The following is a 230,686-nucleotide window of genomic DNA, read 5'->3' on the forward strand; positions in this document are numbered from 1 at the left end:
CCGCTGTCTGAACCGGCGAATAAAAAATTTTTCCGACCCAGGCTTACACAACGCAGCGCGTTCTCGGCGATGTTGTTATCAATCTCTAGCGTACCGTCTTCGCAGTACAACGTCAGTGCGCTCCACTGGTTCAGCGTATAGTTGATCGCCTTGGCCGTATCGGACTTCGACGACAGCGTTTCGAGCTTTGCCTTGAGCCACGCTTCATAGATGTGAAGCAGCGGTCTGGCTTTCTCCTGCCGTATTCGCAGCCGTTCGGCTGCGGGCCTGCCGCGAATGGAGGCCTCGATGTCGTAGAGCCCGCCAATATATTCGAGTGCCTTTTGTGTTGTGTCCGACGGCGTGCGCACGTGGATGTCGTAGAACTTTCTCCTCGCGTGGGCATGGCATGCCGCCTCGCGTATCGAGCCATCGCGGAACAATTCGTCGAAGCCCGCGTAAGCGTCCGCTTGCAGAATCCCTTTGAAGCTGGCGAGATGGGTTTGAGGATGGATGCCTTGCCGGTTCGGCGAGTACGCGAACCAGACCGAAGCCGGTTGCGCCGAACCCGAGCGACGATCGTCGCGCACATAGACCCACAGCCGGCCGGTACGGGTCTTCCTGTTGCCCGGTGAGAGCACCGGGATCGGCGTGTCATCCGCGTGCAGCTTGGTAGCGGCCACGGTATAGCGGCGCAGCGCCTCTGTTAGCGGAGCGCACAGCGCCTCACACTGGCCAACCCAGCGCCCCATACTGGCCCGGTCAAGCGTCACGCCATCGCGCGCCGCGATCGTCGATTGCCGGTACAACGGCTGGTGGTCTGCATACTTCGAGACGAGGATGTCTGCCAGCAAGCTCGGATGGGCGATGCTCCGCTCGATCGGCAGCCCAGGCATCGGCAGCTGCGTGATCGTGCTGCAGCACGGGCAAACCAGTTTGCGCCGGATCGTGCGAATGACCTTGAACGCCGCTGCAACCCGGGCGAGTTGTTCGGATGAGTCCTCGCCGAGCGCCTGCATTGGTTGACCGCAATCAGGACAGCTTGATTCAGGCTCGAGCACATGATCCTCGCGCGGCAGATGCGCGGGAAGCGCTTGCCTGGAAGCCGCTTCGTCCGCCGTTGTGTTCGAGGTGGACGCATTTGCACCGAGGGCCTGCGCACGCTGCACATCCACAACGCCGCGCCCGGCGGCCAGATCCTCAAGTTGAGTCTCGAGCGTCTCGATTTGCCGCTGCAGCTGCTCGGACTTGCGACCAAACTGCATGCGCCTGAGCTTGTCGATCTGCGCCTTGAGCTGCTCAATCTCGACATCGCGTTCGGCAAGCAGACTACGGGCCTCGACCAGCAAGGCCTTCAGCAGTTCGATATCGTCAGGGAGATCGGCGCCGTTCGACATGCGCCGTAGTTTACGAGTCTGCCTCGCCGTTTACAACATCGATAATGCGGCGGTGCGGCGGGGCTGTCGCCAGTCGATGCCCTCAAGCAGCATCGACAGTTGTGCAGAGCTCAGATGGACCTTGCCACCGTCGGCCTTGGGCCATAAAAACGGCCTCGTTCAAGCCGCTTCGCGAGCAGCCAGATTCCGTCCTCCGTAGCCCAGAGAATCTTTACCAGATCGCCGCGACGGCCCCGGAAGATGTAGACGTTGCCGCCCAGCGGGTTCTCCTCAAGCGCTGTTTGTACCTTTGCGGCCAGCCCCTGAAACCCGCAGCGCATATCAGTGACGCCAGCAGCGATCCAGATGCGCGTGCCTGCCGGTAGGGAGATCATGAGCGCAGACTACCCAGCACGATTCGCAGCATATCGGCATCAACCTGGCCGTCCACTTTAACCACCGCACGACCGATCCGGATCTCGATTGTACCGACAGGTGATGCAGACTTCGCGCCTTGCGCTTGCGGCTCTACCGGAGCTGACGCAATGACCTCCGTCGGCGTGTCGCTGAGCAATACGACCGGAATGAGCCCGGCAGATCGAGCTTGCTGATCGGCCAGATATCGCCGCCGCCAGGTGAACAGCATGTTCGCGTTGATGCCATTCTCCCGGGCCAGCTTCGCGACTGATACGCCAGGCTCGCAAGCTGCTGCTGCCAGTCGCTCACGCAGCTCCCGTGGGTAGTTCGGGCGCCCCGTCCGGGAACCAGGCTTCTTCTCCGCAGACTGTGTCAAAGTGGTGCCCATCAGATTGGAAATGATGGGCATCACTTTGATGTCGCCCTCAGCCACCGTCTATAACGGCCGGCACGAGCCGCTTACATAGATTCCGCCACTAGCGAGCCCGATTTTGGCGGGAATGCCGGTCGCCAAGGCAGCGCGCGGCGCGGCGCGAAAGGGGCAGAAATGCGTGGGACGGTAAGACCATGACCAGGAACGGCACGCCGCCGACTTCCGGCCGCCACATTCCAGCAAGACCCGTGATACGGTGGCCCTGCGGCTGTGGAATACATAGAGAATTCCACATCCGTTGCCTCCAGACCGCGGCCCGTACTCACAGCCAGGTAAGAACGCCGGTTCATCACGAAAACGATCAGTACGGCAAGACGTATCCGCCAAACGAAGCCGTTAGATAATACGCTCGCGCTTGCCGCTCGTCAGAACCGTCGATGCAACCAACGCACCCGTGGCTCCCGGCTTTGCGATAGGACGCGTGCGCTTGAACATCAAGCCGCTCGCCGGGTCGGGCTGGGACGCGCACGCAAGCGTATCGACTACTTTCAGCTTTTGCTTCGGTGTCGCGAAGAGCGCCGCCAGCCGGTCAATGACCTGCGCGATGCAATCGCGCAGCAAGTCGGCGTTGAACCAGTCCATATCCTGCTACGTGGCCAGCCCACGCATAAAACGGCGGCGCTGATTTCCGTCGAGCGCATGCGATGAACAGGTAGCCCTCCGGAGTATTGAACGGGGCGGCGTCATGCGGCAAATGAAGGAAGCGGATGCCGTCAAAGCACGTCGCGAAATCGGCGATATCCGAGACCGGAACAGCATCCTTCGGCTCGCTGCGCACCTCCAGTTGCCAGCGCGGCGGACCATCAAGCTTTTCCTTCAGCTTTGCCACCTCGATATTCCACTCATCTGATGCAAGCGCGGCCAGTATCCGGTTGGCGTGCGGCCCCAGTTCCCGATGCAGGACTTCAGCCGCCTTATCGTAGACGCTAAGCCGACGGTCCGAGCGCGCCGCGATTCATCTTGCCTACAGCATCCCCTTCTAGAGCCTTCCGAGAATCAGCAGTACATAACGTACCGAGACCCTGATCACGGCTGGACTGTCGATCTCTTTCACAGCAAGAGCTTTAAGGTGTATGCGGTCGCGACTGCCAGCCAGCAGGCCAGGAGCTTCAACTGACACCCGAATATGCCCCGGCCGGGAGTGGCCGGGCTTGCATGAATCGAGGCATGTCTGTCGACGCTGCTGTTACGGAATCGCAAGTGCCGCCACAACTTCTTCCGACAGGAACCGCGATGGCTCGGTGAACATCGTCCCAGATGGTGCGTGATGGAACGGCGCATGAAGCAGATGCACCTGCTCCCGCGCGCGCGTGACCGCAACATAGAAGAGCCGCTGCTCTTCGGCGACGTCGCCGCGATTCATTTCCCGGTAAAAGGGAATCGAACCTTCCGTTACACCGAGAACAACGACATGCCGCCACTCGCCACCTTTCGCGCCGTGGATCGTTGACGTAACGATCTTTGCCTGCTGCGATAGCGCGCGAACATGGGCGCGCAAATCGCGCTCGTTTTCGAATCCGCGACACACCGCTTGCCAGCGTCCGAGTTCGGCGGCGAGATTCACCGGGGCGTTACCGGTTGCTCGTGCAAGACGCAAATAAATGCGTACGGCCATTACATAGCGCCCTTCGAACGACGGGATGCGAACAGCTTTCGCCAGCCAGCGCAAACACTCTTCAATCACCGGCCGCCTCACGTTCGCGCCCATGATCCGAAAAAGACGGCCAGCACGCCAGTCCCGCTTCGGTTTCCTCCCGGCCCGTGCGGTCCCGATACATGCTTGCACCAGCTTGAGCACGTCGAGCGCCTTTAGCACATGAGCGTACTGGCGTTCACTGAAGCCGGAATCCGTCTCGAAATTTTGCGCCAGTAGTGCCTGCTCGGCCAGCCGGACCTGCGCTTTCGTGCGGCCCAGTATGGCGATATGATTGGCCTCGGTGCCCTCACCGATCAGCTCGCGAACCAGCTCGACAACCATATCTTCCTGTTCGGTTGCTGAAGCGCAGCGCACAAGTGACGGCGTGACACCGTGACGGCTACCCGATACGCAGTCCCTGTCCCGGCTCAGGATCGCGTTCGCCAGCGCCGCGTTTTCGTGGGTAAGCCGGAACGAGCGAGTCAGTTCCAGTGTCACGGCGTCACGGATCACATTGCGAAAATCGTTCAACCTGCCGCCGATAAAACCGTACACTGCCTGCTTCGGGTCGCCAAACAGCATGATATTCCGAACGCGTTCGGCAAGCGCAGAAAGAAACGTGGCCTGCTCCGCACTCATATCCTGCGCTTCGTCGACCAGCACGTGCTGAAACGGCAGTGCACATGTAGCGAGAGCAGTACCTGCGCGACGAAGCATGGCCGGATAATCAATGCCACCAGCGCGCTCGACCGTCCGATCGTAGACCATCCGAATCGCGCGAAGCTCGGCCAGCACTTCGACGTAGTCCGGAAAGCCCGATTCTTTGTCGCGAACGAGGCGCGCAGCCAGTTCATCGCTACCGTTGCACCGCTTGATAAAGTCGACGAGCCGCGCCGCTTCGTACAGCAGCGACAAATCAAGCCCCGTCTTTTCCTTCACGCTACTGCGCGCCATCGGGCATCGCTTTATCGCTTGCTTCAACAGATCGAAGCTGCGCTTTGGCGTGAGCAGTAGCGGCATGTTCGATCCTGCGCGTGCCGTGCTACGCACAATGCCGAAACCGAAAGCATGAAACGTCTTTACCGTCACGCCAGGCGGCAGGCGTTCTTTCAGCACGGATACGGCTTTATCGGAAAAGCTCAGCACGAGGATACGCTCAGATCGCACGCCGCGATCAAGCAGACGACGAACCCGCGCGCAGAGTGTTTCCGTCTTGCCGCTGCCGGGGCATGCCCAAACAGCGACGCGCGACGCCGTCGTGTTGATGATCGCCAGTTGCTCCTGTGTGAATTTCATATTTTTTACGATCATTGCCTGATGCCGTGGTCTACGAAAACGGATATTTTTCACAGCCATTGCCTGCGACGCGTGACAGCGTGACGGGCATTCCGGTTGCTGCGGAACGGATATGGAGGTTGCGAAAATTCTCGTCCGAAATCAGGCTCGAAAGCAGCAGGGAAATGCAGAAAAACGCTAAAAACGTCGGTATAAATGGGGAGCGGGATAGACTGGAAATGAAGGAGGGAAAGGGATTGTTGGGGAAATATTTGGGGAAATTTGGGGTATATATCATTGCTTCCTGCAATCCCTTCCCGTCACGTTGTCACATCGTCACGCCGCTGATAAATGGAGTATTGTCGATACTCGATACGAGGTCACCGACGATCGAATTCTCGCGCCAGCAGTCCTGCAATACGATTGCGTCGCCGCGACGATACCGATCAAGTAGCCGGTTGGCGCGCTTTCGGAGTGCGGTGTCCGACACGTCGGCATTGTTCGCTGCAAGATGAAATCCGAGCTCGGCTTTCGACGGCAGCTTGAACAGTCGAAGGTGCTCGCGCCAGAACGCCTGATGGTCGAAACCGATGCAGTCGGACAGACTGAGCAGGCCGTATTGCGCCAGCGTTTCGACACCCTGAAACCGGTATTCAAGATGGCAGCACGGTTGTGCAAGGCGGTGCACGGGCCACAGCTTGCTCGGGCGATCCGCGTACATGACGACGTTGGTTCCGGTCTTCGTGCCGTCGTGGGACTTACGGCGGGCGAAATATGCTGTACCCTCCCTGAACTTTACGGGTTGGCGCATGTATGGGACGCGCAAACGCTCCAGCATGAAGTTGTAGACGGCAGTGGCACCTTCGTAGTTGTTCGCCAGCCAGTCGGCCGCCGGTTCGGTATAGCGGACGCAGGTACGGCGGCGCGCGCCGAGCGCGGATTGCAACTCGATCAGCGCCTGACGGCTGGGCTGAAAGACTCTTATTTCTGTTTGCCAGACCGGATTGAATTTCAGCGAATGGCCGCTTCGCACTTCCAGTTTGCGGCAGTGTCGCTCGACGAGGCGCGTCGGAATCTCGGGCGCGGGATGATCGGTCCAGAGGGTAACGCGGTCGAAGCCCAATACGGTACTTTCAATGATATCGAGCACGCGGAGCGTTTCGACCGACCCCTTGATGGGCGGTTTCAGTTTGTTCGATTTCATGGCGATGGGTAGCGGCGGCGACGCGCTGTTCGCGCGCGCCGTCGCGGCGGGTTACGGTTACGCTTTTGCGGCTTGCGCAGGCTTAGGGTTGCTCATGCCGCTCGCGTGAAGGGAGCGCAGAGCGGCAACGTCGATGGCGTAGAAGCGCGAGCGGCCACCGTCGACGCGGACCTGATATTGCGAGCCATCTCCATTCGTCACGAGCAGTCTTCGCTTGCGGAGCGCGTCGAGTACGCGGGCTTTATCGAGGCGACCAACGACGGATGCATCGAAAGTGCCGGAGTCGATCAACATCAGTTCATGGCCGTTTATGGACTTGAGACGGACTTCACAGTCATTGAACTTCGTGCGCTGATTGTGGTTGCCCGTGCTGAGCAACTTATTTACAGCATCGATGACACGACGTTCAAATGCAGTTTCCCGATCGCGATGATGTGCTGCCCACCGCTTCACGCACGTATCCATGACCTCGTCGGCCACGCCCCTGGTCCACGGAGCGACACCATACTGGCGTCCGCACGTAAGCGCGTAACGCAGCAAGGCGAACGAGCGCACAGCGGAAAGAGCGTAGCTTTCGTTTTGCACACCTGCCGCGGCGCTCAAGTAGCGGTCAATGAGTTTCGGCAGATTTGTGTCGGCGTTGCGAACGACCTTATCTTGATTGAGAAGCACGGCCTGGATGTACGTCACGGCCGCAATCGCCTCATGATGCACCGCCACGTTCGAAGATACCTGCGTGATTGCGGTCGGTGCGGCCTGATTCGGAGCGTCGAGATACATTTCGATGCAGCCGGACGGCGGTGTCGGCGATGCCAGATTGCCGGGGACATTGGCGTCCGTCGTGACGATCAGCGTCACCGGCGCGTGCGCCCGGCCGATCCTCTTCTCGCGAGTTTTAGTGGTTGCGCTGGCATCGAGGCGAATCTTGGCATGAGCGAATGCCTGCTTGCGCGACTTGGAACACATGAACTGAATGAGCGCATCGTCCGTGTCGCTGCGGCGCACAAGCAGCGGGGCGACAACCCTGGTACCGAACATGAAATCGGCGAGCACGGTGAGGCGTTGCAATTCCGCCTCGGGCAAGCCGGATGCGACAATCACAAGCGGGGTTTGGTCGAGCAGATGTATCAGCAGACTCGCGAGATGGGCCGCCACCAGAATGACCGTGGCGGCCGTGTGGTCCAACGCCAACGTTTCCAGCAGCTGCGTGATGTCGCCGTTCTGCTGCGGTTCGGGCGCGAGGCCGTCAGCGTAGACATTGATCGGCCCCAACGACGAAAACGCGGTATTGCCGTAGCGGTAGATCGTGCCGAAATCGCATCCGCTCACCCAGCCATGCGGTACGTCGTGCAGGCCGGTGGCGGAAGGCGGGTTGGAAGCGATAGCCGTGAGCGTCGCCGTTGCGGATGCAACCGGCGACGGGACGCCAGCCTTGATCAGGATGTCGCGCGTGCGCTTGTCCGATGTCAGTGCGTGCACCGGCAGCAGACGGCGAACGCGCCTGCCCGAGGCATGGTCGAACTCGGAGACATGGTGCGGGTTCTGGCCGTGCGGGTCGTACGCGGTCGCGATCATCTCGAAAGCAGGCCGCTGTGCAGCTTGAGCCGCGTGCGCGTTTTCCGGCTGTTCGGAGCGGTCGGCGGCACGCGGTTCCGTTGCCGGTTCGACATTGCACGGGACTTCCGCCGTGGACATTCCGGCGTTAATCTGATCGTTCATTGCGCCTCCGTACCGAGAGACGCTAAAAAACGAGCGACATCCGACAGTTTCCAGCCGCGTGCACGCGGGCCAAGAGCAACGGAGCGCGGCAAGCGCCCTGCCTTCTGCCATGCGTACGCAGTTGTTCGGCTAATCTGGAGAATGGCGAGCAACTCGGGCAGCCGAATGATTCTATCGGCCGTAGCCAGTGAAAAAGCTTGGTTGGTAGGCGCCTTCTCATTCACGCCAAGAGCAGGCGCGCAATTGTGTCCGGCGAGTTGACGACGTGCTACGTGCGACAAATCGTCGTATATCGCTGGGCGATTGGTCGCTTCGCCGCGAGACGTATGTGCGTCGTCAACGCAGCCCGGGGAGTCAAGATTGAGAGGAGCCGCGCAGGTTAGCGGCTGCTCAAGAGCGTGTTTGGAACCCATGGCAAACAGTTTGAGTTGGTGGTTCGGTTCGCAAAATAATCCAGACGCTGGGAAATCCTTTATCGACCATCACGCACCGAGCCGCTCGAATAGAAGGCTGGTATGTGAGCGCGTCTGGGCGCTTATAGGCTGCACACCTGTGAGCATGACTTCGCAAAAACAGGTGGTGATAAAGGGCTTCCGAGGCCTGGAATACTTTGCCCGACCCGATTCCCAAACTTCAGGGTTCTTAACATCGGTCGTATCCACAGACGACCGCGTTAGGCAGGGTTAGGACTGTACCATCTTTTACGATGCGCGCAATCCTGCCGAAACCCGACTGTTCCCAGACCGACTTGGGATGCTATATCGAAGTCGTGGTTGGTTCAGTTAGGACCTGAAGTCGCTGCCCCAAGGATTGCCACGCATGCGCCATCTCGTCGGCGTAATCGTGCTGCAAGTAGACTCGATCAAGCTTGTCCACTCGCGCGTGATTTAGGCAGCGATGAACGATGCTTTCTGCGATGCCGAGACTTTGCATTAGCGTTCCGCAGGTTCGCCGAAGATCGTGGCACTTCCACTGGCCGCCCTCAAGTAGCAAGGCGGTTGTGTGCTCGGTCCTGCCGGGCAACGGCTTGCGATTCACGCGCTGTCGATCTGCCAACGCTTTACCTACAGTCTGGTTGTTCATCGCAGTGCGATGATCGCGGCTTGACGGAAAAACAAATTCGCTTCGCAAGTCTTCCGTGAGCTTTTCGCGCCAATTCCACAGCGCAGCAAAATGCGAGTGCGTGAAGTCAGACATCTGCACATTGTGTGCAACGCCGGACTTCGCGTTCTCGGCGGGAATGAACCACGATTTATTGTCGAGGTCAACATGCTTCCAGCACGCAGCAACGGTTTCACCTACGCGTGTTCCTGTGGACAACATAATCCAGATCGCCGCACAGATTGAGAGCGATAGCTCCGCCTTCGGCATGAGGTAGGCAAGTGTGCGGATTTCGGTTTCGGTTAATACGCGATCACGCTCGTTGTCTCGCACCGGGTCGTAGCCGCCACTCACGATGTCTTCTGCCCTGATGGCCAAGATATCGCTGCTCGCAAGCAGGCGCTTCCACGGCTGATTTTGGTCACCCCAACGAAACATTTGTTTCAGATCAACAAGCAAGGCCGTCGCCTGTCTGTTCGCTCCGCGATCAGATATGGCGGTAAGGATTGGGCGCACGTCAGTCGCGTACAACTGTGTAAGTGTTTTGCGACCGATTTTTCCCAGCACGAATTTTTCGAATGTTCGCGTAATCTCGGCTCCGCCATCCTTCCGGCCGCGCTTGCCTCGTTTCGTTGCGATTGTCGGAAACCATGCGTCATACAAATCCTGGACCGTTTTGGCATCCGATTGCTGCTGCTCACGTTGGCGGCGTTGCGCCTCAAGATCATCCTTGACTTTTTGTTGATGGTCGACGCCACTTCGCGCCAGTGCGCGAATGGCGGCGGCCTCATGTCTTGCATCGGCAAGAGACAAGTGAGCGGCATCGGTAGTGGCCCCGTAGCGACGCGGAAGCGTTACCGTTGTCTCCTTGCCATCGACTGTGTATTTGACTTGCCAACTCTTGGTCTCGTCCGTAGCGATGCGGACTCGCAGGCCATCACCGTCCGACAGGCAATAAGCCTTATCCTTTCTTTTTGCTAACTCTATAACCCTAACCGTAAGCTTTCCCATGATGATGAGTTCGCAGAGCGTTTCGTTACCGCCATGTTACCGGATTTGATCCGGATTTAGCCGATCGATACAGGATTGAAACGCACCATCCCCATATTTTTATCGCGTAAAATCATGATGTTATATTTTACCGGCGTATCTTATCGTATCGTAACGATCTATCTGGAAAAGAATTTGGGATCAGAGGGTCGTAGGTTCGAATCCTATCGCTCCGACCACAGCTTCAAGCAAAAAGCCCAGCCTTAACCGGCTGGGCTTTTTGTTTTTCAGTCCTTCGACGCTTCCCGGCTGGGCAGCAATCCGGGCAATCCACACCCTGCCGCACCCTTCGCCGGCACACCCCATGCTCCCTACAATGGCAAAACACCGGCGAAAAACGAAACCGCGAAAAATAACGCCCCCCCGCCTCGCGACATCCCGCCCATCTCCCAGGAGAGCCGCTCATGAATCTCATCCTCTGGCGCCACGCCGAAGCCGAAGACTTTGCGTCCAGCGACCTCGCGCGCCAGCTCACCACACGGGGACGCAAGCAGGCGCAGAACGTCGCGCGCTGGTTGCGCTCACGTCTGCCCGAAGACGCCGTGATCCTCGCGAGCCCCGCCGCGCGCACGATCCAGACCGCCGAGGCGCTCACCGACCAGTACCGCGTGGTGCGCGAAATCGCGCCCGATGCCAGCGTCGACGCCGTGCTCACCGCCGCCGGCTGGCCCGATGGCATCGCCTCCACCGTTGTCGTGGTCGGCCATCAGCCGACGCTCGGCGAAGTCGCCGCGCACCTCCTGTCGCACGACAGCGACCGCCGCGGCTGGCCCGTGAAGAAGTCGGGCGTCCTCTGGATCAAAAGTCGCGAGCGCAACGGCGACGGCGCAGCCGTCCTGCTCGCCGCCATCACGCCCGAACTCGTCTGATCGGCGCCACACTGCGCGACTGCGCACCACGTCGCGCGCAAGATCGCGCGCCTTCGTCGCCCTCTCCTCACGCGCCGCCGCTCGCGGCGCGACTCCCCGCCTGAATGCCACCTAAGCCCGCCTGAACCCGCCGAAATTCCGCAAACGGCGTCACTAAACCGCACAACGGCCTCGCACCGCTCTGTCAGCCTTACAGAGCGTCATCGAATCGTCATTGCGTTTTCATGGAAACGTAACCGCGTATTACTAAATTGCCGGGAAAGTTCTCTTACTTCCCGACCAGGACGCCCCATGCGAGATCTGCCGATGCCCACCCTGCCGTTCGCCTCGAGCCTCTTCGAGTCGAATCGGCGTCTGCCGCGCGCCGAAGAAACGGTCACCGCGCAGCACCGCCTTCAGGTGGCCTGGGCTCGCAGCGACGAAGAACTGCGCGAAGCGCAGCGCCTGCGCTACCGCGTGTTCGCCGAGGAAATGGGCGCGCGTCTGACCGGCCCGGCCGGTCTCGACGTCGACGCCTTCGACCACTATTGCGATCACCTGATCGTGCGCGATCTCGACACGCTCAAGGTCGTCGGCACCTATCGCGTGCTGCCGCCGCACGAAGCCACGCGCATCGGCCGCCTGTACGCCGAGAGCGAATTCGACGTGTCGCGCCTCGCGCATCTGCGTCCGAAGATGGTCGAAGTGGGCCGCTCGTGCGTGCATCCCGACTACCGCAGCGGCTCGGTCATCATGTCGCTGTGGGGCGGTCTGGGCGCCTACATGACGCATAACGGCTACGAGACGATGCTCGGCTGCGCGAGCGTGGCGATGGCCGACGGCGGCCACTACGCGGCCAATCTCTACGCCTCGCTCGGCGCGAACGCGCTGACCGATCCGGAATACCGCGCCTTCCCGCACACGCCGCTGCCCGTCGAGGAACTGCGCACGGGCGGCAGCGCCGTGCCGCCGCCGCTGATCAAGGGCTATCTGCGTCTCGGCGCGAAGATCTGCGGCGCGCCGGCCTGGGATCCGGACTTCAACACCGCCGACTTCCTGACGCTGTTCCGTCTCTCGGACATCAACGAACGTTACGCGCGCCACTTCCTCGGCGAGGCCGCCACGCGCTGATCCACCGCGGCTTCACCGCATTCACGACGTCGCAAAACAAAACGCCCGGCCATTGAGCCGGGCGTTTTCATGTCCACATCGTCACGCAGGTCGTGCAGAACGCGCTGAGCGCGCGATCACTCTTCCGTATAAACCACGCGATACGGAATGCCGATCTTGCCCCACTCCGCCGCTTCCTGAACGAGGTTGTAATCGGTGAGCGGATTGTTCTGTACCCAGGCGTTCGGCAGCAGCACCTCGAAGCCCTCGCCTTCGCGCATGACCTTGATGTGCGGCAGGCCGACATCGGCGCGACGGCGGCTCAGCAGCGCGGCCAGACGCAGGCAGAACAGCAGCGGCCATTCGACGTCGCGCGCCTGCGAGAGCTTGCCGAGCTTGCCCACGTGGCCGAGCACGAGCGCCGCGAGACGCGCCTGGTCGGTGCGCGAGAAGCCCGGCATGTCGGCGTTGCTGGCGATATAGGCCGAATGCTTGTGATACGCGCTGTGCGAAATCGACAGGCCGATCTCGTGCAGCGACGCCGCCCAGTTCAGGAAGTTGCGGCTTTCCTCGCGGCGCTCCGCGTCGGGTTCTTCGAGCTGGTCGTAGAAGCTCACCGCGAGTTCGGCGATACGGCTCGCCTGCGCGCGATCCACGCCATAGCGGCGCATGAAGCCTTCCACCGTGACCGTGCGCATGTCTTCGTGCTGCGACCGGCCGAGCAGGTCGTAGAGCACGCCCAGACGCAGCGCGCCGTCGGTGGTGTCGACGTAATCGATGCCCAGTTCGTCGAACACGGCGATCATGATCGACAAGCCGCCCGCCAGCACCGGAATGCGGTCGGGCTTGAGCGCGACGAGCTTCAGCCGGTTGACGTTCTCCGCCTTGATCAGCGCGCGCTTCAGGCGTTCCAGGCCGCCGCGCGAAATGCCGTGCGTGATGCCCGCATCGTTGAAGCCGTTCGCCTCGACGAGTTCGGCCAGCGCGCGCGCGGTGCCCGAGGAGCCGATCGCCTGATCCCAGCCGGTCGCGCGGTAGTCGGAGGAAATGATCTGGATTTCGCGCGTGGCGGCGAGTTCCGCCTGGCGCATGGTGTATTCGTCGACGTTGCCGGCCGGGAAGAACTGGCGGCTATGGCTCACGCAGCCGATATACAGGCTTTCCATGCGGATCGGCGTGTAGTGCGAACCGATGATGAACTCGGTCGAGCCGCCGCCGATATCCACCACGAAGCGCTTGCCCGCGCTCGCCGGCACCGAATGCGCCGCGCCCGCGTAGATGAGGCGCGCTTCTTCGCGGCCCGCGATCACTTCGATCGGGAAGCCGAGCGCGGCTTCGGCCTCGCCGAGAAATTCGCGCGAGTTCTTGGCGACGCGCAGCGTGTTGGTCGCCACGGCGCGCACGTGATCCGGATGAAAGTCGCGCAGACGTTCGCCGAAACGCTTGAGCGCGTCCCAGCCGCGCACCTGCGAGGCGCGGTCGAGCTGTTTGTCCTTCGACAGGCCCGCGGCAAGGCGCACGGGTTCACGCAGGGCGTCGACCGGGTAGATCTGGCTGCCGGCGTCGGTTTCTTCGACCCGACCGACGATCAGACGAAAGCTGTTCGAACCGAGGTCGACGGCGGCAAGCAATTGCGGATTGGTGACCATCGAGGGGGCGGGCTCCATGCGTGCGAACGCGGTCATGCGGGCTCGTTGAGCAGCGGCCGCGTTGTCCAAATATGCCATTTTAAGCGTACCCGACTTCGTCATGTCGCACCTCGCGCGAGTGACGGTCAGAAACGCCCGCAACGGGACTTTCGGGGACACCCTGACCCACTGTGCATGATTGCCGCCCAAGGTGTCGAACACGTGAAAATGCGGCGTAGAATTTATGACACACCAATTGTCACAATAAAGTCATATTACTGTGAGAATTTCCGAGCGTCCGTTCGAATCATCCCCCGAAATTCCGCGTTCACTGCCAATGTCCATCCGCTACCCCCTTCTCAATCGCGAACTGGGCATTCTGGGATTCAACGAGCGTGTGCTCGCACAGGCCGCCGACCCCACCGTTCCCTTGCTGGAGCGCTTGCGCTTCATCTGCATCACCAGCAGCAATCTCGACGAATTCTTCGAAGTCCGCATGGCCGGGCTGCAGGAGCAGATGCGCGACAACCCGGGCGTGCTCTCGCCCGACGGCATGTCGCTGCAACACGTCTACGAACTCGTGGTCGAGCGCGCGCAGCGCCTCGTGCACCGCCAGTACCGCATGCTGCACGACACCGTGCTGCCCGCGCTCGAAGAAGAAGGCATCTACTTTCACGGCACCGACGCCTGGAACGAAGCGCAGACCGCCTGGGCGCGCAGGTATTTCCTCGACGAACTGCTGCCCGTGCTCACGCCGATCGGCCTCGACCCCGCACACCCGTTCCCGCGCGTGCTCAACAAGAGCCTGAACTTCGTGGTCGAACTCGAAGGCAAGGACGCCTTCGGCCGTCAGGCGCTGATGGGCATCGTGCAAGCGCCGCGCGCGCTGCCGCGACTCGTGCGGATGCCACAGGAACTGTCGGGCTTCCAGCACGGCTTCGTCCTGCTTGGCTCGCTGCTGCAACGTTTCGTGGGCGAGTTGTTTCCGAACCTCGTGGTGCGCAGCTGCAACCAGTTCCGCATCACGCGCAACAGCGAGCTGTTCGTCGACGAAGACGAAATCACCAATCTGCGCGTCGCGCTGCAAGGCGAGCTGCCCGCGCGCCATCTGGGCAACGCGGTGCGCCTCGAAGTGTCGGCGGATACGCCCGTGCACCTCGTGCGGCGTCTGCTCGACGAGAGCGGCCTGAACGAGAAGGACTGCTACTACGTCGACGGCCCGGTGAATCTCGTGCGCCTCATGCAGTTGCCCGAGATGGTCGATCGCCCCGATCTCAAGTTCGTGCCGCACGTGCCCGCGATTCCGCAGCGCATCGCGGCCAACAGCAACATGTTCGACGTAATCGATCAGGGCGACGTGCTGCTGCATCATCCGTACGAAAGCTTCCAGCCCGTGCTGGAGCTGCTGCTGCAAGCCGCCAACGATCCGAACGTGGTCGCGATCAAGCAGACCATCTACCGCACCGGCACCGACTCGCCGCTGATGGACGCGCTCATGCAGGCCGCGCGCAACGGCAAGGAAGTGACGGTGGTCGTGGAACTGCTCGCGCGCTTCGACGAAGAGACCAACATCAACTGGGCTTCGCAGCTCGAAGCCGTGGGCGCGCATGTGGTGTACGGCGTGGTCGGCCACAAGTGCCACGCCAAGATGATGCTGATCGTGCGCCGCGTACCCGTGAACGGCCGCATGCAGCTGCGCCGCTACGTGCACCTCGGCACCGGCAACTATCATCCGCGCACGGCGCGTCTCTACACCGACTTCGGCCTCATGACCTCGGAGCCGAAGACCTGCGAGGACGTGCATCACGTGTTCCAGCAGCTCACCGGCATCGGCGGCGAGCTGCAACTGCACGAACTGTGGCAGTCGCCGTTCACGTTGCATCCGAAGCTCGTCGAGTCGATCCGCGCCGAAGCCGAAGCCGCGCGCCAGGGCAAGAAAGCACGCATCGTCGCGAAGATGAACGCGCTACTCGAACCCACCGTGATCGACGAGCTATACGAAGCCTCGCAGGCGGGCGTGAAGATCGATCTGATCGTGCGCGGCGTGTGCTCGCTGCAGCCGGGCGTGCCGGGGCTGTCGGAGAACATCACGGTGCGCTCGATCGTCGGGCGCTTCCTGGAACACCATCGCATCTACTACTTCTACGCAGGCGGCGCGGAGAACGTCTATCTGTCGAGCGCCGACTGGATGGACCGCAATCTGTTCCGCCGCGTCGAAGTCGCGTTCCCGATTCACGATCGCCGCCTGAAGCGCCGCGTGATCGCCGAAGGGCTTTCGTGTTTCCTCGGCGACAACCAGTCGGCGTGGCTCATGCAAAGCGACGGCCACTACAAGCGCCGCCGCGCCGGCAAGGCCGTGCGCAACGCGCAGATGAGCCTGCTCGCGAAGTTCTGTTCGTGAAAGTTTGAAGCGTCTGAAGCCCGCGCCTTTGCCGATGGCGTAAAAAAAGCCGCTTCGAACGAAGCGGCTTTTTTATTGGGCGCCGGTGAAACCATGTACTACGCGATGCGCCACCCATCCCACCGCGCTCACACCGGCGCAGGTTGACGCCGCGTCGTACGCGCCGACGGAAAGCGCACGGTGAACGTACTGCCGCGCCCTTCTTCGCTCTTCACCTCGAGCGCCGCATCGTGACGCTGCAGCACATGCTTGACGATGGCGAGCCCGAGACCCGTGCCGCCCGTATCGCGCGAACGGCTGCGGTCCACGCGATAGAAACGCTCGGTCAGGCGCGGAATGTCGCTGGCCGGAATGCCGAAGCCGGTGTCGGTGACCGAGAACACCGCCTGGCCGCCTTCCACGCGCCACGCCAGATGCACCTTGCCGCCTTCGGGCGTGTAGCGCACGGCATTGGTCGCGAGATTGCCCAGCGCGCTGAGAATTTCGGTTTCCGAGCCCGTAAGCGAGAGCCCGTCGTCGAAATCGGCGCTGATCCGATGATGGCCGCCCGAGAGGCTTTCCGCGTCTTCGCGCACGTGGACGAGCACGGCGCGCATGTCGATCATCTGATCACCCGGCGAACGCCCTTCGCCTTCGAGCTTCGCCAGCACGAGCAGATCGGTCACGATGTGACGCATGCGCGACGCCTGCTGCTCCATGAGGTCGAAATAGCGGTTGCGCTCGTCTTCGGACAGCGGCAACTCGCGCATCGTCTCCAGAAAGCCCGAGAGCACCGTGAGCGGCGTCTTGAGTTCGTGCGAGACGTTGGCCACGAAGTCGCGGCGCATGGCGTCCGTGCGTTCGAGTTCGGTGATGTCCTGCGAGAGCACGAGCTTGCGGTTGTCGCCGTAGGGAAACACCTGCACCGAGAGCACGTTCTGCCGCTTCGTGCCCATGCCGCGCATGATCAGCATCTCCTTGTAGTCGTGCGAATTCAGATAGCGCACGAAGTCGGGCTGACGCACGAGATGGGTGATGTGCTGGCGCAGGTCGCGTTTGGCGTCGAGGCCGAAATGGACTTCGGAAATCGCGTTGCACCACTCGATCTGATCGTGATCGTCGAGCATGGCCACGCCGTTGGGCGACGCCTGAATGGCCTGGATGAAGCGCGAGTGCTGCTGCTCGACCTGGCGCACCTGGGCGTGCCAGCGCTTCGCGAGTTTGTGCAGGCGGTAATAGATTTCGCCCCACACGCCCGGCGCGCTCGGCACTTCGCCGTAGACCGGCGCGTCGAGCAGACGCCACAGGCGCTGTTTGTGGAACGTGCTGAAAACCATTTGCGCGGCCAGCAGCGCGACGGCCAGCGCCAGTGCGAGCTTCACGCCGAAAAACGCGCCGACGCCCGTGCAGACGAGCGCAAGCAGCACGATCGATACGAGGGCGCGCGCCCAGATGATGTTCATGTTCCTGCGATCGATGAGAAGAGGAGTCCGGACCGGGGCGCTGCGGAATCGGAAAGCGCCGGCGCGCGCATCAAGCAGGCTTGCGCTGCGTCACCGGCGTACTGCCGCCCGAGCGCGGGCGCTCAGGCTTCGGAGCGGCTCAGCAACTGAGCGCCCCGCTCACCCGCTTGCCGGTTCAGGCGCTCTTGGCGAGCCGGTAGCCGCTGCCGCGCACCGTTTCGATCATAGCATCGCAGCCCGCGGGCTTGAGCGCGGCGCGCAGACGCTTGATATGCACGTCGACGGTCCGTTCCTCGACGAACACGTGGTCGCCCCACACCTGATCGAGCAGTTGCGTGCGGCTGTGCACGCGCTCCGGATGCGTCATGAAGAAGTGCAGCAGACGGAACTCGGTCGGGCCAAGATCGAGCTTGATCTCCGAGCCTTCGGCGTGCGCCGCGACGCGGTGCGTGGCCGGGTCGAGCTTGAGACCGTTGATGGCGACCACGTCTTCCGTGAGCTGCGGCGCGCGGCGGCGCAGGACCGCCTTGATGCGCGCCATCAGTTCCTTCGGCGAAAACGGCTTCGTGACGTAGTCGTCGGCGCCGATTTCGAGGCCAAGCACCTTGTCCTGCTCGTCGCCGCGCGCGGTCAGCATGATGATCGGAATATGCTTCGTGCGCTCGTTGTTGCGCAGATCGCGCGCGAAATTGACGCCCGACTTGCCCGGCAACATCCAGTCGAGCAGGATGAGGTCGGGCAGCACGTCGCTGATCAGGTTCTGCGCCTGTTCCGCGTTGTACGCGCGAATCGGGCAATGACCCGCGTGTTGCAGGTTCACGGAAATCAGCTCGGAAATCGCGGGCTCATCTTCGATGACGAGAATGCTGCTGGGCATCGGCACCTCTGGCACTAAGACCTGTTAAACCGTTGTAACGTGATGTGAAGGATCAGCTGAGCGCTTCGCGCTCGAGTGCGTCGCGCGACTTGTGGCGCACGTCGGTGCCCTTCACGATGTAGATGATGAATTCGGCGATGTTCTTCGCGTGGTCGCCGATCCGCTCGATCGCCTTGGCGATGAACAGATAGTCGAGGCCCACGGAAATCGTGCGCGGATCTTCCATCATGTAGCTCACGAGCTTGCGCACGAAAGCACGGAATTCCTCGTCGATCGCCTTGTCGTCGCGCACGATCTGCGCGGCCGCCACGGTGTCGAGACGCGCGAACGCGTCGAGCGCGCGGCGCAGGATCGACACGGCCATCTCGCCCGAGACCTTGATCTCGGCGATGTTCACCGCGCGCGAGGCGCCGTCTTCCATCAGGCGCTTGGTGCGCTTGGCGATCTTTTCGGCTTCGTCGCCGGCGCGCTCGAGGTTCGTGATGGTCTTCGAGATCGCGAGCACGAGACGCAGGTCGCGCGCGGCCGGCTGACGGCGCGCGATGATGTTGCTGCACTCTTCGTCGATCTCGACTTCCATCGTGTTGAGGCGGTCTTCGGCGGCGATCACGCGCTCGGCGGCTTCGCCGTCGAACTCGTTGAGGGCCTGCATCGCCGTGATGATCTGCGATTCCACGAGGCCGCCCATTTCGAGCACCTTCGACGAAATCAGGTTCAGGTCGGCGTCGAACTGGCTGGACAGATGCTTGTCGGACATGTCGTTTCTCCCTTCTTCCGCTTGGGGTTCCCCAACGGGATCAGCCGAAGCGGCCGGTGATGTAGTCTTCCGTTTCCTTGCGGACCGGCTTGATGAAGATCTTCTCGGTGTCGCCGAACTCGATCAGTTCGCCGAGATACATGTACGCAGTGTAGTCCGAGCACCGCGCGGCCTGCTGCATGTTGTGGGTCACGATCACCACCGTGTAGTCGCTCTTGAGTTCCGCGATCAGTTCTTCGATGCGGCCCGTGGAAATCGGGTCGAGCGCCGAGCACGGCTCGTCGAGCAGCAGCACTTCCGGACGGATCGCAATGCCGCGCGCGATGCACAGACGCTGCTGCTGGCCGCCCGAGAGGCCGTAGCCGCTCTGGTTGAGCTTGTCCTTCACTTCGTTCCAGAGCGCCGCCTTGGTGAGCGCCCACTCGACGCGGTCGTCCATTTCCGGGCGCGACAGCTTCTCGAACATCTTCACGCCGAACGCGATGTTGTCGTAGATCGACATCGGGAACGGCGTCGGCTTCTGGAACACCATGCCGACGCGCGCGCGCAGCAGCGAAATGTCCTTGTTGTAGGTGAGCAGGTTCTCACCGTCCATCAGGATCTCGCCTTCGGCGCGCTGCTCGGGATAGAGCGCGTACATCTTGTTGAAGGTACGCAGCAGCGTGGACTTGCCGCAGCCCGACGGGCCGATGAACGCCGTCACCTTGCCTTCGGGAATCTGCAGGTTGATGTTCTTCAGCGCGTGGTACTTGCCGTAGAAGAAGTTCAGGTCCTTCACTTCGATCTTCGGTTTGCCGAGCATGAGGCCGCTTTTGCCCTGGGCGGGGTCGAGGCCCGACGGCGCAGTACCGTTTGCAACGGGATTAAGGTGACTCTCTGCCATATTCATCGGATGACTCCGCCCTTACTTTTTCGAAAAGATGGTGCGCGCGAGGATATTCAGCCCCAGCACGCCCAACGTGATCAGGAACACGCCGGCCCAGGCAAGCGACTGCCATTGCGAGAACGGGCTCATCGCAAACTTGTAGATGGTGACCGGAAGGTTCGCCATCGGCTGATTCATGTCCATGCTGAAGAACTGGTTCGACAGCGCCGTGAAGAGCAGCGGCGCGGTTTCGCCGGCGATACGCGCCACCGCGAGCAGCACGCCCGTCACGATGCCCGCGATCGACGCCTTGAGGGTGATCGACAGCACCATCTTCCACTTCGGCGTGCCGAGCGCGAAGGCCGCTTCACGCAGCGCGTTAGGCACCAGCTTGAGCATGTTCTCGGTCGTGCGGATCACGATCGGGATTTCCAGCAGCGCCAGCGAGATCGCACCCGCCCAGCCGCTGAAGTGGCCCATCTTGGCGACCACGAGCGCGTAGACGAACAGACCGACGACGATCGACGGCGCCGACAGCAGAATGTCGTTGATGAAGCGCGTGATGCTCGCGAGCCAGCCCTTCTGGCCGTATTCGGCGAGATAGACGCCCGCCAGGATGCCGATCGGCGTGCCGACGAAGGTGGCCAGCGCCACCAGTTGCAGACTGCCGACGATCGCGTTGGCGAGACCGCCGCCATCGGTGTTCGGCGGCGGCGTCGACTGCGTGAACAGTTGCACCGACAGACCGCCCACGCCGAGCGAGAGCGTCGTGTAGAGAATCCACACGAGCCACAGCAGGCCGAAGGCCATCGCGCCGAGCGACGCCGTCAGTGCGATCGCGTTGGTCACGCGGCGGCGGCTTTGCAGCTTGCCGCGCATGCGTTCGAGTTCGGGGCCGTAGATGGCGCCCGGGATTTTCAGCAGCGGCTCGCTCATCGCGCACCCTCCGACTTTTCAAGGCGCAGCAGCATGATCTTCGAGATCGCCAGCACGATGAAGGTAATCACGAACAGAATCAGGCCGAGCTCCATGAGCGCCGCCGTATGCAGGCCCGGGCTCGCTTCGGCGAACTCGTTGGCGAGCGCCGAGGTGATGCTGTTGCCCGGCGAGAACAGCGAGACGTTGTCGAGCAGGTTCGTATTGCCGATCACGAAGGTCACGGCCATCGTTTCGCCGAGCGCGCGGCCGAGGCCGAGCATCACGCCGCCGATCACGCCGGTCTTGGTGAAGGGCAGCACGATCTTCCACATCACTTCCCACGTCGTGCAGCCGATGCCGTACGCCGACTCCTTGAGCAGCACGGGCGTGACTTCGAACACGTCGCGCATCACCGAGGCGATGTACGGAATGATCATGATCGCGAGAATGACGCCCGCGCACAGAATGCCGATACCGATCGGCGGGCCCTGAAACAGCGGGCCGATCAGCCACACGTCGCCGAGCAGATGGCCGAGCGGGCGCTGGAAGTATTGCGCGAAAATCGGCGCGAACACGAGCAGACCCCACATGCCGTACACGATCGACGGGATCGCGGCGAGCAGTTCGATGGCAATGCCGAGCGGGCGGCGCAGCCACGCCGGCGACAGCTCGGTAAGGAACAGCGCGATGCCGAAGCTCACAGGCACGGCGATGATCAACGCGATCAGCGAGGTGGCGATCGTGCCGTAAATGGGCACGAGCGCGCCGAACTGGTCGCTGGGAGGATCCCAGTCGGCCGTCCAGAGGAATGAGAGACCGAACTTCTGGATCGTCGGCATCGAAGCGACGATCAGCGACACGATGATGCCGCCGAGCAGCAACAGCGTGACAATGGCGGCGCCGCGAGTGAGGCCGCCAAAAATGATGTCCCCTGCCGGGCTGGGCGCTTTCTGCTGCGCGGCGTTGCCGGGCGGGTTCGAGACGAGCGGGACGTCGGACATGATGACCTGTATCCAGTTGCCGCAAGCGAGGCTCGCGACGTTGATGCGGTTCCAGAACCGCCGACCGCCCTGCGCCGGTCCATTGACCGGTCGATCAGCAATCAGGGCGGCAGATCGTAGCGGGTGTATTTACGGAAATATTGCAGATTTATTACAACTGCATAACCAGTGTTCCGGAAGCAGCACGGGCCGCACGCGTGAGGCGGGCGGCCCGGTTCAGCTACACGGTCGGTCCGCTTATTCGGCGATTGCCTTGCCGCTTGCGTCCTTGACCTTTTCCTTCCACTGCGACTTGATCTCGCTCACGACCGATTGCGGCAGCGAGATGTAGTCGAGGCTGTCGGCGGCCGGCGTGCCGTTCTTGAATGCCCAGTCGAAGAACTTGAGCGTTTCCTTGCCTTGATCCGGCTTGTCCTGTGCCGTGTGCAGCAGCACGAACGTGGCGCCCACGACCGGCCATGCGTCCTTGCCCGGTTCGTTCGTCAGGATCTGGTAGAACGACTTCTTCCAGTCTGCGCCGGCGGCAGCGGCCTTGAACGTGTCCGTGCTCGGCTCGACGACCGCACCCGACTCGTTCTTCATGGCAGTGTAGACCATGTGATTTTGCTTGGCGTACGCCCACTCGACGTAGCCGATCGCGCCCGGCAGACGCTGCACGAAGGCGGCGACGCCGTCGTTGCCCTTACCGCCCGTACCCGTCGGCCAGTTCACGGTCGAGCCTTCGCCGACCTTGCTCTTCCACTCGGGATTGACCTTCGACAGGTAGTTCGTCCAGATGAAGCTGGTGCCCGAACCGTCGGCGCGGCGAACCACGGCGATGTCCAGATCCGGCAGCTTGACCTTCGGGTTCAGCGCGGCGATTTCGGGGTCATTCCACTTCTTGACCTTGCCGAGGTAGATGTCGCCGAGGACCTGGCCCGACAGCGTGATTTCGCCTGCCTTGATGCCCGGCACGTTGATCGCCGGCACGACGCCGCCCACCACCGTCGGGAACTGGAACAGGCCTTCCTTCGTCAGTTCGTCGTCCTTCAGGGGCGCGTCCGAACCTGCGAAATCGACCGTCTTGGCGACGATCTGCTTGATACCGCCCGACGAGCCGATGCCTTGGTAGTTCACCTTGCCGCCACCCGACTTTTGATAGGCATCCGCCCATTTCGTGTAGATCGGTGCTGCAAAGGTGCTGCCCGCGCCGGTGATGTCAGCAGCGTGGGCTGCCATCGCGAAGAGGGCGCCAGCAACGCCAGCGAGCGCGGTTTGCATCAATTTCATGAGACCTCCAGGTGTGTGAGCGGATGAACGACAGGGCGAAGAATAGGGCCTCTGTGTGACAGTACTGTGACGATTCATGAAGCGTTCGTGACAGTACGATTACCGCCTGAAAGTCGGGGAATCGAGAAATTAGGCGATCGCTTCAAAAGCGCGAATGCCCGGCTGGCAAGCCGTTGCGGCCGCCCTGCCCCGCCCGGCGGGCGTTTGCCCGTGCAGCGGGGTCCGACTGGAAATGCCGCGCGCAGGCGTCTGAAAGCTTTTCGAAAACGCGCGTGGGCGGTTCGCAAACGTTTTGGAACGTTCGCTCGAACAGCGAAATTTCCGCTGAAGAATGTGGTGCGGCGCACATGGAAAACGCGATGCGCGACGCATTGTCGCGCCCCGCATCGCGTTTTTTGCAGCCCTCAGGACCGCATTGCGCAGCCCAGGATCAAGCGGATGAAGCGGATCAGGCGATCGCGCGCTTCACCGTATCGGCGATCGATTCGGCGTAATGGAGCGTGTCGCGCTCGTCGCGCGCTTCCACCATCACGCGCAGCACCGGCTCCGTGCCCGACGCGCGGATCAGCACGCGGCCCTTGCCCTTGAGCTCGGCTTCGGCGTCCGCAATCGACTTCTGGATGGCGGCGTTGCCCTTCCAGTCGGCGCCCTGCGCGATGCGCACGTTGATGAGCTTCTGCGGGAACAGCGTGACGCCGTCGGTGAGCTCGGCGAGCGTCTGGCCATTGCGTTTCATGGCCGCGAGCACCAGCAGCGCCGACACGATGCCGTCGCCGGTCGTATGACGGTCCAGCGAGAGAATATGGCCCGACCCTTCCGCGCCGATCTGCCAGCCATGTTCGCGCAGCTGCTCCAGCACGTAGCGGTCGCCCACGTTCGCGCGCACGAACTGCACGCCGAGGCGCTCGAGCGCCTGCTCGACCGCGAGGTTGGTCATCAGCGTGCCGACCGCGCCTTGCACCTTGCCGTCGGTCGCGATGCGGTCCTTCACGAGCACGTAGAGCAGCTCGTCGCCGTTGTAGAGGCGGCCCTGTGCGTCGACCACCTGGAGGCGGTCGGCGTCGCCATCGAGCGCGATACCGAGGTCCGCGTGATTGGCGCGCACCGCACGCACGAGCGCATCGGGCGCCGTCGCGCCCACGCCGTCGTTGATGTTGAAGCCGTTCGGCGACACGCCGATCGGAATCACGTCGGCGCCCAGTTCATGGAACACGTGCGGGGCGATGTCGTAAGCCGCGCCGTTCGCGCAGTCGATCACGAGCTTCAGGCCGCGCAGATTGAACGCCTGCGGGAACGTGCTCTTGCAGAACTCGATGTAGCGCCCGCCCGCATCATGCAGACGACGCGCGCGGCCGAGCTGCTCGGAAGGCGCGCAGTCGAGCGGCAACTCGAGCTGCTCCTCGATCTGGGTTTCGACATCGTCGGGCAGCTTGTTGCCGTCGGCCGAGAAGAACTTGATGCCGTTGTCGTAGTACGGATTATGCGACGCGCTGATCACCACGCCGGCGGCCAGACGCAGCGCGCGCGTGAGATAGGCGATGCCGGGCGTGGTCATCGGTCCGGCCAGCATCACGTCGATACCCGCAGCCGACAGCCCCGCTTCGAGCGACGCTTCCAGCATGTAGCCCGAAATGCGCGTGTCCTTGCCGATCAACACGGACGGACGCGGCCCCGACGCCGGCGCGGCACCGGCCAGCACCTTGCCCGCGGCGTAACCCAGCCGCAGCACGAAATCGGGCGTGATCGGCGCGACGCCAACCTTGCCGCGAACCCCATCGGTTCCGAAATAACGACGTCCCATACCTCAAACCTCTCTTTGGTTCTATTTTGCGGCGCCTTCGCGCCGCGCTTTTCATGCTGTGCGGTTGTCTTTTGCTGCTGCTTTTCGCGCCTCGCGACCGCTAGCGTGCTTACACGCGTTCGGCGGCGCGCATCGCGCCCCACACCTTGAGCGCGTCGACTGTCGGCACCACGTCGTGCACGCGGATGATCGCCGCCCCCTTCTGCGCCGCGCACACTGCCGCGGCCACGCTGGCCGCCACACGCTCCGGCGCGGGCCGGTTGACGAGCGCGCCGAGCATCGACTTGCGCGACATGCCCGCGAGAACCGGATACGGCGCGACGCCCTGCGCCACCTCGGGCGCGGTCTGCGGCAGATGCGCGAGCAACGCGTAGTTGTGCTCGATCACCGACTTGCCGAAGCCAAAACCCGGATCGACGCTGATGCGCGCCTTCGCGATACCCGCCGCCTCGAGTGCGGCGCAGCGTTCGGCCAGAAACTCGCGCACCTCGCGCACCACGTCGACATAATCGGGCTCGCCGACCTGCATCGTCTGCGGCTCGCCGAGCATGTGCATCACGCACAGACCGCAATCGCTCTCGCGCACGGCATCGACGGCGCCCGGCATGCGAAAGCCCCAAATGTCGTTGATCAGGTCCGCGCCCGCGGCAATCGCGTGGCGCATGACTTCCGGCTTGTAGGTATCGATCGACAGCGGCACATTCGCGTCCTTGAGCCGCTCGATGAGCGGAATCACGCGTTCTAGCTCTTCGTCGAGCGGCACGGGCGGCGCGCCGGGACGCGTCGATTCTCCGCCGATATCGATGATGTCCACGCCGTCGAGCACCATCTGCTCGGCGCGGCGCAGCGCGTCGTCGAATGCCACGTAGCGGCCGCCGTCGGAAAACGAGTCGGGCGTGGCGTTGAGTATCCCCATGACGAGCGGACGCTCGAAGGTCAACGTGAAACGGCCGCAGACGAGCGGCTCCGGGGCAAGCTCAGGGTGAGGATTATGACCCTGTGAAGTCAGATTGGGCACGTCAAGAAACGTCAGAGGTGTAACGAAATACGGCCGCGCGCAAACGCGGACTCGACAGCCTGCGCGTCACGGCGACCAGAAATGCAAAACGGGCCGGCGTGATCTTCACACCGGCCCGCAACTTTACTCGATCTGACGCACCGCAGGCGGTCAGGCCGGCGCAGTGGCGCTGCTGCCGGGCTTGACTTCGGTGCCCGTGCTGCTGCCACCCGACGAAGCATCGCCCGCAGACGGGCTGCTCTTCGGCGAGCGCGGCGGACGGCCGGCCATGATGTCGTTGATCTGATCGGCGTCGATCGTTTCCCACTCCATCAGCGCGGCGGTCATGGCTTCGACCTTGTCGCGGTTTTCGTCGAGCAGACGCTTCGCGAGGCCGTACTGCTCGTCGAGCACGCGGCGGATTTCCGCGTCGACCTTCTGCTGCGTGGCTTCCGAAATCACACGCGTGAAGCCCTTGCCGAATGCGCCGCCGTCGTTGTCGTCGTCGGCGTAGACCATCGGTCCGAGCGCGTCGGTCATGCCGAAGCGCGTGACCATGGCGCGGGCCGTCTGCGTTGCCTTGTTGAAGTCGTCCGAGGCGCCCGTGCTGATCAGGTTCATGAACAGCTCTTCCGCCACGCGGCCGCCGAACAGAATGGCCAGACGATCCAGCAGATAGTCCTTCGAGTACGTTTCGTTGTCGTGCTCAGGCAACTGCCACGTCACGCCCAGTGCACGGCCACGCGGAATGATCGTGACCTTGTGAACCGGATCGGCCTTCGGCAGCAGCTTCGCGATCACGGCGTGACCCGACTCGTGATACGCCGTCGCGCGCTTCGCTTCTTCGCGGATAACAGCCGACTTGCGCTCCGGACCCATGAAGATCTTGTCCTTTGCGTCTTCGAAGTCCTGCATTTCGACGATGCGCTTGCCGCGACGCGCCGCGAACAGCGCGGCTTCGTTCACGAGGTTCGCGAGGTCGGCGCCCGAGAAGCCCGGCGTGCCGCGTGCGATGACCGCTGCGTCCACGTCGTTGGCGATCGGCACCTTGCGCAGGTGAACCTTCATGATCTGCTCGCGGCCACGGATGTCCGGCAGACCGACGTAGACCTGACGGTCGAAACGGCCCGGACGCAGCAGCGCCTTGTCGAGCACGTCCGAACGGTTGGTTGCCGCGATCACGATGACGCCCGAGTTCGCCTCGAAACCGTCCATCTCCACCAGCATCTGGTTCAGCGTCTGTTCGCGCTCGTCATTACCGCCGCCCATGCCGGCGCCGCGATGACGGCCGACCGCGTCGATTTCGTCGATGAACACGATACAGGGCGCGTGCTTCTTGGCCTGTTCGAACATGTCGCGCACGCGGGCCGCGCCCACGCCGACGAACATTTCAACGAAGTCCGAACCCGAGATGCTGAAGAACGGCACCTTCGCTTCGCCGGCGATGGCGCGCGCAAGCAGCGTCTTACCGGTACCCGGTGGGCCGACCAGCAGCACGCCGCGCGGGATGCGACCGCCCAGCTTCTGGAATTTTTGCGGATCACGCAGGAAGTCGACGAGCTCGGACACTTCTTCCTTGGCTTCGTCGCAGCCTGCGACGTCGGAGAAGTTGACCGCGTTGTTGTTTTCGTCGATCAGACGCGCGCGCGACTTGCCGAACGAGAACGCCCCGCCCTTGCCGCCGCCCTGCATCTGTCTCATCATGTAGAACCAGAACACGATGATCAGGATCGTTGGCCCGAGGTAGTACAACGCCGAGACGAGCGCATTCGGCTCTTCGTCGGCCTTGCCGCTCACCTGCACGCCGTATTTCATCAGGTCGCCGACCATCCAGATGTCACCCGGGGAGACGATCTGGTATTTCTGGCCGTCGGCCGGAGTGACTGTGAGGTTCCGCCCCTGCACCACGACGTTCTTGACCTTGCCGTTCTTCGCGTCGTCCATGAACTGCGAATAGGAAACGCCTTCCTGGACACGGGGCTTGTCGAACTGCTTGAACACCGTAAACAGCACCAGTGCGATTACCAGCCACACCGCTGCCTTCGAAAACATGTTGTTGTTCAAAGCACCACTCCTTCACTCATAGACGGGCGCCTACATTTGCCTTGCGACACCACCAAAGCATTCTAATCCAGTACGCAGGGCCTCGCCATAACGTTTCGCTACCGCCGAGATAGCCCGCGCGCCTTGCCGGAACTGCCTCCGGAGGCCGGCGCGAAGCTTTTTCGCACCGCTTCATGACAGTTATTGCAAAGCGCTTGCTGCACCGGAACCGATTCTTTCGCGTTGCCCGGTTTAACGGGGTCGCTTCAGATGTTTGCCCAATATAAACGTTTCGGACGATTTATCGCGCGAAGCTTTCGGCTTGCGCGCGGCCACGACCTTGAACTGATGCTTGAAGTTCTCGACGATCTGGCTGTAACCACTGCCGTGAAAGCATTTTACTAAAAGGGCACCATCAGGTTTCAGATGATTCTGCGAAAACTCGAGCGCGAGATCGCAAATATGCTCGATGCGCGCGGCGTCCGCAGACGCGACTCCGGACAGATTGGGTGCCATGTCCGAAATTACAAGGTCCACCGGACGACCGCCCAGCGATTCTTCCAGTTGCGCGAGCACGGAGTCTTCGCGGAAGTCGCCCTGCAGGAATTGCACGTCGGCGATCGGCTCCATGGGCAGCAGGTCGAGCGCAATGATTGTGCCGTCGATGCCGCCCTGACGCTGCTCGTCGCGCTTCGAGCTCTGCACGAGTTTGTTGCGCGCGTACTGGCTCCAGCTGCCCGGTGCGGCGCCGAGGTCGACGATCACCATGCCCGGGCGGATCAGTTTGTCCTGCTCGTCGATTTCCTTCAGCTTGTAGGCGGCGCGGGCGCGATAACCCTCCCGCTGCGCCATCTTCACATACGGATCGTTAATATGGTCGTGCAGCCACGACGTGTTGAAGCGGTTTTTTGCCATTAAAGATGAACTCTTGCTGCGTGATGTCGCGCTTTTAGCGGATAATACGCGTTTAATTCGTGCGGCCGTCGCGGCCCGTCCGGTTTCTGTGGCGTGTTTGCACCGCCGCGCCTGCCGGTCTCTGCCCGCGCCGCGCCGTCCTCCACGGTTTTTTCCGTTGTTTCCGACGCGCCTTTCGCCCGGCGGCCCCTTGTTGTGTGGCCGCGATTCATGGCGAGCGCCGTCATTTTAGTCGAGTCTGCCACATCCCATGCCCGCCCTCACTCTTACTGCCGAACAGCGCTCCGAACTTCGTTCCGCGGCTCACGCGCTCAAACCGGTCGTGCTCATCGGCGCCGAGGGACTGACCGACGCCGTCCTGAAGGAAATCCAGGTTCACCTCGACGCGCACCAGCTCATCAAGGTGCGCGTGTTCGGCGACGAGCGCGAAGAACGCGTGGCGATCTACGAAGAGATCTGCGACCGCCTGAACGCCGCGCCCATCCAGCACATCGGCAAGCTGCTGGTGATCTACAAGCCGGAACAGGCCAAGCCGAAGACCACCCTGGCCCGCGCCGGCGCACGCGGCACCGTGTCGCGCCCGGCAGGTGACGTACCGAGCGCACGCGAAGCCGGCAAGCGTGGCGCGTCGCCACGCGTGGTCAAGGTCGTCAAGCCGTCGGACAACCCGATGCGCAAGCCGAAGAAGCAAAGCGTCACGGTCAAGGGCAACGAACGCGTCACGCAAGGCGGCAACGTCAAGCGCGCCAAGAAGCGTCAGACCAGCGCGAAGCGTTCGCATCAGAACGCCAAGTAAGCAAGCCGTTCCGGGCGACAGCTTCTTCGCCCGAAGGCCGAAATAAAAAAGCGCGGCACGCATGCCGCGCTTTTTTGTTGCGCGATCGAGTCGCGCGTACTTCACTCAGCCACTCAGCGGCGCACGCCACGCGCCGAAGGCAGCAGCCACACGAGCCACGCGCCCAGCAGGCTTTCGATCAGATAGAACAGACTCGAAATGCCGTGCAGCATACCGAAGCGGCTCGCATACGCCGAATGAGCGATGTCGATACCCGCCTGCGCCGCATTCATGCGCATGGCGTTCATGAACGGCTGCAGCGCGTAATAACCGACCACCACGCACAGCAGCATGCCGACCAGCAACCAGCGCAGCCGCCGATAACCGATCTCGCCGCGCTTCACGAACACGTTCGCGAGCATGAGCAGCACCACGCCGCTCACGAGCCCGATCATGCCTTCGATGCGAAACACCTGCGCCGCGATCGCGCCCGCCGACATGTGGTCGAGCGACGCGAACAACACGGGCGCCACCGCGTAACCGATCGTCAGCTGGCTGCCGACCCACAGCATCGCGATCAGCGCGAACAGGCGGTGCGGCACGAGCGAGCCGCCCTGGCGGCTGGCCGCGATGTCGGCGCTCACGTCATTTTTCACGTCGTGACCCATGATCGGCGCCTTCTCAGATGTAACGAACCTCGATGACTTCGTACTCGCGCACGCCGCTCGGCGCCTGCACCGCGGCCACGTCGCCTTCCGACTTGCCGATCAGTGCGCGCGCGATGGGCGAGCTCACCGAAATGAGGCCGTGCTCGAGGTCGGCTTCGTCGTCGCCGACGATCTGGTACGTGACCGTATTGCCCGATTCGAGGTCCTCGAGATCGACGGTCGAGCCGAACACGACGCGGCCTTCGGCCTCCAGCGTGGACGGGTCGATGACCTGCGCGGCCGCCAGCTTCGATTCGATTTCGGCGATGCGGCCTTCGATGAAGCCCTGCTTTTCCTTCGCGGCATCGTATTCCGCGTTTTCCGACAGATCGCCCTGGGCGCGCGCTTCGGCGATCGAATTGATGACCGCCGGACGCTCGACGGATTTCAGGCGCTGCAATTCTCCGCGAAGTTGATCTGCGCCGCGCTTGGTCAAGGGAATCGTGCTCATAAACAACTCGTTCAGCCGCTTGGGGCCGTATTGATGCCGCCCGCGACTGCGCGGACGGCCATAAAAAAAATTCCGCGGTTAAGTGCATTCCGCGAGGGTGGCGGCGCATGCGTGCGCAGCCTGAAGACCCTGTTGGAACGCCGCTTAACCGCGGCACATTCAGCTGTTTGCCTGCCTCGTTACGTATTGGACAGGCAAAGGAAGCCTTAGTTTAGGCGAGCGTGGAGGCCTTGTAAATCATAGACTTCCAGGTTCTTCAGGTAGCGCAGACCCTCGACGGCGGCGCGCGCGCCGGACATCGTGGTGTAGTACGTGACCTTGTTCGCCTGCGCGCTCATGCGGATCGAACGCGAGTCGGCGATCGCCGCGCGGGTTTCGTCGACGGTCGTGAACACCAGCGAAATCTCGCCGTTCTTGATCATGTCGACGATGTGCGGACGGCCGTCCTTCACCTTGTTGACGACCTTGACCGGCACGCCGGCCGCTTCGATCGCCGCTGCCGTGCCGCGCGTGGCGACCAGACCGTAGCCGAGTTCGTGCAGCATGCGCGCGACTTCGACGGCCTTCGGCTTGTCCGAATCCATCACCGTGATGAAAACGGTGCCCGACTCCGGCAGACGCGAACCGGCCGCGAGCTGCGACTTGAACAGCGCTTCACCGAAGGTCTTGCCCACGCCCATCACTTCGCCGGTCGAACGCATTTCGGGTCCGAGCACCGGATCGACTGCCGGGAACTTGATGAAGGGGAACACCGCTTCCTTCACGCTGAAGTACGGCGGCACGACTTCCTTCGTCACGCCCTGGTCGACCAGCTTCTGGCCGACCATCGCCCGCGCCGCGATCTTCGCGAGCGGCAGGCTGGTCGCCTTCGACACGTACGGCACCGTACGCGACGCACGCGGATTCACTTCCAGCACGTAGATGATGTCCTTCTTCGAACCGTCGTCCTGCGGCACCTGCTGGATCGCGAACTGCACGTTCATCAGGCCGACCACGTTCAGCGCCTTCGCCATGGCGGCGGTTTGACGCTTGAGCTCGGTCACCGTTTCCTGCGACAGCGAGTACGGCGGCAGCGAGCAAGCCGAGTCGCCCGAGTGCACGCCCGCCTGTTCGATGTGCTCCATCACGCCGCCGATGAACACGTCCGTGCCATCCGAAATGCAGTCCACGTCGCATTCGATCGCGTCGTTCAGGAAGCGGTCGAGCAGCACCGGCGAGTCGTTCGACACCTTCACGGCCTCGCGCATGTAGCGCTCGAGATCGCGCGGCTCGTGGACGATTTCCATCGCGCGGCCGCCCAGCACGTACGACGGACGCACGACGAGCGGGTAGCCGATTTCGTCGGCGAGCTTGAGCGCTTCGTCTTCGGCGCGTGCGGTACGGTTCGGCGGCTGACGCAGGTTCAAGTCCTGCAGCAGCTTCTGGAAGCGCTCGCGGTCTTCGGCCGCGTCGATCATGTCCGGCGAGGTGCCGACGATGGGCACGCCGTTCGCCTCGAGGTCGAGCGCGAGCTTCAGCGGCGTCTGGCCGCCGTACTGCACGATCACGCCAACCGGCTTTTCGAGATCGACGATTTCGAGCACGTCTTCGAGCGTGAGCGACTCGAAGTACAGACGGTCGGACGTGTCGTAGTCGGTCGACACCGTTTCCGGGTTGCAGTTGACCATGATCGTTTCGTAGCCGTCTTCGCGCATCGCGAGTGCGGCGTGCACGCAGCAGTAGTCGAACTCGATACCCTGGCCGATCCGGTTCGGGCCGCCGCCCAGCACCATGATCTTCTTGTTGTTCGTCGGGCTCGCCTCGCACTCTTCCTCATAGGTCGAGTACATGTAGGCGGTCTTCGTGGCGAACTCGGCCGCGCAGGTGTCCACGCGCTTGTAGACCGGGCGCACGTTCAGCTCGATACGACGCTTGCGCACGTCCGCGGCGTTGCTGCCCAGCAGCTTCGCCAGACGGCGATCCGAGAAACCGCTTTGCTTGAGGTACTTCAGCTCGTCCTTCGACAGGCTTTCGAGCGTGCGGCCCTTCGCGGCCTCTTCCTTCTGGATGATCTGTTCGATCTGCGCGAGGAACCACGGATCGATTGCGGTTTCTTCGAAGATCTCTTCGCGCGTCATGCCCACGCGGAATGCGTCGCCCACATACCAGATGCGGTCCGGACCGGCTTCGCCGATCTCGCGGATGATCTCGTCGCGGCTCGTGGTCTTTTCGTCCAGACCGTCGACGCCGACTTCGAGACCGCGCAGCGCCTTCTGGAACGATTCCTGGAACGTGCGGCCAATCGCCATCACTTCGCCGACCGACTTCATCTGCGTGGTGAGGCGCGAATCGGCTTCGCGGAATTTTTCGAACGCGAAACGGGGGATCTTCGTGACGACGTAGTCGATGGTCGGCTCGAACGACGCCGGGGTCGCGCCGCCGGTGATTTCGTTCTTGAGCTCGTCCAGCGTGTAGCCGACGGCCAGCTTCGCCGCGACCTTGGCGATCGGGAAGCCCGTGGCCTTCGACGCCAGCGCCGACGAACGCGACACGCGCGGGTTCATTTCGATCACGATCATGCGGCCGGTCTTCGGATCGATCGAGAACTGCACGTTCGAACCGCCCGTGTCCACGCCGATCTCGCGCAGCACCGCCAGCGAGGCGTCGCGCAGGATCTGATATTCCTTGTCGGTGAGCGTTTGCGCCGGCGCGACCGTGATCGAGTCGCCGGTGTGGATGCCCATCGGATCCAGATTTTCGATCGAGCACACGATGATGCAGTTATCCGCCTTGTCGCGGACCACTTCCATCTCGTATTCCTTCCAGCCGAGCAGCGACTCTTCGATCAGCAGTTCGCGCGTGGGCGAGAGGTCGAGACCGCGCTTGCAGATCTCTTCGAACTCTTCGCGGTTGTACGCGATACCGCCGCCCGAACCGCCGAGCGTGAACGACGGACGGATCACGACCGGATAGCCGCCCGTGCCGGTGAATTCGGCGATCTCGCCTTGCACCTTGAGCGCCTCTTCCATCGAGTGCGCGACGCCCGACTTCGCCGAACCGAGACCGATCGTGGTCATCGCGTCCTTGAACTTCTGGCGGTCTTCGGCCTTGTCGATGGCTTCCGGCGATGCGCCGATCAGCTCGACGTTGTACTTCGTCAGCACGCCGTGGTGATGCAGATCGAGCGCGCAGTTCAGCGCGGTCTGGCCGCCCATCGTCGGCAGGATCGCGTCCGGGCGCTCCTTCTCGATGATGCGCTCCACCACTTCCCACGTGATCGGCTCGATGTAGGTGACGTCGGCCGTGTTCGGGTCGGTCATGATCGTCGCCGGATTGCTGTTGACGAGGATGACCTTGTAGCCTTCTTCACGCAGCGCCTTGCATGCCTGCGCGCCCGAATAGTCGAACTCGCACGCCTGGCCGATGATGATCGGACCCGCGCCGATGATGAGAATGCTCTTGATGTCTGTCCGCTTGGGCATAACGCTCTCGCTAAATATTCCTGTGTCTTTTACGTCTGGCGGCTTGCCTGCTCTGCTCGCCGCCGGGTGCGCGCGTGGGCCGGATCGAAACCCGGCTCGCTGCGCACTCTGCTCTGCTCGTTCCTGCGGGCCGCGCTTACGCCCGGGCCTTGTCCATCAGCGCCGTGAAGCGGTCGAACAGGTAGCCGATGTCGTGCGGGCCGGGCGACGCTTCCGGGTGACCCTGGAAGCAGAACGCGGGCTTGTCGGTCAGCTCGAAACCTTGCAGCGTGCCGTCGAACAGCGAAACGTGCGTCACGCGCGCATTCGCCGGCAGCGATGCGGCGTCGACCGCGAAGCCGTGGTTCTGCGACGTGATGACCACGCGGCCATCGCCGAGATCCTTGACCGGATGATTCGCGCCGTGGTGGCCCGTCTTCATCTTGAGCGTCTTCGCGCCGACGGCGAGGCCCATGATCTGGTGACCGAGACAGATGCCGAACGTGGGGATGCCGCGCTCGATGAGCGTCTGCGCCGCCTTGATCGCGTAGTCGCACGGTTCCGGATCGCCGGGGCCGTTCGAGAGGAACACGCCGTCCGGGTTCAGCGCGAGCGCGTCTTCAGCCGTCGCTTGCGCCGGCAGCACCGTGACGTCGCAGCCGCGCTCGGCGAGCATGCGCAGGATGTTCTGCTTCACGCCGTAGTCGAACGCGACGACCTTGTACTTCGGCGCCGATTGCGTGCGATAGCCTTCGCCCAGACGCCACTCCGTGGTGTTCCACGTGTAGGTCTTGTCGGTCGAGACGACCTTTGCGAGGTCCATGCCCGCGAGGCCCGGGAACGAGCGCGCGAGTTCGATCGCCTTGGCTTCGTCGTCGGAACCGGCGAGGATCGCGCCGTTCTGCGCGCCCTTGTCGCGCAGGATACGCGTGAGCTTGCGCGTATCGATACCGGCGATGGCGACCACGCCTTCGTCCTTCAGATACTGGCCGAGCGTGCGCTCCATGCGGAAGTTGGAGGCGAGCACGGGCAGGTCGCGAATGATCAGACCGGCGGCATGGACTTTCGTGGCTTCGACGTCTTCGGCATTGACGCCGACATTGCCGATATGCGGATACGTGAGGGTAACGATCTGGCGAGCGTAGCTCGGGTCGGTCAGGATTTCCTGATAACCGGTGATAGCCGTGTTGAACACGACTTCGCCGATCGTATGGCCGGGCGCGCCGATCGAATAACCACGAAAGACCGTGCCGTCGGCGAGCGCGAGCAGAGCGGGAGAGAATGACGGCAACACGGGAGACTCCTTGGGGGAGCACCCTGTGCCGACCTGTTGTCCGACGTTGCGATCTTGCGACCTGGAGCGGCTGCGGCGTCGGCATCCTGTACGGCGGGATCAGGACGCGCGCGCGGCGCACTCGTTGCGCGGCTTATCCGTGCGTCTGGCAGTCTGGGCGCCGGGCCTGAACGTGCGTTTGTGACGCTCGATCGGGCGGCAGCCGGCCATTTCGACGGTAAAGCGCGGGCGGCGGATGAACGGATGGGGGGAGGTAGGCGCTAGGGTGCGGGTTGATAAGCTCAAACCTTGAAATTATAGCGCGAAATTACCCTTTCCTTCAAATTTCGAGATGACGTCGGGCCATCGGCGCGGTGCCGGGAGGCGCCACGACGCCCTTTCCACTATAGGCGGCGCGGCGCGCAGGACAAATGGGGAGCGGGATCGGGCAAATTCGTCGTGCGCCTGTCATCGCGACGCTCGCGCCCTTTTATCTCCCGGCCGCCCCGCGCTTGTGGCAACAACTTGTGACAACAATCACGCGCACATCGAACGCACGCCCAACGCAATCCGGACACACCAACGAAAACGCCGTCACCTGGCGGGGTGACGGCGTCAAAAAGCTAGTAGTGATCGGAGCGAAACACCATGCGCTGCCCCCGCAACGCATAGCTGAGCACCCTACGCTGCCGCTATTTGGACTTGTGCTTCTGCGTGTGGGTGTCGGCCTTCGAGCGGCTCGCCGTACCCTTCGACGCCTTGCTGGGCGCTGCGCTGGAAGCCTTGGCCTTGACCGGTTCGGAAACCTTCACGACTTCGTTGCGCGCGCGACCGTGTTTCTTATCGTAGCGCGACTTCGAGCCGGTGTCTGCAATCCGGGTGCCGATGCGCTGCACGCCGCCACCGGAAACGTTCGTTGCCAGACGCTCGGGGCCCGGCTCGCTCGGCATCGACTTGCCGACCGGCACGTGCAGCACCAGCACCTGACCCGGCGACGCGAGATCGCGATGCGTGCGGTTCCACGCCTTGAGCTGGCCGACCGAGACGCCGTAGCGGCTGGCGATCGTTTCCATCGACTGCTTGCGGCGCACGCGGATCAGCATCTTGCGCGTGTCGGGCACGTCCGGCTCCATCGCGAGCACGGCGCTTTCGGCGACGTCGGCGCTGATGTCTTCGTCGTCGCCGTCGTCGGTGCGCGGCACCACGAGCGTCGACCCGGGCTTCAGGCGCATGCCCGCCGGAATCTTGTTGACCGACATGAGCGTGTCCGCGTCCACGCCGATCTTCTGCGCGATGGCCGCCGGCGTGGCGCGCGAATCGGTGGTGTACACCGTCCACGACGAGAGCTGGCCCGAATACGACTTCAGGTTGCGCTCGAATGCGCTGGCGTTATCGAACGGCAGCAGGATCTGCGGGTCGGTCGCGCCGAGAATGACCGGCTTCTTGAACGACGGATTGAGCGAGCGGAACTCGTCGGGCGCCATGTTCGCGAGCTTGGCCGCGACATCCACGTCGATGTCGTGCGAGGTGGTGACGGTGACGAAATACGGGTGGTTCGGAATCGAAGGCAGCGTGAGGCCGTACTGCTGCGGATTCATCACGATGTTCTTGACGGCCTGGAGCTTCGGCACGTAATTGCGCGTCTCGTTGGGCATGCGCAGGCTCTGGTAGTCGGTCGGCAGACCGGCGGCCTGGTTGCGCGCGATGGCGCGCTGCACGTTGCCCTCGCCCCAGTTGTACGCGGCGAGCGCGAGATACCAGTCGCCGAACATGTCGTGCAGACGCGAGAGGTAATCGAGCGCGGCGCTGGTCGAGGCCAGCACGTCGCGGCGCTCGTCCTGCCACATGTTCTGCTTGAGGTTGTAAGTGCGGCCCGTGCCCGGCACGAACTGCCACATGCCCGCGGCCTTCGCGACCGACAGCGCCTGCGGGTTATAGGCGGATTCGATGAACGGCAGCAGCGCAAGCTCGGTCGGCATATGGCGCGCTTCGAGCTCTTCGACGATGTGGTACAGATATTTTTGCGAGCGCTCGGTCATGCGCGCCACGTAGTCCGGACGCTCCGCATACCACTGCGCATTCATGTCGACCAGATCGCTCTGCAGATCGGGCATCTGGAAGCCGCGGCGAATACGACCCCAAAGGTCGGCGTCCGGGCTCGTGAGCTGATCGACCGAGCCGTTATCGACGTTAATCGTTTCTTTCGCTGCGGAAGTCTTACGGATCTGGTCGGCGCGCGCCTGGGGGTCGGCGGGAGAAAGAGAGCTGGCTGAATTCGCCGCAGGCCCGCCGCTCGCGCACGCGGCGAGCATGAGGACCAGCAGCGCACTTAGGATAAATCGCATGAACGTCTACATCCGCAAGGCTGGAATTTGCAGCCGATAGTACGGAACGCACACGTTTCCGTCAATCGGAATAATTGGAAAAAGCCATGCAAATCCGCAGCTTGGGTGTGGTTCCATACGTTTGGGTTGAGCATACCCACGCATCGCAGTGGGTCAGCGGAACCTTCAGCGGAACCTGTTCTTCCATTCGCGCATCAGCGTGAATGCGGCCAGCCGGTCGGGCACCGTTTCATGCAGCGCCTCGGCAAGCGTGGCCTGCACGGCGGGATCGTCGGCGCGCAGGAAAGGATTCACCGCGCGCTCGTGGGCGATCGTGGTCGGCAAGGTCGGCACACCGCGTTCGCGCAGCGACGAAGCCTTCGCGCTCCAGTCGTGCAGCGCGGCGTTGTCCGGATCGCAGGCGAGCGCGAAACGAATGTTAGAAAGCGTGTATTCGTGGGCGCAATGAACCTGTGTGTCGCCGGGCAACGCGGCAAACGAATCGAGCGACGCGAGCATCTGCGCGGGCGTGCCTTCGAACAGGCGGCCGCAACCGCAGGCGAACAGCGTGTCGCCGCAAAAAAGATGAGGCACGGCGTTCAGTGAACCCGCCGCCTGAAAATAGGCGATGTGTCCGCGCGTGTGGCCCGGTACATCCATCACCTTCAGATCGAGCGCGGGCGCTTCGATGCGCACCGTGTCGCCGCCACGCATGCGCGTGACGAACGGATCGAGCGGACCGAGCGCCTCGCCGGCCGGGCCGTAGACGGGCACGCGCTCATCCGAAAGGAGATCGGCCACTCCGCCGACGTGGTCGTTGTGGTGATGGGTGAGTAAAATAGCGCAGAGCCGCCAGCCTCGTTTCGCCACATAATCGCGAACCGGCGCGGCGTCGCCCGGATCGACGGCGACGGCATTGCGGCCGTCCGACACGACCCAGATGTAGTTATCTTCAAAAGCCGGAACCGGCACGTATTCGAGCGCAGCGGAAGACGCGCGCGCGTGCTCAAGCGGACTCTTCATGGGGCGACGTACTCTTCGACATGTCTGACCGAACGATTATAGACTGGCCCGCCTGGACCGCTTCGCCCGCCGGAAGGTACGTGCTCGACTGGGAGCAGGAGCAACTGGACCGCATGGTGTCGAACATTTTCGGCTACCATGCGCTGCAAATCGGCCTGCCGCAACTCGACGCGCTGCGCGAGAACCGCATGTCGTGCCGCGCGCTCGTGCTCGACGGCGCGAGCGCGGCCAGCGCGCCTTACGTTGCGCCGCTCGCGCCGGGCGGCTCGCATCACGCTTCGGTTCATGCAGGGCAGAACGCCGGCCTCATCGATACGAGCGCCGCGCCGTCGCTGCATGCTCCGACCGGGCGCAGCACGATCTGGTGCGATCATCTCGATCTGCCGTTCGAGGCGCAGAGCGTCGACCTGATCGTGATGCCGCACACGCTCGAATTCACGAGCGACCCGCACCGCCTGCTGCGCGAAGCCGAACGCGTGCTGATGCCCGAGGGCCAGCTCGTGATCGTCGGCTTCAACTCGCTGTCGCTGTGGGGCGCGCGTCAGTCGGCGGGCAAGCTCACGGGCCGCCCTTTCCTGCCCGCGCGTCAGGACCTGATCGCCTTCACGCGTCTGAAAGACTGGATCAAGCTGCTCGGCTTCGAACTCGAACGCGGGCGCTTCGGCTGCTATCGGCCGCCGCTTTCGACCGACAAATGGCTCGGCCGCTATGGCTTCATGGAAGCCGCGGGCGACCGCTGGTGGGCGATCTTCGGCGCGGTCTACATGATCACGGCGATCAAGCGCGTGCGCGGCATGCGCCTCGTCGGACCGCTGAAGGTCAAGAAACCGGTGCTGGCGCCGAGCCTGAAGGCCGCGGCCACCACCCCTTCCCCTACACGCAACAAGGACTCATGAGCACACCCGACTTCGTCGAAATCTTCACGGACGGCGCCTGCAAGGGCAACCCTGGCCCCGGCGGCTGGGGCGCGCTGCTGCGCTTCGGCGCACAGGAAAAGGAACTGTTCGGCGGCGAGGCCGGCACGACCAACAACCGCATGGAGCTGATGGGCGTGATCGCCGCGCTCGAAGCGCTCAAGCGCCCGTGCAAGGTGATCGTGCACACCGATTCGCAATATGTGCAGAAAGGCATCAGCGAATGGATTCACGGCTGGAAAAAGAAGAACTGGATGACCGCCGCGAAAACGCCCGTCAAGAACGACGACCTGTGGAAGCGCCTCGACGCGCTCGTCGCGCAACACGAGGTGGAGTGGCGCTGGGTCAAGGGCCACGCCGGCCATCCGGAAAACGAGCGCGCCGACGCGCTCGCGAACCGCGGCGTCGCCACGCTCACCGAACGCTGAGCCTTTAAAACGCGGCGCGTCCTGTCCGCCGACACGCGCGCCGCCCACGCAATCCTGTTTCAAACGCCATGCGCCAGATCATTCTCGATACCGAAACCACCGGCCTCAACGCCCGCACGGGCGACCGCATCATCGAAATCGGCTGCGTCGAGCTCGTGAACCGCCGGCTCACGGGCAACAACCTGCACTTCTACATCAACCCGGAACGCGACAGCGACCCGGGCGCGCTCGCGGTGCACGGCCTGACCACCGAATTCCTCTCCGACAAGCCGAAATTCGCCGAAGTCGCGAACGAGATTCTCGACTTCATTCGCGGCGCGGAACTGATCATTCACAACGCGCCGTTCGACATCGGCTTTCTCGATGCCGAGCTTGCGATGGTCGGCCAGCCGCCGCTCAAGCAGCATTGCGGCGAGGTGATCGACACGCTGGTGCAGGCCAAGCAGATCTTCCCGGGCAAACGCAATTCGCTCGATGCGCTGTGCGACCGCTTCGGCATCAGCAACGCGCACCGCACGCTGCACGGCGCACTGCTCGACTCGGAACTGCTCGCCGAAGTCTATCTGGCGATGACGCGCGGCCAGGAAAGCCTCGTGATCGACATGTCGAGCGCGCACGACGCGAACGATGCCGGCGCCGCGCCGCGCGTGCGCTTCGAGACGCTCGCGCTGCCCGTGATCGCCGCGAGCGCCGACGAGATCAGCGAGCACGACGCCCTGCTCGACGGCCTCGACAAGGCGCTCAAAGGCACCTCGGTCTGGCGCACACAGCCCGTCGTCGAAGAAAATTCGGGTACTGTGCAAAATACTTAAAAAAGGGCTTTACAAGACTGAAAATGCCCGGCATAATTTGAATCTCTTCGGGTGGTTAGCTCAGCGGTAGAGCACTGCCTTCACACGGCAGGGGTCACTGGTTCGATCCCAGTACTACCCACCAGGATTCTGGTGTTGGTAAAGACAAGCACCGAAGATAAAAAGCCCCGTTGCGCAAGCAACGGGGCTTTTTTCATTTGCGGCCATTGGTTCGGATTGCTGATGAATGGCGTCCGGGGCACTTCCGCGCGGGCGTCCCGTTACGACGCGCCGTCCGCGCCCATTCCCGCCAGCCCGATACCGCGCGCCATGCCGGTCGCGGCAAACACCATCACCACGAGCAACAGCGTCTGCCACCTGCCGATGCGTGCGTATTTCGGCGCGTGCGTGAGATCGGGCACGTCGCCGTTTTTGACGGCGTTGCGCCAGCGCAGGAGCGCCATCATCGGAGCGATTTCGAGCAGAAGGATCAGCACGAGCGCGCCCATCTTCACGTGAAAGAGCGGTTCGTGCAGGTAGTAGTCCGCGCCCTTCTCGAAGCCGCCGAACGCACGCATCGCGCCCGTGACGATCAGCACCAGCGCCGAGCCGCCCCAGCCGTTATCGGCGCTGAAGATGGCGGGCAGCCCTTCTGTCGAGGTGCAGCGGCGCAGACCGCGCGAGCGCCGCACGATCGAGGCGAGCGCGAAACCGAAGGCCAGCAGATGAATGGCGGCAAGCAACCAGCGGACTAGCATGGCGACTCCTTCGAAGCGGCGATGGATCGGCAAGCTGGGGCGGAGCGCGCTCCGCGGTGACGGCGGAAATCGTAAAGACGATCGAAGCAGAGACAAGCAGAAGGAATAGCAGAAACGCGAGAAACCAGGCGGCAACCCGCGACGCGGCGAACCGCGCTCGCGCATCAAGCCTGTTTCAGCGCGGCATCCAGCGCGCGGGCGGCCACGCGGTCGCCCTCGGTCATAAGACGGATGCGGAACACGGTCTGACGGTTGTGCCCCGCCGCGGCCGGCGAGTCCCACATCAATGCGATTTTCGGACGGCGGTCGTGCGACGACGCAGCCGTCTGAACCGGCGCGATCAGCGCGATCTGCGTACTTGGCGTGGGTGCCGTGGCCGGTGCAGCCGGAACCACGGGCGCAGCCGACTCAGCCGACTCAGCCGACTCAGCCGACTCAGCCGACGCCGCCAGCGTGGTCTCGGCATCGAGCGGTGCGTGCGCCGGTATCACCGGCTCGCCGACCGGTTCGCTGACCGGCGCGGCGCCCACGCCGCCCGGCTCACCCGCCCGCCCAGGATTCGATCCATCCCGCACCCGCGCGCCGCCGGGCCAGCGCACCGACAACTCGCGCGCGTCATACTGGCCGAGCTTGCGGCTTTCGAGCCAGACCACCGTCGTGCGCGTCGCGACATCGATCGAGACCGCATAGCGTCCGATCGCAAAACGCCGCGCCGCGAAGTTCGACCGCCACAGCGCCCGCGGACGGCAGATCCACACAACGGCCGCGTACAGCGCGGGCAGCACCACGAGCCAGCCGTTGGTCTCGGCGGCGGCGTGCACGGCGCGACGCCAGCCCGCCATCCAGACGAAGGCGCCGATCGACCAGAGCGCGAACAGACAACCGAAAACGCCGAAGAAGCGCAGCGCCTGACGCAGCCATTGCGGCAGCGGATGGAACGGACGCTCCACGCGCGCCTTCGCGCCCGGCAACACGATCAGCAGAAACAGGAAGACGAGATTCAGACACGCGACCGGCGACGAGGCCATTCCCTCGAGCGCCGCGATGAAATTCATCTGCGCCATCGAATGGAGCCAGCGCGCAAGGATCACGAGACCGATCGCGCGCAACGCGAACATCGTGCCGGCACCGGGAACGGTGACGGCGCGCGTCGGTCGGGTTCTTGCCAAGGCACTTCTCCTGATGTCGCTGTCGTAAAAAAGGGCCGCCAATTTCGCGGAACGGCCATTATAGGGACATTGCCGCCGCCCCTCACGCTCGCAGCCGGTGAGAACCGTTACGTGCGGCGTAAATGTAACAACGCCCCAGTGCAAGGCACTGAGGCGTTGTGAAAACTCGCGCGAGCCGTCAGACGACGGCCCGAACCGCGCGCTTAGCTGGCGTTGACTTCGCGCAGCACGGTGCGGCGCTTCTGGCGCAGCATTTCTTCGTACACGGCGACGTAGTTCTTCGCCATAACCTTCGACGAGAAACGCGATTCGAACGCGCCGCGCACCTTCTCGCGCGACAGCGTGGACAGGCGCTTGACCGCCGCGACCGCACTGATTTCGTCTTCGACGACGAAACCCGACACGCCGTTGTCGATGACTTCCGGCACCGAACCGCGCTTGAACGCGATGACCGGCGTGCCGCAAGCCATGGCTTCGATCATGACCAGACCGAAGGGCTCCGGCCAGTCGATCGGGAACACCAGCGCGTGCGCGTTGCCGAGGAATTCACGCTTTTCGTGCTCGCCGATTTCGCCGATGTACTCGACGTGCGACTGCGCCATCAGCGGCTTGATGACTTCTTCATAGTAGGCGCGGTCGGCCTTGTCGATCTTGGCGGCGACCTTGAGCTTCATGCCGGCCTGACCGGCGATGCGGATCGCCTTGTCGAGACCCTTCTCCGGCGAAACGCGGCCGAGGAAGGCGAGATAGCCCGGTTCGACGTTTTCGATCGGACGCAGCACGTCTTCCGGCAGGCCGTGGTAGACGGTCTGTTGCCAGTTGGCTTGCTGCAGCGGCAGGCGCTGGTTGTCCGAGATCGAGACGACCGGCACGTCGCTGAACGCGTTGAAGATCGGTTGCAGTTCCGGCAGGTCCAGGCGGCCGTGCATCGTCGTGACGAAAGGCACTTCCTGACGCTGGAACAGCGAGAACGGGTAGTAGTCGATGTGGAAATGCAGCACGTCGAATTCATGCGCGCGGCGGCGCACTTCTTCGAGCAGCAGCATGTGTGGAGCCATCACGTCGCGAATCGTCGGGTCGAGGCGCAGCGCCTGCGGCCAGAAAGCTTCGAGCTTCGCCGAGGTAATCGAATCGCCGCTCGCGAACAGCGTAACATCGTGACCCTGTTCGACCAGCGCTTCGGTCAGGTAGGAGACCACCCGTTCCGTGCCGCCGTACAGCTTGGGAGGAACCGCCTCGTGCAACGGAGCGATTTGAGCGATTCGCATAGTGGTGAACTCCTTCCTCGTAATAAATCGGGCAAAGTACTGCAAGTTTGACAATCGACCTCGCGAGCCGCGGCGTGTTTGCCGCTCGCCCTGCCAGGCGTTCCGTACCGCTAACCGCGCCGGATGCCCGGCACACAGACCGACGCAGTTGTCTCGTGACGGATCGTCACGCGCGGCGGCTCAGGCGGTAAACGCGCAGGGGTCGCTGTCGTTGACACAAAAGCTGTCAATTTCCCTACGCCGTTCGAGTCGGCATTATCGGGGTTTGCACCCATAGCCGGCTAGAACATTTCAAAGTCTTTACGTTGTTACAAACTGGAAACACTCCGCAACCCCCTGTTTTTAAAGACAGTTATAGATTAGGGGAGCGCTTCCGGCCGGCGCGTGGCGCTGGCAACCGGAACCGGGCCGTCACACGCCGTCTGGCGCGTGACGCATGCGACATCTTACGAATCGCACGCGTGAATCCTGGTCCACTGTGGGACACTGGCGCAGACCGTTCGCGAACCGTTCGCGCGATGTTCACAAACTGTTTGCAGACTGTTCGGATAACGCGATGCGACAGCGCATCGAAGAATGCCGAACGCAATCCATAATTGTATCTCTAAAAAGGCCGGGAAAACCTGCTGAACCTTGGCCACGACACCTTGCAGGAAGGCACACCGGTTGCCGCGTAGTCGCGATAAGATGCGCGCGCATCAGGCACGGGGCATGCGCCCCGCGTAATGGATGTTTACAATGCGGATATTCCGTCAGGTTTGCCGCAGCGCCTTCCTATTTCTTTTTTCCACCTCGTACGGACGAAGCTCCGTCAGACCGACCACCGATCAATTGGAACATCTGACCATCGCCCAGCGTAACGCCCACAACGCAAAGCTCGCGAGCTATGCGCGGCGGCCGCTCGCGTTCCTTTTCCGCTACATCAAGCGCCATCCGTTCGCCCACGCCGTCGTGCTCGCCAGCGTGTTCGCGGCTGTCGGGTGCGCGCTCGCTTCGCAGTACGCGATCAAGCATCTGATCGACGTGCTCGGTACCGGCCGTCACCATCCTGGTCCGCTGTGGACCGCGTTCGCGATCCTCGTGGGCCTGATCGCCGCCGACAACCTGCTCTGGCGGGTCGGCGGCTGGTTCGCCGCGCACACGTTCGTCGCCGTCACCGGCGACCTCAGGCGCGACCTGTTCCAGTATCTGAGCGGCCACTCGCCCACTTATTACTCGGAGAAACAGCCCGGTACGCTCGCCAGCCGGATCACCGCCACCTCGAACGCCGTCTATACGGCCGAGAACACCACCGCCTGGAACGTGCTGCCGCCGTGCATCGCGGTGGCGGGCGCGATCGTCATGATCATCGCCGTGAATCCGCTGATGGCGGCCGGTCTGTTGCTCTGCTCGGCGATCCTCTCGGTGATCCTGTTCAAGCTGGCCGGTCGCGGCTCGGCGCGCCACCATGCGTTCGCCTCCCGCGCGGCCGCCGTGGACGGCGAGCTCGTCGACGTGATCGGCAACATGGCGCTCGTGCGCGCCTTCGGCATGACGTTTCGCGAGCAGAAGCGCTTCGGTTCGACCGTCAAGGCCGAACTGGACGCGCGCCGCCAGAGCCTGCTCTACCTCGAAAAGCTGCGTCTGCTGCACGCCGTGATCACGGCCATGCTCTCGGCCGGCCTGCTCGGCTGGGCGCTGTGGCTCTGGGATCAGGGCAAGGCCACGTCGGGCGACATCGTGCTCGTGAGCTCGCTGGGCTTCACGATCCTGCACGGCACGCGCGACCTGGCCGTGGCGCTCGTCGACGTGACGCAGCACGTGGCGCGTCTCGCTGAAGCCGTGCAGACGCTGCTGGAGCCGCACGGCATGCCCGACCGCGACGACGCGAGCGAGCTCGTCGCGCAAGGCGGCCGCGTGGACTTCGAAGGCGTGACCTTCGCCTATCCGCACCGCAAGCCGATTCTCGATCACTTCGATCTGCAGATTCAGGCGGGCCAGCGCGTGGGCCTGATCGGCAAGTCGGGCGCGGGCAAGACCACGGTGCTCGCCCTGCTCCAGCATTTCTACGAAACCCAGGGCGGCGCGATCAAGATCGACGGCCAGAACATCGCGCACGTGACGCAGGACAGCCTGCGCCACGCCATCGCGCTGGTGCCGCAGGACATCTCGCTGCTGCACCGCTCGATCTACGAGAACATCGCCTATGGCCGCCCCGAGGCGAGCCGCGAGGAAGTGCTCGCCGCCGCCCGCGAGGCGCGCTGCGCCGACTTCATCGAGGCGATGCCCGAAGGCTACGACACGATCGTGGGCGACCGCGGCGTGAAGCTCTCGGGCGGCCAGCGCCAGCGCATCGCCATCGCGCGCGCGATCCTCAAGAACGCGCCGATCCTGCTGCTCGACGAAGCCACTTCGGCACTCGACAGCGCGTCGGAAGAAGCGATCCAGCAGGCGCTCGACCGTCTGATGGTGGGCCGCACCGTGATCGCCATCGCGCACCGTCTGTCGACGCTGCAGAACTTCGACCGCATCATCGTGATGAGCGCGGGCAAGGTGATCGACGACGGTAATCCCGATGAGTTGCGCAACCGTCCGGGCCTCTATCGCGAACTGCTCGCGAAGCAGTACGGCAAGGGCTCGACGCTGCATCTCGGCAACAAGAAGGCCGACGAAAAACACGTCGCCTGAGTTGCTTGCAAACGTCATTCGCGTCTATCGCTCGCGAAATTCAGACGCAAAAAAAGCCGCTTCGAAAGAAGCGGCTTTTTTCTTTGGCGGGTGCGTTACCGCGAACGTAGCGCCCTCGCCCGCACCACGCGCCGGACGCTCAGGCGACCGAGCGTTTGGGCACGTCCGTGAGATCGCGCATGAAGCGGTCGCGCCAGACCGAGACGTTGTTCTCGCGCAGTTGCACCATCATGTCGTTGTAGCGCGCGAGGCGCTCGGCGAGCGGCATCGCCAGCGCCTTGCCGAGCGCGTCAGCCATGCCGTCGATGTCGAGCGGATTCACGATCAGCGCGCCGCCCAGCTCCTGCGCCGCGCCCGCGAATCGCGACAGCACCAGCACGCCCGGATTTTCGGGATCCTGCGCGGACACGTATTCCTTCGCCACGAGGTTCATGCCGTCGCGCAGCGGCGTGACGTAGCCCACGTGCGAGGCGCGGAACAGCGCGGCTAGCACGGCGCGTTCGTATTGACGATGGATGTACCAGATCGGCGTCCAGTCCAGTTCGGCGAAACGTCCGTTGATGCGGCCCGACTCCGCTTCCAGCCGCAGACGGATGTCCTGATACGCGTGCAGGTCGGCGCGCGTGGGCGGCGCGATCTGCACGAACGAGACCTTGTTGCGCTGCGCCGGCGCGCTTTCGAGCAGCCGCTCGAAGGCTCGAAAACGCTCGACGAGCCCCTTCGAATAATCGAGACGATCGACGCTCATGATGACCTTGCGGCCATGCAGCGCCGCCTTCAGCGTGCGCACCGGCTTGCCGCGCTCGCCGGCCTTGGCGAGTTCGGCCACTTCGTCGGGATAGACGCCGATCGGATAGTCGTTCGCGGCCAGCGTCTTGCCGAAGGCCGTGATCTGCGTGAGACCGTCGGCGCGCTTTTCGACCGAGCCGTCCGCCTCGTTGACGATGTAATCGCAGAACGCGCGCAGATCGGGCTTCGTCTGAAACCCGAGCAGATCGAACGAGCACAGCGCCTCGACCAGTTCGCGATGCGGCGGCACCGCCAGCAGCACCTGCGACGCCGGAAACGGAATGTGCAGGAAGAAGCCGATGCGGTTCTTCACGCCCGCCGCGCGCAGCGCCTGCGCGAACGGGATCAGGTGATAGTCGTGGACCCAGATGACGTCGTCGTCGTGCAGCAGCGGCACGAGCTGCTGCGCGAGCCACGCATTCACGCGGCAATAGCCTTCGTAGTCGTGGCGGTCGTACTGGACCAGATCGGCGCGATAGTGGAACGCGGGCCACAGCGTGGCGTTCGAGAAGCCGCGATAGTACTGGTCGTAGTCGCGGCGCAGCAGGCCGATGGTCGCGAACGTGACGGGGCCGCGTTCCTCGAGCTGGATGCCCGGCTGGCCGGACGACAGCACGTCGCCGCTCCAGCCGAACCACATGCCGCCGGTTTCCTTGAGTGCGTCGTACACGCCGACCGCGAGACCGCCGGCGGCCGGGCCGCCTTCGGAAATCGGCGCGACCCGGTTCGACACGATGATCAGTCGGCTCATGAGATGCAGGTTCCGTGCTGGGAGTGAAACAGAAGCGCCGGACCAGCCGGCGCGTGAAGCGAAGGAGACAACGTGCGCAACGCCATCAGGCGCCGCGCGCCGCAGCGACCAGTGCGGTGAGCCAGGCGAGCAGCGCGTCGACCGAGTCGACGCGCGTGCGCGCAATCGTGTCGCCGCCGCCGACCTTGATCGACAGACCGCCGAATTCGTTGACCACGGCGAAGCCCTTCTCGTCGGTCAGATCGTCGCCGGCGAACACCGGCGTGCGGCCCGCGAACGGCGGTTCGTCGAGGAACGCGCGCAGCGCGCGGCCCTTGTCGACGTCCTTGGGCTTGATTTCGTAGACCATCTTGCCGGGCTGTAGCACGTAGGCGTCGGCGAATTCGGCGGCGAGCGCCTCCGTGGCCACGCGCGCCGCGTTGCCGTGCTCCGGCGCGTTGCGGTAATGGAGCGCGAGCGCCGCGCCCTTGATCTCCAGCAGCGTGCCCGGATGCATGCGCACGACTTCCGCGAGCACCTGCTCCATGTGCAGCAGGCGCGCGTCGTGAAAACCGACGCGCTGCGTGTCGCCATTCGCGTCGCGTCGCTCGGCGCCATGCAGGCCCGCGATCGGCAGGTCGGGCATGGCGAGAAAGTCGTCGATGCTGTCGATGCCGCGCCCGGAGACGATCGCCACCGCTCCGCTCGTCGCGCGGCGCAGTTCGGCGAGTTGCGCCAGCATGTCGGGATGCACGAGCACGCCGTCGGGCGTGGGCGCGAGTTCGACGAGCGTGCCGTCGAAATCGAAGAAAAATGCCGTCTTGTCGAACGGCAGTGCTGCGGGAAGTGCTTGCGGAATTGCGTGCATTACGGCCTTTTCACCCCTCGGCGCGTGCGCCGGATATCGGTTCGGCAGACGCGTGCGCCTGCCTGGGAAAGTGTGCGAATCTTACCGCGACTGCCTTTAATTATCGAGAAAACGGCCCTGCGGACGCGTTTTGACACACTTTCTTGCACAAAAAGTGGCCTGGACGCATCGCCTGGCTGGCGACGCCTGAGCGCCCGCCGATGTGGCATTTTGTCCCCGTTTCGGCAGCGGCACGCCGCCCGGACGAAGCACGCGCGGCAGCGAGGCCGCAATTTTGCTACAGTCCACCGGCATGACGCAGGGCCGACCGCTACGCCCAGCCGGGCTTCACGGTCCGTCCGCGCCGGTCGACCTCCTCAAAGCAACGCTTTCCCGAGACAGCCTTTGATCCGCCCGTTCGCCGACTCCCCTCCCTCGCGCCACGCTCGCCGAACAGCGCGCGCCGCGCAGCGGTTCGTCGCGACGATCGCTTCATGGGGCGCCGCATTAACCGCTGCTGCGCTACTCGGCGCCTGCTCGGATCCGGCCGAACCGTGGCAGTTGACCGACGTCCAGGGCCATCTGCCCGACCTCGCCTTCACGCTCACCGCCGACAACGGCCAGCCGATGACGGCCCGCGACCTGCGCGGCCAGACCGCGCTCGTCTACTTCGGCTACACGCATTGTCCGGACGTGTGTCCGGAAACGATGGCGCGGCTGATGCAGGTCATAGCGAATCTCGGACCCGACGCGCAGCACGTGCGGATACTCTTCATCTCCGTCGATCCCGCGCGCGACACGCCGGGCGCCTTGCACGCCTACGTAGGCGCTTTCGATGCGCAGCACGCGCTCGGCCTCACGGGCAGCGACGCGCAGGTGGAAGCGCTCGCGAAACGCTATCGCGTCGCGTATCAGATGGAGAAGCGCGACCCGGACGGCAGCTACGAAGTCACGCACAGCTCGGCCGTCTATGTGTTCGACGCGCAGGGCCACGCGCGCCTGCTCGCCACCGACCGGGACACAGCGGCCGCAATCGCGCAGGACGTGCGCCGCATCATCGACACGCCCGCATGACGGCGAATGACGGCTAAGGACGGCTAGCTACGTGCCGCGCGCAACATGAACCGATTTCCCGCACCACCCGCAACAGGAACTGCCATGACGATGAAACTCAAGTCCCTCACCGCAACGTTCGGCTTCGCGCTTGCCTGCTCGTTCAGCGCGTTCGCGCCCGCAGCGCACGCCGCCGACGTGGCGATCAGCGCGCAGAACGCATGGGTGCGCTGGCTGCCGAACGATCTGCCGGCGGCGGGCTATGTCACGCTCAAGAATGATGGCGAGAAGCCCATCGATCTCGTCGGTGTATCGAGCGACGACTACGGCATGGTGATGCTGCATCAGACCGTGTCGAACGGATCGACACAGAAAATGGTGATGGTTCACAAGGCGACGGTGCCCGCGCACGGCACGCTCGACATCACACCGGGCGGCTATCACCTGATGCTCGAGCATGCGAAGCACAAGGTCGCGCCGGGCGACACGGTGCACCTCAAACTGAAGTTCTCGGATGGCGCGACGCTCGACACGCCGTTCGCGGTGAAGCCGCCGTCGCAGCAGTAACGCGTCGCTGACGCTTCAAAGCGCCTCCACTCAGCGCCTCGCGATGAACCCGAGCAGAAGCCCGCGATGAACCCGAGCAGAATCCCGCGATGAACCCGAGCAGAAGCCCTCGATGAACCCGCTCTACTGGCTCGATCCCTGGGAGCCCTCGCCGACCGTCGTGATCGCGATCGGCGTGGCGGCGCTGCTATTCGTGCGCGGGCAGCACAAGGCGCGCGTCACGCTCGCGCGCCGGCTTTCGTTCTGGTTCGGACTCGGCGCGCTCTACATCGCGCTGCATACGCGGCTCGATTACTTCTTCGAGCACGAGTTCTTCATGCATCGCGCGCAGCATCTCGTGCTGCATCATCTCGGGCCATTCTTCATCGCCCTCTCGTACCCCGGCGCGGCGCTGCGCGCGGGCATTCCGTTCGCGTGGCGTCAGCGCTTCGTGCGGCCCGCGCTCGCCGCGCGGCCCGTGCGCATCGCGCTCGACGTGGTGATGCATCCCGTCGTCGCCGTAACGCTGTTCGTCGGGCTGATCTATTTCTGGCTGCTCTCGCCGATTCACTTCGTCGCGATGCTCGACTGGCGGCTTTATCGCGTCATGAACTGGAGCATGGTGATCGACGGGCTGCTGTTCTGGTGGCTCGTGCTCGACCCGCGACCCGCGCCGCCCGCGCGCCTCGCACCCGGCAAACGCGTGCTGGTGGTGATCGCCGCGATTCCGCCGCAGATCGTGCTCGGCGCGTTCATCTTCTTCACGTCGCACGAGCTTTATCCGATTTACTCGATCTGCGGACGCGCGTTCACCTGGCTTTCGCCGATGCGCGATCAGCAGATCGGCGGCCTGTTGCTGTGGATTCCGGGCTCGATGATGAGCGTGATCGGCGCGCTGCTTGCGTTGCGCCACTGGATGCGCCTTTCCGCGCGCGGACGTCTGCAGCGTACGCAGCCGAAGCGTGGCCGGGCACGCGCCGCGCAGCAGGAACAGCAGCAAGACAAGCCGCTGCGCACCTGAGCGATTCGGGCGTCAAACCATCAGGCCGAACGCATCCACACGTGCGGGATGCCGTCTTCGTCGTGAATCTCCGAAACCGGCGTGAAGCCGAATGCACCGTAGAACTTCTGCAGATGCGCCTGCGCATGCAGTCGCATGGGCACGCCCGGCCATTGACGCGCGCTGTGCGCGATCGCGCGTTCGAGCAGCCCGTTGCCGAGCTTGATGCCGCGAAATGCCGGCGACGTCACCACGCGGCCAATCCGCACGTCGGGATCGTCGGCGCTGGGCACCAGCACGCGCAGATAGCCCGCCAGCGCCCGCTTGCCGTCGCGCTCGCCCCAGGCGAACAGATGCCACGCCGTGTCGTCCTCGCCGTCGATGTCGCCGTAGACGCAGTTCTGCTCGACCACGAACACGTCGGAGCGCAGCTTGAGCATGGCGTACACGTCACGCGCGCTGAGCGCATCGAAAGCTTGCCATTGCCAGTCGAGTTGAACGGTCGGCAATGCGGGGGACTGCGCGGTCATAAGAATTCCATCGAAGCTTGCTGAAAGGCCGATTATGCCTTGCGGCGCGAGCGAAACACTACTTGCGGCGGCGCGGCGTCTCGTACTTGCGCCAGTATTGAAACGGCTGTTCGTGCAGATCGATATCGAGTTCGACGATGCGCGCCTGCATGCGCTCCTGGGCGTCGGCGATCGCGCGGTTGTAGATGGCCGGCGCGATCTCTTCGAGAAAGAAACCCAGCAGACCGCCCGCGGCGATATTGCCGATCGGTTCCTCCATGTTGGCTTCGAAGTAACGCTGGATCGACGCGATTGCGAGCGTGCGCTCTTCGTCGGGAAGTTCGATGGACATGGCGGAGATCCGTGGGAAGCGATCCGCTATTGTGCACGCGCGATGACGACGCGGCGCGCGGCGATCGATGGCGCATCCGCGAAGAAGAAAAGCGGCGAACGGAAAGCAGACGGAAAGCGGAAAAAGAAAAAGCCACCCGAAGGTGGCTTTTTCTTGAACTACTTGGAGGCGCGAGCCGGAGTCGAACCGGCCTACACGGCTTTGCAGGCCGCTGCATAACCGCTTTGCTATCGCGCCAAAAGCGGACTGTTCGATGTCTGGGGCGCAGAAAACTGCTTGCGCTCACAACTACCGACAGATTTTTGCGATGGCCTTGCGGCCCACCAAACAAAAGGGGAAGCGCTGCTTCCCCGAGAATCTGGAGCGGGAGACGAGTCTCGAACTCGCGACCTCAACCTTGGCAAGGTTGCGCTCTACCAACTGAGCTACTCCCGCATATTTACTACTTCACTACTCTTTGCTGCCGATACTTCGTTTCACAGTTTAGCAAAACGCCGCATCCAGAATCTGGAGCGGGAGACGAGTCTCGAACTCGCGACCTCAACCTTGGCAAGGTTGCGCTCTACCAACTGAGCTACTCCCGCGTATTTGCTGCCTTACTACCTTCGCCGCTGATTGACTGCTTATCTTCGGCTATTTCCCGCTATCTCCACCGCATCTGCTTCGTTTGCTGCTTGTCGTGCAGCGGAGAAGTGAGATTATGTATAACCCGCTGAATCGTGTCAACCCCTTCGTGTGATCTTTTTGGAAAAAGATGCGCGCCGGGGTCAACTCGCGTCGATCGCTGTCGATGACTGAATCGACCGACCGCGCGAAATCTCCCCTGCTCAGAGGCTTCCGCGCTCGCGGATCTGCGGCCATGCGAGCTTCATGTAATAGAGCATCGACCAGATCGTCAGCACCGCTGCCACGTAGATGAGCCACGTGCCCCACACGCGCGAATCGAACAGCATCTTGCCGTCGAGCGTGAGCGGCGCGTAGAACAGCAGCATCGGAATCGCGACCATCTGGCACGCCGTCTTGAACTTGCCGAGCTGATTCACCGCCACGCTCTTCGAAGCGCCGATCTGCGCCATCCACTCGCGCAGCGCCGAAATCGCGATCTCGCGGCCCACGATCACCAGCGCGATCACCGCGTCGAGACGCTGCAGGTGCACGAGCACGAGCAGCGCGGCCGTGACCATCAGCTTGTCGGCGACCGGATCGAGGAACGCGCCGAACGACGAGGTCTGGTTCCACTTGCGGGCGAGATAGCCGTCGAACCAGTCGGTCAGCGCCGCGAGGATGAAGATCCACATGGCTGCGACATTCTGATGCATCGGGCTCAGCACCGACTGCGGCAGATAGAACACGCCCACTACGAGCGGAATCGCCACGATCCGCAGCCACGTCAGGAGAATCGGGATATTGAACGGCATTGGCGCGCGCAGTCTGTCAGGGGGAGTTGCAATTATGGGAGATGCAATTGTGCCGCGTCACCGGGGCCGCCACAAGCAAGCGTAAGGTTGACGCCCGCGCGCCGTCGATTCCCGTGCGCGGGCGCGGCCTCAATGAAGCTGCTGATAGATCTGTTCCGCCAGCGCATGCGAGATGCCTTCGACGCTCGCCAGATCGTCGACGCTCGCCGCCATCACGCCGCGCAGACCGCCGAAGCGCGCGAGCAGGCGCTGGCGCCGTTTCGCGCCGACGCCTTCCAGCTCTTCGAGCCGCGACGTCTGGCGCGTCTTGCCGCGTTTGGCGCGCATGCCCGTGATCGCAAAACGGTGCGCCTCGTCGCGGACCTGCGCGACCAGCATCAGCGCCGCGCTCTCCTTGCCGAGTTCGAGCGGCGCGCGGCCGTCGGCGAACACCAGCGTTTCGAGGCCGACCTTGCGCCCTTCGCCCTTGGCAACGCCCACAAGTATCGCAGGGTCGAGTCCGAGTTCGTCGAACACCTGGCGCGCGATCTCGACCTGCCCCTTGCCGCCGTCGATCAGGACGATGTTGGGCAAGGTGCCGCCCGTCGCGACCGGTTCCGCGCCGTCCGGCGACGCGCTCGGATCGGCGGGATCGGTGCTTTGCAGCGCCTGCGCCTCGTCGGTTTCGTTGCGCGCCGATTGCGCGACCATCTTCTCGTAACGGCGCGTGAGCACCTGGCGCATGGCCGCGTAATCGTCGCCGCCCGTGATGCCCGTGATGTTGTAGCGCCGGTACTCGCTCGACTGCATCTTGTGATGGTGATAGACGACGCAGGACGCCTGCGTCGCCTCGCCCATCGTGTGGCTGATGTCGAAACACTCGATGCGCAGATGCGCGAGATCGTCGAGTTCGAGGCCGAGCAGTTGCGCGAGCGTGCGCGTGCGCGCCTGCTGCGAGCCTTGTTCCGAGAGCAGCCGCGCGAGCGCGAGACGCGCGTTCTGCTCGGCCATCGCGAGCCACGCGCGCTTCTGGCCTTGCGGCTGGCGCAGCACCGCGACCTTGTGGCCGGCCTGTTCGGACAGCACGTCGACGAGCTCGCGGTTCGCCGGCGGATGGCTCACCACCAGCACCGGCGGCACGCGGTTGCCGAAGTAATGCTGCGCGATGAAAGCGTCGAGCACTTCGGATTCGATGCCGTTTGCGCGAGCCGCGCGTTTCGACGACTTCGGCTTCGCGGCGGAGGCTTCGTCGAGGCTGTCAGCGGCGTCGGACGCTTCGGTTTCGCTGCCGAGGTCTGCCGCGATCGCCAGCGGATCGGGCTGCTCGCCTGCGTCTTCGCTTACGTCTTCGCTTACGTCTTCGCTCACGTCTCCGCTTACGCTTTCACTTGCGTCCGCGCCTGCTTCATCAGCCGCGTTCTCTTCGTCTTCCGCCTGCGCCGCCGCGCCCGCGCTCGCCACCAGCGCCTTGCGCGCGAGCGACGGCAGCGACTTCAGCGCCGTCGCCGCGACCACCGTTTCCTCGCCGATGGTTTCCGCCACGCCGCCCTCTTCGTCGGTCAGCGCGCGCTCGACGTGCGCCGGGAAGTACGCCTTGTCGCCCAGATGGCGGCCGCCGCGCACCATCGCGAGATTCACGCAGACGCGTCCGCCCAGCGCGACCACGGCCAGAATATCGACGTCGCTCTCGCTGCCTGTCTCGATCGCCTGCTGATGCAGCACGGTCGACAGCGAACTCATCTGGTTGCGCACCGACGCGGCCTGCTCGAACTTCAGCTCGGCGGCGAACGCGTGCATCTTCGTCTCCAGCTCCTTCATCACCTCGTTCTGACGGCCGAGCAGAAAACGCGAGGCGTTGCTCACATCGCGCGCGTAATCGTCCTGGCTGATCGCGCCGACGCACGGCGCCGTGCAGCGCGCGATCTGATGCAGCAGACACGGCCGCGTGCGGTTGTTGAACACCGAATCCTCGCAGGTGCGCAACTGAAACACGCGCTGCAGGATCTGGATGCTTTCGCGCACCGCGTAGGCGCTCGGAAACGGTCCGAAGTACTGGTTGTTGCGATCGACCGCGCCGCGGTAATACGCCATACGCGGAAACTTGTGGCCCGTGAGCTTGAGGAACGGATACGACTTGTCGTCGCGAAAGAGAATGTTGTAGCGCGGCGCGAGCGCCTTGATCAGGTTGTTTTCGAGCAGCAGCGCTTCGGCTTCCGAGCGCGTAACCGTGGTCTCGATACGCGCGATGCGCGTCACCATCATGGCGATGCGCGGCGAGAGCTGCGTCTTGTTGAAATAGCTCGATACGCGCTTCTTCAGGTCGCGCGCCTTGCCCACGTAGAGCACCGCGTCGCGCGCATCGTAGTAGCGGTAGACGCCGGGCAGATGCGGCAGTTGCGTCAGCACTTCCTTCGGGTCGAACGCTTCGGCGACGGCTTCGGCAGCGGTTTCGGGCGCGTCTGCGGGAATGTCGGCGTCGGCGGCCGGACCGTGGGAGTCGGCGGGATCGTGAGAATCGGTCATCCAGTCTGGGGACGTCTGTGAGCGTCGAGTTGCGTCGGGTCGGGGCAGGCTTGCGGGTGTGCGGCGCAGACCATCCGCGCACGCGACGCGACGCGGTCATGCGGCTGCCCTAGAATCGCAAGTTTAGATCATTCCGCGCGGGCCAGAAGCACCCCGGTTGCAACCCGGGATGCAACCCGGGATGCAACCCGGAAGCCGCCCACGAGCCGCCCAAAGCCGCGCCCACGAGCCGGCTCGAAGCAGCCGGCCCGCCGCCAGCCCTACTCGCCAGCCCACGTCATGTCCCACGCTCCCCGCTCCACCACCGGCCCCGCGCCCGACGCCGTCCGTCCGCACGCCGCTGCCGCCGCGCCCCTCGCCTGCGACATCTTCTGCTCCGTGATCGACAACTTCGGCGACATCGGCGTCTGCTGGCGTCTCGCGCGTCAGCTCGCACGCGAGCACGGCTGGGAGGTGCGCCTGTTCGTCGACGATCTGCACGCGTTCGAAAAGCTCTGCCCGACGCTCGACGCGTCGCGCGCGTCGCAGACGGTCGAAGGCGTGGTCGTCGAGCACTGGCACGAGACCGATCACGTGGGCGAAACGCTGCGAATCGCCGACGTGGTGATCGAAGCGTTCGCCTGCGAACTGCCGTCGGCGTACATCGCGGCGATGGCCGAACGCACGCCCACGCCCGTGTGGCTCAATCTCGAATATCTGAGCGCCGAGGACTGGGTCGCCGATTTCCATCTGCGTCCGTCGCCGCATCCGCGTTACGGGCTGCTCAAGCACTTTTTCTTTCCGGGCCTCGGCGCGGGAACCGGCGGCGTGCTCAAGGAACGCGATCTCGATGCGGCGCGCGCCGCGTTCGAAAGCTCGCCCGAAGCGCGCGCGGCGTGGTGGCAACGCGCGACCGGCGGCCCGCCGCCGGGCCCGGAAGCCACGGTGATCTCGCTGTTCGCCTACGAGAATCCCGCCATCGACACGCTGCTCGAACAGTGGCGCGACAGTCCGACGCCGGTCGTGCTGCTCGTGCCGCAAGGGCGCATTTCGGGCGCGCTCGCACGCTTCTTCGGCGTCCCGTCTTTCGACGCGGGCACGCGCGGCGAACGCGGATCGCTCACGGCGCACAGCCTCGCCTTCACCGAGCAGCGCGGCTACGACGCGCTCCTGTGGGCGAGCGACCTGAACTTCGTGCGCGGCGAGGATTCGTTCGTGCGCGCCCAGTGGGCGGCGCGACCGTTCGTCTGGCACATCTATCCGCAAGCCGACGACGCGCATCTGCCCAAGCTCGACGCCGCGCTGGAGCACTACACGCGCCCGCTCGACGCCGCGCCGCGCGAGGCGCTCGAACGCTTCTGGCACGCGTGGAACGGCAATGCCGGGCACCCGGCTGGCGCGCACGACGGTCGCGCGATCGGGACGAACGCGGCGGATAAAGCCACGCCTGAGACCGCGCCTGAAATCGCGCCAGGCACCGCGCAAATGGCGCCGGATCGTGCGCCGGACTGGGCCGACCTCGCCCGCCACCTGCCCGCCCTGAAAGCGCGCGCGCACGGCTGGGCAGCCGAACTCGCCCTGACCGGCGATCTCGCTGGAAATCTGGCCGAATTCGCAAAAACTCAGTTAAAATAAGCGGTTATCCGGCGGCAGCCGTCTCAAGCGACCTCGATTTCCGCACGCCTTGCAGGTCATACGCGAATACGCAAACGAACACGCCGTTCGAAGCGCTACGCGTTCCGGCAGGGGGCCACAACGAACGCTTGCGACGTTTGCCGTCGCGCACACCCAAAGCTATCTAATCTGGACAGGACAGTTTTTTATGAAGACCGCACAGGAACTCCGCGTCGGCAACGTCGTGATGATCGGTAACGACGCCATGGTCGTGCAGAAGGCCGAATACAACAAATCGGGCCGTAACGCCGCCGTCGTGAAGATGAAGTTCAAGAACCTGCTGACCGGCGCGGGCATGGAAACCGTGTACAAGGCGGACGACAAGTTCGACGTCGTCGTGCTCGACCGCAAGGAAGTGACGTACTCGTACTTCGCCGACCCGATGTACGTGTTCATGGACGCCGACTACAACCAGTACGAAGTCGAAGGCGAGATGATGGCCGACGCCCTCAACTACCTCGAAGACGGCATGGCGTGCGAAGTCGTGTTCTACAACGAGAAGGCCATCTCGGTCGAACTGCCGACCGTGCTCGTGCGCGAAATCATCTACACGGAACCGGCTGTCAAGGGCGACACGTCGTCGGGCAAGGTGCTGAAGACGGCCAAGCTGACCACGGGCTTCGAACTGCAAGTGCCGCTGTTCTGCAACATCGGCGACAAGATCGAAATCGACACGCGTACGAACGAGTACCGCAGCCGCGCCTAAGCTTCACGAGGCAAACGGCAAGGCGAACGCGTCCGCATCGATGCATCGCGGATGCAATCGCGAAAGCGCCCCTCGGGGCGCTTTTTCTTTTTTTGCCGAACGTGTATGTTTGTGAGTGCCATGGGAAAACCTTACCGGTTTTGCCGGTGCGCAAAATGTGAGCAACATCGGCACAGCAAGGCAAGGCGCTCATGGCATGGTTTCTGCTGGTCTATTTCCGGGATAGCCAATTTTTATTGCGGCTAACGCACCCTCTTCCCGGAACCAGGAGAACTCGATGAACAACGACATCGCAGAAGGCAAGTGGAAGCAGCTGATCGGCAAGGCGAAGGCCGCCTGGGGCGAGCTCACGGACGACGAGCTGGCCAAGGCGGAAGGCCACGCCGATCGCCTCGCCGGACTGATCCAGGAACGTTACGGCAAGACGCGTGACGAGGCGGAACTGGAAGTGCGGCGCTGGTTCGACGCGCATCGGCCGTTCGACTGATGTCAGCGCCGGTTTGCGCGCCGATTTGCGGATAGTTGCCCGGACCTTGGTACAAGCAGAGCTGGTACAAGCAGGAACAAGCAGGAATTACGCAGGTTCAAGCCGGCTGCCCGATAACGGCGGCCGGTGTTGGGGGTAAAAAAACGGCCCGGCGCGGCATCTCGCGGCGCTCAGGGCCGGCGCAGCGCGCGGCGAATCGGCTGCCGGATCCGCGAGATGCACCGCGGGTCCGCGAAACGAAAAAGCGGACAGACGCAGCACGACCGCTGGAAGCGAGCGCCAATCTGGGAGGATCGGAACTGAATAACCTGCCTCGGGACACTGCGGTGATCCCGTTGAACTCTTCCGTATCGCGCCGCGCCCGTGCGTGCCGCGACGCCGCGTCGGGCTGGTCCGACGCGCGCGTCTGCGCGCGTGTCGGGCGTGTCTGCGCTCATCCGTCAGCCCTTGCGCCATGCCACACGCCCTGATTGTCGAAGACGATCCCAATAGCCTGTCCGGCCTCTCCGCCATCCTGGCCGCCGATGGTTTCTCGGTCGATACCGCCGCCACGCTCGCCGACGCGCGCGCCGCACTCGGACGCTTCATCCCCGACGTCGTGCTCGTCGACCTGAACCTGCCCGACGGCAGCGGCCTCGAACTGCTCCCGCATCTGCCCGCCCAGCCGCCCGGCGGCGCGCTGCCCGTGATCGTGATGACCGGCAACGCCACGGTCGAAAGCGCGATCGAAGGCCTGCGCCACGGCATCTGGGACTATCTGCTCAAGCCGGTCAACATCCCGCGCCTGCGCAGTCTGCTCGCGCGCATTCCGCGTCCGTACGAACTCAGCGAGGAAGTGCGCACGTTGCGCGCGTCGCTGCGCGAACTCGGCCGTTTCGGCCCGATGCTCGGCCGCAGCAACGCGATCCAGCACGTCTACGACGCGATCGAACAGTTCGCGCCCACCGAATCGGCGATTCTCGTGCAGGGCGAGCCCGGCACGGGCAAGGAAGTCGCCGCGCGCACGCTGCATCAGCTGAGCCGACGCCGCAAAGGGCCGTTCGTGGTCTGCGACGTGCGCGCGCTGGCCGCCGAGGCCGCGGGCGGACGGCCGCTCGCGAGCATTCTGTTCGGCCACGAGCGCGGCGCGTTCAACGGCGCGGAGCAGCGCGAGCCCGGTCTCGTCGATCAGGCGTCGGGCGGCACGCTCTTCATCGACGAACTCACCGATCTGCCGCGCGCCCAGCAGGAAGCGCTGCTGCGCGCGCTCGACTCGCAAACCTTCATGCGCGTGGGCGGCAGCAGCGAAGTGGGCACCGATTTCCGCCTCATCGCCGCCACGCGCACGGTGCCGCGCGATGCGGTGCAGCAAGGCATGCTGCACGAAGATCTGTGGCTGCGTCTGGACGCCGCCGCGCTGCAACTGCCGCCGCTGCGCGAGCGCGACGAAGACGCCGCCCTGCTCGCCGTCGCCTGCGTCGACGCGCTCAATATCGAGGCGCACTCGCGCGGTCTGACCGGCACGACGCGGCTCGTGTCGCCGGCCTTTATCCGCGAATGTCTGGGCTACGACTGGCCGGGCAACGTGCGCGAATTGCACGAGCGCGTGCAGCGCGCGTGGCACGCGTCCGGCGAAGTGCTGGAAACGCTGCAGGCCGAGGAAAGCAACGGCACCGGCACGCGCGACGGCAACGGCAACCGCGTGCAGGTGACGGTCGGCACGCCGCTCGCCGACGTCGAGGAAATGCTGATCCGCGCCACGCTCGACGCCGTGGGCGGCACGCGCCATCGCGCGGCGTCGCTGCTCGGCATCAGCCCGAAGACGCTCTACAACAAGCTGCAGCGCATGCGCCTGAACTGATCCGCTCGACACGTTCGCGCACGAAAAAACGGCGGCCCTTCCACGCAGAAGGACCGCCGTTTTGCTGTGTGGCGCTTTCTGGCTATACGTCTGACTATGCGACTGGCGCCCGGCTCAAGGCAGCACGCTGCGCAGCAGCGCCTGCGCGGAGAGATACGCGGGATCGGCCACCAGCTTGTCCCAGCGCAGCGCCTTGCCGCGCGGCATCAGACAGCGGATGCGCTTCGACGACGCCTTGCGCTCGCGCGACGGCTCGTCCATACGCAACTCCTCGAGCACCTTTTCGGCCTCGTGCGGCTGGTTGCAGATCAGCACCATGTCGCAACCCGCGTCGAGCGCGGCGCGCGCGCCTTGCGCGAGCGTGCCGCCCTGGCGCGCCGCTTCCATCGACAGATCGTCGCTGAAGATCGCGCCCGGAAAACGCAGACGGTCGCGCAGGATTTCCTTGACCCACACGTGCGAGAAACCGGCCGGCTTCTCGTCGACCTTCGGATAGATCACGTGACCCGGCATGATCGCCGCGAGCGACAGGCCGAGCCAGTCGTACGGCAGCGCGTCCTCGCCGAGAATCGATTCGAGCGGACGCTCGTCCACCGGCACCGCGACATGCGAATCGGCGGTCGCGAAACCGTGCCCCGGAAAGTGCTTGCCGCAGTTCGCCATGCCCGCGAGCGCGAGGCCGTGATTCAGGCTCTTGGCGAGCAGCGTGACCACGCGCGGATCGCGGTGGAACGCGCGGTCGCCGACCACCTTCGACTGGCCGTAGCCCAGATCGAGCACCGGCGTGAAGCTCAGGTCGATGCCGCAGGCGCGCAGCTCGCTCGCGAGAATGTAGCCGACCGACGTCGCCAGCTTGGTCGCGAGCAGCACGTCCTTGTCCCACAGCGCGCCGATGCGGCCCATCGCGGGCAGCACCGTGAAGCCGTCGGTGCGAAAGCGCTGCACGCGGCCGCCTTCGTGATCGACGGCGATCAGCAGGTCGTCGCGCACGGCGCGGATCGCATCGGTCAGCGCGACGAGCTGCGCGCGGTTCTCGTAGTGGCGCGCGAACAGGATCACGCCGCCGGTGGAGGGATGCGCGAGGCGGCGCACGTCGTCATCGTTGAGCGACGTGCCGACCACGTCGAGCATGACCGGTCCGGGAATGAGTTTCATCGATCGTTGGGGCGTTGAAGGCCGCGCCACGCGACGCGGCGCGAGCGGATAGAAGGGATCAGCGAACGGGCGTCTGAACCGGCGGGCGGTCGGTTTCGGCGACCACGAACGAGACAGCGTAATCGCGTTCGTCGGTGATCGTCACATGGGTCGTGATGCCGCGCGCCTCGAGCCATTGCACGAGGTCGCCATTGGCGACCATGTACGGCTTGCCGCCGGGCGCGTTGAGCGTCTGCACGGCGCGCCAGCTCATCGGCATGTGCATGCCGAGGCCGATCGCCTTCGAAAAGGCTTCCTTCGCCGAAAAGCGCGTGCACAGATACGCGAGCCCGCGCGTGGCCGAGCGCGCCTTGCGCGCCTCGTAGACCGCGAGTTCCTCGGGGCCGAGCACGCGCTGCGCGAAGCGGCCGCCGGTGCGCTCCATCACTGCCTGCACACGGCTCACCTGGATGATGTCCGTGCCGATGCCGTAAATCGCCATGTATTCCTCGTGATGAACGGATGGTCGTGGCGCGCGCGGCACAACACGCGACGCGCGCGGCGCGACGCTGTTACGCGTTCTGCGCGGCGAGACGCGACGACACCATGATCGCCTTCATCTCGCGCACCGCGTTTTCCCAGCCCACGAACACCGCATGCCCGACGATCGCGTGGCCGATGTTGAGTTCGTGAATGCCTTCGATGGCGGCGATCGGCTGCACGTTCGTGTAGTGCAGACCGTGGCCCGCATTCACCTTCAGGCCGAGGCCCATGCCGCAGTTCACGCCCGCCACCACGCGCTCGTACTCGCGCTGCTGTTCGGCGGCTTCGTGCGCTTCGGCGTAGCGACCCGTGTGCAGTTCGATCACGGGCGCGCCGGCGGCCTGCGCGGCGCGGATCTGCGTTTCGTCCGGATCGATGAAGAGCGACACGCGGCAACCCGCCGCGGCGAGCTGACGGCAGGCGGCGGCCACGGCCTCGAACTGGCCGGCGACGTCGAGGCCGCCTTCGGTCGTGAGTTCCGCGCGCTTCTCGGGCACGAGGCAGACGTCGTGCGGCTGGATCTCGCAGGCGATGTCGAGCATTTCGGCCGTCACCGCGCATTCGAGATTCATGCGCGTCTTGAGCAGCGGACGCAGCGTGCGCACGTCGGCATCGACGATATGCCGGCGGTCCTCGCGCAGATGCAGCGTGATCGCATCGGCGCCCGCCTCTTCGGCAAGCAGCGCCGCGCGGATCGGATCGGGATAAGCGGTGCCGCGCGCGTTGCGCAGCGTGGCGACGTGGTCGATGTTGACGCCGAGGTCGATCACGTTGGGCGAAGTCAGAAAGAAGCTCATAGGTTCTGCAGGTCGATCAGGATCTGGCGCGTCGCGAGCGGCGTGCCGCCAAGGTAAGTATTCAGCAGGAAGCGCATCAGCGCCTTGCTCTGCGCGACGGTCTGGGGACGATGGTAATCGTCCTCTTCCATATCGAGCAACGTCTGGCCCGAAAGCACCGGCCATTGCGCGGGCCACTCGTCGGAGGCTTCGCGCACGCCGCGCTCGGGATCGAACACGTAGCGCCCTTCGGCCAGCACGGTCTTGCGGTTCACGGTGCGGTTGAGCGCGAGCGCGTAGCCGGTGTCGCGCAGCAGCACGCGCTCGAACGAGCGCAGCACCTGCACGGGCGGCAGATCGTGCGCGAGGCGCGTGAGCGTGACGACGTAATGATTGAAGAGCGCGGGATGCGGGTCCTCGCGCGCGAGAAACTTCACCAGCAACTCGTTGACGTAAAAGCCGCACAGCAGCGCGTCGCCGGTCAGCGGCAACATGCCGCCGACCCATTCGGCGCCCGTGAGCGTGCGCACTTCGCCCTTGCCGGTCCAGTTCAGCGTGAGCGGCTGGAAGGTTTGCAGCACGCCGCGCAGCGCCGAATGCGGCCGCTTCGCGCCCTTCGCGACGAGCGCGACGCGGCCGTGATCGCGCGACAGCACGTCGATGATCAGGCTGGTTTCTCGATAGGGATAGCTGTGCAGCACGAAAGCCGGCTGCTCGGCGACGCGATAATCGGAGGCCGTGCTGCGCGGCGTGCGCGGCAATTGCGAGCGCGCGGTGGTCTTGCGGGGCGCGCGCGGTTCGGCGCGGCGTTCGAGCGTGGCGTCGGCGCCTTCGCCCAGATCGTCGCGCGACGAGGAAGATGAAGGCTTTGAAGGAGACCTCGGCGCGGATTTCGCGCCCCGGCTGCGCGCGGGCGCCGTGCGTGCGCGCGCGCCGGACGACGACTCGAAGTCGTCGTCGGCGGCCGGGCCCGCGTCGGGCGCGGACCAATCGTCGTTCAGGGTTCCGGCTTCGCCGTCGCTCATCCCGTCGCTCTTCCTGTCACTCGTCGCGGATCAGCGGATCACTCGTAACCGTAGGCGCGCAGACCGGCTTCGTTGTCGGCCCAGCCGCTCTTCACCTTCACGAACGTTTCCAGATAGACCGGACCGTCGAAGAGCTTTTCCATGTCGAGGCGCGCCTCGGTGCTGATCTGCTTGAGCTTGCTGCCCTTCTGGCCGATCACCATGGCTTTCTGCGTGTCGCGCTCGACGAGAATCGTCGCGAAAATGCGGCGCAGGCGGCCTTCCTGCTCGAACTTTTCGATGACCACCGTGCTCGTGTACGGCAGTTCATCGCCGGTCCAGCGGAACACTTTTTCGCGCAGGATTTCGGCGGCGAGGAAGCGCTCGCTGCGATCGGTCAGGTCGTCTTCGCCGTAGATCGGCTCGCCTTCGGGCAGATACGGCTTGAGCACATCGAGCAGGCGCTTGATGTCGTCCGCGTTCTTCGCCGACAACGGCACGATCTCGCGGAATTCGCGCAGCTTCTGCACGCCTTCGATAAACGGATAAAGCGTGGCCTTGTCCTTCACGCAATCGATCTTGTTGGCGATCAGGATCGTGGGCGCGTTCGGCGGAATCAGGTCGAGCACCTTCTGGTCGTCGGGACCGAACTTGCCCGCTTCGATCACGAACAGCACGGCGTCGACCGAACTGAGCGTTGAAGTGACCGCGCGGTTCAGCGAGCGGTTCAGCGCGGTGCTATGGCGCGTCTGGAAACCCGGCGTGTCGACGAAGATGTACTGCGCGTCGTCGGTCGTGTTGATGCCGGTGATGCGGTGGCGCGTGGTCTGCGCCTTGCGCGACGTGATGCTGATCTTCTGGCCGACAAGGGCGTTCATCAGCGTGGATTTGCCAACGTTCGGACGGCCGACGATCGCGACCATGCCGCAGCGAAAACCGGCAGGAGTAGTGGTGGGAGCGTTCATGATCGGATCGGAGAATGGATGCGACAGATTGGATGCAACAGAGGCGGCGCGCGCCAACGACGCGCGCGCTCGACAGGTTCAGTGGCCGGCGTCGGCGGCGCGCACGGGCAGCGCCGCGCCGACCTCGGCGCTCGTCTCGACGGAGCCGGACGAGGTGGCGGAGGTGCCATTCGACGCGCCATTCGACGCGCCGGCGTCGCCCGAAGCGCCATTGTGCGCTTCCCGGCCGCGCGTGGCGCGCGGCGCGATCGAGCCGGCCGACGGCACGCCTTCAATGGCTTTGTCGGCGGGCTTTTCTGCAGATTTTTCCGCCGGTTTTTCGGCGCCTTTTTCCTGCACATGCGCGGCGCGAATGACGGCAAGCGGCGCGGCCAGCGACACCGGCGCACGTTCGCCCGCCTCGCCTGCCGCGGCAGGCAGGCCGAGAATCGGGCGGTCGCCGCGCGCGCGGCGTTCCGGCGAGCGCAGATCGAGCGCGCCCTGCACGCCCGTCACACCGGGGACGACCTCGGGTTCGGGCTTGGGTGCGCGGGCGCCCTTCGAGCGGCGCGGCTTGGTCACCAGCGCGGGCGCGGCAGCCATGACTTCGTCGAGCGCTTTCTTCGCGGCGGCCTGTTCGGCCGCGCGGCGGCTCGCGCCCGAGCCCGACACCTTCACGTCGAGCTTGGGCACCGTGCATTCGACTTCGAATTGCTGATTGTGCGCCGCACCATGCGTGGCGACCACGGTATAGGTGGGCAGCGCGATCTTGTGACCTTGCAGGTATTCCTGCAGCAGCGTCTTGGCATCCTTGCCGAGCGTGCGCGGGTCGATGTGATCGAGAATCGGCACGTAAAGGCGCTTGATGACCGTCTGCGCGGCGTCGAAGCCGCCGTCGAGGAAGATCGCGCCAAAGATAGCTTCGAGCGCATCCGCGAGGATCGACGGGCGGCGGAATCCGCCGCTGCGCAACTCGCCTTCGCCAAGACGCAGACCGTCGGCGATATTCAGGGCCTGAGCAATTTCGTAAAGCGACTGCTGCTTGACCAGGTTCGCGCGTACGCGCGAGAGGTCGCCTTCGTCCAGCTTGCCAAAACGTTGGAACAATAGGGCCGCCACCGCGCAATTCAGGACCGAATCGCCGAGGAATTCCAGGCGTTCGTTATGCGTGGCACTGTGACTGCGGTGGGTGAGAGCCTGGCGCAACAATTCCGCATTGCGAAATTCGTAGCGCAGCCGGCTTTCCAACGGAGATTGGGGCATGGGGAGAGTATAACGCGCCCGCCGCCCCCGGCGAAAACGCGGGGCGGCGGGCGAAAAACCATGATGAAGCGACCTTACCGCGGGTTCTTCAAGTAGCGCGCGAAGAGCCGGGACGACTCGTTCGCGCGCTCGATGCAGGCTGAACGCGTTGCTTCGTCGAGAAGCAACACGCGCCCGTTACTCGAACGAACCGATGCGCTTCAGACTGCTGAAGTTCATCCAGATGAAGAACGCGCGGCCGACGATGTTCGCGTCGGGCACGAAACCCCAGTAACGGCTGTCCGCACTGTTGTCGCGGTTATCGCCCATCATGAAGTAATGGCCGGCCGGCACCTTGCAGATCACGCCGCGTGCGTTGTACTGGCAGTTGTCGCGATACGGATAATCTTCGGCGCCCACGATGAACGGCGGCACAGCCGGATTGTTCAGGATGTTGTTCTTGCGGCCGTTGCCGAGATCTTCCGTGAACTGCTTCGCGTAACCGATGCGCTCTTCGTCGAAGTAATCGGCTTGCGGCGTTTCAGGCACCGGCTTGCCGTTGATCGTGAGCTGCTTGTCCTGATACGCGACCACGTCGCCGGGCAGACCGATCACACGCTTGATGTAGTCGACCGACTCGTCTTTCGGATAGCGGAACACCACCACGTCGCCGCGCTCGAGGCCGCGGCCCTGCGTGATCTTCGTGTTGGTGATCGGCAGACGGATGCCGTAGTCGAACTTGTTCACGAGGATGAAGTCGCCCACCAGCAGCGTCGGCACCATCGAGCCCGACGGAATCTTGAACGGCTCCACGACGAACGAGCGCACGAGGAACACGATCAGGATCACGGGAAAGAAGCTCGCCGTGTATTCGAGCCACCACGGCTGGCGCAGCTTTTCGTTACGCAGGTTCTGACGCGTTTGCGGCGCGTTCTCGTCGGCGAAACGCTCGCCCACACGCTCCTGCTGACGATCGAATTCCGCCACGGCCGCATCGGCGGCGAGGCGCCGGCGCGGCATGAAAACCAGCTTGTCTGCAACCCACGCGATACCCGTCAAAACGACGAGCACAAAAAGGATCAGCGCAAAATTCATGTAAAGGTCCGTTGTTCTGGCTTATTTGTCTTCGACGCGCAGAATCGCAAGGAAAGCCTCCTGCGGAATTTCCACGGAACCGACCTGCTTCATCCGCTTCTTGCCTTCTTTCTGCTTTTCGAGCAGCTTTTTCTTACGCGAGATGTCGCCGCCGTAGCACTTGGCCAGCACGTTCTTGCGCAGCGCCTTGATGTTCTCGCGCGCGATGATGTGCGCGCCGATGGCCGCCTGAATCGCCACGTCGTACATCTGACGCGGGATGATCTCGCGCATCTTCGCCGCCACTTCGCGGCCGCGATACTGCGACTGCGAACGGTGCACGATGATGGACAGCGCATCGACCTTGTCGCCGTTGATCAGCATGTCGACCTTCACGACGTCCGAGCTGCGGTATTCCTTGAACTCGTAGTCCATCGACGCGTAACCGCGCGACACCGACTTCAGACGGTCGAAGAAGTCCAGCACGATTTCCGCCATCGGAATTTCGTAGGTGAGCTGCACCTGGCGGCCGTGGTACTGCATGTTGACCTGGTTGCCGCGCTTCTGCGTACAGAGCGTGATGACCGAGCCCACATAGTCCTGCGGCATGTACAGGTTGACCGTGACGATCGGCTCGCGGATTTCGGCGATCCTCGACGGCTCCGGCATCTTCGCCGGATTCTCGACCTTGATCAGCGAGCCGTCGCCCTGGACCACTTCGTAGACCACGGTCGGAGCCGTGGTGATGAGGTCCATGTCGAACTCGCGCTCGAGACGCTCCTGCACGATTTCCATGTGCAGCAGACCCAGGAAGCCGCAGCGAAAGCCGAAGCCCAGCGCCTGCGACACTTCCGGCTCGTATTGCAGCGAGGCGTCGTTGAGCTTGAGCTTTTCGAGCGATTCGCGCAGCGCGTCGTACTGGTTCGCCTCGACCGGATAGAGACCCGCGAACACCTGCGGCTTCACTTCCTTGAAGCCCGGCAGCGGTTCCGGCGCGGGACGGTTCACGAGCGTGACGGTATCGCCCACCTTGGTGGCGGCGAGTTCCTTGATGCCCGCGATGATGAAGCCCACCTGCCCCGCCGACAGCGATTCCAGGTTGCGCGACTTCGGCGCGAACACGCCGACGTGCTCGACCGGATACTGCGCGCCCGTGGCCATCAGCTTGATCTTGTCCTTCGGACGCAGCGTACCGTTGACGATACGCACGAGCATGACCACGCCGACATAGTTGTCGAACCACGAGTCGATGATCAGCGCCTGCAGCGGTGCCTCAGGGTCGCCCTTGGGCGGCGGCACCTTGGCGATGATCGATTCGAGCACGTCTTCCACGCCGAGGCCGGTCTTCGCGCTGCAGCGCGTGGCGTCGGTCGCGTCGATGCCGATCACGTCCTCGATTTCCTCGATGGCGTTTTCGGGGTTGGCGGCGGGCAGGTCGATCTTGTTGAGCACGGGCACGACTTCCACGCCGAGCTCGATGGCCGTGTAGCAGTTGGCCACGGTCTGCGCCTCGACGCCCTGGCTCGCGTCCACCACGAGCAGCGCGCCTTCGCACGCGGACAGCGAGCGGCTGACCTCGTAGGAGAAGTCGACGTGCCCCGGAGTGTCGATCAGGTTCAGGTTGTAGACCTTGCCGTCACGTGCCTTGTACGTGAGGGCCGCGGTCTGCGCCTTGATCGTGATGCCGCGCTCGCGCTCGAGATCCATCGAGTCGAGCACCTGCGCTTCCATTTCGCGGTCGGACAAGCCGCCGCACAGCTGGATGATGCGATCGGCGAGCGTCGACTTGCCATGGTCGATGTGCGCAATGATCGAGAAGTTACGAATATGATCCATTCAGTGCCGATCAAGCGAAAAAGGCGCGCCCCAACGATAGCTGGGCACGCCTCGTAAACAGATGAAAAACCGAACTATTTTAGCCGAAATAGGTGTCGGCAGGCGAACGGTGCTGAGAAGTAACGGATAGTTTATGCCGCGCGGCCCCGATCCCAAGCGGATCGCAGCCTCATTGCGCGGGTGTCGCGGACTGCGGCGCGGACGTCGAGCCCAGTCCCAGCATGGCGCGCACGCGCGCTTCGTCGAGCCGGTAGTGGCACAACTCGATGCCGTCGCAGAGCAGCACCGGCACGAGTTCGTCGTAGCGCGCCACCAACGCGGGGTCGGAATCGACATCGACAACATCGAGGCGCGCCCCCGCCGCCGCGACCAGCGGTTCGAGCGCCACGCGCATGTCCTCGCACAGATGACACCATGCACGGCTGTACAGCACGAGATACGCGCGCGCCCGCGCGGCCGGGTCGTCCTGCGGGGACAACATGGACGACGTGGGCGGCGCGGCGTGCTTGGGCATCGATCCGTGCGGGCGCGGCGGAGCTTACTTCTGCCCCGGATTGCGCGGGCGTAGCGGCACGAACTGCGTGTTGTCGCCGCGTCGCACGAGAATCGCCACCATCTTTTGCGGATCGAGGTGCGAAGTCGCGTCCTGGAACTGCTTCGCGTTGACGATATCCGTATCGCCCACGCGCAGGATGATGTCGCCCTTTTGCAGACCGGCGCGCGCGGCCGGGCCGTCGACCGTATCCACGACCACGCCGCCCTTGATCTTGAGCTGGGCGAGCTGGTCGGCGGGGATGTCGGAGACCGACATCCCCAGCGCATTCGACGGACGCGGCTTCGGCTCCGGCGCCTTCTTCGGGTCAGCCTTCGCGCCCTTGTCCGCCTGCATTTCGGCGATCGTGATCGGCAGATCGCGCGTCGCGCCCTTGCGCCAGATCGTGACGGTCGCCTTCGCGCCCGGCTTGGTGTCGCCGACCATGCGCGGCAGATCCGTCGCGGTTTCGACATTCACGCCGTTGAACTTCAGGATGATGTCGCCCGGCTGAATGCCCGCCTTGTCGGCCGGCCCGCCCGGTTCGACGCTCGACACGAGCGCGCCCTGCGCCTTCGGCAGACCAAGCGAATCGGCCACGTCCTTCGTCACTTCGCCGATCGCCACGGCGATACGGCCGCGCGTGACCTTGCCGCTGGTCTTGAGCTGATCGGCCACGCGCATCGCCTCGTCGATCGGAATCGCGAACGAAATGCCCATGAAGCCGCCCGTACGGCTGTAGATCTGCGAGTTGATGCCGATCACCTCGCCCTGCATGTTGATCAGCGGACCGCCCGAGTTGCCGGGATTCACGGCCACGTCGGTCTGGATGAACGGCAGGTAGTCGCCGGTATCGCGGCCCTTGGCGCTCACAATGCCCGCGGTCACGGTGTTTTCGAGGCCGAACGGCGAGCCGATCGCCACGACCCATTCGCCCACGCGCACCTTGTTCGAGTCGCCGACCGTCACGGCCGGCAGGTTGGTCGCCTGGATCTTCACGACGGCCACGTCGGTGCGGTCGTCCACGCCGATCAGCTTGGCCTTGAATTCGCGCTTGTCGGTAAGCGTGACGTAGATGCTGTCCGCGTCGTCCACCACGTGCGCGTTGGTCATGACGTAACCGTCGTTCGTCATGATGAAGCCCGAGCCCACGCCGCTGCTCTGTTCCGAGTCGTTGCCGCCGTCGGGACCGGAGTCTTGATCGCCGCCGCCCTGGCCGCCGCGCGGCGACGGGCTGCCGCCTTGACCGCCTTGACCGCCTTGCCCGCCCTGCGGACCTTGCGGCAACGGAATGCCGAAGAAGCGGCGGAAGAATTCCGACATGTCGCCGTTATCCATGCCCGGCGGCAGACCGCCACGCTGCGACAGCGTCACGTGCGTGGTCGTGCGAATGTTGACGACGGAAGGCCCCACCTTGTCCACGAGGTCGGTGAAGTCGGGCAGATTGGCGGCGGGCGCCGCCGATGCCATGTGCGGGGCGAGCGGCAGGCACGCCACCACCACCGCGGCCGCGAAGAATTTGCGCAGCGGGAAGATCGTCATATCGTAGTCAGCCCGTAGTCAGCCGCAGGATTTACTTGGAAGCCTTGTATTCTATGGCAGATGCGAACTGCTGCAACGTGGCCTGGGGCACTTCGCCGAGCAACGTAATCCAGTAATCGCCGTCGCGCTTCACCAGCACGTGCGTTGCGCCCGTGCTACCCGCGCCTTCCTTGCGGCTGTTGTGTTCGACCGGCTCGACGAAGATCGAGACCGCCGAAAGGCCGTCCGAGAACACGGCCTGATCGACCGGGATCGGCGGATCGTTCGCGTCGCGCGCGGCCATTGGACGGCGCAGTTCGCGGATCTTGCGGAAACCCGGCACGTTCTGCCCGAAATTCCAGCCTTGCGCTTCCATATCGACGCTTTGCAGCGGCGGACGCACCACGGTCCAGCCCGCGAGATTGCGCATGCCGTTCGCAATCGGCGCCTTGTCGACCGGCACGCCGATACTCACCTGCGTAAACGACAGCTGCTGGAGCACCTGGCCGTTCGACGGGTCGAGCATCTGCGAACGCAGCAGCAGACCGGTTTTCGCATCGGCCCACAGCTTGTAGGCGTAGCGATAGCCGTCTTTCGGATCGAGTTCGATGACCTGGCTGTCGATGCCGGCCACGCGGTCGGTGCCGAGCATCTTCGGGTCGTAGACGGACAGCACTTCGCTGCCGCTCGTGGCGAGCAGCGCCGGGAAGGCGTCCTTGTTCTGGCGTTTTTCGATGACGCAGAGCTTGCGCTCAGGCACGAACGTGTAGAGGTCGTCGTTGTGGCGCAGCATCTTGCGCGGCTTGCCGTCGAGGCTTTCGAGCTGCTCGAACTCGCCGTCGCTCTTCGTGGCGTAATGCGTGACGCGCGACGACTGCACGAAATTGCCGCGCTGATACACGAAGGTGCCGACGTAATTCTGCTGCTGCGCAGCCTGCTGAATGCGGTCGAGCCACTGCGCCGCGCTCTGGCGCGTGGCCGGGTCGACCGCAGCGGCGGCCGACGCACCCTGCGCGTGCGCGCGCGGGGCGACAGACAGAGCGGTGAACATCACGGCCGCGCAGCACAGGTATGCCGGCAACCGCCCCCAGAATGTATTGTTATTCAACCGCACTGTCTGCATCAGACTCACTGGCCTTGCGTGGTAAGGGCCGCAGAGCGGATCAGCGGCATGGAATCCGACATGACCGGCTGCTGCGCGAACTGCTGGTGCGCTTCGAGATAAGCGTCGAGGCGCGCGTCGCGGATGATGTTGCCGTCCTGCACGGCGGCGGTTTGCACCGGCACCGCGTTCATCGCCACACGCTGCACGTTGTCGCCGACCGGCTGCATGGCCGCGATCTGCGGACCGCCGGCCATGCCGACGCCACGCATTTGCGGCACGACGATCCAGGTGAGCGTAGCAGCCGCAGCCGCCACGGCCAGTGACGGCACGACGCGGTGGCGCAACGCCAGAATGCGCGCGACGCGGCCGTCATGCGAAGCCCGCGCGGACGACGATGCGGGCAACGCCGCGGGCGCGAGCACGTGCGGCTCGGCCTCGAAGCGGGCCGCGAAGCCCGCCATGAAGGACTGGCTCGCGGCCTGGCTCATCGCCAGGTCGTCGGAGCGCAGTGCGTCGCCGATCAGGTGATACGCCGACCAGGCCTTGCGGTCCTCGTCGTCGAATCCGGAAAAAATAGCGTTCAGATGCGCGTCACCCGCCAATTCGCCGTCGGCGAAAGCGGACAGTTGCTCGCCGCGCGAGCCCGACACCGATTGCATCGAAACCGACCCCATGATGCTCCCCATTTCCTTACAGAGCCCCGTAGTGACACACCCACTCTAGTGAATTACGTCCGTGCCCGGCGCGAGACTGGCTTACCAGCGCTTGCCTTCCGGTGTGTCCAGCAACGGACGCAATTTTGCCGCAATGGCTTCGCGAGCGCGGAAAATTCTCGATCTGACGGTTCCGATCGGGCAACCCATCATTTCGGAAATTTCCTCGTAGCTCAAACCTTCTATTTCCCGAAGCGTAATGGCGGTGCGCAACTCTTCCGGTAAAACCGCCATGGCAGCATTGACCGTCTGGGCGATCTGCTTGCTCATCAACATCGATTCGGGCGTGTTGATATCCCTTAGTTGATCGGCGTCCGAGAAAGTTTCAGCTTCTTCAGCATCAGCTTCGGTGGAAGTGGGGGCGCGTCGTCCCTGGGTCGCAAGGTAGTTCTTCGCCGTATTGACGGCAATACGGTACAACCACGTATAGAAAGCGGATTCGCCACGAAATTGCGGCAATGCCCGGTACGCCTTGATAAAGGCGTCCTGGGCCACGTCCTCGACCTCCGCGGGGTCCCGCACGAGGCGCGAGATCAGGCGGATGATCTTGCGATGGTACTTGGAGACCAGCAGTTCGAACGCGGCCTTGTCGCCTTTCTGCACGCGCTCGACCAGCACCTGGTCAATTTCTTTTTCGCTCACCTGAAAAATCCGTTAGCTCATGAAGTGGACGCGGGGGCACCATTGTAGCGTCACCGCCACGGCGCCACGTTACGCGCGTTACAGCGGTTACAGTCGTTACAGCGCTCTGGCTGACCGCACGCAGAGGCAGAACAGAAACAAATGGGGACGCCGCGGCAAACGGCAAGAGAAGGCGCGAAAAGAAAGCGCGAATGGTGGTCCGATGGGCGCCGAATCCCGCTTGGCGGCGTGATCGGAGCCCTTGGTGGACCCTGGCGGTCTAGCGGCCCGCGGCGCTGCGCGCGGTCACGGCGAGCACGCGGAAAGTCTCGGCATCCACGGAATCGGCGGCGATCAGGAGCGTCTTGCGGCGCGCGCCCTTCTCCACCACCAGCACCAGCAGCGCCGCACCCCATTGCGAGGCGCCGATCAGGCGGCCATCCGCGAGACACGCGCCGGAACGCGCGAACGCCGCGAATCGATCCGTCCCGATTTCGATGAAAGCCGGTTGTGCGCGGCACCACGCCACAAAGCCGAGCCCGCCCGCCGCGCCCAGCGCCAAGATGGCCGGCACTGCGCGCCACGCGCCGAGCCACGGCGCAAGCGCCGTATGAAACGCTGCGCACGCAACGAGCAATCCGAGCAGCAGCGCCGCGCGCATCGCCCAGGACGCGCGCACGGCAAGACGCGGCGTCGCTACGCGCCGCGCCGCAGAAATGTGAACGCGGCCGCCCGGATGAACCGGAGCGGCCGCGGAGTCGCGCGAGGCGATCATATGAGTCTCAGCCGGGGCTGGCTCAAAGGCGTACAGGTATCAGGCGCCGGTCAGACGTGGCGCTTGAACACCAGCGTGCCGTTCGTGCCGCCGAACCCGAACGAGTTCTTCAGCGCGACGTCGATCTTCATGTCCCGCGCGGTGTTCGCGCAGTAGTCCAGGTCGCAGGCAGGATCCTGGTTGAAGATGTTGATCGTCGGCGGCGAGATCTGGTTGTGCACGGCGAGCACCGTGAACACCGACTCGAGACCGCCCGCGCCGCCCAGCAAGTGGCCGGTCATCGACTTCGTCGAATTCACGACGATGTTCTTCGCGTGGTCGCCGAATGCGCGCTTGATCGCGGTGGTTTCCGCGAGGTCGCCGAGCGGCGTCGAGGTGCCGTGAGCGCTGAGCCAGTTCACTTCGTTGGCGTTCACACCCGCGTTCTTCATCGCCGCCAGCATGCAGCGGCGTGCGCCGTCGCCGTCTTCCAGCGGAGCGGTCATGTGATAAGCATCACCGCTCATGCCGTAGCCGCCGATTTCCGCGTAGATCTTCGCGCCGCGTGCCTTCGCGTGTTCGTACTCTTCGAGCACCATCACGCCGGCGCCTTCGCCCAGCACGAAACCGTCGCGGTCCTTGTCCCACGGACGGCTGGCCGTCGCCGGATCGTCGTTGCGCTGCGAAAGCGCACGCGCCGCCGCGAAACCGCCGATACCGAGCGGCGAAACGGTCGATTCCGCGCCGCCCGCGATCATCACGTCGCAGTCGCCGTATTCGATCAGACGCGATGCTTCGCCGATGCAGTGCAGACCGGTCGTGCAGGCCGTCACCATCGCGAGGTTCGGGCCCTTCAGGCCGAACTTGATCGACAGATGGCCGGAGATCATGTTGATGATCGAGGCCGGCACGAAGAACGGCGAAATGCGGCGCGGGCCGCGGTTGAGCAATTCGGTTTGCGTGACTTCGATCATCGGCAGACCGCCGATACCCGAACCGACGTTCACGCCAATGCGCTCCGCGTTCGCTTCGGTGACTTCGAGGCCACTGTCCTTGAGCGCCTGCATGCCCGCAGCGATGCCGAAATGGATGAACGTATCCATATGGCGCGCTTCTTTCGCCGGCATGTAGTCTTCGACGTTGAAGTCCTTCACCTCGCCGGCAAAGCGGGTCGAGAAGTTCGTTGCGTCGAACTTCGTGATGTTGGCGATGCCGGACTTCCCGGCGACCAGATTGGCCCAGCCGTCGGCAACATTATTGCCAACAGGCGAAATCAGCCCCAGGCCTGTAACAACAACTCGACGGCGGCTCACGGTAACCCCTTTTCCATAGATGACAAAAACAAAAGCCACAGAGGCCACAGGAAATGCTCCTGTGAGCCCTGTGGCTAGTTGACCGGCAGATGCCCCGCAACGAGTGCGGCGGGCGTACGCGGTTTCACGGGCGTGCGTCCTCGCGGACCGGGCGCGCCCGGTCCGGAAACGAAAAGCGCCTTAGGCCTTGACGTTCGCGCGAGCGTAGTCGATCGCTTGCTGAACCGTCGTGATCTTCTCGGCTTCCTCATCCGGGATTTCCATGCCGAATTCGTCTTCGAGGGCCATCACGAGCTCGACGGTGTCGAGCGAGTCGGCGCCCAGATCGTTCACGAACGAAGCTTCGTTCTTGATTTCAGCTTCGGCGACGCCCAGTTGCTCGGCGACGATCTTCTTGACGCGCTGTTCGATGTTGTCCATTACCCCTCCAAGGGAAAAAAGTTAGCTCATGAATGCGAGTGCGCGCATTTTATCAGGTTTGACCTGGCAGAAAAGCGGCGCTCAAGGTTCCGGGAACGGCTATCCGCGACGGTGTCCGAACGGGTGATCTCGCCGGACGCATCAAGGCGCGGATAGTACCTGAATCCGGTTAAGACATATACATGCCGCCGTTGACGTGCAGCGTCGTGCCCGTCACGTAGCCCGCCTGCGGCGACGCCAGGAAAACGACCGCGTGCGCGATGTCTTCCGGGCTGCCCAGACGGCCCAGCGGAATCTGCTGCTTGAGCGCGGCTTGCTGCTCGGCCGGCAGATCCTTGGTCATGTCGGTATCGATGAAGCCCGGCGCCACGCAGTTGACCGTGATGCCGCGGCTGCCGATTTCGCGCGCGAGCGCACGGGTCATGCCCGCGACGCCGGCCTTGGCCGCCGCGTAGTTGGCCTGACCCGGGTTGCCCGACGAGCCGACCACCGACGTGATATTGATGATACGGCCCGTGCGCGCCTTCATCATCGGGCGCAGCACGGCGCGCGAGAGGCGGAACACGGCCTTCAGGTTCGTGTCGATCACCGAATCCCACTCGTCGTCTTTCATGCGCATCGCGAGGTTGTCCTGCGTGATGCCTGCATTGTTGACGAGGATCGCGAGACCGCCAAATTCCTTCACGGTGGCGTCGATGAGCGCTTCGGCCGCAGCCTGGTCGTTGACGTTGAGCACCGCGCCGCGGCCCTTCAGGCCCGCTTCCGCGAATGCCGCCGTGATCGCCTGCGCGCCGCTTTCGCTGGTCGCCGTGCCGATCACCGTCGCGCCCTGGCGCGCCAGTTCGAGCGCAATCGCCCGGCCGATGCCGCGCGAGGCGCCGGTCACGATTGCGGCCTGATTGTCGAGAGTCTTTTCCATCGTTCGAATCCGTTACTGATTGCGTTGAGTCGCCCGGTCAGGCGGATCAGCCCTTGACGAGCGCGAGCGTTTCTTCGAGCGACTTCGGATCGGCCACCGAGGCGCCGACCAGTTCGCCGTCGATACGCTTCGTGAGGCCCGCGAGCACCTTGCCCGGACCGCATTCGATCACGTGCGTGGCGCCCTGCGCGCCGATCGCCTTGACGCACTCGACCCAGCGCACCGGACCGGCGGCCTGACGCACCAGCGCGTCGCGGATCTTCGCCGGATCGGTTTCGAAGGCCACGTCGATGTTGTTCACCACCGGAATCAGCGGCGCGTTCAGCGTGACGCTCGCGAGGTAGTCGCGCAGCTGGTCCGAAGCGGGCTTGAGCAGCGACGAGTGGAACGGCGCCGACACCGGCAGCGACAGCGCGCGCTTGGCGCCCTTCGCCTTGGCGATTTCGCAGGCCTTTTCGACCGCGGCCTTGTGGCCCGCGATCACGACTTGCGCCGGCGCGTTGAAATTCACGGCTTCGACCACGCCGCCGCTCGCAGCAGCGGCTTCGGTGCAAACGGCGCGCACGGTGTCGTCGTCGAGACCGAGCACGGCGGCCATGCCGCCTTCGCCCACCGGCACGGCGTTTTGCATCGCCTGCGCGCGAAAGCGCACGAGCGGCACAGCGTCGCGGAACGCCAGCACGCCGGCGGCGACGAGCGCCGTGTATTCGCCGAGGCTGTGGCCCGCGACGATCGCCGGCGCCGGGCCGCCCGCCTGTTGCCACGCGCGATAGACGGCGTAGGCGGCGGTGAGCATGACCGGCTGCGTGTTGGTGGTGAGGTTGAGTTCTTCTGCCGGACCTTCGGCGATCAGCTTGCCGATGTCCTGATTGAGCGCGTCGGAGGCTTCCTGCAGCGTTTCGCGCACGACGGCGCTATCGGCGAAGGCGTCGAGCATGCCAACGGCCTGCGAACCTTGACCCGGAAAAACGAATGCGAATTTCATGAGATCCTCAAAATTCGGTCAAAACGGAGAGGCGATGCGCTCGGATGGACCGCGACGGACCGCACGCGTGGTGCGTGCGGCTGGGTGCGGGAGCGCGAAAGCCCACTCGCGAAAGTCAGAAGCGGATGACGGAGGCGCCCCAGGTGAAGCCGCCGCCCACCCCTTCGATCAGCACGTTCTGGCCGCGCTTGATGCGGCCGTCGCGCACCGCGACGTCGAAGGCGAGCGGAATCGACGCCGCCGAGGTATTGCCGTGTTCGCCCACGGTCACGACCATGCGTTCGGCAGGCAGGCCGAGCTTGCGGCAGGTGCCCTGCATGATGCGGATATTGGCCTGGTGCGGAATCAGCCAGTCGATCTGGTCTGCGCGCAGTTGCGCCTTGTCGAGCGCTTCGATCGCGACCTTTTCGAGCACGTTGACGGCGAGCTTGAACACCGCCTGGCCGTCCATGTGCAGGAACGCGTTGCCCGCGATCACGCCGCCGTTCACGTTGCCCGGCGTGCACAGGATGTGCGCGTAGCTGCCGTCGGCGTGCAGCGCGCTCGCGAGCACGCCCGGTTCGTTCGAAGCCTGCATCACGATCGCGCCTGCGCCGTCGCCGAACAGCACGCAGGTCGTGCGGTCGTTGAAGTCGAGAATGCGCGAGAAGGTTTCCGCGCCGACGACGAGCGCCGTGCGGTGCTGGCCGCTGCGGATCAGGCTGTCGGCCACCGAAACGGCGTACGCGAAGCCCGAGCAGACGGCCTGCACGTCGAACGCCGCACCGTGATTGCGGATGCCGAGCTTGTTCTGCAGCAGGCAGGCGGTACTCGGAAACACGAAATCGGGCGTCGAGGTCGCGACGATGATGAGGTCGATACTTTGCGGATCGACGTCGGCCGCGGCGATGGCGCGCTGCGAAGCGGCCAGCGCGAGATCGCTGGTGGTGACGTCGGGAGCGGCGAAGTGTCGGGCGTGAATGCCGGTGCGGGCGACGATCCACTCGTCGCTCGTCTCGACGCCTTTGGCGGCGAGGCGCTCGGCCAGTTCCTGGTTGGTGACGCGCTCAGGCGGAAGGTAGCTGCCCGTGCCGAGCACGCGGGAATAAAGAGTCGATTGAGCCATTATGCCTTCGAGGATGATGCGGCGGGCGGAACTCCACCCGCGGCCAGACCGGAATCACCTGCCGACGAACCCGCCGACGGGCCTTCCGGGGCCCCTGCCACGCCGTCGTTCTGCCCGCCCGCTGCCGTTCCGGCAGCACCAGCGGCCTGTTCGAACGAACCGGCGTTTTCTTCCATGGCGTGCGCGAGGCGCTCCAGCACGCCATTTTTGACGGCATCATACCCGCGTTTGATCGCCTGCTCAAACGCGTAGGTATCGGCGGAACCGTGGCTTTTGATGACGAGGCTCTTCAAGCCCAGCAAGGCGGCGCCGTTGTACTGGCGGTGATCGACGCGCTTTTTGAAGCGCATGAGCACCGGCAGCGCGGCGATCGCCATGAGCTTCGTGAGCCACGAGCGGCCGAACTCTTCCTTGATCATGTCGTTGAGCATCTGCGCGAGGCCCTCCGACGTTTTGAGCGCGACATTACCAACGAAACCGTCACAGACGATGACGTCGACGGTGCCCTTGTAAATGTCGTTGCCCTCCACATTGCCGCGGAAGTTCAGCGTGCTCGCGCGCAGCAGTTCGCCGGCGCGCTTGATGGTCTCGTTGCCCTTGATGACCTCTTCGCCGATGTTCAGGAGCCCGATGGTCGGACGGTCCTTCCCTTCGAGCGCGGCCACGAGCGCGTGACCCATTTCGGCGAACTGCAGCAGATGCTGCGGCTCGCAGTCGACGTTCGCGCCAAGGTCGAGCATCATCGTGTAACCGCGCGGATTGGGCAGCGCGAAGGCGATGGCCGGACGTTCGATGCCGGGCAGCGTCTTGAGCACGTAGCGAGACACGGCCATCAGCGCGCCGGTGTTGCCAGCCGAGACACAAGCCTGCGCCTCGCCCTCTTTCACGCGATTCAACGCGACGCGCATCGACGAGTCTTTCTTCTTGCGAAGCGCGACTTCGACCGGATCGTCCATTTCGACGACCTCGGTGGCGGGAACGACGGAAAGCGCAGGGAGGTCCAGCGCCTTCAGCTTCTTGAGCTGGGCGCGGATCGCCGTATCGAGACCGACGAGCTGCAGATGCACATCGGGATGCGAGCGGACGAAATGGACAGCGGCGGGCACCGTCACGGACGGGCCGTGGTCGCCTCCCATGCAATCTATCGTGAGCGTAACAGTCATGGAATGCGACGGATTTTCGGGCATAAAAAAGCGGCAGTTGAATGCCGCCTTTTTATGCCGTGCCGAGAAAATGTCAAGCGAACGGAATCGCCATGTGCGGCGCAACATGCAGCCCGTGAGGACCGCAGCGCCGCACGCTGGAACGATTAGTCGTTCTTGGTCTTGACGACTTTCTTGCCGCGGTAGTAGCCGTTCGGGCTGATGTGGTGACGCAGATGCACTTCACCCGTGCTCGGCTCGACAGCCAGCGGCGCGCCCGTGAGGAAATCGTGCGAGCGGTGCATGCCGCGCTTCGACGGCGACTTCTTGTTTTGTTGAACTGCCATGATGAAACTCCTGAAAATTTTCCGAATTCTAACACAGCCCGATCCGGCCGCCGCCACCCTGGGGGATGGCCGGACTCCGGGACTGGGCCCACGAATTTAACTGCGCAATACTGCACGCCACCGGCGGCTCAGCTCAATGCTTGCTGCCGGGACCGTCCTTCTTGAGCGATTCGAGCGCCGCAAACGGGTTGACGCGCTCTTCCGTCTCGATTTCCTGCTCCGGCACGTCGTCGACGGAGTCCACACCGTCCGCGCCGTCGGCACCCGAGGCGAGACTTTCGTGAATTTCCGGACAGACTTCGTGCTTCGGCACGAGCGGCAGCGAGAGCAACAACTCCTCTTCGATCAAGTCGACGAGATCGAACTGGCGTGAGCCTACGATCACTTCGACTTCATCGTCGTCGAGCGGGAACTCGTCCGCCTCCTCTTCCGTCTGGACGATACGGAAGATCGCATCTGCATCGAATGCCTGCTCATAGGGAGCGAGGCAACGCTGGCACGTGAGCCACCCACTGCCGTGGACCGCGAGCCGCAGATAAGGTTGCGGCCCTTCAGTGCCGTCGTCCTGCAATTCCTGCTGCGTGAAGCCGGCGGCTTGCCACGTGAACGCGCTGTCGCGATCGGGCGCCTCGGCCGGGACTTCGTTGAGCATGCGCGGGAGCTGCGACAGGCGCACCACGCCTGCAGCTTCGCGACCGCTACGCGCGAATTCGAAGATATCGAGGTCGCGTGGATTGAGCGCGCCGCTCTTGCTCGATTCCGCGCCGGCAGGCTTACCAGATTGTTCGGTCATGTGCGCTCTCCTGCTTCAGACATGCGACCTGCAAGCGATGCAAAGAAGCAGACGCTGCCGGCCTGCGTATTTCAATTTCAAATATTCTTGTGTTCGGTACAGCCCTAAGGGATTTGGCGCTCAATCTGCTACTGCGCCGCTACTGATTTGCGCCCTACGGAAAGGCCCACACGCGGACGTATAGATTAGAGCGTACCGATGAAAAGCCCAAAATCATAACGCCTTTATCTTTGTGAGTCAAACAGTTAGGCTCACGTCCGCAAGCCTCTGTGCGGCCAGCGTTTTTCGACGGCGAGCGGTCATCCGCCCCTCGTTTTTCAGCCGCCCCGCGCAAGCCGCCACTCTTTTTGATACCGACGACCGATCATGCAGCCACCTATCTCGCCCGCGCCGCAGACGGGCCGCCCCTCGGGCCGCCCCGCGCTGATCCTCGCCTCCAGCTCGCGCTACCGCCGCGAGCTGCTCGAACGCCTGCGCATTCCGTTCGACACCGCCGTGCCCGATCTGGACGAAACGCCGCAGCCCGGCGAAACGCCCCAAGCGACCGCGCTGCGCCTCGCCGAAGCCAAGGCGCGCGCCGTGGCCGCCGCCCTGCCCGCGATCACGGGCCGCGCGCTCGTGATCGGCTCCGACCAGGTGGCGACCTTCGACGGTAGCCAGATCGGCAAGCCCGGCACGCATGAGCGCGCACTCGACCAGTTGCGCAGCATGCGCGGCCGCGAAGTGTTGTTCCATAGTGCGCTCAGTCTGCTCGATACCGCTACTGGCCAAACGGATAGCGTCGATATCGTGACGAAGGTGCGCTTTCGCGACCTGCCGGACGCCGCGCTCGACGCCTATCTGCGCGCCGAGCAGCCCTACGACTGCGCCGGCAGCGCCAAATCCGAAGGCCTCGGCATCGCGCTGCTCGAAGCCATCGAATCCGACGACCCTACCGCCCTGATCGGCCTGCCGCTCATCGCGCTCACGCGCATGCTGCTGGCCGCGGGCTATCCGCTGCTGGAGACTCACGCATGACCGCGCAAGGCACCTCGAAAGGCACGCTGTATCTGATCCCCAACACGCTCGGCGACGGCGACGAAGCCGCGCTCGCCTACGTGCTGCCCGCGCCCGTGCGAGAGCGCGCCGGCACGCTCGCGAGCTACATCGGCGAAAACGCCAAGAGCACGCGCGCGTTCCTGAAGCGCGTCGGCACCACGCGGCCGATCCAGGAGATCGAGATCCGCGAACTGAACGTGAACACGCCCGCGGGCGAAGTCGACAAGCTGCTCGCGCCGCTGCTGAAAGGCATCGACACGGGGCTCGTGTCCGAAGCGGGCGTGCCCGCCGTGGCCGATCCGGGCGCGCTGCTGGTGCGCCGCGCGCACGAGCGCGGCATCAAGGTCGTGCCGCTGGTCGGCCCGAGCTCGATCCTGCTCGCGCTGATGGCGTCCGGGCTGAACGGCCAGAGCTTCGCGTTCCACGGCTATCTGCCGGTGGACGCCAACGAGCGCATCAAGAAGCTGCGCGAACTCGAACAGACCTCGCGCAAGGCGAAGCAGACGCAGATCTTCATCGAGACGCCCTATCGCAACAAGACGCTGCTCGACGCGCTGGTCGCGACCTGCGCGCCCTCGACGCTCGTGTGCGTGGCCGCCGACCTCACGCTGCCGACCGAGACGATCCTGAGCCGCACGATCTCCGACTGGAAAAAGCCGCCGACGCCCGATCTGCACAAGCGTCCCGCGATCTTTCTGATGCTGGCGAACTGATCCGGGTGCGTCATCGCGTCATAGCGCCCCAAAAGAAAACGGCCGCTGCGCAATCGCCAGCGGCCGTTTTTTGCGAACTGCGCCGAGCGCTTAACGCAAGGACATCTTCGCGCCCGAAATCAGCGACTGCATCGCCGACGAACCGACGCTCGCGCCAAAGCGCTTCGCCACGCGGTCGGAAATGCTCTGCTTGACCGTGTAATCGACCACGTCGGGCGCCTTGATGACCTCGCGCGCCACGTAGTCGGTGTCGCCGTAACCGTCCGCGAGACCCAGCTCGACGCTCTTCTGGCCGGTCCAGAACAGGCCCGAGAAGATGTCCGGCGTGTCTTTCAGACGCGAACCGCGCCCGGCCTTCACGGCGTCGATGAACTGCTGGTGGATCTGGTCGAGCATCGCTTGCGCATGCGCGTCCATCTTCGGCGTATCCGGCGAGAACGGATCGAAAAAGCCCTTGTTCTCACCCGAAGTACGCAGACGGCGCTCGACGCCGAGCTTGTCCATCAGGCCCGTGAAGCCGAAGCCGTCCATCAGCACGCCGATCGAGCCGACGATGCTCGCCTTGTTCACGTAGATCTTGTCGGCGGCCGCCGCGACGTAATAGCCGCCCGATGCGCACATGTCGCCGACCACCACGTAAAGCGGAATAGCCGGATATTTGGCGCGCAAACGGTGGATTTCGTCGTTGATGATGCCTGCCTGCACGGGCGAGCCGCCGGGGCTGTCGATGTGCAGGATCACGCCGGCCGTGCCGTCGTCGTCGAAGGCGCTGTCGAGCGCATTGTTGATATCTTCGGCGTTCGCGGCGGTATCGGACGAGATCTCGCCGTCCAGCGAAACGAGCGCGGTGTGCTTGCCGCCGCCCTCCACGCGCGCGCCCGAGAAGTCGAGCAGTGCCCAGGCGATCAGCAGGAAGACCGCCAGAAACGCGAAGCGGAAGAAGATTTTCCAGCGCCGCGCCGCGCGCTGCTCCACGATCGCGGCCATGGCGATGCGTTCGAGCGCGTCACGCTCCCAGCCGGTCTTGGCGGCTTCGGATTTGCCGGAGTGCATCGGGCGCTCCGGCTCGTTCTGATCAGGGGTCGGATTATCTGACATGCGTGCGGTGAGAATCAGCGAAGGATCACAAAGGGGTCGGACTCAGGTCGGCGTCCGGCAGCCAGAATACCGCACGACCTTCGGGCGTGTCGCGTTCCTCGACGCAAACCGGGCGCAGCCGCCCGCCGCGGCACGGCCCGCCGACGCACTTGCCCGTCTCGGGTTCGTAGATCGCGCCGTGCGTGGCGCACATCAGATAGAGCCCCGACGACTCGAAAAACTGCCCTTCGACCCAGTCCAGCTCCATCGGCACGTGCGCGCAGCGGTTCAGGTAGCCGTAGACCTCGCCGCCGAAGCGCACGAAGAACACGACGGCCGGACCGCCCGCGTAGGTCGCGTCGAGGCGCTTGCCGGCGCCGCCGTCGGCGAGTTCACCGGCCGCGCACACGCGTACCGCCGCGAGCCCCGCCTCGTTCTCAGGCAGGCTCATGCGTGCTCCCGCAGCCACGTCGCAAGCGCCGGAACGTCGGCGGCGATGTATTGGGGCGCGAGCGCTTCGAGCGAGGTCGACGCGTGCGCGCCATACGCCACGCCCACGCCCGCCGCGCCGGCGTTGGCCGCCATCTGCAGGTCGTGCGTGGTGTCGCCGATCATGACCGTGCGACCGAGATCCTGCCCCAGTTCGCGCGTCAGTTCCTGAAGCATGGCCGGATGCGGCTTCGAGAACGTTTCGTCGGCGCAGCGCGTGCCGTCGAACAGGCTCGTGAGGCGCGCCTCGGCGAGCGCGCGGTTCAGGCCCACGCGACTCTTGCCGGTGGCCACCGCGAGCAGATAGCCGGTGTCGCGCAGTTCCGTGAGCATCTCGCGCACGCCCGCGAACAGCTCCGTCTCCTGATCCTTGAGCAGATAGTGCACGCGATACCGCTCCACGAGGCGCGGATAGTCGGCGGGCGCCAGCGTGGGCGCGGCGATCTGCAACGCCTCGCGCAGGCCGAGGCCGATCACGTAGCTGGCCGCCTCGTCGCCGGGCACAGGCAAGCCGAGGTCGCGGCAGGCCGCCTGAATGCTGCGCGTAATGTGGGCCGTCGAATCCATCAACGTGCCGTCCCAGTCGAACACAATCAGGTCAAATTGCTGTCGAGCCATACGGTCCTTCTCCAAACACTGTTGTTTTTTCGTCCGGCTTGTTCTCCGGCTTCGTTCCGCTTCCGGGTGGCGCGGCTTCGCGCCCCCGCGTCATTCCGGCTGCGCGGCGGCCTGGCTCTCGCCGTCCGCGCCTTCGCGCTGCGCGCGCAGTCCGTCGACGAAACTGCGCAGCTCCGGCGGCAGCGGCGCTTCGAACTGCAGCGTCTCGCCCGTGATCGGATGCGCGAGCTTAAGCCGGTGCGCATGCAGGAACATGCGCTTGAGGCCCGGCTTCGCGCCGGTGCGCGCCAGCGCCTTGTTGAGCGCGAAGTCGCCGTACTTGGCGTCGCCGAGGATCGGCAGGCCCAGATGCGCAAGGTGCACGCGGATCTGATGCGTGCGGCCGGTCTTCAGTTCCGCCTCGAGCAGCGCGTAATGCGGCCAGCGCTCGACGAGATTGAAAACCGTGTGCGACGGCATGCCGTCGGCCTGCACGCGCACGCGGCGCTCGCCTTCCGGGGTCAGATATTTATGCAGCGGCTCCTTGACCGCGCGACGGCGGCCCCAGTCGCTCGCCCAGTCGCCGTGGACGCAGGCGTAGTAACGTTTGTCGGTCTTGTTGTCGCGCATCTGCTCGTGCAGGCCGACCAGCGCCGCGCGCTTCTTGGCCAGCATCAGCACGCCGGACGTTTCGCGGTCGAGCCGGTGCACGAGTTCGAGGAATTTGCTGTGCGGACGCGCCTCGCGCAACTGTTCGATCACGCCGAACGCCACGCCGCTGCCGCCGTGCACGGCGACGCCCGCCGGCTTGTCGATGACGAGCATGGCGTCGTCCTCGAACAGGATCGGGAACTGGCCGGGCGGCACGGGCGCCGACGCCTGCGCCGGTTTTTCGGCGATGCGGATCGGCGGCACCCGCACGAGGTCGCCGAGTTCGAGCCGGTACTGCGCATCGACCCGGCCCTTATTCACGCGCACTTCCCCGCTGCGCAAAATGCGATAGATGTGGCTTTTCGGCACGCCTTTGCAGACGCGCAAAAGAAAATTATCGATCCGCTGACCCGCGGCGCCATCGTCGATTTCGACGATCGAAACCTGGTCGGCTGCGACCTGATTCTGGGATGTTTTGCCTAACCCTTTCATTCTGAATATAATTTGCCCAGCGCTGACGCGACGGTAGGCCAAACGGCCTAAAAGTTCCAGAACCATCCGATGGATACCCAAGGAGGTTCGACCGGACCTGAACCGCGCTGCACGCGCAGGCAGCAAGCGATAAACGGTTATTTTACTTGCGCCCGGGGCGGGTTGCTCACCCCGAAAGAAGAGATGCAACGAGTTGCACGCACGGAAATCCGCACGGCAGGGACGGCGCCCACAGGCACGTTCGGTCGGCGCGGCCTCCGACGGTAACGGAACATTGGTATAAAGAATTCATCCGTGGCGCGGCGCCGCGTGGTCGAAGTGACCGCGACGCCACGCCACGGTGGCGAAAATACGGCGAGCGCCCGAAGCGTCCCGGCAATGTGCGGGACATGGCGACGTCAAAGGTGGCGAGACACCCCGAGGGGGAAGACGGGCGTTCCTGAAGGCTTCCCATACGCGGTCCTGCTTTGATATCCAGGCCGCGAAGCTGATCCAGCCGCAAGCGCGCGCGGTTCGCCGCTGCGGTTTGTCTTCTGTTGCGATCGTGCAAGGCGCAGTATGCCGCCGCCGCGCGCAGCAGTCGGATCGGAAGCGCAGGAAATCCGTGCCGTCGCACTTCCACGGCATGTCTGGCCGCTTGTTGAAGACGTATTTCGCATGTGCCCACGCGGCCCGTCCATGGCAACACAACGCCGGACCGGGCCCACACAAGGCAATTCTCCTCCCCAACGTTCCTGCTCCAGCGTGCTTGTGACAACACAATAAGGCGCGGCTTGCCGCTGCCGGCTTGCGTTCTGCCCGTCGAAGCGTCGGGCGCCCGCAGGCCGCGCGCAAAGCCGCACTGGAGCCGTTCAATGAAACGCATGCTGTTTAATGCGACACAGCAGGAAGAACTGCGTGTCGCCATCGTCGATGGACAGAAGCTCATCGACATCGACATCGAAACCGCCGGGCGCGAACAGCGCAAAGGCAACATCTACAAGGGCATCGTGACCCGCATCGAGCCCTCGCTCGAAGCGTGTTTCGTGAACTACGGCGAAGACCGCCACGGCTTCCTGCCGTTCAAGGAAGTCGCCCGCCAGTACTTCCGCGACGGCGTGGACATGCGCGGTGCGCGCATCCAGGACGCCCTCAAGGAAGGCCAGGAACTGATCGTCCAGGTCGAGAAGGAAGAGCGCGGCAACAAGGGCGCGGCCCTGACCACGTTCATCTCGCTCGCCGGCCGCTATCTGGTCCTCATGCCGAACAACCCGCGCGGCGGCGGCGTCTCGCGCCGCATCGAGGGCGACGACCGTCAGGAACTGCGCGAAACCATGGCGCAGCTGCAACTGCCGGAAGGCATGAGCATCATCGCGCGCACGGCCGGCATCGGCCGCTCCGCCGAAGAACTCCAGTGGGACCTGAACTACCTGCTGCAACTGTGGCGCGCCATCGAAGCGGCGTCGCAGGCGGGCACGACCGGTCAGCCCATGCTGATCTATCTGGAATCGAGCCTCGTGATCCGCGCGATCCGCGACTACTTCCAGCCCGACATCGGCGAAATCCTCATCGACACCACCGAAATCTATGACCAGGCGCGCGCCTTCATGGATATCGTGATGCCGGACAATGTCAGCAAGGTGAAGCGGTATCACGACGACGTGCCGCTGTTCTCGCGCTTCCAGATCGAACACCAGATCGAAACGGCGTACTCGCGCACGGTGCCGCTGCCCTCGGGCGGCGCGATCGTGATCGACCACACCGAAGCGCTGGTCGCCATCGACGTGAACTCGGCCCGCGCCACCAAGGGCGCCGACATCGAGGAAACCGCCGCGCGCACCAACCTCGAAGCCGCCGACGAAGTCGCGCGCCAGCTGCGTCTGCGCGACCTGGGCGGCCTGATCGTGATCGACTTCATCGACATGGAGTCGGCCAAGAGCCAGCGTGAAGTCGAGCAGCGCCTGAAAGACGCGCTGCGCCACGACCGCGCACGCGTGCAAATGGGCAAGATCTCGCGCTTCGGCCTGATGGAGCTGTCGCGCCAGCGTCTGCGCCCGGCCCTCTCGGAAGGCAGCCACGTCACCTGCCCGCGCTGTAACGGCACGGGTCATATCCGCGATACGGAATCGTCGGCGCTTCAGGTCCTGCGCATCATCCAGGAAGAAGCGATGAAGGAAAACACCGCGGCGATCCACTGCCAGGTGCCGGTCGAAGTGACCGCCTTCCTGCTGAACGAAAAACGTTCGGAAATCAACAAGATCGAGTCGCGCTTCAAGGTCGGCGTCGTGCTGATCCCGAACAAGCACCTCGAAACGCCGCACTACAAGCTCGAGCGTCTGCGTCACGACGATACGCGTCTGGACGACCCGCGCGCCTCGTGGAAGCTGGCCGAGGAAGCAGCTCGCGAGCTCGAGTCGGAAACCGGCTACAGCAAGCGCAACGCCGAAGCCAAGCCGAAGCAGGAAGCCGCGGTCAAGGGCATCACGCCGGATCGTCCGGCGCCGTCCGCGCCCGTGAAGACGGTGGAAGCCATTCCGGCGGCCGCGCCCGTTGCGGCCGCACCGGCCGGTGGCGGTTTCTTCGGCTTCATCAAGCGCCTGTTCGGCGGCGCACCGGCTGCGGCTCCCGCACCGGCGCCGGTCCAGACGCAGGAAAAGGCCGCACGTCCGGCACGCGAAGGCCGTCCTGAGCGTGGCGACAAGGCCGCTTCGGGCGATCGCAACCGTAACCGCCGCACCGGTGGCCGCGACGCAGCAGGCCGTGGCGAAGGCACGAGCGGCACGCGCGGCGGTCAACCGTCGGGCCGTCGCGAGGAACGCGAACCGCGCGAAGGCCGCGAACCACGCGAAGGCCGCGAGCCGCGTGAGGCACGCGAAGCCCGTGAGCCGCGTGAACAACGCGAGCCGCGCGAGGCACGCGAAGCCCGTGGCAATCGTGAACCGCGCGAGCCGCGTGAAGCACGCGAACCGCGCGAGGCACGTGAGCCGCGTGAACAACGCGAACCGCGTGAAGCCCGTGGCGAGCGCGTCGAACGAGTCGAACGCGGTCAGGACCGCAGCGAATCCGGCGAAACGCCGGCACGCGGCGAGCGCCGTGAACGCGGCGAGCGTGGCGAACGCCGCCGCTCGCAGCAGAACGAGGCCGCCGAGGCGCAGGAAGCCCGTCTCGACGCCGCAGGTGCAGGCGCCGACAGCGAAACCGCTGAAGCTGCTCAAGCCGCACTCACCGACGGCGTGAGCCAGTCGGGCGCCGACGAAGATGGCGCATCGCCGCAAGGTGAAGAGCGTCGTCGTCGCCGTCGCGGCCGCCGTGGCGGTCGTCGCGAGCGCGATGCGGATGGCACGGTAACGAACGAAGGCGCGTCGGAAGACGGCGCATCGGGCGAAGAAGGCGTTGATGCAGGTATCGACGCGCCGGTCGCCGAACAGGCTGCTGTCGAGTCGATCCAGACGGAAACGGCGGTCGTGACCGCCCTGCCGGTCGCCGCTGCTACGGCAGTCGCTGTCGAGGCTGTCGAAACGAAGGCCGTCGAAGCCGCACAGGAAGCGCCGCAAGCCGCTCCCGCGCAGGTTGAAACCGTCGCGCCGGCAGCCGTGGAAACGACCGCACCGGTCGCGCCCGCAGCGCCTGTCGAGCACGTTGCGCCGGTTGCTCCGGTTGTCGTTGAACCCGCGGCACCGGCCGCGCCGGTTGAAGCGCCGGTCGAAGCTGCGGCTCCGGTCGTCGTGGCGGTTCCGGCTGAAACGCCGGCCGTCGCTGCCGAGATCCCGGCACCGCGTGAAGACCGCGTCGAAGCACCGACGTCCGAGGAAGTTGCGCCGGCAGCCGCCGTTGCACAGCCCGAGCCGGTCGAAACGCGCGTGGCGCCGGTCGAAGCCGCACCGGCTGCCGTGACGCCGGTTCAGGCCCCCGTCGAAGCGCCGGTTCAGGTCGCGCCGGTCGAAACCGCGCCGGTCGCCGCGCCCGCCGCTCAGCGTCCGGTCCAGGTGACGACGGCCAGCGCCGCGTCGACCGACTCGCTCGACACGATGCTGGCCAGCGCCGGCCTCGTCTGGGTGAACACCGACGCCGACAAGCTGCGCGCTTCGCAAGACGCCGCCGCGCAAGTGGCCAGACCCGCGCGCGCACCGCGCGAGCGCAAGGCACTCCCGCCGGTCGACAGCACGCCGATGCAGCAAGTGGAAACCGGCCGCCAGCAGTAAGGCGGCGAGCGGGCCGGGCGGATCTCACGAGATTTTCGCGAGATCCGCCCGGCCCGCCCCACCCCGGTCTGTACGCCCATCGCAGTGCAGCAAAAGCCCGCCACCTCTCGGCGGGCTTTTTTTTGATATATCAGCGTTCTCCCTCGTCCATGCCCAAAGGGCGCTTCGGCTAAAATCGAACTATCGCGAGCGCGAAACCAGCGAGTTCGAAACCAACATGTCCCGACGCATCATCCCCGTAGCCGACGCCCGATCGCTGCCGCCCCGGCTGGCGGCCGACGCCGTGCGCGCACCGACGGGCGAGGTGGTCGACGCGCTGGCGCGGCCGCTGCGCGACCTGCGCATCTCGGTGACGGACCGCTGCAACTTCCGCTGCGTCTACTGCATGCCGCGCGCGGTGTTCGACAAGGACTACCCGTTCCTCCCGCATTCGGCCCTGCTCACGCTCGAGGAAATCGAACGTCTGGCGCGGCTTTTTGTCGCGCAGGGCGTCACCAAGATTCGTCTCACGGGCGGCGAGCCGCTGCTGCGCAAGAACATCGAATTCCTGATCGAGCGGCTCGCGGCGCTGCGCACGGTCGACGGCACGCCGCTCGATCTCACGCTCACGACCAACGGCTCGCTGCTGGCCCGCAAGGCGCGCGCGCTGCGCGACGCGGGTCTCGCGCGCGTGACCGTGAGTCTCGACGCGCTCGACGACACCCTGTTTCGCCGCATGAACGACGCCGACTTCTCGGTCGCCGACGTGCTGGGCGGCATCGAGGCCGCGCAGGCCGTCGGGCTCGCACCGATCAAGGTGAACATGGTCGTCAAGCGCGGCACCAACGACAGCGAAATCGTCCCGCTCGCGCGCCACTTCCGCGGCTCGGGCGTGACGCTGCGCTTCATCGAATACATGGATGTCGGCGCCACGAACGGCTGGAACATGGCCGAAGTGCTGCCGTCCGCCGACGTGGTCGCACGCATTGCCGAACACTTCCCGCTTGTGCCGCTCGACGCGCACAGCGCCGCCGAAACCGCCCAGCGCTGGGGTTACGCCGATGGCGCGGGCGAGATCGGCACGATCTCCAGCGTCACGCGCGCGTTCTGCGGCGACTGTACGCGCGCGCGCCTCTCGACCGAAGGCAAGCTGTACCTGTGCCTGTTCGCTTCGATGGGCTACGACCTGCGCGCATTGTTGCGCAGCGACGCGAGCGATGTCGGCATTGCCGCGGCGATCGCCCAGGTCTGGCAGCAGCGCGGCGACCGCTATTCGCAGTTGCGCGGCAGCGCCGACGCCCCCGCACCCAGCGAAGAACGCCGCATTGAAATGTCCTACATCGGCGGCTGAGCCGCGCATGAACGCTCCCCTTCCCTTTTCGTCGATCACCGGGCTCGTCCTCGCGGGCGGCCGCGGCCAGCGCATGGGCGGCGCCGACAAAGGCTTGCAGATGCTGCATGGCCAGCCGCTCGCCGCGCACGTGCTCGCGCGCCTCGCGCCGCAAGTCGGCGCGCTCATGATCAGCGCCAATCGCAACCGCGATACTTACGCCGGACTGGGCGCGCCGTGGCAGGCGCGCGTGATCGCCGATACGCTGGCCGATTTTCCGGGTCCGCTCGCGGGCTTGCTCGCGGGACTGCGCGCCGTGTCGCAAAACAAAGCGGGCGCCGATGCGCGCACAGAAGCGCCCATCGAATGGCTGCTGAGCGCGCCGTGCGATTCGCCGTGGCTACCCGCCGACCTCGCCGTGCGCCTGGCGGATGCCGCGCGTGCGCAAGGCGTGCCGATCGCGACCGCGACCACGACCGACGCTGCGGGCGAAGTCTCGCTGCATCCCGTTTTCGCGCTCGTGCACGTCTCGCTCGCCGACGACCTCGCGGCCTTTCTGGACGCGGGCGAGCGCAAGGTGCGTGCGTGGTACGCGCGCCACAAGGCGGCCGAAGTCGCCTTTGCCGACGAGCGTGCGTTTTACAATATCAATTCATTTCAGGAACTCGCCGACCTCGACCGTGCCTGACGTGCGCAACCGGACACCCGCCGCGCGCCGCCAGCCGCCGGCCCACCTGGCCCGCCTCCCAGGACGATCGCCGCACCCAATGTGCGGATGCGACGCTTCTCCACTCGATGACCACGCTTAACACTTTCTCCGGTAGCGCCGCGAGCCTCAGCCAGTTCGATCCTCAAGCCTTGCCAGTCAGCGCCGCTCAAGCCATTGTGCTGCAGTGGGTGACGCCGCTGGCCGGGAGCGAACGCGTGCCGCTGCGCGAAGCGCTCGCGCGCGTGCTGGCCGTCGATGTGATCTCGCCGATCGACGTGCCCGCGCACGACAACTCGGCGATGGACGGTTACGCGTTCGACAGCGCGGCGCTCGCGCAGGCCGCACAAGACGGCGCGCTCACGCTGACGATCGCCGGCAAGGCGTTCGCGGGGCATCCCTACCTCGGCGACGTGGCGCGCGGCGCGTGCGTGCGCATCATGACCGGCGCGCCGATGCCCGCCGGCTGCGACACCGTCGTGCCGCAGGAGCGCGTGACGCTCGACCAGACCGGCGAATCCGCGTCGATCCGCTTCAGCGCGCGCGCCAGCTCGCCCGGCGCGAACCGCCGCCGCCGGGGCGAAGACCTCGCGCGTGGCGGCGTGGCGCTGCGCGCGGGCCGCGAGCTCCGCGCCTCCGACATCGGCTTGCTGGCCTCGCTGGGTCTCGTCGAAGTCGAGGTGAAGCGACGCCTGCGCGTGGCCTTCTTTTCGACCGGCGACGAACTGCGCTCGCCCGGCGAGCCGCTCGACGCCGGCTGCATCTACGACAGCAACCGCTACACGCTCGGCGCGATGCTGCGCCGCCTGAATGTCGAGGCCATCGATCTCGGCATGGTGCGCGACGAGCCCGACGCGCTCGCCGCCACGCTCAAACAGGCCGCCGCGAGCGCCGACGTCGTGCTCACCTCGGGCGGCGTCTCGGTCGGCGAAGCCGATTTCACGCGCACCCAACTGCAAACGCTCGGCGACGTCACGTTCTGGGGCCTCGCCATGCGCCCGGGCCGCCCGCTGGCGTTCGGCCGCATCTGGTCCGGCGGGCATCCGGGCGCGGGTCGACCGGCGCTGCTGTTCGGCCTGCCCGGCAACCCGGTCGCGACCATGGTCAGCTTCTACCAGATCGTGCGCCCCGCCCTGATCGCCATGTCGGGCGCGACGCCGCAGCCCGTGCCGCTGATTCCCGCGCGCTGCGAAGCGCCGATCAAAAAGCGCGCAGGCCGCACCGAATTCCAGCGCGGCGTCGCCGAACGCGACGCGCGCGGCCAGTGGCGCGTCACGCCCACTGGCTCGCAAAGCTCCGGCGCGCTCAGCACGATGAGCGAAGCCAACTGCTTCATCGTGCTCGCGCACGAATCCGCCGATCTCGACGCCGGCGACGCCGTCGACGTCATGCTCTTTGACGGGCTCGTCTAGCGCGCGCGCCCCACTTCCAGCCATCCTGTACACGCTACGTCCATTCGACCTACGGACCGACTTCCATGAAAAAACAGATCTCGTTCATCGCCGCGGGGCAAACCGCCAAAGCGCTCATCCTCGTCTACCTCACGTTCAGCGTGCCGATCGTGCTGCTCGTCGCGGTGGTCGCCTTCTTCCGCTACGGCACCTTCGAACTCGGCACCGTGTTCAGCGCGCTGATCCTCAATGCGATCGTCGGCTTCGTGCTGCTGTGGATCGCCTGCCATCTGTACAACTGGGTGGCGTCGCGCTTCGGCGGCATCGAAATCCATCTCTCCGACGTACCCGAGGAAGCGTAATGGCGGCCACGATCCGCGCGGCCACGGCCGGCGACGTGAGCGCCATGCACGCGCTCATGTACCAGCTCGCGGAATTCGAGAAGCTCACGCACCTGTTCACCGGCACGCCGGAACTGCTGGCCGACGCGCTGTTCGGCGCGCATCCGGCCGCTGAAGCACTGGTCGCCGACGACGCCGGCAAAATCGTCGGCTATGCGCTGTTCTTCCATAACTACTCCACGTTTCTGGGCCGCCGCGGCCTCTATCTCGAAGACCTCTATATCGAGCCGACGCAGCGCGGCACGGGTCTGGGCACCGCGATGCTGCGCAAGCTCGCGGCCATCGCCGTGGAGCGCCAATGCGCGCGCTTCGAGTGGAGCGTGCTCGACTGGAACGAGCCGGCCATCCGCTTCTACGAGAAGATGGGCGCGACGGTCTTCCCCGACTGGCGCGTGGTGCGCGTGACGGGCGACGCGCTCGACAAGCTCGCCGTGCAGAGCTGACACGCGTCTCGCGACGCAAGTCACATGAAAAACGGGCCGTCCGCAGCGTTGCGGACGGCCCGTTTTTCATAGGGGCGCAGGAATACCGCGGGCTCTACTCTTCCCCGCCAGGCAGCGCGTCGCCGAGCAGGTTCGACGCCTCTTCGCCCGGCAAGGCCTCGACGTCGCGCAGCTTGCGATTCATCGCGCGCGTGCGCACTTCGGCGGCCTCGATCGAGCGCGTGACCGTTTCCAGTTGCGTCTTCGTGCGCGCGAGCACGTCGCCGAACTTGCCGAACTCGGTCTTCACCGCGCCCAGCACCTGCCACACCTCGCTCGAGCGTTGCTCGATAGCGAGCGTGCGGAAGCCCATCTGCAGACTGTTGAGCAGCGCCGTGAGCGTGGTCGGCCCGGCGACGGTCACGCGGAAGTCGCGCTGCAGCACATCGGTCAAACCCGGGCGACGCAGGATTTCCGCGTACAGCCCTTCGGTCGGCAAAAACAGCAGCGCGAAGTCGGTCGTGTGCGGCGGCGCGACGTATTTCTCGGCGATGGTGCGAGCCTCGGCGCGCACGCGCGTTTCGAGCGCCCGCCCCGCTTCCTCGATGCCCGCGAGATCGGCACGCTCCTGCGCGTCGATGAGGCGCTCGTAGTCCTCGCGCGGAAACTTCGCGTCGACGGGCAGCCAGACCGGCGCGCTGTCCGGTGCACCGGCCTTGATACCCTTGCCCGGCAAGCGGATCGCAAACTCGACGCGATCGTTGCTGCCCGGCACGGTCGCCACGTTCTTCGCGAACTGGTCGGGCGTGAGCATCTGCTCGAGCAGCGCTTCGAGCTGCACCTCGCCCCACGTGCCGCGCGTTTTCACGTTCGTCAGCACTTTCTTCAGATCGCCCACGCCGGCAGCCAGCGTCTGCATTTCGCCGAGCCCGCGATGCACCTGCTCCAGCCGGTCCGAGACCAGCTTGAAGGATTCGCCAAGACGCTGTTCGAGCGTGGCGTGCAACTTTTCGTCGACGGTGCGGCGCATCTCTTCGAGCTTCGCCGCGTTGTTCGCCTCGATGTCCTTGAGACGCTGTTCGAGCGTCGCGCGCACTTCGGCAAAACGCCGGTCGTTCGCTTCGGTCAGTTGCGCGAGTTGCTGACCGAGCACGGTGCCGAAGTGCCGCAGCGCCGTGGCTTGCTCCTCGCGCGCCTGCTGCGCCTGCACGTGCAGGCTCTGGCGCACGGCATCGAGTTGCTGCGCGTTGCTCTCGGTGAGCTTGACGAGCTGCTGCGCGAAACCGTCGATCTGGCCGTTCTGCACGGTCGCGATGCTCGTGAGATGCGCCGCGAGCGCCTGCTGCACCTGCGCAAAACCGCCGCCGAATTCGCTGCGCGAAGCCTGCGCCGTGCGCGCGATCTCGTTGCGCAACTCGCGCTCGATGCGTTCTGCCGCGCGCGCCTGCGTGTCGGTCGATGCCGCGAGACGGTCGCTCAGTTGATCGAGCGCGTCGAGTGCGGCTTCGTCGTGCGCGCCGCCGCGCGCGCGCAGCAGCACGATCACGGCGAACGCAAGCACGACCGCCAGCACGGCGAGCGCCGCCAACACCAGCGCCATCAACGACTCAGCACTCATGCGCGCGCTTTCCCGATCACCGCCGGATTGATCGCATTGGGCGGCTGGCCCGCGCGCGGACCTTGACCCAACCCGGCGATCAGATTGTCGGCAGCGAGGTTGGCCATCGCGCGGCGCGTGGCCTCGCTCGCGCTTGCGATATGCGGCGTGAGGACGACGTTTTCGACTTCGAGCAGCGCCGGATGCACGCTCGGCTCACCCTCGAACACGTCGAGACCCGCGGATGCAATGCGGCGCTCGCGCAGCGCCTGCGCCAGCGCCGCGTCGTCGACGATGCCGCCGCGCGCGATGTTGGTAAGCGTGGCCGTGGGCTTCATGAGCGCGAGTTCGGCCGCGCCGATCGTGTGATGGTTTTCCGGCGTGTACGGCAGCACCAGTACGACGTGATCGGCCTCTTTGAGCAGATCTTCCTTCGAGCGATATTCCGCGTTCAGCTCGCGCTCGATCTCGGGCGCGACACGCGAACGGTTGTGATAGATCACGCGCATGTTGAAGCCGCGCGCGCGGCGCGCGAGCGCCTGGCCGATCCGGCCCATGCCGATCACGCCGAGCGTCGCGCCGTGGATGTCCGCGCCGAGAAACATGTCGAACGACCACTTCTGCCACTTGCCCGCGCGCAGGTAATGCTCCGATTCGGTCACGCGGCGCGCGGCGGCCATCATCAGGGCCCAGCCGAAGTCGGCGGTGGTTTCGTTCAGCACGTCGGGCGTGTTGGTGCCGAGCACGTTCGCGGCGTTGAACGCGGCCATGTCGAAATTGTTGTAGCCCACGGCCATGTTCGAGACCACGCGCAGACGCGGCGCGGCGGCGAAGGTCGAGGCGTCGACAGGGTCGCCCATCGTGATCGCGCCGTCCTTGTCGGCGAGTCGCGCCTTGAGCGCTTCGGCGGACAGCGTTTCGCCGTTGTTCCAGTCGACGTCGAAATACTGTTTGAGGCGGTCGATCACGTCCGGAAAGATCGGGCGCGCCACGAGAATCTTTTGCATCGTTACTCTCCACACTGCTGAGGTTGATCCGGAAGCCCGCCGGGGGCGGCCTGGGCGTTATTGTTCCGCATTGTCCCGCGCGGCCGCGCATCGGCATAGTCGGCCGAATGGCTAATCCGCCAGATCCGCGCGCGTATCAGGTATCAGACGAATCAGGCGAAAAAGAGCCAGGTCGCGGCCGCGAACACGGGCGTGAGCACCACGCACGACCAGCCAAGATAGCCGAAGAAGCCCGGCATGCGCACGCCGCGTTGCTGCGCGATCGCCTTCACCATGAAGTTCGGCGCGTTGCCGATATAGGTCACCGCGCCCATCCACACGGCGCCCGCCGAGATCGCGGCGAGCGTTTTCGCGCCGCCTGTCATGAGCGCCTGCGCGTCGCCGCCCGCGAGATTGAAGAACACGAGATAGGTGGGCGCGTTGTCGAGAAACGAGGACAACAGACCCGTCGCCCAGAAATACAGCGCGTCGTTCGGGCGGCCCGGCGCATCGTTCACGAAGGCGATCAGCGAGGCAAACGCGCCCGCCTCGCCCGCGCGCAGCATCGCGATCACCGGCGTGATCGTCACGAAAATGCCTGCGAACAGCTTCGCCACTTCGGCAATCGGCGCCCAGTCGAAACCGTTGTCGGCACGCGCCTGCCGCGACGTGAACACGTACGACACGACTGCCAGCACGATCAGTCCGGCATCGCGCACGGCGTTTTGCAGTTCGATGCGCGCGCCCGCCAGTTCGACGCCGATGCCCGGCTTCCAGAGCCCGCTCATGAGCACGAGCGCGATCACGCCCGCGAGCAGCGCGAAGTTGGCCTTGCCGCCGATGCCGAGCCGTCCGGTATCGGGCGTCGGATCGAGGAACGGCGCGCGCGCTTCGCCGGCGCTTCGGAACAGCCACGTATCGAGCAGAAAGAACGCGACGAGCAGCACGCCGCAGACGAACAGCATCGGCAGCGCGAGATGTTGCGCGGTCCAGAAAAAGCCGACGCCGTTGAGAAAACCGAGGAACAGCGGCGGATCGCCGAGCGGCGTGAGCGAACCGCCCGCGTTCGCCACGAGGAAGATGAAGAACACGACCACGTGCGTGTTGTGGCGGCGATTGTCGTTGGCGCGCAGCAGCGGGCGGATCAGCAGCATGGCCGCGCCGGTCGTGCCCATCACGCTCGCGAGCACGGTGCCGAGCGCGAGGATCGCGGTATTGGTGCGCGGCGAGCCGTGCAGATTGCCGTACACGCAGATGCCGCCCGCGATCGTATAGAGCGCGCCGAGCAGTACGATGAACGGCACGTATTCGTCGACGAGCGCGTGCAGAAAGAGCGGAACCGTGACGCCAACGCCGTGCGACGCCGCGAACGGCACGAGAAACGCGAGCGCCCACGCCGCCGAAATCTTGCCGAAATGGCGATGCCAGAACGTGGCCGCGAACATCGGGAACAGTGCGATCGAGAGCAGCATGCAGGCGAACGGCAAGCCCCAGGTCGCGGAGAGTGTCGCGCCGTCGACGCCACTCGATGCGTGCGCCGTGCTGGCGCCGCAGGCGAGCAGCGCCGCGAGCGACTGCGCAAGGATCCGCTTCGTGTTGCGTGCCGCGCGGCTATCCGTCAACGCGTCACGCTCCCTGCACGACGATCACGTGCACGCGATACGGCCCGTGAGCCCCGAGCACGATGGTCTGTTCGATGTCGCCGGTGCGCGACGGCCCCGAGACGAAATTGACCGCGCGCGGCAGTTCGCCGCGTTCGGCGCGCATGAGCGCGAAGGCGTCCTCGTGACCCGCGACGATGCGCGAGGCCGGCACGACGGCGATGTGCGTTTCGGGCAGCAGCGCGCCCGAGGCCCAGGTTTGCGGACCCGACAGCAGCACCAGCGTGCCGGTCTCGGCAGTGGCGCAGAAACAGCCCGTGAGGCCGACGAGATCGCGATCTTCGGGCTTGCGAAACGCGACCGTGAGCCCCGCCGAAGTCCAGTCGAACGATTCGAGCGTCTCCCAGGCGACGGCCTGCGTGGGCAACTGGAGCGAGGCGAGATAGCGCGCCGCGGCGGCGGGCACGTCGGCGAGCTGCGCGACCTCCTCGACCGTGGATGCCATCTTCTTCGCCTCGACGACGAAACGCGCGACGAGGTCGCCTTCCATCGGCGGACGCGGCCCTTGTGGATGCCGCGCGAGATAGTCGGCCACGGTTTCCCGTTCGTGCGCGGCGGGCGTTGCATCGCGACCCTGAGCGGCGCGGATGCGCGCGAGCATGCTGCGGCGGGCGGCCGTGGTGTCCATGTGCGTCCTCGTCAAAAGAAGAAAAGCGACGCGCCGATTATACCGGCGCGTCGCTCGTATTCCGGCGCGCTATCCCGCGCTATCCCGCGTATGAAGCGCGCGTCGCCCGCGTGTTGCGTGCGTGTTCCGTAAGTATTGCGTGCGCGAACTTACTTGCCCGCGCACTCCACTTCGGTCGGCTGCTCGATGCCGAACACCTGACGCAGATACGCGAGATAGGCCTTGTCGTCGCACATGTTCTTGCCCGGCGAATCGGACAGTTTGGCGACCGGCTGACCATTGCAGCGGACCATCTTGATGACGATCTGCAGCGGCTGATAGCCGAGGTCGTTGGTGAGGTTCGTGCCCACGCCGAACGCGAGACGGCAACGGTCCTTGAAGCGCTCGTACAGACGCAGCACCTTGGGAATGTCGAGCGCGTCCGAGAAGATCATGGTCTTCGTACGGGCGTCGACGCGGTTCTCCTCGTAGTGCTTGAGCAGACGCTCGCCCCACTCGAACGGATCGCCCGAATCGTGGCGCGCGCCGTCGAAGAGCTTGCAGAAGTACATGTCGAAGTCGCGCAGGAACGCCTGCATGCCATACACGTCCGACAAGGCGATGCCGAGGTCGCCGCGATACTCCTTCGCCCACATCTCGAAGCCGTAGATCTGCGAATCGCGCAGACGCGGTCCGAGCGCCTGGCACGCCTGCAGATACTCGTGCGCCATCGTGCCGAGCGGCGTGAGGTTGTGCTTCATCGCGTAGTAGACGTTGCTCGTGCCCGTGAACTGCTCGCCGAGATCTTCCTTGAGCGTAAGGATCACCTCTTCGTGCCAGCGCTTCGAGAAGCGGCGGCGCGTGCCGTAATCGGCGATCTTGCAGTCGGCGAACTCGGGCTTCGCGCCGAGCAGCTCGATCTTGCGGCGCAGACGCTCGCGGCCCTCTTCGTATTGCGGATGATGCTGCGTGTTGCGGAAATACACCTCGTTGACGATCGCGAGCACCGGAATCTCGAAGAGGATCGTGTGCAGCCACGGCCCCTTGATCTCGATGTCGATTTCGCCGTTGTTCTTCGGCGACGGCGTGACGGAGATGTACTTTTCGTTCAGATGGAACAGCGCGAGGAAGTCGACGAAATCGCCCTTCACGAAGCGCATCTTGCGCAGATACTCGAGTTCGGGCTCGGCGAAACGCAGACGGCAGAGCTTGGAAATTTCACTGCGGATTTCGTCGACGTACGGCACGAGGTCGACATCCGGCGTGCGGCAGCGGAAGCGATATTCGACGTTGGCCGCGGGGAAATGATGCAGCACCACCTGCATCATCGTGAATTTGTACAGATCGGTATCGAGCAGCGAAGTAATGACCATGATTGACTAGCCGGACTGCAATCGGAGGATGCATGCCTCGTTTTCCGAACCGCCACGCGCCTTCCGGGGCTCGCGGCGACGCCGTCGGAAGGCGGGCATCAGCGGTGCGCTCATGTTACCCGAATGCGGCATTCGGACGCGGGCTTGCATGCACGTCCGTGGCGCGCGCAGGGATATTGCGCAAAAAATCGGCCGCCACTTGCGCGCCTTTCGCATTTGCGCGGGCCAAGGCGGCACCGCATAAACTAATCACGAAACGATATAAAAGGCGCGCCGGCGGTGTGGATAGGGAAATTCCCATTCAGTTACAATACCGCTTTTGGCGCGCGTCAATCCAGCGCCATCCCCAATACAAAAGCTTGCAGGAGCTGCCTGAATGACCCACGTTGTGACCGAAAGCTGCATCAAGTGCCGCTATACCGACTGCGTCGATGTGTGCCCGGTGGACTGCTTTCGCGAAGGTCCCAACTTCCTCGCGATCGACCCGGACGAGTGCATCGACTGCGCCGTGTGCGTGGCTGAGTGCCCGGTGAACGCCATTTACGCCGAAGAAGATGTGCCTGGCGACCAGCAGGATTTCATCGCGCTGAACGCCGATCTCGCCAAGAACTGGCCGAGCATCACGAAAACCAAGGCTGCCCTGCCGGAAGCCGAGGAATTCAAGGACATCAAGGACAAGCTCGCGCTGCTCGAGCGCTAAGCCGCGTTCAACCACGGTCCGGGGCCGCGCCGCCCGTCCATTTGTCGACACGTCACCACGTCACCCGAGGACGGACAATCCGTCGAACAATCCTTTTGAAGGAGGATTGTTTTAAAAAGATGGCGACAAGGTGTTGACAGACTCCGCCAGGCCCCATAGAATCTCGTTCTCTGCTTTTGTTGATCCCCGATAGCTCAGTCGGTAGAGCGCCGGACTGTTAATCCGTAGGTCCCTGGTTCGAGCCCAGGTCGGGGAGCCAAGATTCGCAAAAGCCCGTTCGTGTTGAACACCGCGCATAACGGGCTTTTTCATGAAGTTAAAAAGTTGTAGTTGTACTGCTGTTCCCCGATAGCTCAGTCGGTAGAGCGCCGGACTGTTAATCCGTAGGTCCCTGGTTCGAGCCCAGGTCGGGGAGCCAAAATATAAAGCCGTTGCGTTTTTGCGCAACGGCTTTTTTCTTTTGGGCGTGCGTGACTGACGCATGGCGCGCCCTCTCCCTTTTGCGACATCAAACACTCGCCCGACTGACCGCGATGGCAGCCAGTCAACTGGTGTAGTATCGACAGGTAATACCCGCTAACGGGGCACGCCTCATGTCCATTTCCATCAAGCTCGACGACGAACTCAAGGACCGCATCCAGCATATCGCGGGCCTTCAGCATCGCACGCCGCACGCCGTGATGCGCGAAGCCATCGCGCAATACGCCGAGCGCGAAGAAGCGCGCGAGCGGTTCACGCAGGAAGCGCTCGCGTCATGGCAGCACTATCAGCAATCCGGCCGTCACCTGAATGGCGACGAGGTGCGCGCGTGGCTGGGCGACTGGGGCACGGATGACGAACTCCCCGCGCCGGAATGCCACGACTGATCGTCACTCAGCGCGCCATTGAAGGATTGGAGCGCTGTCGGCGGTTTCTGTCTCGAAAAACACCCGAAGCCTCGCGGCGCGCAGCACAAGTCATCGATCAACATTTCCGGACGCTTGAAGCCACGCCAGCGATTGGCCGACCAATCGAGGCCACACCCGGACTTCGCGAACTGGTCATTCCATTCGGCGATACGGGCTACGTCGCTCTCTCTGCACCCTCCCGGCGACGACACCCTCTATGTCCTGGCCTTCCGCCATCAACGAGAACTCGGTTACTAGCGCCGCCCTGCCCGATAATGACACCTCGTCACTCCCGGGAATCCGCATGAAATCCATCCGCCTTGCCCCGACGCTGTCCGCCGCGTTCACTGCCGCATTCACCGCGGCGCTCGCCTGCGCATCGGGCATCGCGCACGCCGAACAGATCGGCAGCGTGAACACCAACTTCCGCATGACCGGCTCCGACAAGGTCGTCGTCGAGGCCTACGACGACCCCGCCGTGAGCGGCGTCACCTGCTACGTGTCGCGCGCGCGCACCGGCGGCGTGAAGGGCACGCTCGGCATCGCCGAAGATCCCACCGAAGCATCGATCGCCTGCCGCCAGGTCGGCCCGATCAGCTTCGGCGCGCCGCTCAAGCAACAAGCCGACGTGTTCAACGAGCGCATGTCGTTTCTCTTCAAGACGCTGCATGTGGTGCGCGTGGTCGATACCAAGCGCAACGCGCTCGTCTACCTGACCTATAGCGACCGCGTCGTGAGCGGCAGCGCGAAGAACAGCGTCACCGCCGTGCCGATGCCCGCCGGCACGACCATTCCGGTGCGCTAAACTGGTCTTCCACGCCGCCTGAAAGCCGACTGACTGGCCGCCGTCTCCATGAACCTTCCCCGTTTTCGCGATTCCGCCCGTTACTGGCGCTCGCCGCTGCTGCCCGGCGGGGATCTGCTGACGGCCGAATATCACGATCACACGTTCTCGCCGCACTGGCACGAGGCGTACACGGTGCCCGTGATCGAGGACGGCGCGGAGTGCTTCCGCTATCGCGGCGCGCATCATGTGGCGGAAACCGGCACGGTGCCGGTCATCAATCCGGGCGAGGTGCATACCGGTTCGCGCGCCGTCGACGAAGGCTGGCGCTACCGCGTGATCTACCTGCCGGTCGATTATCTGCACGGTCTCGCGGCGGAAATTGCGGGCCGCGAGCAGCCGCTGCCGTGGTTCGGCGCCGATGTGATCCGCGATCCCGATCTCGCGCAGCGGCTCTCGTACGCGCATCGTCTGCTCGAAGCCGACGCCGATGCGCGGCGCGCCGATCCGGAGCCCCGAACCGCGCCCGGCGGCAATGCCAGCGCGCTCGCCCTGCCCGCGCCCGACCCGCTCGCCGTCGAAGACGCGTTGCTCGACGCGCTCGCGACCTTGCTCACGCGCCACGCCCGCACCCGCGAAGCGCCGATCGGGCCGCACGTCAACGACCCGCGCGTCGAGACCATGAAGGCGCTGCTGGCCGCCGACCTGCCCGCGCCGCTGCGCGTCGCCGATCTCGCCCAGGCGGTCGGCCTGTCGCCGTTCCACGCCACGCGTCTCTTCACCCAGGCGACCGGTCTGCCGCCGCACGCATGGCGCACGCAACTGCGCCTGCAACGCGCACTCGGGCCGCTGCGCGCGGGTGCGTCGGTCGCCGACGTGGCCGCCGCCAGCGGTTTCGCCGATCAAAGCCATTTCACGCGCCATTTCCGCCGCATGTTCGGTGTGCCGCCGGGACGCTGGCAGTCGTCCTGAGCGCTTTACTGCGCGCTTTACTGCGCGTCATCCGGAACGCCACGCAACCTCGCCACACTGATCGACAAAGCTCGCCGCAAGATCGTACAAGCCACGCACCGCGCCGCTCGCTATGCTGCTTTCCGAATCAGGAGAGACAGCTTGACCCACCACCCCCATCGCTACAAAGAATTCGCGGCCGGCGCGCGCGACATGATCCCCATGATGATCGGCGCGGCGCCGTTCGGCGTGATTTTCGGCACGCTCGTCACGTCCGGGCCGCTCGCGCTCTGGCACGGCCAGTTCATGTCGGTCACGGTATTCGCTGGCTCGGCGCAGTTCATCGCGCTCGGGCTGATCGCCTCGCACGCGAGCTACGCCGTGATCTGGGCCACCACGCTGATCGTCAACCTGCGCCACGTGCTCTACAGCGCCACGCTCGCGCCCTATGTCTCGCATCTGCCGATGCGCTGGCGCCTCGCGCTCGGCGCGGTGCTCACCGACGAGGTGTTCGCCGTCGCCTGGGCGCATTACCGCCGCCATCATCCCGGCGACGACGTCTCGCCGTGGCACTTCCTCGGCTCGGGTGTCTCGATGTATCTGAACTGGCAGATTTCGACCGCCGCGGGCCTGCTGTTCGGCGCGGCGTTCCCGGGCCTGCAGTCGCTCGGACTCGACTTCGCGATGGTCGCCACTTTCATCGCCATCGTGGTCCCGCAACTGGTGGCGCTCCGCTTTGTGGCGGCCGCCGTCACCTCGGGCGTGCTCGCGTTCTACTGGCAGGCGTGGCCGTACAAGCTCGGGCTGCTCGGCGCGGTGCTCGCGGGCGTCGTGGTCGGCGTGGCGCTGTCGTTGCCGCGCAAACCGCGCCAATCTCATGTCGATGCCGACGCCCTACCCGACGCCGACGCTCCGTCGCACTCATCGAACCCGACCGGCAACCGCCGCCCGGACCGGCATCCGCGCGAGGCGCACGCCGTCGCAGGAGGCAACCGATGAACCAGCCCATGAACTACGTCGTCCTGATCCTCGGCATGGCGCTGATCACCTGGATCGTGCGCACCGCCGTCTTCGTGCTCGGCGAGCGACTCGTGTTTCCGCCGCTCGTGCGCACGGCGCTCGGTTTCGTGCCCGTGACCGTCCTCACGGCGATCATCGTGCCGATGGCCGTCTCGCCGCACGGCCAGGGCGCCGAACTGAGCTGGCGCAATCCGCAACTCGTCGGCGCGCTGGCGGCGATCGTCGTGAGCGCGCTGACGAAGCGTCCGCTGCTGACCATCGCCGTGGGCCTCGGCGTGTTCTTCGTCTGGCAAGGCGTCGTGTTGCGCTGAATCCACGCTGAAATGCGCATCTGAATACGCATTGGAGTGCGCCCTCGAATCCCCCCGGACGGGCCGCCGCCCGTCCACCCACGGCCCTTTCACGGCGCGCGTTCGAGCGAACCTCGCGTGAACCTCGCGTGAACCTTTCACGCAGCCGCTCAAGTTTCGCCGCGCCGCGCCGTTAAACCGTCGAAGCCTGCCTTGGCGCAGTGGTCAGCCGAAGACTGGCCATCACCAGGCAACGCCAGGAATAGATCGGGGCAACCAGAATGGGGAATATCACCCTTAACCTCAAGGAAGAAACACTTGCGTCGCTGCGCAAGGATTTCGACGCGTTCCTGCGCGTCTCGCTGAAGCTCGACCCGCAATTCCTCACGCCGTCGTTCGAGGACTTCCTGCGCGCGAAGCTGCTCGACAACATGACGCCGCTCACCGAGCAGGCGGTGCAGCGGCTATTGCAGGGCGGCCAGTACGCGTGGGCCAAGCGCACGCTCGACAAGGAGTTTCCGGAAGTCGTCTCGATGCTGCTGCGTCAGGCCGGCGATTTTGGTTTCGGCGTCGCGTCGCGTCCCGAGTGGACGCCCGACGAGCTGTCGAAGAAGTGCCGCGAATGGGCGGCCGCGATCGTGCAGGAAGCGCAGGGCGAGGAAGCGCAGATCGACCCGCTCGCCGCGCAGATCAAGTCGGGCGTGCAGGACATCCAGACGCTCGAAGAAATCATGCAGACGCCCGCATGGCGGCTCGCGGAGTCGGTGCGCCAGCGCGTCTATGAAGCGAAGATCGGCTGTGAACAGGCCACGGGTTCGCTCGCGCGCGAGCGGCTCGGCGAGTTGCGCGGCCTGCTGCGTCTGGGCATCGCGCACGGCACGTTCCAGAAGCAGGAAGCGCAGCAGATCATGGAATATCTGCGTCTGCTGAAGCCGGAAATTTTCGTCGAAGAACCCGACGACGTCTTCACGCGCCTCGCCGCCTGGCTGCGCAACTTCTTCGTGCCGCCGCCGAAGAATCAGCCTCGCTAGCCCGTCCCGCCCGCGGGACACCGCACCGATCAGGCTCATACCCCCGGCGCGCGCCCTAGTCCCACATCTTCCTCAATTTCGCGCCGATCTCGACCTTCGCGCGCGCCGCAGCGGCCAGTCCCGCCGCACTCGGCGCGCTCGCCACGGGCGGCGCGGGCCACGCGCGCGACTCGAACAGCGGCAGCATCGACGGCGCGATGAAGCGCGTGCGCGACGCCCACACGTGACGGTCGCCGGACGCCGCCTGGTTGTGCACATAAAAGCGCTGCGGCACGACGATGTGCAGATCCTCCTTCGCACGCGTCATCGCCACGTAGAGCAGCCGGCGCTCCTCTTCCAGTTCCTCGTCGCTGCCCGCGCCCAGATCGGACGGAATGCAGCCGTCCACGCCGTTGAGCACGAACACGTTGCGCCACTCCTGCCCCTTGGCCGAATGGATGGTCGAGAGGATCAGATAGTCCTCGTCGAGCAGCGGATCGGCCGATTCGGCGCTGGTCGCGTCGGGCGGATCGAGCGTGAGTTCGGTCAGGAAGCGCTCGCGCGAGGGGTACGTGCTCGCGATGCTTTCCATCTGCAGCAGATCGGCCATGCGCACCTGCGCGTCTTCGTGATTGCGCTCCAGATGCGGCTCGTACCAGCGCCGCACGCGCTCGAACTCGGCCGGCCAGGGCGTGGCGCGCGCGCCGATGCCGTCGATGAGCGCCGTGAACGCGCTCCAGTCCTCGGCGGCACGCGGCGGCGGTGCGAATGCGGCGAGCGCTTCGGCAGCGCGATACGCGCCCGTGCAAGCCGCAACCTGATCGAGCAGACGCGCGGCGGTAGCCGGCCCGACGCCCGGCATCAACTGCGTCACGCGAAACCCGGCCACGCGATCGAGCGGATTTTCGGCCCAGCGCAGCACCGCCAGCACGTCTTTTACGTGCGCGGCGTCGAGAAAACGCAGGCCGCCGAATTTCACGAACGGGATATTGCGCCGCGCCAGCTCGATTTCGAGCGTCGCGCTATGGTGCGCGGCGCGAAACAGCACGGCCTGCTGCTTGAGCTTCATGCCGCCCTCGCGCGCCTCCAGAATCTGCTCGACGACGTAGCGCGCCTGCGTGGCCTCGTCGGCGACCGTCACGAGGCGCGGACGCTGCTGCGAGGCGCGATCGGTCCAGAGGTTTTTCGTGTAGCGCTCGGTGGCGGCGTCCATCACGGCGTTGGATGCAGCGAGGATCGGCTCGGTTGACCGGTAGTTGCGTTCCAGCGTGACCTGACGTGCGGGCGGATCGAACTGTGCGGGGAAATCGAGGATGTTGCGTACCGTTGCGCCCCGAAACGAGTAAATTGCCTGCGCATCGTCGCCGACGACGGTCAGGCCGCGTCCGTCCGGCTTGAGAGCGAGCAGGATCGATGCCTGGAGGCGATTCGTGTCCTGATATTCGTCGACGAGAATGTGATCGAAGCGCGCGGCGAGATCGGCCGCAATGACGGGTTCTTGCGCCATATGCGCCCAATACAGCAGCAAATCGTCGTAATCGAGCACGTTCTGCTTCTGCTTCGCGTCCACGTACGCGGCAAACAGCGCGCGCAGTTGCGGCTCCCATTCGAGACACCAGGAGAACGAGCGCGCGAGCACGTCGGCGAGCGAATCGCCGGTGTTGACTACGCGCGAGTAAATCGCCAAACACGTGGATTTAGCGGGAAATCGCTTCTCTTTCGCCGACAATCCCAGCTCGTGGCGCACGAGGTTCATGAGATCGGCGGAATCTTCGCGATCGTTGATCGTGAAGGCCGGCGACAAACCGATCTGCTCGGCGTACTCGCGCAGCAGGCGCGCGCCGATGCCGTGAAACGTGCCCGCCCACGTGAGCCCCTGCGCGAGCACGGCGGCCGCGCCCGGCACGCCGGCGGCGATGCGCGAGACACGCCGCGTCATTTCCTGCGCCGCGCGACGCGAGAACGTTAGCAGCAAGATACGATGCGGATCCGCTCCGTTCACGACCAGATGCGCGACGCGATGCGCAAGCGTGTTGGTCTTGCCCGAACCCGCTCCAGCGATCACGAGCAGCGGTTCCGGCAGCGTCGCACCCGGAGCGAAGGCCTGCGGACCACCATGCTCGACGGCGGCGCGTTGCGCCTCGTTGAGCTTGGCGAGATAGGCCGCAACGTCCTGAGCGACAGCGCTGACGGGATCGACGAGGGAATCGTTGGAAACGGGAGTGGACACGGCGGTGGACACGGCGGGCGCGGAGAATCCGTAAAAGGCGGCGACGCATACTGTATATCCATACACCCCGCACCCGCAAGCGCTCGATCGTGGGCTGATCTGGCGCGATCTGGCGATATTTATGCGGCAACTTCCCGGCGCAATAAAAAACGGCGGCATCCGTTACCGGACGCCGCCGCCTTGCACGTGATTAGCGTTGACGCGGATTACGGCTGCTGCGCGCCGCCCTGCTGCTGCGCCGACTGACCGCTCATCTGATCCTTCATTTCCGAATCGTTGGCCTGACGGTCAGCCTTGCGGTTGATCTTCGCGTCCTTGACCTCCGACTTGTACTGCGTCTTGGCCTGCTTCTTCGCGTCCTTGTACTCGGAGTTCGCCGACTTCTTGGCGCTGCGGTACTCGGCGCTGGCCGCCGCGTTGGCGTTGCGCTTTTGCACCAGCGGATCGGTCGGCTGCGGCGCGGTCAGATTTTGCGGCGCGGGCGCCGGTTGCGCGATGCCCGCGGCGGCCGGCGCCTGGCTCGGCGCGGTAGCCGGGGCCATCGTCGGCGCGTCGCCCGCCGCCGGCGTGGCGGTCTGGGCGAATGCGCCCTGCGCGAAGGCAGCGGCGGTGGCGGCAATGGCGGTAGCGGTCAGCAGCTTGCGAATCTGGGTCATGGCGTATCCTCTTGAGTAGTTCCGGGAATTGGCGCGGGTCAGTCCTGCAACGGGCGTGCCCGCCGTTTCCCGCTCCGTTTCCGCTCGATGGAGCCGCCGTGGTCGGGTGAATCCGTGGAGCCCGGCGGTCTCGCTTCGGTGAACCCATTTTCATCTGAAGATCCGCGCGCCGTCCCGCGACGTTACGCAGCGTTTCATTTGCTGACGAATTCATAACATCTGGCCCCGACATGTAACCACGCCCGATCGCCAAGCATCCCGGGCCGCGCCACGCGCGATCGCTTATGATGCTCACCCTCCGCGCCGCCACGGCGCGCGCCAATGTTCCGCGCCTTTGTTCCAATTTCACCGATTTCCACGCGCCATGCCCAATCTCGATTTCACGCTGACCGGCGACTACGTCGAACTGCACAACCTCCTGAAGATCACCGGACTCGCCGACAGCGGCGGCTCGGCCAAGCAGATCGTCTCGTCCGGCGCGGTGAAGGTCGACGGCGAAGTCGAACTGCGCAAGACCTGCAAGATCCGCGCGGGCCAGTCGGTGCTGCTCGGCGACACGCGCATCGCGATTCACGAGCCGGAGTAACAGGCTGCGCCGATCGCACATGCACCACGCAGGTGCTTTTTGGCTGAAAGACAGGTAATCTCGGCGGGTAGGCTCGCAGCCGTTCAAGGCGCTTGAGCCGTTCCCGCCTGCACTTCCGGATTCGATCTCCAGGCGTTTTTCCGACGCGGCGCGATACTTCGCGCCGCTTGCCTTTCATGACCCGAACGACTTCACCGGCGCGCACCGACCGCGCCAGCCGCGCCATCGCGCCGCCCACGCTCAAACGTCACGCCGCCGACACCGCACGTCTCGCCGCGCCGCTCGCCATCGCCCAGTTGTCGCAGATGGCGATGAGCGTCACCGACACCGTGCTGCTCGGCTCGCTCGGCGCGGGCGCGCTCGCGGCGGGCGGACTCGGCGCGAATCTGTTCTTCGTGGTCGTGACGGTGCTGCAGGGCGTGCTGACCTCGGTGAGCGTCAGCGTCTCGCAGGCGCGCGGCGCCGACGATCTGCATCGCGTGCCGCATATCTACTGGACCGGTTTCGCGCTCTCGCTCGTGCTCGCGCTGCCCGCGTTCGCGCTGCTGTCGTTCGCGGAGCCACTGTTGCACGCGCTCGGCGAGCCGGGCGTGCTCGCGCGCCAGGTCGGCGAATACGCGTCGGTGCTGCGCTGGGGCGCGCCCGCGAGCCTGATCGGCGTGGGGCTGATGCGCTCGTTCCTGCCCGCCATCGGCGCGGCGCGGCGGCTGCTCTGGATTTCGATCGCGAGCGTGTTCTTCAACGGCTTCCTGAACTACGGGCTGATCCACGGCGTCTGGGGCCTGCCGCGCCTCGGCTTTCTCGGCTCGGCGGCGGCGACCGCCGTCACCATCTGGCTCACCACGCTCGTGCTGATGGCGCTGCTGCATCTGCGCCCGTCGCATCAGCACTTCGTGGTCGCGCGCCGTCCGAGCGCGCCGATGATGGGCGAGCTGTTCTCCATCGGCTGGCCCGTGGCGATCACCTATGCGGTCGAAGCAACGCTGTTCCTCGCGACCGGCCTGCTGATGGGCCTGCTCGGCGCGATGCCGCTCGCCGCCCACCAGATCGCGCTGAACGTCGCTTCGGTGATGTTCATGGTGCCGCTCTCCATCGGCCAGGCGGGCAACGTGCGCGTGGGTTACTGGATCGGCGCGGGCGTGCCGCGCGCGGCGCGTCATGCGGGCTTCGTCGCGCTGGCGCTGGGCGTTGGCTTCATGTCGATGTCGGCGCTCGTGATGGTGCTCGCGCCGCACTGGATCGTCGGGCTCTATCTGCATCTCGACGATCCGGCCAACGCGCAGACCGTCGCGCTCGCCACCTCGCTGCTCGGCGTGGCGGCGATCTTCCAGATCGTCGACGGCATGCAGACGGTCGGCTCCGGCTGCCTGCGCGGCCTCAAGGACACGCGCATCCCGATGCTGGCCGCGACGCTCGGCTACTGGGGCATCGGTTTTCCGGTCGGCTATGCGCTGGCGTTCCATTTCGGCTATGGCGCGCTCGGCCTCTGGTGGGGACTCGCGGCCGGTCTCGCGAGCGTGGCCGTGCTGATGACGTGGCGCTTTCACCGCATGAGCCTGCGCGCGGAAACCGAGGCGGCGCGCTCGCAGACGGCCTGACGCGCGCCCGCGCCTGACGGACAGCGGCGGACAAAGACGCCCCCCAGGGCTGCCTGACGCGAGCGGTTAGAATACGCGGCTGGCGCCCGCCGCCATCTGTCCCACGAGGGCAGGAAAATTCCGCGCGCATTGACCGGACGACCGGACGACCGGACGACCGGACGACCGGACGACTGAACGACCAAACGACCGGACCCGCGACGCCGCGCCGGCCACCCCGGCATGCCGCTCGCGCTATCACGCGCCGTCATCAAGAAAACGAACCCTCTCACGGACCACGCTTCCATGCTCGCCCCGATTACCCGACTGTTCCCGCTCTGGGCAGTGCTCGTGTCGCTCGCCGCGTATTTCAATCCGGGCGTCGTCGCGCCCATCGCGCCGCACGTCACGACGCTGCTGATGATCATCATGCTGGCGATGGGCGTGACGCTCTCGTTCGCCGATTTCCAGCGCGTGTTCACGCGTCCCGCGCCCGTGGCGGCCGGCATTCTGCTGCACTACCTCGTGATGCCGCTTGCCGCGTGGGTGATCGCGAAAGCGTTGCACATGCCCGCCGACCTCACCGCCGGCATGGTGCTGGTGGGCAGCGTGGCGAGCGGCACAGCCTCGAACGTGATGATCTATCTCGCGCGCGGCGACGTCGCGCTGTCGGTGACGATCAGCGCGCTCTCGACGCTCGTCGGCGTGTTCGCGACGCCGCTGCTGACGCGCCTTTACGTGGACGCGTCGATCGTCGTCGACGTGCACGGCATGTTGATGAGCATCCTGCAGATCGTCGGTCTGCCGATCGTCGTCGGGCTGATCGTCAACCGGCTCGCGGGCGGCCTCGTGCGCCGCGTCGAACCGGTGCTGCCGCTCGTCTCGATGGTCTCGATCCTCGCGATCATCGCCGCCGTGGTGGGCGGCACGCACGCGAGCATCGCGACGGTCGGTCCGGTCGTGGCGCTGGGCGTGGTGCTGCACAACGGCATCGGCCTGCTCGGCGGGTATTGGGGCGGCCGTCTGCTCGGCTTCGACGAATCCGTGTGCCGCACGCTCGCGATCGAAGTGGGCATGCAGAACTCCGGCCTCGCGGCGACGCTCGGCAAGCTCTACTTTTCGCCGCTCGCCGCCCTGCCGGGCGCGCTGTTCTCGGTATGGCACAACCTCTCGGGCTCGCTGCTCGCGGGCTACTGGGCCGGCAAGCCGGCGCGCGGCAGCGAGCGCGACGCCGACGAGGCACGCAATCGCGCAAATAGCGGCGCAACGCGCTGATACGGCGCGACGCGGATAAGGCGTCGCGCAATCGGTCGCGCAATCGGGCTCGCGGTCGGGCGCGCGACCGACGCGACCTTCGGGGCCGACTTCACCCGCGCTGAGCACCCAAGCGCGGCCGCCGCACAGGACGCAGCCCGCCCAGGCGCGCCAGCCAGCGCGCCGCCGCCCGCCATCGCATCAGCACCCCGTTTCCGCTGACCGACACCGGCGTGCTCACGCCCGTCAGCACCTCGCAACGCACCGCCTCATCCCATCCGCCGATCCAGACCCGCTCGCCCGGCGCGAACGGCAGCGCCTCGCCGGGTTCGAGCCAGAAGTCCTGGGCGTCGCCTTCGACCGTCATCAGCACGCGCCCTTCGAGCACGCCCAGCACGCCGCCTTGCTCGCGACGCACGCGGCGGCACGCGCCGCGCGGCACCTCGAACGTCTCGACCACTTCGCCCCACGGCCCTACGTCGTTCACTGCCCTCGTCATCGCGATCTCCCGCCGTTGCTGATGCGAGCAGTCTCGCGCGCCCCCGCCCGCCGACGTTTCCAGCCGACGTGAAACGAGGCGCGCATCTTGCTCAGGCGAGATTCGCCGCGCGCCGTTTCCCCCCGCGCACCGCACCGCTTCCCGATAGAATCGAAACGAAAAGACACACATGTCTGCGAACCAGCCCGTCCGCGTCCGGCACCGGCGGCAGACCCCGAGGAGATTTCGCTTGAACGCGCCAGCCCTGCCCTACGCCTCCTCCGCTTCCCGCGCCAACGGCGTGCACCGCCGCGCCCGCCCGTTCGCCCTGCTCGCCGCGTGCCTGTGCCTCGCGCTCGCCGCCGGCTGCGCGACACGCCCGCCCGCCAGCGACTACCCGCGCCAGTCCACCGCCGCGATGTCCACCGCCGACGCCCGCGCCACGCCGCTCGGCGCCGCGCTGGCCGCGCCCGAAGCCGCGCATCCGGACCAGTCGGGCTTCCGCCTGCTGGCCACCGGCACCGACTCGTTGCAGATGCGCGTCGCGCTCGCGCGCGCGGCGACGAAAACGCTCGACATGCAGTACTACATCGCCAACGAGGACACCACCGGCAAGCTGCTGCTCGGCTCCGCGCTCTACGCGGCCGACCGCGGCGTGCGCGTGCGCATGCTCGTCGACGACCTGAACTTCCACGACATCGACCGCCTGATGGCCGCGCTCAACAGCCATCCGAACATCCAGATCCGCGTGTTCAATCCGTACGGCAGCACCAGCGAGTCGATGTTCACGCGCACGCGCAACTTCTTCACGAACGTCGACCAGTTCACGCGCCGCATGCACAACAAGGCGACCATCGTCGACAACGAACTGGTGATCGTGGGCGGGCGTAATCTCGGCGACGAGTACTTCAGTGCCAGTCCGACGCTGCAGTTCACCGATCTCGACGTACTGGGCGCGGGTCCGGTGGCGCGCGCGGTCTCCGACAGCTTCGACGCCTACTGGAACAGCGCGGTCTCGTATCCGCTCTCCGTGCTCAATCATCAGAAGTTCGACGCGCACGACCTCGACACCGCGCGCGACGACCTGCGCCAGCACTGGCGCGACACCGCCGAGCCCTACAACGCGAAGCCGCTCAACGCCACGCCCCTCGCGCAGCAGATCACGCGCGGCGAACTCGGCCTTGTCTGGGCGAAATGGCATTTCGTGGCCGATTCGCCGGAAAAGATCGCGGGCGCGCACGACGGCGACCAACACGGCCAGATGGGCGACGCGATGCGTTCGCTGCTCGACCAGATCCATCAGGCGAACCGCAGCGTGCTGGTGTTCTCGCCGTACTTCGTGCCGCACGAGGCGGGCGTGCAGGCGATCCGCGACCTGACCGCGCGTGGCGTGCGCGTGGCGATCCTCACCAACTCGCTCGCGGCCACCGACGCCATCGCCGTGCAGGCCGGCTACAGCCCCTATCGCGTGCCGATGTTGCAGGCCGGCGCCGAGCTTTACGAGTTCAAGCCCGTGCAGCCCGCAGGATCGCCGCAGCGGCGCTTCGGCATCGTCGGTTCGCAGTCGCGCGCGAGCCTGCACGCGAAGGCCTACGTGATCGACGACAGCACGCTCGTAATCGGCTCGCTCAATCTCGATCCGCGCTCGGCGAACCTGAACACGGAACTCGCGCTCTCGATCGACAGCGCGCCGGTCGCGCACGAGGTCACGGGCTATTTCGCGCTCGCCAGCTCGCCCAAGGCGAGCTACCGCGTCACGCTCGCCACGCCCGCGCAACTGGCGTCGATGCGCGGCAGCGCGATCTCCTCGCCGCTCGTCTGGACCGACGAGGAAGACGGCGCGATCCGCACCTACAACCTCGATCCTGGTGCGGGTTTCTACCGAAATCTGCTAACCGGGCTATTCTTGCTGTTGCCGGTCGACAACCAGCTCTGATCCTCAGCGTCTGATCTTCAGCGCGGGCGAGTCGGCCAGGCCTCGACGTCCGCCATCACAGCCAGCCGCGAGCGTCGCCCCGCCCCGCATGTGCGATTCGCATGCTCCGGGGCGCGGCCCGCCCGCACCGGCCTCGCGCCGCGCAGCCACGCGCTGCGACGCCGTCGCCCAGCCATCACGCGGATCGAACCCGTCACGAAAGCGGCGCGCGCCTTCGATGCAGCGCCGCGTCATTCACCGGAGTCACCCATGACCGCATCTCAAGACAACGTCCGCATGGAGCGCGACACGTTCGGCGAAATCGCCGTGCCCGCCGCGCAACTGTGGGGCGCGCAGACGCAGCGCTCGCTGCAGAACTTCCGCATCTCGACCGAGAAGCAGTCGCCGGAACTGATCACCGCGCTCGCGACCATCAAGCGAGCGGCCGCCGAAGTGAATCACGGCCTCGGCGTGCTCGACGAGTCCAAGGCGCGCGCGATCGTGCAGGCCGCCGACGAGATCATCGAAGGCAAGCATGCGGGCGAGTTCCCGCTCGCCGTCTGGCAGACCGGCTCGGGCACGCAGACCAACATGAACCTCAACGAGGTGATCGCGAATCGCGCGAGCGAGATTCTCGGCGGCGAGCGCGGCGAGGCGCGCAAGGTGCATCCCAACGACGACGTCAATCGCGGCCAGTCGTCCAACGACGTGTTCCCGACGGCCATGCACGTCGCGGCCGCCGTCGGCATCGTCAAGCATCTGCTGCCCGCGCTGAAGACGCTGCGCGACACGCTCGCGGCCAAGTCGAAGCAGTTCGGCGACATCGTCAAGATCGGCCGCACGCACCTGCAGGACGCCACGCCGCTCACGCTCGGCCAGGAGTTCTCGGGCTACGTCGCGCAGCTCGATCACGGCATCAAGCATGTGGAAACCACGCTGCCGCATCTCTACGAACTCGCGCAGGGCGGCACGGCGGTCGGCACCGGCCTGAACGCGCATCCGCAGTTCGCGCACAAGGTCGCCGAATCCATCGCGAAGCTCACGGGCGTGCCCTTCGTCACGGCGCCCAACAAGTTCGAGGTGATGGCCGCCGCCGACGCGCTCGTGTTCGCGCACGGCGCGCTCAAGACCGTGGCCGCGAGCCTCATGAAGATCGCCAACGACGTTCGCTGGCTCGCGAGCGGCCCGCGCTGCGGTCTCGGCGAACTGTCGATTCCCGAGAACGAGCCGGGCAGCTCGATCATGCCGGGCAAGGTGAACCCCACGCAGTCCGAAGCGCTGACGATGCTCTGCTGCCAGGTGTTCGGCAACGACGTGGCCGTGAACATCGGCGGCGCGAGCGGCAACTTCGAACTGAACGTGTTCCGCCCGATGATCGCGCACAACGTACTGCAATCGATCCGCCTGCTCGCCGACGGCGCGCTCAGCTTCAACGATCATTGCGCGGTGGGCATCGAGCCGAATCGCGACCGCATCGACACGCTGCTCAACGAGTCGCTGATGCTGGTGACGGCGCTCAATCCGCACATCGGCTACGACAAGGCCGCGCAGATCGCCAAGAAGGCGCACAAGGAAGGCACGACGCTCAAGGCCGCCGCGCTCGCGCTCGGCCACGTGACCGAGCAGCAGTTCGACGAGTGGGTGAAGCCCGGCGAGATGGTCGGCAACCTGAAGGGCTGAGCGCGGACGCACATGCAGAATCAGCCCTGAATCAAGGGCTGAAATGCAGAACGGGCGGCGAGGATCGAACCTCGCCGCCCGTTTTTTATTCCGGCGTCGTGCGTGTCAGACTTCGCCCTTCGCCACTTCCTCCGGCTTCAGTTCGACGATCGCATCGAGCGCTTCCTTCACGTCGAGCGCGTATTTCGCGAGGCGTTTCTGCTCGTCGGTTTCCGGCACGAAGGTCGGGACGGGAATCGGGTTGCCGTTTTCGTCGACGGCCACGAACACGATCAGGCAATCGGTCGTCAGACGCAACTGGCCGCTCTTCGGGTCGCCCGCGTGCACGGTGATGTGAATGTGCATCGACGTGCGGCCCGTGGCCACCACGCGCGCGCGCAGCTCGACCATGTTGCCGACGAGGATCGGACGGCGAAAGCGGATGTTGCCCACGCTCACCGTCACGCAATAGCGGCCCGACCAGACGGCCGCGCAGGCGTAGGCGGTTTCGTCGATCCATTTCATCAACGCACCGCCGTGGACTTTGCCGCCGAAATTCACCGAGGTCGGTTCGGCAAGGAAGCGGAACGTCGTTTCCGAACGGTCCAGCGGCTGGGAAGGCGTACTCATATCGGCTCCGCTCGTGTGGGGTTTTTGCGCTTGCGCGGCGTGGAATCGTCGCAGCGATTCGTTTATAGGAGCGACCGATTATACGAGCGCAATAAGGCATCCGCAGCCGTGCTTTTGGTACGGATGTTTTGCAGATTCGTTGAAAACCCGGCCCCGCGCTGCTGCGGAAATTTCGCCGATATTTTTGCGGATTTTTCGCGGATTTTACGTCGATGCCGCGCGCTTCACGCCGCCGAAAACCGCGCGCGATAGTCGACCGGAAGCACGCCATAGCGCCGCTCGAACGCGCGGCGCAGGTTCTGCTCGCTGCCGAAACCGCAGTCGGCGGCAATACGTTTGACAGGCCGACGCGATTGCGCGAGCGCGTGCGCGGCCGCTTCGATGCGCATCGCGGCCACAGTGCGCGCCGGCGTGCGCCCCACCGCTTCCACGTAGCGGCGCGCGAACGTGCGCGGGCTCATGCGCGCTTCCTCGGCGAGCCGCTCCACGCTCAGCTCGACATGCAGATTTGCAGCCATCCAGCCGTGCAGCGCCTCGAACGCACCGCCCGCCGCGCTCTGCGCTTCGAGCGTCTCGCTGAACTGCGCCTGACCGCCCGGACGCTTCATGAACACGACGAGTCGGCGCGCCGCCTGCATCGCGACCGCGTGACCGTAGTCCTCCTCGATCAGCGCGAGCGACAGGTCGATACCCGCCGTCACGCCCGCCGACGTCCAGACCGCGCGGCCGTCACGCTCGTCGCGCAGCCAGATCGGCTCGGGATCGACATCGATTTGCGGATAACGGCGCGCGAGTTGCGCCGCGTTGCGCCAGTGCGTCGTGGCGCGGCGGCCGTCGAGCAGGCCGGCGGCGGCCAGATAGAACGCGCCCGTGCAGACCGAAGCGACCCGGCGCGCGCGCGGCGCGGCGGCCGCGATCCACGCGACCAGCGCGGGATCGGGCACGGTCGTGTCGTCGATGGGAATGCCGGGGACGATCAGCGTGTCGAGGGTGGCGGGGTCGATCGTGTCGAGCCGCTCGGTGACGACCGGCAAGCCCGCGAAGGTCGGCAGCACGCCGCCCGCCAGCGAGGCGACGGTGACGCGGTAGGCGTGTGCTTCGCCAGGCGAAGGCGTCGGCGATTGCCGCGCCGAGGCCGCGCGTACCGCCAGTTCGGCGCGCCAGAACGCCTCGACGGGGCCGCAGGCATCGAGCAGCACGAGTTCGGGCGCGACCGCGAAAACCACATGCCGTGCGGGAGAGGAAAAAGTCATGGCGCCAACCTGCGACGTAGCCGGGAACGCACCATCATCGCATGGGCGCATGTGGCAGTTACGTCAAGCCGGCATCAATTTCCGCCACCGCGTCCGACGGCGAGAACGCGCGAAGGAAGCGCTCAGGCATCGCGCAGATATCTCAGTTGCGAACCGAAATGCCCTGATCGATCGTGCCGTACATGGTGATGCCGCTCGCGCTGCTGCTCGCCGGCGTGCCGCCTGCGCAGGCCGCGCACAGCATCGTGAACGCGGCGAGCGTGCCAATGGCCAGAATCCGTTTCATGACTGCCTGTCTGCTTCGAGTGAGAGTCCGATTTTAGCGCGCGGGCCCGAGGCGCTTCAGTTTCGCGGGCGCAGCGATATTTCACGTCACGCTGAAACGTCGAATGCCGATGTTCGCTAGAGTGAGGACATGGGCCGCCGCGCCGAAACGAACGCGAGCGCGCCCGAACGCACCCAAACTCATCGCAAGTCAAGCGAAGCCAGGAGCCGCCATGATCCTTCCCGCCAGCGACGACACCCAGCATTTCCCCGGCCTCGCCCGCGTCGCCGCCCTGCTCGCCGATCCCGGCCGCGCCGCCATGCTGTGGTCGCTGATGGACGGCAGCGCGCGTCCCGCCGGCGAACTCACGCTGATCGCAGGCCTGTCGCCGTCCGCCGCGAGCGCGCACCTGGCGCGGCTCGCCGAAGGCGGACTGCTCGCGCTCGACGTGCGCGGACGCCATCGCTATTACCGCATCGCCACGCCCGAGGTCGCGCAGGCCATCGAGGCGCTGATGAACGTCGCGCACGCCGCCGCGCCCGCGCGGCCCGTCACGCGCCCCGCGCGCACGGTGCCGGTGGAGATGCGCCACGCGCGCACCTGCTACGACCATATGGCGGGCGAAGTCGCGGTGCGCGTGTTCGAGCGGCTCGTCGACGGCGGCCTGCTCGTGCGCGACGGCGAGGACCTCGACGCCACGCCTGCGGGCATCGACCGGCTCGCCGCGTGGGGCCTCGATCTGTCGGCGTTGCGCTCGCGGCGGCGGCGCTTCGCCTGCACCTGTCTCGACTGGAGCGAGCGGCGTCCGCATCTGGGCGGCGCGCTCGGCGCGGCGCTGCTCGAGCGCTTCACGGCGAATGGCTGGGTCGAGCGCACGAGCCGTCCGCGCGTGCTGCGCATCACGCCGTCCGGACAGCGCGAATTCAACGCCTTCGCGCCGGCCTGAAACGGCCAACCGAAACGGCGACAGGCACCAAAATTCTGACAAATACCCGACAACTCCCCGCAAATCACCGCGAAATTCGTCACTTACGACAGAGTCCACACGTTCTGTTACATCTAGTGCATAGCCCTTAACAATTCCGTGTGCATGGAAACAGGCCGGGCGGATAGAGTGCCCCACATGGCTCCCCGAAATGTTCGGCGGGCCGTGGAGAACCAAAATGACACCGTGCACTTCATCGCTCCTGCCGCTGCGCCGCACCCGCCGCGCACAGGCTCACACGCTCATCGCCGGCGCCGTGTTCGCCGCCTTCGCGCTCAACCTCGCCAGTCCGGCCGCCTACGCCCAGGCGGCGCCCGGCGCCGTGGCGCAGGCCGGCGATCCGCCCGGACGCGTCGCGCGTCTCGACTACACGGCGGGCGCCGTCACCACTGAGCCCGCGGGCGCGACCGACTGGTCCTACGCCCAACTGAACCGCCCGCTCACGACCGGCGACCAGCTCTGGAACGACGCCAACGCACGCTCGGAAATGCACATCGGCTCGACGGCTGTGCGCATGGGGCCGCAGACGAGCCTCGACGTCCTCAATCTCGACGATTCGAACGCGCAGCTGAAGGTGGCACAAGGCACGCTCTCGACGCGCGTGCGCGAACTGCCGCCGGGCAGCGCGTATGAAATCGACACGCCGAATCTCGCGCTCGGCGTGAGCGGCCCTGGCGACTATCGCGTCGACGTCGCGCCCGACGGCAGCAGCACGACCGTGACGGTGCGCAGCGGCAGCGCGACGGTCTACGGCGAGAACGGCCAGACGCCGATCCAGGCGGGCCAGCAGATCCGTTTCGCGGGCACCGACCTGCAGCAGGTGGCCAGCGACGCCGCCCCGCCGCCCGACGCCTTCGATCAGTGGGCGCTCGCGCGCGACGCCGCCGAGGACCGCTCGGTCTCGGCGCGCTATGTCTCGCGCGACGTGCCCGGCTATCAGGATCTCGACGCCAACGGCACGTGGCGCGACAGCCCGCAGTACGGCGAAGTGTGGATGCCGAATGCGGTGCCGACGGGCTGGGCGCCCTATCACGACGGCCACTGGGTCTGGCAGGCGCCTTGGGGCTGGACCTGGGTCGACGACGCCCCGTGGGGCTTCGCGCCGTATCACTACGGCCGCTGGGCGCAGGTCGACGACAGCTGGGCCTGGGTGCCGGGTCCGATGGTCGAAACCGCGCAGCCCGTGTACGCGCCCGCGCTCGTCGCCTTCGTGGGCGGCGGCGGTGGCGGCGGCTCGGACTGGGGCGTGAATCTGGCGATCGGCGGCGCGGCCGCGGCGGGCGTGGCCTGGTTCGCGCTCGGGCCGGGCGAACCGTGGCATCCGCACTGGGGCGGCTGGAGCCCGCGCTACTACGAGCGCGTGAACCAGAATGTCGTCGTCAACAACTACCGGCGCGACGTGAACATCACGAACATCAACGTGCACAACACGTACGTGAATTACCGCGTGCCGGGCGCCGTGACCGCCGTGCCCGCGACGGCCTTCGTGCACGGCCAGTCGACGTCGCGCTTCGCGCAGCACGTCGATCCGCGTCAGTGGCAGAACGCGCGCATCCAGTCGGGCACGCCGGGCATCGCGCCGGTTCAGGGCAGCTTCGGGCCGAACATGCGCCGCGCCGACTACCGGCCGCCGGCGTCGCTGAATCAGCGTCAGGTGGTCGCGACCCGCGCGCCGGTCGCGCCGCCCGCGTTCCACGACAACCTCGCACAACGCTTCGCCCACGGCGGCGGCACGGTGCCGGGCGCGGGCGCGCCGGTGGTGCGCGTCTCGGCGCCCGCCCACGCCTCGTTCTCGCCGTTCTCACCGTCCGCTCGCGGCGGCTCGCCGCAGCAGAACGTGCGCGTCGTGACGCCCCACTCGCCGGTGATCGGCGCGGGCGCGCGTCCGAACGGCGCGCCGGGCCAGCCCGGCGGTGTCGCGCAGAACGCGCCGCATGGTCAGCCCGGCGCGCAGCCGATGGGGGCGAACATGGCAAACGGCCACGGCCCGGCGATGGCGCAATCGCCGCAGGCGCGACCGGGCCAACCTGCCCCGCAACAAGCCCGGCAAGCGCCCGGCGCGCAGGGCGTGCCGCGTCCGCCGCAGTTCGCGGGCCGTCCCGAGGCCGGTCGTCCGGAAGCGGGCCAGCCGCAGACGGCGATGAACGGCCGTGCTCCGACGGCCGGTGCGCCGGGCGAAACACATCAGCCGGTCTGGACCCAGCCGCATACGCCGATGGCCATGCGCGGTCAGCCTGGCGGCAACGAAGCGGGCCGCCCGCAGCAGGCGCAACCCGCGCAACAGGCGCCGCACGAGGCGCGCGAAGGCGCACCGGGACGCGCGCCCGAAGCCGCAGCGGGTCAGCCGCAACGCGTGCCGCAGCCCGCGCAGATGCAGCCGCGTCCGGAGCAGGCGCAATCGCGCGCCGAGCCGCGTCCGCAAGCGCAGCCGCAGCCGCAGCAGGCTCAGGCGCAACCGCGTCAGGAATTCCGTCCGCAACCGCAAGCGCAGCCGCAGCCAGCGCGCGTGGAAAACCGTCCGCAGCCGCAGCCGCAGCCGCAAGCCCAGCCGCGTCAGGAATTTCACCCGCAGCCGCAACCGCAGCCGCAGCAACAGGCTCGCCAGGAGTTCCACCCGCAGCCGCGTCAGGAGCCGCAAGCGCAGCCGCGCCAGGAATTCCATCCGCAGCCCCAGCCGCAGCCGCGCGCGGAAGCCCGTCCGCAACCGCAGCCGCATCAGGAGGCGCCGCGCCCGCAACCCGCGCCGCATCCGCAGGAGCACGCGGGCGGCAATCACGACGATCGTCATCACGGTTGATCGGCGCTGACCGAATCGCTGCGTCAGCAACGAAAAAGCCCGCGAACGAAAACGTTTCGCGGGCTTTTTTATCGGCTCGAAGCGCCTGACTCGCAGGCAATGGCCGGGATCGCGCTACAAAAACCTCACACGGCCATTGGCGCGGTGAGCGGCGCGTGGTGGCGATAGCCTTCGAGCGAGAAGTCGGCCGGTTCGACCTTCTCCAGCCACTCGGGTTCGTAGACGCCGGTTTTCGCGAACTCCGGCACGCGGTCGGCGATCACGAGACGCGGGCTCTCGTACGGCTCGCGCTCGAGCTGCGCGTTGAGCATGTCGAGCTGGTTCTCGTAGATATGCGCATCGCCGATGAAATACGTGAACCAGCGCGGCGTGTAGCCCGTGAGACGTCCGACGAGATGCAGCAGCACCGCGCCTTCAGTCAGGTTGAACGGCGTGCCGAGGCCCACATCGTTGCTGCGGATGTACAGGCAGAGCGAGATTTCGCGCTTCTGCGCGTTCGGCAGGAACTGATAAAGCAGGTGGCAGGCGGGCAGCGCGATCTCGTCGAGCTTGGCGGGGTTCCAGCCATGAAACAGAATCCGACGGTCGGCCGGGTTGTTCACGATGGTGTCGAGGCACTGCCGCAGTTGGTCGATCGCCTTGTAAAGCAGCACTTTCGAGCGGCCGCCCTCTTCGAACGCCGTCACTTCGGTGTAGCCGCGCGCGCGGGCGTCGGCGATCTGTGCGGCGGCTTCGGCGTCGAGCACCTTGTAGGCCGGCCATTGGCGCCATTGCACGCCGTAGACGTCGCCGAGATCGTCGGTGCCGCGGCGGTACGGATTGGCGAGCCACTGGGCGTTGTCGTTCGCGTTGGCGTCCCAGACCTTGCAGCCGAGCGCGCGGAAGTCCGCGGCGTTGCGCGAGGCGCGCAGGAAGCCGATCAGCTCGCCCACGGCCGACTTGAACGCGAGCTTTTTCGTGGTCACGGCGGGGAAGCCCTGCTGAAGATCGAACTTCAGCATCGCGCCGGGCATGCTGATGGTGCGGATGCCGGTGCGATTTTCCTGCCAGGTGCCGGTGTCGAGAATCGAGCGGACGAGCTCGAGATACTGTTTCATGCGAATTCCCTGAGCGGACGCGCGATGCGCCCGTGCGGATTCAAAACAGCGATTTTATAGCATGCGCGGCGAGTGCCTGTCGGACGCCGCGGGGAGCGCTCGCGCGTGCGGTCACCCGCGCGGAGCGTGCGCGCGCGTCGAGAAGGCGGTATCGAAAGGGAAAAACAGAGAAAAAACGCGGAAGAACGCTGCGAGGAAAGCGGCAAAGGAAGCGCTAAACAGGCGCTGAAGCCCCACCGCATCGACCGGCCGCGTCAGGCAGCGCGCGGCGATCCGCACGGCACCCGACGCTTCCCGGCATGAACGAGCCGACGCGCGCACTACGCGCCCTCCCATCCACGCGAGCCTGCGCCCCCGCGCAAGTCCGCATGTACCCTGGCTCCACCATCGTCATTCGGGCCCAATCGGGCCCTTCATCACTTCACCACACACACACTGCACAACGCACACTGCTATTGAGGCCGTCGAACGGCTCTTGGTGCTGGTCCCCTCGAACGCGCGGCCGCTCAACCGGCCCCGCCCCCCGAAACCAGTCCGCCGGGATGCGGCGCGAGCGGATCGCTTTCCATGTGCCGCATGCCATGCGCGCACAACAGCCGATACAGCGTCACGCGCGAAATACCGAGTTCCTGGGCGGCGTCGCCCAGCCTGCCGCGATGGCGCAGCAGCGCCAGTTCGATGGCCTGACGCTCGGCCGCCTCGCGCGCCTGCGCGAGCGACACCGGCACCACTTCCACGTAATCGCCCAGCTCCAGATCGCGCGCCGTGATCGCGCGCCCTTCCGACATCACGATGGCGCGCCGCACACGGTTGATCAGCTCGCGCACGTTGCCCGGCCAGCTGTAATTGTGAAGCGCCGCGATGGCGTCCGGCGAAAAGCCGCGCAGACGGCGGCTGCCGTCCTTCTTGAAACGTTCGAGCATGTGACGCGCGAGCAGCTCGATGTCCTTGCCGCGCGCGCGCAGCGGCGGCTCGTCGATCTGCAGCACGCACAGGCGGTGATACAGATCCTGACGGAAGCGCCCTTCGACCATTGCCGCGCGCATGTCGACGTGCGTGGCCGAGATGATGCGCACATCGACGGGCTGCGATTGATGGCCGCCGAGGCGCTCGATCTTCCCTTCCTGCAGGAAGCGCAGCAGGCTCGCCTGGCTTTCGAGCGGCAGATCGCCGATTTCGTCGAGAAACAGCGTGCCGCCATTGGCCGCTTCCACGCGGCCGATCTTGCGCTGGCTCGCGCCCGTGAACGCGCCGCGCTCGTAACCGAACAGCTCGGACTGCAGCAGATGCGGCGGAATCGCGCCGCAATTGATGGGGATGAACGGTGCGTTGCGGCGCGACGAACGCTCGTGGATCGCCACCGCCGTGAGTTCCTTGCCGGTACCGGATTCGCCCGAGATGAACACGGGCGCGTCGGTCATCGCCACCTTGCGGATCGAGCGGAACAGCGCGAGCATCGCCTCGCACGAACCGACCATTTCGCCTTCGGTGCCGCCCGTGGTGTCGTTCGACGCGTTCTCGACCAGCGAGACCATGCCATAGGCGTGACCGACCGAATCGACGATGCGATCGCCGCTCCACGGTACCGTTACGTAATCGAAACAGTAATCGCGCACGAGACGGCGCAGATTGGCGTCCTGCAGCTGGCCGGTGGTGGTCGCGGCGACCCAGCCCACGTGCGGCAGCGTGAGGCAAGGCTCGAATGCGCCGATTTCATGCAGATGGAACTGGCTCGACAGATCCAGCAGGCCGCCCGCAGGCAGCCCCGCGCGCAGCGCCCGCCGCGCGTCCCTCGCGTTGCCGACAATCTCCACCTGCCAGCCACGCTCGTGGAACCGCTCGTTCAGCGCCTCGTTCGGATTGCGCGTCACGTAAACCAATTGCCGCGTTGCGGATTCCATTATTCAGATCCTCTTGCCAACACATCGTTGCGGAATGACGGCACGCACCTGATGTACAGACACGCAGCAAAAACCGCGCTCCGCCGGGTGATCAGATGAAGGCGAAAGCCAGGGTTTTTTGCTGACGTTGAATCCCCGAGCTGCGGCGTGTGTGTCAACGTGCCCACGTGTGGGCTTTAGTTATCGGCATTACGCGTTTTTCTGAAGCTTACTATATGCGCTAGGGAGTTGAACAGAATTTATGCGACGTGAATGGATAAGGGTTCGATGGAAATGCTTCCAGGCGGCTCCTGGCCCCTTAGCCTTGATATGTAAGAAGAAAATTATTCGCATTCATGTCGCAAAAGATGTTCCCAGCGTCCCGCCATTACGTAACGCGTTACCCGTAACACGTAATTCCGTATACCACCTCGCAAACGTTCTCCGTTGAAACTTGAAGTGGGTTTTGAGGGGTTTAAAGCGGGTGACGTTTCAGTGCTGAAACATTTTCGCGAAAATCGGCAATTCAAAATCCGCAGAAAATAACAGGAGCCCCGGCGTATCAATGGATTGCGGGACATGGCACAGCTTTCGCTAAATGACTCGCACCAGGAGATACGCCATGCGACCCAATCAACCGAACGTCCGGCGCAGTGTAATGAGCTACGGTTCCGCCCTCGCGGCCGTGCTGATTCCCGCCGTATTGCTCGTCCCGCTGTTCGCGCTCTCGCCGGCCGCGCGCGCCCAGAGCGCCGCGAACGCGGATGTCGTTCCTGCAACAACCGCCGCCACCCTCGGCACGAACGACGCGGCCATCATGCCTGCGACGCTCAAGGCCGAGCCGCTGACCGTCGACAACGGCCAGATCCCGTCGCAAGACCCGAACGCCGGCCAGAACCCGAACGGCAGCGCCCCGCTCGCCGCCGATCCGGGCCAGGCCGGCGAACACAGCAGCGATAGCGACAACGGCATCCTCGCGGGCGTCGGCATGCTCGACGACCAGACCCTCTCGCGCCAGCGCGGCGGCGCCGTGGGCATGGTGATGGTCGCCGCCACGCCGCAACTGATGCGCGGCGCCAGCGTGACGCTATGGGACGAGATCGCCCCGCCCACGCCGATACCGATTCCCGTGGATAGCAGCCAGGCGGCCCAGGGGAACATCGCCAGCTACTTCCGCCGATAAGCGGCGCCGGGCCGACGCAAGACCGGACGCAGAAGCAGAAGCAGACGCAGACGCACAACCAGACGCAGTCATCGAGAACATTCCCGCGCCGTTCGCGGCGCGGAAACGGGAGCGGCGCGGACAGGAAGTCGCCCCGCGCGGAGACGGAGACCAACATGAACGAACGCCTTACGGCGCCCGTCAAGGGCGCGTGTCGCCCGCGGATCGCCGCAGCGGTGTGCGCAGCCAGCGCCGCGCTGCTCGCGACGGCCGCCGGCGCGCAGCAGGTGAGCAATCCCGGCGACATCATCATCGAGCGCAACATCACGCCGCGCAGCGCGTTCGACGCCGTGCCGAAGAGCCAGGACCCGGTCGCGGTGCGCGCCACGACCTTCCCGAAGAACAGTTTCGATCCGGCCATCGCCCAGCTCGTCTCGGACGCCGATCTCACCAACGCGCACGGTTCGAGCGGCGTCAACACGGGCGCCGCGCTCGGCGGCGCGGCGGCGGGCGTGCAGGCCGTCACGCGCATCCTCGCGGGCAACCAGACCGGCAGCAATGTGCCGCTCGGCGCGGGCGCCCAGGCGGGCGGCGGTCTCGGCGGCACCATTTCCTCCTCGGTGACGAGCGCGCTCGCGCCGCTCACCGGCGCACTCGGAGCGCTCAAATGAACGCACGTCTGAGCTTCCGTCCGTCCCGCCGTCTCGTCGTCTCGCTCGCGCTCGGCGCGGCTTTCGCCGCCAGCGGCGCGGCGCACGCCCAGGCCGTCGTGAGCGGCTATTCGGTGATCGCCCCCGGCGCGGCCACCGGCACGACCGGCGCGCTCGCGGTGAACGAAACCACGGGCCTGAACAACGCCCAGGCCAATCAGTTGACGATCGCCACGGGCGGCTCCGTGGTCGTCAACGGCAATCTCATCTCGCAAGGCGCAGGCGCCGCGGCCCGGCTGAACAACGCCACGGCCACGATCGGCAGCAACGCCTTTGCGAACACGTCCGGCGCGGTGATGGTGAACCAGTCGGCGGGCGTCGCGAATCTCCAGAGCAACAGTGCCCAGATCGGCGCTGCGGCGATGGGTGTTGAAACCGTCTCGGATGGCGATCTGTCCGCGGCGGCTGCATCGAACGGCGGTAGGGGGCAAATGGTGCAGACCAGTGGCATTCGTGAAGCCGGAATTTCCAGCTCGGCTTTCAGGAATGCAACGGGTCTCGTACAGGTGAACCAGACCGCTGGCGCCGGTAACGCTACGGCAAACAGTTTTGTGCTCCGTCCCCCGGCGGGCACTCTTTTCTAAATGACTATCCAGTATCGGAGCGAAATCATGAAGCGCACTCTCATCGCTGCAGCAGTCCTCGCCGCCGTTTCCGGTAGCGCCCTCGCCAGCCCGAAAGATCCGTACATCTTCAATGCCACCATCGTCGGCGAACGCGTGGGCATCGAAGGCTGGGTCACGCTGTTCGGCTGCGTGGACGTCAGCAGCACGGCCGGCGCCGTGGTCAACAACAACCAGACCGTCACGTCGAACAACATCAGAATGAGCCCGAACCCCTCGAACTACACGAGCGGCTCGGTCACGACGCGCTTCAACAACTCGTACACCTCGGTCAAGGGCGGCGGCTCGGCCTTCTACAACGCCTCGACGTGGAGCTCGTCGAAGCAGACGTCCGCTGCGGGCTATCAGGCTTCGGCCGGCTACGTCTACGGCCAGCAGAGCAGCCACGTTCAGGGCGGCGGCTATGAATACAGCCAGCAAAGCTCCGGCATCGGCGGCTACTTCTACAACCAGAACCAGAGCCAGGGCGGCCATATCTCCGCCGGCGGCCAGGCTGGCGGCTCGCTGAGCTACGTCGCGCACAACGGCCCGCACTCGGGCTACGACGCCTTCCACGCACAAGGCGGCTTCTCGGCCGGCTACAAGGAATCGAGCTATGCCAAGGGCTCGGGCGTCGCCGGCTACTTCGAAGGCACCCAAGGTTCGGGCCAGGGCAAGAGCTGGGGCTATCAGGCTTCCCAGGGATCGGGCTACGCAGCGGTGGGCGCGCAGGAGTCGAGCTACGAAATGTCGTCGTCGAAGACTAACGAAGGCGCCGCGGTCAAGTGGGGCATCGATGCTTCGCTCGCCACGACCGACGTGACGGTGACGGGCTCGATCACGCAGCACTACAACAACCAGCCGGCCAACACGCTGACGGCCACGACCGGTGACGGCGCAGCCAAGGGCGCTTCGGGCAACATCGGCGTGAATATCGCCGAAGGCGTGAACAACGCGCAAAGCAACGACGCCTCGCTCGCCGCCGTCGACGCGGGCAATGTGTTCGGCAATGCGCAGATCTTCAACACGCAGTCGTCCGGCGGCAACGTGAAGGTCAACAACTACATGCTCAACGCCAGCGTCGGCAACAACGCTCTGGCTAACGCCACCGGCAACATCGGCGTGAACGTGGCATCGGGTGTCGGCAACGCGCAGAACAACAGCCTGGCAGCCTCGACCACGACGAGCGGCAGCAACGCTTCGTACGCGATGATCGCGACCGACCAGACCAGCCAGACCGCCAATACGTCCTTCCAGGGCAGCTTCGCGGGTACGGCAATGCTGGGTGCAGGCGCGCTCGCCAACGCAACCGGCAACATCGGCGTGAACATCGCCGGCGGCGTCGGCAACGTCCAGCACAACGGCCTCGCCATCGCGGCCATGAGCGTGCCGGTCGTCGGCAAATAAGTCGTATCCAAGGGGGTAGTGCACGCGCCGGCCACTGCAACGCCGGCCGGCGCGTTCAACAGCAGGAGACCACCATGTCCGGGCCTTTGTCGTCCCCGGCGTCCAGGCTGTGCCTTGTCGCGCTGACGCTCGCCGTCACCGCGGCTCTCACGCCTTGCCGCGCGCAATCGAGCATCGACGCCACGCATCTCGCGGGCGTGCCGGTGAAGATGCACGTGCGGTCGATGAAGGACATCCGCTACTCCAGCATCGTCAATCAGCAATACGACTACAGCTGTGGTGCGGCCGCACTCGCGACACTGCTCAAATACGGCTACGGAATCGATATTCCGGAACCCGAAATGATTCGTCGCATGATGGTCTTCTCCACGCCCGACGTGGTCGTCAAGAACGGCTTCTCCATGCTCGACATGAAGAAGTTCGTCGAGACGATCGGACTGCGCGGGCGAGGCTTCCGCGTCAACACCGACGCGCTCTATCACCTGCAGATTCCCGTGCTCGTGCTGATGAACATCGACGGTTACGAGCACTTCGTGATCGTCAAGCACGCCGAAAACGGCCGAGTGTTCATCGCCGATCCCGCACTCGGCAATCGCATCCTTGTCGAAGACGACTTCGCGAAGACGTGGAATGGCCTCGTCTTCGCCGTGCTCGGCAAACCGTTCCTGGAGGACTCTCCGCTGTTGCAGAACAACGAGTCGCTGGCGCTGAAGCTGCGCGAAAACGCCCTGCTCAACGGCACGGCCGCGACGCCCTTCTTCGAATACGGCCTCGACAAGGCCGTCATGTTCTGACGTAGACAAGAGTCATGAAACGCAACCTCTCCCAGTGTGGCATCGCGGCAGGCATCTGCGCGCTCGCCTGCGCTTATGCGAGCGGTGCATCGGCGGCCGAAAGCCTTGCAGCGACCCAGGCCGGTGCGCCTGCGTTCCTGTCGGCAGGCGGCGCCGATGCCCAGCCTGTTCGCTGCGAACCCGTCGGCGACGACGTGCTCGCGCACCAGACCGGCAAGTACGCCGGCAGCAACATGATCTCCGGGTTCGTCCTCAGCGTGCTCTCGCAATGGCAGTTGCCGAACGGCGCAACGGCCGTGGCGCAGGGCTCGCTCACCGTCGCGCAAAACGCCGCCAACCAGTTGAGCGCGACCGTGCAGAGCCTCGCGAAAGTGAACGATCCGACCGGCACCACGGTAGGCAACAGCGGCGCGTCGCCCAACGCGTCGGCCACGGGCGGCCAGAACGTCACGGTCAACGGCGTCTCGCAGATCACCCAGGTCGCCGGCAACAGCAACGTGGGCGTCAACGGCGCGACCATCGACTTCGGCAGTGCCGGCTCGCTGCTCGCCGGCACGGCGGGCATCAACCAGTCGAGCGCCTCGGCGCAGAACGCGAACGGCACGATTCGCGCCGGCATCGCGTTCGGCAGCAACGGCATCAACGTGACGCTGCAGACGCCCGCGGGGATCGCGACGCAGAACATCGTCCCGAGCGGCGCGCAACAGGCCGGCGCGATCGCCCAGTTGTTGCAGGTCGCGGGCAATAACCAGCAGGTCGCCAATCAGTTGCAGCTCAATCTGCAGACGCAGCCGATGAGCGCGCAGATGATCCGGCAGACCGGCGTGCTTCAGGCGCTGCGCAACATCCGCTGACAACGGAGCCACGCGGCCGCGCCGACGGATAACGCAAACCAGGCCAACAACGCCAACAACGAACGCGAAGCAGGCAGCAAGAACAAGACTCAAGAACGAGAAGCCGCAACGAGCACCGACCATGACCGCCAACGACTGACCAGCAACGGAAAACGCCGGACCGTCATCCGCCAACGACGGTCCGGGCGAGGAGACCAGCAAGGAGACACAACAACGCGGGCGAAGGCCCCGCGCAGAAGCATCGGGAAAGTGCATCGACGTGCGCAGGTGCGAAACCAGGGGGTTTCGTCAAGCGCCCGCTTTCGATCCGGGGGAAGAACAATGAACATGATGTCCAAGACGGCGCTGCCGCGTTTTTCGCTGGCCGCCATTCCAGCAGCAGTCCTGATTTTCTCGCTCGCGCAAACCGCCAACGCGCAAGCACTGCAAGGCCAGTCGGTCGAAGACCGGCTCAACACGCTCATGCGCGTCGTCGACGAGCAGCAGCGTCAGATCCAGTCGCTCGAGCGTCAGGTCACCAACCTCGAAATGGCGCAGCGCGGACGCGGTCTGCCGGGCGCCGGTGCGCCCGACGGCGCCGCCATCGCCGAGCAGCCCGGCGCCGACGGACTGCCGGTGCCGCTGCCGCCGCTTGCCCAGGCCCTGCCCGGCGCCAACGCGCCTGGCGCGCTGACCGGCACCGCGACCGGCGTGCCCGTGAATCCGCCCTCGCCCGACGCCGGTACGAGCGGCGGCGCGACGGGGGCCTCCGCCGCGAGCGGTCCGCAGCAAGGCGCGCCGGTCGGCGTGAATCCGACCGTGGGGGAAACGCAGAAGGAAGCGCAGCCCACGCGCACGCAGGCCGAGCAGGCCGTTGTCGAACGCGAGCATGCGCCGCTGTTCGACCACAAGCTCACGCTCGACTGGGGTATCAGCGACACCTACTACGACCGCCGTCAGCTTCAGCTTTCGGGCTTCCTCGCGCTCGATGCGATCTTCCTCGGCAACATCAACCTCGGCGAGACCAAATCGCACCAGGTGATGGCCGATCTGGACGTGCGCTACGGCCTGACCGACCGCATGAGCATCGACGTGGACGTGCCGTACATCTATCGCCACAGCAGCTTCGTCGTGGGCGGAGCGGGCGGCGCGGCGAGCACGCTCTCCGATGCGTCGGTGAATTCGAACGCGATCGGCGACGTGAACTTCGGGGTCTACTACCAGTTCCTGAAGGAAACCAACAACCTGCCCGACGTGGTCGGCAGCCTGCGCGTCAAGACGCCCACCGGCACCTCGCCGTTCGGCATCAAGGTGCAGCAGCTCACGCCCGACAACACCAACCTCGTCGCGCCGAGCAAGCTGCCCACCGGCACGGGTTTCTGGAACGTCACGGCCGGGCTCTCGGTGCTCAAGACCTACGATCCGGTCGTGCTGTTCGGCAGCATTTCGTACACGTACAACATCTCGCGCTCGTTCGCCGACATCTCGTCCGTAGTCGGGCAGACGCAGCCGGCCGACGTGAAGCTCGGCGACATCATCCAGTTCGGCGGCGGTGTCGCGCTCGCGTTCTCCGACAAGGATTCGGCCAGCATCTCCTACACGATGGCGATCGAGCCGCAGTCGAAGACCAAGTCGCCCGGCGGCAGCTGGACCGGCGTGCCGGGCAGCGAGACGACCGCCTCGGTGCTCAACTTCGGCCTGAATCACGTGGTCAACAAGCACCTGACGATCAACGGCGCGGTGTCGGTGGGCCTCACGCCCGACGCGCCGAACTTCGTCGTCGGCGTGCGGTTCCCCTACACCTTCTGATGAACGCGAGGCCGATCGTGCGCGAACCCTCACATCTGAGCGCCACCGTGACACCTTTCGTTGGCATGAGCCAGCGGCTCGCGGTGGCGTCCGTCCCCCAACCCTCCGCCGCCGCGAAGCCGGACAAGTCGGCGTCGGACGTGGCCGCGCCGGGCGCCGCGACGCCGGATGTCGCGACGTCCGGCATGGCCGCGGCGCGCGCGAGCGACGCACGACCGGTGGCCGGGCTGGAGCGCGTGCTGCTGTACGTCGCGCGCACGCCCGACACGCAGTTGAGCGCGCACCTGAAAAGCCGCGGCTGGCAGATCGCCACGGCGAAGACCGCGCACGAGGCCGCGCGCCTCGTGAAGGCCGAACCCGCCTGCGCCGGCATCGTCGATCTGACCGGCTTCGCGCCGCGCGACATCGCCGGACTCGAAGCGGCGCTGAGCCTGCAGCAGGTCGGCTGGATCGCGCTCACCGACGCGCAGCGTCTCACCGACCGCGACGTGCGCCGCCTGATCCGCCACTACTGCTTCGACTACGTGCATCTGCCGGTCGCGCACGCGACGCTCGACTATCTCGTGGGACACGCCTTCGGCATGGTCACGCTGTGCGACCTCGACGAAACGCCCGCCGCGGCCGCCGCCGCGAGCCAGGACGAAGACGAGATGGTCGGCACCTGCGAAGCGATGCAGCAGCTTTTCCGCACGATCCGCAAAGTGGCGAACACCGACGCGACCGTGTTCATCTCGGGCGAATCGGGCACCGGCAAGGAACTTACGGCGCTCGCGATTCACGAGCGCTCGCCGCGGCGCAAGGCGCCGTTCGTGCCGATCAACTGCGGCGCGATCCCGCATCATCTTCTGCAATCCGAACTATTCGGCTACGAGCGCGGCGCGTTCACGGGCGCGAACCAGCGCAAGATCGGCCGCGTGGAAGCGGCCAACGGCGGCACGCTCTTTCTCGACGAAATCGGCGATCTGCCGCTCGAAAGCCAGGCGAGCCTGCTGCGCTTCCTCCAGGAAGGCAAGATCGAGCGCCTCGGCGGCCGCGAGCAGATTCCCGTCGACGTGCGCATCATTTCGGCGACCCACGTCGATCTCCAAGCCGCGATGCGCGACGGACGCTTCCGCGCGGACCTGTTCCACCGCCTGTGCGTGCTGCGCGTCGACGAACCGCCGCTGCGCGCGCGCGGCAAGGACATCGAGATCCTCGCCCATCACGTGCTGCACAAGTTCAAGCAGGACAGCGCGCGGCGCATTCGCGGCTTCACGCCCGACGCGATCGAGGCCATGTACAACTACAACTGGCCCGGCAACGTGCGCGAACTGATCAACCGCGTGCGCCGCGCGATCGTGATGGCGGAGAGCAAGCTCATTTCCGCCGACGATCTCGATCTCGGCCAGTTCTCCGAGCAGGAAACGATCACGCTCGCGGCCGCGCGCGAAGCCGCCGAGAAGCGCGCGATCGAAGCGGCCCTGCTGCGCCATCGGCATCGCCTGAACGAAGCGGCCACCGATCTCGGCATTTCGCGCGTGACGCTGTACCGGCTCATGGGCACGCACGGCTTGCGCGACGAGAAGACGATCTTCGGCGGCGAGGCGGAGAACCAGCCGGAGGCCGCGCCCGCCGATCCGGAGTGAGATCGGCGCGGGACGCACGCAGGCTCGGCGCGGAAGCGTCGCGTCGCGAGGCCGGCGGGTGGGCGCACGGCGTCGGGTAGAATCGAAGCGGTTGACCTTTCAAACCTTTTGCACTTCGACTCACGATGACGACGCTCACCCTGATCGTCGCTCGCGCCCGCAACGGCGTGATCGGCCGCAACAACGAGTTGCCCTGGCGCCTGCCCGAAGACCTCGCCTTCTTCAAGCGCACGACGATGGGCGCGCCCATCGTCATGGGCCGCAAGACGCATGAATCGATCGGCCGCGCGCTGCCGGGCCGTCGCAACATCGTCGTGACGCGCGACGCCACGAAGCGCTTTCCGGGCTGCGACACGGCCACGAGCCTCGAAGAAGCGCTCGCGCTCGCCGCGCAGGATCAGGCGCCCGAGGCGTTCCTGATCGGCGGCGCGCAGCTCTATGCGGAAGGCATCGCGCTCGCGCACAAGCTGATCGTCACCGAGATCGCCGCCGACTTCGAAGGCGACGCGCACTTCCCCGCGCCCGATCCGGATCAGTGGCAGGAAACCGCGCGCGACACGTTGCACGCGAATCCGCCCAACGACTTCGATTTCGCGTTCGTGACGTACGAGCGGCGCGATTAACGGGCGCACGCAACGCATCCGCCAAACTCGTCCGCCAAAACAAAAACGGCACGCTCAGGCGTGCCGTTTTCCATTCGAGCGTCTGAAACGCGCGCTTACTGCCCCGCCACCGTCATGCGCTCGATCAGCACCGAGCCGGTCTGACGCGTGCCGCGCGCGAGCGTGTCGGCGCCCACCGCGACGATGTGGCGGAACATTTCCTGCAGCGTCGACGCCACGGTGATTTCCTCGACCGGATACTGGATCTTGCCGTTCTCGACCCAGAAACCCGACGCGCCGCGCGAATAATCGCCCGTCACGAAATTCACGCCCTGCCCCATCAGCTCGGTCAGCAGCAGACCCGTGCCGAGCTTCTTCAGCATGGCTTCGAAGTCGTCCTCGGGGTTCGTCAGCGAGCTTTGCAGTTGCAGATTGTGCGAGCCGCCCGCGTTGCCGGTGGTCTGCATGCCCAGCTTGCGCGCCGAGTACGACGAGAGGAAATAGCCCTGCACCACGCCGTCCTTGACGACTTCGCGGCGCTGCGTGCGCACGCCTTCCTCGTCGAACGGCGCGCTGCCCGCGGCGCGCGGCACGTGCGGATCTTCGACGACCTGGATGTGCGGCGCGAACACCGGCTTGCCCAGGCTGTCGACGAGGAACGAAGTCTTGCGATACAGCGCGCCGCCGCTCACGGCCTGCACGAACGCGCCGAGCAGACCCGCCGCGAGCGGCGCCTCGAACAGCACCGGCACCTTGCGCGTGTCCAGACCGCGCGCGTTCAGGCGCGACAGCGCGCGCTCGGCGGCGTAGCGGCCCACCGCTTCGGGCGAGGCCAGCTCGCTCGCGCTGCGGCGCGAGGTGTACCAGTCGTCGCGCTGCATGCTGCGGCCCGAGCCCGCGATGGGCGCGCACGCGACGTAGTGGCGCGAGTACGGATAACCGTGAATGAAGCCGCCCGAGGTGGCCAGCACGAACTGCGAATGCTGCGCTGAGACGCTCGCGCCTTCCGAGTTGGTCACGCGCGGGTCGGTGGCGAATGCGGCGTCTTCGGCGCGGCGCGCGATCTCGACCGCTTCGTCGGCGGTGATGCTCCACGGATGATAGAGGTCGAGGTCGCGCGGCGCGGTTTCCAGCAGCTCGCGCTCGGCGAGGCCCGCGCAGTCGTCGTCGGCGGTGAAGCGCGCGATGTTGTACGCAGCCGCCACGGTGTCCTTGAGCGCCTGCGCGGAGAAGTCCGAGGTGCTCGCGTTGCCGCGCTTGTTGCCGATGTAGACGGTCACGCCGACCGACTTGTCGCGGTTATGCTCGATGGTTTCGACTTCGCCGCGCCGCACGGAAACCGACAGGCCGTCGCCTTCGGAGATCTCGGTCGCCGCGTCGCTCGCGCCGAGCGTCTTCGCGTGCCGGAGAATGTCCGACGCGATTTCCTTGAGTTCATCCTGGGTGTGCGGGAAAAAACGTTGCCGGGCTTCGATGTCTGCTGCCATTGTCGTTACGGTCCGGTTTCGGGCCAGGCGGCCCGCTTGTCGTGTGTCGGAGGTGTCGCATCAGGCGCCCTTGCTTCAGGCGCATTCCGCGATCATAGCAAGGTATGCGAACGCGCACCCAGCACCACGGGCGCCTGCCGGCGCGCACCGTCTCGCGGCTCGCGTATGGGCTTGCCGGCGCGCGCGCGACCCATCCGTCCGATGCGCCCTCCCGCGCGCGCTACAATACGCCCCATGAAACGCAAAACCCGCATTCAACCGATGAACGACGCTGTCGCCGAAGAGGACGACAACGGCTACGATCGCCCCAGCAAATCGCAGCTCAAGCGCGAAATGACCGCGCTGCAGGAACTGGGCACGGCGCTCGTCGAGCTGCCGAAAGACGCGCTCAAGCGCATGCCGATGACGGAAGACCTCGCGGATGCCGTCCACGAGGCGCGCCGCATCACCGACCACGAAGGCAAGCGCCGCCAGCTTCAGTACGTGGGCCGCATGATGCGCGGCCTGCGCGAGGACGAAGTCGCCGCGCTGCGCACCGCCTTCGACGAGTACCGCGGCGTGAACAAGGCTGCCACGGCGCGCCTGCACTGGATCGAGCGCACCCGCGAAAAACTGCTCGCCGACGACGCCGCGCTGACCGAATTCATCCGCCAGCATCCTGCCGCCGACCCGCAGGAAGGCCGCACGCTGATCCGCAACGTCCGCCGCGAGCAGCAGCAGGCCAAGCCGCCCAAGTACTTCCGCGAGCTGTTCCAGTGGATCAAGGACGCGAGCGCCCAGGCCGACGACGGCGACGATCACGACCAGACCGGCAACGCGCGCGCCGACGAGGACCGCGACGATGACGAAGCCTGAGCGCAGCCATCCCAATGAACTCGTGATCGGCCTCGTGTCGGTCAGCGACCGCGCCACCGCGGGCGTCTACGAGGACAAAGGCATTCCGTCGCTGATGGAATGGCTGGGCGCCGTGCTCAAATCGCCGTGGCGCGCCGAAACGCGCCTGATCCACGACGACGCGGCCACCATCTCGGCCACGCTCACGGCGCTCGTCGACGGCCTCGGCTGCGACCTCGTGCTGACCACGGGCGGCACCGGCCCCGCGCGCCGCGACGTGACGCCCGAGGCCACGCTCGCGGTCGCCACGAAGGAAATGCCCGGCTTCGGCGAGCAGATGCGCCAGATCAGCCTGAATTTCGTGCCGACGGCGATTCTGTCGCGCCAGGTCGCCGTGATCCGCGAAACCGACGATCACGCGGCGCTCATCGTCAACCTGCCCGGGCAGCCGAAGTCGATCAAGGAAACGCTCGAAGGCCTGCGCGACGCCGACGGCGCCGTGAAGGTGCCGGGCATTTTCGCGGCGGTGCCGTATTGCATCGACCTGATCGGGGGCCCGTATATCGAAACCGATCCAAACGTCGTGGCGGCGTTCCGTCCGAAGAACGCGCAGCGTCCGCCGCGCGCTTGATCCATTCGAGCCGCAACACGCCTGCAAGCAAAACGGCGCCCGAGGGCGCCGTTTTATCTATTCACCGATTCACCGGTCCGCGCGCCGCTTACTTCGCCGCTTACTTCGCCGCCTGCGCGTCCGCAGGCACGTTGGCCGCCGGAATCAGGAAATGCTCGCGGTAGTATTTGAGTTCGTCGATCGACTCGTGGATGTCGGCCAGCGCCGTGTGCATCGCGCGCTTCTGGAAACCCTTGTAGATCGCGGGCTGCCAGCGGCGGCACAGTTCCTTGAGCGTGCTGACGTCGAGGTTGCGATAGTGGAAGAAGCGCTCGAGCGTGGGCATCCAGCGCGCCATGAAGCGGCGGTCCTGGCAGATCGAGTTGCCGCACATCGGCGACTTGCCCGGCGGCACGTACTGCGAGAGAAACGCGAGGATTTCCTCGGTCGCGCTTTCCTCGGTCACCGTCGAGGCGCGCACGCGCTCGGTCAGGCCCGAGCGGCCGTGCGTGTTGCGGTTCCACTCGTCCATGCGGTCGAGCACGGCTTCGGACTGGTGAATCGCCAGCACGGGGCCTTCGACGATCTTGTCGAGCGTGGAATTGGTCACGACCACCGCGATTTCGATGATGCGGTCGTTATCGGGGTCGAGCCCCGTCATTTCCATGTCGAGCCAGATCAGGTTCATGTCGGTGCGCTCCATTGCCGGAGTCGCCTGGCCCGCCGGATCGGCAGAATTGATGTCAGTCATGGAAGAGAACCTGGAACGCTGAAACACGATGGGGACGCCGCGCGCGCGACGCCATCGCGAGATGCGATGGCCGGGCCGACGAGAACATATAATTGTCGCATAGATACCACGGACTTCCCGGATGCCTAATCTCTCCCCCGCGCTGGCCTTCAGCATTCTTTTCGTGGCCGCCGTTCTGGCCATGGTCGCGACCAAACTCTGGCTCGCCTCGCGGCAGGTCCGCTTCGTCGCCGCGCATCGCGACGCGGTGCCCGCGCAGTTCGCGGCCACCATCCCGCTCGCGGCCCATCAGCGCGCCGCCGACTACACCGTCGCGCGCACGCGCCTCGGCATGGTCGAGATCGTGCTGTCCACCGTCGTGCTGATCGCGCTCACGCTGCTCGGCGGCGTGCAGGCCATCGACCTTGGCATTTCGGACTGGCTCGGGCGCGACTACGTCGGCCAGATCGCGCTGGTCGGCGCCGTGCTCGCGGTCAGCGGCCTGATCGAACTGCCGCTCGATTACTACCGCCAGTTCGTGGTCGAGGAGCGTTTCGGCTTCAACCGCATGACGCGGCGCATTTTCTTCGCGGATCGCATCAAGGGTCTCGTGATCGGCGCGCTGTTCGGCATTCCGCTGCTGTTCGTGGTGCTCTGGCTCATGAAGCAGGCGGGCAGCCTCTGGTGGCTCTGGACGTGGGTCGTCTGGGTCGCGTTCCAGATGCTCGTGCTGGTGCTCTACCCGTCCTTCATCGCGCCGCTCTTCAACAAGTTCGAGCCGCTGCGCGACGAAGTCCTGCGCTCGCGCATCGAAGCGCTGATGCAGCGCTGCGGCTTCGCGGCCAAGGGCCTGTTCGTGATGGACGGCAGCCGCCGTTCCGCGCACGGCAACGCGTATTTCACGGGTTTCGGCGCGGCCAAGCGCATCGTCTTCTTCGACACGCTGCTCGCGCGCCTCTCGGGCAGCGAGATCGAAGCCGTGCTCGCGCACGAACTCGGACACTTCAAGCGCCGCCATGTCATCAAGCGCATGCTCGTGACCTTCGCGATCAGCCTCGTGCTGCTCGGCGTGCTCGGCTGGCTCACGCAGCGCGTGTGGTTCTACGAAGGTCTCGGCGTGCGTCCGTCGCTGCTCGGCGGCAACGAGGGCCTCGCGCTCGTGCTGTTCTTCATCGCGGTGCCGGTGTTCCTGTTCTTCGTCACGCCGCTCGGCAGCCTCAGCTCGCGCAAGCACGAGTTCGAAGCGGACGCCTTCGCGGCCACGCAGACCGACGCGCAGCAGCTCGTCAACGCGCTCGTGAAGCTCTACGAGGACAACGCGTCCACGCTCACGCCCGACCCGCTCTACACGGCGTTTTACTACTCGCATCCGCCGGCTTCGCAGCGGATCGATCGCCTGATGTCGCACGCATGAGCCGGCGCGCCTCGAAATCCGCCGGCGCGTCCGCCTCGCCGGCGGGACAGGCCGGCGCGGCGGCCACGCTGCACGGCGTCGTGATCGCGGCACACGGCCGCCATTATCTCGTCGCGCCCGACGGCGGCGGCGCGCCGCTCCAGTGCTTTCCGCGCGGCAAGAAGAGCGAGGTCGCGGTGGGCGACCGCGTCGACTATCAGTCGACGTCGGCCGACCAGGGCGTGATCGTGGCGATCGGCGAGCGGCGCAATCTGCTCTATCGCTCCGACCAGTTCAAGTCGAAGCTCTTCGCGGCGAATCTCGACCAGTTGCTGATCGTGCTCGCCACCGAGCCGCACTTCAGCGAAGACCTGCTCGGGCGCGCGCTCGTGGCCGCCGAGGCCAACGGGCTCACGCCGATCATCCTGCTCAACAAGATCGACCTGGAAGCCGTGCTGCCGCTCGCGCGCCAGCGACTGGAGCGCTATCGCGCGCTCGGCTATACGGTGCTCGAAGTGTCGGAGAAGCAGCATCCGGAGGAAGCGCATGCGATTCTCTCCGCGCATCTGAACGGCCATCAGACGATCCTGCTCGGCCAGTCGGGCATGGGCAAATCGACGCTCGTGAATCTGCTGATTCCGGACGCCGAAGCGGCCACGCGCGAGATCTCCACCGCGCTCAACAGCGGACGCCATACCACGACGTTCACGCGTCTCTACAAGTTGCCTGGCGGCGGCGCGCTGATCGATTCGCCGGGTTTCCAGGAGTTCGGGCTGTATCACCTGACCGAAGGCACGCTGGAGCGCGCGTTCCCCGAGTTCCGGCCGCTGCTCGCGCATTGCCGCTTCTACAACTGCCATCACCTGCACGAGCCGGGCTGCGCGGTTCTCGAAGCGGTCGCCGACGGCCGCGTCGCGCCCGAGCGTCACGCGCTCTACGCGCAGCTCGTGCACGAGATCAGCCAGATCGTGCGCTGAAGGCCGCGCGGCAGCCATGCTCAAGCTCGTTCGCGCGCCCAACGTGGTGATCGCCCAGCACTGGATGAACATCCTCGCGACGGCTGGCGTGCCTTGCGAGCTGCACAACCGCTATCTGAGCGGCGCGATGGGCGAGATTCCCGCCGAACAGTGCGCGCCGGAGATCTGGCTCGTCGACGAGCGCGACGAAACGCTCGCCCGCAAGCTGATCGCCGACGCCACCAGCGGACCGCCGCCGGGCGCGCGGCCATGGCGCTGCGCGCAGTGCGGCGAGACGCTGGAGCCGCAATTCACGGTCTGCTGGCAATGCGGACGCGAGCGCGATCCGCTCGACGATTGAAGCGGCGCGCAACCAGCGACGAAATGCAAAAGGCCCGTGCAACCTGCACGGGCCTTTTTTATTCGCGTTGATTCGCTTGCGGCGACAGCAGCCTAAGCGCCCACGCTCAAACCCAGAGCGCGATGGTCAGCATGAGCAGCAGGATCATCCACAGGATCACGGCGCGCCAGACAAGGCCCACGGCCGATTGCAGCGTGCGCGGCGTGCAGTCGTCGCCGACTGTGTACGGACCGCCCTCGCCCGGCTGCGCGATGGCGTCGACGCTCGACTGCTCCGCGAGCGGACCGGACAGACGCGCGCCCAGCGCGCCGCTGCCGGCGGCGAGCAGCACGCCTTCGTTGGTGTCCGGCCACTGGTTCGCGTGATTGCGCCAGGCGTAGATGGCGTCCTCGAAGTTGCCGACGATCGCGAAGCCCAGCGACGTGAGCCGCGCCGGAATCCAGTCGATCACAAAGAACACGTGCTGCGCGAAGTTCGAGAACGCTTCCGTGCGGTCGTCGGCCGGACGCGACCATTCGCGCGCGAGGTATTCGGAGAGGCGATACAGCACCGCGCCCGCCGGACCGATCGGCACGAGGAACCAGAAGAACACGCCGAACACGTGACGATGCGAGGCCACCACCGCGTGGATCAGCGTGTGGCGCACGATCTCGCTCACGGGCATGTCCACGGCGTCGATGCCGGTCCACTCGGTGAGGATTTCACGCGCGCGCGGCACGTCGTCGTTATTCAGCGCGAGGTGGATATCCGTGAAATAGTGGCTGAACTGGCGGAAGCCGAGCGTGAAGTACACCACCACCACGTTCCAGAGGAACGCCAGCACGAAGCTGATGTGATAGAGCACGTAGTAGACGAGCGCCGTGACGAGGGTCCACGGCAGCACGACCACGAGCCAGGCGAGCACGCCGTGCTTCTGCTTGCCCGCGTCGAAGCCGTGGGCGGCCCATTCCGCATTGAGGCGCACGAGCGCCATGACCGGGTTGTTGGGCGACAGCGCCCGCACCTGTTCGATGACGAGAGCCAGCAATACGGAAAAGAAGGTCATGCGACGCGCCGTGCGATTCGAGTGTTGGAAAGGTGCTGCAAAGATATCACAGGGCCAGATGTGCCTGAACCTCTGGCGACAAAGACACAACAGCAACACGTTATCGGCACGAACGCGGGCGTTCTTGAGGGGCCGCCGAGCGCCCCGCACCTCGCCTCAGGCGAGCAGGAAACGATAGAAGTTGCGCAGCATGCCCGCCGTCGCGCCCCAGATGAAATGCGTGCCGCCCACGCCACGTATATCGCCGGGCTGCACGCCTTGCTGCGGATACGGCATCGCGAAGAAGCGGCGCTCGCCGCCTTCCCAGCGCCAGACGCGCACTTCGTGGTGCGCGGGGTTCATCAGAAAGCCGAGCGGCACCTCGAAGATGCTCGCCACTTCGAGCGAGTCGGCCGCGAGCGTGAACGGCTCGTGCACGAGGCCCACCACGGGCGTGACGCGAAAACCCGTGCCCGTGAGGTAGTCCGGCAACGCCCCCAGCACCTCGACGCGCGCCGGATCGAGATCGACCTCTTCGTGCGCCTCGCGCAACGCGGCGGCGATCGGCGTGGGGTCGGACGGCTCGCGGCTGCCGCCGGGGAAGCTGACCTGACCTGCGTGATTGCTGAGATTGTCGGCGCGCTGCGTGAGCAGCACCGTAAGACCCGAGGGCCGCATCGCGATCGGCATCAGCACGGCGGCCTCGCGCGGATCGCGGATCTCCAGCACGCGCGCTTCCTGCGGCTCGGGCTGCCACGGCAGGCGCTGCTCGAAGCGCGCGCGCAGGCCATCGGGCGTGAGCCGTTCGGCGGCGATGTGAGGCAGATCGGCGCCCGTCGATTCGATCGGCAGGCTTTCGGGTTCAAATACTGGACGGATCAACGGCTGACTCGAGGTTCGGGCACAGGAGAGTATTTTGCGGCCAAAAAGAAAAAAGCACCCCGAGGGGTGCTTCTTTCTTACAGCTTTTACGCCTGTTCGGCCGGAGCAGCTGCGCGGTCTTTCGACACCAGCTTTTCCTTGATACGTGCCTTCTTGCCCGACAGGTTGCGCAGGTAGTACAGCTTCGCGCGACGAACGTCGCCGCGGCGCTTCACCACGATGCTGGCCAGCAGCGGCGAGTACGTCTGGAACGTACGCTCGACGCCTTCGCCCGACGAGATCTTGCGAACGATGAACGCCGAGTTCAGACCGCGGTTACGCTTTGCGATCACGACGCCTTCGTATGCCTGAACGCGCTTGCGGTTACCTTCAACCACGTTCACGTTGACGATCACCGTATCGCCAGGAGCGAATTCGGGGATGGTTTTCTCGCCCAGCACGCGCTGGATTTCTTCCTGTTCGAGCTTTTCGATCAGATTCATGAATGACTCCGTAAGCCATCTTGTCGGCGTTCGTACCTGCGCCACAGTGCGGCAGCACGGCCCCGATAGAGGATGGATTCACAACTGGCGCCGTTCACGCATGAAGCGGCGCCGCCTTGGGCGTCCCGCGCCCTGCCCGCCCGAAGCGTTACGCTTCGCTCGAACCTTTCGCGAGACTAGCGAGCCATGCCTCGTCGGCACGGCTCAACATCTTGTTCTTGCGGGCCCGCGCAATCAGATCGGGCCGTTTGTGAAACGTATTGCGCAGCGATTCGCGGCGGCGCCATTGCTCGATTTCCGCATGATGGCCGCCGAGCAGCACATCGGGCACCCGCACGCCGTCGTATTCCTCCGGCCGCGTGTAATGCGGACAGTCGAGCAGACCGTCGACGAAACTATCCTGCACCGCCGAGAGCGCGTCGTTCAGCACGCCCGGCAGCAATCGCACCACCGCGTCCATCAGCGCCATCGCCGGCAGTTCGCCGCCGGACAGCACGAAGTCGCCCAGACTCACTTCCTCGTCGACGTGACGGTCGACGAGACGCTGGTCGATCGCTTCGTAGCGGCCGCACAGGATCACGAAACCGGATTCCTGGGCGAACTCCACGGCGCGCTCGTGCGTGAGCGGCTTGCCTTGTGGCGACATCAGCAGCACACGCGGTTCGCGCGCGCCCTGCTCCGCCTGCGCGGCTTTCGCCGCGCCGATGGCCGCTTCGAGCGGCTTGGCCAGCATGACCATGCCGGGGCCGCCGCCGTAAGGGCGATCGTCGATGGTGCGGTAGTTGTCGGTCGTGAAATCGCGCGGATTCCACGTACGCAGCGTATAGCGCTCCTGCTTCGCGGCCCGGCTGGTGATACCCCAGTCGGTGATCGCGCGAAACATCTCAGGAAAGAGCGTGACGACATCGAACTGCATCGCTCTCTCCGTTCAGCGAATCAGCACAGCAGGATCAAAAATCGGCGTCCCAGTCGACGACGATGCGCTTCGCCGCCAGGTCGACCGTCTTCACAAATACGCCGACGAACGGGATCAGCCGCTCGCCGGTGACAGGCTTGCCGTCCTTGCCCGCCGAGGGATACTCGACGCGCAACACCGACTGCGCGCCGTTGTCGATGAGTCCGGCGACCTTGCCGAGATCGACACCCGCCTCGTTGGCGACGTCAAGACCGATCAGGTCGACCCAGTAATACTCGTCGGTTTCCGGCGCGGGGAAATCGGCACGGCTCACGTAGATACGCGCGCCGCGCAACTGCAGCGCGGCGTCGCGGTCGGCGATTGCGTTCAGTTGCCCGACGACCGAGTCGCCGTGCACCTTGGCGCTCGCGCGCACCGCGGAATGCAGCGTGGGACGCTCGCGGCCCTTGAGGAACCACCAGCGCTTCGCCGCGATGAGCGCGCGGCCGCCTTCGGCGTGCGGCGCGATCTTCAGCCCGCCTTTGAGGCCATAGGCATCGATCACGGCGCCGACCTCGACCGCGTCGGCCGGCCAGCTCGCCTCAGATTCGGCGCGCAGACCTTCGCCTTTCGCGGCGGTGCTTTCCGATGCGTTTTCACGCATCTGAGCACGCGCATTGTCACGAACCGGCGCCTTGCGCGCGAACGCGCCAAACGACGGCGCGGCGCGCCCGCCGGTCTTGCCACTGCTCTGCGATACCTCGCCCTTAGCCTTGGCGTCCGCTTTTGCGTCGTCATGCTCGGGCATGGACAAACCTCGCAGCCAGCTTGATGTCGTACACGCGGCTTACGCTACGCGCACGGTGAAACAGGTGAAAGACTGCGGCAAGACCGGGTACAAAACCGTAGTCGAGCGACGCAGCCCGGCAAGCATCATGCAAGCACTTAAGCAGCCGGAGCAGCCTTTTGCGATTGCTTCACGAGACGCTCGACAGCCGGCGACATTTGCGCGCCGTTTTCCTGCCAGTACGTCACGCGATCTTGAGCGATGCGCAGCGTTTCACCCTTGGTAGCGACCGGGTTGTAGAAGCCCACGCGCTCGATGAAACGGCCGTCGCGACGGTTACGCGAATCGGTTGCGACGATGTTGTAGAACGGGCGCTTCTTCGAGCCGCCGCGTGCCAGACGGATGATAACCATACTAGAATCCTTGAAAACCGGGGGTTCGGGACTACTGAAACATGCGATTATAGCCCGAAACCAATGCCATAACAAACACTTAACTGGAATCTTGCTCGGAGACCCTGTGGAAACCCCAGGAGAAAGCGACGATGCACGACGATCGAACGGCGATTCGCACCCGCCTCGCACGAGCGTTCCAGCACATGACTGCCCCGCCTGACGCCCCGCGCGGCGGTTTTTCCGCCGCCGCCCGCTTCGCCACGCAGCCGCGGCCATCTGATCCGGCCCTGTCTCCCCGCCGCAACAAATCGCGTTGGACGCGCTCGGCGACACGCCTCGGCATCGCCCTGCTGATCCTCCTGCTCGCGCCGCTCGCGCGCGCCGCCCTGCCGATCGAGCGCATCCAGTTGCCGCCGGGCTTCCACATCGAAGTCCTCTCCGACGACGTGCCCGCCGCGCGCGAAATGACGCTCTCGCCGCAAGGCATTCTCTATGTGGGCAGCATGGACAGCCGCGTCTACGCGCTCGAGCTGCACGACGGGCGCGTCGTCAAACGGCACGTGATCGCCTCGGGGCTCACGATGCCCGTCGGCGTGGCCTGGCGCGACGGCGCACTGTATGTCTCCGCGGTTTCTTCGATCGTGCGGCTCGACGGCATCGACACGCATCTCGACAATCCGCCCAAGCCCGCCGTGGTCACGTCCTCGCTGCCCGATTCGCGCCATCACGGCTGGAAGTTCATTGCTTTCGGTCCCGACGGCAAGCTCTACGTGCCGCAAGGCGCGCCGTGCAACGTCTGCCTGCCCGCGAACGATCCGCAGCGCACGCACTACGCGATGATCGGCCGCATGGACCCGGACGGCACGCACTATGAAACCCTCGCGCGCGGCGTGCGCAACACCGTCGGTTTCGCGTGGCATCCGCGCACGCACGAACTCTGGTTCACCGACAACGGCCGCGACATGCTCGGCGACGATATCCCTTCCGACAAGCTCAACCGCCTGCCGCGCGCGGGGCTCGACTTCGGCTTTCCGTACTGCCATGGCGGCGACGTGAGCGATCCCGAGTTCGGCAAGGATCATCCGTGCAGCGCTTTCACGCCGCCGGTCGCGCAACTGGGCGCGCACGTCGCGGCGCTCGGCATGCGCTTCTATACAGGCACGATGTTCCCGGCCGAGTATCGCGACAGTATTTTCATCGCCGAGCACGGTTCGTGGAATCGCAGCAAGAAGGTGGGGTATCGCGTGGTGCGCGTGAGCGTCGACGCGGACGGCAAGCACGTGCAGCAGCAGGTGTTCGCGCAAGGCTGGCTCGATGCGGGCGACACCCAGTGGGGCCGTCCCGCCGATGTGCTGCCCTTGCCCGACGGCTCGCTGCTCATCAGCGACGACTACGCGGGCGCGATCTATCGCGTGACGTATTCGAAGCCGTAAGCGCGGGCCCGGACGCCGCACGAACGCCGCACGCGTGAGCGCGAACATAAGCGCCAAGCTCTGCTGGCGCGCGCGCACGCCACGTACAATGGGCCGCGCGCCCATCGCGCCCTCGTCTGCGCTTCATCTGCTTTTCGCCCGCTCTTCGCCCGCTCTTCGCCTGCTCACTGCCTGCTCATGTCCAATCAAAACAAGCCCGCAGCACGCTTTCGCAACAAGACGCTCACCGCCGCTCTCGCCTTTCTGCTTGGCAGCCTTGGCGCGCATCGCTTCTATCTGTATGGCGCGCGCGACGTCTGGGGCTGGGCGCACATCGCCGGCACGCTGATCGGCATTCCGGGTGTGTTGCTGCTGATGGCCACCGAACGCGCGTCGGTGCCCGGCTGGGGGATGGCGGTGATCGGCGCGATTTCGGTGCTCTCGGCGTTTCTGGCCGCGATCGTCTACGGTCTGCGCCCCGACGCGAAGTGGGACGCGCAATTCAACGCCGCCTTCGCGGGCCGTCGCGCGAGCCGCTCGGGCTGGGCCGTGATCTTCGTCGTGATCTTCTCGCTGCTGATTGGCGCATTCCTGCTGATGACCGGCCTCGCGCTTTCGTTCCAGACGTATTTCGAATCGCAGGTCGAAGCCGCCAAGGCGATTTCGCAGTAACGCGGCATTCACGTAATCGCAGCGCCATTGCGCTCAGAACAGATCGAGCTGGCGCTTCTGTTCCTGCGCCTTCGCGCGCACGAACTCCGACATGTCGAGAATGCCGTGACGCCGCTCGTTCAACCCGAGCCGCCGCACCGCGTTGTGAAAGCGCTGCTTGAGCAGGTCGGCCCATAGCCCGGTGCCCTTCATGCGCTGCGAAAACGACGACTCGTAATCCTTGCCGCCGCGCATGTCGCGCACGCGGCTCATCACGCGCTCGGCACGCTGCGGGAAATGCGCGGCGAGCCAATCCTGAAACAGCGGCGAGACTTCCCACGGCAACCGCAGCACGATAAAGCTCGCGCTCGTCGCGCCCGCTTCGGCGCAGGCTTCGAGCACTCGCTCCATGTCGGGTTCGGTGACGAACGGGATCACCGGCGCGATGCTCACGCCCACCGGAATGCCCGCCTGCGCGAGCGTGCGGATCGTGCGCAGGCGGCGCGACGGCGTGGCCGCGCGCGGCTCCAGCGTGCGCGCGATGTCGGCGTCGAGCGTGGTGATGGTGATGGCGGCCATGAACTGCTGGCGCTCGGCCATCGGCGCGAGCAGGTCGAGATCGCGTTCGATCAGCGACGATTTCGTGATGGCCGCGAACGGATGCTGCCGCTGCGCCAACACCTCGATCACGCGCCGCGTGATGCGCAGCTCGCGCTCGACGGGCTGCCAGGCGTCGGTATTCACGCCGAGCGCGATGGGCTCCGGCTCGTAGCCGGGTTTCGCCAGTTCGCGCGCGAGCAGTTCGGGCGCGTTGATCTTCGCGTACAGGCGACTCTCGAAATCGAGACCCGGCGAAAGTCCCAGATAACTGTGCGTGGGCCGCGCGAAACAATAAATGCAGCCATGCTCGCATCCGCGATACGGATTGAGCGACACGTTGAACGGAATGTCCGGCGACTGGTTGCGCGTGAGGATGCTTTTCGCGCGCTCCTCGTAGATCTGCGTGCGCAGCGCGGGCTCCGACGTTTCGCGCTCGCCGGCTTGCGCGTTGGCTTGCTCGTCGATTTGCGCGCCCGCTTCATCGCTGCGCTCGCGCGCGTCGGATGGCGATTCGACGTACTGCCAGCCGTCGTCGTATGCCTCGCGCTGATCGACCTCGTAGCGCCCTTGCAGGTTCGTGACCGCGCCGCGCCCCTTGCGCGGCGCGGGCGGCGCGACGGGATACCAGGCGTCGGGGTCGGGGGCGCGATTAGCGTCGTTCGCGGGTGGGTTGCGGTTCACGGCGGGGCAAAAACAAAGCGTCTCGATACTGTACAAATATACAGTATCGAGACGCTTTGTCGAGTGCGAAAAACGGGGCGGAGTTGGTTGCCAGAACCCGACGCTTGAGCCGGACTACTCGCCCACCGCGATCGTCAGCGTCTCCTTGATCTCTTCCATCACCACATAGCTCTTCGACTGCACCGCGCCCGGCAGTTGCAGCAGGATGTCGCCGAGCAGCTTGCGGTAGTCCGCCATTTCGCCGATGCGCGCCTTGATCAGATAGTCGAAGTCGCCCGACACCAGATGGCATTCGAGCACCTCGGGAATCTTCTGCACCTCGCGGCGGAACTGATCGAACATGTTGCCGCTCTTGTGGTCGAGCGTGATCTCCACGAACACCAGCAGCGCCGCGCCGAGCACGTTCGGATTGACGCGCGCGTAGTAGCCCGTGATGACGCCGTCTCGCTCCATGCGCTTGACCCGCTCGATGCACGGCGTGACCGACAGCCCGACCTGCTCGGCGAGGTCTTTCATGGCCATGCGGCCGTCCTGCTGAAGCAGCTTGAGGATGCGGTGATCGAGCCGGTCGAGTGCGCGGACCGGCTGACGCTGCGTTCTCATGTTTTTTCCTGAAAATCAGATAAATACAATAACAAAACCTAGTCTTACAACAATAGCATAGTCGATATTACTGGCTACATCCGGATTTTCGTGCCATCCGCCCTGCCGCCGCTCAAAACGGCCCTGCGGCGCCCCGGCAAGACCGCGTAGCCCAAACAATTCTCTCTACGGAGCAGCTATGCGAGTCGTCGTGTTGGGCAGTGGTGTGGTCGGTGTGGCCAGCGCCTGGTATCTTGCCCGCGCGGGCCATGAAGTGACGGTGATCGACCGCGAGTCCGGTCCCGCGCTCGACACCAGTTTTGCGAACGCCGGCCAGATTTCGCCGGGCTATGCCGCGCCGTGGGCGGCGCCGGGCGTGCCGCTCAAGGCGATCAAGTGGATGTTCGAGAAGCACGCGCCGCTCGCCATCCGCCTCGACGGCACGAAGTTCCAGCTGCAATGGATGTGGCAGATGCTGCAGAACTGCACGGCCGGGCGCTACGCGCAGAACAAGGGCCGCATGGTGCGTCTGGCCGAATACAGCCGCGACTGCCTGCAGGCGCTGCGCGCCGACACCGGCATCCAGTACGAAGGCCGCACGGGCGGCACGCTGCAGGTGTTCCGCACGCAGCAGCAATTCGAAGGCGCGGCGAAGGACATCGCCGTGCTCAAGGACGCCAACGTGCCATACGAACTTCTGAGCGCCGCCGAACTCGGCCGCGCCGAACCCGCGCTCGCCGCCGTCTCGCACAAGCTCACGGGCGGCCTTCGTCTGCCCGGCGACGAAACCGGCGACTGCCAGCTGTTCACCACGCGCCTCGCCGCGATGGCCGCCGAACTCGGCGTGAAGTTCCGCTACAACACGCCGATCGACGGCCTCGCCGTGCAGGGCGACCGCATCGCGGGCGTGCAATGCGGCAGCGAACTCGTGCGCGCCGACAGCTATGTGCTCGCGCTCGGCTCGTACTCCACGAAGATGCTCTCGGGTCTCATGAAGATTCCGGTGTATCCGCTCAAGGGTTATTCGATCACCGCGCCGATCGTCAACGCCGACGCCGCGCCGGTCTCCACCGTGCTCGACGAAACCTACAAGATCGCGATCACGCGTTTCGACGACCGCATCCGCGTGGGCGGCATGGCGGAAATCGTCGGCTTCGACAAGTCGCTCAAGCAGGCGCGCCGCGAAACGCTCGAAATGTGCGTGAACGATCTGTTCCCCGGCGGCGGCGATACGGCTCAAGCCAGCTTCTGGACCGGTCTGCGCCCGATGACGCCGGACGGCACGCCCATCGTCGGCCGCACGCCGCTCTCGAACCTGTTCCTGAACACGGGACACGGCACGCTCGGCTGGACCATGTCGTGCGGCTCGGGCCAGTTGCTCGCCGACCTCATCTCCGGCAAGCAGCCCGCGATCAAGGCCGACGACCTCTCGGTCTATCGCTACCTCGGCGAACAGCACGGCACGCATCGCCCGGCTTACGCTTAAGGACTCGCCGCTTCGTTGAAGGCGGCAAAAAAACGGCGGCGCTCTGAAAAGAGGCCGCCGTTTTTCATACCCGCGCCGTAGATCGGCCGTAAATCAGCTGCAAATCAGAACTGATCTTCCGGCAATGCCAGCACGCCCTCGTCGCCCTTCGCGTTGACGATACCCGCTTCGAGCGCCAGCGCGCGCGGCAACACCTGCTCCGCATAGCACTGCGCCGTCGCGATCTTCGCGCCGTAGAACGCCGGATCGTGCGGCATGAGCCGTTGCGCGGCGAGCATCGCGCGCGCCATCTGCCAGCCGCCCAGCACGACGCCCGCGAGCATCAGATACGGCACGCTGCCCGCGAACACCGCGTTCGGATCGCGCTTCGCATTCGTCAGCACGAAATCCACGGCCGACTCGAACGCACCCCGCCCAAGCGCCAGATACTTCGCCATCGACTTGAACGCCCCGCCGTCCTGCGCGCCGAGTTCCGCGACCGTCTTGCCGATTTCGGCCGCCAGCGCCTTCGCCACCGCGCCGCCGTCGCGCAACGTCTTGCGTCCGATCAGATCGTTCGCCTGGATCGCGGTCGTGCCTTCGTAGATCGGCAGAATGCGCGCGTCGCGATAGAACTGCGCCGCGCCCGTCTCCTCGATGAAACCCATGCCGCCGTGAACCTGCACGCCGAGGCTCGTCACCTCGATCGACGACTCGGTACTCCAGCCCTTCACGATCGGCACGAGATATTCGTAGACGGCCTGATGACGCGCGCGCGCCGCGGCATCGGGATCGCGATGCGCGCGGTCGCTCTCGCCCGCCGCCGCGTAAGCGAGCGCGCGCGCCGCCTCGGTGAGCGCGCGCATGGTGCCGAGCATGCGCCGCACGTCCGGATGATGCACGATGGTGACCGCCGCCTTCGACGAGCCATCGACGGGCCGACTCTGCACGCGCTCCTTCGCATAGCCGAGCGCCTTCTGATACGCGCGCTCCGAAATCGCCACGCCCTGCATGCCCACCGCGAATCGCGCGGCGTTCATCATGATGAACATGTACTCCAGCCCGCGATTTTCCTCGCCGATCAATTCGCCGATCGCGCCGCCCTGATCGCCGTATTGCAGCACCGCCGTCGGGCTCGCCTTGATGCCGAGCTTGTGCTCGATCGACACGCACTGCACGTCGTTGCGCGCGCCCGATGAACCATCCGCGTTGACGAGAAACTTCGGCACGATAAAGAGCGAAATGCCCTTCACGCCTTCGGGCGCGTCGGGCGTGCGCGCGAGCACGAGATGGACGATGTTCTCCGCCATGTCGTGCTCGCCCCAGGTGATGAAAATCTTGGTGCCGAACAGCTTGTACGTGCCGTCGCCCTGCGGCTCGGCGCGCGTGCGCACGGCGGCGAGATCGGAGCCCGCCTGCGGCTCGGTGAGGTTCATCGTGCCGGTCCACTCGCCCGAAATGAGCTTCGGCACGTAGCGCTGCTTCTGCGCCTCGCTGCCCGCCGTGAGCAGCGCCTCGATCGCGCCATCGGTCAGCAGCGGACACAGCGCGAACGAGAGATTCGCCGAGTTGAGCATCTCCACGCACGGCGTGCCGACGAGCTTGGGCAAACCCTGTCCTTCGTATTCCTGAGGATGCTGCACGCCTTGCCAGCCGCCCGCCACGTAGTGACGAAACGCCTCGGCGAAGCCGGGCGACGCGTGCACTTCGCCGTCGTCCCAGTGACTCGGATGGCGATCGCCTTCGGCATTCAGCGGCGCGAGCACTTCGCCACAGAGCTTCGCGGCTTCGTGCAGCACGGCTTCGACGGTCTCGGGCGTGGCGTCCTCGCCGCCGGGCAGCGCGGCGATCTCGTCGAGTCCGGCCAGCTCCTTCATCACGAACAGCATGTCGCGTATCGGTGCGTCGTACATGTCAGTCTCCCCCTTCATCCGCTGATGAACGAAAAAAGGGGCGCACGCGGCGCCCCTTTTCTGTGTCAGACGTCATGCGATGCAGGCGTCTGTGATTCGCATCGGTAATTCGCGATGCTTAGCCGAGCTCGTTGACGAGTTCCGGCACGACCGTGAACAGATCGCCGACGAGGCCGTAATCGGCCACGCTGAAGATCGGTGCTTCTTCGTCCTTGTTGATCGCGACGATGGTCTTCGAGTCCTTCATGCCGGCCAGATGCTGGATCGCACCCGAAATGCCGACCGCAATGTAAAGCTGCGGCGCGACGATCTTGCCGGTCTGACCGACCTGATAATCGTTCGGCACATAGCCTGCGTCGACCGCGGCGCGCGAGGCGCCGAGCGCGGCGTTCAGCTTGTCGGCGAGCGGCTCCAGCACCTTCGTGTAGTTCTCGCCGCTGCCCAGACCGCGGCCGCCCGAGACGATGATCTTCGCGCTCGTGAGTTCCGGACGGTCGAGCTTCGTGACTTCACGGCCGACGAATTGCGCCTTGCCGTTGTCCGCTGCCGCGTCGATCTTCTCGACCGGCGCGCTGCCGCCTTCGGCTGCGACCGGATCGAACGCCGTCGTACGCACCGTGATGACCTTGACCGGATCGGCCGACTGCACCGTGGCGATCGCGTTGCCCGCGTAGATCGGACGCTCGAACGTGTCGGCGCTGTCGACGGCCGTGATGTCCGAGATCTGCGCGACGTCGAGCTTCGCGGCGATGCGCGGCGTGACGTTCTTACCCGCTGCCGTCGCCGGAGCGAGGATGTGCGAGTAATTCTTCGCGATCGACAGCACCGTGGCTTCGACGTTTTCCGCGAGACCCTGTGCGAGCTGCGGCGCGTCGGCCAGAATGACCTTCGCGACGCCCGCGATCTTCGCTGCGGCATCGGCAGCCGCTTGCGCGTTGTGGCCCGCGACCAGCACGTGCACGTCGCCGCCAATCTTCTGTGCAGCCGACACCGCGTTCAGCGTCGCGGCCTTGATCGACTGATTGTCGTGTTCAGCGATTACCAGATTAACCAGATTCGTCATTTTTTCTCGCTCCTCACAGCACCTTGGCTTCGGTCTTCAGCTTCTCGACCAGCGTCTTCACGTCGGCGACCTTCACGCCGGCGCTGCGCTTGGGCGGCTCCGAAACCTTCAGCGTCTTCAGACGCGGCGTCACATCCACGCCGAGATCTTCCGGCTTGATCGTTTCCAGCGGCTTCTTCTTCGCCTTCATGATGTTCGGCAGCGTGACGTAGCGCGGCTCGTTCAGGCGCAGGTCCGTCGTGACCACCGCGGGCAGCGCGAGCGACAGCGTTTCCGCGCCGCCGTCGACTTCACGCGCGACCGTGGCACGGCCGTCGGCGACCGTGATCTTCGAGGCGAAGGTCGCTTGCGGCAGGTCCGCCAGCGCCGCGAGCATCTGGCCCGTCTGGTTCGAATCGTCGTCGATGGCCTGCTTGCCGAGGATGACGAGTTGCGGCTGTTCCTTGTCGACGAGCGCCTTGAGCAGCTTCGCGACAGCCAGCGGCTGAAGGTCTTCGTTCGACTCGATCAGGATCGCGCGGTCGGCGCCGATCGCCAGCGCCGTGCGCAGCGTTTCCTGCGCTTGCGCGACGCCTGCGGACACAGCGATCACTTCGGTCGCGACACCCGCTTCCTTCAGACGAACGGCCTCTTCGACGGCGATTTCGTCGAACGGGTTCATCGACATTTTCACGTTGGCAATGTCGACGCCCGTGCCGTCCGACTTCACACGAACCTTCACGTTGTAATCGACTACGCGTTTGACAGGCACAAGGACTTTCATTCACATGCTCCGAAGTTACGAATACGTCAACCTGGCGGACATTATAGCGATAGCCCCGAAGGACGCCGCTCGCCGCCAGCATTTTTCCCGCACGATCCGCTGTCTGCGCGCTGCCTGCACGGCGCGGCCGGCAGTCGCGAATATCGCTAGCGAACGATCGTGCGATTTTATGTCGGAAAAAACCCGGGCTTCAAGCCCGGGTTCCGACTGAATTCTCTATCTAATCCGTCTACCCGGGGCTTACCACGACGCGATCACCGCGCCGCCGAACTTCTGTTCGATGTACTGCTTCACCTCCGGCGAGTGATACGCCGCCACCAGTTTCGCCGCCCACGGCTTGTTGCGATCGGCCTCGCGGATCGCCAGCACGTTCACGTACGGGCCTTTCGGGTCCTCGATCGCGATCGCGTCGGCCTTCGGCTTGAGCCCCGCTTCCATCGCGAAGTTCGTGTTGATCGCGGCGGCGTCCACGTCGTCGAGCGAACGCGGAATCTGCGCCGCGTCCAGTTCCACGATCTTCAGCTTCCTGGGGTTATCCACGATGTCGAGCGGCGTGGCCTTCAAACCCGCGCTCTCGCGCAGCTTGATAAGGCCCTGCTTTTGCAGCAGCAACAGCGCGCGCCCGCCATTGGTCGGATCGTTCGGGACCGCAATCCGCGCGCCCGGCTTCAGCTCCGCGAGCGTCTTCACCTTCTTCGAGTAGATGCCCATCGGGAACGTGACCGTGTCGGCGAGCTTCACGAGCTTGTAGCCGCGGTCCTTCACCTGCGCATCGAGATATGGCTGATGCTGGTAGCTGTTCGCATCGAGATCGCCGCCCGCGAGCGCCGCATTCGGCTGCACGTAGTCCGAAAACTCCACGATCTTGATCGTCAGGCCGTTCTTCGCGGCCACGCGCTTGACCACTTCCATCACCTGCTCGTGCGGGCCGCCGGTGACGCCCACCTTGATGGTTTCGTCAGCGTGCGCCGCGAGCGGCGCGCACAGCGGAGCGATCAGCGTTGCCGCGCCGAGCGCGCTCGCCAGCCGGATCATGATGCGTCGTTGCATGGCCAAACCTTTGTCTCGTGGAAGTGGATCGACGAGCCGCGAGCAAGCATGTCGCGCGCGGCCGGGCGACGGTTACCGCCGGTTTTGAGGCTTACTTACTTGTGGCTCATTTATGGCTCAAGCGTCGCACGAGCCAGTCGCCGAACGACTGCACGAGCTGCACGAACACGATCAGCACGACCACCACGAGCAGCATCACTTCGGGTTCGAAGCGCTGATAGCCGTAGCGGATGCCCAGGTCGCCCAGACCGCCGCCGCCGATCGCGCCCGCCATCGCCGAATAGCCGACGAGCGAGATGAACGTGATCGTGAGACCCGCCACCACGCCGGGCAGCGACTCGGGCAGCAGCACCTTGAAGACGATCTGGCGCGTGCTCGCGCCCATCGACAGCGCGGCTTCGATCAGCCCGCGATCGACTTCGCGCAGCGCGGTTTCCACCAGACGCGCGATGAACGGCGCGGCCGAAATGGTCAGCGGGACGATGGCGGCCGCCGTGCCGATCGACGAGCCCACCACGACGCGCGTGAACGGAATCACGGCCACCAGCAGGATGATGAACGGCGTCGAGCGCACCGCGTTGACGACCACGCCCATCGCGCGATTGACGGCGAGGTTCTGCAGCACGCCGTTGCGGTCGGTCAGATAGAGCAGCACGCCGAGCGGCAGGCCGATGGCCGCGCCAACCAGTCCGGAAATGCCCACCATGATGAGCGTCTCCCAGAACGACTGGACGAACATATCGAACATTTCACTCCACATGGGACAGCTCCTCCACCACCACGCCCTGCTCGCGCAGCCACGTAATCGCCTGCGCGACCTTCACCGGATCGCCGCCCGCGAGCACCGCGAGCGAGCCGAACGCCTGCCCCTGGATCTCGTCGATCTGGCCATGCAGGATGTTGAAATCGAGTTCGAAGCGGCGGATCGTTTCCGACAGCACCGGCTGATCGACGCCCGTGCCCGTGAAAGCGAGGCGCAGCAGATGCGCGTTGCCCTTCGCGAGACGCTCGGTCACGCGCGCCTTGAGCGCGGGCGGCAATTCCTGCGCGATCACGTCGCCGAGCAGCGCGCGCGTGACTTCGTGACGCGGTTGCAGGAACACGTCGATCACGGGACCGCTTTCCACCACGCGGCCCGCGTCGAGCACGGCCACGCGGTCGCAGACCTGTTTGATCACTTCCATCTGGTGCGTGATCATCACGACCGTGAGCTTGAGCTCGCGATTGATCTTGCGCAGCAGGTCGAGAATCGCGCGCGTGGTTTCGGGGTCGAGCGCGGAGGTGGCTTCGTCGGAAAGCAGCACTTTCGGCTTGCTCGCCAGCGCGCGCGCGATGCCCACGCGCTGCTTCTGGCCGCCGCTGATCTGCGACGGATAACGGTCTTTCTGCGCCGTGAGGCCGACGAGTTCGAGCAACGGCAGGACCGTCGCCTCGATGTCGGCGCGCTTCATGCCCGCGAGTTCGAGCGGCAGCGCCACGTTGTCGAACACCGTGCGCGACGAAAGCAGGTTGAAGTGCTGGAAAATCATGCCGATCTCGCGGCGCGCCTCGCGCAGTTGCGCGTTCGGCAGCGACGTGAGCGTGCGGCCGTTGACGACGATGTCGCCCTCGGTCGGCCGCGTCAGCAGGTTGATGGTGCGCACGAGCGTGCTCTTGCCCGCCCCGCTGCGGCCGATAATGCCGAAGACCTCGCCCTGCGGAATCGTCAGATTGACGTTGTGCAGCGCTTCGATCCAGCCTTGTGGGCCCGCGAAGCGCTGGGAAACGTTTCGAATTTCGATCATGGAAAAAACGAAACGGCGGGCGTGCCGCGCGCCGCCCGTGCACGCGACCCTATGGATCGCCTGTACGCGTCGCGCCGGCAGACAGCCGCCGTTTGCTGGTCTGGAGTCAACTTGACATTTTACCCTGGCGAGCCAAATTCCTTTTAATAATCCATTTCGATAAATTCATTACTGAATTTCATTAGAGTCCCGGCGCGGCAAAAAGCACAGAAAGCCCGATGAAACCGCGGCTACACTCTGCCGTCAGACAAAAACTTACAACGACGAGAGAGACAGCGCAGATGGAGACGACCCAGCCGATCAACGCCGCGCAAGCCACGGCGCGCCTGCCCGACACGGTGACGCTGCGCACCCACGACGGCGCCGAACTGCCGCTCTACGCCTGGCGCACGCGCGGCACGCCGCCGCGCGCCGCCATCGCGCTGATTCACGGCCTCGCCGAACATGCGCAGCGCTATGCCGCGCTCGCGGCGCGCCTGAATGCCGCGGGCATCGATGTCTATACGATCGACCTGCGCGGTCACGGACGCGCGAGCGGCCGGCGCGCCTGGATCAACTGCTTCGACGAATATCTGGACGACGCTCACGCGCTGATCGCGCACGCGGGCGCGCAATGCGCCGCGCGCCGCACGCCGCTCTTTCTGATGGGCCACAGCATGGGCGGCGCGATCGCCGCGCTCTATGCGATCGAGCGCGCGCCGCAAGGCGGCGTGCCGCTCGCGGGGCTGCTGTTGTCGAGCGCCGCGCTCGCGCCCGGCCGCGACGTGCCGCAGTGGATGATCGCTGCGAGCCGCGTGATGAGCGCCGTCTGGCCGCGTTTTCCGGCGATGAAGATCGATGCCGCCCTGCTCGCGCGCGACGCCGCCGTGGTGCAGGCCAATCGCGCCGATCCGCTCGTGCATCACGGCGCGATTCCGGCGCGCACGGGCGCGGAGCTACTGGAAGCGATGAAGCGCATCGAAGCGGGCCGCGCGCAGTTGCGCCTGCCCGTGCTGATCTGGCACGGCACCGAAGACAAGCTCACGGAACCCGACGGCAGCCGCGCCTTCGGCGCGCACGTGGGGTCGCCGGACCGCACGCTCACGCTCTACGAAGGCAGCTATCACGAAACGCTCAACGATCTGGATCGCGAGCGCGTGATCGCGTCGATGCTGGAATGGATCGAACGCCATTGCTGAGGCGACGCTCGACTTTGACGTTCGACCTTACTTCGCGCCGCGCTTGTCGATGAAAGCCTGCACGCCGTCGAGCGCCGGGTCCGTCATCATGTTGCACGCCATGGTCTGCCCGGCGAGCTGATACGCGGCCTCGATGCCCATTTCGAGCTGCCGGTAGAACAGGCCCTTGCCCGCCGCCACCACCTCGCGCGGCTTCGCACAGATGCTCGCGGCGAGCGCCGTCACCTCGGCGTCGAGCGCATCGGCGGGCACGACGCGGTTCACGAGCCCTTCACGCAGCGCCTTTTGCGCGTCGATGAACTCGCCCGTCATCAGCATTTCGAAGGCCGCCTTGCGCGACACGTTGCGCGTGAGCGGCACCGAAGGCGTCGAGCAGAACAGCCCGAGATTGATGCCCGATACGGCAAAGCGCGCGGAATCGGCGGCCACGGCGAGATCGCACATCGCCACGAGCTGACAGCCCGCCGCGGTGGCCACGCCATGCACGCGCGCGATCACGGGCTGCGGCATCGTCTGGATCGCCAGCATCATCTTCGAGCAGCGCGCGAACAACTGCTTGTAGTAGTCGAGCGACGGCGCCGCGCGCATTTCCTTGAGGTCGTGACCTGCGCAGAACGCGCGCCCCGCCGCCGCGATCACCACCACGCGCGCGTCCGAGCGCGCGAGCACGGCGAGTTCGGTGTGCACGGCGTCGATCAGCGCTTCGGAAAGCGCATTGAACGCATCGGGACGATTGAGCGTGAGGCGCGCGACGCCCGGCACGCCATAAGCGTCGTGCGCGACCTCGACGAGCGGCGCATGTTCGAGCGAAGCCTTAGCGGCAGACGAAGACGACGACGACGACTCAACGGCAGCAGCACACATGACGCGACACTCCTTCAAACGTTGAAGCGGTTGAGCGGATCAGATGCCCGCCAGCACGCGCAGATGCGCCACGACGCTGCGCCCGAGCGCGGAGAGGTTGTAGCCGCCCTCGAGACAACTCACGATGCGCCCCTTCGCGTGGCGGTTCGCGATATCGCAGATCTGTTCGGTGATCCACGCGTAATCGTCTTCGACAAGGCCCATATTGCCGAGATCGTCTTCGCGGTGCGCATCGAAACCCGCCGAGACGAACACCATTTCCGGCTTGAATTCGTTCAGGCGAGGCAGCCACAGAATGTCGATCGCCTCGCGCACTTCCATGCCCTTGGTGCGCGCCGCCATCGGCACGTTGACCATGTTGCGCGCCTGCTGGTCGGCGCCCGAAAACGGATAGAACGGATGCTGGAAGATGCTGCACATGAGCACGCGATCGTCGCCGGCGAACGCGGCCTCGGTGCCGTTGCCGTGGTGCACGTCGAAGTCGATGACGGCCACGCGCGACAGCCCATGCACGTCGAGCGCGTGACGCGCGGCCACAGCGACGTTGTTGAAGAAGCAAAAGCCCATCGCGCGCGCGGGTTCGGCATGATGGCCGGGCGGACGCACGCTGCAGAACGCGTTCTCGTAGCGGCCGGCGAGCACGGCGTCGGTGGCCGCGACAGCGGCGCCCGCGGCGCGCAGCGCGGCCTGCCACGTGTGCGGATTCATCGAGGTGTCGGGGTCGATCGCCGCATAGCCTTCCTGCGGCGAGAGCGCGCGCAGATAGTCGATGTGCGCCTGCGTGTGCACGCGCAGCAGCGCCGATTCTTCAGCGAGCGGCGCGGAGGTGTCGTGCTCGATCAGCGACTCGATACGGCTCGCGATAAGCTGGTCTTCGATGGCCTGCAGGCGCGCGGGGCATTCGGGATGCCACTCGCCCATTTCGTGCAGCAGGCAGTCGGGATGGGAAAAAAAGCCGGTTGTCATGTGTCGTGCTGGCCGCCACGCGCGCCGGGACGCACGCCGCGGGTCTCCTTCAGTCTTTCGTCGGGGTTCGCTGCGCGGGACTGCAAATCTTCCCAAACTTCGTGCGGCTTGTTGTGTGCCGCTTTACACCGTCTTCTACTTCGTGTGCTGCTTCGTACCTTACTTCGTGCCGCCGTGCTGCGCCCGCGACGTGCGCGGGCAGTCATCACGTTACCACAGCGCAACCGCGCCAACGCGCGCTCCCGGCACGCCCAGGGCCGTTTCACGCAAGGTGCTCGGGTATACTGCCCGGGATTACGTTCTCTCCTGCCCCACCTACCCGCCTCCCATGACGCTCAAGTCCGCCCTGCCTGCTTGCCGCCACGTCCGCCTCACGTCTTTCGCCCTTGCACTGTGCGCCGCGTCGGCGTTCTGGGGCGGTGCGGCGCAGGCGCAGACGGCCTCGCCCGACGCGCTGAGCCCGCAGCACGCGCCGCTCACGCTCGCCCAGGCACAGCCGCAGACGCCGCCGCAAGGCCAGGCGCAGCCGCAAACGCAGCCGCAAGCCGCGTCGCAGGGGCAAACGTTTGAAGAGGAGATCATCCCGCAGCGCTACGCGAACAATCCGAATGTCGACACCTTCATCAACGACATGGTCGCGCGCTACGACTTCAACAGCGACGCGCTGCACGCGTTGTTCGCGAGCGCGAGCTATTCGGCAACGGCCGTGAAGCTCGTCACGCCCTCGCCCACGCCGAGCGCGAAGAACTGGCGCTCGTATCAGGCGCGCTTTCTCGATGCAGTACGCATCAACGCGGGCGTGCGTTTCTGGCGGGCGAATCAGGCCACGCTGCAGCGCGCCGCCGATCAGTTCGGCGTGCCGCCCGAGGTGATCGTCGGCATCATCGGCGTGGAAACGATTTATGGGCGCTACATGGGCAATTTCCGTGTGCTCGACGCGCTCACCACGCTCGCCTTCGATTATCCGGATACGCCGAACCGCGCCGACCGCATGGCAACGTTCCGCAAGAATCTCGAGGACTATCTGGTCTGGACGCGCGACGCGCAGATCGACCCGTCGTCGGTGCTCGGCTCTTACACGGGCGCGATCGGCATCCCGCAATTCCTGCCGAGCAGCATCGTGCAGTACGCCGTCGATTACGAGGGCAACAACCATATCGATCTGCGCAACAGCACGCCGGACGCCATCGGCAGCGTTGCGAACTATCTGAAGCAGAACGGCTGGGAGCCGGGCCGTCCGGTGGTCTGGAAGATCGCGAAGGACGCGGGCAGTCTCGGCATCGCGCAGGCGGCCGCCGACGGCAAGCCGGAACCGCGCTGGCCGCTCGTGCAGCTGCTGCGCTCGGGCCTCGTGCTCAATGAGCCGAACATCGACATCGCTGCGGAAGGCGGCACGCCGGTCACCGTCATCGACCTGCCTACGCCCGGCCGTCCGACCGAGTACATGCTCGGCCTGAAGAACTTCTACGTGCTCACGCGCTACAACCGCAGCTTCTTCTACGCACTCGCGGTGTATCAGCTCGGCGAACGCGTGAAGGCGCAGATGCTCGCGACGCAGCCGAACGTAGGCACGGGTCCGGCGCTGAGCAACCCGAACGATACGCAGTAAGCGTCGTACAGCACGGCGCAGCACAAAACACAACGGGCGGCCTGTCGCAAACAGGCCGCCCGTTTTTCATTCTGCGCGCGCGGACCGCGCGGCGGATTTGCTTACGCCGGGAACACGCCCGTCGACAGATAACGGTCGCCGCGATCGCAGACGATGAACACAATCGTCGCGTTCTCAACCTGACGCGCGATGCGCATGGCCACTTCGCACGCGCCACCCGACGAAATGCCCGCGAAAATACCTTCGACCGAGGCAAGGCGGCGCGCCATGGCTTCCGCGGCGGCCTGGCTCACGTTCTCCACGCGGTCGACGCGGCTGCGGTCGAAAATCTTCGGCAGATAGGCTTCGGGCCACTTGCGGATGCCCGGAATACGCGAGCCGTCTTCAGGCTGCGCGCCGACGATCTCGATCGCCGTGCTCTGTTCCTTCAGATACTGCGACGTGCCCATGATGGTGCCCGTCGTACCCATCGACGAAACGAAATGCGTAATGCGCCCTTCCGTGTCGCGCCAGATTTCCGGGCCCGTGGTCTCGTAGTGCGCGAGCGGATTGTCCGGGTTCGCGAACTGGTCGAGGATGATGCCCTTGCCGTCGCGCTGCATCTGCTCGGCGAGATCGCGCGCGTATTCCATGCCGCCCTTGACCGGCGTCAACAGGATTTCCGCGCCGTAGGCGGCCATGCTCTGACGGCGCTCGACCGAGAGATCCTCGGGCATGATCAGCACCATCTTGTAGCCGCGGATTGCCGCCGCCATGGCGAGCGCAATACCGGTATTGCCGCTCGTGGCTTCGATCAGCGTATCGCCGGGTTTGATGCGGCCGCGTTCCTCGGCCTTGCGGATCATGGACAGCGCCGGGCGGTCCTTCACCGAACCCGCCGGATTGTTGCCTTCCAGCTTCGCCAGCACGACGTTGTTGCGGGCGCGAATTTCATCGTCCGGGAGACGAACGAGCTGCACGAGCGGCGTGTTGCCGATCGTGTCTTCAATAGTCTTGTAGGGCATAGTGAATAGTGAGGCGCAATGACGTGCGATTGTGCGAATACGTGATCGTTCGATTCTAAACCACGCGGCCAACCCTCGCCGACTAGCCCTGACATCGGTGGGGATGGAAAAAGTGGGGATTCAGTGAGGATTCGGGCGGCGCTGCAAAAAGCCCGCGGCGCAAGCCGCGGGTCAATGTCGCCGAAGCGACACCTGAAGGAACCGCTCATCCCTGTTCTGCGAAGTCGCGCACGCCGTTGCACGCCGGCTCGGGCGCACGCGAATCTACGCTGCGCCAGCGTGGCCCTACTTCTTGACGGCGACGGTGGCCGGCTGCGGTGCGGCGGTCTTGCCCTGCGCGTTCGGTGCGTTCTGCGCACCCTTCGCGCCTTGCGCCGCAACGGCAGCCTGCCCGCTTGCGGGACCGACCGACAATCCTTCGGCCTGCAAACGTTCGACGGTATGGCCGCCCAGCCCCTTCACGCGCTTGCCGAGATCGGACGCGTCCTTGAACGGACCGTGCGCGCCGCGCTCGTCGAGAATGGCCTTGGCCCGCGCGGGACCGATGCCCTTGATGCCGCGCAGCGCGTCTTCATTGGCGGTGTTGACGTCCACGGCCGCGAAGGCCTGACCGAACGCGGCGACGAGCGCGACCGCGGCGAGAAGCTTCTTGAACATGCTGGATCTCCCTTGTGCCGTCGCCGGCGACCATCGCCGGCGAGGAGAGTCCAGTTTAGGGAGCAACGATCGCGCGTTACACCTGGCCAGACAGCCAACGTACGTAACGATCGACACCCTCTTGCACCGTCAGGAACGGCGCGTCGTAGCCCGCTGCGCGCAGCTTCGACTGATCGGCCTGCGTGAAGCACTGATACTTGCCGCGCAGCGCGTCCGGGAACGGAATGTACTCGATCAGCCCTTCCTTCACCTGCTCCGCGAGCGTGAGCGCCGGCTTGCCTTCGAGCGCGCGCAGCGTGTTCACCACGCTCGTCGCGATGTCGTTGAACGGTTGCGCGCGGCCGCTGCCCAGATTGAAGATGCCGCTCTTTTCCGGATGATCGAAGAAGAACAGGTTCACCTTCACCACGTCCTCCACCGACACGAAATCGCGCGTCTGCTCGCCCGGCGCGTAGCCGTTGTACTCGCCGAACAGCTTCACGCGGCCTTCGGCGCGGAACTGGTTGAAGTTGTGGAACGCCACCGACGCCATGCGCGCCTTGTGCGTCTCGCGCTGGCCGTACACGTTGAAGTAGCGGAAGCCCGCGATCTGGCTTTGCGCCTTCGGCAGCACGCGGCGGATCACCTGGTCGAACAGGAACTTCGAATAGCCGTACACGTTGAGCGGCGCTTCCACGTCGCGCTCTTCGACGAAGCGGCTCGAACCGCCGTAAATCGCCGCCGACGACGCATACAGAAACTGCGCGCCCTGCGCGAGACACGCGTCGAGCACCGCGCGGCTGTAGCGGAAGTTGTTGTCCATCATGTAGCGGCCGTCGGTTTCCATCGTGTCCGAACAGGCGCCTTCATGGAACACCGCGCGCACCTTGCCGAACTCGCCGCGCGCGAAGCGCTCGACGAACTCGGTCTTGTCGATGTAGTCGTCGATTTCGCAGTCGACGAGATTCTTGAACTTGTCGGCGCGCGTGAGGTTATCGACGGCAATGATGCGATCTTCGCCGCGTTCGTTGAGCGCCTTGACGATGTTGCTGCCGATAAAGCCGGCCGCGCCGGTGACGATGAGGGTCATGGTAGTTCTGCGCAGAGGAGTTCACGCGGGACCGGCAAAACTCTCCGAAGCCGGCCCGGGGATGCGTCCGTCACGCGACAGCCTGGTGGCCGCCGCGCGCGGCACGTCATTGAAAGAGTTCGTCGTAGTCGACGGTGGCCGTACCGAGCTTGCCGACCACGATACCGGCGGCGCGATTCGCGAGCGCGACGCCTTCGACGAGCGACAGGCCCGCGCCCAGCGAGACCGCGACGGTCGCGATGACGGTGTCGCCAGCGCCCGAGACATCATACACTTCGCGCGCGACAGCCGGCGCGTGCAGCACGCCCTCTTCGGAAAAGAGCGTCATACCCTCTTCCGAGCGCGTGAGCAGCAGCGCGTCGAACTGCAATTCGTGGCGCAGCTTCGTCACGCGCGCGAGCAGGTCGTCTTCCGACTTCCAGGTGCCGACCACTTCGCGCAGCTCCGCGCGATTCGGCGTGATCACGCTCGCGCCGCGATAGCGTTCCCAGTCGTCGCCCTTCGGATCGACCAGCACCGATTTGCCCGCCGCGCGCGCAGTCGAGATCATCTGCGTGACGTGCGTGAGGCCGCCCTTCGCGTAATCCGACATCAGGATGACGTCGTGCGTCGGCAGCAGCGCGTCGAAGCGCGCGAGGCCCGCGAGCAGCGCCTCGTGCGCGGGCGTGTTTTCGAAGTCCACGCGCAGCAACTGCTGCTGGCGCGACAGCACGCGCAGCTTGATGGTGGTGGGCAGCGCGGGATCGCGTTCGAGATACGCGTTCACGTTGCTCTCGCCGAGCAGCGTGACGATGCGCTCGCCCGGCTCGTCGTGACCGACCACGCACAGCAGACCCGCCTGCGCGCCCAGCGCCGCAGCGTTGCGCGCGACGTTGGCCGCGCCGCCGAGACGGTCTTCCTGACGCTGCACGTGTACGACCGGCACCGGCGCTTCCGGCGAAATGCGGTTGACGTCGCCGAACCAGTAACGGTCGAGCATCACGTCGCCGACCACGAGCACGCGCGAGCGCGCGAACTGCGCGCGCGGCACGGCCTGAACTTCGGGCGCGAGTGCCGCGCTGTCGGTCATGGCGTCAGACTGCGGCCGGGTTTGCGTGTTTGACATGGGGCCGCCCAATCGAGTGATAGTCGAAACCGAGCTCCGCCATCGCGTCGGGCTCGTACAGATTACGTCCGTCGAAGATGCGCGGAGTCTTCAACTGTTCCTTCAGGAATTCGAAGTCCGGCGCCTTGAACGCCGTCCATTCGGTGACGACCACGAGCGCGTCGGCGCCCGTCAGCGTGTCGTCCTGGCTCGCCGCGAAGGTCAGGCGCGCCTGCAGTTCGGGCGCGCTCGCCAGATCCAGCGCGAACACGCGGCGCGCTTCTTCCGTCGCGACCGGATCGTACGCCGAAACCGTCGCGCCACGGCGCAGCAACTCGGCGATCAGACGGCGGCTCGGCGCCTCGCGCATGTCGTCGGTGTTCGGCTTGAACGCGAGACCCCAGACCGCGAAATGCTTGTCCTTGAGGTCTTCGCCCAGCGACTGGACGATCTTGTTCACGAGCACGTCCTTCTGGCCGTCGTTGACGTCCTCGACCGCTTCGAGAATGCGCAGGTTCTGGCCCGATTCCGCGGCCGTGCGGATCAGCGCCTGCACGTCCTTCGGGAAGCACGAGCCGCCGTAGCCGCAGCCGGCGTACAGGAAGTGATAGCCGATGCGCGGGTCCGAACCGATGCCGCGACGCACCGACTCGATGTCGGCGCCGACGCGATCGGCCAGATTCGCCATTTCGTTCATGAACGAAATGCGCGTGGCCAGCATCGCGTTGGCCGCGTACTTGGTGAATTCGGCCGAGCGCACGTCCATGTAGATCGTGCGTTCGTGATTGCGGTTGAACGGCGCGTAGAGGCGCTTGATCTTCTCGCGCGCGACTTCGCCGTTGGCGTCCTCGTCGATGCCGATGATGATGCGGTCCGGACGCATGAAGTCGTCCACGGCCGCGCCCTCTTTGAGGAATTCGGGGTTCGAGACCACCGAGAAGCGCTGCGCGTCGCTCGCGCCGAGGCCGCGTTTGGCGAGCTCTTCGGCGATCACGGCCTGCACGCGCTGCGCCGTGCCGACGGGGACCGTCGACTTGTCGACGATCACCTTGAAGCCGGTCATGTGGCGGCCGATGCTGCGGGCCGCTTCGAGCACGTATTGCAGGTCCGCCGAGCCGTCTTCGTCGGGCGGCGTGCCGACGGCGATGAACTGCACTTCGCCGTGCTCGACGCTCGCGGCGACGTCGGTGGAAAACGTGATGCGGCGCGCCTTGCGGTTACGCTGGATAAGCTCGAGCAGACCCGGCTCGTGGATCGGCACGCCGCCGTTGTTCAGGATGTCGATCTTGCGCGGATCGACGTCGAGGCAGAACACGTCGTGACCGATTTCGGCAAGGCACGCCCCGGTGACGAGGCCAACATAGCCGGTACCGATAATGGTGATTTTCATACGCGCTCCGGTAACAGATTCGGATTGAGGTAATGCGTGCGCGGCGGCGCGTCAGCTGGAAGCCGGAATTGGCTCGACGCGGCGCGGCGCGTAGGTTTCCCACCCGCTGCAGCCAGGGCACTGCCAGTAGAACAGGCGCGCCCGGAAGCCGCAGTTCTGGCAGGTGTAGCGCGGCAGGTTCTTGGTGCGCTGCTGGATCAGCTTGCGCATGAGTTCGAGTTCGCTGCGGCGCGGCTCTTCGGCCGCCGCCTGTTGCGCTTCGAGCAGACGCGTCATGCCGGCGAGATTCGGCGACTTCTGCATCTGCGTGCGCGCGAGCGTGTGCGCCGCTTCGGGACCGCTCAGCTCCGACACATATTTATAGGCCACATCGAGCAGATCGTTCGACGAATGGCGGTCGACCCACTCCGTGAGCAACTGCGCGCCGTCGTGCGCGCGGCCGAGCGCCTCGTAGCCCTTCATGACCTTTTCGGCGACGAGCGGCAGATAGGCGGGATTCTGCGCCTCGACGCGCTGCCACTGCGCGAGCGCCGACTCCCAGTTGCCGCTGGCCGCATCGACATCGCCCGCGAGAATGGTCGCGCGCACGTTGTGCTCGTTCGCCTTGAGCGCAAGGCCGAGCTGACGGCGTGCTTCGTCGGGCTTCTTCTGCTGCAGCGCTTCCTGCGCGAGTTCGCAATGGAACTGCGCGATCTCAACATCGAGCGACGGCGTGCCCATCGTTTCGAGGTGGCGCGCGGTGTCGATCGAGCGGTTCCAGTCCTTCTCGATCTCGTAGATCGTCAGCAGCGCGCGCTGTGCGCCCTGCGCGTAGTCGCCCGACTTGAGCGTGCTGAAGGTTTCCTCGGCGCGATCGAGCATGCCGGCCTTCAGGAAGTCCTGACCCAGCTCATAAAGCGCGTGATCGCGCTCGTTCACGGGCAGGTCGGCGCGCGACAGCAGGTTCTGATGCACGCGGATCGCCCGGTCGGTTTCGCCGCGGCGGCGGAACAGGTTACCAAGCGCGAAGTGCAGTTCGACCGTTTCCGGATCGAGCTTGGCGACTTCGATGAACGCGTCGATGGCCTTGTCGGGCTGCTCGTTGAGCAGGAAATTCAGGCCGCGGAAATACGAGCGCGGCAGGTTGGCGCTTTCGGACAGCAGCGCCTTGAGGTCGTAGCGCGACGCCATCCAGCCGAGTGCGAAAGCCACGGGAATGACGAGGAGCCACCAGAAATCGAGATCCATGCGAGCGATGGTGAGAGGTAATCAAGCCGCGCGCCCGGACGGACGCCCGGCGGCAAGTCGAATCAGATAAGCGGCGGCAGCGGCGGTTCCGCCACCACGGCAGGCGTTTCACGCGCGGTGCGCAGTTCACGCTTGAGGCGGCCGTTCTCCATGCGCAGCCGGAAAATCGCGGGCAGCGCGGACAGCAGGCCGGCCAGCAGACCGACGACGAAAAACGCGAGGCCGATCAGAATGAGCGGAGCCTGCCACGAATATCCGGCAAGAAAGTTCAGCGTCGCGGTTTGCGTGTTGGCGAGTGCGAGCACGAGCAGCAGCACGAACACCAGCACACGGATCACCCAGGCGATCAATCTCATGAAGGATTCTCTTGGCAGTTGAACAAACCCCGGCGCCGCACGTATGTCGCCATGCATGCCGCAACGCGTGTTGCGCCGCAGCAGCGGCGCCGCCGAAGTGTCCCGTATTGTAATGGAAGGCCTCGCGCCCGCGCAGGTGGCGCGCGAACGCGCGGCGGCGCCAAAACCGCGCAGGAACATCCGCACGCCACACACGCCGAGCGCCCCACGACGACGCCCACACGAAACGAACAGGCGAAAAAAAAGCGCCGGGCTATTAGCCCCGGCGCTTCCCGGTCCTTGCGTTCTGGCCATCTGGCATTGATTGCCGACAACCGCAAACACGGCAATAACTTGCAGCGCTTACAGATCGTCGTCCGGCTCGTCCGCTTTCAGCGGCTCGCCCGAGCGACGGTCCACACGCTCGCGCAGCTCCTTGCCCGGCTTGAAGTGCGGCACGAACTTCTCGGGCACCAGCACTTTCTCACCCGACTTCGGGTTGCGTCCGACGCGCGACGGCCGGCGGTTCAGGCCAAAGCTGCCGAAGCCTCGAATTTCGATGCGATGGCCCTTGGCGAGCGCCTCGGACATCGCATCGAGCATCGTTTTGACCGCGAAATCCGCATCCTTGAGGACGAGTTGCGGAAATCGCGTAGCCAGCTGCGCGACCAATTCAGATTTGGTCATACTTCAGCTTGCCCCCGTTTGAGGCTTACTGGTTCTGGCCGTCGAGCTTGGCCTTCAGCAGCGCGCCGAGGTTGGTCGTGCCGGTAGCAGCCGCACCCGTGTCCGACGACATGCTGCGCAGGGCTTCCTGCGTCTCAGCCGAATCCTTGGCCTTGATCGACAGGTTGATGCCACGCGACTTGCGATCGATGTTGATGATCATCGCGTTGACCTTGTCGCCTTCCTTCAGCACGTTGCGAGCATCTTCCACGCGGTCTTGCGCGATTTCCGAAGCACGCAGGTAGCCTTCGACGTCAGCGTTCAGGGTGATAACTGCACCCTTTGCGTCGACCGACTTGACCACGCCGTCAACCGTCGAGCCCTTGTCGTTGACAGCAACGAAGTTGCTGAACGGGTCGCCTTCGAGCTGCTTGATGCCGAGCGAGATGCGTTCCTTCTCGACGTCGATGCCCAGAACCACGGCTTCGACTTCGTCGCCCTTCTTGTACTTGCGGACGGCTTCTTCGCCAGCTTCCGACCACGACAGGTCCGAAAGGTGAACCAGACCGTCGATGCCGCCGGGCAGACCGATGAACACGCCGAAGTCGGTGATCGACTTGATCGCGCCCTGGAGCTTGTCGCCCTTCTTGAAGTTGCGGCTGAAGTCATCCCACGGGTTCGGCTTGCACTGCTTCATGCCGAGCGAGATGCGGCGGCGGTCTTCGTCGATCTCGAGGACCATGACTTCGACTTCGTCGCCCAGCTGGACAACCTTCGACGGAGCAACGTTCTTGTTGGTCCAGTCCATTTCCGACACGTGAACCAGGCCTTCGATGCCCGATTCGACTTCGACGAATGCGCCGTAGTCGGTGATGTTCGTGACCTTACCGAACAGGCGCGTGCCCGACGGGTAACGGCGCGAGATGCCTTCCCACGGATCGTCGCCCAGTTGCTTGATACCGAGCGAAACGCGGTTCTTTTCCTGGTCGAACTTGAGGATCTTGGCGGTGACTTCCTGGCCAACCGACAGGACTTCCGACGGGTGACGCACGCGACGCCATGCGATGTCGGTGATGTGCAGCAGGCCGTCGATGCCGCCGAGGTCCACGAACGCGCCGTAGTCGGTGATGTTCTTGACCACGCCGTTGACGATCGCGCCTTCCTTCAGCGTTTCGAGCAGCTTTGCGCGCTCTTCGCCTTGCGTGGCTTCGATCACTGCGCGGCGCGACAGCACGACGTTGTTACGCTTGCGGTCGAGCTTGATGACACGGAATTCGAGCGTCTTGCCTTCGTACGGCGTCGTGTCCTTGACCGGACGCGTGTCAACCAGCGAACCCGGCAGGAACGCGCGGATGCCGTTGACCATGACGGTCATGCCGCCCTTGACCTTGCCCGTGATCGTGCCGGTCACGAGTTCGTTGTTGTCGAGAGCCTTTTCCAGCGACAGCCACGAAGCGAGACGCTTCGCCTTGTCGCGCGACAGGATCGTGTCGCCGTAGCCGTTTTCCAGCGCGTCGATCGCGACGGAAACGAAATCGCCCGCCTGCACTTCCACTTCACCCGCGTCGTTCAGGAATTCTTCGAGCGGAATATAGGCTTCGGACTTGAGACCAGCATTGACGACCACGAAGTTGTGGTCGACGCGCACGACTTCGGCGGAAATCACTTCGCCGGCGCGCATGTCCTGGCGGGTCAGCGACTCTTCGAACAGAGCCGCAAAAGATTCGGTATTCGGGGTGGAGGTTTGCAGGTCGGACATAAAAATCTGGATTTGCATGGTTTCTGCTGCGCTTCCAGCCTGTTCCAGGCCGGTTGGGCGTTGAGGCCGGAGCGCTTACGCTCGTGGCACGGATGCAAAAGCCATACGGGGTTAAAGGGTTAAGACACGCCCTGCTTCCCAGCAGGGCACCACTACATTTACTGCAACTGCTGTACTGCGTTCTTACTGCGATTTGCCGTGCGCGTCCTGCCGCACTGAGCGCAGCTCACTCCGCAGTTCGCTGGCTTGCTGATACCACTGCACGACCTGTTCGACCGCCTGGTCGATGGTCAGCGCCGAGGTGTCCAGCAGCTTCGCATCCGCCGCAGGCTTGAGCGGCGCGGCCGCGCGGTTACTGTCGCGCGCGTCGCGCTCACGCAAATCCCGGAGCAAGTCATCCATATTAGCAGAAAATCCCTTCTGGATCAATTGCTTATACCGGCGAGCCGCGCGGGCCTCCGCACTGGCCGTCAGGAACACCTTCAAACCGGCATCCGGGAAGATCACGGTGCCCATGTCGCGGCCGTCGGCCACGAGCCCGGGCAGCTTGCGGAAGGCCCGCTGACGGGCCACCAGCGCGGTGCGCACGGACGGATGCGCGGCGATCATCGAGGCGCGGTTGCCCACTTCCTCGGCGCGGATATCGTTCGACACGTCCACGCCGTCGAGCTGGGCCATGCCCTCGCGGAACGTGATGTGGAGGTCGTCGATCAGCTTCGCCAGGCCGTCGGCATCATCGGCGGCGATCGTGTAGCGCATGCTGGCGAGCGCCGCCAGGCGATACAGCGCACCGCTGTCCAGCAGGTGAAAGCCGAGGTGCGCGGCGACCAGCGTGGCCACCGTGCCTTTGCCGGAAGCGGTCGGGCCATCGATCGCGATGACGGGCGTCGGATAAAAGGGACGGGTCGATTTCATTCGGCAACGAGACTCGGCGACTTAAAAAGATTCAAGGTTGGGCGAGCGCGAGGAAGCGCTCGAAATAATCGGGGAACGTCTTGGCGACGCACTTCGGGTCGTTGATGCGCACCGGCACGCCGCCGAGGCTCACGAGCGAGAAGCACATGGCCATGCGGTGATCGTCATAGGTGTCGATCGCCGCGTTGGGCGTAAGTTTCGCGGGCGGACGCACGATCAGGTAATCAGGCCCCTCCTCCACGTCGGCGCCCACCTTGCGCAGCTCCGTGGCCATCGCGGCGATGCGGTCGGTTTCCTTCACGCGCCAGCTCGCGATGTTGCGCAGCGTGGTCGCGCCGTCGGCGAACAGCGCGGCGACGGCGATCGTCATGGCCGCGTCGGGAATCAGGTTGAAGTCCATGTCGATGGGGTCGAGCTTGCCGTGATCGTTGCCGATCCCGCGCACCTCGATCCAGTCGTCGGCGACCGTGACGTTCGCGCCCATGCGCATGAGCGCCGCCGCGAACTCGACGTCGCCCTGAATGCTCGCGCGTCCCACGCCTTCCACGCGCAGCGGGCCGCCGCCAATGGCGCCCGCGGCGAGGAAATACGACGCCGACGAGGCGTCGCCTTCCACCATGATCTTGCCCGGCGACTGATAACGCACGCCCGCCGGCACTTCGAAGCGATGCCAGCCGTGGCGCACGACCTTCACGCCGAAGCGCTCCATCAGCTTGATCGTGATCTCGATATAGGGCTTGGAAATCAGCTCGCCATCCACTTCGACGATGGTCACGCCGTCCTTGGCGCGCACGAGCGGCAGCGTCATCAGCAGCGCGGTGAGGAACTGGCTCGACACGTCGCCGCGCACCTTGATCGGCGCCGTGACGTCGATCTGCGCCGGACGGATGCGCAGCGGCGGATAACCCTCGTTCTCCTCGTAGTCGATCTTCGCGCCGATCTGGCGCAGGCCGTCGACCAGATCGCCGATCGGGCGCTCGTGCATGCGCGGCACGCCGTGGATGCGGTAGTCGCCGCCGTTGACCGCGAGCGCCGCCGTGAGCGGACGCACCGCCGTGCCCGCGTTGCCGAGGAAAAGGTCCGCGCGCACCGCCGTAAACGCGCCGCGCGTGCCTTGCACGACGCAAGTGTCGTCTTCGCGCTTGAGCTTCACGCCGAGCTTTTCGAGCGCGTCGAGCATCACGCGCGTGTCGTCGGAATCGAGCAGATTCGTGATCGTGGTTTCGCCTTCGGCGAGCGCCGCGAGCAGCAGCACGCGGTTCGAGATGCTCTTCGAGCCGGGCAGACGGATCGTGCCGGACGCACGGGTGAACGGTCCGAGATCGAGGTGTTCCATGACGTGTCCTGATGGTGCGGCGTGACGCGGGACTGCGCCGCGCCGCATGGCTGATGCTTGACTACTGTTCGCTATCTTTGTCGCTTGCTTTGCCGCTTTGTCGCTTTGCCGCTTTGCCGCTTTGCCGCTTTGCCGCTTTGCCGCTTTGTCGCTTTGCCGCTTTGTCGCTTTGCTTGCCGCTTGCTTCGTCGCTTTACTTCGCGCCGTCCGCTTCGGGCGTCGCCTGCGCCAGCTTCTTGCCGCCGCGCTCCTGCCACGCCTCGCGCGCCGCGCGCGAGCGCGCAAACACGGTTTCGAGCGCCGCGCCGTCGCCGGCGTCGATGGCTACGCGCAGCTTCGCCAGCACTTCAGTGTAGGCGTCCAGCTCGGCGAGCAGCGCCGTGCGGTTCGCGAGACACACGTCGCGCCACATTTCGGGACTCGACGCGGCGATGCGCGTGAAGTCGCGGAAACCGCCCGCCGCGAACGAGAATTTCAGCTCGGCGTCGGGCGTATCGAGAATCTGGTCGACGAGCGCGAACGACAGCACATGCGGCAGATGGCTCACCGACGCGAACACGCGATCGTGCTGCGCAGCGCTCATCTGGCCGATCACGGCGCCGGTCGCGCGCCACATCGCGGCGATGCGCTCCACCGCTTCCGGCGTATTTTCCGGCAGCGGACACAGCACGACGTTGCGGCCCACGTAGAGGTCGGGCAGCGCCGCCTCGACGCCGCTCGACTCGCGGCCCGCGATCGGATGGCCCGGCACGAACTGGCCGATGCGTTCGCCGAGCGCGGCGCGCGCGGCAGCGATCACGTCGCTCTTGGTGCTGCCCGCATCGGTAATCAGCGTGTGCGGCTGCAGATGCGGCGCGATGCGTTCGAGCAGCGCCTGGGTCTGCGCGACAGGCGCGGCGATCAACACGATGTCGGCGCCGTCGAGCGCGGCGGCGAGCGCCGCTTCGTCGTCGAGCGTCGCGGCCGCGTCGATCACGCCCAGTTCGAGCGCGCGCGCGACCGAATGCGCACGACGGCCCACGCCGATCACCTGCCCGCACTGACCTTGCACGGCGCCGCGTTCGCGCAGCCCGCGCGCCAGCGAGCCGCCGATCAGGCCGACACCGAAAATCACCAGTTTGCTAAAGGGAAACGCGCTCACGCCATCACCGGATCGAGAAAAAGTGGCGTGCTCATGCCGGGGCCAGACTGCGTTCGAGCGCCGCGAGGAACGCGGCGTTTTCGTCGGCGAGGCCGATCGTCACGCGCAGCCATTGCGGCAGACCGTAGCCGCCGACCGGACGCACGATCACACCCTGCTTGAGCAAGCCGAGATTGACGCGCTCGCCCGCCTGATCGTCCTGACCGACGCGCACGAGCACGAAGTTGCCGTCCGACGGCACGTAGTCGAGGCCCATGCGCTCGAAGGCCGCCGTGAGCGTGCGATAGCCCTCGGCGTTGAGCGCGGCACTCTGTTCGAGAAATGCCGTGTCGCCGAGCGCCGCGACCGCCGCGGCCTGCGCGAGCGTGTTCACGTTGAACGGCTGGCGCAGACGGTTCAGCAGATCGGTCAGCGCCGGCTGCGCGATCGCGAAACCGATGCGCAGGCCCGCGAGCCCGTAAGCCTTCGAGAACGTGCGCGACACCACGAGGTTCGGATAGCGGCGCACCCACGCGATCGAGTCGTAGCGCTTGTCCGCCGCCAGATATTCCGTGTAGGCCTCGTCGAGCACCACGACGACCTCGCGTGGCACCCTGGCGATGAACGCTTCGAGCGTAGCGCCGTCGATGTACGTGCCGGTCGGATTGTTCGGATTGGCGACGAAGATCAGGCGCGTGTCGTCGGCGATGGCCGCGAGCATCGCGTCGAGATCGTGGCCATACTGCACGGCCGGCGTCACCACGTGACGCGCGCCGAGCCCTTGCGTCGCGAGCGCGTAGACCGCGAACGAATACTGCGAATAGACGATCGACTGACCGCGTTCCACGCACGCGTGCGCGGCGATTTCAAGAATATCGTTGCTGCCGTTGCCGAGCGTGATCCACTCGGCCGGCACGTCGTAACGCGCCGCGAGCGCGGCTTTCAGCTCGAACGCGTTCGAGTCCGGATAACGGCCGAGTTCGGCCGCCGCCTGCGCGATCGCACGCTGCGCCGACGCGGGCATGCCGAGCGGGTTCTCGTTCGACGCCAGCTTGACGATGCGCGCCTCGTCGAGTCCGAACTCGCGCGCGACTTCGGAAATCGGCTTGCCGGCGACATACGGCGCGATCGCGCGCACATAGGAAGGGCCGAATGGCTGGGTCATGCGTGTCTCTCCAGGGCCGCTCGCGTGCGGCGGCGCGGCATCATCGACGTGACATCGACTTGAATCAGCGAAGGCGCGCCTGCGCGCGCCGCACGAACGCTCGGCGCACTCAGCGCGAGCGCGGATACGAACCGAGAATCTTGAGGAACGCCGCCTTCTTGCCGAGCTCGTCGAGCGCGGCCGCCACGGCGGGTTCGTCGCGATGGCCTTCGAAGTCGATGTAGAAGTAGTACTCCCACGTGCCGACACGCGCCGGACGCGACTCGAAACGCGTCATCGAAACGCCGTGGCGCGCGAGCGGTTCGAGCAGCTTGTAGACCGCGCCCGGCTCGTTCTTCACCGAGACGATCATCGACGTCTGGTCGTGGCCCGACACGCCCGCCGGCTGCTTGCCGATCGTCACGAAACGCGTGCGGTTGTGCGGGTCGTCCTGAATCAGCGCGTTGGCAATCAGCAGGCCGTAATGCGTGGCGGCACGCTCGCCCGCGATCGCCGCGACGGTCGGATCTTCCGCCGCGAGACGCGCGGCTTCCGCGTTGCTCGACACGGCCTGACGCTCCAGATGCGGCGCGTTCGCCGTCAGCCAGTGCTGACACTGCGCGAGCGCCTGCGGATGCGCGCACACGCGCGTCACGCCCGCGAGCTTGCCGCTTTGCGTCATCAGGTTGTGCTGGATCGGCAGCGCGATTTCGCCGCCGATCGAGAGCTGCGTCTGCAGGAACAGGTCGAGCGTGCGCGACACCGCGCCCTCGGTCGAATTCTCGACCGGCACGACGCCGAATTCGGCGCTGCCCGCCTCGACCGCGCGGAACACCTCGTCGATCGACGGGCACGGCAGACCTTCGATCGACTGACCGAAGTAACCGTAGACCGCCTGTTCGCTATACGTGCCGACCGGCCCGAGATAGGCCACCGAAATGGTCTTTTCGAGCGAGCGGCTCGCGGCCATGATCTCGCGCCAGATGGCGCTGATGTGCTCGTTGCCGAGCGGACCCGCGCTCAGGTTCTGCAGGCGTTCGATCACCTGCAGCTCGCGCTCCGGACGGAACACGGGCGCGTTGAAATGCTTCTTCACCTCGCCGACTTCGAGCGCGACGGCTGCGCGCTGGTTCAGGAGGGAGATGAGCTGCGCGTCGAGAGCGTCGATACGCTCTCGCAGCGGCTTGAGTTGGGAATTGAGTTCGTCGTCCATGCGTGAAACCGGCAATCTGAAAGGAGGCGCGCGGCGTGAGCTGCGCGCGCGGCAGGCGCCGCCCGACGCGAGGTCAGGCTTTTGCCTCGAATTCCTTCATGTACTCGACCAGTGCTTGCACTGCTTCGAGCGGCACCGCGTTGTAAATCGACGCCCGCATGCCGCCGACGGACTTGTGGCCCTTCAGCTGCACCAGCCCGCGCGCCTTCGCGCCGGCCAGGAAATCATCGTTACGTGTTTCGTCGGCGAGGAAGAACGGTACGTTCATCCGCGAGCGCGCGCGGCGCTCCACCTTGTTGATGTAGAAGCTGCTCGAATCGATCGTGTCGTAGAGCAGCTGGGCCTTCTCGATATTGCGCGCTTCGATGGCTTCGAGGCCACCCTGGCGCTTCAACCACTTGAACACGAGCCCCGCGATGTAGATCGCGTAAGTGGGCGGCGTGTTGAACATCGAATTGTTGGCGGCGACGGTCTTCCATTCGAACGCCGACGGGCAGATCGGCATCGCGCGGTCGAGCAGATCCTCGCGCACGATCACGACGGTGACGCCCGCCATGCCGATGTTCTTCTGCGCGCCGCCGTAGAGCACGCCGTATTTGGCGATGTCCATCGGGCGCGACAGGATGTGCGAGGACGCGTCCGCCACGAGCGGGATGTCGCCCAGATCGGGAATCTCGAAGGTCTCGACGCCGTCGATCGTCTCGTTCGTGCACAGATGCACGTAAGCGGGATCGTCGGAAAGCTGCCACTCGCTCTTTTGCGGCGCATGCGTGAAACCGGCCTCGGTGCGGCCCGTGGCGGCGATGTGCGACGCGCCGTACTTGAGCGCTTCCTTCTGCGACTTCTGCGACCACGACCCCGTGATGACGAAGTCCGCGCGCGGCTTCGAGCCGAACAGGTTCAGCGGCACGATGGCGTTTTCGCCGATGCCGCCGCCTTGCAGAAAGAGGATCTGGTGGCTCGCGGGAACCTGCATCAGTTCACGCAGATCGAGCAGCGCTTCGCTGTGGATCTGCATGAATTCCGGCCCGCGATGGCTCATTTCCATCACGCCCATGCCGCTGCCATGCCAGTCGAGCATTTCGTCGGCGGCCTGGCGGAGCACCTCTTCCGGCAAGGCTGCCGGTCCGGCGGAGAAGTTGAAGACGCGCATCGTAAGGAGATCCCGAGGCAGGCGCGGCGGCTGAGGACGCCGGGATGCGCCAGAAAAAGAAAAGGCCGTTTGCGCTGCTATCGCGCAAACGGCCATTATCGCATTGTCGCCGGGAACCCGCCAACGCAGGCTCGCCGGGGACCGCGACGCATCGCGCCCGATCGCGCCCCAAACAGAGGCGCGGCGGGGATGCTGACTTACTTAGCCGGCTTGACCGACGCGACTTCCTTGTCGGCCTGGTCACGCGTTGCCTTGATCGACTGCGGCATGTACTTCTGCATCAGACCGTTGACGACGTCGCGGCCAACCTGGTCTTGAACCTGGATGAACTTGCGGCCGGTCGGGCTGCGGTAGAACGAGGTCAGGTCCTTGATTTCCGACGTGCTGTAGTACTTTGCGTAAGCTTCGTACTGAGCTTGCATCGCGTCCTGCTTGAACGAGTCGGTCGCGAAGACCTGACCTGCCGAGTCAACCAGCTTCGGCACGGCGTTCTTTTGCAGCGACGGGACGGAAGCCTGCTTCTGCTTGTCCGTCATCGTCTTGTTTTCCGACAGCGCGTCCGACAGGATTGCCGGGACGAGTTGCTTGGCTTGCATCTGTGCGCTGTTGCCGATCGCGCCGACGAGCTTCTGTGCGTCGATTGCGTCGAGCAGGTCCTTGATCGCGGCTTGCTTCGCCGGATCGATCGGTGCTGCGGCAGCGGCCGGTGCCTGTTCGGGCGCCTGGTTCTGGAGCGCCTGAGCCATGGCAAACGTCGGCACGAGAGCGGCCAGCAACAAAACCTGCTTGAATCGTTTTTGCATCATTACTCCCTCAGAGAAATTAATCGAACTGCCAGCCGCGCGGATCGCGGGGCGCGCCTTTCGCGCCCGCCGCTCAATCCACCCGGCGTCATTCAGCACCATCATTCAGTACCGTGGCCGCCCATCTTCGCCGTCCGGCGCCCGCGCGATTTTATACGCGAGCGCACCGGCTGGGACGCTGGACACGAAGCGGCCCGCTCACGCGGGCCGTCCTGTACTACGGGCTCAGCCTTACTCTTCGCTTTCGCCCTCGCCTTCGGCCAGATCGCCGTCGGCGTCGGCCTCGGCGACCTGCTGCAAGCCGGAGAGCTTCGTGCCTTCGTCAAGGCTGATGAGTGTAACACCTTGCGTTGCACGGCCCATTTCACGGATCTCCGAGACGCGCGTGCGGATCAGCACGCCCGTGTTCGTGATCAGCATGATCTGGGCTTCCTGGTCGACCAGCGTGGCCGCAACCACCTTGCCGTTACGCTCCGACGTCTGGATTGCGATCATGCCCTTCGTGCCGCGGCCATGACGCGTGTATTCCGTGATCGGGGTGCGCTTGCCGTAGCCGTTTTCGGTCGCGGTAAGGACCGACTGCTGCTCGTCGCCGGCCACCAGCAGCGCGATGACCTGCTGGCTGTCGTCGAGCTGCATGCCGCGCACGCCGCGTGCCTCGCGGCCCATCGGGCGCACGTCGTTCTCGTCGAAGCGCACGGCCTTGCCGGCGTCGGAGAACAGCATGACGTCGTGCTGACCGTCGGTGATGGCCGCGCCGATCAGGTAGTCGCCGTCGTCCAGGCCGACCGCAATAATACCCTTGCGCAGCGGGCGGCTGAAGGCTTCCAGCGGCGTCTTCTTGACGGTGCCGAGCGCCGTCGCCATGAACACGAACTTGTCCGCCGAGAACTCCTTGACCGGCAGCACGACCGTGATCTTCTCACCGTCCTGCAGCGGGAACATATTCACGATCGGACGACCGCGCGAGTTGCGCGAGCCCTGCGGCACTTCATACACCTTCACCCAGTACACGCGGCCACGGTTCGAGAAGCACAGGATGTGGTCGTGCGTATTGGCGATGAACAGCGTGTCGATCCAGTCGTCCTCTTTCATGGAGGTCGCCTGCTTGCCGCGACCGCCGCGCTTCTGGGCGCGATATTCGGACAACGGCTGCGATTTCACATAACCGGCGTGCGACATGGTCACGACCATGTCCTGCGGCGTGATCAGATCTTCAGTGTTCAGTTCCGTTGCGTTCATCTCGATCTTCGAGCGGCGGGCATCGCCGAATTCGCTCTTGATCGAGGTGAGTTCGTCGGAGATCATGGTCGTTACGCGCTCGGGGCGCGCAAGGATGTCGAGCAGGTCGGCAATCTGCGCCATGACTTCGCGGTACTCGCCAATGATCTTGTCCTGCTCCAGACCCGTCAGGCGTTGCAGACGCATTTGCAGGATTTCCTGCGCCTGCGTGTCGGACAGACGATAGAGACCGTCGCCCTGCATGCCATACAGCGGGTTGAGCCCTTCCGGACGATACGCGTCACGGCCGCCGGCCGATGCGTTTTCCTGCTCAGCACGCTGGAGCATCTCGCGCACGAGCGACGAATCCCACGAACGGTTCATCAACTCCTGCTTCGCGATCGGCGGCGTAGGCGCAGCCTTGATGATCTCGATGAAGCTGTCGATGTTCGCGAGCGCGACCGCGAGGCCTTCGAGCACGTGGCCGCGTTCGCGGGCCTTGCGCAGTTCGTAGACCGTGCGACGCGTGAGCACTTCGCGGCGGTGCGACAGGAAATGGTCGAGCATTTCCTTGAGGTTCAGCAGCTTCGGCTGGTTGTCCACCAGCGCGACCATGTTCATGCCGAACGTGTCCTGCAGCTGCGTCGCCTTATAGAGGTTGTTGAGAATGACCTCGGGCACTTCACCGCGCTTGAGCTCGATCACGACGCGCATACCGCTCTTGTCGGACTCGTCGCGAATGTCGGAAATGCCTTCGAGTTTCTTCTCGTTGACCAGCTCGGCGATGCGCTCCAGCAGCGAACGTTTGTTCACCTGGTACGGCAGTTCATCGACGATGATCGCCATACGTTGACCGCGATCAATCTCTTCGAAGTGCGTAAGAGCGCGCATCACGACGCGGCCGCGGCCGGTGCGATAGCCGTCGCGCACGCCGGCGACGCCGTAGATGATGCCGGCGGTCGGGAAATCCGGCGCGGGGATGATCTCGATCAGCTCGTCGATCGTGGCCTGCGGATTCTTCAGCAGATGCTGGCAAGCATCGACCACTTCGTTGAGGTTGTGCGGCGGGATGTTCGTGGCCATACCGACCGCGATACCCGACGAGCCATTGATCAGCAGATTCGGAATGCGCGCGGGCAGGATCAGCGGCTCGCTTTCGCTGCCGTCGTAGTTCGGCCCGAAGTCGACGGTTTCCTTGTCGATGTCGGCGAGCAGTTCGTGGCCGATCTTCGCCATGCGGATTTCGGTGTAACGCATGGCCGCGGCGTTGTCGCCGTCGATCGAACCGAAGTTGCCCTGGCCGTCGACCAGCATGTAGCGCAGCGAGAAGCTCTGCGCCATACGCACGATGGTGTCGTACACCGCCGTATCGCCGTGAGGATGGTATTTACCGATGACGTCGCCGACGATACGCGCCGACTTCTTGTACGCGCGGTTCCAGTCGTTGTTCAACTCGTGCATCGCGTACAGCACGCGCCGGTGCACCGGCTTGAGGCCGTCTCGCACATCCGGCAGCGCCCGCCCGACGATCACGCTCATCGCGTAATCGAGATACGAGCGGCGCATTTCCTCCTCGAGGGAGATAGGCAGAGTCTCTTTGGCGAATTGATCCATTATCGATGTCGTTATCGGGCACGCGCGATGCTAGGGCCTCACCTGCCAATGCCTGACGGGCGGGTAGCCTGGATGCATCGCAACACGCCCTTGCTGTCGCATGGACGCCGCGGACGCAGCGCAATCTTCCGATTCTATCATGCGCGGCACCCCCGCCCGCCGACTCGAAACGCTCCACGTATACCTATTAGAGGGGTGACCTGGAACGGCTCAAAACGGCGCTAATGAGATTGAGCGTGCGACGGGGTGTGGAGCAGACGTAAACCGCGCAGGCGTGCGGCAATGAAACCGACTGCGCGAGCAGGGAATGCGCGCGCGATCTGTAAAGAATTGTTATCTACCACGTCACACGGAACGCACGATTGCCTCATATGACCGACAATGCGCAGCGCCGTTGCGAAAGGACCTCAGTGGCGACACGAGACCGCGCGACAGGCGGCCAATTTCGAGACACACTGGCAGGCAAACAACCAGGCACACTACCAGGAGATTCGCCGGGAACTTTTTGTTGCGGGTGTACCACATTCGACGAGCCGCAATGAAAGGGGCGGATTTTTTTTATCGTTGGAAGGGAACGATATGGCAAAATGCCAACGCACAAAGTTAGACACCGCTCGAAGTCTACACAAGACGTGCCCCACAACGTGCCAATGTTATACTTCGAGCAATGTATGACTTGTCTTCGTCATATGGCTCGCAGTAAACCTGCGGTAATCTCAATTTCGAGAGGAGAAATATGAATAACTTTTCAAAGCTCGCGTTCATTGCAGCTACCGCAGTAGTCGCTGCAAGCGCACAGGCACAATCGGTGCCGGCGTCGCGACAAGCCGTCAATGACAACTGGGTGAACGGCACGGGCGAATACGTCTGGATGAACGGCACGAACGAACTGTGCTGGCGCGACGCGTTCTGGACGCCGGCCACGGCTAACGCCAAGTGCGATGGCGCACTGGTCGCCCAGGCACCGCAGCCGCCGGTCGCTCCGCCGCCGCCGGCCATCACGAGCCAAAAGATCACGTATCAAGCCGACGCTCTGTTCGACTTCGACAAGGCTATCCTGAAGCCGGCTGGCAAGGAAAAGCTGGACGATCTGGCAGGCAAGATCCAGGCTCTGAACCTCGAAGTCGTCGTTGCTACGGGCTACACGGACCGCATCGGTTCGGCTGCCTACAACGACCGTCTGTCGCTGCGCCGTGCGCAAGCCGTCAAGTCGTACCTGGTCAGCAAGGGCGTCCCGGCAGAGCGTATCTACACGGAAGGCAAGGGCAAGCGCAACCCGGTTACGACTGGCTGCAACCAGAAGAACCGCAAGCAGCTGATCTCGTGCCTCGCACCGGATCGCCGCGTGGAAGTCGAAGTCGTCGGCACGCAAAAGCAGTAATCGCGCGCTACGGCTGTACGACTCAAAAGCCCCGCTTCGGCGGGGCTTTTTTATTGCCGCGCCGTCTACGCTCAGGCTACATGACGCGATCTGCGCACAACGCGCAGCGAAGTCATGCGTAACGTCCAGCTCGGTCCACCGCGCCGCAACGGCCGTTTTGCCCCCGGTTTTGCCCCCTTCCCTGCACGCCTATATACTCGGGGTTTGTTTTCGCCCACCTTCTACCGCGCCTCAGGCCGCTTCGACATGACCAACGCCGATCCCCACGAACTACAGAAATTCAGCGATCTTGCTCATCGCTGGTGGGACCCGAATGCGGAGTTCAAGCCGCTGCACGAGCTGAACCCCATTCGTCTCGGCTGGATCGACAGCCACGCGCACCTGCCGTCCAAGCGCGTGCTCGACATCGGTTGCGGCGGCGGCATTCTGTCGGAGTCGATGGCCGGTCTTGGCGCGAACGTCAAAGGCATCGACCTGTCGAGCGAAGCGCTCGGCGTCGCCGACTTGCACAGTCTTGAGAGTGGGATCACGGTGGAATACGAGGAGATCGCAGCAGAAGCGATCGCGGCACGCGAGCCCGCCTCGTTCGACGTGGTCACCTGCATGGAAATGCTCGAACACGTGCCGGAACCGCTGAGCGTCGTCAAGGCGTGCGCGACGCTCGTCAAGCCGGGCGGCTGGGTGTTCTTCTCCACGCTCAACCGCAACGTGAAGTCCTACCTGCTCGCCGTGATCGGCGCGGAATACATTGCGCAGATGCTGCCCAAGGGCACGCACGATTACGCGCGCTTCATCCGCCCCTCGGAGCTTGCAGGCTTCGTGCGTCAGGCCGGCCTGAACGCCGCCGAGATCAAGGGCATCACATATAACCCGATCACGCGCCACTTCGCGCTCTCGAACGACTCCAGCGTCAACTACATGATCGCCTGCCGGCGCGAAGCCTGAAGCGCCGCGCCCGTCACATTCCGACATGACCCAGACCCCGCTTGATACCCCGTCCGCGCCGCGCGACGTCGCCGCGCTCGCCGCCTGCAACGCCGTGCTGTTCGACTTCGACGGTACGCTCGCCGACACGGCGCCCGACCTCGCCGCCGCCGTCAACCAGATGCGCCACGCGCGCGGCCTTGCGCCCGCGCCCTACGAGAAGCTGCGTCCGCTCGCCTCGGCGGGCGCTCGGGGCCTGATCGGCGGCGCCTTCGGCGTGGGTCCCGACGACCACCAGTTCGCCGCCATGCGCGAGGAATTCCTCGCCAACTATGCGGCCAATCTGCGCGTGGAAACGGCGCTGTTCCCCGGCATCGACGCGGTGCTCGACGACCTCGACGCGCGCGGCGTGCTCTGGGGCATCGTCACCAACAAGGTCGCGCGTCTGACCGATCCGCTCGTGAAGCTGATGCATCTCGACACGCGCGCGGCCAGCGTCGTGAGCGGCGACACCACGCCCTACTCGAAGCCGCATCCGGCCCCGCTGCTGCATGCGGCCGAGACGCTCGGCATCGCGCCGCACCGCGTGGTGTATGTCGGCGACGACCTGCGCGACATCCAGGCGGGCCACGCGGCCGGCATGGCCACGATCGCCGCCGCCTACGGCTACTGCGGCAATGTCGAGCCGCCCGCGCAGTGGAACGCCGACTATCTGGCCGATACCGCCGAGACCCTGCTCGCCTTGCTGCGGCCGGTCGGCCGCCGCGACTGATCCATCCCCAGGAACATCTGCGCGTCGAAAGAAACCGCACCCGCGCCCCTTGAAATGGGCGCGGTTCGCCTCATCTCGCGAACTATGGGATAATTGTCCCTCCTCTGGGGCCGACCTGGTTTCGACAGGGGTTATGAAGTAGGCAGGGCATGCCGAGGACCCGTCACCTCGTTAATCAATGGGAAAAACGTAACTGCAAACGACGAAACGTTCGCACTGGCAGCCTAAGGGCCGCCGTCCTCTGCCTGGCTCACTGACGGGCTAGTGTCGCAAGACCGGTAGCAATACCGCCAGAGGTCATATACGTCAGTTAAGCTCTGTCGGCGTCACGACGCCAGAGTCGAAAATTTAGTGAATCGCCGTAGCGCAGCGTGTTCGTCCGCGTCGCTCCGGTTAAATCAAAAGACAGAACTACGCATGTAGAACTGTTTATGGACTGCTTCTGGACGCGGGTTCGATTCCCGCCGGCTCCACCAAAATTCTGCGCAGCAAATAAAAAACTCGCGAAAGCTTTTACAAGCTTCGCGAGTTTTTTGTTTTTGCATCGCAATAATCTGCGATAAATCAAAACCGGCGCGAATCGAATTCAATCGAACTCGGCGACACCGGCTTTCACTAAATTGTCATAAAAATATCAATTGTCCTGCGGGCATTGCAGATTACAGCCATTGGGATCGCCGAGATCGCCCTTTTTACGCGCGGAAGTCGGTTTGCCGTGCTGATATTTGGCATCCGGCGCCGATGCCGCGAACTGCATCTGCGGATGCGCGTTGAACTTGAACTCGTCGTCGAGGATGCCGCCCGGCACGCCCGGCGAGTTCTGCGCGAAGGCGACGTTGACGGTGGCGAACAGCACACCCGCGGTCGCGGCGGCTGCACAAACATTAAGCAGGAATTTCATGGTCGATCGGCGCGCTCAACGCGCATCTGGAACGGAAGAACCTATACGGTCTGAAAGTATCACAAAAAGCGCCGCACTCTGCAGCCCCACCCGCTGGACATGTTGCGTCGTATTACAGCGCGCGGCCGGCGAGGCCTCGGCCGGCACATGTCAGCGCGCGCCCGCCCAGCCTTCGTCGAGCGGCACGATGTCGCCACAAGTGTCGGGATCGTAGCCTTCGAGCTGCGCCACCGCCTGCCGGAACGGCGCGCCGCGCAACAACTCGAGCACCGCGGCGAGCGGCTCGCGTTCGAGCTGCCCGCGATCGCAGGCGAAGAAATAGTCTTCGTCGACGATCGGAATGAAGTCGAGGCCGAAGTGATGCGCGGCCGGCTCCACGCCGAAGCCCACGTCCGCCATGCCGCTCGCGACGAAGGCCGCAATCGCCGAGTGCGTGAGTTCCGACGAGGCATAACCGTTCACACGCTCCGGATCGACGCCGATACGCGTCAGCAGCAGATCGATCAGCATGCGCGTGCCCGAGCCGGGCTGCCGGTTCACGAAGCGGATATCGCCGCGCGCGAGATCGGCGAGGCCCGTCACCTGACGCGGGTTGCCGCGTCCGACGAACAACCCCTGCTTGCGCCGCGTGAGATGGATCAGCACATGACGCTGCGGGTCGAGCCAGTTGCGATACGCGTCGGCGCACGCCTCGCGAAAATCGCCGCGCGGCAGATGGAAGCCCGCCAGATCGCACTCGCCGCGCGCGAGCGCCGAAATGGCGTCGGCGCTGTCGCGGTACTTGATCTCCACCGGCACCTGATCGCCCACCAGCGCCGTCACCAGCGTGGCCACCGCGTAGCCGTGCGAAGCATGGATGCGCAGATCCTGCACGTCCGGCGCGAGCCATCGATTGAGGTCGCTCGCCACTTCGCTCGCGAGCGCCTGCAGATTGCCCTGAAGTCGCTCGCCGCACAGCCGCTGCGAACGCAGCACCGCCTCGCCGAGTTCCGATAGCACCGAACCGCGCCCGCGCGCTTTCGCGATCAGCGCGCCGCCCAGACGCTCCTCCACTTCACGCAACAAACCCCACGCATGGCGATAGGACAAACCCTTACGCTGCGCGGCCTGCGCGATGCTGCCTTCCTCCGCGACGAGCGCGAGCAGCGGTACAACGTCCGTCAGGCTTGCCTCGCGGCCATCCGCGTCGCGCACGACCAGTTGCGCCTGGCACTCCACCTTGATCATTATGAAGTCTTCCTTCCTATTGCGTCCGCCATTCTACGGGCCTATTGTTCGTCCATACAACGAGACAACCCCAGCATAGATGCACACTTTATGAATAACAAGTGCATATATGTGCCAGGAGGAGCCCCACAATGGACGAGACAACCCAGACCGCCGGGTCACAGGCCATCGCACCCGATGCCCTCGTGCAACGGCACGCGCAGCCCGGCCGCAACCTGATTGCGATCCTGCATGCGATCCAGGACGAGACCGGCTTCGTGCCGCCGGCCACCGTCGCGCCGCTCGCAAAAGCCTTGAATCTCTCACGCGCCGAAGTCCACGGCGTGCTGACCTACTACCACCACTTCCGCACCACGCCGCCCGCGCCCGTCACGGTTCAACTGTGCCGCGCCGAAGCGTGCCGCAGCATGGGCAGCGAAGCGCTCGCGCAGCACGTGGAAGCGCGCACCGGTTGCCGCTTCGGCGCGCAGCACGGTCACGGCGACGAACACGCGCACCAGGCGCACGAAGGCGACGTCGCGCTGGAATCGGTCTATTGCCTCGGCCAGTGCGCGCTCTCGCCCGCCATGATGATTAACGGCACGTTGCACGCAAAAGTAAGCCCGCAGAAGTTCGACGCACTGCTCGCGAAGGCGCTGGCCGCCGTCGTGCGCACCGAGGAGGCCGCATGACGCGCATCTACGTTCCCCGCGATTCATCGGCGCTCGCGCTCGGCGCGGACGACATCGCCGCGGCCATCGCACGCGAAGCCGCCGCGCGCGGCATCGACATCGAACTCGTACGCAACGGCTCGCGCGGTCTGCTTTATCTCGAACCGCTCGTCGAGGTAGCGACGGCCGACGGCCGCGTCGGCTACGCGAACGTCGAGGAAGACGACGTCGCCGGGCTGTTCGACGCGAACTTTGTGCAAGGCGGCCAGCACGCACGCGGCGTGGGCCTCGTCGAACAGATTCCGTATCTGCGCAAGCAGCAGCGCCTGACCTTCGCGCGCATCGGCATCACCGCCCCGCTCTCGACCGACGACTACGTCGCGCACGGCGGCCTCGACGGCCTGCGCAACGCGCTCACGATGACGAGCGCCGACGCCTGCGAAGCGCTCGTCGAATCGGGTCTGCGCGGACGCGGCGGCGCGGCCTTCCCCGCCGGCATCAAGTGGCGCACCGTCGCGCAGGCGCAGGCCGACCAGAAGTACATCGTCTGCAATGCCGACGAAGGCGACTCGGGCACCTTCTCCGACCGTCTCGTGATGGAAAGCGATCCCTACGTGCTGATCGAAGGCATGACGATCGCGGGCCTCACCGTGGGCGCGACGATCGGCCATATCTACGTGCGCAGCGAGTATCCGCATTCGATCGCCGCGCTCGAAGAAGCGATCCGCCGCGCGCGCGTCGCGGGCTGGCTCGGCGACAACGTCCTCGGCAGCGGCAAGCGCTTCGATCTGTTCGTCGCCAAAGGCGCGGGCGCCTATGTGTGCGGCGAGGAAACGGCGCTGCTCGAATCGCTCGAAGGCAAGCGCGGCGTCGTGCGCGCGAAGCCGCCGCTGCCCGCGCTCGCCGGTCTCTACGGCAAGCCGACGGTCATCAACAACGTCATCACGCTCGCCACCGTGCCGATCATCTTCGCGAAGGGCGCGGCGTTCTACAAGGACTTCGGCATGGGCCGCTCGCGCGGCACGCTGCCGTTCCAGCTCGCGGGCAACATCGCGCGCGGCGGGCTCGTCGAACTCGCGTTCGGCGTGACGCTGCGCGAACTGATGGTCGACTACGGCGGCGGCACCGCCAGCGGCCGCCCGGCGCGCGCCGTGCAGGTGGGCGGCCCGCTCGGCACCTATCTGCCCGAGAGCCAGTGGGATGTTCCAATGGACTACGAAGCGTATGCGGCAGTCGGCGCGGTCGTGGGCCACGGCGGTCTCGTCGTGCACGACGATACGTCCAATCTCGCCGGTCTCGCGCAGTACGCGATGGAATTCTGCACGCTCGAATCGTGCGGCAAGTGCACGCCCTGCCGCATCGGCTCGACGCGCGGCGTCGAGGTGATCGCGAAGATCCGTAGCGGCGACACATCGGAAAAGCAGGTCACGCTGCTGCGCGATCTGTGCGACACGATGGTGTCCGGCTCGCTCTGCGCGATGGGCGGCATGACGCCCTACCCCGTGCTCTCCGCGCTCAATCATTTCCCGGAAGATTTCGGTCTCGAACCCGTCGCGCAACCGAACGCGGCCGCCTGAACGAGGAACCACCATGTCCGACACGCTCATGTCCCAAGCCGGTGGTTGCGGTTCCGGCAATTGCGCCTGCAAAAGCGCGGCAATGAACAAAGCCAACGCCCGCTCGCCCTTCGACGACACCGACTACGGCACGCCGCTGCGCCACGCCGATGTCGACGTCACGCTCGAAATCGACGGTCAGTCCGTGACGGTTCCGGCAGGCACCTCGGTGATGCGCGCTTCGATCGAAGCCGGCGTCAACGTGCCCAAGCTCTGCGCGACCGACTCGCTCGAACCGTTTGGCTCGTGCCGTCTGTGTCTCGTCGAAATCGAAGGGCGGCGCGGTTACCCGGCGTCGTGCACGACACCCGTCGAAGCGGGCATGAAGGTGCGCACGCAAACCGACCGTCTGCAGAAACTGCGCCGCAACGTGATGGAGCTCTACATCTCCGATCACCCGCTCGACTGCCTCACCTGCCCCGCCAACGGCGACTGCGAACTGCAGGACATGGCGGGCGTGACGGGCCTGCGCGAAGTGCGCTACGGCTTCGACGGCGCGAATCACCTGAAGAACCAGAAGGACGAATCGAACCCGTACTTCACCTACGATCCGTCGAAGTGCATCGTCTGCAACCGCTGCGTGCGCGCCTGCGAGGAAACGCAAGGCACGTTCGCGCTGACCATCGCCGCGCGCGGTTTCGAATCGCGCGTCGCGGCTGGCGCGGGCGAAGCGTTCATGGATTCGGAATGCGTGTCGTGCGGCGCCTGCGTCGCCGCCTGCCCGACCGCGACGCTGCAGGAAAAGAGCGTGGTGATGCTCGGCCAGGCCGAACATTCGGTGGTCACGACCTGCGCGTATTGCGGCGTCGGCTGCTCGTTCAAGGCCGAGATGAAGGGCAACCAGGTCGTGCGCATGGTGCCGCACAAGAACGGTCAGGCGAACGAAGGCCACGCCTGCGTGAAGGGCCGTTTCGCGTGGGGCTATGCCACGCACAAGGACCGCATCAAGAAGCCGATGATTCGCGCGAAGATCACCGATCCGTGGCGCGAGGTGAGCTGGGAAGAAGCGATCGCCTACGCGGCCAGCGAGTTCCGCCGTATCCAGGCCAAGCATGGCCGCGATTCGATCGGCGGCATCACCTCGTCGCGCTGCACGAACGAGGAAACCTATCTCGTGCAGAAGCTCGTGCGCGCCGCGTTCGGCAACAACAACGTCGACACCTGCGCGCGCGTGTGCCACTCGCCTACGGGCTATGGCCTGAAGACCACGCTCGGCGAATCGGCGGGCACGCAGACGTTCGCGTCGGTCGATCACTCGGACGTGATCATGGTGATCGGCGCGAATCCGACCGACGGCCATCCGGTGTTCGGCTCGCGTCTGAAGCGGCGCGTGCGTCAGGGCGCGAAGCTGATCGTCGTCGATCCGCGCCGCATCGATATCGTCGATACCGCGCACGTGAAGGCCGAGCATCATCTGCAACTGCGCCCCGGCACCAACGTGGCGATGGTCAACGCCCTCGCCCACACGATCGTCACCGAAGGGCTCGTGAACGAAGCCTTCGTGGCCGAGCGCTGCGAGACGCGCGCGTTCGAGCAGTGGCGCGATTTCGTCGCGCTGCCGGAGAATTCGCCGGAAGCGATGGAAGCCGTCACGGGCGTGCCCGCCGCGCTCGTGCGCGCGGCCGCGCGGCGCTACGCGCAGCCGGGCAACTCGGCGATCTATTACGGCCTCGGCGTGACGGAACACGCACAAGGCTCGACGATGGTGATGGGCATCGCCAACCTCGCGATGGCTACGGGCAACATCGGCCGCGAAGGCGTGGGCGTGAACCCGCTGCGCGGCCAGAACAACGTGCAGGGTTCGTGCGACATGGGCTCGTTCCCGCACGAACTGCCGGGCTATCGCCACGTCGGCGACAGCACGACGCGCGCGCTGTTCGAAGACGCCTGGCAGGTCACGCTGCAAAGCGAGCCGGGCCTGCGCATTCCGAACATGTTCGAAGCGGCGCTCGACGGCACCTTCATGGGTCTTTACTGCCAGGGCGAAGACATCGTCCAGTCCGATCCGAACACGCAGCATGTGGCGGCGGCGCTCTCGTCGATGGAATGCATCGTCGTGCAGGACATCTTCCTGAACGAAACGGCGAAGTACGCGCACGTGCTGCTGCCGGGTTCGTCGTTCCTCGAAAAGGACGGCACCTTCACGAACGCCGAGCGCCGTATCTCGCGCGTGCGCAAGGTCATGCCGCCGATCGCCGGTTACGCCGACTGGGAAGCGACGATCCTGCTCGCGCGCGCGCTCGGCTACGAGATGGACTACACGCATCCGTCGCAGATCATGGACGAAATCGCGCGTCTCACGCCGACCTTCCATGGCGTCTCGTATGCGCGGCTCGACGAAATGGGCAGCATCCAGTGGCCTTGCAACGAAGACGCGCCGGACGGCACGCCGATCATGCACATCGACGCCTTCGTGCGCGGCAAAGGCAAGTTCGTCATCACGAAGTTCATCGCTTCGCCGGAGAAGGTCACGCGGCGCTTCCCGCTGCTGCTCACGACGGGCCGCATTCTGTCGCAGTACAACGTGGGCGCGCAGACGCGCCGCACCGACAACTCGCGCTGGCACGAAGAGGACCGGCTGGAGATCCATCCCGTCGACGCCGACGATCGCGGTATCCGCGACGGCGACTGGGTGGGCATCGAATCGCGCGCGGGGCACACCGTGCTGCGCGCGCAGGTCAGCACGCGCATGCAGCCGGGCGTGGTCTACACGACGTTCCATTTCCCCGAGTCGGGCGCGAACGTCATCACCACCGACGCCTCGGACTGGGCCACCAACTGCCCCGAGTACAAGGTGACCGCCGTGCAGGTCAACCACGTGCAGCAGCCATCGGACTGGCAGCGCGAGTACTCGCGCTTCAACGAGACGCAGCTCGAATTGCACCGCTCGCGCGAACCGCTGACCACTTCAGGGAAATAAGCGATGAAAGCAGATCACCTGATCGAGATGGCGAACCAGATCGGCATGTTCTTCGATTCCTTGCCCGATCGCGAGGAAGCGCTGCTGGGCATTGCCGAGCACATCCGCAAGTTCTGGGAGCCGCGCATGCGCCGCACGCTGCTCGCGGCGCTCGACGCTCACGCGCGGGAAGACGCGGGCTTCAGCGAGATCGTGTTCGCGGCGCTCTCGACGCATCGCGAAGCGCTGGCGCCTGCCGCGGCTTAGCCGTCTTAAGCAGATTCACGCTCGACGCCGCGCGGCCTCGACGGGCCGCGCGGCGTTTTCACGTTCACTCCGCCACCGGATGCGGCGACGCCGACGGCGAGAACCACGTCTCGCAGTGACGCAGCAGTCCGTTCAGATCCGAATGCGGACGGCCGCGCGCGCACAGATAGCCATCGGGGCGCACGAGATAGAACGCGGGCCGCGTGCGGCCATACGCATCGCCGAGCGCGGCCGCGCCGCCGTCGACGGGCGGCGCTTCGCCCTCGGGCAGATCGGCGAGCCACCAGACGCGCACCGCGCGCGGCAGCACGCGTTCGACGGCTTCGGCGAATCGCCGCAACGCTTCGACGCCGTTCTTCGCGTTCGGGCTTGCGCTTGGGCTCGCACTCAGGCTCGCGCCTTCGGCCAGCGCATCCATTTCGCGCGCCACGTCGTCGTCGACGAGCAGAAACAGCGAGAAGCTCGCCGGATCGTGCAGATCGAAAATGCGCCCTTTCTCCGGCGCCTTGCCGAGCGGACCGTCGACCACGCGCACCTGCGCATCGGGCGCACGCTCGCCCGCGCGCGGCCCGCCGTCGAGCACGCGTTCGAGCGTGAGCGGACTGCGCCGGTATTGAATCGACAACTCGCTGACCGCCTGACGCGCCGCGTCGCGCAACGGCCCGAGCGCGACCAGCGCCGGCATCACGCGCTCGCGCAGCAGCTTGAGCGGGCCGTGATCGGCTTCGACCAGTTGCGTCATGAAGCTCGTCTGCTGCAGCACGATGCGCTCGATCGGGTAGCGTTCCGCGTGATACGTGTCGAGCAGCCGGTCGGGCGCGCCGCCGAGCGCGCGCGCGAGCTTCCAGCCCAGATTGAAGGCCTCCTGAATCCCCGTGTTCATGCCCTGCGCGCCCGCCGGACTATGCACGTGCGCCGCGTCGCCCGCGAAGAACACGCGCTCCATGCGCAAGTGCCGCACCATGCGGCTGTTCACGTGAAAGTACGACGCCCAGCTCATGTCGCTGATCGACACCGGATGATGCACGCGATGCTGCACGACCGCGCGGCATTCCTCGAGCGTCGGCACCGGCATCGCGCCTTCGGGCGCGGCGGGCAGCATGGCCTTGTGATCGGCGATCAGGCGATAGCGGCCGTGCCCGTACGGCAAGATCGCGGCCAGCCCGTCGCCCGAGGCGAAGATATGGAATTCGTCGTCGGACCACGGCGTGATCGCACTGATATCGGCAAGCAGGAAGGACTGCGCGAGCGTCTCGCCATCGAACTTCATGTTCAGCCGATGGCGCACCGTGCTGTGCGCGCCGTCGGCGGCGATCAGATACGCGCAGCGCAGCGCCTCGGTGCGGCCGTCGGCGCGACGCACGTCGGCGCTCACGCCCGCCGAGCCCTGCACGAATTCGATCAGTTGCACGCCGCGCTCGACCTGCACGCCAAAGGTCGCGAGCTGCGCGGTGAGAATGCGCTCGGTCTCGGTCTGATCGATGAACAGCAGATACGGATAACGCGTGAACAGCGGATCGAAATCGAGCCGCGCGCGGCGCTGGCCGTTCGAATAGAGATTGGCGACGTGCGCGCGATGGCCGCGTTCGAGAAACGGCTCGACGATGCGATGCTGCTCGAACAGTTCGAGCGTGCGCGCCTGAATGCCGATGGCGCGCGAATAACGTCCGGGCTCGTGCGCGCGATCGATCACGCGGACCGGAATGCGCGCGCGGGCAAGACTCAGCGCGGCGGCGAGACCCGTGGGTCCCGCGCCGACGATGAGCACGGACGGCTGGGAGAAAGCCTCGGTCATGCAGACCTCCATGCGGTCAACATGAGTCGTAGTGTACGCCCGCAACCCCTATGACCGGCGCGGGTTCAACGTGCCCTGCCGCGCATGGCGCGCGGATCGGACGCCGCCTGGCATCGATTCAGCGATGGATCTGCGTCGCACCATCGAGCGAGCAACGATGCGCGCTGGTGCCGAGATCGACTTGCAGCGTCACGTGCGTCATGCGAAAGCGCTCGCCGAGCGACGTGACGATCGCATCGAGCGCGGCGTCGCCCGGATGGCCGGCGGGCATGACGAGATGCGCGGTCAGCGCGGTGCCGGTGGTCGAGAGCGCCCAGACGTGCAGGTCGTGTACGTCGGTCACGCCTTGCTGCTCTGCGAGAAAGACGCGAATACGCTCGATGTCGACGCCTTGCGGCACCGCCGCGAGCGCGAGCCGCACCGACTCGCGCAGCAGGCCCCACGTACCGTAGACGATCACGCAGACGACCGCGATGCTCATCAGCGGATCGACGCGGGTCCAGCCCGTCGCGAGAATCACGAGGCCGCTCACGGCGACGGCGGCGGAAACGGCGGCGTCGGCGGCCATGTGCAGGAAGGCGCCGCGAATGTTCAGATCGTCGGCCCGGCCGCGCATGAACAGCCACGCCGAAAAACCGTTGACGAGGATGCCGAGGGTCGCGACCACGAAGACATCGAAGCCCGCGACGCTGGCCGGATGCAGGAGCCGCCCCACCGCTTCGGCGAGAATCGCGCCGCAGGCCACGAGCAGCAGCGCGGCGTTGGCGAGCGACGCGAGAATCGACGAGCTGCCCAAGCCGAACGTAAAGCGCGCGGACGGCGCGCGCGTAGCGAGCCAGGCCGCGCCCCAGGCGAGCAGCAGGCCGAGCACGTCGGAGAGATTGTGGCCCGCGTCGGCGAGCAGCGCGGTGGAATGCGCGAGCACGCCGTAGACGGTCTGCGCGACCACGATCACGACGTTCAGCGCGACGGCCAGTGCGAATGCGCGATGTTGGCCCGCCGCGGGTGCGGGGTTGTGGGTGTGGTGGTGTCCGTACGCGTGGCCGCTGTGATCGTGATGATCGTGGCTGTGGTGGTCGTTGTGATCGTGCGGACGCTCGCGTGGGGAACTCATCGTCCACGCTCCTGAACATCGGATGACGCAACTTCAGCCGCCTCGGCCACGTGCGCCAGCATGCCCGCCAGCATCGCGCCGATATGCGCGTCGTCGGCGGCGTAGAACACCTGCTTGCCCTCGCGCTCCGCCCGCACGATGCGCGCCGCGCGCAACAGCCGCAGATGGTGGCTGACGAGCGACGGCGAGAGCCCCAGCGCATCGGCGATCGCGCCCACCGCACGGCGGCCGGCCACGCAGACCAGCACGATTTTCAGGCGCGTCGGATCGCCCAGCAGGCGAAACAGAACGGCGAGCGGCGCGATGCGCTCGTCGACGGAAACATCACCGGAAAATTCGCTGGAAAAATTGCGGGAAAGCGTCGGCATGGTCAGGATCGGAAACATATGAACCCTCATTCATACGTTAGGCGCGATGCGACAAAACCGCAACGAGACCTTTCAACTTCGTGGTTGGCTCCTCCGAGTGTGGGAAAATGACGGGTTCGTTTTCATTACGTCTCGCCTCTGGTTCATGGAACAGGTTTTTGTCCGCGCGTACGCCGCTCATCGCGACGGCCGGCTGGCTGATGCCGAGCGCGGTTATCGCGCGACGCTCGCCGCCGATCCCGTGCACGTCGATGCGCTGCATTTGCTCGGCGTGCTGCGGCACCAGCAGGGCCAGCACGCCGAAGCGGCGGACCTCGTGCGCCGCGCGGTCGAGCTGCGTCCCGACGACGCCGCGCTCCAGCTGAACCTCGGCAACGCGCTCAAGGCGCTCGGCGAGCTGGAGGGCGCGATCGAGCGCTTTCGCAACGCGCTCACGCTCGCGCCCGCCTTCGCGCTCGCGCACTACAACCTCGGCAACGCCTACGCGTCGATCGGCCGCCACGAAGACGCGATGTACGCGTTCGGCCACGCCGTGCGCCTGCAACCCGGCGACGCCTCGTCTCACAACAACCTCGGCAACGCGCTGCACGCGCTCGGCCGTCACGCCGAAGCCGCGGACGCCTTCCGCCGCGCGCTCAAGATCCGCCCCGGCCACGCGGGGGCGCACAACAATCTCGGCATGGCGCTGAACGCGCTCGGCGACAGCGCGGGCGCGGTCGAGCACTTCCAGAAGGCGCTGCGGCGCGAGCCGCGCTTCGTTGCGGCGCACTTCAATCTGGCCAATACGCTCGACGCAACCGGATACCACACCCAGGCCGTCGCCGGTTTCGAGGCCGCACTGGCGCTCCAGCCGCAGTTTCCGCCCGCGCTGTTCGGGCTCGGCAACGCGCTCGCCTCGCAGGGCCGTTACGCGGAAGCGATCGGGCCCTATGAACGTGCGATCGGCTTCGATCCGAAATTCGCGCTGGCCTGGCTCGCGCTCGGCACGGCGCATCACGCGCTCGGCCGCCACGCCGCCGCCCTGCGCGCCTTCGACGAAGCGCTGCGCGTGCGCCCGGAACTGGCCGCCGCGCACCTGAACCGCGCGTTGACGTGGCTCACGCTCGGCGACTTCCGGCGCGGCCTGCCCGAGTACGAATGGCGGCTCGATCCGGCTTTCCGCGACGAAGCGGCCGCGCGCGGCACGCCCGTCGCGCTTGCCGCCGATGCGTCGACTGAGACGTCGGCCGATGCGTCCGGCCTGCCCAACGGTCCGCTGCCGCGCTGGTGCGGCGAGCCGCTCGCGGGCCGCACGCTGCTGATCCAGGCGGAGCAAGGTTTCGGCGACACGCTCCAGTTCGTGCGCTTCGCGCCCCAGATTGCCGCGCGCGCGCAGCAAAGCGGCGCGCGCGTCGTGCTCGAAGTGCAAGCGCCGCTGATCCCGCTGATCGCGCCCGCCGCCGAAGCCGCGCGCGTCGGACTGATCCCGCAAGGCGCGCCGCGCGCGAGCATCGACGCCGACCTGCATATTCCGCTGCTGTCGCTGCCGCTCGCGCTCGGCGCCACGCCCGACACGCTGCCCGCGTCCGCGTCCTATCTGTCGGCGCCCGCCGCGTACCGGCGCAAATGGCGCGGCTCGCTCGGCGGCCAGGCGCGGCGCAAGATCGGCCTCGCGTGGTCGGGCCGCATCCAGAAGCAGGAAAACCGCGCGCTGCCGCTCGCCGCGCTCGATCCGCTCTTTGCGCTCGACGGCATCGACTGGATCGTGCTGCAACCGAATCTGACCGCCGCCGAACAGGCGGCGCTCGACGCCCATCCGCGCGCGCGCACGATCCATCGGCTCGGCGACAAGCTCGCCGACTTCGCCGACACCGCCGCCGTGATCGAGCGCCTCGACGCCGTGGTGTCCATCGACACGTCGATCGCCCACCTCGCGGGCGCGCTGGGCGCGAAGCTCTGGCTGATGCTGCCGTTCGCCGCCGACTGGCGCTGGTTCACCGGCACCGACACGAGCCCGTGGTATCCGCGCGCGCGCCTCGTGCGCCAGCCGCGCCCGGGCGACTGGGACGCGGTGGTCGCACACGTCGCCCGCGCGCTGCGCGAAGATTGACGCCCCACACACCGCCCACGCCGCGCAGGCAATAAAAAACCCCGCATCAGCGGGGTTTTTTCGTTGGCGCAGCCGGCGTGTGACGTAGGCGACGTCAAACCGCCTTGTACTGATTGCGCGCTTCCGGCGTGCGATAGAGCACGAGCGTGGCGATCAGCCCGCAAATGCCCGCGACGCCCATCCACGCGCCCGGCGCGGCCTTGTTGCCGCTCACGTGGATCAGGTAGGTCGAGATCGCGGGCGTGAAACCGCCGATTGTCGTCGCGAGACTGTAGGCGAGCGAGAAGCCGGCCGTGCGAACGTCGGCGGGCATCACCTCGGTCAGCGCCACGACCATCGCGCCGTTGTAGCAGCCGTACAGGAACGAGAGCCACAGCTCGACCGTCAGCAGGCGGCCGAACGACGGATCGGCGACGAGCCATTGCACGGTCGGATAGGCGGTGAGGATCGTCAGAACGGTGAAGGTCAGCAGCACCGGACGACGGCCGACGCGATCCGAAATCGCGCCCGACACCGGCAGCCAGAACAGGTTCGACAAGCCGATGCAGACGGTCACGACGAGCGTATCGAGTTCGCCGAGCTTGAGCACTTCCTTGCCGAACGTCGGCGTATAGGCGGTGATCATGTAGAACGAGACCGTCGTCATGATGACCATGCCCATGCCGCCGAGCACGATGCCCCAGTTCTGCACCATCGACGCCATGATTTCGCTGATCGACGGACGATGCTTCTTCTGCGCGAATTCTTCGGTTTCCTGCAGCGAGCGACGGATGATGAACAGGAACGGCACGATGAGGCAGCCGATGATGAAGGGCACGCGCCAGCCCCACGCCGTCATCTCCTCGACCGGCAGGATGCGATGCAGCAGCACGCCGAGCAGCGCCGCGAACACCACGGCCACCTGCTGGCTGCCCGACTGCCACGACACGTAAAAGCCCTTGTTGCCCTTCGTCGCGATCTCGGACAGATAGACCGACACGCCGCCCAGTTCCACGCCCGCCGAGAAGCCTTGCAGCAGACGCCCGAGCAGCACGAGCATCGGCGCGAGGAAACCGATCGTCGCATAGCCCGGCACGACGGCGACCGCGAGCGTGCCGAGCGCCATCAGGCCGAGCGTGAGGATCAGGCCTTTGCGGCGGCCATGATGGTCGATGTAGGCGCCGAGGATGATCGCGCCGAGCGGCCGCACCAGAAAGCCCGCGCCGAACACGGACAACGAGAGCATCAGCGAGGCGAAGGCGTTGTTGCTGGGGAAATAGGTCCGGGCGATCGCCGAAGCGTAATAGCCATAGACCATGAAATCGTACATTTCCAGGAAGTTGCCGCTTGTTACGCGGAAAACCGTCCGGACTTTCGATTCGCTCGATGCTGCGTGGGACGCGGTAGACATGACGTTCTCTGGTGAAGACAGCCGGAGGGTGGCGAGGTCGGCCGCAATGTTCGGCCGCAACGTTCGGCCTCGATCGCCTGTGATCGTGCGACGTTGAACCTACCAACGCGCGCGGGCGCGCCCGGCGGGCGCTCATTATCCGGCTGGCCTGAATCGCCATATATCGGGGAAAACCTTACAAGCTGCGATCAACGTCCGTCAACGTCGCGCATTTCTTTCCAAAACCATTCAATTATTTCATTATGCTTTCACTTTGATGCACGCACTTTGCGCGCAGCCGCCGCTGACCTATCGTGCACAATAGTGAGCCGATCCGGACTTTCGTCAGCGATGCGAACGGGGCAGCCCCTTCGCTCGCGCCGACCACCGCCACGCATGCCCATCGCCACTTCCCTGCTGCTGCGCCCGGCCACCGCCGCCGACGCCGACCTCCTCGCCGCCATGCACGCCGCCAGTTGGCAGGCGACGTATCGCGGCTTGCTGCCGGCCGCCTTTCTCGATCGCGAAGTGGGCGCTGAACGCGCCGCGTACTGGCGCGCGCGCATGGAAGCGCCGGGCGCCGATCGCCGCCTCGTGCTGATCGCCGAGATCGCCGCAGTCAACGCCGCAGTCAACGCCGCACACAACGCGGCGGACGAAGAGGCCCCGCGCACGCCGGCCGGCTTCGTCTGCGTCGAGCGCCAGCCCGACTCGCCCTGGGGCGTGCTGCTCGACAATCTGCACGCGCTGCCCGCGCATCAAGGCGTCGGCGTGGGCAAGACGCTCATGGAGGCGGCCCGGCGCTGGGCGCGCGGACAAGGCGAATCGCAGCTCTATCTGTATGTGCTCGACGGCAATACACCCGCGATCGCGTTTTATGAGCGCCAGGGCTGGGAGTATTCGGGCGCCGAACCCGACCACATGGGCGGCGTCGATATCACGGCGCTGCGCTACGTCTACCGCCTCGACGCACGCGCCTAGTACGCGTCCGATCCACGCCTTTTTTCAGACCTATCCGATAGACCCGAGACAGAGTCGCTCGCATCATTAAAAAGAATTGATTTCTTTAATGTGGCGCGCCATTGGCCAGCTGATCGCGCGCGCTCAATCCATCACGGCATGCCTGCACCTGCCTTGCCGATGCAGCGAGAGACTCATGTCAACTTATCCATTAGTTCAGGTGGAAGGCGCACTGGCCATGCCGCATATGCGCCCGCTCAACCGCGTCCCGCCGCCGTTCGGCCGCGAATGGGCGCTGATTCCGCCGCACTTCAGCCTGCGCACCGAACTCCACGCGCTTTACGCCGCTCTGCTGCGCACGGCCTGCCTGAGCGCCGAGGCATTCCGCAAGGTCTGTCGCTGGGAAACCGGGCTCCGTACGCGTAGCGAGACGCGTCGCCCGGCCGCCGCACCCGTCGGTGCAACATTGAATGTCGCTCAGGCCCAGCAGGCTGCCGCAGCCGCGTTGCAGCGCAAGACGGCTAGCGCGCCGCCTGCGGCAGACGCTTCGCCGCTCGCGCCTCTCGAACGCACGCCGCCGCGCAATCACAAACTCACGGCCACCGCGGTCGGCATCGGCGGCGCGGCCGTGCTTGCGTGGATCGTCGCCAGCCACACGCAGCCAGGCGAACACCGAAACGCAACGAGGGCAAGCACCGACGCGCCGGCGAGCGTGCCCGATAACACCCCCACCAACGTACCCGCGAACGCGCTAACACACGCGCCGGTCAGTCACGACGCCTCGGCGTCACAACGACTGGCCGAAGCGCGGGCGTCGCACGATCTCAGCTATTCGGGCAGCGTCACCGCGGGCGCGCCGAAGGTCAACGCCCCACTCACCGGTTCCGCACGCATCACGGCGGACGCCGGCGTAGCGGCCAGCGCGATCGTCGTGGCGCGGCAGCCCGATGCGGCGGTCGCGCCTTCGAAGACAACGTCGGCTTCATCAGCGCCGCCTGCCCCGCTTGTCAGCGCGCGGCCCACAGAGCCGCGCCCGCCCAAGGCCGCAACAGTGCGCGCCGAACCGCACGACTACGCGGCCCAAGCCAACCCGAACACGCCCTTGCGCGCCACGCTCTCGCGCAAAGCCGAGCCGGCCAGCCGCGCCTCACATACGGCCAAAGCGCGTCACGCGTCGGTCGAGTCGCGCGCGGGCTCCGCACGCGGCGACATCGGCCGCCACGTCGCGCATGAGTTTGCACCCTTGCGTAGCGCGCCCCTCGCCACGACGCAGCGCGCGCATGGGGGCTATTCCACGGCTGAGGCGTATTCTCCGCGCCAGCCGAGCATCGAAGCGGCGAACGACTACACCTCGATCACGACCTACGCGGTCACGCACGCCGCACCGGCCAGCCGCGCATCGGCGCCGGTCGACAGCACGGATTGGGTCAATCATGTTTCACAGCGGCGCGTGACCGAAGTGCCGGACCGTTTCTCGAAATAACGTCCGGCGCACGCTGCACAATTCAGACAACCTTCAGACAACCGAAAAAAGCCCGGCAGATTGGCCGGGCTTTTTACTTTTTTTCTCCTCGCGACTACCGCGCCGCACGCTATCGCCGCGATCCGGGCAAACCCAGTTCCGTTTCGCGCTGCAACTGATCGACCTGATTCTGCAGCGTGCGCAACTGCACCTGCGCCTGCACCTTCTGCGCGTTGAGCGCCCGCGCGTCGACCTGCATCTGACGCTGATAATCGTCCACGCGCGCCTGCTGCGTGCGCGCCACGTCGAGGTCCGCCTGCAGACGGCGCGCGCGATCTTCGTTAATGGCGATCACCCGTTCGATGAACGCCTTCTGCGCCTCCAGTTGCGTGCGGCGGATTTCCACGTCTGACAGCCGCTGCGTTTGCTGCGCGAAGTTGGCGTAGATGGCCTCCGCACGCGTTTCGTCCTGCGAACGGATCACGCGCCAGAAGTGCTTGTCCTGGAACAGCACGATGTAATACGTCATCTCGGGCGGATAGAAAAACAGGCTCGCACCGTAGCTGGCGTTGTAGGTCGTGCGCATTTCCACGAGTTGCTGATCGTGGATGAGCTGCATCAGCGTGGCGACATCGCCCTGCGTCGCGCCCAGCGTGGCCTGATCGTCCACGATGTCCGCGCGCGGCGATGCGCCGGCCGGCTGGGGTGTCAGGCTGTCGAGCGACGGACGGCTGCCGGCGACCGGCATGGCCTCGCTCGCGGGCGCGCCGGCCCATGCGGCCGCGCCATGCTGCATCAACAGGATGGCTGCGGCCCCCAGCAAGGCGCGGCGCACGGGAAGGGTTTGCTTCATGACTGCCTGTTCCGTTGTCGATTCCGAGTAACCGCTTATTATCGCCGCCCGAAAATCTCAAAAACGGCATTAAATTCGGATAACCGAAGAATCCATCCGACGCTTATCCGATATCACTGACTCCCGACCAGGAATTCGCGGCCAAAGCGCAGGAATGCGCAGGAATGCCCAGAAAAGAAAAAGGGCGAATATCTCGCCCTTTTTTACCCCGTTGCGCTGCGCTTCACATATTCACTACACGCTCACCACACGCTCATCGGGCGCATGAAAGTGCATGAAAGCGCATCAGAAGCGCGTTTCGCGCGCCGAACGCAGGAACGCGTCGAGCAGCGGCGTGCAGTCGAGCAGTTCGGCGCCGCCCGCGCGATGAAACTCGGGATGCCACTGCACGCCCACCACGAACGGCGCACGGCGATAGCGCACCGCTTCGATCAGCCCGTCACCGGCCGACACGGCCTCGACCGTGAGATCGCGGCCGAGGGTGCGCACGGCCTGGTGATGAATCGAGTTCACGACAGCCTCGCGATGGCCCGGGAACATGCTCGCGAGCGACGAGCCCTCGGGGAACGTGACCGCATGCCGATGCTGATCGTAGTGCTCGCTCACGTGCACGCCCGCCGTCGGCACATCGGTGGCGATGTCCTGATACAGCGTGCCGCCGAATGCCACGTTGATGAGCTGACAGCCGCGGCACACGCCGAGCACCGGCTTGCCCGACTCGATGAATTCGTGCAGCAGTTCGAGCTCGTACATGTCGCGCACGCGGTCGCCGGGCCACTCGGGGCGCGCGGCGGTTTCGGCGTAGGTCTGTGGCGAGACGTCGGCGCCGCCTTGCAGCAACAGACCGTCGAGATGCTTCGCGTAATCGCGCAAACGGATGTTGCTCGGATGCAGCATCCCCTGATGGCCGACCGTCGGAATCATGAAGACGATCACGTCGCGCGACATGACCCAGTGCGCGATCGACTCCTCCAGATATTGCAGCGTCTTGCCGCGCAGACCCTGCGCGCCAGGCTCGGGGTGGAAGATGCGCGCCGAGACGCCGATGCGCAGCGTGCGTTGCGTGATGCGCTGCCCCGCGCGGTCAAAAAGCTGCCGTGCGCGCGCCGCGATGATGCGTCCGAGCACCGACCACGCCGAATCGCTCGGCCGCAGATAGCGCGGCGGATCGGGCGGCAGCGCACCCGGCGGCGGCGGATGCTGCGCGCTGAAATCGGGCGCCTGGCCAAAGCCCGCGGGCGCGGCGCCGGGCCGCGCGCCCGCCGCGGCTTGCGCCTCGGCGGTTTCCGCAGGCGGCTGGGCGGCCGGGTTCGCACCGACGTGCGGGGCAGCCGCGTCGCCCGCCGGCGCGGGCGCCTGACGACCGGCGTCCGCCGTTTCCTCGATCTGGACCTTCGGCACGCTCGCCGACGGCTTGCGCGACGCGGCCACTTCGGCTTCCTGACGCGCCACCGCTTGCGCCGCGGCCTCGCGCGCCTCGGCCGCCTCCTGCGCCTGGCTGGGCTGGACAGGCTGGCCGCCGCCCGGCTCCTCGTCGGCGCCGCCGCCCGAACTGTCCGCGCCCGGCACGTCGGACGTCACCGCCGACGCGCTCGCGGGCGCATCGGTCGACGCGCGTCGCGCGGCTTCATCGGCGGAAGCGGGAGAAGTGGAGGAAGCGGCAGAAGCGGCGGGCGTCGCCGAAGCCGCGGGCGTGGAAACAGGAGGAGCGGAAGCGCCCGGCTCGGAGGACTGGGCGGGACGGCCAGCGCCGTCGGGAATCTCGGGGTGGTCGGTCTTGTTATCGCTCATGACGTGGGGACGGGCGCGCCGCGCGCGCGAACGAATGAACAGGCCTCCGATTATGCGTCGCACCGCAGGCCGTTGCCACCCCAATGCACAAATGCTCACACTCGGTGACATTACGCATCACACGACGCCGCGAATTTGCCGCGAACCCGCCGCGCCGCCGCGCAAGCGCCATGCCGCGCGGCAGCCCCGGCGCACGCGTGCCTCGGCGCACGCGTGCCTCGGCGCGCCGTCCCACGCGCCGCTACGAATCCTGCCGTTCGTCGAAGGTCTCGCGCAGCGCGATCTGCATGCTCGCGTGGATCCTCACGCACCAGCGCCACAGCAGCATCGTGAGCAGCGCCGCGCAGACGAGCACGCCGATCAGAAAACCCGTCGGCGGCAGGATCGTGCCCGAGAGCGCCGCCACCAGCACGAACACGCCGATCATCGAGACGGCCGGCACCAGTTCCGCGATCGCGTGGCGCAGCGCGCGCGTGAAGCGCCCCGCCTTCTCCGGCTGCACGCTGACCTCGGCGAGCATCAGCGCGAGCGACTGCGTCTTGCGCCACACGGCGACGAGGAACGGAATCGCGAGCACGAGCGCCGCGCTCCAGAGCACGACGCGCTGGATGCGCTCGTCGGGCACCCAGTTCGCGATCAGCGGCGCGGCGTAACGCGCGCCATACGACATGCCGATGAAGATCGCCGACACCAGCGCCAGATTCACCGCGATCTGCACCACGATGCGCCGCGTCAGCGAAAAGAGCGTCGGTCCGTTCGAGCGCGGCATCAGCGCGCGCAGCCATTGGCTGTAAAGGCCGAACACGTTCGAGACGGCGGGCGGCATCGCGCGCGCGAGGCGCTGCGACAGCGGATCGGCCACGCGGATCAGATACGGCGTGGTGAGCGTCGTGATCGCCGAGACCGTCACCGCGATCGGATAGAGAAAGCCGCTCGTGACCTTCAGCGTCAAGCCGAGCGAGGCGATGATGAACGAGAACTCGCCGATCTGCGAAACGGTCATGCCCACGCGCATCGCCGTGCGGCCGTCGCGGCCAGCGAGGAAGGTGCCCAGTCCGCACGACACCAGCTTGCCGAACACCACGGCGAGCGAAATCACCGCGATCGGCCACGCGTAGTCGACCAGCACGAGCGGATTGAGCATCAGCCCGATCGTCACGAAGAAGATCGCCGAAAATGCGTCGCGCAGCGGCGCGACCAGATGCTCGATGCGCTCCAGGTGCCGCGACTCGGCCATGACCGCGCCGATCAGGAACGCGCCGAGCGCGATCGAATAGTCGAGCTTCACGACCAGCAGGCAGAAGCCGAAACAGAAGCCGAGCACCGAGACCAGCAGCATCTCGTCGCTGCCCACGCGCGCCACGTAGCCCAGCACGCGCGGCACGATCAGAATGCCCGCCAGCAGCGAAACCAGCATGAACAGGAGCAGCTTGCCGAGCGTGATGAGCGCGATGCCGGGCGACAGCTCGCCGGTCTGCGCGATGCCGCCGAGCAGCACCAGCATGGCGATGCCCAGAATATCCTCGACGATCAGGATGCCGAACACGAGCTGCGCGAACGGTTCGCGCTTCACGCCCAGATCGGCGAGCGCCTTGACGATGATGGTGGTCGACGAAATCGCCAGGATCGCGCCGAGAAACAGCGAATCCATCGCCGCCCAGCCGAACGCGCGGCCGATCTCGTAGCCGAGCCAGAGCATCACGACGATTTCGGAAATCGCGGCGACGATGGCCGTCGCGCCCACCTGAAAGAGCTTGCGCAGGCTGAATTCGAGCCCGAGCGAGAACATCAGGAACACCACGCCGAGTTCGCCCATCGTCTGGATGGTCTGCTCGTCGTGGATCAGCTGGAACGGCGGCGTGTACGGCCCGATGATCACGCCCGCCGCGATATAGCCGAGCACGACCGGCTGCTTCAGGCGATGAAACAGCACGGTGACGATCCCCGCGATCGCCATCACCACTGCCAGATCCTGAATGAAGCCGATTCCTTGATGCATGTACGATATTCCTTACAAAACGCTGTCTGATGCCTGAATGTTACCCGATGATCGGCGTCGGCCAAATCGTCGCAATCGAAAAAAGCACGGCCTACAATGATGCGTCCCTGGGCGGCGCGGGCCGCGCGTGCATCTTCCGGCGCGCCCATTGCCGGCTTGCCGCCGCGCAATCCGACACAAGCACCGCCCCGCTCCGTCACTGCTCCGTCACCGTTCCATCACCGCTTAACGAACCGCCATCGAGCCGCCTCTCGCCATGACCGCTTCCGCTGCTTCTTCCGCTTCCTCCGCTTCCGCCACCACGCCGCTCGCCCCGTTCCCGCCGCTCGCCCAGTTGGCCGCCGATCTGGCCGCGGGCCGCACCACGAGCCGCGCGCTCGCCGAGACCGCGCTCGCGCGCATTGCCGATCCGGCGGGCCAGGGCGCGACCGTGTTCACGCACGTCGACGCCGAACGCGTGCGCGCCGCCGCCGACGCGCACGATCGCCTGCGCGCGGCGGGCACGGTGCTCTCGCCGCTCGCGGGCATCCCGGTGTCGGTGAAGGATCTGTTCGATGTGCAAGGCGAAGTCACGCGCGCGGGCTCCACGGCGCTCGCCGGCGCTGCGCCCGCCGAGGCCGATGCGCCCGTGGTCGCGCGCCTGCGCCGCGCGGGCGCGCTGCTGATCGGCCGCACCAACATGAGCGAGTTCGCGTTTTCCGGGCTCGGCCTCAATCCGCACTACGGCACGCCGCTCTCGCCGTATCGCCGCGACGTGAAGGGCGACGAGCGCGTCGCGGGCGGCTCGTCCTCGGGCGCGGCGGCGTCGGTCGCCGACGGCATGGCCGCCATCGCGCTCGGCACCGACACCGGCGGCTCGATCCGCATTCCCGCCGCGTTCTGCGGCCTGACCGGCTTCAAGCCGACCGCCGCGCGCATTCCCCGCACGGGCGGCGTGCCGCTCTCCACCACGCTCGACTCGTTCGGCCCGATCGGCAACAGCGTGGCGTGCTGCGCGCTGGTCGACCGCCTGCTCGCCGGCCTCGCGCCGGTCGTGCCGGGCGCGCGCCGTCTGGAAGGCGTGCGGATCGGCGTGCTGACGAATTACGTGACCGACGGCATCGATCCCGCCGTCGCCGACAGCCTCGACACGGCGCTCAAGCATCTCGACGCGGCGGGCGCGATCGTCGACGAGGTGCGCTTCGCACCGTTCGAGCAGTTCGCGGACATCAACCGCATCGGCTTTTCGTCGATGGAAGCGTACGCGTGGCATCGCGAGCTGATCGCGCAGCATCGCGACCAGTACGACGCGCGCGTGCTCGCGCGCATCCTGAAGGGCGAGGCGGCGCGCGCCGTCGACTACCTCGATCTGATCGCCGCGCGCGCGGCCGTGATGGAGCAGGCGCAGGCCACGCTGTGGTCGCGCTTCGACGCCGTGATCGCGCCGACGGTGCCGATCGCGCCGCCCGCCGTCGCCCCGCTCGCCGCCGACAACGACGTCTTCGCGCAAACCAACGCGCTGGTGCTGCGCAATCCGAGCGCGTTCAATTTCCTCGACGCCTGCGCGCTGTCACTGCCGATCCATCATCCCGGCGACGCGCCCGTCGGCCTGATGCTCGCCGCCGCGCCTTACGCCGACGACGCGCTGCTGGCCATCGGCCGGGGCGTGGAAGCGGTGCTCGCGCCGCTGCGCTGAGGCTCGGGACGCGAGCGTGTCGTGTGGGTTGCGGCGGGCTTGCGGCGGCCGCAAGCCCGCCGAAGCCCTCGCGGATCGCATCGCACAGCGTTGCGCGACAAGCCGCTTCCTCGCGCGGGGCAGCCTTCGCGCTAGAATCCCGTCACGCCGTCGCCGCCGCGCCCGTCGCGCGCTGCGCCACTCACCCGAAGAAAAACGCCACATGAACGACGATAACGCGCTGTTGCGCCGCGAACGCGGCCTGCTGGTCCTGCTGGGTCTGATCTGCCTCGCGCTGCTGGCCGGCGCGCTCTATATGCAGTACGTGGAGCATCAGGACCCGTGTCCGCTGTGTATTCTCACGCGCTACTTCACGCTGCTGATCGCCGTGTTCGCCTTCCTCGGCGCGCGTCTGACGAGCTGGCGCGGCGTGCGCGTGCTCGAAGCGCTCGTCGTGCTGTCGGCGGCGGGGGGCATGGTCGCCTCCGCGCGTCTCGCCTGGGTGCAGGCGTTCCCGAGCTTCAGCTGCGGCTTCGATACGCTGCAGCCGATCGTCGACGCCCTGCCGCCCGCGCACTGGCTGCCCGGCGTCTTCAAGGTGCGGGGCTTGTGCGAAACCACCTACCCGCCGATCCTCGGTCTGTCGCTGCCGCTGTGGTCGCTGGTGGCATTCGCCGTGATCTTCCTCGCGGTGCTCGCAAGCCTGTGGAGCAACCGCCGCCGTCAGGTGTCGTGGCCCGGCATCCGTCGCTGATTTCGCGACGCTGATCCACCACGTCGATCTGGATTGCCTGCCGCGCCGCCCACCCTGGGCGGCGCGGTCGTTTGCGGCGGTGGTTTCCGCTCGCCGGGCCCGCTCAAAGGGCCGCAACACGCTCCGCGAAGTGCCTGCAAAGTCAACGCTACGCCGCGCCTGACATGGTCGCCGGCTGATAACCCCCATCATGCGCAGGGAATACTTTTCAGGCGCTGTCAGTGCTAAATTCGCAACTGGATGGCGATCTACGTGCGCGAGGCCGATCAAGGCTCGGCTGGTTTTTGCGTAACGCGCGCCTGATCCGCAATGTCTCCCGGGCTTCACATGACAACGCAAACCATCCGATCCGTCCGCCGAGGCGCCGTGCATTTAGTGCATCTAGTGCATGCAGCGCCCGCCAATGCACGCTTGACGCGTCTATTCCGGCTTCTTCCCGCCTCTGGCCGTCCGTCCACGCATCTTCTCCAGGTGCGGATCCGTCATCTCGTCGATATCGACGCTTCGCGAGCGCTCGACCGCCGCGCCGCACGACGCGCAATGACGCTGCGTCGTCGCGAACCACTTGGGTTCTGGCATGCTCGAACCCTTGAGCGCGCGGCAGCGGCACGCCGCGCGCCACGCCATGACGATCCACCGGCCGCGCGCCCGACGCGCCGCCACGCCGTTTTGTAGGAGAAGCACCGATGCAAGCCTGGCTCACCGATCTGCAGCAATTGCTCGCGCATGGCGACGCCGCCGTGCTCGTGACCGTCGCGCGCGTGGAAGGTTCGGCGCCGCGCGAGGCCGGCACGAAGATGATCGTCACGCGCGAGGCCGCGCGGCACACGATCGGCGGCGGCCATCTGGAATGGAAAGCCATCGAGATCGCCCGCCAGGTGCTGCGCGACGGCATGCGCACGCCGCACGCGCGCCGTCTGGAGCGCCTTGCGCTCGGCCCGAGCCTCGGCCAGTGCTGCGGCGGCGCGGTCGTGCTGGCATTCGAGCGGCTCGACGTGGCCGATCTCGGCTGGCTCGCCACGCTGGCGCGCCGGCTCGCCGCGGGCGCATCGACCGTTCGTAGCGTATCATTCCGCTCCTCGCGGAATGGCGACCCGTCCGGCGGACCTGCGAGCCCGACCAGCTCGGCGAATCCGGCAAGCAGCGCGGACACCGGCGTCGACGCCGTCCTGCTGTCCGAGCCGGAACCGGGCGCGCAAGCGGCCGACTGCCTGCTCTGGGACACCAGCGCGGCCTCGCCCGGCGCCAGCACGATCCTGCTCACCGAGACCATCGCGCCGAACGACTTTCCCGTCGTGCTGTTCGGCGCGGGCCACGTCGGCGCGGCGCTCGTGCGCGTGCTCGGCACGCTGCCCTGCCGCGTGCGCTGGGTCGACGCGCGCGACGCGGCGTTTCCCTCGCCGGAAGCGTTCGCGGCGCTGGGCGCGCCGAACGTCGTCATCGACGCCAGCGACACGCCCGACGACGCCGTCGACGCCGCGCCGCCCGGCACCAGCTTCATCGTGATGACGCACGATCATGCGCACGACCTCGATCTCGCCGAACGCATCCTGCGACGCGGCGACTTCGTGTTCTTCGGCATGATCGGCTCGCACGCGAAGCGCAAGCAGTTCGAGCACCGGCTGGCCGCGCGCGGCATCGACCCGATGCAGATCGCGCGCATGAACTGCCCGCTCGGCGTGGACGGCATCGTCGACAAGTCGCCCGAGGTCATCGCCATTTCGGCCGCCGCGCAGTTGCTGCAGGCGATCGAGGCGGCCTCGGCGCCCGCGCGCTCGACAGCCGCCATGCCCCATTCCGCGTGATGTCACTTATTGAACGAACAGAATCGACCGACCACACCATGACGATCACGACCCACGCCAATCCGCTGGTCCAGAAGGCCTTCGGCGCACCGAAGGCCGAGCTGCACATCCATATCGAGGGCTCGCTCGAACCCGAACTGATCTTCGCGCTCGCGCAGCGCAACAACGTGACGCTCGCGTACGAATCGATCGACGCGCTGCGCGCGGCCTACGCGTTCACCGACCTGCAATCGTTTCTCGACATCTACTACGCGGGCGCGAGCGTGCTGCTGCACGAGCAGGACTTCTACGACATGACGATGGCGTACTGCGAGCGCGCGCTCGCCGACCACGTCACGCACACCGAAATTTTCTTCGATCCGCAGACGCACACCGAGCGCGGCGTGTCGATCGACACGGTGGTCGCGGGCATCGACCGCGCGCTCGCCGACGCTGAAAAGCGCGGCCTCACGAGCAAGCTGATCCTGTGCTTCCTGCGCCATCTGAGCGAAGCCGACGCGCTCGCCACGTGGGACGCCGCGCTGCCGCTGTTCGACCGCTATCCGCGCATGATCGGCGTGGGCCTCGACTCGTCGGAGCGCGGCCATCCGCCTTCGAAGTTCGAGCGCGTGTTCGAGAAGGCGCGCGCGAAGGGCCTGAAGCTCGTCGCGCACGCGGGCGAGGAAGGCCCGCCCGCCTATATCTACGAAGCGCTCGATCTGCTCAAGGTCGACCGTGTGGATCACGGCGTGCGCAGCATCGAGGACCCGGCGCTCGTCACGCGCCTCGCCGACACGCGCGTGGCGCTGACCGTCTGCCCGCTCTCGAACACGAAGCTCTGCGTGTTCGACGACATGACGCAGCACACGCTCAAGCAACTGCTCGACCAGGGCGTCGCGGTCACCGTCAATTCCGACGATCCGGCCTACTTCGGCGGCTACGTGAACGAGAACTACAGCGCGATCATCGACGCGCTGAAGCTCGACGATCGGGAGGTGTACACGATTCTGCGCAATGGCTTCGAGGCGTCGTTCGTGACGCCGGAGGAGCGCGCCGCGCTGATCGCGAAGCTCGACGCTTACTGGACGGCGAGCTGAGCCGCAACGCGTTCGGCAAGCGCGGCGAGCGCTGCACGCGTTGCAGCAGGCCTCGCCGCCGCGCTGCCTGATCGGCACGGAACGCATCTGCACCAGACGCATCGGCCCGGGCAGCGCCCATGACGCACGAAGCAAGTTTCAGGGAACGGCGCACGCGCGCCGCGCCCGGGGCGCTGTCGCGCCTCGATTTGTCGACGCCCGGTTTTCGCCGCCGATAAAGAAAGCCGACGCCGGACCGACGACGGCGCGCCGCGTTCTCAGGAGCGGCGCGCGCGATGCGCGCCAATGCGATGACGAAGCCATGACGAAGCGCGCACACAAGCTGCTGACGAATACCTGAATTTTCCGGAGACGAAGGACTCATGACTCAATCGGCTTTTCGCGCAAAACTGTTGACGTTCACCGGCGACCCCGCGCAGTCGCCCGACGCCGCCGTGTTCCACGAGGACGGCGTCGTGATCGTCGAGGATGGCCGCGTGGCCGCGTCCGGCGCGTGGTCCGCGCTCAAGGACCGCGTGAGCGACGGCGCGAGCGTGCAGGACCTGCGCGACAAGCTGATCGTGCCGGGCTTCATCGACACGCACATTCACTATCCGCAGACCGACATGATCGCGTCGCCGGCGCCGGGCCTGCTGCCGTGGCTGGAAACGTACACGTTCCCGACCGAGCGCGGTTTCGCCGACGAAGCCGTGGCCGCCGACACGGCGCGCTTTTTCGTCGACGAACTGCTCGCCAGCGGCACGACCACGGCGCTCGTCTACTGCACGGTGCACAAGCAGTCGGCCGACGCGCTCTTCACGGCGAGCGAGGCGAAGAACCTGCGCATGGTCGCGGGCAAGGTGCTGATGGACCGCCACTGCCCCGACTTCCTGCGCGACACGCCGCAAACCGGCTACGACGACAGCGCCGAGCTGATCGCGCGCTGGCACAACAACGGCCGCCAGATGTACGCGCTCACGCCGCGCTTCGCGCCGACCTCGACCGAGGCGCAGCTCGAAGCCTGCGAGGCGCTCGCGAAGGCGCACGGCGACATCTTCATCCAAAGCCACGTGGCCGAGAATCTCGACGAGGTGGCATGGGTGAAGTCGCTGTTTCCGCGCCAGCGCAGCTATCTCGACGTCTACGACCATTACAGCCTGCTGCGCCGCCGCGCGGTCTACGGCCACTGCATCTGGCTCGACGACGAGGACCGCCGCCGCATGGCCGAAACCGGCGCGGTCGCGGCGCATTGCCCGACATCGAATCTGTTCCTCGGCAGCGGCCTGTTCGACTTCGCCAAGGCGCAGGAGACGCAGATGCCCGTGACGCTCGCGACCGACGTGGGCGGCGGCACCTCGTTTTCGATGCTGCAAACCATGAACGAGGCGCACAAGGTCGCGCGCATGGGCGGTCATCATCTGACGGCCACGCGCATGTTCTGGCTCGCGACGGCGGGCGCGGCGCAGGCGCTCGATCTCGCCGACAAGATCGGCACGCTCGCGCCGCAGTCCGAAGCCGACTTCGTGGTGCTCGACCCGAAGGCGACGCCGCTGCTCGCGCGCCGCACCGCGCGCGCGGACTCGCTCGAAGAACTGCTGTTCGCGTTCGCCCTGCTCGGCGACGACCGCGCCGTCTACGAGACGTATGCGGCAGGCGCGCGCGTGCATAGCCGCGAGCAAGCGCGACGTTAAGGCGTGATCGCGTCGAACCAGGCGCTGGAGCGAACAGCCCAAAACAAAGCGCGCCGGACCTTGCGGGTCCGGCGCGCTTTTTTTCATGCGCTGCGGCGAGTGGAATCGCGCAGCTTACTTCGCCTGCGCGTTGCCGGGCGCCGAAGCGGGAACCGGCGCGGCCGCCTCGTTCGGCGCGCCGCCCTGCTTGTCGAGCGGCAGCTTCACCTGCGTGACCGTGCCGTTCTGCAGCGGGAAATTCGCGAGCGCGCTGCGCACGAGGTAGGGCATCACGCGCACGAGCGAGGGATCGTCGCCCGAGGTGCGCGCGGAGACGTTATAGACCTCCTTGCCGCTGCCCTTCTCCGTGATGCGGATCGACAGCGCATGCGAATAGACCGGGTAGCTCTGGTTCACGTAGGCCGGACCGTACGGTCCCCAGGGACCCCACGGATTGAACGGCCCCCAGTACGGGCTCGGCCACGGGTTGTAGAACACAGGCTGGGCGACCGTCACGGTGTCCATGCGGCTGCCGTAGGCGAGGCCCACGAGATAGCGCGCCTGCGGCTCGGGCACCTGATGGAACGCCTGCACGTCGAGCCCGTCGGCCACGAGATTCTCGTAGGTCGACTGCTCGATGCTGTGTTCCTGAGTGGGATTGCGCGTGAACGCATAGGTGCGCGTGGCGTCGCTGCCGCCGTTCCAGGCGGAGAACGCGGTCACCTGGCTCGTCACGTACGTGGTACAGCCGGACATCGTCACGGCTAGCGCCGCCAGCATCAGCAGGGCGCGGCGGGTCCATCGGTCGGGCATCATGGTCTTCTCGTTGCAGTAGTGCCAGTGGTGGGAAAAGCGCAGTCGTGGGGACCGCGTGCTTCACCTGTTTGCGTTACGAATCAGCCGCCTCGCTTATTCCCTGTCTGATGCAGTTTCGCGAGCTGCGCGCCGGTACGTCGAAAGCCGACTGAAATCGGGGTCGCGCTCGTTTTGCGGCAGCACGATCATACTGACTCGCGCGGCGCCGGGAAAGTTCGGCGCCGCCGCGCGCGGCCATTTGCTCATGATGCGCCTTCTGTCGCGAACCCCGCCGCTTTTTGTCCCCGCTTTTTGCCCCGACGGACAAGCGGCCCGCGCCTTTGTACAATGGGACGACAGGCCATCGCAGTGCGGCCTACCCTATCCGATTCGAGCCGCTCACCCACATTCGCCCATGCAAACCCTGTCCGATACCGCTACGCCTAACGTGATCCGCCGCGAAGACTACGCGCCGCCCGCCTTCCTGATCGACACCGTCGACCTCGAATTCGAACTCGTGCCCGAGCGCACCATCGTCAAGAGCACGCTCGCCGTGCGCCGCAATCCGGCGGCGAAGCATGCCGCGCATCTGGAGCTGATGGGCGAGCAGCTCGAGTTCATCGGCGCATCGATCGACGGCAAGCCTTACGAGCACGTGCGCACGCACGAGCATGGCCTGACGGTCGAGAACGTGCCCGAGTCGTTCACGCTCACGCTCACGGGCGCCTGCGATCCGGCCGCCAACACCACGCTCTCGGGTCTGTACGTGTCGGGCGGCAACTTCTTCACGCAGTGCGAGGCGGAAGGCTTTCGCCGCATCACCTGGTTCCTCGACCGCCCGGACGTAATGGCCACCTTCACGGTCACGCTGCGCGCCGACAAGACCGCCTATCCCGTGCTGCTCTCGAACGGCAACCTGATCGCCGAAGGCGACCTGCCCGACGGCCGTCATTATGCGAAATGGGAAGACCCGTTCCGCAAGCCGAGCTATCTGTTCGCGCTGGTCGCGGGCAAGCTGGTGGCGCTCGAAGAACGCATCCAGAGCGGCTCGGGCAAGGAAAAGCTGTTGCAGGTCTGGGTCGAGCCGCACGATCTCGACAAGACGCAGCACGCCATGGACTCGCTGATCAACTCGATCCGCTGGGACGAGTCGCGCTTCGGCCTCGAACTCGATCTCGACCGCTTCATGATCGTCGCCGTGAGCGACTTCAACATGGGCGCGATGGAGAACAAGGGCCTCAACATCTTCAACACGAAATACGTGCTCGCGAATCCGGAAACGGCCACCGACGTCGACTTCGCCAACATCGAAGCCGTGGTCGGCCACGAGTACTTCCACAACTGGACCGGCAACCGCGTGACCTGCCGCGACTGGTTCCAGCTGAGCCTGAAGGAAGGCCTCACGGTGTTCCGCGACCAGGAATTCTCGGCGGCGATGTCGGGCGGCGACGAGAACGAAGCCGCGCGCGCCACCAAGCGTATCGAAGACGTGCGCGTGCTGCGCCAGATGCAGTTCGCCGAAGATGCGGGTCCGATGGCGCATCCGGTGCGCCCGGAAAGCTACGTCGAGATCAACAACTTCTACACGATGACCGTCTACGAGAAAGGCTCGGAAGTCGTGCGGATGTATCAGACGCTGTTCGGCCGCGACGGCTTCCGCAAGGGCATGGACCTGTACTTCCACCGCCACGACGGACAGGCCGTGACCTGCGACGACTTCCGCCGCGCGATGGCCGACGCCAACGGCCGCGACCTCGCGCAGTTCGAGCGCTGGTACAGCCAGGCGGGCACGCCGCGCGTGACCGTCGCCACGCGCTACGACGAAGCCGCGAAGCGCTACACCGTGACGCTCACGCAAGGCTACGCGAACGGCTCGCCCGCCGCGCGCGAAACGCAGAAGGGACCGCTGCATATTCCGTTCGCGATCGGCCTGATCGGCGCGAACGGCCAGGATCTGCCGCTCAAGCTGGACGGCGAAAGCGCCGCCAGCGGCACGACGCGCGTGCTCGAATTCACCGAAGCGCAGCAGACCTTCACGTTCGTCGACGTGAACGAGAAGCCGCTGCCCTCGCTGCTGCGCAACTTCTCGGCGCCGGTGATCGTCGAGTACGACTACGCCGCCGATGAACTCGCCTTCCTGCTCGCGCACGACAGCGATCCGTTCAACCGCTGGGAAGCGGGTCAACGTCTCGCCACGCGCGAATTGCTGACGCTCGCCACGCGCGCGAGCCAGGGCCAGCCGCTGGAGATGAGCCAGGCGCTCGTCGAAGCGTTCCGCCGCGTGCTGACCGACGCCTCGCTCTCGCCGTCGTTCCGCGAACTCGCGCTGATGCTGCCGTCGGAAACCTACCTGGCCGAGCAGATGGCCGAGTCCGATCCGGCCGCCGTGCACGCCGCGCGCCAGTTCGTGCGCAAGCAGCTCGCGAACGCGCTCAAGGCCGAGTGGCTCGCCGCCTACGCGCAGAACGTCACGCCGGGCGCCTATGAGCCGACGCCGGAAGCCGCGGGCCACCGCGGCCTGAAGAACCTCGCGCTCTCTTATCTCGCCGAACTCGACGATCCCGCCGACGCGCTGCGCCTCGCGAGCGCGCAGTACGACGCCGCGAACAACATGACCGATCGCGCGGCTGCGCTGTCGGCGCTGCTGAACGCTTCGGCGGCCTCGGGCGGCGACGCGGCGAAGCGTGCGCTCGAAGACTTCTACGCGCGCTTCGAAAACGAGCCGCTCGTGATCGACAAGTGGTTCTCGCTGCAAGCCACGCAGCGCGGCACGCCGCAGCGTCCGGTGATCGACGCGGTGCGCGCGCTGATGCGCCATCCGGCCTTCAATCTGAAGAATCCGAACCGCGCGCGCTCGCTGATCTTCAGCTTCTGCGCGGCGAATCCGGCGCAGTTCCACGCCGCCGACGGCTCGGGCTACGCGTTCTGGGCCGAGCAGGTCATCGCGCTCGACGCGATCAACCCGCAGGTAGCCGCGCGCCTCGCGCGCAATCTGGAACTGTGGCGCCGCTTCACGCCGAAGCTGCGCGACGCGATGCGCGCGGCGCTCGAACAGGTCGCGAAGCAGGCGAAGTCGCGCGATGTGCGCGAGATCGTCGAAAAGGCGCTTGCCTGACGGACCATCGCGCGATGCGTTGATGCGTTGATGGGCTGACGCATCCAGCACGGCACGCAAGGCCGGCCCCGTGAACTTCATGGGACCGGCTTTTTTTCGGCCATTTTTTCGCGGATTTTTTTCGAATATTTTCCTCGCCGCAGCCCCTGCCCGGCGCGCCGGAGCGTGCACTGGCGGCCTTTTTGCCGTTTTACGCATCGGGCAGTCACAGCCCAGCGGGTAGAATTGCGCTATTCCCCAAGCTCCCCGGAGTACTGCAATGGCTTTGCACCGTCGTACCACTCTTACGAAATACCTGATCGAGCAGCAACGCGAGCACAAGAACCTGCCCGCTGACCTGCGCCTGTTGATCGAAGTCGTCGCGCGCGCCTGCAAGGCGATCAGCTTCAACGTCAGCAAGGGCGCGCTCGGCGACGCCCTCGGCACGGCGGGCAGCGAGAACGTCCAGGGCGAAGTGCAGAAGAACCTCGACATCCTGTCGAACGAAATCCTGCTCGACGCCAACGAATGGGGCGGCAATCTCGCGGCCATGGCGTCCGAGGAAATGGAAACGTTCTTCCCGATCCCCGCCAACTACCCGAAGGGCGAATACCTGCTGGTGTTCGATCCGCTCGACGGCTCGTCGAACATCGACGTGAACGTCTCGATCGGCACGATCTTCTCGGTCCTGCGCTGCCCGGACGGCCAGCAAGCCACCGAGGAATCGTTCCTGCAGCCGGGCACGAAGCAGGTCGCGGCGGGCTACGCCGTCTACGGCCCGCAAACCGTGCTCGTCCTCACGACCGGCAACGGCGTGAACTGCTTCACGCTCGACCGCGAACTCGGTTCGTGGGTGCTCACGCAAAGCAACATGCGCATTCCGGAAGACACGCGCGAATACGCGATCAACGCGTCGAACGCGCGTCACTGGTATGAGCCGGTCCAGCAGTACATTGGCGAGCTGAACGAAGGCAAGGACGGCCCGCGCGGCGAGAACTTCAACATGCGCTGGATCGCGTCGATGGTCGCCGACGTGCACCGTATCCTGAATCGCGGCGGCATCTTCATGTATCCGGCCGACAAGCGCGATCCGTCGAAGCCGGGCAAGCTGCGCCTGATGTACGAGGCGAACCCGATGTCGTTCATCGTCGAACAGGCGGGCGGCATGGCCACCAACGGCGTGGATCGCATTCTCGACATCCAGCCGACCAGCCTGCACGAGCGCGTTGCCGTATTCCTCGGCTCGAAGAACGAGGTCGAACGCGTCACGCGTTATCACCGCGAAGCCAAGAAGTAAAAAAAGATGCGAAAAGGGCTTGCGTTCCTGCGAGCACTTTTCTATAATCTTTCTTCTCTGATGTGACGCCGGAATAGCTCAGACGGTAGAGCAGCGCATTCGTAATGCGAAGGTCGGGGGTTCGATTCCTCTTTCCGGCACCACCAAGTTTCATCAAAAAGCCCAGTCTTCGGACTGGGCTTTTTGTTTTCCGGCTGCTTTTCTCCCTCTCCTCTAGCGGCGTGCAGCCGCTAACGCGCGTAGCGCCACGCGGACTGCATCAACCACGTCATCCCAATTGCCCAGTTCGCGCTGCCTGAAAAGGCGCGCCGACGGATACCACGGACTGTCGTCGCGGTCGCTCATCCACCGCCAGTCGGTACACAACGGCAGCAACACCCACACCGGCACGCCCGACGCACCCGCCAGATGCGCGACCGAGGTATCCACCGTGATCACCAGATCGAGCGACTGCGCGATGGCCAGCGTGTCGTCGAAAGTCTCGATCTCGGGGCCGAGCGGCGTGATGTCGATACCGGCGGGCAACGCGGCCAGCTCACGCTCCGCGACGCCCTTTTGCAACGCGAACCATGAGACCGGCGCACCGTCGATCGCGGACAGCGCGGGCAGCAGCGCGGCGAGCTTCATCGAGCGATAGCGGTCGAGGTCGTAATCCGGATTGCCGGCCCAGACGAGCCCCACGCGCAGACGCCCAGGCGCGCAATGCGCCACCGCGTCGAGCCGGTTACGCCAGCGCGCGACGGACCCGGACGCCGGGCGCAGATACGGCACGGCGTCCGCCAGCGTATCGAGCGTCATCGCCATGTGCTCAGGCATGCGGAACATGCGGCACCAGTAGTCGTACGGTCCCGGCGGCAGCATGGCGCTCGCATGCCGAACGCCGCGCGCACGGCTCGCGATGCCGACCAGCGCCGCATGAACCCAGACATCGACGATCGCCCCACGGCGCGCGAGCCAGTCCGCACAACGCAGCAGTTGCACCTGATCGCCGAAACCCTGCTCGCCCAGCAGCAGAAAGCGCCGCCCGTCCACCGGCTCGCCCTGCCACTCAGCAAACGGCGGCCGAGCGAGCGTGCGGCTGTGATCGAAGCGTTCGTGCCAGCGATATTGTTTCCAGCCCGCCTCGTACTCGCCGTCGCGCAGCAGCGAAATTGCGAGATTGAACTGCACGGCGACGTCATGCGGCGCGAGACGCGCAGCCTCCACATTGTGACGGCGCATCCCCGCGAAATCGCCACGCATGTGCAACGCGTAGCCCGCGTTGTGATGGAGCAGCGGCAGCGTGGTGTCGATGGCGAGGCCTTGCCGCGCGACCTCGAGCGCAGCATCGAAGCGATCGAGGCAGTTCAGCGCGAATGCGAGTTCCTTGAGCGCCACGGCATGCGTGGCAAAACGCGCGCGGTAGGCGACGATCAGCGCGTCGATGTCCGCTTCGGTCTCGGGCGACAGACGCGCCAGCGTATTCAGCAGGTCGATGCCATCCTGCGCGGTCGCCTCGTCGAGCGACCACGCGCCTTGCAACGATTGCGCGGCATCGGCGAATCGCCCGGCTTGCAGATGCAGATCGGCAAGGCGTCGCGCCGCTTGATGCAGCGAGGGATCGCACGCGAGCGCTTGCTGGTAGTGCTCGCACGCTTCGTCCGCGCGGCCGGCGAGCTTCAGCACATCGGCGAGATTGCGATGCTGGCTGGCGGTGCCGCCGGAGAGAGCCAGCGCGCGGTGGTAAAACGCTTCGGCGGCGAGATGCTCGGCCGCGAGCGCCGCAATCAGCCCGCGATGCTCCCAGAGTGTGGCGTCGCCTGGCGCGATGTGAAGCGCCCGCTCCAGGCAATCGCGCGCCTGCGCGGTCTCGCCCGCGCGAAAAGCGGCGAGCGAGCGGCGATGCCACTCGTCCGCAGACGGTGCCGGGGATTGAATTTCGGGGTCGTTCATGAGGCGTTCGGGTGGCGTGTGCGACAGCGTGGCGACGCTGCGGATTCGCGCATCGGCCGGGTCTGCCGGCGGGCTCTGCCGCACATTTGAAGATAGCCGAACGCCCCGTCGGATCGAATCGGACGGTTCTGAATTGACGGTGCGACGTCAGTGCCGCTCCAGGTGCGCGCCCGGATACCAGGCCGCTGCGATCCCCCGCGACGTTTATTCATGCGCGTTTGCTCAATAAATGCGTCCGGAAAGCGCTTCCAGCGAGTCATTAATCGACAGACTGGATAGAAACGATCGCTTACAGAGTTTTAAATGTATTTAAAGATTTCGCGTCAACGGACGTACATAATCGACCGTTGTAGAGAGATGGGGGTTTACCGCGAGAGCATGAACCGGCGAGCACCGCACCGTGTCAGCCAGAACGCCCGCCTGGCGCGGGATTGGCGAGGCTGAGGGCGCCCCTCTTGCATTCGGACACGGGTATTCGTCGGCTAAAAAGCAGAATGCGAGGCCGAATGCGGGCGACGCAGGAAAATAGACGAGGAATCCGAAGAATTATATTCCTGCGCGCTCAATAAAATCGATCGCTGTGCGAAGAAAGCAACAGACAGATCGTAAAAGGACCTTTGCGCTGGGGAGCACTAGCGTGACTGAAGGGCCGAGTCGGATAATCGGCTTACATAGGAGAAAGATCATGGACGCCAAACCGCCAAAGCTTCCGACCCCGGACCAAGTTTTCAGCCCGGATCCGGAACCGGTGGCTGTCGAGTTTCTCGGCGATGAATTGCCCGCCCACGTGCGCGCATTTCTCGACGAGCAGCGTAAGGCACACGAACAGAAGTGACGGGGACGCGCAGTCGCGCGACGCAAACGGATAGATGGACCGGCCCGTTTGACGCTCGCGCGTGCGAATCGCAGACTCAGTGCAGCGCCGCGAGCAATCGCAGCGCACGCATCGCGCTGGGCGCTCGCTGACCAAACAAGCTGCACGCGCGGGACATGCCCGCGCGGCGGGGGTGTTCGCGCTCTGCTTGTACCACTCTGTACCGCTCTGCATCGCTCTGATTGCACATCGGATTGGCGCCTGAGTGCCGAATCCATCGCGGGCAACGCGCCTGCGTCGAGCCATTTCCTCATCGCCATTCCGGGCACGGCGCCCACAACCGGCTATCCTTCGCCTTTACTTTTCCTCTTCGGCCAGCCGGCCGCTTCGTGCAATGACTCTCCGCCTTCGCGCACTCGCGTCCTGCGCCGCCGCACTCCTCTTCGCCTTCCCCGCCGTCTCGGCGCATGCCGATGGCGACGACACCGCGCTCACGAATCTCGTCGCGCTGGTTTCGCAGCGTCTCGCGCTCGCCGAACCGGTCGCGCACTGGAAGTGGATCAATCACAAGGCGATCACCGATACGCCGCGCGAAAACGCCCTGCTCGCCGACGTCCAGAAACGCGCCGCAGCGGCCGGCGTCGATCCGGCATTCGCGCGCGATTTCTTCCGCGATCAGATCGACGCGAGCACCGAAGTGCAGAACGCACTCTTCGCGACGTGGCGTTCGTCGCAGCCACCCGCCGATCCGGCGCCCGATCTCGCGACGGTCACGCGCCCGCAACTCGATCGGCTGACGGGACAATTGATCGGCGCGCTCGCCCGCGCACAGTCGACGCGCATGGCGGACGACTGTCCCGCGCGCGTCGCGCGCGCGGTGGCGAACTGGAAGGAATTGACGCGCTATGACTCCACGCGCGCCGACGCCATGACGCACGCGCTCGGCCACGTCTGCGAGACGGGCGGCGTGGGCGGCACGGCGTAACGTCAGACGGGTGTCGTCAGCCCGTCATCGATGGGTGCGGACAAGGTCACGGGCAGCGGCAGCACGCTCAGGCCGCGCTCGAAACGCGTCTGGAGAATGCGCCAGGTCGTGAGCTCGAATGCGGGCTCGCGCGTCGCGGCGCACAGCATGGCCGCTTCGCCCTCGTTCGCAACGGCGCCCAGATAGCACCAGCGGTCGATCAGATGGAACAGCGGCGCACCGCTCGCGACGTCGCCCTCTTCAATCAGCACGGCGCCGTCGAACGGCCAGGGCGCGGACAGCGGATCCTGCTTCGACACGCGCGGCACGCGGTTGAACGACGGCCGCCACTGCGCGATCCAGCGCGCCTCCACGAGCAACGCGCCAATCTCGCCGCCGGTCGCCTGCCACTCGACGCGGCGCACCTGCTGCGCCATGCGCTGCTCGCGCGCCGAGCGGCGTTCGCCCGACAGATGCGAGCGCACGCGCTGACGCACGCGCACGCTGCGGCCCACGTAGAGCGGCGCATCGTTCTCGCCGAAAAACGCGTAGACGCCGTGACCCGCGGGCGCGGTCTCGATCAACTCGTCGGTGATGTCGCCCGCCAGACGGTGGCGACGCGTGAGCCGGTCGATCTGCGAGGCGAGCATCTGCGCGGGCACGAGACCCGGCAGGCGCTGCCAGAATTGCCACAGCAGATCGGCGTCGGCGAGCGCACGGTGGCGATCGGCGGGCACGAGCGCGTGACGCTCGACCAGCGCATCCAGTCCGTGGCGCTTTTCGGACGGAAACAGCGCGCGCGACAGCCGCACGGTGCACAGCACGTCGGGATTGAACGAGAAACCGGCGCGCTCGAATTCGGCGCGCAGAAACCCGCGGTCGAAACTCGCGTTGTGCGCGACGAACAACTTGCCGGCGAGCCGTTCGAACAATGCAGGCGCGATCTCGGCGAACGTCGGCGCGCCGCGCACCATACTATTCGTGATGCCGGTGAGCTGCTGGATGAAGGGCGGGATCGACTGCTGCGGGTCGACGAGCGAACTCCAGCGCGTCGCCTCGCCATCCTTGACCTCGACGACGCCGACTTCCGTGATGCGGTGCTCGCCTACGGAACCACCTGTCGTTTCGAGATCCACGAAGACAAGCGGGGCGTCGCCGGACGGAAGTTCGGCGCTCAGAGGGGTGTCGGACATGGTGAAACGGTAAGACGTGAAAAAGAAATCCGCCCAAGTATGCACCGTTTGGGCGAAGCGCGCTGAACTTCCCGATGGACGGTTCAGGTTTCGGACTTCGGAACCCGTATTCTTTTAATTTCGATTGACGGTTTTTTTGAATCAGGGTTTTCCCGCGCGCAACATTAATAAGCGCAGGGTCTCCGAAGATTATTACGCCGCTTTTACGACTTTCACGACTGCGCGTGACGCCAAAAACAAAAAAGCCCTGGATTCTCCAGGGCCTGTTCGTGCGGCAAGCGGTTCACGCCCGCTTGCGCGGCGCGCTCGGCTTAGATCGGCTGGATGTTCGCAGCCTGCTTGCCCTTCGGGCCAACCTTGACGTCGAACGACACACGCTGGTTTTCCTTCAGCGACTTGAAGCCGTCTGCGCGGATTTCCGAGAAGTGTGCGAACAGGTCGTCGCCGCCGGCGTCGGACGTGATGAAGCCAAAACCTTTTGCATCATTGAACCATTTGACAATACCGGTTTCCATGTTTCCGTTTCCCTCAAAATTTAATGACGCGGGCTATACCCTCACGCCGAATGCCTGCTGAATCGCTTCTTTTTCCTGCAACAATGCAATTAGCGCTAAAGAAGTAATTCAGAAGTGCCGTTATACGGGGAACGACAATCGCCAGTCAAGCGAATTTTTTATAACAGCATTCCCGTTTTCGCGATAAACCCGCATGCATCAAAAAGTGCACAAAAATTATATGCACGCGGAATGATTATCGGATACGCGGCATTTTTACCCGCCTAAATCGCGCCCCTGTCAATTCCAGGGAAAATTTCCCGAAGTGTAACAATTAGTGTCAAACGTAAGTGTTTTTACCGGTTGTTCGGGTAATACGTTGAATTCATGATGAATACCGTTAGCGTGCAAAGGGAGGTCATCATGCTGACGGCATTGCGACGTTGGATTCATTGGTTCGTGGAAATCGACGGTCCCGATCAGGCCACCGCCGGCGAGTTCGAGACGTATGGTTCCTGGCACGGCGATCACTGGCAGAACCTGCTGTGTTCCCCGATGGACGCCCGGCACTATGTAATGGAAGACTGGAGTCTGCAGCCCGAGCCGCCTGAAGGAAAGCAGCAATAAGGCAGTTGGACGTTCGCGAAGCGATTGCAGGCGGGGCGCAATGTCCCGCTGCTTATTCGCGGGCAAAAAAAAGCGCAGCCAATGGCCGCGCCGACAAAGGTTTGGAGATCTTTTTCGTCAACGAAAAAGTCTGCTTCGGAAAGCAGCGAGTTCAGTATAGCCTCAGCGTTGGTCACGCATTAACCGTACACGACACAATCATCTGTTACGTCGGGCGCAATAATCGCGGTTGACAGAGATTTACGTTGTTTTTCGCAATCAATTGTTGTAGCGATCGCACAACGCCATTCGGTTGACACTCTCACCCCGCGCATTGCAATCCCGCTGAAAGCCCCAGCCAGTAAGGCACAAGCGAAGATCTGGTAACCATTTCCAATCGCGCAATACTTTATTGCGCAAATCGGAATGCCTGATTTCCGAGCACCGTCTCTACACTCTGCCTGTCCGGAAACCGACTTCGACGGATTAACGCGCCACGCGAGTTCGCCTCTCGCTGCCATTCGCGTGGACGGTTTCCCAAACAGGGTTCGACGAAACCCACCTCTGTTCTCGGAGTTTACAAAGATGAAAAAGACTCTCATGGTCGCGGCCCTCACGGGCGTTTTTGCAACGGCAGCGCACGCTCAAAGCAGCGTCACGCTGTACGGCCTGATCGACGCCGGCGTCACCTACGCGAACAACTCGGGCGGTCACAGCCTGTGGAAGGCTTCGAGCGGCACCGTCAACGGTAGCCGTTGGGGCCTGCGTGGTTCGGAAGACCTCGGTGGCGGTCTGAAGGCAATCTTCACGTTGGAAAGCGGCTTCAACATCATGAACGGCGCGGCTGGTCAGTCGAGCCGCATGTTCGGCCGTCAAGCATTCGTCGGTCTGGCAAGCAACCAGTTCGGTGCTGTCACCCTCGGTCGCCAGTACGACTCCGTCGTCGACTACCTGGCACCGCTGTCGAACACGGGTACGCAATACGGCGGCACGATCGCTGCTCACCCGTATGACAACGACAACCTGAACAACTCGATCCGTTTCAACAACACGATCAAGTACAGCAGCGTGAACTACGCTGGCTTCAAGTTCGGCGGCACGTACTCGTTCTCGAACAGCACCGAATTCGCGAACAACCGTGCGTACAGCTTCGGCGCATCGTACAACTGGGGCGGCCTGAACGTCGCAGCTGGCTACCTGCAGCTGAACAACGACGTCAACAACCTGCAACAGGCTGCAACGAACTCGGGCGCGCAAACGGGTGAATACACGTTCGCAGCTGGCCGTCAGCGTACGTTCGGCGGCGGCGTGAACTACACGTTCGGTCCGGCAACGGCTGGCTTCGTGTACACGCAGACGCAACTGGGCAACGCAGTTGGCATCTCGGCTACGCAATCGGGTCACAACGGCGGCATCGGCTTCGGTGCTGACAGCGCACGCTTCCAGAACTTTGAAGGCAACGTCCGTTACGCTCTGACCCCGGCCCTGAGCCTGGCTGGCGCGTACACGTACACCCGCGCAAGCTTCGGCGGCGGCGTCAACCCGAACTACAACACGGTTGCTCTGCAGTCGGACTACGCACTGTCGAAGCGTACGGACGTCTACCTGCAAGGCGACTGGCAACACGTGTCGGACACGTCGACCGGCGTCGGCGCTTACCTGAACGGTCTGGGTTCGGCTTCGACCCGTCAAGACCAGATCGCTGTGACGGTTGGTATGCGTCACCGCTTCTAAGCTTCACGCCGCTGGCCCTTCCGGCCAGCTGTGCAGCTGAAAAAGGCGCCCTCGGGCGCCTTTTTTTCGTTTACCGCGCCGCGTGCGCGGCGATGCTGCGCTCAGGCGCCCGGCGCGGGATAGCGCACGTCCAGCACGTCGATGGACTCGGGGCCCGTGGGCGTATGCAAGGTCACCTGATCGCCGATCTTCGCCTTCAGCAAGGCGCGCGCGATCGGCGAAATCCAGCTCACGTGGCCGCGATCCAGATCGATCTCGTCGACCCCGACGATCGTGATCGTATGCGCCTCGCCGTCCTCGGTGCCGTACTCGACCGTCGCGCCGAAGAACACCTGATCGACGCTCTCCTGACGGCTGCTGTCGACCACCTCGGCCAGATCGAGCCGCTTGGTCAGGAAGCGGATACGCCGGTCGATCTCGCGCAGCCTGCGCTTGCCGTAGATGTAGTCGCCATTTTCCGAGCGGTCGCCGTTCGACGCCGCCCACGAGACCAGCTTGACGACTTCCGGCCGCGCCTCATCGAGCAGGTGCAGCAGTTCGCTGCGCATGCGCTGATAGCCCGCGGGCGTCATGTAGTTCTTGGTCCCGGCGGGGATCTCGGGATGACCGGCTTCGAGATCGTCGTCGTCGTCGGTCGATTCTTTGACAAAGGCCTTGTTCATGATGGTTCGATACGTTCGATACGCTGCTGCACTGACACGTCTGCTCACTGCCGCGAAGGTCACGGAACGCCGCGCGCATGACGCTGCGGCCCCGCCCTCAGGGTACACGATGCGGTACCCGACGCGGATCTTCAAACAAATTGCGATAGGGGGCTTCCTTTTTTCGAAATCGTTGCTATAATCTCGTTTCTGTGTGCGGCTGTAGCTCAGTTGGATAGAGTACTTGGCTACGAACCAAGGGGTCGTGGGTTCGAATCCTGCCAGCCGCGCCACCTTTTCAGAGTTTTGCATCAGATGTAACTTGCAAATCTCCAGTAACACTGCAGTAAATAGTATCGTTTTAGCGTGCGGCTGTAGCTCAGTTGGATAGAGTACTTGGCTACGAACCAAGGGGTCGTGGGTTCGAATCCTGCCAGCCGCACCACCTTTCGAAGGGCCTTCCTTACCGGGAAGGCCCTTTGTCTTTGTAGCGCCGTTTTCATGCGGCGCCTTCCCTGCTCTCTCACCGCGAATCGCTAACGCGGCTGCGCGCCGATATCGCCGATCTGTCCGTCCGGGCTCGGCAAATCCTCTGTGTCGCCCACATTGGCCGGCTCGGACGTCAGCTCCATCTGCATGCCGGAGAGCGACTGCGGCTGGCGCAGCATCGCTTCCACCTCGTCGCCGAAACGGCTGGTCACGAACGCCCGCAGCAGCGCCTCGCGCATCGTCGCGCCTTGCGCTTCGGCGGTGCGATGGCTGCCGACGAACTCAGCCACGCAGATCACCGCCTCGCCGTCCCGGTGTTCGCGCACTTCCAGACGCTGCGCGCGGTCCAGCACGACGCCCGCGGCTTCCCAGGACGTCGACGGCTCGAAGCGCCCGTCCCAGGCGCGGCCACGGTCGTTTCCGCGCACCGCGACGGTCTCGCCGCTGTCGGTGAAATAAATCTCGCGCACGAAGTCGGGCAGGCTGCGCGCCACCCAGTAGTCGAGCGCGAGGCCGGTGAGATCAGCTACGTTCATGGCGTGTCCTCGCTTCCGGTTGAAGAGGTTCGAGGCGGCGCGACTGAGCCGCGCCGGCGGGCCGCAGAAAGCCGGGCCGAAGAGAAACTGCTGTGAGGCGGAGCCGCTCGGGCGTCACGAGGATGGCGGCCCATGCAGCGACCGGTGCCTGCCGGCGACGCGCCGGGTCAACGGCGCGCCTGAAGCCACTATCGACTATCGAGCGTCGACGTCAGTAATCGGCGCGTTCGCGGTCGATGCGCATGCCGCCGTCGTGGCGATGATGTCCTTCGTCGCTCGGCCGCTCGCGCGTGATGCGCATCACGTCGGGATTCGTCCGCACGCGGCGCATGACGTTCGCGAGATGCACGCGGTCGCTCACCTGGATCACGAAGCGCAGCATGTTCGACTCCTGCGCCAGATCGTCGTCCATGGCGATATGCACGATGTTGGCGTCGGCGGACGTGATGTCGGCGGCCACGCGCGCGAACACGCCCTTGGTGTTCTTCACGAGCACCTTCACGGCGACGTCGAACAGACGGCCAGGCTGCGGCGCCCACGCGACGTCGATCCAGCGGCCCGGGTCGCGTCGATGAATGCGCTGCGCCACACGGCAGTCGGTCGTATGGATCGCCATACCGAGCCCGATGCCGATGTAGCCCATGATGTCGTCGCCCGGAATCGGACGGCAGCACGCCGAGAGCTGCACGGACATGCCTTCGGTGCCGGTGATGACCACGGGCGGCGCATGCGGCGCGTTCGGATCGCGCGGCGCATGGTGATGGTCGTCGTCGTCGGCGTCGAGGCCTGTTACCAGCACTTCGATGCGCTTGGCCATGACCGCGGCGACGCGCCGGCCGAGACCGATATCCGCGAAAATTTCCTGGCGATTCTTGTTGCCGGTCCACTGCACGAGCTTTTCCCACACTTCCGGCGTGATTTCCGAAAGCTGGTAGCCGTAGCCCTTGAGCGCCTGGTCGACGAGACGCTCGCCGAGCTGCACGGACTCCGTGAGCCGCATCGTCTTCAGATAGTGACGGATCGCCGAGCGCGCCTTGCCGGTGCGCACGAAACCGAGCCACGCGGGATTCGGCTTCGAATACGGCGCGGTAATCACTTCGACGATGTCGCCGCTCTTGAGCTCGGTGCGCAGCGGCAGCAGCTCGTTGTTG

At 65.3% G+C, this 230,686-nt stretch carries 206 protein-coding genes, 9 tRNA genes, 1 other RNA gene and 1 pseudogene (1 of these 217 cut by a window edge); 87 read left to right on the forward strand and 130 right to left on the reverse strand.

The features are described 5' to 3' along the window. The 9 genes and pseudogenes from tnpC to BMY06_RS14135 form a co-directional block, all read right to left on the reverse strand. Positions 1–1,376: IS66 family transposase (gene tnpC / locus BMY06_RS14090; RefSeq protein ID WP_074984035.1), on the reverse strand; the 1,376-nt coding region annotated here is incomplete at its 3' end. A gap of 30 nt (positions 1,377–1,406) precedes the next feature. Further along, positions 1,407–1,750, reverse strand: a pseudogene (gene tnpB / locus BMY06_RS14095) (IS66 family insertion sequence element accessory protein TnpB). Next, entirely contained in the window at positions 1,747–2,181 is a 435-nt protein-coding gene (gene tnpA / locus BMY06_RS14100) for an IS66-like element accessory protein TnpA (protein WP_176087193.1), read from the reverse strand. Before tnpA ends, tnpB begins: the two are co-directional and overlap by 4 nt. Before the next feature lie 360 nt (positions 2,182–2,541). Further along, entirely contained in the window at positions 2,542–2,787 is a 246-nt protein-coding gene (locus tag BMY06_RS14105) for a hypothetical protein (protein WP_074983801.1), read from the reverse strand. Between the two features lie 604 nt (positions 2,788–3,391). Continuing rightward, the gene (locus BMY06_RS14115; protein WP_244144303.1) at positions 3,392–5,191 is read right to left on the reverse strand and encodes an ATP-dependent helicase; all 1,800 of its coding nucleotides are present in this window, start codon (positions 5,189–5,191) and stop codon (positions 3,392–3,394) included. Positions 5,192–5,444: 253 nt separating this feature from the next. After that, positions 5,445–6,320 carry a hypothetical protein gene (locus tag BMY06_RS14120; protein ID WP_074983805.1) on the reverse strand — a complete coding sequence of 292 codons (876 nt, stop codon included), beginning with the start codon at positions 6,318–6,320 and terminating at the stop codon, positions 5,445–5,447. Between the two features lie 57 nt (positions 6,321–6,377). Further along, positions 6,378–8,039, reverse strand: coding sequence for a hypothetical protein (locus BMY06_RS14125; RefSeq protein ID WP_074983806.1), 1,662 nt, complete (start codon positions 8,037–8,039; stop codon positions 6,378–6,380). After that, positions 8,036–8,452, reverse strand: coding sequence for a helix-turn-helix transcriptional regulator (locus BMY06_RS40160; RefSeq protein WP_080180346.1), 417 nt, complete (start codon positions 8,450–8,452; stop codon positions 8,036–8,038). Before BMY06_RS40160 ends, BMY06_RS14125 begins: the two co-directional genes overlap by 4 nt. A gap of 343 nt (positions 8,453–8,795) precedes the next feature. Continuing rightward, on the reverse strand, positions 8,796–10,151 hold the full coding sequence (locus BMY06_RS14135) for a tyrosine-type recombinase/integrase (RefSeq protein ID WP_074983807.1): 1,356 nt from the start codon (positions 10,149–10,151) through the stop codon (positions 8,796–8,798). A gap of 443 nt (positions 10,152–10,594) precedes the next feature. Between BMY06_RS14135 and sixA the strand changes: the two genes are divergently transcribed. Next, on the forward strand, positions 10,595–11,059 hold the full coding sequence (gene sixA, locus BMY06_RS14140; RefSeq protein WP_065061357.1) for a phosphohistidine phosphatase SixA: 465 nt from the start codon (positions 10,595–10,597) through the stop codon (positions 11,057–11,059). A gap of 291 nt (positions 11,060–11,350) precedes the next feature. Beyond that, the gene (locus tag BMY06_RS14145; RefSeq protein WP_065061356.1) at positions 11,351–12,169 is read left to right on the forward strand and encodes a GNAT family N-acetyltransferase; all 819 of its coding nucleotides are present in this window, start codon (positions 11,351–11,353) and stop codon (positions 12,167–12,169) included. Positions 12,170–12,285: 116 nt separating this feature from the next. Here the strand turns inward: BMY06_RS14145 and ppx are convergent, their stop codons facing one another. Beyond that, on the reverse strand, positions 12,286–13,875 hold the full coding sequence (gene ppx, locus BMY06_RS14150) for an exopolyphosphatase (RefSeq protein ID WP_065061412.1): 1,590 nt from the start codon (positions 13,873–13,875) through the stop codon (positions 12,286–12,288). 238 nt (positions 13,876–14,113) lie between these two features. Between ppx and ppk1 the strand changes: the two genes are divergently transcribed. Then, a complete protein-coding gene (gene ppk1, locus BMY06_RS14155; RefSeq protein WP_065061355.1) occupies positions 14,114–16,177 on the forward strand; it encodes a polyphosphate kinase 1 in 2,064 nt (687 codons plus the stop codon). Positions 16,178–16,305: 128 nt separating this feature from the next. Here ppk1 and phoR read toward each other — a convergent pair whose 3' ends face one another. From phoR to BMY06_RS14215, 11 genes are all read right to left on the reverse strand, one after another. Further along, positions 16,306–17,619: a phosphate regulon sensor histidine kinase PhoR gene (phoR, locus tag BMY06_RS14160; protein WP_065061354.1), complete on the reverse strand. Its 1,314-nt coding sequence runs from the start codon at positions 17,617–17,619 to the stop codon at positions 16,306–16,308. A 175-nt stretch (positions 17,620–17,794) separates the two neighbouring features. Beyond that, positions 17,795–18,496, reverse strand: coding sequence for a phosphate regulon transcriptional regulator PhoB (gene phoB / locus BMY06_RS14165; protein ID WP_027817258.1), 702 nt, complete (start codon positions 18,494–18,496; stop codon positions 17,795–17,797). Between the two features lie 52 nt (positions 18,497–18,548). Next, complete coding sequence (gene phoU, locus BMY06_RS14170; protein WP_065061353.1) at positions 18,549–19,253, reverse strand: phosphate signaling complex protein PhoU; 705 nt, start codon at positions 19,251–19,253, stop codon at positions 18,549–18,551. A gap of 40 nt (positions 19,254–19,293) precedes the next feature. Beyond that, complete coding sequence (gene pstB / locus BMY06_RS14175) at positions 19,294–20,142, reverse strand: phosphate ABC transporter ATP-binding protein PstB (RefSeq protein WP_065061352.1); 849 nt, start codon at positions 20,140–20,142, stop codon at positions 19,294–19,296. Positions 20,143–20,157: 15 nt separating this feature from the next. Then, positions 20,158–21,054 carry a phosphate ABC transporter permease PstA gene (gene pstA, locus BMY06_RS14180; RefSeq protein ID WP_065061351.1) on the reverse strand — a complete coding sequence of 299 codons (897 nt, stop codon included), beginning with the start codon at positions 21,052–21,054 and terminating at the stop codon, positions 20,158–20,160. Beyond that, entirely contained in the window at positions 21,051–22,037 is a 987-nt protein-coding gene (gene pstC, locus BMY06_RS14185; RefSeq protein ID WP_065061350.1) for a phosphate ABC transporter permease PstC, read from the reverse strand. The genes pstA and pstC overlap by 4 nt, the downstream gene beginning before the upstream one ends. A gap of 237 nt (positions 22,038–22,274) precedes the next feature. Then, positions 22,275–23,306 carry a phosphate ABC transporter substrate-binding protein PstS gene (gene pstS, locus BMY06_RS14190; protein WP_065061349.1) on the reverse strand — a complete coding sequence of 344 codons (1,032 nt, stop codon included), beginning with the start codon at positions 23,304–23,306 and terminating at the stop codon, positions 22,275–22,277. Positions 23,307–23,754: 448 nt separating this feature from the next. Next, positions 23,755–25,107: a phosphoglucosamine mutase gene (gene glmM, locus BMY06_RS14200; RefSeq protein ID WP_074983812.1), complete on the reverse strand. Its 1,353-nt coding sequence runs from the start codon at positions 25,105–25,107 to the stop codon at positions 23,755–23,757. 109 nt (positions 25,108–25,216) lie between these two features. Beyond that, positions 25,217–26,023 (reverse strand): dihydropteroate synthase, encoded by an 807-nt coding sequence (gene folP / locus BMY06_RS14205; protein ID WP_080180367.1) that lies wholly within the window; start codon positions 26,021–26,023, stop codon positions 25,217–25,219. Positions 26,024–26,275: 252 nt separating this feature from the next. Continuing rightward, complete coding sequence (gene ftsH, locus BMY06_RS14210; RefSeq protein WP_065061347.1) at positions 26,276–28,168, reverse strand: ATP-dependent zinc metalloprotease FtsH; 1,893 nt, start codon at positions 28,166–28,168, stop codon at positions 26,276–26,278. Between the two features lie 231 nt (positions 28,169–28,399). Next, positions 28,400–29,062 (reverse strand): RlmE family RNA methyltransferase, encoded by a 663-nt coding sequence (locus BMY06_RS14215; protein WP_065061346.1) that lies wholly within the window; start codon positions 29,060–29,062, stop codon positions 28,400–28,402. A gap of 250 nt (positions 29,063–29,312) precedes the next feature. Here BMY06_RS14215 and yhbY point away from each other — a divergent pair, with 250 nt between their 5' ends. Next, complete coding sequence (gene yhbY, locus BMY06_RS14220) at positions 29,313–29,858, forward strand: ribosome assembly RNA-binding protein YhbY (RefSeq protein ID WP_065061345.1); 546 nt, start codon at positions 29,313–29,315, stop codon at positions 29,856–29,858. A 113-nt stretch (positions 29,859–29,971) separates the two neighbouring features. On the opposite strand, the gene BMY06_RS14225 is transcribed toward yhbY, so the two are convergent. The 6 genes from BMY06_RS14225 to gloB form a co-directional block, all read right to left on the reverse strand. Further along, a complete protein-coding gene (locus tag BMY06_RS14225; protein ID WP_065061410.1) occupies positions 29,972–30,439 on the reverse strand; it encodes a DUF4149 domain-containing protein in 468 nt (155 codons plus the stop codon). A 79-nt stretch (positions 30,440–30,518) separates the two neighbouring features. Beyond that, positions 30,519–30,995: a transcription elongation factor GreA gene (gene greA, locus BMY06_RS14230; protein WP_065061344.1), complete on the reverse strand. Its 477-nt coding sequence runs from the start codon at positions 30,993–30,995 to the stop codon at positions 30,519–30,521. Between the two features lie 206 nt (positions 30,996–31,201). Beyond that, entirely contained in the window at positions 31,202–34,456 is a 3,255-nt protein-coding gene (carB, locus tag BMY06_RS14235) for a carbamoyl-phosphate synthase large subunit (protein ID WP_074983814.1), read from the reverse strand. 136 nt (positions 34,457–34,592) lie between these two features. Then, positions 34,593–35,729 carry a glutamine-hydrolyzing carbamoyl-phosphate synthase small subunit gene (gene carA, locus BMY06_RS14240; RefSeq protein ID WP_074983816.1) on the reverse strand — a complete coding sequence of 379 codons (1,137 nt, stop codon included), beginning with the start codon at positions 35,727–35,729 and terminating at the stop codon, positions 34,593–34,595. 671 nt (positions 35,730–36,400) lie between these two features. Further along, positions 36,401–38,053, reverse strand: a complete 1,653-nt coding sequence (locus BMY06_RS14245; RefSeq protein WP_065061341.1) for a transglycosylase SLT domain-containing protein — start codon at positions 38,051–38,053, stop codon at positions 36,401–36,403. A gap of 165 nt (positions 38,054–38,218) precedes the next feature. Further along, complete coding sequence (gene gloB / locus BMY06_RS14250) at positions 38,219–39,055, reverse strand: hydroxyacylglutathione hydrolase (RefSeq protein WP_074983817.1); 837 nt, start codon at positions 39,053–39,055, stop codon at positions 38,219–38,221. Positions 39,056–39,075: 20 nt separating this feature from the next. Between gloB and BMY06_RS14255 the strand changes: the two genes are divergently transcribed. The 4 genes from BMY06_RS14255 to BMY06_RS14270 all read left to right on the forward strand — a co-directional run bounded on the left by BMY06_RS14255 (position 39,076) and on the right by BMY06_RS14270 (position 41,333). Next, positions 39,076–39,951, forward strand: a complete 876-nt coding sequence (locus BMY06_RS14255; protein ID WP_074983819.1) for a class I SAM-dependent methyltransferase — start codon at positions 39,076–39,078, stop codon at positions 39,949–39,951. Next, a complete protein-coding gene (gene rnhA / locus BMY06_RS14260; protein ID WP_074983820.1) occupies positions 39,948–40,397 on the forward strand; it encodes a ribonuclease HI in 450 nt (149 codons plus the stop codon). The genes BMY06_RS14255 and rnhA overlap by 4 nt, the downstream gene beginning before the upstream one ends. Before the next feature lie 68 nt (positions 40,398–40,465). Next, the gene (dnaQ, locus tag BMY06_RS14265; protein WP_065061337.1) at positions 40,466–41,209 is read left to right on the forward strand and encodes a DNA polymerase III subunit epsilon; all 744 of its coding nucleotides are present in this window, start codon (positions 40,466–40,468) and stop codon (positions 41,207–41,209) included. A gap of 49 nt (positions 41,210–41,258) precedes the next feature. Then, positions 41,259–41,333, forward strand: a tRNA-Val gene (locus tag BMY06_RS14270). 136 nt (positions 41,334–41,469) lie between these two features. On the opposite strand, the gene BMY06_RS14275 is transcribed toward BMY06_RS14270, so the two are convergent. From BMY06_RS14275 to BMY06_RS14285, 3 genes are all read right to left on the reverse strand, one after another. Beyond that, positions 41,470–41,946, reverse strand: coding sequence for a DUF2214 family protein (locus tag BMY06_RS14275; protein ID WP_065061336.1), 477 nt, complete (start codon positions 41,944–41,946; stop codon positions 41,470–41,472). A 164-nt stretch (positions 41,947–42,110) separates the two neighbouring features. After that, the gene (locus BMY06_RS14280; RefSeq protein WP_074983822.1) at positions 42,111–43,115 is read right to left on the reverse strand and encodes a hypothetical protein; all 1,005 of its coding nucleotides are present in this window, start codon (positions 43,113–43,115) and stop codon (positions 42,111–42,113) included. Between the two features lie 203 nt (positions 43,116–43,318). After that, positions 43,319–44,383, reverse strand: a complete 1,065-nt coding sequence (locus BMY06_RS14285) for a glycosyltransferase family 4 protein (RefSeq protein ID WP_065061334.1) — start codon at positions 44,381–44,383, stop codon at positions 43,319–43,321. 831 nt (positions 44,384–45,214) lie between these two features. Between BMY06_RS14285 and BMY06_RS14290 the strand changes: the two genes are divergently transcribed. Continuing rightward, complete coding sequence (locus BMY06_RS14290) at positions 45,215–47,050, forward strand: ABC transporter ATP-binding protein (RefSeq protein WP_065061333.1); 1,836 nt, start codon at positions 45,215–45,217, stop codon at positions 47,048–47,050. A gap of 139 nt (positions 47,051–47,189) precedes the next feature. Here BMY06_RS14290 and otsA read toward each other — a convergent pair whose 3' ends face one another. Then, positions 47,190–48,590, reverse strand: coding sequence for an alpha,alpha-trehalose-phosphate synthase (UDP-forming) (otsA, locus tag BMY06_RS14295; RefSeq protein ID WP_065061332.1), 1,401 nt, complete (start codon positions 48,588–48,590; stop codon positions 47,190–47,192). 85 nt (positions 48,591–48,675) lie between these two features. Beyond that, on the reverse strand, positions 48,676–49,437 hold the full coding sequence (gene otsB / locus BMY06_RS14300; RefSeq protein WP_074983823.1) for a trehalose-phosphatase: 762 nt from the start codon (positions 49,435–49,437) through the stop codon (positions 48,676–48,678). A 387-nt stretch (positions 49,438–49,824) separates the two neighbouring features. Between otsB and BMY06_RS40165 the strand changes: the two genes are divergently transcribed. The 3 genes from BMY06_RS40165 (at position 49,825) to BMY06_RS14315 (ending at position 52,036) form a co-directional block, all read left to right on the forward strand. After that, the gene (locus BMY06_RS40165) at positions 49,825–50,490 is read left to right on the forward strand and encodes an SCO family protein (protein ID WP_074984044.1); all 666 of its coding nucleotides are present in this window, start codon (positions 49,825–49,827) and stop codon (positions 50,488–50,490) included. A gap of 84 nt (positions 50,491–50,574) precedes the next feature. Continuing rightward, the gene (locus BMY06_RS14310; protein ID WP_065061330.1) at positions 50,575–51,036 is read left to right on the forward strand and encodes a copper chaperone PCu(A)C; all 462 of its coding nucleotides are present in this window, start codon (positions 50,575–50,577) and stop codon (positions 51,034–51,036) included. Positions 51,037–51,148: 112 nt separating this feature from the next. Further along, positions 51,149–52,036 (forward strand): cytochrome c oxidase assembly protein, encoded by an 888-nt coding sequence (locus BMY06_RS14315; RefSeq protein ID WP_065061329.1) that lies wholly within the window; start codon positions 51,149–51,151, stop codon positions 52,034–52,036. Positions 52,037–52,056: 20 nt separating this feature from the next. Here the strand turns inward: BMY06_RS14315 and BMY06_RS14320 are convergent, their stop codons facing one another. From BMY06_RS14320 to uvrC, 7 genes are all read right to left on the reverse strand, one after another. Then, positions 52,057–52,545 (reverse strand): GNAT family N-acetyltransferase, encoded by a 489-nt coding sequence (locus tag BMY06_RS14320; RefSeq protein WP_065061328.1) that lies wholly within the window; start codon positions 52,543–52,545, stop codon positions 52,057–52,059. Positions 52,546–52,603: 58 nt separating this feature from the next. Next, positions 52,604–52,876 carry a DUF2164 domain-containing protein gene (locus BMY06_RS14325; RefSeq protein ID WP_065061327.1) on the reverse strand — a complete coding sequence of 91 codons (273 nt, stop codon included), beginning with the start codon at positions 52,874–52,876 and terminating at the stop codon, positions 52,604–52,606. 163 nt (positions 52,877–53,039) lie between these two features. Continuing rightward, positions 53,040–53,113: transfer RNA gene (locus BMY06_RS14330), tRNA-Cys, on the reverse strand. 122 nt (positions 53,114–53,235) lie between these two features. Next, positions 53,236–53,311: transfer RNA gene (locus BMY06_RS14335), tRNA-Gly, on the reverse strand. Positions 53,312–53,384: 73 nt separating this feature from the next. Then, positions 53,385–53,460 (reverse strand) — tRNA-Gly (locus tag BMY06_RS14340). A gap of 243 nt (positions 53,461–53,703) precedes the next feature. Then, on the reverse strand, positions 53,704–54,294 hold the full coding sequence (gene pgsA / locus BMY06_RS14345; RefSeq protein ID WP_074983825.1) for a CDP-diacylglycerol--glycerol-3-phosphate 3-phosphatidyltransferase: 591 nt from the start codon (positions 54,292–54,294) through the stop codon (positions 53,704–53,706). A 129-nt stretch (positions 54,295–54,423) separates the two neighbouring features. Continuing rightward, positions 54,424–56,796 carry an excinuclease ABC subunit UvrC gene (uvrC, locus tag BMY06_RS14350; RefSeq protein ID WP_080180348.1) on the reverse strand — a complete coding sequence of 791 codons (2,373 nt, stop codon included), beginning with the start codon at positions 56,794–56,796 and terminating at the stop codon, positions 54,424–54,426. A 279-nt stretch (positions 56,797–57,075) separates the two neighbouring features. On the opposite strand from uvrC, the gene earP reads away from it, so the two are divergent. From earP to BMY06_RS14370, 4 genes are all read left to right on the forward strand, one after another. Continuing rightward, positions 57,076–58,410, forward strand: a complete 1,335-nt coding sequence (earP, locus tag BMY06_RS14355; protein WP_074983826.1) for an elongation factor P maturation arginine rhamnosyltransferase EarP — start codon at positions 57,076–57,078, stop codon at positions 58,408–58,410. Between the two features lie 187 nt (positions 58,411–58,597). Beyond that, positions 58,598–59,155 (forward strand): elongation factor P, encoded by a 558-nt coding sequence (gene efp / locus BMY06_RS14360; protein ID WP_065061325.1) that lies wholly within the window; start codon positions 58,598–58,600, stop codon positions 59,153–59,155. Positions 59,156–59,432: 277 nt separating this feature from the next. Further along, positions 59,433–59,642, forward strand: a complete 210-nt coding sequence (locus BMY06_RS14365; RefSeq protein ID WP_065061324.1) for a CsbD family protein — start codon at positions 59,433–59,435, stop codon at positions 59,640–59,642. A gap of 454 nt (positions 59,643–60,096) precedes the next feature. Then, complete coding sequence (locus tag BMY06_RS14370) at positions 60,097–61,482, forward strand: sigma-54-dependent transcriptional regulator (RefSeq protein ID WP_065061323.1); 1,386 nt, start codon at positions 60,097–60,099, stop codon at positions 61,480–61,482. Positions 61,483–61,596: 114 nt separating this feature from the next. Here BMY06_RS14370 and nagZ read toward each other — a convergent pair whose 3' ends face one another. From nagZ to BMY06_RS14480, 22 genes are all read right to left on the reverse strand, one after another. After that, a complete protein-coding gene (nagZ, locus tag BMY06_RS14375) occupies positions 61,597–62,637 on the reverse strand; it encodes a beta-N-acetylhexosaminidase (RefSeq protein ID WP_074983828.1) in 1,041 nt (346 codons plus the stop codon). 58 nt (positions 62,638–62,695) lie between these two features. Continuing rightward, positions 62,696–63,118: a holo-ACP synthase gene (gene acpS / locus BMY06_RS14380; RefSeq protein ID WP_074983829.1), complete on the reverse strand. Its 423-nt coding sequence runs from the start codon at positions 63,116–63,118 to the stop codon at positions 62,696–62,698. Positions 63,119–63,188: 70 nt separating this feature from the next. Then, positions 63,189–63,956, reverse strand: coding sequence for a pyridoxine 5'-phosphate synthase (gene pdxJ / locus BMY06_RS14385; RefSeq protein ID WP_065061320.1), 768 nt, complete (start codon positions 63,954–63,956; stop codon positions 63,189–63,191). Further along, on the reverse strand, positions 63,953–64,960 hold the full coding sequence (gene recO, locus BMY06_RS14390; RefSeq protein ID WP_074983831.1) for a DNA repair protein RecO: 1,008 nt from the start codon (positions 64,958–64,960) through the stop codon (positions 63,953–63,955). Before recO ends, pdxJ begins: the two co-directional genes overlap by 4 nt. A 38-nt stretch (positions 64,961–64,998) precedes the next feature. Beyond that, positions 64,999–65,904, reverse strand: coding sequence for a GTPase Era (gene era / locus BMY06_RS14395; protein ID WP_065061318.1), 906 nt, complete (start codon positions 65,902–65,904; stop codon positions 64,999–65,001). Between the two features lie 78 nt (positions 65,905–65,982). Further along, positions 65,983–67,146, reverse strand: a complete 1,164-nt coding sequence (gene rnc, locus BMY06_RS14400; protein WP_074983832.1) for a ribonuclease III — start codon at positions 67,144–67,146, stop codon at positions 65,983–65,985. A gap of 177 nt (positions 67,147–67,323) precedes the next feature. Then, the gene (gene lepB / locus BMY06_RS14405) at positions 67,324–68,220 is read right to left on the reverse strand and encodes a signal peptidase I (RefSeq protein ID WP_065061316.1); all 897 of its coding nucleotides are present in this window, start codon (positions 68,218–68,220) and stop codon (positions 67,324–67,326) included. A gap of 21 nt (positions 68,221–68,241) precedes the next feature. Next, complete coding sequence (lepA, locus tag BMY06_RS14410) at positions 68,242–70,035, reverse strand: translation elongation factor 4 (protein ID WP_065061315.1); 1,794 nt, start codon at positions 70,033–70,035, stop codon at positions 68,242–68,244. A gap of 169 nt (positions 70,036–70,204) precedes the next feature. After that, complete coding sequence (locus BMY06_RS14415) at positions 70,205–70,516, reverse strand: glutaredoxin family protein (protein ID WP_074984047.1); 312 nt, start codon at positions 70,514–70,516, stop codon at positions 70,205–70,207. 57 nt (positions 70,517–70,573) lie between these two features. Next, complete coding sequence (locus tag BMY06_RS14420; protein WP_074983834.1) at positions 70,574–72,109, reverse strand: DegQ family serine endoprotease; 1,536 nt, start codon at positions 72,107–72,109, stop codon at positions 70,574–70,576. 31 nt (positions 72,110–72,140) lie between these two features. Then, a complete protein-coding gene (locus tag BMY06_RS14425) occupies positions 72,141–73,211 on the reverse strand; it encodes a MucB/RseB C-terminal domain-containing protein (RefSeq protein WP_074984049.1) in 1,071 nt (356 codons plus the stop codon). A gap of 5 nt (positions 73,212–73,216) precedes the next feature. Continuing rightward, positions 73,217–73,867 (reverse strand): sigma-E factor negative regulatory protein, encoded by a 651-nt coding sequence (locus tag BMY06_RS14430; protein ID WP_074983836.1) that lies wholly within the window; start codon positions 73,865–73,867, stop codon positions 73,217–73,219. 81 nt (positions 73,868–73,948) lie between these two features. After that, positions 73,949–74,548, reverse strand: coding sequence for an RNA polymerase sigma factor RpoE (rpoE, locus tag BMY06_RS14435; protein WP_065061310.1), 600 nt, complete (start codon positions 74,546–74,548; stop codon positions 73,949–73,951). Between the two features lie 259 nt (positions 74,549–74,807). Beyond that, positions 74,808–75,206, reverse strand: a complete 399-nt coding sequence (locus BMY06_RS14440; RefSeq protein WP_143064420.1) for a protein YgfX — start codon at positions 75,204–75,206, stop codon at positions 74,808–74,810. 146 nt (positions 75,207–75,352) lie between these two features. Beyond that, positions 75,353–76,594 (reverse strand): beta-ketoacyl-ACP synthase II, encoded by a 1,242-nt coding sequence (gene fabF / locus BMY06_RS14445; RefSeq protein WP_065061309.1) that lies wholly within the window; start codon positions 76,592–76,594, stop codon positions 75,353–75,355. Between the two features lie 180 nt (positions 76,595–76,774). Further along, entirely contained in the window at positions 76,775–77,014 is a 240-nt protein-coding gene (gene acpP, locus BMY06_RS14450) for an acyl carrier protein (protein WP_004197638.1), read from the reverse strand. 169 nt (positions 77,015–77,183) lie between these two features. Continuing rightward, on the reverse strand, positions 77,184–77,933 hold the full coding sequence (fabG, locus tag BMY06_RS14455) for a 3-oxoacyl-ACP reductase FabG (protein WP_065061308.1): 750 nt from the start codon (positions 77,931–77,933) through the stop codon (positions 77,184–77,186). A gap of 46 nt (positions 77,934–77,979) precedes the next feature. After that, on the reverse strand, positions 77,980–78,918 hold the full coding sequence (fabD, locus tag BMY06_RS14460) for an ACP S-malonyltransferase (protein ID WP_074983837.1): 939 nt from the start codon (positions 78,916–78,918) through the stop codon (positions 77,980–77,982). Between the two features lie 115 nt (positions 78,919–79,033). Further along, positions 79,034–80,023 carry a beta-ketoacyl-ACP synthase III gene (locus BMY06_RS14465; protein ID WP_065061306.1) on the reverse strand — a complete coding sequence of 330 codons (990 nt, stop codon included), beginning with the start codon at positions 80,021–80,023 and terminating at the stop codon, positions 79,034–79,036. Continuing rightward, positions 80,023–81,186, reverse strand: coding sequence for a phosphate acyltransferase PlsX (plsX, locus tag BMY06_RS14470; RefSeq protein ID WP_074984053.1), 1,164 nt, complete (start codon positions 81,184–81,186; stop codon positions 80,023–80,025). Before plsX ends, BMY06_RS14465 begins: the two co-directional genes overlap by 1 nt. A 146-nt stretch (positions 81,187–81,332) precedes the next feature. Beyond that, positions 81,333–81,512 (reverse strand): 50S ribosomal protein L32, encoded by a 180-nt coding sequence (gene rpmF / locus BMY06_RS14475; protein WP_018441573.1) that lies wholly within the window; start codon positions 81,510–81,512, stop codon positions 81,333–81,335. Positions 81,513–81,645: 133 nt separating this feature from the next. Next, positions 81,646–82,305: a DUF177 domain-containing protein gene (locus BMY06_RS14480; RefSeq protein ID WP_065061305.1), complete on the reverse strand. Its 660-nt coding sequence runs from the start codon at positions 82,303–82,305 to the stop codon at positions 81,646–81,648. Between the two features lie 366 nt (positions 82,306–82,671). Here BMY06_RS14480 and BMY06_RS14485 point away from each other — a divergent pair, with 366 nt between their 5' ends. Together BMY06_RS14485 and BMY06_RS14490 are read left to right on the forward strand one after the other, a co-directional pair. Next, on the forward strand, positions 82,672–83,322 hold the full coding sequence (locus BMY06_RS14485; protein ID WP_074983839.1) for a Maf-like protein: 651 nt from the start codon (positions 82,672–82,674) through the stop codon (positions 83,320–83,322). Beyond that, positions 83,319–84,056: an SAM-dependent methyltransferase gene (locus BMY06_RS14490; RefSeq protein ID WP_065061303.1), complete on the forward strand. Its 738-nt coding sequence runs from the start codon at positions 83,319–83,321 to the stop codon at positions 84,054–84,056. Before BMY06_RS14485 ends, BMY06_RS14490 begins: the two co-directional genes overlap by 4 nt. A gap of 90 nt (positions 84,057–84,146) precedes the next feature. Here the strand turns inward: BMY06_RS14490 and BMY06_RS14495 are convergent, their stop codons facing one another. The 4 genes from BMY06_RS14495 to BMY06_RS14510 form a co-directional block, all read right to left on the reverse strand. Beyond that, a complete protein-coding gene (locus tag BMY06_RS14495; RefSeq protein WP_065061302.1) occupies positions 84,147–85,154 on the reverse strand; it encodes a S49 family peptidase in 1,008 nt (335 codons plus the stop codon). 25 nt (positions 85,155–85,179) lie between these two features. Next, positions 85,180–85,584, reverse strand: coding sequence for a Rieske (2Fe-2S) protein (locus tag BMY06_RS14500; RefSeq protein ID WP_074983841.1), 405 nt, complete (start codon positions 85,582–85,584; stop codon positions 85,180–85,182). Continuing rightward, positions 85,581–86,240, reverse strand: coding sequence for an HAD-IIIA family hydrolase (locus BMY06_RS14505; RefSeq protein ID WP_074983843.1), 660 nt, complete (start codon positions 86,238–86,240; stop codon positions 85,581–85,583). The genes BMY06_RS14500 and BMY06_RS14505 overlap by 4 nt, the downstream gene beginning before the upstream one ends. A 90-nt stretch (positions 86,241–86,330) precedes the next feature. After that, positions 86,331–87,362, reverse strand: coding sequence for an RluA family pseudouridine synthase (locus BMY06_RS14510; protein WP_074983844.1), 1,032 nt, complete (start codon positions 87,360–87,362; stop codon positions 86,331–86,333). 854 nt (positions 87,363–88,216) lie between these two features. Here BMY06_RS14510 and BMY06_RS14515 point away from each other — a divergent pair. From BMY06_RS14515 to BMY06_RS14540, 6 genes are all read left to right on the forward strand, one after another. Beyond that, a complete protein-coding gene (locus BMY06_RS14515; protein ID WP_074983846.1) occupies positions 88,217–91,543 on the forward strand; it encodes an Rne/Rng family ribonuclease in 3,327 nt (1,108 codons plus the stop codon). 217 nt (positions 91,544–91,760) lie between these two features. Then, entirely contained in the window at positions 91,761–92,873 is a 1,113-nt protein-coding gene (gene moaA / locus BMY06_RS14520) for a GTP 3',8-cyclase MoaA (protein ID WP_074983848.1), read from the forward strand. A 7-nt stretch (positions 92,874–92,880) separates the two neighbouring features. After that, positions 92,881–93,540, forward strand: coding sequence for a molybdenum cofactor guanylyltransferase MobA (mobA, locus tag BMY06_RS14525; protein ID WP_074983850.1), 660 nt, complete (start codon positions 92,881–92,883; stop codon positions 93,538–93,540). 107 nt (positions 93,541–93,647) lie between these two features. Further along, on the forward strand, positions 93,648–94,970 hold the full coding sequence (gene moeA / locus BMY06_RS14530) for a molybdopterin molybdotransferase MoeA (protein WP_065061295.1): 1,323 nt from the start codon (positions 93,648–93,650) through the stop codon (positions 94,968–94,970). A gap of 65 nt (positions 94,971–95,035) precedes the next feature. Continuing rightward, positions 95,036–95,311, forward strand: a complete 276-nt coding sequence (locus BMY06_RS14535; protein WP_065061294.1) for a hypothetical protein — start codon at positions 95,036–95,038, stop codon at positions 95,309–95,311. Beyond that, entirely contained in the window at positions 95,311–95,793 is a 483-nt protein-coding gene (locus tag BMY06_RS14540; protein ID WP_065061293.1) for a GNAT family N-acetyltransferase, read from the forward strand. The genes BMY06_RS14535 and BMY06_RS14540 overlap by 1 nt, the downstream gene beginning before the upstream one ends. Before the next feature lie 94 nt (positions 95,794–95,887). Here the strand turns inward: BMY06_RS14540 and BMY06_RS14545 are convergent, their stop codons facing one another. The 5 genes from BMY06_RS14545 to pncB all read right to left on the reverse strand — a co-directional run bounded on the left by BMY06_RS14545 (position 95,888) and on the right by pncB (position 101,996). Further along, the gene (locus BMY06_RS14545; protein ID WP_373681648.1) at positions 95,888–97,390 is read right to left on the reverse strand and encodes a DNA recombination protein RmuC; all 1,503 of its coding nucleotides are present in this window, start codon (positions 97,388–97,390) and stop codon (positions 95,888–95,890) included. Further along, on the reverse strand, positions 97,387–98,376 hold the full coding sequence (locus tag BMY06_RS14550) for a 2-hydroxyacid dehydrogenase (protein WP_065061291.1): 990 nt from the start codon (positions 98,374–98,376) through the stop codon (positions 97,387–97,389). The genes BMY06_RS14545 and BMY06_RS14550 overlap by 4 nt, the downstream gene beginning before the upstream one ends. Before the next feature lie 152 nt (positions 98,377–98,528). Then, on the reverse strand, positions 98,529–99,941 hold the full coding sequence (locus tag BMY06_RS14555; protein ID WP_110328378.1) for a sodium:proton antiporter: 1,413 nt from the start codon (positions 99,939–99,941) through the stop codon (positions 98,529–98,531). Between the two features lie 40 nt (positions 99,942–99,981). Next, on the reverse strand, positions 99,982–100,644 hold the full coding sequence (locus tag BMY06_RS14560) for a LutC/YkgG family protein (protein ID WP_074983853.1): 663 nt from the start codon (positions 100,642–100,644) through the stop codon (positions 99,982–99,984). 149 nt (positions 100,645–100,793) lie between these two features. Further along, a complete protein-coding gene (pncB, locus tag BMY06_RS14565; RefSeq protein ID WP_065061289.1) occupies positions 100,794–101,996 on the reverse strand; it encodes a nicotinate phosphoribosyltransferase in 1,203 nt (400 codons plus the stop codon). 376 nt (positions 101,997–102,372) lie between these two features. Between pncB and fdxA the strand changes: the two genes are divergently transcribed. The 10 genes from fdxA (at position 102,373) to BMY06_RS14615 (ending at position 107,659) form a co-directional block, all read left to right on the forward strand. Continuing rightward, complete coding sequence (gene fdxA / locus BMY06_RS14570) at positions 102,373–102,696, forward strand: ferredoxin FdxA (protein WP_065061288.1); 324 nt, start codon at positions 102,373–102,375, stop codon at positions 102,694–102,696. A 183-nt stretch (positions 102,697–102,879) separates the two neighbouring features. Next, a tRNA-Asn gene (locus BMY06_RS14575) sits at positions 102,880–102,955 on the forward strand. Between the two features lie 83 nt (positions 102,956–103,038). Beyond that, positions 103,039–103,114: transfer RNA gene (locus tag BMY06_RS14580), tRNA-Asn, on the forward strand. Between the two features lie 175 nt (positions 103,115–103,289). Further along, positions 103,290–103,562, forward strand: a complete 273-nt coding sequence (locus BMY06_RS14585) for a CopG family ribbon-helix-helix protein (protein ID WP_065061287.1) — start codon at positions 103,290–103,292, stop codon at positions 103,560–103,562. Next, positions 103,550–103,891: a type II toxin-antitoxin system RelE/ParE family toxin gene (locus tag BMY06_RS14590; RefSeq protein ID WP_244144304.1), complete on the forward strand. Its 342-nt coding sequence runs from the start codon at positions 103,550–103,552 to the stop codon at positions 103,889–103,891. The genes BMY06_RS14585 and BMY06_RS14590 overlap by 13 nt, the downstream gene beginning before the upstream one ends. Beyond that, the gene (locus BMY06_RS14595) at positions 103,888–104,388 is read left to right on the forward strand and encodes a CreA family protein (protein ID WP_074983855.1); all 501 of its coding nucleotides are present in this window, start codon (positions 103,888–103,890) and stop codon (positions 104,386–104,388) included. Before BMY06_RS14590 ends, BMY06_RS14595 begins: the two co-directional genes overlap by 4 nt. Before the next feature lie 48 nt (positions 104,389–104,436). Next, positions 104,437–105,339 carry an AraC family transcriptional regulator gene (locus BMY06_RS14600; protein WP_074983856.1) on the forward strand — a complete coding sequence of 301 codons (903 nt, stop codon included), beginning with the start codon at positions 104,437–104,439 and terminating at the stop codon, positions 105,337–105,339. 192 nt (positions 105,340–105,531) lie between these two features. Next, the gene (locus BMY06_RS14605) at positions 105,532–106,317 is read left to right on the forward strand and encodes an AzlC family ABC transporter permease (protein WP_080180368.1); all 786 of its coding nucleotides are present in this window, start codon (positions 105,532–105,534) and stop codon (positions 106,315–106,317) included. A gap of 8 nt (positions 106,318–106,325) precedes the next feature. Beyond that, positions 106,326–106,649: an AzlD domain-containing protein gene (locus tag BMY06_RS14610; protein ID WP_065061403.1), complete on the forward strand. Its 324-nt coding sequence runs from the start codon at positions 106,326–106,328 to the stop codon at positions 106,647–106,649. 260 nt (positions 106,650–106,909) lie between these two features. Beyond that, complete coding sequence (locus BMY06_RS14615) at positions 106,910–107,659, forward strand: DUF4088 family protein (protein ID WP_065061285.1); 750 nt, start codon at positions 106,910–106,912, stop codon at positions 107,657–107,659. Between the two features lie 55 nt (positions 107,660–107,714). Here the strand turns inward: BMY06_RS14615 and BMY06_RS14620 are convergent, their stop codons facing one another. Both BMY06_RS14620 and BMY06_RS14625 read right to left on the reverse strand, forming a co-directional pair. Beyond that, on the reverse strand, positions 107,715–110,027 hold the full coding sequence (locus tag BMY06_RS14620; protein ID WP_244144305.1) for an ATP-dependent helicase: 2,313 nt from the start codon (positions 110,025–110,027) through the stop codon (positions 107,715–107,717). 47 nt (positions 110,028–110,074) lie between these two features. Next, positions 110,075–110,524, reverse strand: coding sequence for a hypothetical protein (locus tag BMY06_RS14625; protein ID WP_074983858.1), 450 nt, complete (start codon positions 110,522–110,524; stop codon positions 110,075–110,077). Between the two features lie 364 nt (positions 110,525–110,888). On the opposite strand from BMY06_RS14625, the gene BMY06_RS14630 reads away from it, so the two are divergent. The 3 genes from BMY06_RS14630 (at position 110,889) to panS (ending at position 113,962) form a co-directional block, all read left to right on the forward strand. Next, the gene (locus BMY06_RS14630; protein WP_065061283.1) at positions 110,889–111,110 is read left to right on the forward strand and encodes an RNA-binding S4 domain-containing protein; all 222 of its coding nucleotides are present in this window, start codon (positions 110,889–110,891) and stop codon (positions 111,108–111,110) included. 176 nt (positions 111,111–111,286) lie between these two features. Beyond that, entirely contained in the window at positions 111,287–112,708 is a 1,422-nt protein-coding gene (locus tag BMY06_RS14635; RefSeq protein WP_065061282.1) for an MATE family efflux transporter, read from the forward strand. Between the two features lie 285 nt (positions 112,709–112,993). Continuing rightward, complete coding sequence (panS, locus tag BMY06_RS14640; RefSeq protein WP_065061281.1) at positions 112,994–113,962, forward strand: ketopantoate/pantoate/pantothenate transporter PanS; 969 nt, start codon at positions 112,994–112,996, stop codon at positions 113,960–113,962. 91 nt (positions 113,963–114,053) lie between these two features. Here panS and BMY06_RS14645 read toward each other — a convergent pair whose 3' ends face one another. Continuing rightward, a complete protein-coding gene (locus BMY06_RS14645; protein WP_161495551.1) occupies positions 114,054–114,440 on the reverse strand; it encodes a DUF2917 domain-containing protein in 387 nt (128 codons plus the stop codon). Between the two features lie 169 nt (positions 114,441–114,609). On the opposite strand from BMY06_RS14645, the gene BMY06_RS14650 reads away from it, so the two are divergent. Both BMY06_RS14650 and fumC read left to right on the forward strand, forming a co-directional pair. Further along, the gene (locus tag BMY06_RS14650; RefSeq protein ID WP_080180353.1) at positions 114,610–116,355 is read left to right on the forward strand and encodes a phospholipase D family protein; all 1,746 of its coding nucleotides are present in this window, start codon (positions 114,610–114,612) and stop codon (positions 116,353–116,355) included. Between the two features lie 276 nt (positions 116,356–116,631). Next, the gene (gene fumC / locus BMY06_RS14655; protein WP_065061400.1) at positions 116,632–118,014 is read left to right on the forward strand and encodes a class II fumarate hydratase; all 1,383 of its coding nucleotides are present in this window, start codon (positions 116,632–116,634) and stop codon (positions 118,012–118,014) included. A 105-nt stretch (positions 118,015–118,119) separates the two neighbouring features. Here the strand turns inward: fumC and BMY06_RS14660 are convergent, their stop codons facing one another. From BMY06_RS14660 to BMY06_RS39600, 3 genes are all read right to left on the reverse strand, one after another. Then, positions 118,120–118,623: an acyl-CoA thioesterase gene (locus tag BMY06_RS14660; protein WP_065061279.1), complete on the reverse strand. Its 504-nt coding sequence runs from the start codon at positions 118,621–118,623 to the stop codon at positions 118,120–118,122. Positions 118,624–118,847: 224 nt separating this feature from the next. After that, the gene (locus BMY06_RS14665) at positions 118,848–119,876 is read right to left on the reverse strand and encodes a GlxA family transcriptional regulator (protein WP_065061278.1); all 1,029 of its coding nucleotides are present in this window, start codon (positions 119,874–119,876) and stop codon (positions 118,848–118,850) included. A 142-nt stretch (positions 119,877–120,018) separates the two neighbouring features. Next, entirely contained in the window at positions 120,019–120,162 is a 144-nt protein-coding gene (locus BMY06_RS39600) for a hypothetical protein (protein WP_167371413.1), read from the reverse strand. 211 nt (positions 120,163–120,373) lie between these two features. On the opposite strand from BMY06_RS39600, the gene BMY06_RS14670 reads away from it, so the two are divergent. Next, positions 120,374–121,087 (forward strand): ArsR/SmtB family transcription factor, encoded by a 714-nt coding sequence (locus BMY06_RS14670; RefSeq protein WP_065061277.1) that lies wholly within the window; start codon positions 120,374–120,376, stop codon positions 121,085–121,087. Positions 121,088–121,304: 217 nt separating this feature from the next. Next, positions 121,305–123,923 (forward strand): DUF6600 domain-containing protein, encoded by a 2,619-nt coding sequence (locus BMY06_RS14675; RefSeq protein WP_074983864.1) that lies wholly within the window; start codon positions 121,305–121,307, stop codon positions 123,921–123,923. Positions 123,924–124,048: 125 nt separating this feature from the next. Here the strand turns inward: BMY06_RS14675 and BMY06_RS14680 are convergent, their stop codons facing one another. After that, on the reverse strand, positions 124,049–125,020 hold the full coding sequence (locus BMY06_RS14680; protein WP_074983865.1) for a thymidylate synthase: 972 nt from the start codon (positions 125,018–125,020) through the stop codon (positions 124,049–124,051). A gap of 506 nt (positions 125,021–125,526) precedes the next feature. Then, positions 125,527–126,921, reverse strand: coding sequence for a sigma-54 dependent transcriptional regulator (locus BMY06_RS14685; RefSeq protein WP_065061275.1), 1,395 nt, complete (start codon positions 126,919–126,921; stop codon positions 125,527–125,529). 637 nt (positions 126,922–127,558) lie between these two features. Between BMY06_RS14685 and BMY06_RS40170 the strand changes: the two genes are divergently transcribed. The 9 genes from BMY06_RS40170 to BMY06_RS14730 all read left to right on the forward strand — a co-directional run bounded on the left by BMY06_RS40170 (position 127,559) and on the right by BMY06_RS14730 (position 136,465). Further along, a complete protein-coding gene (locus BMY06_RS40170) occupies positions 127,559–128,083 on the forward strand; it encodes a hypothetical protein (protein ID WP_237181280.1) in 525 nt (174 codons plus the stop codon). A 155-nt stretch (positions 128,084–128,238) separates the two neighbouring features. Further along, positions 128,239–128,733, forward strand: a complete 495-nt coding sequence (locus tag BMY06_RS14695) for a hypothetical protein (RefSeq protein ID WP_237181281.1) — start codon at positions 128,239–128,241, stop codon at positions 128,731–128,733. Continuing rightward, positions 128,730–129,356 carry a hypothetical protein gene (locus tag BMY06_RS14700; protein ID WP_065061274.1) on the forward strand — a complete coding sequence of 209 codons (627 nt, stop codon included), beginning with the start codon at positions 128,730–128,732 and terminating at the stop codon, positions 129,354–129,356. Before BMY06_RS14695 ends, BMY06_RS14700 begins: the two co-directional genes overlap by 4 nt. A 27-nt stretch (positions 129,357–129,383) precedes the next feature. Beyond that, on the forward strand, positions 129,384–130,781 hold the full coding sequence (locus BMY06_RS14705; protein ID WP_065061398.1) for a hypothetical protein: 1,398 nt from the start codon (positions 129,384–129,386) through the stop codon (positions 130,779–130,781). A 74-nt stretch (positions 130,782–130,855) separates the two neighbouring features. Beyond that, positions 130,856–131,575: a C39 family peptidase gene (locus BMY06_RS14710; protein ID WP_065061273.1), complete on the forward strand. Its 720-nt coding sequence runs from the start codon at positions 130,856–130,858 to the stop codon at positions 131,573–131,575. 14 nt (positions 131,576–131,589) lie between these two features. Beyond that, positions 131,590–132,429, forward strand: a complete 840-nt coding sequence (locus BMY06_RS14715) for a peptidase C39 (protein WP_074983866.1) — start codon at positions 131,590–131,592, stop codon at positions 132,427–132,429. 321 nt (positions 132,430–132,750) lie between these two features. Beyond that, the gene (locus BMY06_RS14720; protein ID WP_080180354.1) at positions 132,751–134,217 is read left to right on the forward strand and encodes a hypothetical protein; all 1,467 of its coding nucleotides are present in this window, start codon (positions 132,751–132,753) and stop codon (positions 134,215–134,217) included. A 17-nt stretch (positions 134,218–134,234) separates the two neighbouring features. Continuing rightward, positions 134,235–135,842 carry a sigma 54-interacting transcriptional regulator gene (locus tag BMY06_RS14725; RefSeq protein WP_074984059.1) on the forward strand — a complete coding sequence of 536 codons (1,608 nt, stop codon included), beginning with the start codon at positions 134,235–134,237 and terminating at the stop codon, positions 135,840–135,842. Between the two features lie 125 nt (positions 135,843–135,967). Next, complete coding sequence (locus tag BMY06_RS14730; protein WP_065061271.1) at positions 135,968–136,465, forward strand: dihydrofolate reductase; 498 nt, start codon at positions 135,968–135,970, stop codon at positions 136,463–136,465. 95 nt (positions 136,466–136,560) lie between these two features. Here the strand turns inward: BMY06_RS14730 and pmbA are convergent, their stop codons facing one another. Further along, positions 136,561–137,931 carry a metalloprotease PmbA gene (gene pmbA, locus BMY06_RS14735; protein WP_065061270.1) on the reverse strand — a complete coding sequence of 457 codons (1,371 nt, stop codon included), beginning with the start codon at positions 137,929–137,931 and terminating at the stop codon, positions 136,561–136,563. A 234-nt stretch (positions 137,932–138,165) separates the two neighbouring features. Between pmbA and yjgA the strand changes: the two genes are divergently transcribed. Both yjgA and mog read left to right on the forward strand, forming a co-directional pair. After that, positions 138,166–138,786, forward strand: coding sequence for a ribosome biogenesis factor YjgA (gene yjgA, locus BMY06_RS14740; protein WP_074983868.1), 621 nt, complete (start codon positions 138,166–138,168; stop codon positions 138,784–138,786). Next, positions 138,773–139,396, forward strand: a complete 624-nt coding sequence (gene mog, locus BMY06_RS14745; RefSeq protein ID WP_074983870.1) for a molybdopterin adenylyltransferase — start codon at positions 138,773–138,775, stop codon at positions 139,394–139,396. Before yjgA ends, mog begins: the two co-directional genes overlap by 14 nt. A gap of 100 nt (positions 139,397–139,496) precedes the next feature. Here the strand turns inward: mog and orn are convergent, their stop codons facing one another. Next, on the reverse strand, positions 139,497–140,126 hold the full coding sequence (gene orn, locus BMY06_RS14750; protein ID WP_074983872.1) for an oligoribonuclease: 630 nt from the start codon (positions 140,124–140,126) through the stop codon (positions 139,497–139,499). A gap of 121 nt (positions 140,127–140,247) precedes the next feature. Between orn and BMY06_RS14755 the strand changes: the two genes are divergently transcribed. From BMY06_RS14755 to BMY06_RS14765, 3 genes are read left to right on the forward strand one after another with little or no spacing between them, the layout of a single operon-like run. Next, positions 140,248–141,519: a M48 family metallopeptidase gene (locus tag BMY06_RS14755; RefSeq protein WP_074983874.1), complete on the forward strand. Its 1,272-nt coding sequence runs from the start codon at positions 140,248–140,250 to the stop codon at positions 141,517–141,519. Then, complete coding sequence (gene rsgA / locus BMY06_RS14760) at positions 141,516–142,475, forward strand: ribosome small subunit-dependent GTPase A (protein ID WP_065061265.1); 960 nt, start codon at positions 141,516–141,518, stop codon at positions 142,473–142,475. Before BMY06_RS14755 ends, rsgA begins: the two co-directional genes overlap by 4 nt. A gap of 16 nt (positions 142,476–142,491) precedes the next feature. Next, the gene (locus tag BMY06_RS14765; RefSeq protein ID WP_065061264.1) at positions 142,492–142,815 is read left to right on the forward strand and encodes a putative signal transducing protein; all 324 of its coding nucleotides are present in this window, start codon (positions 142,492–142,494) and stop codon (positions 142,813–142,815) included. A 106-nt stretch (positions 142,816–142,921) separates the two neighbouring features. Here BMY06_RS14765 and BMY06_RS14770 read toward each other — a convergent pair whose 3' ends face one another. The 6 genes from BMY06_RS14770 to rpsP form a co-directional block, all read right to left on the reverse strand. Then, positions 142,922–143,860, reverse strand: coding sequence for a CobD/CbiB family protein (locus BMY06_RS14770; RefSeq protein ID WP_065061263.1), 939 nt, complete (start codon positions 143,858–143,860; stop codon positions 142,922–142,924). A 156-nt stretch (positions 143,861–144,016) separates the two neighbouring features. Continuing rightward, complete coding sequence (locus BMY06_RS14775; RefSeq protein WP_074983876.1) at positions 144,017–144,721, reverse strand: CoA pyrophosphatase; 705 nt, start codon at positions 144,719–144,721, stop codon at positions 144,017–144,019. An 86-nt stretch (positions 144,722–144,807) separates the two neighbouring features. After that, positions 144,808–145,203, reverse strand: a complete 396-nt coding sequence (rplS, locus tag BMY06_RS14780) for a 50S ribosomal protein L19 (protein WP_065061261.1) — start codon at positions 145,201–145,203, stop codon at positions 144,808–144,810. 148 nt (positions 145,204–145,351) lie between these two features. Further along, on the reverse strand, positions 145,352–146,119 hold the full coding sequence (trmD, locus tag BMY06_RS14785) for a tRNA (guanosine(37)-N1)-methyltransferase TrmD (protein WP_074983877.1): 768 nt from the start codon (positions 146,117–146,119) through the stop codon (positions 145,352–145,354). 34 nt (positions 146,120–146,153) lie between these two features. After that, a complete protein-coding gene (rimM, locus tag BMY06_RS14790) occupies positions 146,154–146,906 on the reverse strand; it encodes a ribosome maturation factor RimM (RefSeq protein WP_074983878.1) in 753 nt (250 codons plus the stop codon). Positions 146,907–147,043: 137 nt separating this feature from the next. After that, positions 147,044–147,298 carry a 30S ribosomal protein S16 gene (gene rpsP, locus BMY06_RS14795; protein WP_065061258.1) on the reverse strand — a complete coding sequence of 85 codons (255 nt, stop codon included), beginning with the start codon at positions 147,296–147,298 and terminating at the stop codon, positions 147,044–147,046. A 185-nt stretch (positions 147,299–147,483) separates the two neighbouring features. Between rpsP and BMY06_RS14800 the strand changes: the two genes are divergently transcribed. Further along, a complete protein-coding gene (locus tag BMY06_RS14800; RefSeq protein ID WP_074983880.1) occupies positions 147,484–148,713 on the forward strand; it encodes a PQQ-dependent sugar dehydrogenase in 1,230 nt (409 codons plus the stop codon). Between the two features lie 177 nt (positions 148,714–148,890). Beyond that, complete coding sequence (locus BMY06_RS14805) at positions 148,891–149,364, forward strand: NINE protein (protein WP_074983881.1); 474 nt, start codon at positions 148,891–148,893, stop codon at positions 149,362–149,364. A gap of 33 nt (positions 149,365–149,397) precedes the next feature. Here BMY06_RS14805 and BMY06_RS14810 read toward each other — a convergent pair whose 3' ends face one another. Next, positions 149,398–150,624, reverse strand: a complete 1,227-nt coding sequence (locus BMY06_RS14810) for a PA0069 family radical SAM protein (protein WP_074983883.1) — start codon at positions 150,622–150,624, stop codon at positions 149,398–149,400. 114 nt (positions 150,625–150,738) lie between these two features. Further along, positions 150,739–151,227 (reverse strand): Lrp/AsnC ligand binding domain-containing protein, encoded by a 489-nt coding sequence (locus BMY06_RS14815; protein WP_074983885.1) that lies wholly within the window; start codon positions 151,225–151,227, stop codon positions 150,739–150,741. A 178-nt stretch (positions 151,228–151,405) separates the two neighbouring features. Between BMY06_RS14815 and BMY06_RS14820 the strand changes: the two genes are divergently transcribed. Next, on the forward strand, positions 151,406–152,692 hold the full coding sequence (locus BMY06_RS14820; protein ID WP_074983887.1) for a D-amino acid dehydrogenase: 1,287 nt from the start codon (positions 151,406–151,408) through the stop codon (positions 152,690–152,692). Between the two features lie 104 nt (positions 152,693–152,796). On the opposite strand, the gene BMY06_RS14825 is transcribed toward BMY06_RS14820, so the two are convergent. The 6 genes from BMY06_RS14825 to BMY06_RS14850 form a co-directional block, all read right to left on the reverse strand. Beyond that, complete coding sequence (locus tag BMY06_RS14825) at positions 152,797–154,584, reverse strand: acyl-CoA dehydrogenase (protein ID WP_074983889.1); 1,788 nt, start codon at positions 154,582–154,584, stop codon at positions 152,797–152,799. A 118-nt stretch (positions 154,585–154,702) separates the two neighbouring features. Beyond that, the gene (locus tag BMY06_RS14830) at positions 154,703–155,638 is read right to left on the reverse strand and encodes an electron transfer flavoprotein subunit alpha/FixB family protein (RefSeq protein ID WP_124263076.1); all 936 of its coding nucleotides are present in this window, start codon (positions 155,636–155,638) and stop codon (positions 154,703–154,705) included. A gap of 22 nt (positions 155,639–155,660) precedes the next feature. Then, the gene (locus BMY06_RS14835; RefSeq protein ID WP_074983892.1) at positions 155,661–156,410 is read right to left on the reverse strand and encodes an electron transfer flavoprotein subunit beta/FixA family protein; all 750 of its coding nucleotides are present in this window, start codon (positions 156,408–156,410) and stop codon (positions 155,661–155,663) included. Positions 156,411–156,650: 240 nt separating this feature from the next. After that, positions 156,651–157,460, reverse strand: a complete 810-nt coding sequence (locus BMY06_RS14840; RefSeq protein WP_074983893.1) for a MetQ/NlpA family ABC transporter substrate-binding protein — start codon at positions 157,458–157,460, stop codon at positions 156,651–156,653. A 106-nt stretch (positions 157,461–157,566) separates the two neighbouring features. After that, a complete protein-coding gene (locus tag BMY06_RS14845) occupies positions 157,567–158,220 on the reverse strand; it encodes a methionine ABC transporter permease (protein WP_074983895.1) in 654 nt (217 codons plus the stop codon). After that, positions 158,210–159,244, reverse strand: coding sequence for a methionine ABC transporter ATP-binding protein (locus tag BMY06_RS14850; RefSeq protein ID WP_074983897.1), 1,035 nt, complete (start codon positions 159,242–159,244; stop codon positions 158,210–158,212). Before BMY06_RS14850 ends, BMY06_RS14845 begins: the two co-directional genes overlap by 11 nt. A 344-nt stretch (positions 159,245–159,588) precedes the next feature. Here BMY06_RS14850 and BMY06_RS14855 point away from each other — a divergent pair, with 344 nt between their 5' ends. Next, on the forward strand, positions 159,589–160,422 hold the full coding sequence (locus BMY06_RS14855) for an alpha/beta hydrolase (protein WP_244144313.1): 834 nt from the start codon (positions 159,589–159,591) through the stop codon (positions 160,420–160,422). Positions 160,423–160,449: 27 nt separating this feature from the next. Here the strand turns inward: BMY06_RS14855 and BMY06_RS14860 are convergent, their stop codons facing one another. Beyond that, positions 160,450–161,286, reverse strand: coding sequence for an enoyl-CoA hydratase (locus BMY06_RS14860; protein ID WP_080180356.1), 837 nt, complete (start codon positions 161,284–161,286; stop codon positions 160,450–160,452). Between the two features lie 39 nt (positions 161,287–161,325). After that, a complete protein-coding gene (locus BMY06_RS14865) occupies positions 161,326–162,252 on the reverse strand; it encodes a histone deacetylase family protein (RefSeq protein ID WP_065058291.1) in 927 nt (308 codons plus the stop codon). A 328-nt stretch (positions 162,253–162,580) separates the two neighbouring features. On the opposite strand from BMY06_RS14865, the gene mltB reads away from it, so the two are divergent. Beyond that, positions 162,581–163,861, forward strand: a complete 1,281-nt coding sequence (gene mltB / locus BMY06_RS14870; RefSeq protein ID WP_065058290.1) for a lytic murein transglycosylase B — start codon at positions 162,581–162,583, stop codon at positions 163,859–163,861. A 101-nt stretch (positions 163,862–163,962) separates the two neighbouring features. On the opposite strand, the gene cysM is transcribed toward mltB, so the two are convergent. The 17 genes from cysM to gyrA form a co-directional block, all read right to left on the reverse strand. Then, positions 163,963–164,865 (reverse strand): cysteine synthase CysM, encoded by a 903-nt coding sequence (cysM, locus tag BMY06_RS14875; protein WP_065058289.1) that lies wholly within the window; start codon positions 164,863–164,865, stop codon positions 163,963–163,965. Positions 164,866–165,150: 285 nt separating this feature from the next. Continuing rightward, positions 165,151–165,522 (reverse strand): ComEA family DNA-binding protein, encoded by a 372-nt coding sequence (locus BMY06_RS14880; protein WP_074983899.1) that lies wholly within the window; start codon positions 165,520–165,522, stop codon positions 165,151–165,153. A gap of 76 nt (positions 165,523–165,598) precedes the next feature. Then, a complete protein-coding gene (rfaD, locus tag BMY06_RS14885; RefSeq protein ID WP_065058287.1) occupies positions 165,599–166,591 on the reverse strand; it encodes an ADP-glyceromanno-heptose 6-epimerase in 993 nt (330 codons plus the stop codon). Between the two features lie 106 nt (positions 166,592–166,697). Continuing rightward, positions 166,698–167,660, reverse strand: a complete 963-nt coding sequence (gene rfaE1, locus BMY06_RS14890) for a D-glycero-beta-D-manno-heptose-7-phosphate kinase (RefSeq protein ID WP_065058286.1) — start codon at positions 167,658–167,660, stop codon at positions 166,698–166,700. Positions 167,661–167,664: 4 nt separating this feature from the next. Further along, positions 167,665–169,065: a UDP-glucose dehydrogenase family protein gene (locus tag BMY06_RS14895; protein WP_065058285.1), complete on the reverse strand. Its 1,401-nt coding sequence runs from the start codon at positions 169,063–169,065 to the stop codon at positions 167,665–167,667. A 51-nt stretch (positions 169,066–169,116) separates the two neighbouring features. Next, positions 169,117–170,292 (reverse strand): lipopolysaccharide assembly protein LapB, encoded by a 1,176-nt coding sequence (gene lapB, locus BMY06_RS14900; protein ID WP_065058284.1) that lies wholly within the window; start codon positions 170,290–170,292, stop codon positions 169,117–169,119. Positions 170,293–170,354: 62 nt separating this feature from the next. Beyond that, positions 170,355–170,648, reverse strand: a complete 294-nt coding sequence (locus tag BMY06_RS14905) for a lipopolysaccharide assembly protein LapA domain-containing protein (protein WP_065058283.1) — start codon at positions 170,646–170,648, stop codon at positions 170,355–170,357. Positions 170,649–170,990: 342 nt separating this feature from the next. Then, positions 170,991–171,314: an integration host factor subunit beta gene (locus BMY06_RS14910; protein WP_028226806.1), complete on the reverse strand. Its 324-nt coding sequence runs from the start codon at positions 171,312–171,314 to the stop codon at positions 170,991–170,993. Between the two features lie 25 nt (positions 171,315–171,339). Next, positions 171,340–173,070: a 30S ribosomal protein S1 gene (rpsA, locus tag BMY06_RS14915; RefSeq protein WP_065058282.1), complete on the reverse strand. Its 1,731-nt coding sequence runs from the start codon at positions 173,068–173,070 to the stop codon at positions 171,340–171,342. Between the two features lie 165 nt (positions 173,071–173,235). Further along, positions 173,236–173,967, reverse strand: a complete 732-nt coding sequence (cmk, locus tag BMY06_RS14920) for a (d)CMP kinase (protein ID WP_065058281.1) — start codon at positions 173,965–173,967, stop codon at positions 173,236–173,238. 31 nt (positions 173,968–173,998) lie between these two features. Then, positions 173,999–175,303 carry a 3-phosphoshikimate 1-carboxyvinyltransferase gene (aroA, locus tag BMY06_RS14925; protein ID WP_065058280.1) on the reverse strand — a complete coding sequence of 435 codons (1,305 nt, stop codon included), beginning with the start codon at positions 175,301–175,303 and terminating at the stop codon, positions 173,999–174,001. A 193-nt stretch (positions 175,304–175,496) separates the two neighbouring features. After that, positions 175,497–176,444 carry a prephenate dehydrogenase gene (locus BMY06_RS14935; protein WP_074983904.1) on the reverse strand — a complete coding sequence of 316 codons (948 nt, stop codon included), beginning with the start codon at positions 176,442–176,444 and terminating at the stop codon, positions 175,497–175,499. A 31-nt stretch (positions 176,445–176,475) separates the two neighbouring features. Further along, on the reverse strand, positions 176,476–177,588 hold the full coding sequence (hisC, locus tag BMY06_RS14940) for a histidinol-phosphate transaminase (protein WP_074983906.1): 1,113 nt from the start codon (positions 177,586–177,588) through the stop codon (positions 176,476–176,478). Positions 177,589–177,697: 109 nt separating this feature from the next. Next, a complete protein-coding gene (gene pheA / locus BMY06_RS14945) occupies positions 177,698–178,780 on the reverse strand; it encodes a prephenate dehydratase (protein WP_065058277.1) in 1,083 nt (360 codons plus the stop codon). A 73-nt stretch (positions 178,781–178,853) separates the two neighbouring features. Beyond that, complete coding sequence (gene serC / locus BMY06_RS14950; RefSeq protein WP_074983907.1) at positions 178,854–179,933, reverse strand: 3-phosphoserine/phosphohydroxythreonine transaminase; 1,080 nt, start codon at positions 179,931–179,933, stop codon at positions 178,854–178,856. A 197-nt stretch (positions 179,934–180,130) separates the two neighbouring features. Then, entirely contained in the window at positions 180,131–180,736 is a 606-nt protein-coding gene (locus BMY06_RS14955) for a DUF2059 domain-containing protein (RefSeq protein ID WP_065058310.1), read from the reverse strand. Between the two features lie 231 nt (positions 180,737–180,967). Continuing rightward, positions 180,968–183,571: a DNA gyrase subunit A gene (gene gyrA / locus BMY06_RS14960; protein ID WP_074983909.1), complete on the reverse strand. Its 2,604-nt coding sequence runs from the start codon at positions 183,569–183,571 to the stop codon at positions 180,968–180,970. Positions 183,572–184,307: 736 nt separating this feature from the next. Here gyrA and ompA point away from each other — a divergent pair. From ompA to ssrA, 4 genes are all read left to right on the forward strand, one after another. Continuing rightward, positions 184,308–184,952, forward strand: coding sequence for an outer membrane protein OmpA (gene ompA / locus BMY06_RS14965; protein WP_065058274.1), 645 nt, complete (start codon positions 184,308–184,310; stop codon positions 184,950–184,952). 246 nt (positions 184,953–185,198) lie between these two features. Next, positions 185,199–185,897, forward strand: a complete 699-nt coding sequence (gene ubiG, locus BMY06_RS14970; RefSeq protein WP_074984064.1) for a bifunctional 2-polyprenyl-6-hydroxyphenol methylase/3-demethylubiquinol 3-O-methyltransferase UbiG — start codon at positions 185,199–185,201, stop codon at positions 185,895–185,897. 25 nt (positions 185,898–185,922) lie between these two features. After that, positions 185,923–186,648 carry a phosphoglycolate phosphatase gene (gene gph, locus BMY06_RS14975; RefSeq protein ID WP_074983910.1) on the forward strand — a complete coding sequence of 242 codons (726 nt, stop codon included), beginning with the start codon at positions 185,923–185,925 and terminating at the stop codon, positions 186,646–186,648. 106 nt (positions 186,649–186,754) lie between these two features. Beyond that, positions 186,755–187,124: a transfer-messenger RNA gene (gene ssrA, locus BMY06_RS14980) on the forward strand. A gap of 158 nt (positions 187,125–187,282) precedes the next feature. On the opposite strand, the gene BMY06_RS14985 is transcribed toward ssrA, so the two are convergent. Then, the gene (locus BMY06_RS14985) at positions 187,283–187,549 is read right to left on the reverse strand and encodes a hypothetical protein (RefSeq protein WP_074983912.1); all 267 of its coding nucleotides are present in this window, start codon (positions 187,547–187,549) and stop codon (positions 187,283–187,285) included. A 150-nt stretch (positions 187,550–187,699) separates the two neighbouring features. Then, positions 187,700–188,776, reverse strand: a complete 1,077-nt coding sequence (locus BMY06_RS14990; RefSeq protein WP_065058270.1) for a substrate-binding domain-containing protein — start codon at positions 188,774–188,776, stop codon at positions 187,700–187,702. A 131-nt stretch (positions 188,777–188,907) separates the two neighbouring features. Here BMY06_RS14990 and BMY06_RS14995 point away from each other — a divergent pair, with 131 nt between their 5' ends. From BMY06_RS14995 to BMY06_RS15010, 4 genes are read left to right on the forward strand one after another with little or no spacing between them, the layout of a single operon-like run. After that, the gene (locus BMY06_RS14995; RefSeq protein ID WP_074983914.1) at positions 188,908–189,447 is read left to right on the forward strand and encodes an NAD(P)H-dependent oxidoreductase subunit E; all 540 of its coding nucleotides are present in this window, start codon (positions 188,908–188,910) and stop codon (positions 189,445–189,447) included. Next, positions 189,444–191,003: a formate dehydrogenase beta subunit gene (locus BMY06_RS15000; RefSeq protein WP_074983915.1), complete on the forward strand. Its 1,560-nt coding sequence runs from the start codon at positions 189,444–189,446 to the stop codon at positions 191,001–191,003. Before BMY06_RS14995 ends, BMY06_RS15000 begins: the two co-directional genes overlap by 4 nt. 13 nt (positions 191,004–191,016) lie before the next feature. Beyond that, complete coding sequence (gene fdhF, locus BMY06_RS15005) at positions 191,017–193,962, forward strand: formate dehydrogenase subunit alpha (protein WP_074983917.1); 2,946 nt, start codon at positions 191,017–191,019, stop codon at positions 193,960–193,962. 3 nt (positions 193,963–193,965) lie between these two features. Continuing rightward, positions 193,966–194,208, forward strand: coding sequence for a formate dehydrogenase subunit delta (locus BMY06_RS15010; RefSeq protein WP_065058266.1), 243 nt, complete (start codon positions 193,966–193,968; stop codon positions 194,206–194,208). A 64-nt stretch (positions 194,209–194,272) separates the two neighbouring features. On the opposite strand, the gene BMY06_RS15015 is transcribed toward BMY06_RS15010, so the two are convergent. The 3 genes from BMY06_RS15015 to BMY06_RS15025 form a co-directional block, all read right to left on the reverse strand. Continuing rightward, on the reverse strand, positions 194,273–196,003 hold the full coding sequence (locus BMY06_RS15015; protein ID WP_074983918.1) for an FAD-dependent monooxygenase: 1,731 nt from the start codon (positions 196,001–196,003) through the stop codon (positions 194,273–194,275). 118 nt (positions 196,004–196,121) lie between these two features. After that, positions 196,122–197,117: a cation diffusion facilitator family transporter gene (locus BMY06_RS15020; protein ID WP_074983920.1), complete on the reverse strand. Its 996-nt coding sequence runs from the start codon at positions 197,115–197,117 to the stop codon at positions 196,122–196,124. Then, positions 197,114–197,485 carry an ArsR/SmtB family transcription factor gene (locus tag BMY06_RS15025; protein ID WP_074984066.1) on the reverse strand — a complete coding sequence of 124 codons (372 nt, stop codon included), beginning with the start codon at positions 197,483–197,485 and terminating at the stop codon, positions 197,114–197,116. Before BMY06_RS15025 ends, BMY06_RS15020 begins: the two co-directional genes overlap by 4 nt. Before the next feature lie 145 nt (positions 197,486–197,630). Here BMY06_RS15025 and BMY06_RS15030 point away from each other — a divergent pair, with 145 nt between their 5' ends. Beyond that, positions 197,631–199,574 (forward strand): tetratricopeptide repeat protein, encoded by a 1,944-nt coding sequence (locus BMY06_RS15030; RefSeq protein ID WP_065058264.1) that lies wholly within the window; start codon positions 197,631–197,633, stop codon positions 199,572–199,574. 94 nt (positions 199,575–199,668) lie between these two features. On the opposite strand, the gene tcuC is transcribed toward BMY06_RS15030, so the two are convergent. Beyond that, positions 199,669–200,964: an MFS transporter gene (gene tcuC / locus BMY06_RS15035; RefSeq protein ID WP_074983922.1), complete on the reverse strand. Its 1,296-nt coding sequence runs from the start codon at positions 200,962–200,964 to the stop codon at positions 199,669–199,671. Between the two features lie 375 nt (positions 200,965–201,339). Here tcuC and BMY06_RS15040 point away from each other — a divergent pair, with 375 nt between their 5' ends. Both BMY06_RS15040 and BMY06_RS15045 read left to right on the forward strand, forming a co-directional pair. After that, positions 201,340–201,924 carry a GNAT family N-acetyltransferase gene (locus BMY06_RS15040; RefSeq protein ID WP_074983923.1) on the forward strand — a complete coding sequence of 195 codons (585 nt, stop codon included), beginning with the start codon at positions 201,340–201,342 and terminating at the stop codon, positions 201,922–201,924. 175 nt (positions 201,925–202,099) lie between these two features. Next, a complete protein-coding gene (locus BMY06_RS15045; protein ID WP_124263064.1) occupies positions 202,100–203,386 on the forward strand; it encodes a hypothetical protein in 1,287 nt (428 codons plus the stop codon). 109 nt (positions 203,387–203,495) lie between these two features. Here BMY06_RS15045 and BMY06_RS15050 read toward each other — a convergent pair whose 3' ends face one another. From BMY06_RS15050 to BMY06_RS15060, 3 genes are all read right to left on the reverse strand, one after another. Then, positions 203,496–204,218: a DUF2968 domain-containing protein gene (locus tag BMY06_RS15050; protein ID WP_065058260.1), complete on the reverse strand. Its 723-nt coding sequence runs from the start codon at positions 204,216–204,218 to the stop codon at positions 203,496–203,498. Between the two features lie 285 nt (positions 204,219–204,503). Then, on the reverse strand, positions 204,504–206,009 hold the full coding sequence (locus BMY06_RS15055) for a gamma-glutamyl-gamma-aminobutyrate hydrolase family protein (protein WP_074983927.1): 1,506 nt from the start codon (positions 206,007–206,009) through the stop codon (positions 204,504–204,506). A 241-nt stretch (positions 206,010–206,250) separates the two neighbouring features. Beyond that, entirely contained in the window at positions 206,251–208,008 is a 1,758-nt protein-coding gene (locus BMY06_RS15060) for a cation:proton antiporter (RefSeq protein WP_065058258.1), read from the reverse strand. Positions 208,009–208,264: 256 nt separating this feature from the next. Here BMY06_RS15060 and BMY06_RS15065 point away from each other — a divergent pair, with 256 nt between their 5' ends. The 6 genes from BMY06_RS15065 to guaD all read left to right on the forward strand — a co-directional run bounded on the left by BMY06_RS15065 (position 208,265) and on the right by guaD (position 214,967). Next, positions 208,265–209,683, forward strand: coding sequence for an amidase (locus BMY06_RS15065; RefSeq protein ID WP_074983929.1), 1,419 nt, complete (start codon positions 208,265–208,267; stop codon positions 209,681–209,683). Between the two features lie 202 nt (positions 209,684–209,885). Beyond that, positions 209,886–210,416: a disulfide bond formation protein B gene (locus BMY06_RS15070; protein ID WP_065058257.1), complete on the forward strand. Its 531-nt coding sequence runs from the start codon at positions 209,886–209,888 to the stop codon at positions 210,414–210,416. Positions 210,417–211,102: 686 nt separating this feature from the next. Beyond that, the gene (xdhC, locus tag BMY06_RS15080) at positions 211,103–212,221 is read left to right on the forward strand and encodes a xanthine dehydrogenase accessory protein XdhC (RefSeq protein ID WP_065058255.1); all 1,119 of its coding nucleotides are present in this window, start codon (positions 211,103–211,105) and stop codon (positions 212,219–212,221) included. A gap of 38 nt (positions 212,222–212,259) precedes the next feature. Then, positions 212,260–213,297: an adenosine deaminase gene (locus tag BMY06_RS15085; protein ID WP_074983933.1), complete on the forward strand. Its 1,038-nt coding sequence runs from the start codon at positions 212,260–212,262 to the stop codon at positions 213,295–213,297. A gap of 40 nt (positions 213,298–213,337) precedes the next feature. Next, positions 213,338–213,637: a hypothetical protein gene (locus BMY06_RS15090; RefSeq protein ID WP_074983935.1), complete on the forward strand. Its 300-nt coding sequence runs from the start codon at positions 213,338–213,340 to the stop codon at positions 213,635–213,637. A 22-nt stretch (positions 213,638–213,659) separates the two neighbouring features. Further along, positions 213,660–214,967 (forward strand): guanine deaminase, encoded by a 1,308-nt coding sequence (guaD, locus tag BMY06_RS15095; RefSeq protein WP_074983937.1) that lies wholly within the window; start codon positions 213,660–213,662, stop codon positions 214,965–214,967. 114 nt (positions 214,968–215,081) lie between these two features. On the opposite strand, the gene BMY06_RS15100 is transcribed toward guaD, so the two are convergent. Both BMY06_RS15100 and BMY06_RS39605 read right to left on the reverse strand, forming a co-directional pair. Continuing rightward, entirely contained in the window at positions 215,082–215,762 is a 681-nt protein-coding gene (locus BMY06_RS15100; RefSeq protein ID WP_065058251.1) for a DUF4136 domain-containing protein, read from the reverse strand. A gap of 93 nt (positions 215,763–215,855) precedes the next feature. Continuing rightward, positions 215,856–216,008, reverse strand: coding sequence for a hypothetical protein (locus tag BMY06_RS39605; RefSeq protein ID WP_161495552.1), 153 nt, complete (start codon positions 216,006–216,008; stop codon positions 215,856–215,858). 157 nt (positions 216,009–216,165) lie between these two features. Between BMY06_RS39605 and pepN the strand changes: the two genes are divergently transcribed. From pepN to BMY06_RS15115, 3 genes are all read left to right on the forward strand, one after another. Beyond that, positions 216,166–218,856 (forward strand): aminopeptidase N, encoded by a 2,691-nt coding sequence (gene pepN, locus BMY06_RS15105; protein ID WP_074984068.1) that lies wholly within the window; start codon positions 216,166–216,168, stop codon positions 218,854–218,856. Positions 218,857–219,115: 259 nt separating this feature from the next. After that, complete coding sequence (locus BMY06_RS15110) at positions 219,116–220,132, forward strand: class 1 fructose-bisphosphatase (protein WP_065058250.1); 1,017 nt, start codon at positions 219,116–219,118, stop codon at positions 220,130–220,132. A gap of 67 nt (positions 220,133–220,199) precedes the next feature. Beyond that, positions 220,200–220,275 (forward strand) — tRNA-Thr (locus BMY06_RS15115). Between the two features lie 70 nt (positions 220,276–220,345). Here BMY06_RS15115 and BMY06_RS15120 read toward each other — a convergent pair. Further along, the gene (locus BMY06_RS15120) at positions 220,346–222,064 is read right to left on the reverse strand and encodes a tetratricopeptide repeat protein (protein WP_080180358.1); all 1,719 of its coding nucleotides are present in this window, start codon (positions 222,062–222,064) and stop codon (positions 220,346–220,348) included. 685 nt (positions 222,065–222,749) lie between these two features. Between BMY06_RS15120 and BMY06_RS39610 the strand changes: the two genes are divergently transcribed. Both BMY06_RS39610 and BMY06_RS15125 read left to right on the forward strand, forming a co-directional pair. Continuing rightward, the gene (locus tag BMY06_RS39610) at positions 222,750–222,899 is read left to right on the forward strand and encodes a hypothetical protein (protein WP_167371414.1); all 150 of its coding nucleotides are present in this window, start codon (positions 222,750–222,752) and stop codon (positions 222,897–222,899) included. A 373-nt stretch (positions 222,900–223,272) separates the two neighbouring features. Next, positions 223,273–223,863 (forward strand): chorismate mutase, encoded by a 591-nt coding sequence (locus BMY06_RS15125; protein ID WP_065058200.1) that lies wholly within the window; start codon positions 223,273–223,275, stop codon positions 223,861–223,863. A 2-nt stretch (positions 223,864–223,865) separates the two neighbouring features. Here BMY06_RS15125 and BMY06_RS15130 read toward each other — a convergent pair whose 3' ends face one another. Beyond that, a complete protein-coding gene (locus BMY06_RS15130; RefSeq protein WP_074983939.1) occupies positions 223,866–225,035 on the reverse strand; it encodes a 3'-5' exonuclease family protein in 1,170 nt (389 codons plus the stop codon). Positions 225,036–225,346: 311 nt separating this feature from the next. After that, complete coding sequence (locus BMY06_RS15135) at positions 225,347–225,550, reverse strand: cold-shock protein (protein ID WP_065058198.1); 204 nt, start codon at positions 225,548–225,550, stop codon at positions 225,347–225,349. 402 nt (positions 225,551–225,952) lie between these two features. On the opposite strand from BMY06_RS15135, the gene BMY06_RS15140 reads away from it, so the two are divergent. From BMY06_RS15140 to BMY06_RS15145, 3 genes are all read left to right on the forward strand, one after another. Continuing rightward, entirely contained in the window at positions 225,953–226,156 is a 204-nt protein-coding gene (locus BMY06_RS15140; RefSeq protein ID WP_124260780.1) for a hypothetical protein, read from the forward strand. A 5-nt stretch (positions 226,157–226,161) separates the two neighbouring features. After that, the gene (locus tag BMY06_RS39935) at positions 226,162–226,389 is read left to right on the forward strand and encodes a hypothetical protein (RefSeq protein WP_124260779.1); all 228 of its coding nucleotides are present in this window, start codon (positions 226,162–226,164) and stop codon (positions 226,387–226,389) included. Positions 226,390–226,720: 331 nt separating this feature from the next. Next, positions 226,721–227,869, forward strand: a complete 1,149-nt coding sequence (locus tag BMY06_RS15145) for a porin (RefSeq protein WP_065058196.1) — start codon at positions 226,721–226,723, stop codon at positions 227,867–227,869. Between the two features lie 101 nt (positions 227,870–227,970). Here the strand turns inward: BMY06_RS15145 and greB are convergent, their stop codons facing one another. Beyond that, positions 227,971–228,531 (reverse strand): transcription elongation factor GreB, encoded by a 561-nt coding sequence (greB, locus tag BMY06_RS15150; RefSeq protein ID WP_065058195.1) that lies wholly within the window; start codon positions 228,529–228,531, stop codon positions 227,971–227,973. Positions 228,532–228,726: 195 nt separating this feature from the next. Between greB and BMY06_RS15155 the strand changes: the two genes are divergently transcribed. Together BMY06_RS15155 and BMY06_RS15160 are read left to right on the forward strand one after the other, a co-directional pair. Next, positions 228,727–228,803 (forward strand) — tRNA-Arg (locus BMY06_RS15155). 75 nt (positions 228,804–228,878) lie between these two features. Next, positions 228,879–228,955 (forward strand) — tRNA-Arg (locus BMY06_RS15160). A gap of 91 nt (positions 228,956–229,046) precedes the next feature. Here the strand turns inward: BMY06_RS15160 and BMY06_RS15165 are convergent. Both BMY06_RS15165 and BMY06_RS15170 read right to left on the reverse strand, forming a co-directional pair. Beyond that, positions 229,047–229,535 (reverse strand): phage protein NinX family protein, encoded by a 489-nt coding sequence (locus BMY06_RS15165; RefSeq protein ID WP_065058193.1) that lies wholly within the window; start codon positions 229,533–229,535, stop codon positions 229,047–229,049. Between the two features lie 211 nt (positions 229,536–229,746). Next, positions 229,747–230,686 carry the end of a RelA/SpoT family protein gene (locus BMY06_RS15170; RefSeq protein WP_065058192.1) on the reverse strand. It continues 1,427 nt past the right edge of the window, so the window shows 940 of its 2,367 coding nt (coding positions 1,428–2,367); the start codon falls outside the window, past its right edge; it ends in the stop codon at positions 229,747–229,749.

The sequence above is a fragment of the Paraburkholderia tropica genome, from assembly GCF_900109265.1.
In the GTDB taxonomy this organism is placed as follows: domain Bacteria; phylum Pseudomonadota; class Gammaproteobacteria; order Burkholderiales; family Burkholderiaceae; genus Paraburkholderia; species Paraburkholderia tropica.

Coding starts and splice junctions, on each gene's coding strand:
- tnpA (WP_176087193.1), bottom strand. CDS start 2,181: ATGCCCATCATTTCCAATCTGATGGGCACCACTTTGACACAGTCTGCG.
- BMY06_RS14105 (WP_074983801.1), bottom strand. CDS start 2,787: ATGGACTGGTTCAACGCCGACTTGCTGCGCGATTGCATCGCGCAGGTC.
- BMY06_RS14120 (WP_074983805.1), bottom strand. CDS start 6,320: ATGAAATCGAACAAACTGAAACCGCCCATCAAGGGGTCGGTCGAAACG.
- BMY06_RS14125 (WP_074983806.1), bottom strand. CDS start 8,039: ATGAACGATCAGATTAACGCCGGAATGTCCACGGCGGAAGTCCCGTGC.
- BMY06_RS40160 (WP_080180346.1), bottom strand. CDS start 8,452: ATGGGTTCCAAACACGCTCTTGAGCAGCCGCTAACCTGCGCGGCTCCT.
- BMY06_RS14135 (WP_074983807.1), bottom strand. CDS start 10,151: ATGGGAAAGCTTACGGTTAGGGTTATAGAGTTAGCAAAAAGAAAGGAT.
- sixA (WP_065061357.1), top strand. CDS start 10,595: ATGAATCTCATCCTCTGGCGCCACGCCGAAGCCGAAGACTTTGCGTCC.
- BMY06_RS14145 (WP_065061356.1), top strand. CDS start 11,351: ATGCGAGATCTGCCGATGCCCACCCTGCCGTTCGCCTCGAGCCTCTTC.
- ppx (WP_065061412.1), bottom strand. CDS start 13,875: ATGGCATATTTGGACAACGCGGCCGCTGCTCAACGAGCCCGCATGACC.
- ppk1 (WP_065061355.1), top strand. CDS start 14,114: ATGTCCATCCGCTACCCCCTTCTCAATCGCGAACTGGGCATTCTGGGA.
- phoR (WP_065061354.1), bottom strand. CDS start 17,619: ATGAACATCATCTGGGCGCGCGCCCTCGTATCGATCGTGCTGCTTGCG.
- phoB (WP_027817258.1), bottom strand. CDS start 18,496: ATGCCCAGCAGCATTCTCGTCATCGAAGATGAGCCCGCGATTTCCGAG.
- phoU (WP_065061353.1), bottom strand. CDS start 19,253: ATGTCCGACAAGCATCTGTCCAGCCAGTTCGACGCCGACCTGAACCTG.
- pstB (WP_065061352.1), bottom strand. CDS start 20,142: ATGAATATGGCAGAGAGTCACCTTAATCCCGTTGCAAACGGTACTGCG.
- pstA (WP_065061351.1), bottom strand. CDS start 21,054: ATGAGCGAGCCGCTGCTGAAAATCCCGGGCGCCATCTACGGCCCCGAA.
- pstC (WP_065061350.1), bottom strand. CDS start 22,037: ATGTCCGACGTCCCGCTCGTCTCGAACCCGCCCGGCAACGCCGCGCAG.
- pstS (WP_065061349.1), bottom strand. CDS start 23,306: ATGAAATTGATGCAAACCGCGCTCGCTGGCGTTGCTGGCGCCCTCTTC.
- glmM (WP_074983812.1), bottom strand. CDS start 25,107: ATGGGACGTCGTTATTTCGGAACCGATGGGGTTCGCGGCAAGGTTGGC.
- folP (WP_080180367.1), bottom strand. CDS start 26,023: ATGGGGATACTCAACGCCACGCCCGACTCGTTTTCCGACGGCGGCCGC.
- BMY06_RS14215 (WP_065061346.1), bottom strand. CDS start 29,062: ATGGCAAAAAACCGCTTCAACACGTCGTGGCTGCACGACCATATTAAC.
- yhbY (WP_065061345.1), top strand. CDS start 29,313: ATGCCCGCCCTCACTCTTACTGCCGAACAGCGCTCCGAACTTCGTTCC.
- greA (WP_065061344.1), bottom strand. CDS start 30,995: ATGAGCACGATTCCCTTGACCAAGCGCGGCGCAGATCAACTTCGCGGA.
- carB (WP_074983814.1), bottom strand. CDS start 34,456: ATGCCCAAGCGGACAGACATCAAGAGCATTCTCATCATCGGCGCGGGT.
- BMY06_RS14245 (WP_065061341.1), bottom strand. CDS start 38,053: ATGCGATTTATCCTAAGTGCGCTGCTGGTCCTCATGCTCGCCGCGTGC.
- gloB (WP_074983817.1), bottom strand. CDS start 39,055: ATGAAGAGTCCGCTTGAGCACGCGCGCGCGTCTTCCGCTGCGCTCGAA.
- BMY06_RS14255 (WP_074983819.1), top strand. CDS start 39,076: ATGTCTGACCGAACGATTATAGACTGGCCCGCCTGGACCGCTTCGCCC.
- rnhA (WP_074983820.1), top strand. CDS start 39,948: ATGAGCACACCCGACTTCGTCGAAATCTTCACGGACGGCGCCTGCAAG.
- dnaQ (WP_065061337.1), top strand. CDS start 40,466: ATGCGCCAGATCATTCTCGATACCGAAACCACCGGCCTCAACGCCCGC.
- BMY06_RS14275 (WP_065061336.1), bottom strand. CDS start 41,946: ATGCTAGTCCGCTGGTTGCTTGCCGCCATTCATCTGCTGGCCTTCGGT.
- BMY06_RS14285 (WP_065061334.1), bottom strand. CDS start 44,383: ATGCGAATCGCTCAAATCGCTCCGTTGCACGAGGCGGTTCCTCCCAAG.
- otsA (WP_065061332.1), bottom strand. CDS start 48,590: ATGAGCCGACTGATCATCGTGTCGAACCGGGTCGCGCCGATTTCCGAA.
- otsB (WP_074983823.1), bottom strand. CDS start 49,437: ATGCACGCAATTCCGCAAGCACTTCCCGCAGCACTGCCGTTCGACAAG.
- BMY06_RS14310 (WP_065061330.1), top strand. CDS start 50,575: ATGACGATGAAACTCAAGTCCCTCACCGCAACGTTCGGCTTCGCGCTT.
- BMY06_RS14315 (WP_065061329.1), top strand. CDS start 51,149: ATGAACCCGCTCTACTGGCTCGATCCCTGGGAGCCCTCGCCGACCGTC.
- BMY06_RS14320 (WP_065061328.1), bottom strand. CDS start 52,545: ATGACCGCGCAGTCCCCCGCATTGCCGACCGTTCAACTCGACTGGCAA.
- BMY06_RS14325 (WP_065061327.1), bottom strand. CDS start 52,876: ATGTCCATCGAACTTCCCGACGAAGAGCGCACGCTCGCAATCGCGTCG.
- pgsA (WP_074983825.1), bottom strand. CDS start 54,294: ATGCCGTTCAATATCCCGATTCTCCTGACGTGGCTGCGGATCGTGGCG.
- uvrC (WP_080180348.1), bottom strand. CDS start 56,796: ATGACCGATTCTCACGATCCCGCCGACTCCCACGGTCCGGCCGCCGAC.
- earP (WP_074983826.1), top strand. CDS start 57,076: ATGTCCCACGCTCCCCGCTCCACCACCGGCCCCGCGCCCGACGCCGTC.
- efp (WP_065061325.1), top strand. CDS start 58,598: ATGAAGACCGCACAGGAACTCCGCGTCGGCAACGTCGTGATGATCGGT.
- BMY06_RS14365 (WP_065061324.1), top strand. CDS start 59,433: ATGAACAACGACATCGCAGAAGGCAAGTGGAAGCAGCTGATCGGCAAG.
- BMY06_RS14370 (WP_065061323.1), top strand. CDS start 60,097: ATGCCACACGCCCTGATTGTCGAAGACGATCCCAATAGCCTGTCCGGC.
- nagZ (WP_074983828.1), bottom strand. CDS start 62,637: ATGAAACTCATTCCCGGACCGGTCATGCTCGACGTGGTCGGCACGTCG.
- acpS (WP_074983829.1), bottom strand. CDS start 63,118: ATGGCGATTTACGGCATCGGCACGGACATCATCCAGGTGAGCCGTGTG.
- pdxJ (WP_065061320.1), bottom strand. CDS start 63,956: ATGAGCTTCTTTCTGACTTCGCCCAACGTGATCGACCTCGGCGTCAAC.
- recO (WP_074983831.1), bottom strand. CDS start 64,960: ATGAGCGACGGCGAAGCCGGAACCCTGAACGACGATTGGTCCGCGCCC.
- era (WP_065061318.1), bottom strand. CDS start 65,904: ATGAACGCTCCCACCACTACTCCTGCCGGTTTTCGCTGCGGCATGGTC.
- rnc (WP_074983832.1), bottom strand. CDS start 67,146: ATGCCCCAATCTCCGTTGGAAAGCCGGCTGCGCTACGAATTTCGCAAT.
- lepB (WP_065061316.1), bottom strand. CDS start 68,220: ATGAATTTTGCGCTGATCCTTTTTGTGCTCGTCGTTTTGACGGGTATC.
- lepA (WP_065061315.1), bottom strand. CDS start 70,035: ATGGATCATATTCGTAACTTCTCGATCATTGCGCACATCGACCATGGC.
- BMY06_RS14415 (WP_074984047.1), bottom strand. CDS start 70,516: ATGTTGTCCCCGCAGGACGACCCGGCCGCGCGGGCGCGCGCGTATCTC.
- BMY06_RS14420 (WP_074983834.1), bottom strand. CDS start 72,109: ATGACGATCTTCCCGCTGCGCAAATTCTTCGCGGCCGCGGTGGTGGTG.
- BMY06_RS14425 (WP_074984049.1), bottom strand. CDS start 73,211: ATGCAGACAGTGCGGTTGAATAACAATACATTCTGGGGGCGGTTGCCG.
- BMY06_RS14430 (WP_074983836.1), bottom strand. CDS start 73,867: ATGGGGTCGGTTTCGATGCAATCGGTGTCGGGCTCGCGCGGCGAGCAA.
- acpP (WP_004197638.1), bottom strand. CDS start 77,014: ATGGACAACATCGAACAGCGCGTCAAGAAGATCGTCGCCGAGCAACTG.
- fabG (WP_065061308.1), bottom strand. CDS start 77,933: ATGGAAAAGACTCTCGACAATCAGGCCGCAATCGTGACCGGCGCCTCG.
- fabD (WP_074983837.1), bottom strand. CDS start 78,918: ATGAAATTCGCATTCGTTTTTCCGGGTCAAGGTTCGCAGGCCGTTGGC.
- BMY06_RS14465 (WP_065061306.1), bottom strand. CDS start 80,023: ATGGCTCAATCGACTCTTTATTCCCGCGTGCTCGGCACGGGCAGCTAC.
- plsX (WP_074984053.1), bottom strand. CDS start 81,186: ATGACTGTTACGCTCACGATAGATTGCATGGGAGGCGACCACGGCCCG.
- rpmF (WP_018441573.1), bottom strand. CDS start 81,512: ATGGCAGTTCAACAAAACAAGAAGTCGCCGTCGAAGCGCGGCATGCAC.
- BMY06_RS14480 (WP_065061305.1), bottom strand. CDS start 82,305: ATGACCGAACAATCTGGTAAGCCTGCCGGCGCGGAATCGAGCAAGAGC.
- BMY06_RS14485 (WP_074983839.1), top strand. CDS start 82,672: ATGCAGCCACCTATCTCGCCCGCGCCGCAGACGGGCCGCCCCTCGGGC.
- BMY06_RS14490 (WP_065061303.1), top strand. CDS start 83,319: ATGACCGCGCAAGGCACCTCGAAAGGCACGCTGTATCTGATCCCCAAC.
- BMY06_RS14495 (WP_065061302.1), bottom strand. CDS start 85,154: ATGTCAGATAATCCGACCCCTGATCAGAACGAGCCGGAGCGCCCGATG.
- BMY06_RS14500 (WP_074983841.1), bottom strand. CDS start 85,584: ATGAGCCTGCCTGAGAACGAGGCGGGGCTCGCGGCGGTACGCGTGTGC.
- BMY06_RS14505 (WP_074983843.1), bottom strand. CDS start 86,240: ATGGCTCGACAGCAATTTGACCTGATTGTGTTCGACTGGGACGGCACG.
- BMY06_RS14510 (WP_074983844.1), bottom strand. CDS start 87,362: ATGAAAGGGTTAGGCAAAACATCCCAGAATCAGGTCGCAGCCGACCAG.
- BMY06_RS14515 (WP_074983846.1), top strand. CDS start 88,217: ATGAAACGCATGCTGTTTAATGCGACACAGCAGGAAGAACTGCGTGTC.
- moaA (WP_074983848.1), top strand. CDS start 91,761: ATGTCCCGACGCATCATCCCCGTAGCCGACGCCCGATCGCTGCCGCCC.
- mobA (WP_074983850.1), top strand. CDS start 92,881: ATGAACGCTCCCCTTCCCTTTTCGTCGATCACCGGGCTCGTCCTCGCG.
- moeA (WP_065061295.1), top strand. CDS start 93,648: ATGACCACGCTTAACACTTTCTCCGGTAGCGCCGCGAGCCTCAGCCAG.
- BMY06_RS14535 (WP_065061294.1), top strand. CDS start 95,036: ATGAAAAAACAGATCTCGTTCATCGCCGCGGGGCAAACCGCCAAAGCG.
- BMY06_RS14540 (WP_065061293.1), top strand. CDS start 95,311: ATGGCGGCCACGATCCGCGCGGCCACGGCCGGCGACGTGAGCGCCATG.
- BMY06_RS14545 (WP_373681648.1), bottom strand. CDS start 97,390: ATGAGTGCTGAGTCGTTGATGGCGCTGGTGTTGGCGGCGCTCGCCGTG.
- BMY06_RS14550 (WP_065061291.1), bottom strand. CDS start 98,376: ATGCAAAAGATTCTCGTGGCGCGCCCGATCTTTCCGGACGTGATCGAC.
- BMY06_RS14560 (WP_074983853.1), bottom strand. CDS start 100,644: ATGGACACCACGGCCGCCCGCCGCAGCATGCTCGCGCGCATCCGCGCC.
- pncB (WP_065061289.1), bottom strand. CDS start 101,996: ATGGTCATTACTTCGCTGCTCGATACCGATCTGTACAAATTCACGATG.
- fdxA (WP_065061288.1), top strand. CDS start 102,373: ATGACCCACGTTGTGACCGAAAGCTGCATCAAGTGCCGCTATACCGAC.
- BMY06_RS14585 (WP_065061287.1), top strand. CDS start 103,290: ATGTCCATTTCCATCAAGCTCGACGACGAACTCAAGGACCGCATCCAG.
- BMY06_RS14590 (WP_244144304.1), top strand. CDS start 103,550: ATGCCACGACTGATCGTCACTCAGCGCGCCATTGAAGGATTGGAGCGC.
- BMY06_RS14595 (WP_074983855.1), top strand. CDS start 103,888: ATGAAATCCATCCGCCTTGCCCCGACGCTGTCCGCCGCGTTCACTGCC.
- BMY06_RS14600 (WP_074983856.1), top strand. CDS start 104,437: ATGAACCTTCCCCGTTTTCGCGATTCCGCCCGTTACTGGCGCTCGCCG.
- BMY06_RS14605 (WP_080180368.1), top strand. CDS start 105,532: ATGATCCCCATGATGATCGGCGCGGCGCCGTTCGGCGTGATTTTCGGC.
- BMY06_RS14610 (WP_065061403.1), top strand. CDS start 106,326: ATGAACTACGTCGTCCTGATCCTCGGCATGGCGCTGATCACCTGGATC.
- BMY06_RS14615 (WP_065061285.1), top strand. CDS start 106,910: ATGGGGAATATCACCCTTAACCTCAAGGAAGAAACACTTGCGTCGCTG.
- BMY06_RS14620 (WP_244144305.1), bottom strand. CDS start 110,027: ATGCCGCCGTTTTTTATTGCGCCGGGAAGTTGCCGCATAAATATCGCC.
- BMY06_RS14625 (WP_074983858.1), bottom strand. CDS start 110,524: ATGACCCAGATTCGCAAGCTGCTGACCGCTACCGCCATTGCCGCCACC.
- BMY06_RS14630 (WP_065061283.1), top strand. CDS start 110,889: ATGCCCAATCTCGATTTCACGCTGACCGGCGACTACGTCGAACTGCAC.
- BMY06_RS14635 (WP_065061282.1), top strand. CDS start 111,287: ATGACCCGAACGACTTCACCGGCGCGCACCGACCGCGCCAGCCGCGCC.
- panS (WP_065061281.1), top strand. CDS start 112,994: ATGCTCGCCCCGATTACCCGACTGTTCCCGCTCTGGGCAGTGCTCGTG.
- BMY06_RS14645 (WP_161495551.1), bottom strand. CDS start 114,440: ATGACGAGGGCAGTGAACGACGTAGGGCCGTGGGGCGAAGTGGTCGAG.
- BMY06_RS14650 (WP_080180353.1), top strand. CDS start 114,610: ATGTCTGCGAACCAGCCCGTCCGCGTCCGGCACCGGCGGCAGACCCCG.
- fumC (WP_065061400.1), top strand. CDS start 116,632: ATGGAGCGCGACACGTTCGGCGAAATCGCCGTGCCCGCCGCGCAACTG.
- BMY06_RS14660 (WP_065061279.1), bottom strand. CDS start 118,623: ATGAGTACGCCTTCCCAGCCGCTGGACCGTTCGGAAACGACGTTCCGC.
- BMY06_RS14665 (WP_065061278.1), bottom strand. CDS start 119,876: ATGACTTTTTCCTCTCCCGCACGGCATGTGGTTTTCGCGGTCGCGCCC.
- BMY06_RS39600 (WP_167371413.1), bottom strand. CDS start 120,162: ATGAAACGGATTCTGGCCATTGGCACGCTCGCCGCGTTCACGATGCTG.
- BMY06_RS14670 (WP_065061277.1), top strand. CDS start 120,374: ATGATCCTTCCCGCCAGCGACGACACCCAGCATTTCCCCGGCCTCGCC.
- BMY06_RS14675 (WP_074983864.1), top strand. CDS start 121,305: ATGACACCGTGCACTTCATCGCTCCTGCCGCTGCGCCGCACCCGCCGC.
- BMY06_RS14680 (WP_074983865.1), bottom strand. CDS start 125,020: ATGAAACAGTATCTCGAGCTCGTCCGCTCGATTCTCGACACCGGCACC.
- BMY06_RS14685 (WP_065061275.1), bottom strand. CDS start 126,921: ATGGAATCCGCAACGCGGCAATTGGTTTACGTGACGCGCAATCCGAAC.
- BMY06_RS40170 (WP_237181280.1), top strand. CDS start 127,559: ATGAGCTACGGTTCCGCCCTCGCGGCCGTGCTGATTCCCGCCGTATTG.
- BMY06_RS14695 (WP_237181281.1), top strand. CDS start 128,239: ATGAACGAACGCCTTACGGCGCCCGTCAAGGGCGCGTGTCGCCCGCGG.
- BMY06_RS14700 (WP_065061274.1), top strand. CDS start 128,730: ATGAACGCACGTCTGAGCTTCCGTCCGTCCCGCCGTCTCGTCGTCTCG.
- BMY06_RS14705 (WP_065061398.1), top strand. CDS start 129,384: ATGAAGCGCACTCTCATCGCTGCAGCAGTCCTCGCCGCCGTTTCCGGT.
- BMY06_RS14710 (WP_065061273.1), top strand. CDS start 130,856: ATGTCCGGGCCTTTGTCGTCCCCGGCGTCCAGGCTGTGCCTTGTCGCG.
- BMY06_RS14715 (WP_074983866.1), top strand. CDS start 131,590: ATGAAACGCAACCTCTCCCAGTGTGGCATCGCGGCAGGCATCTGCGCG.
- BMY06_RS14720 (WP_080180354.1), top strand. CDS start 132,751: ATGAACATGATGTCCAAGACGGCGCTGCCGCGTTTTTCGCTGGCCGCC.
- BMY06_RS14730 (WP_065061271.1), top strand. CDS start 135,968: ATGACGACGCTCACCCTGATCGTCGCTCGCGCCCGCAACGGCGTGATC.
- pmbA (WP_065061270.1), bottom strand. CDS start 137,931: ATGGCAGCAGACATCGAAGCCCGGCAACGTTTTTTCCCGCACACCCAG.
- yjgA (WP_074983868.1), top strand. CDS start 138,166: ATGAAACGCAAAACCCGCATTCAACCGATGAACGACGCTGTCGCCGAA.
- mog (WP_074983870.1), top strand. CDS start 138,773: ATGACGAAGCCTGAGCGCAGCCATCCCAATGAACTCGTGATCGGCCTC.
- orn (WP_074983872.1), bottom strand. CDS start 140,126: ATGACTGACATCAATTCTGCCGATCCGGCGGGCCAGGCGACTCCGGCA.
- BMY06_RS14755 (WP_074983874.1), top strand. CDS start 140,248: ATGCCTAATCTCTCCCCCGCGCTGGCCTTCAGCATTCTTTTCGTGGCC.
- rsgA (WP_065061265.1), top strand. CDS start 141,516: ATGAGCCGGCGCGCCTCGAAATCCGCCGGCGCGTCCGCCTCGCCGGCG.
- BMY06_RS14765 (WP_065061264.1), top strand. CDS start 142,492: ATGCTCAAGCTCGTTCGCGCGCCCAACGTGGTGATCGCCCAGCACTGG.
- BMY06_RS14770 (WP_065061263.1), bottom strand. CDS start 143,860: ATGACCTTCTTTTCCGTATTGCTGGCTCTCGTCATCGAACAGGTGCGG.
- rplS (WP_065061261.1), bottom strand. CDS start 145,203: ATGAATCTGATCGAAAAGCTCGAACAGGAAGAAATCCAGCGCGTGCTG.
- trmD (WP_074983877.1), bottom strand. CDS start 146,119: ATGCAGTTCGATGTCGTCACGCTCTTTCCTGAGATGTTTCGCGCGATC.
- rimM (WP_074983878.1), bottom strand. CDS start 146,906: ATGCCCGAGCATGACGACGCAAAAGCGGACGCCAAGGCTAAGGGCGAG.
- rpsP (WP_065061258.1), bottom strand. CDS start 147,298: ATGGTTATCATCCGTCTGGCACGCGGCGGCTCGAAGAAGCGCCCGTTC.
- BMY06_RS14800 (WP_074983880.1), top strand. CDS start 147,484: ATGACTGCCCCGCCTGACGCCCCGCGCGGCGGTTTTTCCGCCGCCGCC.
- BMY06_RS14805 (WP_074983881.1), top strand. CDS start 148,891: ATGTCCAATCAAAACAAGCCCGCAGCACGCTTTCGCAACAAGACGCTC.
- BMY06_RS14815 (WP_074983885.1), bottom strand. CDS start 151,227: ATGAGAACGCAGCGTCAGCCGGTCCGCGCACTCGACCGGCTCGATCAC.
- BMY06_RS14820 (WP_074983887.1), top strand. CDS start 151,406: ATGCGAGTCGTCGTGTTGGGCAGTGGTGTGGTCGGTGTGGCCAGCGCC.
- BMY06_RS14825 (WP_074983889.1), bottom strand. CDS start 154,584: ATGTACGACGCACCGATACGCGACATGCTGTTCGTGATGAAGGAGCTG.
- BMY06_RS14835 (WP_074983892.1), bottom strand. CDS start 156,410: ATGAAAGTCCTTGTGCCTGTCAAACGCGTAGTCGATTACAACGTGAAG.
- BMY06_RS14840 (WP_074983893.1), bottom strand. CDS start 157,460: ATGCAACGACGCATCATGATCCGGCTGGCGAGCGCGCTCGGCGCGGCA.
- BMY06_RS14845 (WP_074983895.1), bottom strand. CDS start 158,220: ATGTGGAGTGAAATGTTCGATATGTTCGTCCAGTCGTTCTGGGAGACG.
- BMY06_RS14850 (WP_074983897.1), bottom strand. CDS start 159,244: ATGATCGAAATTCGAAACGTTTCCCAGCGCTTCGCGGGCCCACAAGGC.
- BMY06_RS14860 (WP_080180356.1), bottom strand. CDS start 161,286: ATGTGTGCTGCTGCCGTTGAGTCGTCGTCGTCGTCTTCGTCTGCCGCT.
- BMY06_RS14865 (WP_065058291.1), bottom strand. CDS start 162,252: ATGACAACCGGCTTTTTTTCCCATCCCGACTGCCTGCTGCACGAAATG.
- mltB (WP_065058290.1), top strand. CDS start 162,581: ATGACGCTCAAGTCCGCCCTGCCTGCTTGCCGCCACGTCCGCCTCACG.
- cysM (WP_065058289.1), bottom strand. CDS start 164,865: ATGCCCTACAAGACTATTGAAGACACGATCGGCAACACGCCGCTCGTG.
- BMY06_RS14880 (WP_074983899.1), bottom strand. CDS start 165,522: ATGTTCAAGAAGCTTCTCGCCGCGGTCGCGCTCGTCGCCGCGTTCGGT.
- rfaD (WP_065058287.1), bottom strand. CDS start 166,591: ATGACCCTCATCGTCACCGGCGCGGCCGGCTTTATCGGCAGCAACATC.
- rfaE1 (WP_065058286.1), bottom strand. CDS start 167,660: ATGACCGACAGCGCGGCACTCGCGCCCGAAGTTCAGGCCGTGCCGCGC.
- BMY06_RS14895 (WP_065058285.1), bottom strand. CDS start 169,065: ATGAAAATCACCATTATCGGTACCGGCTATGTTGGCCTCGTCACCGGG.
- lapB (WP_065058284.1), bottom strand. CDS start 170,292: ATGGATCTCGATTTCTGGTGGCTCCTCGTCATTCCCGTGGCTTTCGCA.
- BMY06_RS14905 (WP_065058283.1), bottom strand. CDS start 170,648: ATGAGATTGATCGCCTGGGTGATCCGTGTGCTGGTGTTCGTGCTGCTG.
- BMY06_RS14910 (WP_028226806.1), bottom strand. CDS start 171,314: ATGACCAAATCTGAATTGGTCGCGCAGCTGGCTACGCGATTTCCGCAA.
- rpsA (WP_065058282.1), bottom strand. CDS start 173,070: ATGCAAATCCAGATTTTTATGTCCGACCTGCAAACCTCCACCCCGAAT.
- cmk (WP_065058281.1), bottom strand. CDS start 173,967: ATGAAATCGACCCGTCCCTTTTATCCGACGCCCGTCATCGCGATCGAT.
- aroA (WP_065058280.1), bottom strand. CDS start 175,303: ATGGAACACCTCGATCTCGGACCGTTCACCCGTGCGTCCGGCACGATC.
- hisC (WP_074983906.1), bottom strand. CDS start 177,588: ATGACCCAGCCATTCGGCCCTTCCTATGTGCGCGCGATCGCGCCGTAT.
- pheA (WP_065058277.1), bottom strand. CDS start 178,780: ATGGACGACGAACTCAATTCCCAACTCAAGCCGCTGCGAGAGCGTATC.
- serC (WP_074983907.1), bottom strand. CDS start 179,933: ATGCGCGTCTTCAACTTCTCCGCCGGACCGGCAGCCTTGCCGGAAGAG.
- BMY06_RS14955 (WP_065058310.1), bottom strand. CDS start 180,736: ATGCAAAAACGATTCAAGCAGGTTTTGTTGCTGGCCGCTCTCGTGCCG.
- gyrA (WP_074983909.1), bottom strand. CDS start 183,571: ATGGATCAATTCGCCAAAGAGACTCTGCCTATCTCCCTCGAGGAGGAA.
- ompA (WP_065058274.1), top strand. CDS start 184,308: ATGAATAACTTTTCAAAGCTCGCGTTCATTGCAGCTACCGCAGTAGTC.
- ubiG (WP_074984064.1), top strand. CDS start 185,199: ATGACCAACGCCGATCCCCACGAACTACAGAAATTCAGCGATCTTGCT.
- gph (WP_074983910.1), top strand. CDS start 185,923: ATGACCCAGACCCCGCTTGATACCCCGTCCGCGCCGCGCGACGTCGCC.
- BMY06_RS14985 (WP_074983912.1), bottom strand. CDS start 187,549: ATGAAATTCCTGCTTAATGTTTGTGCAGCCGCCGCGACCGCGGGTGTG.
- BMY06_RS14990 (WP_065058270.1), bottom strand. CDS start 188,776: ATGATCAAGGTGGAGTGCCAGGCGCAACTGGTCGTGCGCGACGCGGAT.
- BMY06_RS14995 (WP_074983914.1), top strand. CDS start 188,908: ATGGACGAGACAACCCAGACCGCCGGGTCACAGGCCATCGCACCCGAT.
- BMY06_RS15000 (WP_074983915.1), top strand. CDS start 189,444: ATGACGCGCATCTACGTTCCCCGCGATTCATCGGCGCTCGCGCTCGGC.
- fdhF (WP_074983917.1), top strand. CDS start 191,017: ATGTCCGACACGCTCATGTCCCAAGCCGGTGGTTGCGGTTCCGGCAAT.
- BMY06_RS15010 (WP_065058266.1), top strand. CDS start 193,966: ATGAAAGCAGATCACCTGATCGAGATGGCGAACCAGATCGGCATGTTC.
- BMY06_RS15015 (WP_074983918.1), bottom strand. CDS start 196,003: ATGACCGAGGCTTTCTCCCAGCCGTCCGTGCTCATCGTCGGCGCGGGA.
- BMY06_RS15020 (WP_074983920.1), bottom strand. CDS start 197,117: ATGAGTTCCCCACGCGAGCGTCCGCACGATCACAACGACCACCACAGC.
- BMY06_RS15025 (WP_074984066.1), bottom strand. CDS start 197,485: ATGCCGACGCTTTCCCGCAATTTTTCCAGCGAATTTTCCGGTGATGTT.
- BMY06_RS15030 (WP_065058264.1), top strand. CDS start 197,631: ATGGAACAGGTTTTTGTCCGCGCGTACGCCGCTCATCGCGACGGCCGG.
- tcuC (WP_074983922.1), bottom strand. CDS start 200,964: ATGTCTACCGCGTCCCACGCAGCATCGAGCGAATCGAAAGTCCGGACG.
- BMY06_RS15040 (WP_074983923.1), top strand. CDS start 201,340: ATGCCCATCGCCACTTCCCTGCTGCTGCGCCCGGCCACCGCCGCCGAC.
- BMY06_RS15045 (WP_124263064.1), top strand. CDS start 202,100: ATGTCAACTTATCCATTAGTTCAGGTGGAAGGCGCACTGGCCATGCCG.
- BMY06_RS15050 (WP_065058260.1), bottom strand. CDS start 204,218: ATGAAGCAAACCCTTCCCGTGCGCCGCGCCTTGCTGGGGGCCGCAGCC.
- BMY06_RS15055 (WP_074983927.1), bottom strand. CDS start 206,009: ATGAGCGATAACAAGACCGACCACCCCGAGATTCCCGACGGCGCTGGC.
- BMY06_RS15060 (WP_065058258.1), bottom strand. CDS start 208,008: ATGCATCAAGGAATCGGCTTCATTCAGGATCTGGCAGTGGTGATGGCG.
- BMY06_RS15065 (WP_074983929.1), top strand. CDS start 208,265: ATGACCGCTTCCGCTGCTTCTTCCGCTTCCTCCGCTTCCGCCACCACG.
- BMY06_RS15070 (WP_065058257.1), top strand. CDS start 209,886: ATGAACGACGATAACGCGCTGTTGCGCCGCGAACGCGGCCTGCTGGTC.
- xdhC (WP_065058255.1), top strand. CDS start 211,103: ATGCAAGCCTGGCTCACCGATCTGCAGCAATTGCTCGCGCATGGCGAC.
- BMY06_RS15085 (WP_074983933.1), top strand. CDS start 212,260: ATGACGATCACGACCCACGCCAATCCGCTGGTCCAGAAGGCCTTCGGC.
- guaD (WP_074983937.1), top strand. CDS start 213,660: ATGACTCAATCGGCTTTTCGCGCAAAACTGTTGACGTTCACCGGCGAC.
- BMY06_RS15100 (WP_065058251.1), bottom strand. CDS start 215,762: ATGATGCCCGACCGATGGACCCGCCGCGCCCTGCTGATGCTGGCGGCG.
- BMY06_RS39605 (WP_161495552.1), bottom strand. CDS start 216,008: ATGAGCAAATGGCCGCGCGCGGCGGCGCCGAACTTTCCCGGCGCCGCG.
- BMY06_RS15110 (WP_065058250.1), top strand. CDS start 219,116: ATGGCTTTGCACCGTCGTACCACTCTTACGAAATACCTGATCGAGCAG.
- BMY06_RS15120 (WP_080180358.1), bottom strand. CDS start 222,064: ATGAACGACCCCGAAATTCAATCCCCGGCACCGTCTGCGGACGAGTGG.
- BMY06_RS39610 (WP_167371414.1), top strand. CDS start 222,750: ATGGACGCCAAACCGCCAAAGCTTCCGACCCCGGACCAAGTTTTCAGC.
- BMY06_RS15125 (WP_065058200.1), top strand. CDS start 223,273: ATGACTCTCCGCCTTCGCGCACTCGCGTCCTGCGCCGCCGCACTCCTC.
- BMY06_RS15130 (WP_074983939.1), bottom strand. CDS start 225,035: ATGTCCGACACCCCTCTGAGCGCCGAACTTCCGTCCGGCGACGCCCCG.
- BMY06_RS15135 (WP_065058198.1), bottom strand. CDS start 225,550: ATGGAAACCGGTATTGTCAAATGGTTCAATGATGCAAAAGGTTTTGGC.
- BMY06_RS15140 (WP_124260780.1), top strand. CDS start 225,953: ATGCTGACGGCATTGCGACGTTGGATTCATTGGTTCGTGGAAATCGAC.
- BMY06_RS15145 (WP_065058196.1), top strand. CDS start 226,721: ATGAAAAAGACTCTCATGGTCGCGGCCCTCACGGGCGTTTTTGCAACG.
- greB (WP_065058195.1), bottom strand. CDS start 228,531: ATGAACAAGGCCTTTGTCAAAGAATCGACCGACGACGACGACGATCTC.
- BMY06_RS15165 (WP_065058193.1), bottom strand. CDS start 229,535: ATGAACGTAGCTGATCTCACCGGCCTCGCGCTCGACTACTGGGTGGCG.